The sequence below is a fragment of the Devosia sp. genome, assembly GCF_024707125.1.
Classification (GTDB): Bacteria; Pseudomonadota; Alphaproteobacteria; order Rhizobiales; family Devosiaceae; genus Devosia.
Genome location: NZ_JANQAH010000011.1, coordinates 915,300 through 1,136,942, shown reverse-complemented (window position 1 = coordinate 1,136,942; position 221,643 = coordinate 915,300). Strand labels below are relative to the sequence as shown.

Sequence of the window (221,643 nt, the reverse complement as noted above, 5' to 3'; positions counted from 1 at the left end):
AGCGCCCTCGGGATCGATGGGAGCGAGGCATGACGGTGACCTGCATCAAGAACTGCTTGGCGGAGCGGCGTAAATGGACATCCTGACCAGCATTTTCCTCGGCCAGCCGCTCTGGATGTGGCTCGGCTTCCTGGGCTTGGTCGCCCTGCTTCTGGCGTTCGATCTCGGCGTGCTGCACCGCGACGGCCATGAAATCGAGGTGCGCGAAAGCCTGATGCTCTCGGGCTTTTATATTGCGCTTGGGCTGGCCTTTGGTAGCTTCGTCTGGTGGCAACTGGGCGCCCAGTCGGGTCTTGAATACCTGACAGGCTTCGTCGTCGAGAAGAGCCTCGCCATGGACAATGTCTTCGTCATTGCCATGATCTTTGGCTACCTCGCCATTCCACGGCACCTGCAGCACCGCGTGCTGTTCTGGGGCATTCTGGGCGTTATCGTCCTGCGGGCGATCATGATCGGCTTCGGCGCCACCCTCGTGTCCGAGTTTGGCTGGCTGCTCTACGTGTTCGCGGCCTTCCTGATCTTTACCGGCATTCGCATGATGATGCCCGGTCATGGCGAGACCGATCTCGGCACCAATCCCGTCCTCGTCTTCATGAAGAAGCGCTTCCGCGTCACCGAGCAATTGCATGGCGACAAGTTCTTCGTGCGCCTGGCCGATCCCAGAACGGGGCGGGTGGTGCGGTTCATGACGCCGCTGTTCCTCGCGCTCGTCATGATCGAGATCGCCGACGTCATCTTTGCAGTGGACTCGGTGCCGGCGATCTTTGCCATCACCACCGATCCCTACATCGTCTACACGTCCAACATCTTCGCGATCCTGGGCCTGCGGGCGCTCTATTTCGCCCTCGCCGCCATCCTTCACCGCTTCGCCTACCTCAAGCAGGCGCTGGCGGTGTTGCTGGTGTTCATCGGGTCGAAGATTTTCGTCGCCGACTTTTTGGGATGGGAAAAATTCCCTGCCGAATGGTCGCTGGGGATCACCTTCGTCATCCTCGCCAGCGGCATTGGCTATTCGTTGTGGCGGACCGCAAGGGTCCATTAACCAAATCGGGGGAGGCATTAAGCCTCCCCCTTTCCCTAGGACGGCTCGACAGTACTCCTGGACAAAACAGGTGAAAGTCCGCTTGGTTCGATGTCTGCCCACAAGCCGCCGGTCCGCAAACCACCCCTTAATTCGCCGTAGCTCCGTTCAATCGGTAATGTCGGCTTTCCGGCAATCGCGAAACCCCGTTCAACGGCAGGAATGGGGCGCTTTGCTGATCGGCCGCTGCCGACCCCATTCCGGCCATTGGCGCGTTAGACAGAATATCCTGAAACCGGACCTTCCTCAGGCGTGCCAGGTTATGACGATCAGAAGCAACCGCCTGCGCCGCTGGACGGTGTGCAGCATGAGGTCGTGACCGCCTTGTCAGCGCGATGAAGCGGCTTGCAGATCGCAGCGCGAACCCCAAGCGTCAACACAGCCCGATTGGAGGTGATCGACAGGTTCGCCACATCGAAAACACGCATCGCTTCGCCCGGCTGGCCGATCTCGATCGTCAGGCGAGCGTCGTGATCAAGACGCACCTTCTTGCCGACCTGGGCAAGGATCGCCGCGAACTTTCCGGCGGTCATCTGCGGCTTTCCTTCAGACGGAATGTCTTCCACCTGCAGCACCGTTTCCTGCCAGGCGTCGGGATTGCCGCCGCAATCAAGGGTAACGAAAGAACCGGCCTTCACCTCGGTGACATGGTAGCCCGACTGCACCTCCCGGTCGCCGTAAATGATCGCCAGGGTCTTCTCGCTGTGGTCTGCGAGCCCCGCGAGGATGGCGCCAAGCGTGGATTCCACTTCGATATAAGGGGCAGTTGCGTGCGTGTTCATGTTGGGCTATCCACTGTTTCAACATTCATTGAGATATTGAGATGAAACTCGAAGAACCGCAAGCCCTGAACGCATTCGGCGCCCTCAGCCAGGAAACCCGGTTGAGAATGGTGCGCGTCCTGGTGCAGGCAGGACCCGAGGGCATGGCGGCAGGCGCCGTCGGCGAGGCCGTTGATGCTTCCTCGTCCAGCGCCTCGTTCCATCTTTCCCACCTGGAACGCGCTGGCCTGATCCAGTCCCGGCGCGAGAGCCGGTCAATCATCTATAGCGCCAATTTCGAGGGCCTCGCGGGTCTGGTCGAGTTCCTCATGCGCGACTGCTGCTCGGGCCATCCGGAAGTTTGCCTGCCCGCCGCAAGCGTCGCCGCTGAATGCTGCACGCCCGCCAACGCCAAGGAGACCGCCTGTGCCTGCTGATCACGTCTACAACGTCCTGTTCCTATGCACCGGGAACTCTGCCCGCTCGGTCCTGGGTGAGGCCCTGATCAATCATGTCGGCAATGGTCGTTTCCGCGGCTTTTCTGCCGGATCGACGCCCAGAGGCCAAGTGCATCCGATGACCTTGCAGACCCTTCGGAATGCAGGCATTTCCATAGACGGACTGCGGTCCAAGCCTTGGGACGAATTCGCTACCCCCGACGCCCCAAAGATGGATTTCGTCTTCACGGTCTGTGACAACGCGGCCGGCGAAGCCTGCCCTGTCTGGCCCGGCCAGCCCGTGACTGCACACTGGGGTATCGAAGATCCCGCCGCGGTCGCAGGCCCCGAATTCAAGCAGCAGGCAGCTTTCGAAGACGCGCTGACTTATCTCCGCAATCGCGTGGCCGCCTTCATGAGCCTGCCGCTCGAAAGCATCGACCGCATGGCACTGACCTCGAAGCTCCGCGGTATCGGCGCCATGGAAGGCAGCACCTCGAAGTCCGCCGGGGCCGCATGATCGACTTATCCCGCCGCCTGGTGGCCGAAACTCTCGGCACCGGGCTGCTGGTCGCGACAGTTGTGGGTTCCGGCATCATGGCCGAGACCCTCACCACCGATGTCGCGCTGGCATTACTCGCCAACACCATCGCTACCGGCGCCATTCTCGTCGTGTTGATCAGCACGCTGGGGCCAATCTCTGGTGCGCATTTCAACCCGGCTGTCACCGCGGTGTTCGCCTTGCGGCGCGAGCTGTCCTGGCGCGACGCCAGCGCTTATGTCATCGCCCAGGTCGTTGGTGGAGCCCTCGGGTCATTCGTAGCCCACGCCATGTTCGCGCAGCCCATCCTCCAGCTCTCGAGCAAGGTTCGCACCGGCGAAGCGCAATGGCTCTCCGAAGGGGTAGCAACCTTCGGTCTCGTGGCAGTGATCCTCGCGGGCATTCGGTTCGAGCGCAAATCGGTGCCGGTGCTCGTTGGCCTCTACATCACCGCGGCCTATTGGTTCACGGCGTCGACGTCCTTCGCAAACCCTGCGGTCGCGATGGCTCGTGCCTTCAGCGACACCTTCGCCGGCATTCGTCCAATCGATCTGATCGGTTTTATCCCAGCCCAACTCGTCGGTGCGTTGTTGGCAGCGGCCTTGATGTCCTGGCTGCTCGCCGGCCCCGGCGGCAGCAATCTCCCCATAAATCCAGAGGATCGCTCGTGAGCGTCACAATCTACCACAACCCCAGCTGCGGCACGTCTCGCAACACCCTGGAAATGATCCGGCAGTCCGGCGTCGAGCCGACTGTCATCGAATATCTCGTGACGCCACCAGATCGCGCCACAGTCATCAAGCTCATTGTCGATGCGGGGCTGACGGTGCGTCAGGCGCTGCGCCAGAAGGACACTCCATTTGACGCTCTGGCGCTAGGAGATCCGGACAAGTCCGACGACGAGCTGCTCGACGCGATCGGTCAGCACCCGATCTTGCTCAATCGTCCCTTCGTCGTGACGCCCCTGGGCACCAAACTCTGCCGACCATCTGAAGTGGTCCTCGATATCCTCGAAAACCCCAATATCGGCCCCTTCACCAAGGAGGATGGCGAGGTCGTTATCGACGCCGAAGGAAAGCGTATTGTCTGATCTAGCCAATATCGTGCCGGCCGCATTCGAGGTTCCGGACTTTACCCGCCTTGTTCCCTCAGCACCCACGCACAAGCCGCGCATCCTGATGTTGTACGGTTCTCTGCGGGAGCGGTCCTATTCGAGACTTCTGACCTTTGAGGCTCAGCGTCTCCTTGAGAGCTTCGGCGCTGAGGTGCGCGTTTTTCACGCCAACGGCCTACCGCTACCGAATGACGCTCCCGATGATCACCCTAAGGTCCAGGAGCTCCGTGAGGCCATGCTGTGGTCAGAGGGTCAGGTTTGGACCAGTCCCGAGCGCCATGGCGCCATGTCGGCGGTTCTGAAATCTCAGATCGACTGGATTCCGCTGCCTGGCGGCGCCATCCGGCCGACGCAGGGGCGCACACTGGCGCTGATGCAGGTCTCTGGCGGGTCGCAGAGCTTCAATGCTCTCAACCAGATGCGCATCCTCGGCCGCTGGATGCGGATGGTCACCATCCCCAATCAGTCCAGCGTCGCCAAGGCGTGGCAAGAATTTGACGAAGCAGGCAGGATGAAGCCGTCGAGCTACTATGATCGCGTCGTCGACGTGATCGAGGAGCTGGTCAAGTTCACGCTGATCAATCGCAGCGTCGCGGGCTACCTCACGTCCCGGTACAGTGAGCGCAAGGAAGACGTCGCCAAGCTCGATGAGCGGGTCAGCCTCAAGGCGATCTGATGAAGGAAACCTCAGTGATGCCAGGTCGAGCAATCAAGTCTCTGTAATCAGACCGTCATTTCACGCTGGCAAATAGCCCGAAAACGCAGGAGAGAGTCGGCCTCCGCCGCTCTTAGCATCATGACAGACTTAGCTGCTCCGGCGCCCGTCTCGGGAAAATCCTGGTTCATAACCGGGCTCGGCGTAGCTCAGATCGCCTCCTGGGGCTCGCTCTACTATTCGTTTCCCCTCATTGCGACAGCGATGGAAACCGATCTCGGTTGGGACAAGACCTTGATCTACGGCTCCGCCACTCTGGGTGCGCTTCTGTCCGCCATGCTCGCGATCCCGATCGGCCAGGCAATCGACCGGGGTCAGGGGAGGCTGGTCATGGCCGGCGCGTCGGTGCTCGCCGGCCTGCTGCTGGTGCTTTGGGCGCTCACCGACAACATCGTCCTTTTCTACTTCGGATCGGCCGGCGTGGGCGCACTCCAGGCAGCGACCCTATATGAGCCAGCCTTCGCCGTCGTCGCGCGCAGGGCAGGGCCTCTCCATGCTCGCAATGGCATCACCGCGCTGACATTGTGGGGTGGGTTCGCCAGCACTGTCTTTGTGCCGGTGGTTCAGATCCTGCTCGACCAATTCGGCTGGCGTGGCGCGCTCGAGGTTCTGGCCGCCGTCAACATTCTCCTCTGTGCGACGGTCTACTTCTCTGTCATCGATCCATCCCAAGACGCGCCGCGACTGGCGCCGACTGCCGAAAAGGCGTCGAGATCGCATCTCAGCGACGCGATGAAGAACCCCGTGTTCTGGTGGCTCGCCATATCGTTCACAGCCTACACGGCCAGCTTCTCGGCTTTGCTGCTGCACTTTTACCCGATGATGCTTGAGCGCGGCTTCAGCGAATACGCTGTTGTCGCGGCCATGACGATTATCGGCCCGGCACAGGTGGCAGGGCGCATCTTCATTATGGCGTTTGGCAAGCAGGCGTCCGGACGACGGATTGGCTCCATCGTCGTGATCGGGTTTCCGGTGGCAATGGCGATGTTCGCTTGGGCGCCGGCGGAAATCCTCATCGTTGGTGCCGCAGCCATGGTGTACGGCGCTTCCAATGGCATCATGACGATCGTTCGTGGCATCGCCATTCCCGAAATGGTCAGCCGAGAGAGCTACGGCGCGATCAATGGTGCGCTGGTCGTGCCGATGACGGTTTCCAGAGCGCTGTCTCCGCTGGGCGCAGCGGCTCTCTGGAGCGCTACCGGCAACTATGCCGGCACCATGACATGTGTGGTGGCGCTGTCCGTGTTGATGGTCATCGCATTCTGGCTCGCTGCAGCCACCTCATCCAAGCTCAGGCCAAGTTGACAGAACTCAGGGGCGCTGGAACGTAGTCCGCCGAGGGACGTCGCTCGCTGTGATGTAGTTAGCTTGGTGGGCTCGGCCGCGATTGTATCGTGAAGTCTACGTCAATCTTGAGATTTCGGCCCCATTCCGGCCATTCAAAACTATTGGGAATAATCCCAATAGGTGACGCCCCTTTGTCGTGGGTCGGATGACATCCGCGCCTGCATGCGGCCGAATGGTATGGCGTAGATCAGCACTGCTCGAACATTGATGCCATTTTCTTTGGCGGCAGATTCGCGCACGCAGCTTATGTTCGGTGATCGTGAGGGTGCTCGGTTGCCGATCGAGATCTAGGCAATCCGGTTGTCGCCATGGTTGGCAATCGTCCCCGACCGGGGAGTAATTTACATTGGTACGAATGGTGTAGTGGTGCCGGGGGATTGGTCACGCGGCGTTGAAGACGCGCCAGGTGCCGCGGCCCGCGGACTTGGCCGAGTAGAGCGCTATGTCTGCGTCGCGATAGAGCGTATCAGCGTCTTGTGCGACGCGAATGGCGATCCCAAGTGATGCGCCGACGTGATGCTGGTGCGTGCCAAGTTGGATCGGGCGCTCGAAAGCGCTGACGATGTCCGTAGATAGGCGCTCGATATCCACGTGCTGGCAGCCATCTGTGACGATTGCGAACTCGTCGCCGCCGATACGCGCCACCAACGCTCCTACAGGAGCGCATTGTCGTAACCGTTCACCCGCTTTGATTAGGCAGGTGTCGCCATGCGAATGGCCGAAGGTATCATTGATCGACTTGAAATTGTCGAGATCGATCAAGATCAGAGCGCCGACTGGGGCGCCGCTTTGTTGACCATGGAGATCCTCTAGACGCGCATTGAAAAGGCCGCGATTTGCAAGACCAGTGAGGGCGTCCGTTTCGGAAAGAATGCGCGTGCGTTCGACCATACGCTTTTCTTCGGTGATGTTCTGCTTCATCCCAAAAATGCGCCGGGCCTTCCCCTCAACGCCATCGACAGTTGCGGTAATGCGCATCCAGCGATGATTGTCCTTGGCGGTGATGATCTCCGCATCGAAATTGAAGTCGCCACAGGTCGCAATGGCTTCGGCCCGAAGCGCCTGCATTTGTCTCGCGGATTCAGGGGCGTACATTCTAAGAGAGGTGCCCCGATCCACCTGCGAGCCGCGAGGCAATTCGAAAATGTCGTAGACGCCATTGGTCCAGGTCAAACGTTCGTCAGGCAGCGTGCAAGACCAAATCCCAATGCGAGCTGTTGCTGATGCGCGCTCAAGAAGATTTTGACGGCGACCCTCCGCCACCCTTCTGCCGGCCATAGCTGACTGGCCCACAAGCTCGATAACCCGAGCGAGCAGAATGTGACTGGAAATTTGATCACGCGGCCGCGTGTCCCAGAGCACCAGCCACAGCGGGCGGTTTTCATCTATTGTGGGAATTGGCGATATCAAAAGGAACGCGGGGCCTGACTGCAGGCCTTGGGGGAAAACCTCAGCTAAATCCCCAAAGAGCGCCGAGGAGATGATGGGGCGACGCAGGTCGCCATCGTAGGCGACCCATCGATCGCTTGCCAACAGGCCAGCTCCCGCGCATTTTGCCAGATTGCGCAGGCGAGCGCAAAATAGTCCCGGCAACGCAAAGTCGGGAGTATCGACGGTGGGCGACGACTGAACCAAGGGAGATCTCTCAAGCCTGGAAAAATCTACAGGCTTGGCCCTTAAGACATTGTCAACTCGACGCTTTGGTGCGCAGCGGTTGCCTCTAACTGCACCAGTTCCGGGCAGGCCAGCAGGGTCCTAGTTTCAGAACTCCATCTCACGTCCTTTTGGAACGAAGGCTGCGCAGGATAATTGCGGGGGCGGGGCGAAGACGAATTAGTGCGTACCGCCAAGGATGACGTCTGGCTCCGTCAAGACAAGCGCCATCTCCTGCATTATGGCGTTGAGAGCGTCCGCGATCTCGATAGCTTCCTCCGATGGAATGGCCGGATCCGAAACGAGGCGGTCCAATTCCCCGTTCAGCTCGACAAGGGCGAGTTTCAACACCTGAAGGGCTTCGGAATAGGCCGCAAGCTCCGGTCGCATCAGAACTCGCTCCAGTCGTCTCCTATAGCCTTTCCGCCACGAGCAGCGACACGCTTCGGGCGCTCGCGATTTGCCGGTAAGCGCGGTGTCGCCGTTGAATTGGTGAGCCTGAATTTATCGACGATCTGATCGAGCTGCCGGGCCTGAGACTCGGTTTGTTCAATCGCGGCATTCGTTTGTTCGACGAGCGCGGCATTGTGCTGAGTCATTTCGTCCATCTGCATGACGGCCGCAGAAATCTCCGCGATCGAGGCGGACTGTTCGCGGCTGGCACTGGCGATTGCTGACATCGATCCAGTCGTTTCTCGTACCACTGACAGCAGCTCAAAGAGGCGATCCGCGGCGGTGCGCACAAGGTTCTCGCCCGCCTTCACCTCAACCACGCTTCTTTCGACCAACTCCTTGACCTCGGCTGAGGCCGATGCGGCCGACTGGGCCAGGCGGCGAACCTCAACGGCGACCACGGCGAAGCCCTTGCCGGCGTCACCTGCTCTGGCCGCTTCCACAGAAGCGTTGAGGGCGAGAAGATTGGTCTGGAACGCAATGTCATCGATAATGCCGATGATGTTCGAGATGCGGCTCGATGAGTTGGAAATCTTCTCCATCGCCTCGGTGACCTTGCCCATCACCTGGCCACCGGCCTCAGCAGACTCTGCTGCTTTCTGAGCTTGGTCCGATGCGGCCTCTGCGAGTACCGCGTTCTGGCTGACTGTGCGCGACAAATCTTCCATGCTGGCCGCGGTCTGTTCGATTGCTGCTGCTTGTCGAGTAGTACGCTCGCTCAGGTCATTGGCACCGGCGAGGATTTCCCCAGTGGCGGTGCGGAGAAGACCAGACGTGTCCCTGAGCTGCAGCATTATCTCCCGTAGCCGGTCGACAAGTTGATTGGTGTCCGATTTGATTTTCGCAAACCCGCCTTCGAAGTCGGCAGTGATGTTTTCGGTGAGGTCGCCTTCCGCCAGCTTCTGCAGGACTTCGCCGGTAAGTTCTGCGGCCCAGGCAACCCGGTCCGCATTCTCACGGTCGCGCTTTTGCGCTTCGGCCATCACCTGATCGAAGTAGACACTAACCGCCATATCGATGTCGATCATGACGGATTTGACCATGGCTGACATCGCGATGCCGAGATCGGACACCGCAGCCGAGAGAACTTCCTCATCATGCTTGCGGTTGAAGAGCCCCCTTTGAGCGACTTGATGTGCTCATCCATAAAGTCGCGTGCGAGCTCGGTGACAAGTGTTTCAACGATGACGCCGTAACCACCGATATACCAGCGTGGTTCAAGCCCGATCTGCGCATGGCGCAGGCCAATGCGTCTGCTGGACTCGACGTACTTTGCGTCGAACCTGCCGGTGGCGATCGCGAGCCAGTGACCGAGCTGACTAGACTGTGCGCGGTTCATCTGATCCGAACCAGAGAAGAACCGAGAAACCGCAGGGACCGTTGCCAGCTTCTTGTAGAAGCGAGCAAGCGCTTCAGGCAGGTGCTTGGCGATCAGGGGTTCCACCGAACGAAGGGCGTCTCGGCCTTTGTTGTCGAGCCCAATAAAGTCGAGGCGGGCTGTGATATCGCCATCGTCTCTGGAATGCTCCACCTTCTCGCTCCTGCTCGATACTGCCGGCATGCGCCGGACATTTGATGTGAAGCGAAATTTAGACGACCGCTCCGACAACCCAGACTGCGTAAGCAAACAGTTGTTAAGTTCCGCCGAGTATTTTAATCTCGCGAGAGGAGGATCTGCATGAGCGACAACAGTAGCGGCTTCAATCCGACATCTGCGTTCAGCGCCCTCGCGCCAAACCTACGAGAGATCTCAAAGTCCGCCTGCTGGATTCAGCTTCAACAGGCGGTCTCTGATGCCGTTCAATCCATCGGTTTCGCGTATTTCGTCTTTGCCGCCTCTGTCTCGGTGGAAGAGGACACGGAATTCTATCCAACCATGCATACTCTGCCCGCAAAGGTGGTGGATGCCATGGTGAGCAGAGGGCTTTACCGATCCAATCCGGTGCTAGCCCGCCTGCGTCAGAGCGCTGATGCCGTAGTCGTGTCGATGAATGTCGCTGACCACAACCCGGTGATCGCGGAGGTGAGTGCGCTGGTGGCTCCCTTAGGGATTGTCGGCGCTGCTCTCGTGCCCGTACTGTCGGCCACCGAGAGTCTGTCGATTATTGGCGGGTACTCCTGTAGTGGAGCACCGTCTCCTGATGCGGTTTCATCCTTGAGGGTAATTGGTACCGCTACATCGCTGCGACTACTGGAATTGTGCGATCTGCCCGAGCCGCCAACACTGACTGCTACACAGGCGAGCATTTTGCGCTGGGCCGCAGCGGGAAAGTCCAACGGTGACATCGCCGAAATCGTAGGGCTTACGCGACGAAATTGCGAATACCATATGGGCGAGATTTTCCGGAAACTGGGTGTAGCTACCCGCGGACAAGCGATTGCTGCCCTGATGGAGGGTAGGGTTCAGAGCCCCATGTCTGCCGCGTCGCGAGAAAAATAGCGCCGGTACATGGGCATCAACGCGGCGCCCATCGCCGGAGCGCGACCACCTAAATTTCCCTGCAGGACAGGCGGGTGCTCTGACGTTAGGGTTGGCTTGTTCGCCAGGCGCTCGCGAACTTTGATGACGAGCCGCTCACGAATAGGGTCAGGCAGAGCGCTGTCGACGATAGCGAGATCTGACTCGAGCATGGCGTGGGTGTTAATGATTGCAATAGCGATCGCCCTTGCTGCTGCATCCAGCCACTCCTCTGCTTGTGGGGCGAACGCGTCCCAGTCCCAACTTTCCGGCATACCAGGGGGAACCGCCGCGCCAGCTTTCATCAGGCGCTCTTCGAGGGCGTGGATGGAGGCTACCAGATGTACAAACGTGGGCTTTCCATCGTCACCGGCAATAAGCATGCCCCCCATATTTGCTGCGTTTCCTCGAGCGCCTTCCCAGAGCTTTCCGTCGGCAATCACCCCGGCGCCGACAAAGGTGCCGATGAGGAAGTAGGCAATATTCTTCGGCCTCGGCGCCCCCATGGCCACGAGCTCGCCCCAGCAGGCGGCATTGCCGTCATTAAAGGGGAAAACCTCAAGCCCGGTGGCCTGGCTAAGAGCAGCTGCGACGTCCAGGTCTTTCCATTTTGCAACCTCTACCCCGGGCGCTCCGAGGAGATCGAGGTTCCGGAAGATATTGGTTGGCATAGCCAGGCCAATGCCCATCAGGCGGTCACGAAACTCTTCCGGCACAAGGGTGGTCAGTATCCTGACCAGTGACCCGATCTCGGTGAAGATGGCGTCTGCGGACGGGAACTCGTAATGGCGGCTGTGCTCGCCCAAGACTTCGCCTGCCAGGTTTCGCAAAACGACGCGATAGTGCTGCCACCCAAGCTCGCAACCAATCGCGAAGACACCGTTGGGATTGAGGTAAATGGGAACCGCCGGCTGGCCACGCAGTCCCTTCCGGGCCTCACCTCTGGCAATGAGGCCAACGCGTTCCAGATCGCCCAGCATCCGGGCGACTGATTGCGGAGCCAGATGGGTTCGCCGGGCAATCTCTGCCGCTGATGATCCGGCTTGGGTTGCAATAGCTGTGAGCACAGCACGCTCGTTGTTCTGACGCAGTTCCGCCGCCGACATGCGCCTTGCACTGGGATCAAAGACATCCTGATCGGTCATACGCCTATCACTTAATCTCGCGCCGAGCCTTGATCGACCCAGTTCGCATGCATCGGTTTAACGCGCCGCTAATCAACGAACCAGAGACCTCTTTTGTTCCGTAGTAAGATTTAATATCAAAGGGGCAATAGGAGGCGCAAATGCGTGTCGTGATCGTAGAGGACAACCGCACCAATCTAGAGGTGCTTACCCAGCTGGTTCGTCGGATGCCGGCGATCGCAGTGGAAGGGTTTACGGAGGGTGCCTCTGCGCTTGCCGATGCCCAACGTCATGCGTGCGATCTCATGATCATCGACAATGTCATGCCAGGAATGTCCGGCCTGGAACTCGTCGAGGCGGTTCGCACACTCCCAAGTCACCGTCATGTGCCCATAGTTATGATCACCGCTGACGCTGACAGATTGACACGCCTCGCTGCCATCAACGCAGGGGCCACCGACTTTCTTGCAAAGCCGGTAGACCCGATCGAATTGCGGTCTCGGCTCACCAATCTTCTCTCGCTGCGCAGTGCTCAAAACCAGCTTGAAGATCGGGCCGTTCACCTTGAGGCCGAGGTCGACCGGGCGACAGCCCATCTGCAGCAACGGGAAGAGGACATGATCTATCGCCTCGCCCGTGCGATTGAGGTTCGTGATCATGAGACCGGGGACCATGTCGAACGGGTCGCTCGTGTGGCCGGGATATTGGCCACGACCATGGGTTTTGACGCCGATTTCGTTCGCACGCTATGGCTGGCCGCTCCACTGCATGATGTCGGCAAAATCGGCGTCTCTGATGCAATCCTCAACAAGCCTGGCCGGTTAGAGGGGGCCGAATTCGAGCGCATGAGAATGCATCCCATGATCGGCGCGGAAATTCTCGCCGATGGCGACTCCGATATGCTCAGAATGGCCGAGCAGATCGCCCGCTGCCATCACGAGAAATGGGATGGCAGCGGCTACCCCCACGGCCTTGCTGGCGCGCAGATTCCCATTGCCGCTCGCATCACGGCAGTTGCCGACGTGCTCGATGCCCTGTGCAGCCCCCGCAGCTACAAACCCGCCTGGCCAGCGTCTGAGGCTCGTGACGAAATCCTCCGGGGCTCAGGAACACATTTCGACCCCGCCTGCGTCTCTGCGCTCAATCAAGCTTGGGCGGAGATCGCTCCCATCTACACTTCGCGTTTCGACGCCGTCGACGCCGCTTGAGAGGCCTTCAAATGAACAGAATGATGTCAGCGACTGCACTATTCTTGATGATGATCGCGCCCGCCGCTGCAGTGGAGCTCGCATTGCCCACGGGACCAGAGATCCTTGAGGTAAACGGCTCGATCACCAGCTCGAACGCTGATGGAAAGGCTATCTTTGACCTCGAAATGCTGGATGCCCTTCCTCAGCGCGTCACCAAGGCGACGACGCCTTGGTACACCGGAGAGCACGAATTTAGTGGCGTCATTATCAGCGATCTTCTCGATTACCTAGGCGCCAGCGGCGAGAACGTAACCTTCACCGCTCTCAACGATTACGCCTCTGAGATTCCCATGGCGGAGTTGAAGGGCATGCCGGTCATTCTGGCGACCCGCGTCGACGGCGAGGAACTCTCGGTACGCGACAAGGGGCCGCTTTTCGTGATCTACCCGTTCGACCTGGATTCAACCCTTTATAACGAGGTCATCTTCGGTCGATCCGTCTGGCAGGTTGCCTCGGTCTCGGTCCACTGACATGCCTCGGGCGATCATCCGGGCAAGGCGAGCCGTTTCTCGGCGGATTGGACTGGGGATCGTCATTCTCACTGTCCTGAGCGTCGCCTTGCTGACGTCTGTCATTTGGCTCTTCGTCGGGCTTAACGAAAGGCAGAGCGCTGTCCGGGCAAGCGTCAGGGAAGACATGGTCTGGGCAGCCTATCAGGCTGATCGCGAAGCGGCTCGCCTGATCGAAGCGACGCGAGACGCATTGACCAGCGGCGATGTCGCTCTGGTCTCCAAACGGTTCGATCTGCTCTACAGCCGCACACAACTGCTTGCTCAAGGTTCCTATGCAGAGATGTTCGGTGCATCGTCGGCGGTTCAGGACCTTGCATTTGCAGCCAGCAAGCGTATTCGCGACCTGGTTCCGGCAATGGATGGCCTCGTCGCCGACCCGTCTGCCTTTGGGTCTCGGTACGATGATATTCTTCAACGCGCAAACACAGCGAGGAAGGCCACGGGCGACCTCCTGGTTGCGACGAATGCCGCGATCAACCTGGTGCGTCTGACCGAGCGCGAAGGGCAGTTGGCAACGTATTGGCGCATTGGCACCAGCGTGGCTGGCCTGACATTTGCTCTGGTCTTGATCGTCACCCTGCTGGGGGGGCAGCTTTTCCATATTTCCCGAAGCGGGAGGGAGATGGAACTTCTCAGTCGGCGAAATGCGCGCATCGCCAAGCAAGCCAAGAGTGCCAGCGCTGCGAAGTCGGCATTTCTCGCGACCATGAGTCATGAAATCCGCACGCCGCTCAATGGTATCATTGGGATGACGGAGCTACTGAGAACGTCGCGGCTCGACGCCGACCAGATCCATCAAGTCGAGACTATTCGGCACTCAGGCGACATGCTGCTCGATGTCATCAACGACATCCTCGACTACTCGAAGTTGGAAGCTGGTGCAGTTCGCTTCGAACCCAAGCCAGTTGACTTGCACGAGGTTTTCGAGCCCATCGAGCGCATGTTGCTGCCGCGGGCCGAGAGCGCTGGGCTCCAGCTTACCTTTCAGTATCCCGGCGTTAGGGTATTCGCAGACGCTAACCGCCTGCGCCAGGTACTCGTCAATCTGATCGGCAATGCGATAAAGTTCACTCCTGCCGGCACAGTTGAAGTTCATGCGAATGTGTTCGGCGAGCGGCTCAGGCTGGAGGTCAGAGACACCGGCCCGGGTATCTCTAGCGAAGACAGCCGCCGCTTGTTCCGTGAGTTCAGCCAGCTCGACAGTTCCAGTACCCGGTCCTTTGGGGGCACTGGGCTTGGATTGGCGATCTGCCGCAGATTGGTTGAGGTGATGGCGGGCGACATCGGAGTCGAAAGCGTTGTGGGGAAAGGGAGCACTTTTTGGCTCGACATTCCGGCCGGTCCGATTGCGGAAGTCGCTGTTGCCAGCTCGCGTGGTCAGCTCGCACTTCCGAATGGGTTTCATGCGCGCGTCCTTGTTGTTGACGACAATGCCATAAATCGTGATGTCGCCCTCGGTCTGCTTCAAAAACTGGGAGTGGTGGCAGAAGGTGCAGCCAATGGGCGCGAGGCAATTGCTTCAACGGAGGTGTCCAACTTCGATCTCATCCTGATGGATATGCAAATGCCCCAGATGGATGGACTTGAAGCGACGCGGATCCTGAGGGCGTCCGGTTTGACAATCCCGATTGTGGGGCTAACGGCGAACGCGTTCGAGTCAGATCGGGTGGCCTGCATCGAAGCAGGGATGGATGACCACGTCGCAAAGCCGGTGACCAAGGACAAACTCGTTTCACAACTGTCGAAGCATGTTCGTGCTTCGGACGTCGCCACCACTACCGAACCAACAATGGCCGCAGTGGATGAGGACTATCAGCAAGGCCTGAAAGAGGCGTTGGGCGAGGAAGAATTCGTGCGGCTGGTCGAGGAATTTGTGTCTTCGTCAGAGTCCATGCTTTTACAGGCCGAAATGGCCATTTCCGAAGGACTTGCAGACGAGCTCGATCGTACTCTGCACACACTAAAGGGTGCAGCTCTGACATTGGGCTTTCGCTCCATTGCTGAAGCGGCGCAGGCCGAACGCTCCAAGGAGCTCGGGCTCGTAGCGGTTTCAAATATTCGGGCGTTTTGCGTCGCAATCTCAACACCGCCAATATCCAAAGCGCCGGTTGCAGGTGCGCCCGCGTACTGATTCCCCGCGACAGTCCGAAGTCGGAAAACTCTCTCCATGGCGCGGGGTCTGGCGGTGTCGCCATGTCCAGCATAAGGATCGGTGTAATCTAACGCCCGAGCTCTGATATGCCCGACCTTGTTGGCTTTGCCCTTGCCTCGTTGCTCATCGAGCTGACGCCGGGGCCTAACATGACCTATCTGGCAGTTCTATCGGCTCGGCAGGGGCGGGCGTCGGGCTATGTCGCCGTTCTAGGGGTGGCGCTGGGGCTGGCAACGATGGGCGCGGCGGCGGCCCTGGGCCTTGCCACCATTATCGGGGCCACACCGGCACTGTTTGCCATCCTTCGTTGGGGCGGGGTGGCCTATATCCTCTATCTCGCCTGGGAGGCTTGGCGAGAGGCGGACGCGCCGCCCGAGCCGATCCCCCAGAGCCGCTATTTTGTCCAGGGTCTTGTGACCAATCTGCTCAATCCCAAGGCGGCTCTGTTCTATGTGACCGTCATGCCCAACTTTCTGGCCGCGGGCGAAGAGAACCCGGGCTCTTGGGCGCTGCTGGCGGGTGTCTATGTGGGTGTCGCCACCCTTATTCACCTGGCGATTGTCACTGCCTCTGGCCTTCTGGAGCCGGTGCTGACCAGAGGCGTCGGCAGGGTCCTGCTGTCGCGCGCCTTTGCACTTGTTCTCGTCGGCGTCGCGGCGTGGATGCTCTGGGCCACCCGAGCCTCATCCTGATGGCCGCCCAATCAGGCGGCCGATTGGGTGTCGTTGGAAACTCGGCCCGCCAACACGCTGATAGTTGCCTGATGCTGGCTGAGGTGAACACCGCCCGATAGGCGCTTTAGGAAGTCGGTGTGGGCAAGCTTGTCCATGACAGGACCCTTTACCTCCGAGAGGTGGAGGCGCACTCTGGCATCCCTCAAGCGATGTTCGATGGCTTCGAGACTTTCGAGGGCCGACATGTCGATAGCATTCACCGCAGAGCACATCAGCACGACATCGGTGATCCCGGGATTGGCATTAACCTGCTCTATCACCAAGTCTTCAAGATAGCGCGCATTGGCGAAGTAGAGACTTTCATCAATACGAATTGAGAGCATGTCGGGTACGGTCTCGACCTTGTGCCGCTTCACGTTGCGATAGTGCTCGGTGCCCGGCACCTGGCCCACAACAGCAGCGTGCGGTTTGGACGAACGATAGAGGAAAATCAGGATCGAGGTGCCGACGCCGAGCGCGATGCCTGTCTCGACGCCGAATAACAGCGTGCCAAGCATCGTGATAGCTACGGCTGCAAAGTCAGCCTTTGAGTAAGACCAGGCGCGCTTGAGAATGGAGAAGTCAACGAGGGTCATGACGGCGATGACGATTGTCGCCGCCAGCGTCGCCTTGGGCAGGATGGCGAGGAACGGGGTCAGCAACAGTGTTGCCCCGGCAATGCCAATGGCGGTGAAGGCGCCAGCGGCGGGGGTGGCGGCGCCGGCATCGAAGTTGACCACCGAACGGGCAAAGCCACCGGTCACCGGATAGCCCCCGCCAATCGCTGCCGCGATATTGGAGGCGCCAAGGCCGATCAGCTCCTGATTGGGGGTGATGCGTTCGCGACGCTTGGCGGCAAGGGTCTGTGCAACAGAGATGGACTCGACAAAGCCAACGATCGAAATGATTAGCGCCGGCAGGGCCAATTGCTGGATCAGGTCCATGCCCACATTGGGCAACGAGAGCATGGGCAGGCCCTGCGGAACATCGCCCACCAGCGGCACGCCTTTGGACGCGAGATCCATGCCTGCCGACCAGGCCATGGTCAAAAACACAACCGCCACCGGACCGGCACGGACGATAACGGTAGTCACACCCTTGGATAGCCCGAAGCGGGTTAGCCAGTTTTTTAGGTCCAGCCTGATCCAGAGCAGCAATGCAAGCGCGACTGTGCCAACGGCCACCGTATAGAGATTGATGTCCTCAAAATTCTCAATGATCGAGACCAGCAGCTCGGGTAGCGCATGGCCTTCGGCCTTGATGCCGAGTAACCCGCCGAGCTGGCTGGTCGCAATGATCATGCCCGAGGCGGTGATAAAACCGGAAATGACCGGATGCGACAGGAAATTGGCGACAAAGCCGAGACGGAATAGCCCCATGAGGGTCAGCATGACGCCCGACAGCATGGCCAGGACAATGGCGGCGCTCGCATAGTCCGCAGTGCCTTCGGCGGCAAGGCGCCCAACAGCCGTCGCGGTCATCAGCGAGACAACAGCGACGGGGCCGACGGCCAGCGCCGAAGACGTGCCAAAGATGGCATAGGCGAGAAGCGGCAGGACCGACGCGTAAAGGCCCACCTCCGGTGGCAGGCCGGCCAAGAGCGCATAAGCAAGCGATTGCGGGATCAGCATGATCGTCACGATCACGGCCGCGATCAGATCGCTGGTCAAAGTCTGGCGATTATACCGCCGGCCCCAGTCGAGGATGGGAAAGTAGGATTTCAGGCGCATCGGAAACTCTTTTCGGCGGGGTTCGGCCCCGAGGAGCCGAACGCGATACTCACTTGCTCAGCGTGGCATAGAGGCTGCCGGCACGGGCGCCGGAGCGACAATAGCCAAGGACAGGCTTGGGCATCCGCTCCCAGGCCTCATGGAACCGGATGATCTGGCCTTCGCCGAGACCGCCTGAAACGGGGATATGGACGATTTGCAGACCTTCGCGCTCCGCGGCGCGTGCAACCGCGTCGAAGCTTGGCTGGCCAAATTCCTCATCGTCGGGACGGGCGCAGACGATCGACTTGTAGCCGGCGTCGGAAACGGCCTTGACCTGTTCCGGGGTGATCTGGGCGGTGACGGAGAAGTCGTCGTCGAGCTTGCGGATATTCATTGGATTGCTCCGGGATTTGAAAAAGGAAAACATGCTGACTGCGCTCTCTCAGAGGCCGTTAACCGGCACCTTGAGATAGGTCTTGCCGTCCTTGTCCTTGGGTGGCAGCTGGCCGGCGCGCATGTTGATCTGCAGCGAGGGGATGATCAGCTTGGGCATGGCCAGTGTCGCATCGCGCGCTTCGCGCATGGCGACAAAGGTGTCTTCGTCCGTGCCGTGGCCGACATGGATATTGTGGTCGATCTCGTCGCCCACCGTGGTCTCCCACTGAATGTCGCGCCCATTCGGACCATAATCGTGGCACATGAAGAGGCGCGTTTCGCGCGGTAGCGTCAGCACACGCTGGATCGAGCGATAGAGCGTGCGGGCATCGCCGCCGGGGAAGTCGGCGCGGGCCGAGCCACCATCGGGCATGAACAGCGTGTCGCCGACAAAGGCCGCGTCACCAACAACATGGGTCATGCAGGCCGGAGTATGGCCCGGAGTACGCATGACATGCACGGTGAGTCCGCCGATCTGATAGCTGTCGCCATCAGTGAAGAGACGATCGAACTGGCTGCCGTCGCGCTGGAATTCGGTGCCTTCATTAAAGATCTTGCCGAACGTGTCCTGGACAATGGTGATGTTCTCGCCAATGCCGAGCTTGCCGCCAAGCTTGGACTGGATATAGGGCGCGGCAGACAGATGATCGGCATGGACATGGGTCTCGATCAGCCATTCGACCTCAAGGCCATTGTCCCTGATGAAGTCGATGATCTGATCGGCGCCGTCATAGGTGATGCGTCCGGCCGCATAGTCGATGTCCATCACCGAATCGACGACGGCGCAGGCCTTGGAGGCGGGATCCTTGACGACATAGGAAATCGTATTGGTCGGCGCGTCGAAGAAGGCGGTCACTTCCGGCTTCAGTGACAAGTCGGTGGCGAAGGGAATGGTGCTCATATCAAGCTCCTTTCAAAAGTGGAGGTCAGGCGGCCGGCGCGAGGCGCTGGCTGTGGGCAAGACGAACGGAACGGGCGGCAAAAATGCCGACCAACATGGCGCCGACAAAGGCCCAGGCCGAAGTTTCTCCGAGGCCCAAAGCCGGGATGGCGCCGCCGGGGCAGAAGCCGGAAATGCCCCAGCCGATGCCGAATACGGCAGAGCCGGCCATCAGTGGCAGGTCGAGCTTGCGACTGGTCGGGAGGTGGAACTTTGCTTCGCAAACCGGCCTGGTCCGGTGGAGCACCAGGCGATAGCCGATGGCGGTGACCAGCAGAGCGCCCCCCATGACGAAGGCGAGGGATGGATCCCAGGTGCCGGCGATATCGAAGAAGTTGAGAACCTTCGCTGGGTTGGCCATGCCCGAGAGGGCAATGCCGGTGCCGAAAATGACGCCGATCACGCCGGCAAGAACAGTACGCTGCATCAGAAGTCGCCCAGGAGATGACGAATAACAAAAACGGTGACGATAGCGGTCGCCATGAAGGTCGCCGTGGCCGCAATCGAGCGCGGCGACAGGCGGGCCATGCCGCAAACGCCGTGGCCGGAGGTGCAGCCTGAGCCGAAATAGACGCCGGCACCAACGATCAGACCACCGATGATGACCCAAGGCAGAGGCACCGGGCTGGCAAAGGCGATGGATTGGTTGGAAAAGCTCAGGACGAGGCTGGGTGCAACGATCGCGCCGGCAATGAAGGCGGCCCGCCAGGCCCAGTCCGAAGCAACGGGTGGCAAGAGGCCGGTCAGAATGCCCGTCATACCGGCAATACGCCCATGAAAAGCCATGAGCAGAACAGCCGACAGGCCGATCAGTGCGCCGCCCAAGAGCGAAAGCACCGGGGTAAACTCAGTCATCAATTTATACCTTACACGTAGAGAGGCCCAGCAGACGGTAGAGCGGGCAAAACCGCACCAGCGCGGTGATCAGGAGGACGAGGCCGGCTACGGTCGCGATGGCCTGCAGGGCCAGACTGCCAAAGAGGGGCAGGCCAGGGACGAAGACGATAGCAATGAGAGCCAGTCCGAGGATTGCTCTGAGGATACGGTCCGCAGGTCCAATATTGGGGTGCATCACGAATTCCTTGAAAACCGCCTGAAAAGGGGGCATAAGTTTCACTAGCGAACATTCGTATATACGCAAATACTAATATGATCAACATGAATCTTGAAACCATGGAGCAGAATGCCGATCGGGCCTCTCAGCTGCTCTCCGCCATGGCGAATCCCAAGCGCCTGCTCATTCTGTGCAATCTGCTCGAACGCGAACTCAATGTCGGCCAATTGGCCGAACAGGTTCAACTCGGCCAGTCGCCGCTCTCCCAGCATCTGTCCAAGTTGCGGGCTTGGGGGCTTGTGACAACTCGACGTGATGGTCAGCAGATCAACTATGCGCTCGCTTCGGAGGAAGTGCGGCGCATTTTGGCGACGCTGTACGACATCTACTGCGCCGATTAGGATCAACGCATGCGACCCGTCGGGAGCCAGCGATGTGACCAGTGACCATTTCGGTCACGTCAGTCCGTTCCCTCGGTTGCTGCCGGCCGTTGAGCTCATCGTCGTGGATGCAAGGGGCGCAATGCTGGGTCTTCGTCGGCTTTGGCGGGTACCGACGAAGCCACGCGATCAGATCCATCTGGCTCAGAGAGCGAAAGTGCACCGAAGGCGAACGTTCGAATGGTCATCCATCGGCGTGGGTCGACAGCATACCGACAGCTTGGAGCTTTTATTCCATCGTCATCGCCGCACTGAAGCGGCGCAGATGGAGACTGCAAATGATGCTCAAGACTGCTCTGGTTCTCGGCCTTGTCGCCCTCACTCCCGCCGTGGCCATGGCCAGCCCGTCCTGCACCACTGAACCGCAGGAAAAGTGGATGAGCCAGGACGCGATGAAGGCCAAGGTTGGCGAGCTGGGCTATACTATCAAGACCTTCCAGGTGACCGGCAACTGCTACGAGATCTACGGTTTCACCAAAGACAGCAAGCGCGCCGAAGTCTACTTCAACCCGGTGACCGGCGATGTGGTCGAGGCCGAGATCGATGGCTAAGGGCACGCTCCCTGCGGCGGCGGATCAGTCCGCCGCCACCGTCAAGGTTTGGGATCCGGTAGTCCGGCTGTTCCATTGGACCATCGTGACCGGAGTGGTCCTCAATCTCTGGGTGTTCGAGCACGGCAAATATGCTCACCGTGTCACTGGGTATGCCGTGGTCGCGGCTCTCGCCGTTCGTCTTGTTTGGGGAATTTTCGGTACGGGACACGCCCGGTTTTCCGATTTTTTCCCCACGCCACGGCGCGTCATCGCACACGCCTCCGCCCTGTTGCGTGGCGAAGATACCCGCCGTCTCGGTCATTCCCCGCTTGGCGCGCTGATGATGCTTGCATTGATGGCCGTTCTGGCCGGGCTCGGCCTCTCGGGCTGGATGATGGGGCTCGATGCCTTCTGGGGCGCAAAATGGGTCGAGGACCTGCATGGCCTTCTGGCCAATTCCATCATGGCGCTGGCTATACTGCATATCGCCGCCGCCGTGGTAGAAAGCCTCCGGCACAGGGAAAACCTGCCATGGGCCATGGTCACAGGCAGGAAACGGGCTTTGGGCGCACACGATGCGGATATTGCTGATTGAGGACAATGCGCGGTTACGCGACCTGACGGGCCAAACGTTGCGCGACGCCGGCTGGCTCGTTGATGCCTTCGAAATGGGCGAAGACGGATACGAAGCTTTGCGCCAAGTGCCTTACGACATCGTCATCCTCGACCTGGGTCTGCCGGACATAGACGGGCTCGACGTTCTGCGTCGCATCCGCAAGCAGCGTATGCAGGTACCGGTCCTTGTGCTGACGGCGCGCGGCGCGGTCGACGAGCGCATCGACGGGCTCGATGCCGGCGCCGACGACTACCTAGCAAAGCCTTTCAACAATGGCGAACTCATCGCGCGTACCCGCGCCTTGTTGCGCCGGTCGCCTCAGGCGGTCATGCCCGAGCTGGTGGTCGGCAATTTGGTGCTGCCGCTCTCGGGCGAGCCAGTGCGCTGTGGAGACGAGATATTGGATCTGGCGCCGCGGGAGCGGGGCCTACTGGAAATGCTGATGCGCCAGGCTGACCAGGTCGTCCCCAAACGCAAGATCGAGCACAGCTTTTCCGAATTTGGCGACGAGCGTAGCGCCAATGCCGTCGAACTCTCGGTGTCCCGCCTGCGTAAGCGGCTTGAGGCCGTGCCCACCGGCTTTGACATCGAGACCATTCGCGGCGTCGGCTATCTGCTGAGGACCATTGCGTGACAAGGCCTCTCTGGCAGATCGCTGCCATCCGCATCATCTTCTTCGGCCTCATCGCAGCTTTGGCCCAGATGGCGTTGGTCGTGGCCGACTACTATTTCAATGACGAAGAGCTTGGGCGTCTGCTCATCGAGCAGCAGGTCGACCAGCTCGGCGAGGGTCAGGTAACGAATGGCTCGACGACGCACTACGCATTGCCCGACGAGATGGACGACCTCTTCGCGCCTGGACGGGGCTACTTTGCGCGGGTGCGCACCGTGAATGGCATCATCCTGTTTTCGGCTTGCGATGCGGCCTGCGAAGAGCATTTTCTGCCTCGCACCATCCGGCCGCCGGATTTCTGGGTGCGCTTCATCCAGCCCGGCAAGCCGCTGCATGTTGCCGGGGGCGGCACGGTGGAGCGCGACGGGCAGATGCTGCTGGTCGATTTTGCCACCGTCGGTGACAGCGAGGGCTTGATCTGGGGGGTATTCTGGCACGAGGTGCTCGACCATCTCGTGGTCCCCATGAGCCTGCTGCTGATATTTGCCGTGGGCGGCGCAATTGTATCGATCATCGCCGCCCTGCGCCCGGTCGAGGCAGCAGCTCAGGCTGCCGACACTCTCGATCCCCTCGAACTCGGCGAAGGTCTGCCGACCGGCACCATGCCGCGGGAAATCAGCCGGCTGACCGGTGCGGTCAACCGCGCATTCAAGCGATCGGGCGACCTGATCCGCGGCCAGCGCATGCTCACATCGGCCATCGCGCACGAGGTACGCACGCCGTTGGCCATCATCAAGCTCGAACTGTCGGGCATCGACAGCCCTAAAGCGCGCAAGGCGGAGGCCGATGTCGACGAGCTCTCCGAGTTCGTGGCGCAGCTGACAGCGCTGGCTCGGCTTGAGGCCATCAAGGAGCGGCAATATGAGGATACCGATCTTGCGCAGTTGTGCGAGGACGTTGTCGGCGCCATTGCGCCCTGGGTGTTGGCCCGCGGCGATACCATCGCCTTCGAAAAGGACGCCGAGCCCACTGCGATGATCGTTCCGAGCCTGATCCGGGATGCCTGCCGGAACCTCATCGAAAACGCTGTTCGCCACTCCCCTGCGGGGACCGCTATCGCAGTGCGCGTCACCAGCGGGCCAGTCATTTCCATCATCGACAACAAGCCGGAAACAGTTGCAGCCAAACGGCCATCAGACAGCCTGGGAATAGGTCTGGCCATCGTCGAGCGCGTCCTTACTCTGCATGGTGCCCGGCTGGTGCTGCACGGCAATGGGACTGGCATGGTCGCTTCGATCCACTTCAACACGGAGATTCCGACGTGAGCCGATTTACCCATTCGGAAGTGCATATGGTCCATCGCATTGGTTGGCTGCGGGCCGCGGTGCTCGGCGCCAATGACGGGCTGGTCTCGACCGCCAGCTTGGTGGTTGGCGTCGCTACGGCAGGATCCGACCACAAGGCGATCCTGATTGCCGGTCTCGCGGGCCTTGTCGCCGGTGCAATGTCCATGGCGGCTGGCGAATATGTCTCGGTAAGCTCCCAGTACGACGCCGAACAGGCCGATCTTGCACGCGAACGCGCCGAGCTAGCTGCCGATCCTGCCGGCGAACTTGACGAGTTGACAAAGATCTACGTTGCGCGGGGTCTCGAACAATCCTTGGCGCGCGAGGTTGCCACGCAACTCACCGCCCGGGACGCGCTGGCTGCACATGCCCGTGACGAACTGGGTATCTCGGAAACCGTAGAAACGAAGCCTGTCCAGGCTGCGTTCGTCTCGGCACTGACATTTTCTGCGGGCGCCGTGGTGCCGATTGCGGTTGCGTTCTTCACCCCGGCAGAACAGGCGAACCTGGTCGTGGCTGGTACGACATTGGCTGGGTTGGCGATCTTGGGCGCACTCGGCGCCTCGGCAGGCGGTGCAGGCATCGTGCGTGGCGCTGCCCGCGTTGTGCTCTGGGGCGCGATCGCCATGGCCGCAACCGCTTTGATTGGCGCCGCGTTCGGCGTCAGTACCTAGGCTGGTATAGTGTAGAACATGTCCGTTGAACATGAAGGCGTAAAGCCGATTGGACTGGCGGTACACCAACCCGGAGAGAGCTGGGCTGACACCCACCCCTTTTCAGCAGTTGTGGGGCATTCGGCCCCCAAAAAAAGGCTGCCTTACTTCGACCTGCCAGTAGTATCGGTGAACCAAACGAGTTGGCTGGCTTACCACCAAACCGAAAGGCCCGGCCACAAGACGATAACCAATGTCGCGCCCATCAAGCCCAGACAAATCGTCAATGCTAACCATCGCTGCATTCCGAACGCGACTCTCTGACCGCTAATGCGGCATTGCCCGAGACAAAACAACAACCAGAGAGGTTGCAGCTACCGCCAGGACGCAGACGAGTGCAATCCAGTTGTGAACGTTCATACTGTCGGCTCCTCTCCTCGTCCCAGTTAGATCTGGAGCGTTCTCTGCAGGTTTGAAAAGCTCCAGACAATTGGTCGTGAAATCATCTCTCAACTCCCAAACCCGAACTCTTACGTCGTCCGCCTGGCGGCGGTTCGTCACCACCTCGCCAAGGGCTCGCCGGGCGGCCTCCAATGGTCCGCTGGCAGGAACGGTCGTCACCGAGACTGCCGCGCTACTGTCCTTGGGCAGAACCTCGACAGCGTAGTATTTCTCGTCGGACATTGCATCAGGCCTCGGTCGCCAGACCTACCGGTGCGCGAGCGGCAGAGTTTCGCAGAAGAATCCATCCTGCGGCTGCAGACAGTGCCGATCCAAGTAGAACGCCAAGCTTGACCTCATCCTGCAACATCGGAGACTCTGGAAACGCCAGGAGACCTATGAATAGGCTCATAGTGAAGCCGATACCGCACAGCACCGCGACACCGTAGAGCTGTCGCCAGGATGCGTACATCGGCAACTCTGCCCAGCCAGCCCGGATCGCCAGTGCTGCAAAGCCGAAAACGCCGAGCTGCTTGCCAATGAAAAGCCCCATGGCAACGCCGAGCGGGACCGGATCGATCACGGATTGCAGGGTCATGCCGGCGAATGAAACACCGGCATTGGCTAAGCCAAAGACGGGTACGATCAAGAATGTCACCCAGGGCGCGATTGCGTGCTCAAGAATGTGCAGCGGCGAATCGTGGGCATCTGGTGCTGCTGGTGTGACGCGCAGGGGAATGCAAAGTGCGAGGGCGACCCCCGCCAGGGTGGCATGTACGCCCGATTGCAGCACAAGGAACCAGAGCACAACGCCGAGAACCAGATAGGGCCAGAGGGCGAAGACTCGCAGCCGGTTCATTGCCACGAGGATCAGGAGAACGACGACTGCCCCGATAAGGGCGAGAACGTTGAGCGAGCTGGTGTAGAACAGGGCAATGATGACGACTGCACCGAGGTCATCGATGATGGCAAGGGCTGTCAGGAATACGCGCAGCGTCAACGGTACGCGTGGCCCCAGCAGGGAGAGGACGCCAAGGGCAAAAGCGATGTCAGTCGCAGCCGGAATTGCCCATCCTCGCGGATGGCCGCCTTCTCCAACGTTGAATGCCACGAAGATGATAGCCGGGACGATCATACCGCCCAAAGCCGCAAATCCGGGGAGAACCCGGCGGGACCAGGTCGAAAGCTGACCGTCGAGGACCTCCCGCTTTATCTCGAGGCCAACGAGCAGGAAGAATGCCGCCATCAGGCCGTCATTGATCCAATGATGAACCGAGAGGTCGCCGACATAGGTATGAAGGCCATCGAAATAGGCCGTTGCGAGTGGCGAATTCGCGACCACCAGCGCAAGTGCGGCGGCGGCCATGAGGACGATACCGCCAGAAGAGGCATTATCGAGAAAGGCCCGGAGAACGGAGACGGGACGAGTGGGCGTAGCAGACATTGTCGCCAGCTCCTTAAGACACGGATGTTTGGAAAGTAGTTCAGGCAAGCGACAGGGCGCGCGGCCGCTCGGGAGCTGCCTCGGAAAAAGCCTGATATGAAATGCTGTTGGAGCGGCTTTGATCAGCCAAGCTCAGATGGGCCATGGGTCTCATTCGAGATTGTGTTCCGCTGGCGGCCCGACCAGCGTAATCCTGCCCGTTAAAGGCACCCAAGAAAGGTCTAACGACCCACGTTCGAAATTTCAAGAAGAGTTGGCGACGCAATCAACGACAGAAGAACCCTGCGGAGGCGCGTCCGGCGCCAATGTCGGCTTATGATACATGGCGACCTAAAGCTGACTGTCTGCAAACCACCCCTCAGACGCCTGTCGGCCGACCTCCCCCTTGAACATTTCGTGGTGGAATCGCGTTTTCTTGAAAGCCGTCCTTATGCTGGAGCGGTTCGACACATTGCTGCAGCGGCAACCCTGGAGCATGATGAACCCCTACTCGGCTAGAACGGCGAAGAGGCTGTGGATGTTGCCCTCCGGATCGGCAAAGAAGCCGGCAAAATGTCCCCAGGGCTGCTTCGTGGGGTCGGCGATGGAACGCCCGCCATTCGCCACGATGTGGGTAAACCGTTTGTTGACATCGTCTGTCGATGCACATTCGAAATTCAGCTCGAAGGCTTGGCCAGTGAACTGCGTGCGGTAATCAGGGTGATCGTGCGTATTGGGGCTCATGCCGATCCTAGAGAAGATGGCAAAGCGTATGCCTTCGCCTCCAAAGGCGACGTAGTTCTGCTCCGAGACGTCAACGCAAAGGCCGAGCGCGTCACGATAGAAGGTCGCGAGCTTCGCTACGTCATCTGCGAGCACAGTGATCCCCTCCAACCTAGCAATGGCGGCTTTGGTAGCGGTCAAGGCGTAATCTCCAAGTTCGTTTCTGTTCTGCTCGTCACCAGCGCCAATTCGCGCTGTCGAGCCGCGGATATGTGCGGCTCCGCCTTAATCGTGAAGCTAGATGTGCGGCTCTCGCCAGCATTCAAGACCGGCAGGGTGCCGCGAGACCGATCGAAACTACGGCCCTTAGTCCCGCAATTGGCAGGTTCGAGCGCCATGACGCGATCGGTCCCGTTCGTATTGATCCATTGAAGCAAGCGCGGCTGGGAACGGCGGTCCCAGGTGACGGCCACCACTATCCCTGTCGTGGCTGAGGAAATGGTCGCGATGCCGGTTGGAGTGCCTTCGTTGAGCAGGTGCTCGACGGTCACGGGCTCGCAGTCTCGAGATTTGCCAGGATATTGCCAGCCCCCGGGCAGCTGCCGCCAGTCCCCGAATTCGTTGACTGTCTCGACCCGATCGTCCACCGCGACACGGCAGTCGCCGGCCAGCAGCGACCCACCGAAGTTCAGATGATAAAGCAGCGGCGCCGGCGTCGGCGAAGATCCATGATTTGTGACGACGTCACGGACGCTAAGCGATGCCACGCCTGAGGCAAGCGTAATGGTGCGCTCGAGGGTGAGCAGGCCGCCGTCCAGTGTCGCTTCCGCAATGCTGCCGGTTATGACGATCGAGGTGGAGCCATCCTGTTCTACGTGTTCGACGCTGACCCGGCTGGCGGGCAGATGGTTGTAGCGGCCGTGCAGACCGTGCCCCTCGCTGGGCTCGCCGACATTGGCCAGCCCGCAGGTGGTGAGGATGCCACCGAAGAAATGCCGCTCCCATTCGGCGCCGTGCAATCCGGTTACCGGCGCTGCCGCCGGCGCCCAGCCATCCCAGTGCAGGGCGCGCCCCCGATACCAGCAATCGGCGATATCGAGGCCTCGGTCAGGCATGATCCTGACCGATAGTCCCGCTTCCATGGTAACGGTGATCACCCGGAACGGTCGTCCATCGGCATCGTGCTCGATCGCTTGATAGGCCGTTCCGCTCACATGCCGGCTCATGCCAGCCTCAGGACGTCGATATCGCGAACGTATCGTGCAAGCTTCCCGGGGTCCAATTGCACCCCGAGGCCCGGACCATGAGGGATCGTCAGCATGCCATTCGGATCGAGGCTGAACGGCGTCTTGAGAAGGCCGTCCACATAGGCGCTGCCGCCGATATATTCGACATAGCGCGTATTGGGGAAAGCCGCCGCCATCTGCAGGTCGGCCGCGAGCCCTAGAGCCGTATTCCATCCATGACCTACATAGGCCACGCCATGGGCGGCCGCCATCTCGTAGATGTAGCGCTGCTCGGAGATGCCGCCCACCTTAGTGACGTCGGGCTGGACTATGTCGAAGGCGCCGCGCTCGAGAAACGGCTGGAACGACTGTCTGCGGGTAAGCACTTCGCCGCCGGTGATCGGCAGCATGGCCTGGCGCCGCAGGGTAACGAAACCCTCGAGGTCATCGGGCACCAGCGCCTCTTCGAACCAGCCGACATCATAGTCGCGCAACATCTCAGCGGTCCGCAATGCCCATTTGAGGCCATTCGGCCAATAGGCGTCGCTGGCGCCTGCGTCCACGAACAGCTCATATCCCTCGGGCAGTGCGGACCGGGCCGCTTCGATGATCGCCTCGTCGGACCGGTAGTTGTCACGCCGTCCGAACGGCCCCCACCCGATCTTGAAGGCGCGATAGCCCTCCTCGCGATATTTGACGATGGTGTCCCGCATCACAGCCGGCTCATCCATCAGCAATGAGCAGTATGGCTTGACCTTTTCCAGATAGCGGCCACCCAGCAGGGTCGAAACCGGCAGGCCGGTCACCTTGCCCAATATGTCCCAGAGCGCGATGTTGAGGCCGCTGATCACATTGGTCAACGTTCCGCCGCGGCCCATCCAGAACGAGTTCTGGTGGAGGTTTTCCGTCGATCGGCCGGGCTCCAGCGCGTTGGCGCCGATCAGCAGCGGCGCCAATAGCTTCACCGCCTCGTATGCCAGATGACCATTGGTGAAGACCGACCCATATCCCGTAGGACCATCCTTGGTATGGATGGCGATGATGGCGTGGATCGGATCTTCGGGCCTGATCTCGGTGGCCCACCCGCCTTTTGGGCTCTCCCCGACCAGGGGAACGCAGTGAACCTCGGTGATTGCCAGGAATGGGGACGTATTCTGCTCGGCGGCAGGGCTGTTGATCATATTGTGTTCCTCAGTAAGTGGCGGTCACGCCGCCATCGACCACCAGGGTTTGGCCGGTGATGTAGCGAGCGGCATCGGAGAGAAGGAAGGCGACCGGATCGGCGATCTCCTCGGGCGAACCGGGGCGCCCCATGGGGAGTTTCCGGTGCTTGGAGTAGACGTCTTTGAACTCGTCGGTGTCGTATTCGCTGCTGCCATCCGCCAGCAGGGACATCCGGGTCTGGATGAAGCCGGGCGCGACGGCATTGACGCGCACAGGATACGCCGCCAGTTCTATCGCCAGGCTCCGCGTCATGTTGATCAGACCCGCCTTTGCCGTCGCATAGGGGATGGAGTCCCTTAGGCCGGCCATCCCCATGATGGAGGCGATATTCACGATGGCCGACGGCGCCGAGGCCACCAGATGCGGCAGTGCTTCCAACGTGCAGACAAGCGCCGAATCCAAATTGGTGCGCATGAGATGGCGATACCGGTCCATGTCCAGTCCATCGAGGCGGCTCGCATCGAGGATCGCGGCATTGTTCACGAGGCCGTCCAGCCGCCCGAACCGGTTCGTCACCGACGCCATCACCGTCGTGATGGCGCCGCGGTCGGTCACGTCCATATGCATGGGAACCCAGTCGCCGCTGCCGGCCGGGCGAGCCATTTCGGGGGCGTCAAGCTGATCGATGTCGGTCACGATGATGTTGGCGCCCAGTTCGAACAGGCGCCGGGCAATGGCTAGGCCGATCCCCGGGCTGCGCCCGTGACCAGAATTGTCTTACCCTCGAATTCAGGCATTGTTTCCCTCATGTGGATTGTGTTGAAGCAGCGCGCGCCCCGCGAAAATGGCCACGACTGTCGTGAACCCGATCACCAGTGTCGCCAGTGCATTGACCTCGGCGGAGATGCCCACCCGCATCAGCGAATAGAGCCGGATGGGCAGGGTGGAGGAGTCGCCGACGAGGAACAGCGTCACGACCGTCTCGTCGAGCGACAAGGCGAAAGCCAGAACCCCTGCGGCGACGAGTGCGCTCGACATCTGTGGCAGGACGACGAAGCGGAACGTCTGCCAGCCATTCGCCCCCAGGTCCGCCGACGCGGCCACCAGGGTGGGGCTGAGGGCACGCAGCCTATTGATGATCGTGCTGTAGACGACCGCGAGGACGACGACGACATGCCCTACCGTCACCGCGGCTAGGCCGCGGGCCAGGCCCACCTCCCGGAAGGCGATCAGCAGGGAAAGTCCCGTCACGATCGGCGGCAGGACGAAGGGCAGGAACACCATGAATTCGACCAGCGCCACGACCGCACGCGGCATTCGCGATGCGACGAGCAGCGCGAGGATCGCGGCCACAGCGACCGACAGCAGGGATGCCGCAGCTGCAATAAGGATGGAGTTCGTGAGCACCCCCGTCAGGTCGGCATTAGCCGCCAAAGCAGCGAAGGCGTCGAACGAGAAGCTCTCCCACTGCACTACGCCGCGCCGCACCCAGAAAAACGACAGCAACGCAACGACCAGCACCGGCAGATACATGGCGATGAACGCGACCAGAGTGACCCCGGCCAGAACCCAGGAAATAGGGCGCATGAGAACAGACCTATGCATTTTGCCGCTGCCAGCGTGGTTGTGCCAGCCGCTGCCCCAGAACGACGGCGGTGAGGGTCACGACGACCAGCAGCACGGCCAGCGCCGCACCGAACGGCCAGTTATAGGCGAGGCCGAACTGCGTGAAGATCAGCCGGCCCAGCGTGAACCCGTTCGGCCCACCCACGAGCTCGGGTATCAGGAAGTCGCCCGCTGCGAATACGAAGGTTAGCGTGGTGGCCATCGCAGTACCCGGCAGGGCGAGAGGGAACAGCACGGTCCAGAACACCTGCGTCGCACTCGCCCCCAGGTCTTCCGCGGCCTGAACGAGTCTGCTCGGAACCCGCTCCAGGGTTAGGAAGATGGGGAGTATCGAATAGGGCAGGAGCACGACGCATAGGGTGATCCGTACCGCTGCCATGTTGAACAGCAGGAACCCTAGCGGTTCGTCGATGATGCCCAGTGACGTCAGCGTCGAGTTTAGCAACCCGTTGACGCCCAGGAACATCCGCACCGCGTAGATCTTGATGACGTAGCTCAGCAGCAACGGCACCGCCACGGCCAGGATGAGCGCGAAATGCAGTCGCTGCCGTCGGCGCCACATCGCCCTTGCCACGATCCAGCCGACCACGGTGTTGATAAACGTCACCTGCAGCGCCAGCCATAGGGTCTGCACGAATACGCTGCGATAGGCGGGATTGCTCGCCAATTCGGCATAGTTGGCGAAACTGAAGGCCCGCACGATTTCGCGGTCCTCCATACGGTAGAAAGAGTGCGCGAGAAAAACCGCCAGCGGCAGTACGATGAGCACGCCGAGGATCGCGACGGCCAGTGCGCTCTTGGCCAACGTCGCTCCGGAAAAACGTCCGCTCATGATCCGCTCGCCGGCACGAGTGCACAATCTTCGGGGCGGAACCAGGCTGTGACCTCGCCCGCTTTCCCGGCTGCAGCGGGCAATTCGTGATTGCCGAGGGTGCGCACATCCCAGTGCAAGTTCTGAGCCTGCGGGAAGGCCAGTGTCAGCTTGCTGTTGGGACCGAGGAAAGCGCGGTCGACGACTTTCGCCACGAGCCTGTTGGTGTTCGGTGCCCCTCCGGACACATCCAGCTGCACGCTTTCGGGCCGAACATTCAGGAGCACCTCTGCGCCGGGCACAAAGGCATAGTAGGGCCTCTTGTACGCTATCAGGTCGCCCAGCGCCGAACGTAGAACGACCCGGTCATTGTCGATGGACCAGACGATCGCTGACAACGCATTGGTCTCGCCCATGAAGCTGCTGACGAAACGGTTTGATGGCTCGTGGTAGATCTGCGCAGGGGTGCCCAGTTGCTCGACCCTGCCGCCATTCATGACGCAGATGCGGTCCGACATCGCCACCGCCTCTTCCTGATCGTGGGTGACAAAAACGAACGTGACGCCGCTCGACCGCTGGGCGGCCTTGAGGAATACCTGCATCTGGCGTCGCAGCACCGCATCGAGCGCGGAGAGCGGTTCGTCCAGCAGAACGATGGAGGGCTTGTTGATCAACGCCCGTGCCAGCGCGACGCGCTGCCGCTGGCCACCCGACAGCTGTGCCGGATAGCGCTTGCCCATGCCTCCCAGCTCGACATGCTCCAGAGCCTGTTCCACCAGAGACAGCAGGTCGCGCCTGTTCATGCCCTTGATCCGCGGACCGTAGCCGACGTTGTCGGCCACAGTCATGTGCGGGAAAAGGGCATAGTCCTGAAACACCGTGTTGAACGGACGCTGGCTGGCGGGCAGCCTTCCTATGTCCTTGCCGTTGAACAGCAGTCGCCCCGACGTGTGCTGGGCGATCCCGGCAATGAGCTGCAGGACGGTGGTCTTTCCCGAACCGCTCGGGCCCAGGATGGTCAGGAACTCGCCCCGTCGAACATCGAGGGAAAGCTCCTGAAGTACGGTGAATTGGTTATAGACTTTGGTGACTCGGTCCAGTCGCAGGACCACGTCTTCGCCGAGGGGGGCATGGGTTGTTCTCTCATGGGTCTTGGTCGGACGGGGCCGTTCACTGGCTCGCCTTGACCTCGCTCCAGACCTGAGCCCGCATTTCGAGGCTCTCCACGGGGCGCAACCAGTTCAACCGGTCCGCGTAGTCGAGCCCATCGTTGCTCTGCGTTGTGTTCCCATAGCCATGCGCCGTCGTCATCATCGGCCCGACATCGCCGGCCAGCACATAGTCGACCCACTGATGGGCGCATTCGACGTCCTGCGCGCCGGTAGAGAGCGCCCAGGTATCGAGCCAGCCGATGGCCCCTTCCTGCGGAATGGCATAGCCGACATCATAGCCGCGCTCAGCAAGGCTGATCACCTGCGACTCGCCCATCGAGAACATCAGCGAGGCGCCGCTGCTTTCCCAGACATTCACGCCGTCCTCGAAGCCGGCGTAATAGCTCAGGATGGAGCGCTTCTGCTCGATGAGCTTCTGCTTGACCTGCTCGAACTGCTCAAGGCTGAGGTTATAGGGATCCTCGAAGCCCAACAGGGTTGCCGTGTTGACGATGTTGTTGTTGGCGTCATCCAACACGATAGCCTTGCTGGCCGTCGCCGGGTCCCAGAGGGCGTTCCAGGACGTCGGCGGCTCCGGAAAGACTGCCTTGTCATAGATCAGGCCGATCGAGCCCCAGGCAATTGGGATGCCGAAACGGCTTTCGCCCGCCATGACCTCGGCGACATCGGCGAACTCGGGCAAGAGGTTCTTGAGGTTCGGGATATTCTGTGCGTCGAACGGAACGATGAGGCCCTTGTCGATATATTGCGGGAAGAGGCTGGTATCGATCGAGATGAGATCGTAGTCCGCGCCCTTGGACGCGATCATCTTGGCGAACAGCTCGTCGACCGACCCGGTATAGGTGACGTTGACCTGACATCCGGTGCTGGCCTCGAACGGCCCGACCCATTCCTCGTCCGCATAGCCCTCGAACGTAAAGATGCGCACGGTTCCTGCCGAATGGGCAGCAGCAGGCAGGGTCGCGACGATTAGACCGGCAAGCGCGATAGATTTAAGTTTTCTCATTCCATCCTCCGTATGCAAGTGGTATATAGCATACGGTATACCGTAGTCAATATTGCGCAATGGCAGTGGGTCGGGCTATTTCCTCGACAGCGGAGCCTTACTGTTCGGAGATGACCTTGAAGCTGCTAAGCCCTCTCCCCAGAGCCCGGACCGTGGCCGAGGAAATCGAGGAACGCCTGGTTCTCGCCATCGCGAGCGGCGAACAGCCGGCCGGTTCGCGACTGACGGAGGGGAGTCTGGCGGAGGCCATGGAAGTGAGCCGCGTCCCTGCCCGGGAGGCTCTGCTCAGCCTTGCGGCAAAGGGGCTGCTCGTCCGCGCCGGCGCACGTGGCCTCAAGGTGATAGGCTTTGCGGCGCCTCAGGTCGCGCAAATCCGCGATGTCCGCATCGCCCTTGAGTCACTCGCGATCAGGCGAGCGGCAGATGCAGTGCGGCAAATCCCGTCCGCTATCGCCGGCCTCGATGCTGTTCTGGAGCAGATGGCCGCGCTTGCCACCACGGACAATGCCCTGGCGTTGGCGCAATGCGATCTCGAATTCCACCGCTGCATCCTGCGGCTGACCGAAAACGACGTGCTGTGTCGTCACTGGGAAGACCTCGCCCCGCATCTGCTCGTGCTGTTCTGCAAGGATTGGCACAGCCAATCCCAAGGGCTTGGAGAGGTCGCCCTCCATCAGCACCTGCGGGACTTCATCGTCAGTGGCCCATTAGAGGAAACCGAGGCCATGCTCGAAGCCCACTTCACCACTGGCACCTGACCATCGCGTCGCCTGCCGCCGCGGGCCGATCTCCTCGAGTTCCCCGAGGCGCTCACGCAACCACACCAATCGTTCGGCCAGATGGTCAATGCGCGGCGGCTACTGTGGATCAGCTTTATCCAGACCCAAGTGCATCCTGTGACTTCAGTCTATGGAGCCTCAGACCACTAACTGAAATCGCCGTTGTGTGATTTCAGTTTCGCGGGATTGCGAGAACACCCGAACGTCCGCAACGCGCTGGAAACCCAGCCGGGTCAGAATTGCCGCAGAGGCAATGTTATCGTCAGCACACCCTGCGCGGATTTTGTTCAGGCCAACGTCTTCCAGAGCGAAGCGCACCAGTCGTTCAGCAGCCTCCAGCCCGAAGCCGCGTCCCCATATCGCCTGTTCGGTCCAATAACCAATCTCGCCTTCGCCTTCCGCAATGTCGAAAACATCACAGACGCCAATCATGCGGCTATCCAAGTCAATCGCAAGCCGGTAGGCGCTGCCCTCTCGCCACTCATCGGAGTGACTTCGAAACCAACCCGTCATTTTCTGTATGTCTGGCGGTATCGTGGCCGAAACGAGATTGCGGGCGACGGCGGGGTTGGACCTGATATCGAGGGCGCGTTCGACATCGTCGGGCACAGTAGGACGCAGGGTTAGGCGCTCGGTCAGCAAGCGGATGGCAGGATCGTACTGCAATATCTCTCTCCAACGCAGTTGGACGAGACATTATGGTGGGTTGTCCGCGTCAACAAGATATCCGAGTGCTCCAAAGGCCGCCTGTCTCCTTTCCACCCCCGAGGCGCCGGACTCCACTCGACCCCATACCAGCCAGGCAAAGCCAATCGAAGCCAAGGGGGCGCAGGGACAATACCTGCGCCCACGCATGACCTCAGGTCAGGACTGAGGAAGGCCTCTGCGTTCGCCTTCCCATTTCGCCTGACCTTCGATGGACACTCCGTAAGAGAAAAGTTCGTAGGTAAAGGCCTCCGGCTGTCTGCCGGTTGCGAGCCGGTTGGGCAGGTCGGGATTGTTCATCGCGGCCTTCCCGATCGCCAAGAAATCTGCCTCACCCCGGGTTAGTACATCGTGGGCCAGATCTGGATCTTGTAGCCCACCATTGGCGATGACCGGCAACCCGGTAGTCGCGCGGGCGAAATGGCACAGGCTCTCTCCGTCAGACGTGCTGCTATGGTAGGCGTAGCCTTTTTTCTCGCTAGCGAAGTGAATGAAACCTGCGCCGGCCTCGGCGACCGCGGAGAAAATCCGCGCCGCATCGGCGAGCCCTCCCTGCCAGAAATAGTCGGGCTGGGTCGCCTTGGCCTGCGATAGGCGGACCCCCGTTAGGAAATCCCCGGCGGTCGCCGCGCGAATATCGGTGATGATCTCGGCCGTCAGGCGGATCCGATTTTCGATCGATCCACCATAGGGGGCGTCCCGCAGATTGGTTTCTGGTGTCAGGAACTGGTCAAGTAGGTAGCCATTCGCGCAATGCACTTCGACCCCGTCGAACCCAGCGGACTGCGCGCGCACGGCAGCCTGAACGAACCCAGCCTTGACGTCGCGGATGTCTTGCGCGCTCATCTCCGTGGGCGTGCCGTAGGGGCCGCGGTTTGGCCCATAACCGTCCAACATCTTGCCCATGGGGCGCACCGCGGAGGGAGCGTGCGGCGTGTTAACGACCTGGGAAACTGCCCCGGCATGTATCAGCTGGAGTATAATCCTACCCCCAGCGCGATGTACGGCTTCGGTGACCACTTTCCAGCCGGCTTGTTGCGCGTCTGTACAGAGGCCAGGCTGGTTGCCGTAGGCCTGCGCATAGCAAGGGTCGGTATAGGCCCCCTCGGCGATAATGAGACCAAAGCCGCCCGTCGCGAAACGGGCGTAGTAGTGCGCCATCGCTTCGGTCGGTACGCCATTGTCAGTGGCGCTCGCGCGGGACATTGGTGCGACGACATACCGGTTCGGGAGAGTGAGATTCTGGAGCACACCGGGGCGTAGCGCGGGATGCGTGGGACTGTGAACTGACACTGGTGGTAAGCCTTCTGTTGTTGTCCACGACACGGTGGACTTCATATGCAAAAGGCGCAAGAATGCACAAAAAAGGCCTATACAGACAAAATTGTAAGTAAGGAATATTGATGCCCGATCCCTTCCACGAAACCCAACTGTTTTGCCCTACGGAAACCGCTCTCGGTATTGTCGGTGGAAAGTGGAAAGGTATGATTTTGTGGTGTCTTTGTCGGCGCACTATGCGATTTGGGGAGTTGCATCGTGCCATGCCCGACATCACGCAGCGAATGTTGACCAAGCAGTTGCGAGACCTTGAAACCTTCAAGATCATAGACCGTAGGGTCTATAGCGAGGTGCCGCCTAAGGTGGAATATTCGCTCAGCGCACATGGCCAGGCCCTAAAGCCGATCCTGGAAGATCTTGAACTCTGGTCGAGGAACTACCTGGAAATTAACATCAGGTCCGAATCCGGTCAGTAAGATGTTCGCTTTGCTGTGACCGCTGGAGTCGAAGAGCAAGCGGGAGTTCTGGATCTCGACTGCTGACCCCGAAAAATTGCGCGCCATCCCATTTGTCGAGCGCATCGTGGCTGTGGACCCATTGGAATCGATAGCCGCAACTCTAGAATGGCGGCGCTCCAAATCTTTAGTTCGGAACAATTCGACCTCGTCGTTGCCGCTTTTGGGTCGGCGTCGTGCCGGCATTGGGCGCCCGGATCTACGTGGGGACTTCGACACGCCATCGATCTTCTCTATCGCGACGAACATAAGGCCTGTCTCAGAGAGGCTGGCTCGCCCCCACATATCGAACTCCGTTCGGAGCCAGTGATCCCCAGGCAGCGAGCGCCGATCGTGCGATCTCTTCCAGCATCATTCGATCGGCACCGTCGCGAGCCTGGATCGACATGCCTTGTTGCACCGTCACGTAGAAGCGCGCCATCCGGTCGACATCGGTACCGGGTGGTAGCTCGCCATTCTTTACGGCCTTGGCCAACCGGGCCGCGAGATTCGTTGTATTTTTCGAGCGCCTGGCGACAAGCTCGGCACGAAGCGCCTTATTGCCATCGGTTGCGTGGAGCGCCGACAGGACTACCAGGCAGCCGCTTGGCTTATCCGGACGGTTAAACTTCTGCGCCGATTCCATCAGGAAAGCCTCTATGGCGCCATAGGCGGTTTCCGCTTTGGCGAGCGCCCCCCAGATGTCGGCTCCATCGGTCGAGACATAGAGCGCCACAGCCGCCCTGAAAAGCTCCTCCTTCGATCCGAACGCCGCATAGAGGCTGGGCGCACCAATTCCCATACCAGTCGTCAGATCAACCATTGAGGTTCCCTCGAAACCCTTCTCCCAGAAGATTTCCATCGCACGAAGCAGCGCTTGTTCCCTGTCGAACGTCCTCGGTCGGCCACGGTCCGCCATCACGGATCCTTTTCTGTAATGATCGATATATAATAATCTTGACTGAAAGTTCAAGTTACAGATTTATAGATCAATCATTACAAAAAAGGAATCGAACATGCCAATGCTCAACGGAAAGCGCGCCTTCGTCACCGGGGGCAGCCGTGGAATCGGCGCGGCGATCGTCCGACGCTTCGCCGCTGAAGGGGCTGCTGTGGCGATCGGATACGTGCGATCCGCCGACGCTGCCAGCGCTATCGCCAATCAGATCCGAGAGGCGGGTGGCAGCGCCGTGACCATCCAGATGGATGCGTCAGACCCGACGTCGATCAAGCAGGCAGTTGAGTACGCTGCATCAGCGTTGGGCGGGCTCGACATTCTCGTGAACAACGCCGGCATCATCCGCTACGGTTCAATTGCGGATATCACACTCGAGGACATCGACACTACGCTGTCGGTCAATGTTCGGGCGGTCATCCTCGCGACGCAGGCCGCCTTGCCCTACATGTCAGAGGGCGGTCGCATAATCACGACCGGCAGCAATCTTGCCGACCGCGTGCCCGATGACGGCAAAGCGCTGTATTCCGCCAGCAAGGCCGCACTGATCGCCTGGACCAAGGGCGTAGCCCGTGATTTGGGCCCTCGGGGGATTACCGTCAATCTCGTGCATCCCGGCTCGACCAATACCGACATGAACCCTGCCGACGGTCCCTTTGCAGAGATTCAGCGTCAGCGGATGGCGATCAAGGAATATGGCAGGGCCGAGGACCTTGCTGCGCTCTACGCCTACCTCGCTAGCCCCGTGGCGCGATCGGTGAACGGGACCGGCTTCACCGTCGATGGCGGAGCGAACGCATGAGTGCTGCCGCCGACCATCCCCACAAGCCATTGAGGCGCCCCCTGGACAAGGGCTTGTTGCTCTTCGCCCCGACGGTCACGATCGTTGCCGCCGCTGAGTTCATTATGTGGGTCATGGATGGAATCCGGCTCTAGGGCTCGCGGCCGATCTGCAGATGTCGGCGGCTTTCCTAATACACGCTACGTCGAATATATCGGTGGCAGCGCTTATGTGGACGGCGTTGTCACGACGCCGTTCAGCCTCGACGCGCATGGCATGCTTCAGCGAGGTGTCGCTCGATGAGCGGGTGCCGCTGGACGAGCGCGTCCGAGCCGCAACGAGCAGACATATAACAACAGAGTAGTGCCTGCATCTGACGGCATCTCGCAAATGCCTTCCCAGATATGCGTAGCTGGGCAACTCTACGAAATAGATGGGACACCCGAACCTAGCGCCTCAGTCCAAGCTAGGATCGGCAGCTTTCGACCTCAGCAGTGAAACAGCATACTGTCTCCTTTCCACCCCGGTGCCGCCGGCGTCCTGGGGCCCATAGCGGTCGGTCAGATGTCGACCCCATTCTCGCCGTTGGTGCCTCGCTCGCGGTTTCCTATGAGCGGACACAGGCGATCATCCTCAAGAGTGGGCTGCTAAGGAAATTGCGGACTTTCCTGCCGCGCGTCATGCGTCTAGCCTTGCGCCATGACAAAAAGCATTCTCAGGTTCTTTTTCGATTATGGCGCGGGTGGTTGCCTCTGGGCGGGTGACAACGAGACCCGTGAAGAATTGGGACTAGGCCCAGTGGACGAGAAATTGTTCGTTTCGAAGCCTGCTTGTGATCTGCGGGTCCAGCTTGACTTCGAGCATTCCGGCTATCTGAACCCCCTGTATCCGCCCGATCCGAGCCTGTGGACACAAACGCTTTGTGATCGCTTCAATGCTAGGGTGGACACGCTACTTGGGCTTTTGCGGCATGAATTGGGCGCAAGCTATGACATTGTGGATGAGCAACAGCGCTATTGCGAGGATCCCCGCTTGGGCGAGTATCTTGAGAACAATGCAGGCCTTGCTGCACTCAACGAAGTTGACGCGCCAACCGTAGGCTAAAGCATCGCACACGCGCCTCGACTTGCACCGACCTGGCATATTCTGGTGGGGTGCGTTTCTGGCAAATGCCTAACCCGTCATATCTAACTCATTCGGAGATGCAGGTCGGCTTTCGCAGAGCCTGCCTCAAAAGCAGACTGTCGGCTCCCCACCCCGAGGCAGCCATAGCCCTGTGCATCTAGAACAAGGGAAGAAGACGCGATAGCCGACCCCCTGCGGTGCGTGGTCGTGGCGACCAGCAGAGTGTCGGCTATCGAGATGGCTATCTAGACGTTTAGCGCCGAAGCCGCCTTCCGGAGGTATTCGGGGCTGAACCGAGCATATACTCGGTAGGTAATCCGCGGGTCTGTGTGCCCCAAGAACTGAGCGATCTCGGTTATAGCGATGCCACTTTCCGCCATCCACACTGCCGCTGTATGGCGAAGGTCATGCGGCGTAATATCGTCAAGCATTGCGCGTTTTGCTGCGGCGGCAAATCCTTTCTTGATGTTGAGGACAGGGCCGCCTGCATATTCTATCACGTAGTGCGTTAGGGCCGCCTTTTTCGCTACCAGTAACTCGGCGTGCAACCGGTCGGTCATCGGCACGAGAGCGCGACCTTTGCGATTTTGTTCTCCTGGCACTGCCAGACGAACTTGCCGGCGTTCGAAGTCAACACGATCCCATGTAAGCTGAAGTATCGCGCCCTTCCGCCCAGCGGTCGAAAGGGCCAGGATCATGAACAGCCTCATGTGCGGGCTTGCACAAGCATCCAACAGTCGCTGAAATTCCTCTCGCGTCAGGTATCTGTCTCGCGGAGGGGGCTGGCTGGGCGCCTCAAATACGGCACCTTGCACGCCATGCCAATTCAGGGCCTGGCGGACCACGTTGATTTCTTTCAGAATTGTGCCATCGCCTATGGGGATTCCGCGCCGCTGCTGGCCTTCGTCACGACGCCTTCGAGCGTAGTCGCGGCACAGTTCTCTGGTGATTTGGTCCGGCCGCAGGTGGCCAAAGGTTGACTTTGCGTTCTTCCAGCCGCCGACCATCCTTTCATGATCCACGACTCTACCTCGTTTCTCATCGAGGTAAGCTTGGACCATCGAAGCTACAGTAGCCCCAACTGGAGCAGCCATGGTTTGGCGGAGATCGATTAGTCTGCGCTGGGCTTCCTCATGATCGTCGGTACGAAGGGAGCGTCGCCGCGTCTTGCCTTCGTCAGACCAAACGGCGCAATAGGTGCCGCGATAGAGTTGGGCTCGCATTTCGGGCATTCGAAGTCTCTCACAATGGGGGCGGGGATGCGGATAAGTCTGCCGAGGCGGAATGCGCTCAAGCGGCCCGCGGCGACCAGATCTCTTACGTGCTGGGGAGAACAGTCCCAGCGCCGAGCGAGCGTTTCCGGGCTAAATGGGCGCTCATCAATGCGCAGTGGAATTGCCTCGCTACCCATAGGCATTGGTGGTTGCAATCAAAGGGCTCCTATGATCGCCAGTGAATCTGAGGATCTAAAGCGCGCTATAGCGGTCTCGATTTTGGGATGCAGAGAAATCTGAAAGGATTTTGACTATTTTTTTAGTCGCTGGCCGCGGTCCAAACTGAGGGCATACCGGAGGTTAGGATGCCTTATTCTACCGGGGAGGGAGGGTCATTCCCTTATGCGTTGGACCGGCCCTAGGACTTCGTCTATTGACAAGGCTAACCGGCGTCTGAACACCCTGCGGTGGGAAGCTAGCCGTACCTAGCCGTTGCCACCACATCTGTTGCGGATGGCATGTGTCCAGCGGCAGAGGAGACTTTGCGGGAAATGTGTCAAATGTGACGGTGCAACTCTGACCGGGTGCCTTCGCCCGTCTACAAGCGGTCGAGCAGCACGAGCGATTGAGGTGCGATCCTATGCTATCCGCCTGCAACCTTTTACCTGGCACGGTCCCGCCAAAGCTGACCGCGTCCCGTATCGGCATCTTGCCGCTTGGTCGATGCGACTTGTGTGTGAGCCCGGTTTGGCGCAACGGCCGCGCATCGGGGACGTCCAGACTGTCGTACACTTCCATATGTATACGCTTATGGGCCATCTATTCGTGGCTCGATGTAGATACGTCCTCCCCCTACGAGCATACACAGCGGGTAGCCAGAGTTCTCCGCGCACTGCTTCACTGATGCCTTCAAATGGACGTGGCTACGCAGTCGGAAGTGGAAACTATCGGAGACAGGCCTGGCTTGAGTGTCTCTGGAATCGCGTGCGGTGAGCTAGCACTAATCTTTCGATACTTTTTGAGCGAATTCCCGTTGGCCGCCCGAACGCGAGCTGGTGAGCTTCTTGTGCGCGCCAGCGACGGTGCTCACACTTGTCCGATACAGAAACCTGAAATGCTATATTTGCAGAAAACCAGATCTTTCGTTCTAACGTGAGCGGAAATGTAAACTTCTGGAAACTCCAACGCAAAATACTTTGCGGTAATGACACCGTGTTCAGTTCCAAGGGGGGCGTTTCCCTCATATCGTTTGCTGGACAATGTAACACTCACCGCAAGCGAATTTGCATTGAGTGTTACATGGCTGGCTTGAATCGGTGATTTTATGTCTGTGTCCTTTCCAAAAGCGCAACAGGCTGTCGGAGATACGACGACTCAGTTAGGTCGGCGCGATGTTAAAAAACACCATAGTGCCCGTGCCGTTTCTGAAAGACCGCAAACGACTGCTGCAGCTCGAGTTTATCGAAAGCCCGGTGAATTCGAGCCAACGTAGATTTACGGACCGGCATCTCTTGAAGCCGGTGCTAGACCTCGCAGACTATCGCTGCGAAGCGGTCATCGATTGGGTGGAGTTGGAATTCCACTTGGGTAGAAAAACCCAGTTCCGCCATCTGAAAAAGGAAATCGACCGTGTATGTGGACGCACATCCTATGTTGAGCCTGTTGAGGCAGGCTCAGGAGGGGTGTCTGATGTTTTCAGGGTGATTTTTCAAGATCCTCATATTGTAGACTTAGTGCGGGTAACTGACGCGATTGGCGTCGAATTCGGCCTGATTTCGGAGCCTCGCACCGTGGGCTTGGAGGTGAGCGTCGATTTCTATTCCAAGCGAGCTTCAGAAATTGAAGGCCTTGCAATGGTGGCAGTACTGGCTCGGCATCTCTTCCCAAACAAAGACATTATAGAGCGCTCCGCAGATCATCCTAGGTTCGCTTGGGGAAAAGGTAAGGCGCATTCTTCGAAGGTTTGGGGAAGATCGTTCGAAGGCAAGAGGCGCTGGGCAATTCTGGAGGTGGAGGCCGATCGCACAATTCCGGTAGACGCAACGTTCTACCTTGGGGAAGAAGGTTCGCCGGCGATGTGGCGGGTTATGAATAAATTACTGGATAGGCAGAACCCCACAACCGGCACAAGAACCGTTCTCCCGGTCGAGGGGCGACGCGCGAGGGTAGAGGTCACCCTAAGGGGTGAAGAGTTGCAGAGAACCGGAACAGACACCTTGGCGGGTCTGAAAGAGGTGAACCTGACCAAGTTTCAGCGGAGGTACTTTCAGTTCGTTCTTCCAACATTCATTTTGCCAAAAGACCCCGTGGGTGTGGACTTATTCCGAGAGAGACGACGAGTGTTGAGGTTCTTGAATATAGGCGCCGTTGGGTTGGCGGCCCTCGACGCCGAGCGGCAACGCAATTTAAGGTCCATTGATAAAAACCTAAAGGAGCGTGGGTACCAGGTGCCGCCTCGCGGGAGGAGAAAGGAAAATACTACGAAGGCGTACGAGGCTCTAAACGAAAAGGTTCGGGAAGCGCTTCGCAATCTGCAGCGTAGGGAATTGGGTCGTTAGGTAATGGCTAGTATATGCAGTTATAAGGACCTTGTTGCAGGATGTGCCTGAGACGGTTGGGTTTCTGGCACTTCTGAGATGGCGCGTCGGAATGAGATGCCCATAAAAAGTGTACAGCCGGGCATTCTACGGAACCTCAGTGTTGTCATCTCTTGGCCTATCGTCGTGTGGACCAGCGATTGCATCTTCTACGGACCATTGTGCGATTAAAGCTCTCAGCTGGCGTAGCCGTGCAGCGGTAGGCAGGATGGGACGGCCGGCACGGGATAGGGCGTTGGTCCAAAGCGCTTGTGCCAACAAGTCGGAAAGTTGGGTACCTTTTGCTGTGCTCAATTAGCAAGCCTCACTTGCCGAAAATTGCCCGGAGTGCGACGCGCGATCTGCTCGTTAGCCAAGGATCGCTCCCTCCCGACGCGCTTCGAATTTCCTCAAGCCACGCCAATTCGTTCGTCGTTACCGGCGTACCGAATATTTCCCTGAATGCGCGCATGGTAGTGTCGTCTGCGGTCTGTTGCATGGCCAAAAACATGAGCCGTCGCGAGTCTATTTCTAACGCGACGGCAAGGGCAGGAACCCGATCAAGTGGGAGACGCGTCGTTCCGTTTTTGATCAATGCGAGCATGCTCGCATTGCGAAAGCCTGCTTCGGAGGCGATGTCCGCTTGCGTCTTGACCGGTTGCAGTTCGACAATGCGAGCCTGCAGAAAGCTTGCTAGGTTTGATTTTTCGAAGGGACGGTTTGCCATTTGTTCCGTAGACTAGCGTTGATGTTGCATCGTCTATAGCGTCGCCCTTTTGGGACTGTCTGATCGGTCGGAGGTTGCGAAGAGGTCGCAATAGGGAGTGTTCGTGGCATTCGCAAAGCCTTGCCGAGCTGGCGCATCTACTCGCTGAAGCTGAAGCAGGTAGAAGACAGTGCTCTCCGGTTCATTTGAACCGAAAGGTTCGGCAAACCTGGTCTAAATGGGCTTTAAAGTGGTGGTCACCAGTTGTAACTGCAGATAAACCGGCGCTTTGGCGGAGGGGCCTGGTTTTCACACGGCAGGGGTCACAGGTTCAATCCCTGTCGCACCCACCATTTTCTTGACATTGCTGGGTATTTTGGGCTCACGCACCGACAAGGGCTGCAGTTTGCGCGCGCCTCCACCAGGCGAAGCGTTGCGACGGAGACGCGTGGCCAGATCCGTGTGCCCCAAATAGCGGCGTGAACGACCCGACCAATCTGACCCGCGCTGCAGGCCCTGGCTGAAGGGTGTGGTCCGGGCAAGATACCAGGATATGGCCGAAAAGATCGCTCTCTGCGATGATGACAGCGGTCCGGGAATTCGGGGCGGGTATGCATTGGCTCGGCGAGGTGGGGACAATCTTGAACCATATTGCGGTTGCCTGGCTTGCAAGGCTCCGGTTGCTATTCGCCGACCCCGGCGCGCACCGCGCCTGGGCCTTGGCCGCCAATGACGGCATAATAGCCACTGCCGGCATTTTGGAAGGGTTCGCCGGTGCCGGTGCCGACGATGCGACGCTGGCGCTCGCGGGAATGGCCGCAATGGTCTCGGGAATGTTCACCGCCGGTGGCGCAAAATGGGCGGAAACGGCATCGGAGCGCGAGGCGCAATTAAGCCTCATCGAAGAAGAGCGGCTGGAGATCAAGCGCCAGCCCGATGTCGAATTTGACGAGTTGCTGGACTACTACAAGCAAAAGGGATTGCCCGCCGACCTGGCTCGGGAGGTCGCAGCGCAGCTGATGAAACGCTCCCCGCTCAAGGCGCAATTGGAGAGCGAGCATGGCATCATCAGCGTTGTTTCGCGGCGTGATATTGTCCAGGCCAGCCTGGGTACAGCGATTTCCTACGCGATCGGTGCGTCCATTCCCCTCTTGGTCACCATTATGGTGCCGATCCATGTCGACACCGGGCTGGTGCTTGCAGCGGTTGCCGTTTCGCTCGTTTTGACATCGATATTGGCAGCCCGCGCCGGACGGCAGGATCTCAACCGGACTTTGCTGCGCACGCTCGTCATCGCCGCCGGGACGGTTGGTGCAAGCTACCTCGTCGGGAAATTTGCCTTCTAGCTGGCATCGGCCGCACCCAGCGGGGTCTTGGCGCGCCAGGGTGCGCAGCCGATCTGTGACCGGACGCTCGTGCCCGGACGTCGTCGCCCGCTAGTTCCGCCTTCATTTTTTTGCGCCTATCATCGGCTCATGGCTGAGGATCGTCTCAAAACCTATCGTGACAAGCGTGATTTTACGCGCACGACCGAACCGTCCGGGATGGATGGCGAGGATGGGTTTCGCTTCGTTGTTCACAAGCATCACGCCACTGCCGATCATTATGATCTCCGCCTCGAATTGGGGGGCGTGCTCAAGAGCTGGGCCGTGCCCAAGGGGCCCTCGCTCAATCCGGCGGATAAGCGGCTTGCGGTGGCCACCGAGGATCATCCGGTCGACTACCTGGATTTCGAGGGCCTCATCCCGGCCGGCGAATATGGCGGCGGGCCGATGATCGTCTGGGACAGGGGCACCTGGGCGCCCATGGGGGACCCGGAGGCCGATATTGCCAAGGGCGCCTTCAAATTTCGGCTGGCCGGCGAAAAGCTCAATGGCGGCTGGATGTTGACCCAACTCAAGAACCGTCCCGAGGACAAGGGGAAGGTCAACTGGCTGCTGTTCAAGGAACACGACCAGGCCATGGATATTGAGAACGACATCCTTCAGGCCCGGCCCGAAAGCGTCAAGACCGGCCGGCGCATCGAGGAATTGCTGGAGCCACCGGCTCCGCCGCCGCGGAAACGCCGCGCGACGTTGAAACCGGACAAGCTTAGGGGTGCGGTAGCATCGGCCATGCCGGACAAGACACCGCTCCAGCTTGCGACCGCGGCTGCCGCGCCGCCAGCGGACACGCAAACCAGCACCTGGCTGCATGAGATCAAGTTCGACGGCTATCGCACCCTTGCCCGCCTCGACAACAAGGTGGCTCGGTTCATCACCCGCGGCGGTCTTGATTGGACGCGGCGCTATGGCGACCTGCCGGAGGTGTTCGCGACCCTGCCGTGCCGTCAGGCGGTGATCGACGGCGAGATCGTCGTGCTCGATGCCCAGGGCGTCAGCAGTTTTGGCCGGTTGCAGGAGGAGCTTTCGGAAGGCCGGCCGCGCAACCTGCTGTTTTTCGCCTTCGACCTTTTGTACCTCGATGGCTGGGATCTGCGTGGCGTCGCCCTTCGGGACAGGAAGGCGCTGCTCAAGACCCTTCTTGAGGGCGCTTCTTCAGCCATTCAGTTCAGTGATCATGTCGAGGGGCAGGGCGGGGCCCTTTTCGAACAGGCTATCGATCGTGGACTTGAGGGCCTCGTCTCCAAGCGCGCCGACAGCATCTATAGCGGCAGCCGGTCCGGCACCTGGCTCAAGATCAAGGCGCCGAAAACCGGCCACTTTGTCATCGCCGGCTACACCGCCTCGCCCAATGCCGGCGGGATCGGGGCGATCGCCGTTGCCGAATGGGTGGGTGACGATCTCATCTATCGCGGCAAGGTCGGCACCGGGTTTGATGCCGCGGATATGGCAGGGCTGCTCGAGCGCCTTCGGGCCCTCGAAGGTGGCGACCGGCTGGAGGGCTTCCCCAAGGAGGTGATCCCGGTCAAACCCCTCATCACCGCGCGCATCCAATATGCTGTTGTCACCAGCGACGGCATGTTGCGCCATGCCGTCTTCAGGGGCCTGCGCGAGGCCAGCCTTTCCAGCGGCGCCAAGGGACAACGCAAGCGGCTCGTGACCGATGCCGACCTTGCCAGCATCTGGGTCACCAATCCAACGCGCCGGCTCTTTGGCAAGAACGGCCCGAGCAAGCTCGACATTGCCGTCTACTATGCCAGCGTCGGCGATTTCATGCTGCCCCATCTCCTTGACCGGCCCGTGTCGCTGTTCCGCTGCCCCACGGGCAAGTCGGCGGACTGCTTTTTTCAGCGCCACCCCTTTACCGGCATGCCCGAAAGCATTGCCAAGATCGAAACCGCCAATTCCGAGGGGGAGAAGAAGACCTTCATCGCCGTCACCGACACCAAGGCCTATCTGGCGCTTGCACAGTTCGGTGCGGTCGAATTCCACAGCTGGGGCACGCATCTGGATCATCTCGACAAGCCCGACCGCATCATCTTCGATCTCGACCCCGGCGAAGGCGTCGCCTGGCGCGATGTCGTCAATGCCGCCGTGCATCTGCGCGATGAACTGCTGGGTATGGGCCTCGTGCCCTTTGTCAAAACCTCTGGCGGCAAAGGCGTTCACATCGTCGTGCCGACGACGCGCAAGCTCAACTGGAAGGCTGCGCATGCCGCCAGCGCCCGCATTGCCGAAGCCCTGGCTGCCACCGGACCCGATACGTTCGTTACTGTCATGGGCGCCCAAAACCGCAAGCGCCGCATCTTCATCGACTATTTTCGCAATGCGCGCAGCGCGACGGCGGTGGCCGCCTACTCGTTGCGGGCGCGCACACATTTGCCCGCATCGACCCCAATAGAGTGGCGAGACCTCGAGTCTATCGACTCCGCTCAGGACCTCAATTACTCTACGCTTCCGAGATTATTAACGATGTCCGGCGACCCGTGGGCAGACATTAACGAGTCTTCGCGTGACCTCCCGGCATAGTTACTGGTGATTGTGTTTGAGTAGGAGGCGACCATGGCTCCACGGGCCAGTTGGAAGGGACATCTGCGGCTGAGCCTCGTGTCATGCGCGGTAAAAATGTATCCCGCGACCAGCACGTCGGAGCGCATCAGCTTCAACCAGCTCCACAAGGACACGCATAACCGGATCAATATGAAGCCGGTCGATCCCGAACTGGGTCTGGTCGAGCGAGCCGATCTGGTGAAGGGCTACGAATATGAGCCCAAGCAATATGTGATCATCGAGGACACCGACCTCGAAGCCGTCCGCATCGAATCCAGCCATACGCTCAATATCGAAGCCTTTGTCGATGAGGACGAGATCGATGTCCTCTATCAGGATGCGCCCTACTATCTGGCACCCGATGGCGCCATGGCGGAGGAAACCTTTGTCGTGCTGCGCGAGGCCATGCGGCGCAGCGGCAAGGTGGCCATTGCCCGGCTCGTCCTGTCGAGCCGCGAGCGTGTCGTGACCATCGGCGCCCGCGAAAACGGCATGTTCATCACCACCCTGCGCAATCCCAACGAGGTGCGCGGTACGACCGAATATTTCGACAATATTCCAAAGGGCAATCCGGACACGGAAATGCTCGACCTGGCCGAAAAGCTGATCGAGCAGAAGGTCACCTCCTTCGACCCCAAGGCCTATGAGGATCGCTACGAAATCGCCCTGATGGCGATGATCAAGGAAAAGCTCAAGGGGCACAGGCCGATCGTGGCTGCTGCGCCCGAACGCGGCAATGTTATCAACCTGATGGACGCGCTCAAGGCGAGCCTCGGCGAAGCCAAGCCTGCTGCCAAGAGCCGTGCCAAGGCGCCGGCCGCGGCCAAGGAATCGGCCACCACGGTCTCGCTCAAGGCGGCCCTTGAGGCCAGCAAGTCGGCCAAGCCCAAGGCGGCACCGCGAAAGAAGGCGTAGTCCGGCATGGAGTTCAGCGGGGCCAGCATAGGCGTCGTCGGGGCGCTCAGGGCTTTCCCGCTGAGGTCGGCGGCGCGGCGCATAGAAGAGGGCCGTGGACGCTTGCACCGTGGCCTGCCGCGCGGCACAACCATGGCCGTTTTCTGCCGCTCTCTGCTCTCCCGCCTCGACCCCGCCGCGATCGAAAGCCGTGTTGAGCAGGCTCGCGCCAGCGTTGGCAGCGTGCGCAGCGAAAATGGGCTGATGCGCCTGATGGGTCTGCTCCCCAAGCCGGCTCCCGGAGGGATGGCGCGTCAGGCGCTTCTGGACCAGTCGGGCCTTGGCTCCAAAACCCTCGATCTGCTCGTTCTGTTCGATGCATTTGAGCACGACGCCGAGCCCTTTTCCTTTCGCGATCTCATATTGGCGAGGAAATATGCCGGGTTGGAAAAATCCGGAGCCGCCTGGCACGACATCGCCAAATCCCTGCACGGCGTGGGGCCCGTCGGCTCCCTGACGGCGCTGACGCTGCAGGCGAGCGGCGACAGGATCGTTGCGGAAGATGCATTTTCTCTCGCCGAACTCGACGGCCAGCGCCTGCTGCCGCTCGATGATCAGGCAGACGCCGCCGAAGACTATTTTGTCCATGCCGAAACGGCCGAGCAGGCGGGCCTTTTTGCCGAGGCGGCGGTGCTCTATGGCCATTGTGCCGCGGTCGATCCGAGCGACGCCACTGCCCCCTTCAACCAGGGCAATTGCCTGCGCGAACTGGGTGATCTCAACGCCGCGCAGCTTGCCTACGCCACCAGCCTGAAACGCGATCCGGCCTTTGTCGAATCCTGGTTCAACTGCGCCGGTGTGCTGCGCGAGCTCGGGCGCCCGGAAGCGGCACGCAGGCATTTGCAGCGCGCCATCGCTATCGACCCGCTTTACGCCGATGCCATCTACAATCTGGCGGCCCTCGACTACGAGATGGGCAATCTCGACGAGGCTGTTGCAGGCTGGCGTCGCTATCTGGAGCTTGATGAAAGCTCGGATTGGGCCCGGCGGGCCCGTGCCGGCATTACCCTTGTGTCCCAGATGTCCCGGAGCCAGGCTGGATGAGTACGCAGTTTCTGTTCGATGGACCCGAGGACGCCCGCGTCACCCTGCTGCTGGCGCATGGCGCCGGTGCCCCGATGGACTCCGCTTCGATGAACGCGACCACCAAGGTTTTGGCCGCGCAGGGGTTTCGGGTGGCGCGCTTCGAGTTCGGTTATATGGCGAGCCGCAGGACTTCGGCCGGCAAGAAGCCCCCGCCCAAGGCGGAGACCGTCATGCCCGAATACCTTGCCGCGGTGGACGACCTTGGGCCGACCAATGGCCCGCTTGTTATCGGCGGCAAGTCCATGGGCGGACGCGTCGCCAGCATGGTGGCGGATGCCCTGTTCGAGGCCAACCGCATTGCGGGGCTATTGTGTCTTGGCTATCCGTTTCATCCGCCTGGGCGGCCGCAGCAATTGCGCACTGCCCACCTAATCGGCCTCAAGACGCCAACCCTGATCTGCCAGGGCACCCGCGACGAGTTCGGCGACCGCTATGAAGTCGGGGAGTTCGGCCTCTCCGATGAAATTGAGCTGTTCTGGCTCGAAGACGGCGACCACGACCTCAAGCCGCGCAAGGCGATCTCCGGTTTCACCACGGCCGGCCACCTGCAAAGCGTGGCCGAGCACGTTTCGGGCTGGGTGCAGCGCATCGCGCCGTGAAGATCGCGACCTTCAACATCAACGGCATCAACAGGCGCCTGCCCAACCTGATGGCGTGGCTCGCCGATGCCGCGCCCGACATTGTTTGCCTGCAAGAACTCAAGGCCGCGGATCGGCAATTTCCTGCAACCGCCCTTGCTGACGCCGGGTATCACGCGGTCTGGAAGGGCGAACCGGGCTGGAATGGCGTTGCCATCCTTACCCGCGGCAGTCCTCCGGTGCTGACCCGCGACAGCCTGCCGGGCGCACCTGATGACCGCCAGGCCCGCTATATCGAGGCCGCCTGCAATGGCGTGATCATCGGCTGCCTCTATGCGCCCAATGGCAATCCCAGGCCCGGGCCGAAATTCGACTACAAGCTGGCCTGGACGCAGCGCTTGCTTGAGCACGCGCAAGAGCTCTGGTCGAGCGATCTGCCGATCGTGCTGGCCGGTGATTTCAATATCGTTCCTGAACCCCGGGACATCTACGAGACGACATCCTACAAGGACAATGCTCTTGTTCAGCCGGAGAGCCGTGCCCTGTTCCAGCACTTGCTGGAGCAAGGCTGGACTGATGCGATCCGCCGGAAATTTCCCGATGCGACCGTCTATACCTTCTGGGACTATATGCGCAGCCGCTGGCAGCGCGACGCGGGCTTGCGCCTCGACCACCTGCTCTTGAGCCGTGCTTTGGCCAGAAAGCTCAAGAATGCAGGCGTCGACAAGCTCGTGCGCGGCGAGGAGGGCGCCAGCGATCATGCGCCCGTTTGGATAACTCTCTAGCCAGCACGGGCGCTTGATGGGCCAGACTTAGGCGAGCTTCGCCTCGAGCGTGATGCTGATGGCGCCCAGGGCTTTGGACACCGGGCAATTGGCCTTGGCCTTCTCCGCCAGTTCCTGGAAGGTGGCATTGTCGATGCCTGGCACGGTGCCGACCAGGGTCAGCGCGCTGCCGGTGATGCCGGTGCCGGGAACGAGGGTGACTGCCGCCTCGACCTTGAGATTGGTCGCCGGGGTGCCATTCTCGGCCAGGAAATGTCCCAGCTGCATCGCGAAGCACCCAGAATGCGCCGCCGCAATCAGCTCCTCGGGACTGGTGCCCGACCGGCCGCTGTCATCGACGAACCGCCCCTTGTAGGTATAGGGCAGTGTCGCGAACGCGCCGCTCGGGACATCGAGGGTGCCAGTACCTTCCGTCAGCGTTCCGGTCCAGTTGGCGGTAGCCGTGCGCTTCATTGTGCTCTCCTGAGGTTGCATCCATGCGCTTCATGGCAAGGCAAACCCTAGCAGTTGCGGTGATGAAACTGAAGTTTCAATCGGTGTGTGGCCAGTTGCTCAACCTCTGAGGCCGCCGCGAGGCGACCGGTTGGAGGCTTCCGCGGGAGCGGCTATAGTGTGCTTCTGCTGCGAGCGGAGGTTGGCATGGCCCGGTCTGTGGTTGCGCGTGTGATCCTGGTGGGCGGGGTTCTGTTCGGCTCTCTTTCGAGCATGCCGGCACTGGCGCAGGACGATTGCGCACCCATCATCCAGTCCCTGGCCGCAACGGTTCTTGCGGGACGCGAGGTTTTGCCGCCCTTGCAGGCGCGACGCTTCGGCACCCGGGCCATCTACCTGCTTTCCCGCTATGGCGACCTCGGCGATGCAGAAATGGACCGCCTGCTGTCCGAAGCTGTCGAGGCGCGCGTGCATGGCGCATCCGACCTCCAAATGGCCTGGCTTGTGCACCGCGGCACCGCCGACCTCTCACCCGAGGCGATGGCCGCCATGGTCGATACGGCCATGCCGTCCGCCATGCGCGCCTTGTTGCTGGCCGGCGAGGCCGAGGCCGCAATGGCCGCGATTGCCGCGCTGCCCGAGGGAAACCGCATCCCGCTCGGCCAGATGATGGTGACGGTCAGCTTCGACCAGCCCGACACTGTCAAAGCCGAATTGGGCGCGGTTGCGGCCGGCCAGGGTCTTGATTGGCTCGGTGCCGGCTTTGCCGCCGCGCAGGAAGATCCAAAGGCATGGTCAGACCATGTCAAAGGCATGAGCGCCGAGGAGGAGGACAATCTCGTTTCCATCTGGGGCTGGATACCCGGCCTCAACGGCAATCCCATTCTGGCGCGCAGCACGGCCCGGCAGGATGCCGAGGCACAATCCTGGCGCGAAGCCTCGGGCCTCGTCGCCTGGGCCTCTGCCAGGCAGCCAGAAATCTCGCTGATCACGACATTCCTCAACCAGACCGGCGCCTTTGGCGAAGCCGCGGCCGTGGCCAAGCGGCTGCTCAAGCGCTTCGACGGCGACCTGTCGCTCACGGGTCCACTGGACGCGGGTTGGCTGGCGACGCTCGAGGCGTTTGACACGCAGGGGTTCGATGCCGACGCCATTCGCAGCCAGTTCGGCAGCACCACTTTTGGCATCAACCGGGTGGGGCGTGAGAATGTCGGCGACATTTTGGACTGGATCGTCGCCGTCAACGCGCTTTGGCCCTATCTGCAGGGCGAAGGGGAATTGCCGGCAAATCCGCCAGACCTGCTTTCGTCCGAATTCTCCGACTGGGACAGCTGGCTGGCGCTCGCCGGCGCCGTGCATGAGGATACGGCCAGGGCCATAGCCGATCCGAGCCTGGACGATCTGCCCATACTCGCCGAGATGCTGCATGCAGCCGGGTTGCGCGAGATGTTGGCAGGGATGCTGCAGGCCGGACCGCCCACGCCCGAAAGCGTTGCCCTGGCCGACGATTTTGCCGCTCGGATCGATCGCCTCTGCGACGCGCATCTCTGGCACAAGGGCGAAGCGCCGCTGCTTGGCGGGCAGGCGCTTTACAAATTTGACGGGGCGGAAGACTAGGGCCGCGCGAAATTGTCAGGGGTTCAGTCCCCTTGACCTCTTACCACATGGTGGCCTTGGCGCGCTCGGGCCAGGCCTTGTCATAGGGATCGCCGCCGACCTGGTTTTCGCTCATGGCGGCGAGGATCTGGCCGGGTGAGGGGAGCGTTGCCGGGTCGATATGACGGGCCGGATTCCAGAGTTCGGAGCGGACGATGGCGCGGGCGCACTGGAAATAGAGTTCGTCGATTTCGAGGACGATGACCGAGCGCGGGGCCTTTTCGTCGACCGCAAAGCTCTCGAGCAGCGCGGGATCGACCGACAGATGGGCGCGGCCATTGACGCGCATGGTGGTGCCGGAGCCGGGGAGGAGGAACAAAAAGGCGCAGCGGGGATCGCGGACGATGTTGCGGAGGGAATCGATGCGGTTATTGCCGCGGCGGTCGGGCATCATCAGGGTTTTGTCGTCGTGAATGCGGACGAAGCCGGCTTTGTCGCCGCGGGGCGAGCAGTCGATGCCTTCGGGCCCGACGGTGGCGAGGGCGGCAAAGGGGCTCGCTTCAATGAGGCGGCGATATTCCGGCGTCATGGCGCGGGCGACCTTCACGGTCGAGGCGGCGACGGGGGCGGGCAGGTAAAGGGCTTCGAGCTCAGCAATGGACGAGACGATGTGCTGGGACATGAAGACCTCTTTCAGAACGGTGCTGGCGGGCTGGTCAGCGCGGCGTGATGAATCTGGCGCTGGTGGATGGGTGTAACTAAACCTATATCTCCAGCGAATGACAGTGCGACAAAGGAGTTAAGCCATGGATGCCCATGCCTATCCCGTGACCCGGACCGACGCTGAATGGCGGGAGCGTTTGACGCCTGAACAGTATTACATCATGCGCCAGCACGGCACCGAGCGGCCGGGCAGCTGCGCGCTGCTGCACGAGACCCGTCAGGGCACTTTTGCCTGCGCCGGCTGCGATACGCCGCTGTTTGGGTCGACGCTGAAATTTGAAAGCGGTACCGGCTGGCCGAGTTTCAATGACCCGCTGCCGAGTGCTGTTGAAAGCACGATCGACCGCAGCCATGGCATGGTGCGCGAGGAAGTGCACTGCGCCACCTGCGGCAGCCATCTGGGGCATGTGTTCCCCGATGGTCCGCCGCCGACGGGGCTGCGCTATTGCATCAATGGCGTGGCGCTGAATTTTACGGCGGCTTGAATGAGAAAACCCGCGGTGCGAGCCGCGGGTTTTTTGTTGGATAGTCGCTAACCACACACCCGGTGTCATTCCCGCGAAAGCGGGAATCTCCGTCTCTGGCGCTGCTCCAGCGAAGAGAGATTCCCGCTTTCGCGGGAATGACGCCGTGGGAGGGAGGGATCTTAAGTGCCTCTTGGTTTCGCGCGGCTGGTGGCCGGGGCGGCAAGGGGATCGTCGGGCCAGGGGTGACGGGGGTACCGGCCCTTCAAATCCTTGGCGACGTCTTTCCAGCTGCCGCGCCAGAAGCCGGGGAGATCGCGCGTCGTCTGGATGGGGCGGTGGGCGGGGGAGAGCAGTACCAAAAGGAGCGGAATGCGGCCATTGGCGATGCTGGGGTGGCGGTCGAGGCCGAAAAGCTCTTGTACGCGGATTTCGAGCGCCGGGCCGTTTTCCGCGGCGTAGTCGATGGGGAGGTGACTACCGGAAGGGGCGGAAAAGTGGCTGGGGAGCAGGCGGTCGATTTCCTGCTTTTTGGCCCAGGGCAGGAGCGTATCGAGGGCTTGACCGAGGTGATCGGCCGAAATGGCGGAGAGGCGGGTTTCGCCAGTTATGTGCGGCGTCAGCCAGCTAGGGTCGGCAGCGAGGCCGGTGTCGGAGAGGTCCGGCCATTCTTCGCCAAGGGTTTGGCGGAGGAAAGTGGCGCGGGCGCGGAGGGCCTTTTGGTCCTTGCTCCAGGGCAGAGTTTCGGGGCGCTTTAGCGCGGCCTCGGCGAGGATTTGTGCCGCTTTTTCGAGATCAGTGACGGGGGTCGGTTCGTCGGCGAGGCGCAGCGCGTCGAGGCGGCGCTGGCGGCGGGCGCGAACGGAGCCGGAGGCGGGGTCGAAGGTGAGCGTCGTTTCGCTCACGATGTGATGGCCGAAGAGAGTTTCGAGGTCAGTTGGGTCGAGGGCAGCGGCGGAGCGGATGCGACCTTGAGTGGCGCTGCCGGTGATATCGGCGACGACGAGGAAGCTGGCGCCGGCAAGCGAATGGGTTTCCTCAACCTGGGCCTGGCGGCCATTGGCGAGGCGGAAGCGGCCGCGCGGTCCGGCAGGCTGGGCGACGCGATCGGGGAAGGCGCGGGCTAGGTGGTGGCCGGGGTCGCGGGGGTCTTTGTTGGTGCCGCCGGCGAGTTTGCTCCAGCGCTTGGCCATGGCGCGCGCGTCCTGGGCGCGGGGGGAGCGGTCGGTGCGAAAACGGTCGAGGCGGCGGGCGAGGTCTGAGTCGTCGCCGCCAAGGCCGCGTTCGCCGATGAGGACGGCGAGTTCGGCCGCGGTTTCAGCGTCGCCATCTTCGGCGCCAGCAACGACCATGTGGGCTAGGCGTGGGTGGAGCGGGAGTTTGGCGAGGGCTTTGCCGGCCTGTGTGAGGCGGCCTTCATCATCGATGGCATCGAGGCGGGTGAGGAGCGCCTTGGCTTCGGCCCAGGCGGGGGTGGGTGGGGGATCGAGGAAGGCGAGATTTTTGGGATCGCTGACGCCCCAGGCGGCGAGGTCGAGGACGAGGCCAGAGAGATCGGCGGAGAGGATTTCGGGGGTTTCGAAGGCTTCCAAAGCTGCCGTCTGTCCTTCGTTCCAGAGGCGAATGGCGACGCCGGGCGAGGTGCGGCCGGCGCGGCCGCGGCGCTGGTCGGCACCTGCGCGGGAGACGCGGACGGTGGCGAGGGTGGTCAGGCCCGTGGCTGGCTCATAGACGGGGACGCGGCGGAAGCCGGAATCGACGACGATGCGGACGCCTTCGATGGTCAGCGAGGTTTCGGCGATGGAGGTGGCGAGCACGATCTTGCGGCGGCCGGCAGGGGAGGGGCTGGATGGCGGCGTCCTGCTCGGCGGGGGTGAGCTGGCCGTAGAGCGGGGCGAGATCGGTGTTCGGCGGCAGGCGGGTGGCGAGGCGTTCGGCTGTTCGGATAATTTCGCCCTGGCCGGGGAGGAAGACGAGGGCAGAACCTTCGTGCTCGCGCATGGCTTTGAGGACCGCCTTTGTGACCTGGTCTTCGAGACGCTCCAGAGGGTCGGGCTCGGCATAGATCGTATCAACCGGAAAAGTGCGGCCGGGGCTGTCGATGACGGGGGCGTTGTCGAGGAGTTTTGCCACGCGGGCGCCGTCGATGGTGGCCGACATGACAAGGAGTTTGAGGTCCGGGCGCAGGGCGCGGGCGTCGAGCGCGAGGGCCAGGCCGAGATCGGCGTCGAGGCTTCGTTCGTGGAATTCGTCGAAGAGGACGGCGGCGACGCCAGAAAGTTCGGGGTCGTCCTGCAGCATGCGGGTGAAGACGCCTTCGGTGACGACTTCGATGCGGGTTTTGCTCGAAACCTTCGATTCCATGCGGACGCGGAAGCCGACGGTCTGGCCGACGTCTTCGCCGAGGAGTTTTGCCATTTGCCGTGCGGCGGCGCGAGCGGCGAGGCGGCGGGGTTCGAGGACCACGATGCGGCCGTCATTGCGCCAGGGGGCGTCGAGGAGGGCGAGGGGTACGCGCGTGGTCTTGCCGGCGCCGGGCTGGGCAACGAGCACGGCGCTGCTGCCTTTGGCGAGGGCATCGGCCAAGGCCGGCAGGGCGGCGTCGATCGGCAGCGGCGGCATGGGCATGGGAGCAAAATCCTTTACCCGCTGCTTACTCGCGACCTGCTAATCACTCAAGCGATTGCCTGTGGCCAGGTTTTTGCCGCGCCTTCACATCGCAAAAGTGATCCCATCGTTTTTGGTGAAGGCATTTCAGGTGGTTTCCTTGATTATTCAACAAGGCTAGGGTCCGCTGCCCCGCCTAAAGAGAGATTGCCTGGAGGACGCACATGCAACTCACTCGAATCAGCAATAGCGACCTGACCGTAGACGTGGCGGCTCTGGGAGCCGAAATGCAGTCGCTATCGGCCCGGGATGGTCGAAACTGGCTGTGGAGCGGAGATGCCACGTTTTGGACCGGCCGGTCGCCGGTTCTGTTCCCCATGGTGGGTCGCGCCCCCATGGACGTGGTCAGTGTCGGAGACAAACGCTACCAGATGGGCCAGCATGGCTTTGCCCGCCGCAGTGCCTTTACGCTGGTGGAGGAATGGCGCGAGCACTGTGTTTACCGACTCGAAGCCTCGGAAGCGACGCGGGCCATGTTCCCGTTCGATTTCCAGCTCGATGTGGAGCATCGGCTGGAAGGACGGGCGGTGATCGTTACCGCGACTGTCACCAATCGGGATTCAGTGATCATGCCCTATGGGGTGGGTTTCCATCCCGCCTTTGCCTGGCCGCTGCCGGGTGGGGAGGGGCAGAAGCACAGCGTGACGCTCGAAAATGGCGGGGAGCCGGCGTTGTTCCGGCTTTCGGGAGGGTTGGTCAATCCCGAGCCGCTGGCTTCGCCCTTTGTGGCGGGTGCGCTGGCGCTGGACCATGCCGATTTCGAGAAGGATGCGATGATCTTTCCGGAAGGGGCGGGGGCGGGGCTGGTCTATGGGGCCGAGAATGGCCCGAGTATTCACTTCACCTGGGAAAATCTGCCGAACTTTGCGCTGTGGACCAAGCCGGGGGCGGGGTTTGTCTGCCTCGAGCCCTGGCACGGGACGGCGGCGGAAGTTGGCGGGTCGGATGCGCTGGATCAGCGGCCCTATACGGCGCTGCTGGGGCCGGGGGCGGTGGCGAAGTATTCGTTCAGGGCGGAGTTGGTGGGGTAGACCCTCACCCGTCTCGCCCTTCGGGCGATCCACCCTCTCCCCGAGGGGGAGAGGAATAAGAGGCACTGTGCCCGATCAAACGCCGAGCCATTCTTCTCCCCATCGGGGAGAAGGTGGCGCGAAGCGCCGGATGAGGGGGCGCCGAATTCGCAGTAGCGAATTCGGTTTGGGGCCGGCGGCTATTCCGCCGCGCCGCGCTCTTCCGCGATGACATCCGGGCCATTTGGATCGCCCGGGGCTGTTTCGACGCCGAGATCGGGGAAGGCGGCGATGCGCTGGTTGCGGAAGTCGGTGCGGATGACGATCAGGCCGCGCTCTTCGAACCAGGTGAGAAGGCGGCGGGCGCGGCTAGTCGAGTGCGTGCCGTAGAGGCGAGCGATGGTCGCGTCCGAGGGGCAGGGGCCGCCGGTGAGGGCTGCTTGCGCCAGGACCAGGAAGACGCCCTGGACGTCGTCGGTGAGCGTTTCCGAGAGCGTGAGGGCCTGTTGCCAGCCGTCGGATGAAGCGGTTTCTTCGTCGGGTGCGACGCGGGCGACGGCGAGGAGGCGCTTGAAGGCGGGCAGGGCCGGCGGTTCGCCCGGCACGCGGCGGATGCGGCAGCGCACCAGAAAATCCTGATAGAGCTGGGCCGTATTGCGGAACCCGGCGTCGGGATCGCTCATCAGTTCGATCATGACCGACTTGATGGTTTCTTCGCGTTCGGCCTCGTCGATCTCGGGGAAGAGAGGTCGGTTCCGGCTCGCGTTCGGCGCGGGCACGGGCGACCTGCGCAAGGAGTTCGTTGGTCGAGGGGGGCGGCGGTGGCGGCGGGCGGCGCACGACCGGGCGGGCGATTTCGTCCGGGTCCATGGTGAAGATGAGATCCGCGGCATCGACAGGGGCTTCGGGCAGCGGGGTCAGTTTGGGGCTCGTGGAACGGGCTGAGGTTTCGACCGGGCCGATGACGATGGGCAGTGGACGACGCGAGACGGCCGGGCCGAGGGCGACGAAATGGCCGCGGGCGAGATCGCGAAACTGTTCGGCCTGGCGGCGGTCCATGCCGAGGAGGTCGGCGGCGCGGGCCATGTCGATGTCGAGGAAGGTGCGGCCCATCAGGAAGTTGCTGGCTTCGGCCGCGACGTTTTTCGCCAGTTTGGCGAGGCGCTGGGTGGCGATGACGCCGGCAAGGCCGCGTTTGCGGCCGCGGCACATCAGGTTGGTCATGGCGCCGAGCGAGACTTTTCGGGCTTCGTCTGAAACTTCGCCGGCGGCGGCGGGGGCAAAGAGCTGGGCTTCGTCGACGACGACGAGGACCGGGTACCAGAAATCACGATCGGCATCGAACATGCCGCCCAAAAAGGCTGCGGCGGCGCGCATCTGCTGTTCGGCATCGAGCCCTTCGAGATTGACGACGACGGAGACGCGGTGCTGGCGCACGCGGGTAGCGATGCGGGTAAGCTCGGCTTCGGTGCGGGTGGCGTCGACGACGAGATGACCGAACTTATCGGCGAGCGTGACGAAGTCGCCTTCGGGGTCGATGACGCATTGCTGCACCCAGGGGGCGGATTGTTCGAGGAGGCGCCGTAGAAGGTGGGATTTTCCGGAACCGGAATTGCCCTGGACCAGGAGACGGGTGGCCAGCAATTCCTCAAGGTCCATGTGGGCAGTGCCGGTACCCCGGCTCTCGCCCATGTCGATTGCAACCTGCATCTCAACTCCAGCACACGCGTGGAGGGACCTTTAGCACGCCGCGGCGCCGATTCGGCAAAGCGGCAGTTCAATTCACAGAGTCTTGGGGTTTAGGCCGGCTTGCGGGCGATCATGAAGACGGCGGCCTTCCTCTGGGGCAGCCATTCGTGCTCGACGGCAAAGCAGGCAGTCTCCATGGCGGTGCGCAACTGGCTTTGCGTCATGACATCGAGATGGGGCAGGAAGCCGAGCCGGTTGCCGAGGGGCGCGACGAAGCGGATGAAGGGCATCATGTCGCCGAGACATGCCGTGCTGGTGAGGAAATAGCCGCCGGGTTTGAGGGCCCGAAAAATCTTGGCAATGGCGGCTTCCTTGTTCTTGAGCAGATGCAGGATGGACATGCCGAGCACCATGTCGAGGCTTTCGGGGGCGAGATCCACGTTTTCGATGGAGCCGACTTCGAAGCTGATATTTTTGGTGCCCGCTTTGTCGGCTTTGCCCTGCGCGATCTCGATCATGCGTTCGGAAAAATCGACGGCGCGGATGTGGCGGACATTGGCGGCGTGGATCAGGGCGGTGGAGCCTGTGCCGCAGCCGAATTCGAAGAGCTCCATATCGGGGCGCAAGAGGCGCCGGGTGGCGGCGAGCTTGGTCTGATAGGCGGTTTCGTCGGCGACCGGCTGGGCAGCGTAGCGGTCGGCCATGCGATTCCAGAACGCTTGTTGTCCGCTCATGCCGGTTCTCCTCCACTGTTCCATCGCTAGGAAAATAGAGCTTTGCGCGGGTCAACAAAATTGCAGAAACAGGCACAGATCATATACATGGATGCATGGATGATCGCCGCGACCTCGACTGGAATCAGATGCGTGCGCTTCTCGCCACGGTGGAGGCGGGGTCGCTTTCGGGCGCGGCGCGAAAGCTGGGGCTGACTCAGCCGACGCTGGGGCGACAGGTGGCGGCGCTGGAGAAAAGCCTGGGCGTGACGCTGTTCGAGCGTGTCGGCCGCGGGCTGGTGCTGACCCAGGCGGGGCGGGAACTGGTTGCGCCGCTGCGGGCCATGGGCGAGGCGTCGGATACGATCGCGCTGGTGGCGTCGCGGCAGTCGCAGTCGGTGGAAGGGCTGGTTCGCATCACCGCCAGCGATGTCTATGCGCAATATCTGCTGCCGCCTGTTCTCGTAAAATTGCGCCGGATGGCACCGGGCATTGTTGTGGACGTGGTGGCTTCCAATTCGGTGGAGGACCTGATCCGGCGCAAGGCCGATATAGCCATTCGGCATGTGCCGCCGCAGGAGGCGGAGCTTATTGCGCGGCGGCTGCCGGATACGGTGGCCAAGATTTATGGCACGCCGGAACTGCTCGACAGAATAGGACGGCCGGTCGATCAGGCCGGGTTGAGCCGGGCCGAATTTGTCGGCTTTTCCGATAGTGTCGAGATCATCCTCGCCGAATTGCAGCGCAACGGCCTGTCGCTGACCGCGGCGAATTTTCCGCTGCTGACCAATAGTGGGCTCGTCGCCTGGGATTGGGTGCGGCGCGGCATGCTGTTGGGCCTGATGATGGAGGCGGTGGCCGAGCGCACGCCGGAGGTGGAAGAGGCCTGGCCCGCCTTTGTCGGGGTGCCAGTGCCGACATGGCTTGCGACGCATCGTGAATTGCGCACGGCGCGGCGCATAAGGGTCGTGTTCGACCTCCTCGCCGAGGCGCTGGCTGCGGTGTCGCAACCGGCGAATTGACATGGGGCGCGAATGCCATTCTTGTATGGAAGGATGGGGAAGATGCCAAAAGCCCAGAAAACTGTGGAAGTCGGCGGGGGCATAGAGCCACGGCCGCCATTTCGGCCCATGGTCGGCAATCAAGGAATCGGTGAGCCATGGCCGCAGCGGCATTGAAAAATACCAAGGAAACCATCGCCATGCGCGTCGTCGATGCGCTGCGCGATGATATCATCACCATGGCGCTCAAGCCTGGCGATGTGATTTCCGAAAGCGATATTGCCGGCCGCTATGGCGTGTCGCGCCAGCCGGTGCGTGAAGCCTTTATTCGATTGGCCCAGCAGGGTCTGCTTTTGATCCGTCCCAAGCGGGCGACGGTGGTGAAGAAGATTTCGCCGGTCGGGGTGCGGCAATCACGCTTCATTCGCGAAAGCATCGAGGTGGAAATCATCCGCCGGGTTGCCGGGCAGCCGAGCGATGATGCGGCAAACGTGCTGACAAAACTGATCGCCGACCAGGAAGCGGCGTCCGATGCCGGTGACTCCCGGCGCTTTCATACGCTCGACGAGCTGTTCCACCGGACTCTCGCGCGTCTGGCGGGTGTCGAATATGCTTGGCAGCTCATCGACGATCACAAGATGCAGCTTGATCGCGTGCGCTATCTGACGCTCGGCGTCTCTTCGACGCAGCGGGCGATTGCTGAGCACAAGCAGATTGTAGAGGCGGTGGCCAAGGCCGATCCGATGGCTGCCGAGACGGCGATGCGGGCGCATCTGGCCCGGGCCGAACTGCTGCTCAACCAGACGATCTCGGATTTTCCTGACTATTTTGAATAGGCTGCGCGTCCCCTTTCTGCTCGCAGCGGGTTGACCCGAGGCGCTCGCCTCGTCAGGTTACGCGTCCTTCTGAACGCCCCGGCAGACGAGCGGAACGCCCATGACCCGAACGGACTGGACGACGGCCTTGCCCGCCCTGCGGGCTATTTTGCGCCATTTTTGGAAAGACTCGCGCCTGATGCTGGCCGGCATCACGGTGGTCACGCTCGCCTCCTCGGTTCTTTCCATCGCGACGCCCTATGTGTTTTCGCGGCTGGTCGACGAGCTGGCCGCCGGCAATGTCGCGGCCGGTATTGCTACGGCTTTTGTCGGCTATGCGGTGATGCGGGGCTTTGAGACGCTGTTTGGCTATGCCTCGGGTTTCATGTCGTTCATGACCTCGGAAAACCTGAAATTCAGCGCGGCGACGGAGTTTTTTTCAAAGCTTCTCAAAAAGCCCGGCACCTTCTTCATCGAGCACAATCCGGTGGCGATCCAGACGGCGCGGGCGCAGGGCGAAGGGGCCGTGCAATCGCTGGTGCAACTGGCGCTGATGGTGTTTGTGCCCGGCGTGGCACAGATCGCCCTTTCCATAGCTCTGCTTGGCACGGCGATCAGCGGCGAGATTGTCGTCATCGTGGTGATCTATGGGCTCTGCTTCATCACGCTGACCTATTTCGCCAATCAATGGACGCGGCCGCTGCTCGACAAGGCGATCGAAGCGAATCAGGACAATGCGCGTTTTGTCGGCAATTCCGTCAATGCGATGGAGACGATCCGCTACTTCAACGGGGATCGCTGGATCAGCGAGAAGTTTGCCGAAAAGGCGGAGTTGGCGCGCGCATCCTGGGTCGGCTGGTCTTGGCGGCGCATTGCGCTGTCGGGGTTGTTTGGTCTGGCGCTCGCCGTGCAGCTGGCGGTGACCTATGTGATCCTCTTGCCGCGCTTTGCCGAGGGGCTGATGACGCTGGGCGATATCGTGCTGATCAACCTCGTGCTGGTGCAGCTCAACCGGCCGTTCGAAATGATCGGCACGGCGATCGACGAGGTGATGCGGTCGATCTCGCGCTTCAAGCCTTTTGCTGAGATGTGGCAGGCGCCGGACGATCGGGCGAGCCATGGTGATCGCCATCTGACATCGGTCACGGGGCAGATTAGTTTTGACGGGGTCGGCTTCCGCTATGGTGACCGGCAGACGCTCGAAGCCGTGTCCTTTTCCGTGTCGCCCGGACGCATTGCCTTCATCACGGGGCCGACCGGGGTGGGCAAGACGACGCTGTTCCGGCTGGCGCTCAAATCGCTCGAGCCGACGGAGGGGCGCATTCTCGTCGATGGTGTCGATCTCGCGCAGATTGATCGGTCCGACTGGTACGATGCCGTGGGCGTCGTGCCGCAGGATGTGATGCTGCTCAACGATTCCATTGCGGCCAATATCGTGCTTGGGCGGCCATTCGATATGGAGCGCATGCGGCAGGCGGCGGCCAGTGCCTCGATCCTTGGATTTATCGAAAATCTGCCGGAAGGTTTTGAAACCACGGTGGGCGAGCGCGGCCTAAAACTTTCGGGTGGGGAAAGGCAGCGCGTGTCGATAGCGCGTGCACTTTACGCGAGGCCCAAAGTATTGTTCCTCGACGAAGCGAGTTCGGCGCTCGACGAGGCAACCGAGGGCCAGATCATGCGCGAATTGCGGGGGCTGGATGGCGTGACCATCCTCGCCATTACCCATAGGCGCAGCGTGATCGGGCCGGACGATCAGATTATTGCGCTGGGCACAGAACCGGCCGAGAAAGAGACGGAGACCGTAGAATGAAGACGCGGCGCTTGGGCAAGACGGGTTTTGAGGTCAGCGAGATCGGCCTTGGTTGCTGGCAGTTGGGTGGCGATTTCGGGCCGGTCGAGGACGAGGCGGCTTCTGCCATTCTCGATGCCGCCAATGGCGCCGGGATCAATTTCTGGGATACGGCGGACGTCTATGGCGGCGGGCTTTCCGAGCGGCGGATCGGTGCACATGCCAAGGCGTCCGGCGTAAAGGTCGCGACCAAGCTTGGCCGGTCGGCAGCGCTTTTTCCCAACAAGTATAGCAAGGACCGGGTGCGCGAAAGTCTTGTTGGTTCGGCCCAGCGGCTTGGCGTTGCCTCGCTTGATCTGGCACAGCTGCATTGCGTACCGACCGAGGTGCTGCGGAGTGGCGAAATCTTTGGCTGGATGGATGAGTTCAGGGCTGAGGGCCTAGTGCGCAACTGGGGCGCCAGCGTCGAGACCATCGAGGAAGGCCTGATCTGTTTGGAACAGCCTGGCTGTGCCACGCTGCAGATCATTTTCAACCTGTTCCGGCAGGACGCAGCGGAAAAGCTGCTGCCGCTGGCGGCGGAGAGGGATGTCGGGATCATCGTGCGTCTGCCGCTGGCGAGCGGGCTCTTGAGCGGCAAGTATGACAAGACGTCTACGTTCGACACGTCAGACCATCGCAACTACAATCGCGATGGGCAGGCTTTCTCGGTGGGCGAGACGTTTTCGGGCATCAAGTTCGAGCGTGGAGTCGAGCTGGTGCAGGAATTGAAGGGGCTGGCGCCCGAGGGCGTGCCGATGAGCCAGTTTGCGCTGCGCTGGATTCTCGATCATCCGCAGGTTTCCACCATCATTGCCGGCGTGTCGAAGCCCGAGCAGATCGCCGACAATGTTGCTGCCACCGAGCGCAAGAACCTGTTCCCGGCGCTGATGAACCAGCTCGGCGAGTGGTATCAGAAAGAAGTGAAGCCCGAGATCCGCGGCGGGGTGTAGGCCCGGCCCTAGCGGAACCGTACCGCCGCACCTAGGTTAGCTTCACAAAACAACAAGACGAGCCAGTATCATGTCTATCCATCCCGCTTTCGAGCTTGTGCGCGACGAGTCCATTGCCGAGATCAATTCGCAGGCGCAGCTCTTTCGGCACAAGAAGACCGGGGCGGAGGTGCTGAGCCTTGTCAATGACGACGAGAACAAGGTTTTTGGCGTGACGCTGAAGACGCCGCCCGATGACTCGACCGGCATTGCGCATATTCTCGAGCATTCGGTGCTGTGCGGCAGCAGAAAATATCCTGTGAAGAAGCCGTTCGTGGAGCTGCTCAAGGGCTCCATGCACACTTTCCTCAACGCCATGACCTTTCCGGACAAGACGGCCTATCCGGTGGCGAGCGCCAATCTCAAGGATTTTTACAACCTTGTGGATGTCTATCTCGACGCCGTGTTTTTCCCGCTTCTTACGGAAGACACGTTTGCGCAGGAGGGCTGGCACTATGAGCTGGATAGCCTCGATGCGCCGCTCGTTTACAAGGGCGTTGTCTTCAACGAGATGAAGGGCGTGTTTTCCTCGCCCGACTCGGTGATGCACGACCAGACGCAGCGGGCGCTTTATCCCGATACGATTTATGGACTCTCCTCGGGTGGCGACCCCAAGGATATCCCAGCGCTGACCTATGAGCAGTTCAAGCGCTTTCACACCAAGTTCTACCACCCCTCCAATGCCCGCGTGGTTTTTTTCGGGCGATGACGCGCCGGAGAAGCGGCTCGAAATTCTGGACGAGGTTTTCAGCCAATTCGATGCGGCGCCCGTGGACGCCGATATTGCGTTGCAGCCGCGCTGGAATGCACCGCGGCAGGTGAGCGGGGCCTATGCCGGGACGGTCGACGCGGAAAAGCGTCGTGACGGCATGGCGAGCGTCAACTGGATGATCGATCCGCCAAGCGGCCGTGAGGAAACGCTGAGCCACGGCCTGCTGAGCTATCTGCTGGCCGGCAATGCGGCGGCGCCGCTGCGCAAGAAGCTGACCGAGAGCGGGATTGGCGAGAGCATGCTGGGCGGTGGCATTTCCACCTGGCTGCGCCAGCCCATGGCTGGGTTCGGGTTGAAGGGGATCGATCCGGCGGACGCCGAAAAGGTCGAAAAGCTGGTGCTCGATACGCTGGCGGAACTCGCCGAAACCGGCTTTTCCGACGAGCAGCGCGAGGCGGCGCTCAACACGTTTGAATTCCATCTGCGCGAGCAGAACACCGGCGGCCAGCCGCGGGGTATGAGCTATATGTTCACCGCGCTTGGCTCGTGGCTGCATGGCGGCGATCCGCTGGAGCCGCTGACTTTTGAAGCGGCGCTGACGGCGCTGAAGGAAAAGGCCGGGCAGGGGCATTTCGAGAAGGAAATCCGTCGCCTGTTCCTCGACAACACGCATCGCATCACCTCGAAGATCGAAGCTGATCCGGAGCTGGGTGCGCGCGAAAAGAGGCAAGAAGACGACAAGCTCGCCGCGGTTCGTGCTGGCATGGACGACGCGGCGCTGAAGGCGACGATTGCGCAGACCGAGAAGCTGAAGGCGCTGCAGGAAGAGGTCGACAAGCCGGAAGACCTGGCAAAGATTCCGACGCTGACGCTGGGCGATCTCGACCGCTCGATCCGTACGCTGCCGACTGATGAGAGCAATCTCCATGGTGCGCGGCTGATGCATCACGATCTGCCGACGCTGGGGATCCTGTATCTCGATCTCGGCTTTGACCTGAAGGTCTTGGAGCCGGCGCTGCTGCCCTATCTGCCGTTGTTCGGTCGGGCGCTGTTGCAGACCGGCACGAGCAAGGAGGATTTTGTCAGCCTGACGCAGCGCATTGGGCGCACGACGGGCGGCATTTCCCAGCATCGCAGCCTTGCGACGCGGCTCGACAATGACGAGACGGCGGCCTGGTTCTTCCTGTCGGGGAAATCGGTGCCGGCCAAGTTTGGCGACATGCTCGACATCATGGGCGAGGTGTTGCTCGATGCGCGGCTCGACAACAAGGAGCGCATTCGTCAGATGGCGCTGGAGGAAAAGGCGGGTTTTGAGGCCCGTATGATCCCGGCCGGCAACTCCATTGTCGATACGCGCCTCAAGGCGGGCCTGACCGAGGCAAGCTGGGCGGCTGAGCAATTGGGTGGCGTCAGCTATCTCAACTTCCTGCGCGATCTGGTGAAGCGCATTGATAGCGATTGGGCTGGGGTGGAAGCCACGTTCCGGCGCATCCGCGATGTCCTCTTCAATCGCAAGGGCATGGTGGTCAACCTGACGGCCGACGCGAGCCTCTTTACCGAGACGCGCGGTGTGCTGGCGAGCTTCGTCGAGGGGCTGCCGCAGAGCGATGCGGTGACGCATGACTGGGGCTTTGCGGCGGAGCCGAAGTCCGAGGGCTTGGTCATTCCGGCGCAGGTCAATTATGTCGGCAAGGGCGCGAACCTGAAGGCGCTGGGTTATGAAGCCTCGGCGGCTTCGGCCGTGGTGCTGCGCTTCCTCAACACGACCTATCTCTGGGACAAGGTGCGCGTACAGGGCGGGGCCTATGGTGGGTCGAGCCGGTTTGACCTGTCATCGGGCAATTTCTCGTTCCTATCCTATCGCGACCCGAACCTGCTCAAGACGCTCGATGTCTATGACGGTGCGGCCAAGGCGCTGCGGGCGGGGATTGGCGAGACCGATCTGACGCGCTCGATCATCGGCGTTATTGGCGATGCTGACCGGCCGGAATTCGTCGATTCCAAGGGCTATTCTGCCATGTGGCGGATACTTACCGGCACGACTGATGCCATCCGCCAGCAGCGCCGGGATGAAATCCTTGGCGCCAGCCAGAAGGACTTTTCGGCGCTGGCCGATGCGCTCGATGTGCTGGCCGAGAAGGGCCATGTGGTGGTGCTGGGTGGCGAGACGGCTATCAAGGCGGCGAATGATCAGCGGCCGGGGCTGATGGAAGTCAGCAAGGTGATGTGAGGCAACGCGCCAAACAAAGATCCCCGCTTTCGCGGGGATCACACAGTGGATGAGATGGGGCGCCTTGGGCGCCCACAATGTTTTAGTGGCCGAGGCTCTTCACGATGTCTTCGGTGACCTTTTTGGCATCGCCAAAAAGCATCATCGTGTTGTCGCGGAAGAAGAGTTCGTTCTGGACGCCGGCATAGCCGGCGGCCATGCCGCGCTTGATGAAGAGCACTGTGCCGGCGTCTTCGACGTTGAGGACCGGCATGCCGTAGATCGGCGAGGTCTTGTCGGTCTTGGCGGCGGGGTTGGTCACGTCATTGGCGCCGATGACGAAGGCGACGTCGGACTGGGCGAATTCGGAATTGATGTCTTCCAGTTCGAACACTTCGTCATAGGGCACATTGGCTTCGGCGAGCAGCACGTTCATGTGGCCCGGCATGCGGCCGGCAACGGGGTGGATAGCGTATTTGACTTCGACGCCTGCCGCCTTGAGCTGATCGGCCATTTCACGCAGGGCGTGCTGGGCCTGAGCCACGGCCATGCCATAGCCGGGCACGATGATGACCTTGCCGGCATTCTTCATGAGGAAGGCAGCGTCTTCGGCTGCGCCCTGTTTTACGGGGCGGTCTTCTTCGGCGCCGCCGGTAGCGGATGAAGTGTCACCACCAAAGCCGCCGAGGATGACCGAGATGAAGCTGCGGTTCATCGCCTTGCACATGATGTACGAGAGAATCGCGCCCGAGGAGCCGACAAGGGCGCCGGTGATGATCAGAGCCGTATTGCCGAGGGTAAAGCCGATGCCGGCTGCGGCCCAACCCGAATAGGAATTGAGCATGGAGACGACGACGGGCATGTCGGCGCCGCCGATCGGGATGATCATCAGGCCGCCGAGGACGAGGGCGAGCACGGTGATCGCCCAGAAGAGCCAAGGCTCGGCCGTGACGGTGAAGGCCCAGACCAGCGCCAAGAGCACGATGCCGAGGACAATGTGGATCAGGTGGCGGGCCGGCAGGATGATCGGCTTGCCCGACATATTGCCGTTGAGCTTGGCAAAGGCGATGACCGAGCCGGTGAAGGTGAAGGCGCCGATGGCGACGCCGATGGACATTTCGATGAGCGCCTGGGCGTGGATATCGCCGGGCACGCCGATGCCGAAGGCTTCAGGGGCGTAGAGGGCGGCCGCGGCCACGAAGACGGCGGCGAGGCCCACCAGCGAGTGGAAGGCGGCGACAAGCTGGGGCATGTCGGTCATCTTCACTTCGCGGGCGACATAGGCGCCGATGCCGCCACCAAGGCCAAGGCCACCGATGATCAGCAGCCAGCTCACCCAATCGCTGGGGGCTGCGACGAGGAGCGTGGTGACGACGGCGATGGCCATGCCGACCATGCCGAAGAGATTGCCCTGGCGGGCCGAACGGGGGCTCGACAGCCCGCGGAGCGCCAGGATGAAGAGCACGCCCGCAACGAGATAGAAGAGGGCGGCGATATTGGCGTCGATCATTTCGCTCAGCCCTTCTTCTTGTACATGGCCAGCATGCGCTGGGTCACGAGGAAGCCACCGAAAATGTTTACGGAGGCGAAGACGAGGGCGATGAAACCAAAGACCTTGCTGATCCAGCTGGCGTCATTGGCGAGCTGTACGCCGACGGCGAGCAGGGCGCCGACGACGATCACCGATGAGATGGCATTGGTAACGCTCATCAGGGGCGTGTGGAGGGCCGGAGTGACGCTCCAGACGACGAAATAGCCGACAAAGATCGCCAATACGAAAATGGCGAGGCGGAAGATGAAGGGGTCGATGGCCCCGCCAATGGCCCCATGGGCCAGGGCAGTCGCGGCATCGGCGACCGTGTTTGCAGTTGCTTCCATTTTACTGGCCCCCCTCCGGTGCGGCAGTCTTCTTCACGGCCGGTTTTTTTGTCGCCGGCTTCTTGGCCGCAGGTTTTTGCGCTGCGGCGCTGTGGTCTTCAATGTGTTCGGCCGGTTTGGTGGCCGGCTTTTTGGTAGCGCGGGGCTTTGGCGCAGCCGGTGGGGCCGCGGCGCTGTGGTCGGGTTCGGCGGCGGCCGGTGCCGCGGCCTTCTTGGCCACGGGCTTTTTCGCCGTCACCGTTTTGGTGGCTGGTGCCTTGGCCGGGGCGTGGTCTTCGACATGTTCGGCCGGCTTGGTGGCCGGTTTCTTCGTGCCGGTTTTTGGCGCTGGTTTGGCGATGGAGGCGCTGTGGTCAACCTTATGCTCGGCGGGCTTGGCTGGAGCCTTGCGGGCGGCGCCGGTCTTGGCTGGCGCGGCCTTGGCTTCGACCTTGCTGCTTGGCGCCTTGGGCGCGGGCTTTGGCACGGCGACAGGAGCGGCAACAACCGGGGCTGCTGCGGGGGCAAAATTGGGGTGCACCACGGCGCCGTCTCGGGTGAGGACGGTGGCCTTGACCAGGTCGTCTTCCCAGTTGATCGCGAGCTTTTTGTCCTTCTTGTCGATCAGGGTTTCGAGGAAGGAGAGGAGGTTTTTCGCGTAGAGTTGGCTGGCGGTGGTGGGGATGCGGCTCGCGAGATTGGTGAAGCCGATAATGGTTACGCCATTATGGTCGACGACTTCGTCGGGTCGGGTCAGTTCGACATTGCCGCCGCGTTCGGCGGCGAGGTCGACGATGACCGAGCCGGGCGCCATGCTTTCGACCATTGCCTTGGTGACCAGCTTTGGTGCCGGGCGACCGGGAATGAGGGCGGTGGTGACGACGATGTCTTGCTTCGCGATATGGCCGGCGACGAGCTCGGCCTGGGCCTGCTGCTCGACAAGGGTCAGTTCGCGGGCATAGCCGCCGGTGCCCGAGGCGTCCTTGAGAGTGTCGGTCATGATGAATTTAGCGCCGAGCGATTCAACCTGTTCGCCGGCAGCGGCGCGCACGTCGGTGGCCGAGACCACGGCGCCGAGGCGGCGGGCGGTGGCGATGGCCTGGAGGCCGGCGACACCGGCACCCATGACGAAAGTTTTGGCCGGACGCACGGTGCCGGCGGCGGTCATCATCATGGGGAGGGCGCGGCCGAAATGGGCAGCGGCTTCGATGACGGCCTGGTAGCCGGCGAGATTGGCCTGGGAGGAGAGAATGTCCATGACCTGCGCACGGGTGATGCGCGGCATGAATTCCATAGCGATGGCGGTGACGCCTGCCTTGGCGAGGGCGGCGACTTCGCTCTCATTGCCATAGGGGTCGAGCGCGGCGATGAGGAGGGCGCCGGGATTGGTGCCGGCGAGCGCCTTGGCGGCGGGGCGGCGCACGGCGAGGACGATGTCTGCGCCCTTGACCGCTTCGGCCCCGGAAGCAGCGACACTGGCGCCGGCTTCGGCGAACTGGGCGTCGCTGATGCGCGACCCCTGGCCCGCGCCCTTCTCGACGCTGATAGCTGCGCCAAGCCCGATCAGCTTGGCGACGGTTTCGGGCGTGGCGGCGACGCGATGTTCGCCTGCCACGGTTTCCCGCAGAACCGCAATTTTCATGAGAACTCTCCTACCCGCCTGCCGGCGGGCAGGCAGCTCTTGCCTGCTAAAAGTATTTTAGGGCTGGACCACGAAGAACAGAATGATCAGCAGGGCGGCCGTGCCGATGACCGACCACTTCACCGCGGCAATGAAGCCGTTATAGGTCTTTTCGTGTTCGGTGTAATCCATTGCGGATTCCAGTACCGGCTCGGAGTGGTGTTGGGCGTGCTTTGCGGCCATCTCGTCCTCGAAAGTATAGTCGTCTTCTATTCTAGTGCACTCAGGGCGAAGTCGCCTCAAGTTCGTCGATCAGCCCTTCGATCATCGAAAGGCCGAGCGACCAGAAGTTGGGGTCCTTGGCATCGAGCCCGAAGGGCGCCAGAAGTTCGGAATGATGCTTGCTTCCCCCGGCCTTCAGGAGCTCGAAATAGCGCTCCGCAAAGCCTTCACTCGACTTCTCATACTGTGCGTAGAGCGAGTTCACAAGGCAATCGCCGAAAGCATAGGCATAGACGTAGAAGGGCGAATGGATGAAGTGCGGGATATAGGTCCAGAAGATGTCATAACCTTCGTTCTGGATGATCCCGTCGCCCAGTGACTCGGACTGCACATCGAGCCAGATCTGGTTGATTTCCTCGGTGCGCAATTCGCCCTGGCGGCGCGCGGTGTGGACGCGGCGCTCGAAGGTGTAGAAGGCGATCTGGCGAACCACGGTGTTGAGCATGTCCTCCACCTTGGAAGACAGCAAGGCGAAGCGCTGCCTGGGGTCGGTGGTCTTGTCGAGGAGCGCCCTAAAGGTCAGCATTTCGCCGAAGACCGAGGCGGTTTCGGCGAGCGTGAGAGGCGTATTGGCGAGGATCGGGCCCTGCGCGGCGGCGAGGCGCTGATGCACGCCGTGGCCCAGCTCATGGGCAAGGGTCATGATATCGCGTGTGCGGCCGAGATAGTTCAGCATCAGGTATGGGTGCGCGCTGGGCACGGTCGGGTGCGCGAAGGCGCCCGAGAGTTTGCCTTCGCCAGTCGGCGCGTCGATCCAGCCCGAATTGAAGAAGGGTTTGGCGACGTCAGCGAGGTCTGGCGAGAAGCGGCCATAGGCGTCGAGGACCGTGGTAACGGCCGTGTCCCAATCCCAGATGCGTTCGTCACTGGTCGGCAGGGGCGCATTGCGGTCCCAGGCGTTCAGCTTTTCCTTGCCGAACCATTTTGCCTTCATCTTGTAGTAGCGGTGCGAAAGGCGCGGATAGGCGGCTTCGACGGCCGACTGCAGGGCGTCGACGACTTCGCGCTCGACCGAGTTCGCCATGTGCCTGGAGTCAGCAATATCTTCGTAGCCGCGCCAGCGGTCGGAAATTTCCTTGTCCTTGGCGAGGACATTGGTGATGTGGGTGAAGAGCCGGCCATTGGCCTTGAAAGTTTTGGCGAGCGCGTTGAAGGCGCTTTCTCGCTTCTTCTCGTCCTTTTCGGAGAGGAGGTGCAGGGTCGATTCAAGGTTCAGCACCTCGCCATCGACCTCGAATTCGAGGCTCGACATGGTCTCGTCAAAGAGCCGGTTCCAGGCGGAGAAGGCGGTGACGGACTTGTCGTGGAACAGCTCTTCAAGCTTGTCGTCGAGCTGGTAGGGCTTTGCCTTGCGCAGTTCTGCGAACCAGGTCTTGTAGCGGGCGAGTTCGGGGTCGCGCGCAATGGCGGCGTCGAGTTCGGCGTCGTCGACGCGGTTGAGTTCGAGTTCGAAGAACAGCACGCGGGTCGAGAGCGTGGTCAGCGCTTCATTGGTGTCGCCCATGAATTTGGCGCGGTCCGGATCGGTCGAGCGCTGCGCATATTGGAGAAAGGCGAAGGAGCCGATACGGCCGGTGATATCACCCAGAACTTCGCTATCCCTAATCGCCTGGATGAGGCCGCCTGATTTGGTGAGGTCGGCGAGCTTGCCCTTGTAGTCGCTCTCGAATTTGGCGGCGAGGCGCTTTGACTCCTCGAGCGCAGCCTTGAATTCGGCGCTGTCCTTGCCGGGGTAGAGATCATTGAGGTCCCAGGTGGGCAGATTGCCGAACTGGTTGTGACCCTTTTGTGCGACAGCGCTCATGGATGAACTCCCGAATAGTCTTAAGTGCGGTGGACCTTAGCGAGGTGCATGTCTCGAAGCTAGGTCAGAAAAACGTCCGTGACGCCGCGCCACACGAGGTAGAGCGCCAGCACCAGAACCAGCCAATAGGCGATCTGGTAGAAGAGTCTTACCGAGATGCGGCGGACGAGCCAGACGCCGAGCAGCACCCCGACAATGCCCACCGGAGCGAGCATGACGGAGTGGCTGAGATTGCTCACCGAGAGCTGGCCGAGGAAGAAATAGGGGACGAGCTTGGCCGTGTTGACCACGGCAAAGAACACCGAGGTCGTGCCGGCATAGACGGCGGGCGGCAGCTTTTTGGGCAGGACGTAGATCTGGAACGGCGGGCCGCCGGTGTGGGAAATGAAGCTGGTGAAACCGGCAATGCTGCCCCAGAAGGCGCCCCATGGCTTTGAGGGCGGCAGGCCTTCGAGTTTCTTGCGCAGCGGTAGCATGGCGTCGATGACAAAGAGCAGCGTTACGATGCCGACCATCAGCAGCACCACGGCGTCGCTGACAAAGGCCCAGAGGGCCCAGCCGAGCAGCGTGCCGACGGCGGCGCCGGGCAGCATGATCTTGAGAATGCTGCGGTCGAATTCCTTGCGATACATCCAGACCGCCACCGCATCCATGCAGAGCAGCACCGGCAGCATCATGCCGGCAGCGTCGCGGGCAGGCATGACCAGAGCCAGAAGGGGCACGCCGACGACGCCTAGTCCCCCCAGGAAGCCGGCTTTGGACAGGCCGACGATCAGCACCGCAAAGACGGCGACGGCAACGAAGATGGGGTCGATCATGGGAGAGGCGAATCCGGCGGGCAGGGTGGGTATGAGCACTCTTGTATGGTTGGTTTGTCAACCGGGCTTCCCATCCCGGCGCTTTAGTATCGGCTTGTTCAGTTCATCCTTCGCCGGGGTGACATCGAGTTGGCGGGCGCGATCAGGCCCCACAAACAAAAATCCCCGCCACGAGGGCGGGGATTTCAATTTCGAGACTGCCAGAAGGCTTATTCGTCGGCGTCGGATTTCAGCGACTTGAGCTTGGCGAAGACCGAATCTGCGTCGATGTCTTCGTTGGCCTGAGTGCGGCGGCCGTCGCCTTCGCCCTCTTCGCTGCCATATTCTTCCTGGCGGGCGGTGGCGCGGGCCAGGGCTTCCTCGGCGGTGAGCAGCGTCGTGCCTTCAGACACTTCGTTGGGAATGCCGGCATCCTTACTGGCGCGCTTGACCTCGAGGTCGAGCTCGATCTGGCTGCAGAGGCCCAGGGTCACCGGGTCCATGGCTGCAAGGTTGGCCGCATTCCAGTGGCTGTTTTCACGCACGGACTCGATGGTGGACTTGGTTGTGCCCACGAGGCGCATAATCTGCGCGTCCTTCAGCTCCGGATGATTGCGCACCAGCCACTTGATGGCATTGGGGCGCTCGTTGCGGCGCGAGATCGGGGTATAGCGCGGGCCCTTGCGCTTGACGGCAGCGACGCGAACTTTTGGATCGGAAAGTTTCAGGCGATAATTGGGATCAGCCTCGGCCTTCTCGATTTCTTCGCGGGTCAGCTGACCGTTCTGGATCGGATTGACACCCATGATGCCGGAGGCGACGTCGCCATCGGCAATGCCCTGCACTTCGAGCGGATGCAGCGTGCAGAAGGCAGCGATCTGGTCGAAGGACAAAGCCGTGTTGTCCACGAGCCAGACAGCGGTTGCCTTGGGCATAAGTAGGGGCTGGGACATGGTAAAACTCTCCTGCTGGCGCGGCCGGTTTTCCTCCGGACCGCTCCGCCTCAAAAGCCAAATGCTGAGGGGGAACTGCTCACAATATAGAGTTTTGGCCCGGTTTCCGCAACGCTGAAGTCAGGCCATAACCATTTATTAGCGCAAATTTTCTTGGGCTCTGCCGAAGGAGGTCAAGAGAACCAGCTTGCCGATATGATTTCGCGTTTCCATTTGCTCATGCGCGCGGGCGGCATCTTCAAGCGCGAAGGTGGAAATCTTGGGCTTTACCCAATCGGGCAGGGAAAGATGCAGCAGGAGCGAAAAGGCGATGCGCTCTGCAATGGCGGCTTTGGTCTCGGACGATTGCGGGCGCAGGGTCGAGCCGGACATGGTGATGCCCTTGGCCATCATCTGGCGCAGCGGCACCTGGGCTGAACCGCCTTCGAGCGTCGAGATCAGGACGATATGGCCGGAGCGGGCGGAGGCAGCGACATTGACCGCAGCCATGTCTCCGCCGACGACGTCGACGACGCGGTCGACACCCCGCCCTTCGGTGAGGGCGAGGACGCGTTCGGCAATGTCTTCGCTGCGATCAATCGTGGCTACGGCGCCGAGCGAAAGGGCGTAGGCTGATTTTTCGGGGCTTGAGGTGACGCCGATGGCCTTGGCGCCGAGGAGCGTCGCGATCTGGATGGCAGCGCCGCCGATGCCGCCCGAGGCGCCGTGGACGAGGACGGTCATGCCGGGGATCAGGCCGGCGCGCATGACGAGCGTCTGTGTCACCGTGAACCAGGTTTCGGGCAGGCTCGCGGCCTCGGCAAAGCTCCAGCCATAGGGAACGGGCAGGACCTGGCCCTCGGGCACCGCGACATATTCAGCATAGCCGCCGCCATTGGTCAGCGCCATGACGCGGGCGCCGATGCGGTGGCGATTGCTGCCCGCGCCCGAAGCGACAACCACACCTGCGACTTCGAGACCGGGCAGGGGGAGGCGCCGGGCGGCGGATCGTAGTGGCCGCGCCGCTGCGCCAGGTCCGGTCCATTGACGCCGGCGGCGGCGACGCGGATCAGCACCTCGCCGGGTTTTACCTCGGGCAGGGGCAGCGACGTCACCTGGAGCGCATCGGGGGCGCCGGGCGTTGCAATATGGATGGCCGACATGGTCGGGGGGAGGGTGATTTGCTCGGTCATGCTCCCATGCTGGCGTAAAGCGGGCTTGCCCGGCAAGGGTGGCAAGGTAATCTTACAGGGCAAAGTTTTGGGAGGCCGCCATGATGGATGACGAAGAACAGCGCCGCAAAAAGCCGGTGGCGCATGATGTCGGCATGGTTCTCGATACGCTGTCCGTGTCGGAACTCGAGCAGAGAATCGCCCTGCTCGAAGGGGAAATCCTGCGTCTCAAGGCCGCGATCGATGCGCGCGGCAGCACGCGAAAAGCTGCCGATGCGGTGTTCAAGTTCTGATCGATAAAAGCCCCGGGATTAAGGTTAAGAAGGACTAAAGGTTCGGGGCGGTGAGGCGCCGGGTTAACACTCCTTGCAGGCAAGGAGTCGCCGTCATGTCTTGGAATCTTCTGGTATTGCTTGCCCTGGTTTTTGCCGCGGGCACTTCGGCGCTGGTCTATGCGCTGCGGCTGGCTGGCGTCGAAGATGGCAGCCCGCTCAATGTGCCGGCGCCCGAAAACCTCGCCGACCAAGCCTGGCGCGAGGAGCCGATCCAGACATTCATGTGGCAGGTGCAGGTGGCGCGCTATTGGCAGCCGCCGTTCCGCCGTCGCTAGGTCGGGTGGATAGTTGGCCATAGCGGTCTGCAAATGGCGGTTTTCTACGCTTCCGGTGCTCACGTACCAACGTACGCTCCGCGCCGGTTCTCGAAAACCACCATTTTCGTCGCGCTCTGACTCAACTCTCCGCCCGACCTAATTTTCGTCAGGGTTAAGAAATCGACTCCTGTTAACGCACAATTAAGACTTTGCGGTTAAGGTGAAGTTATTCAGATTTTTCTGAATTTTTCAGAGCGGTTTTCCCTCTGTTTGACGCCTCCCTGTTAACTTCGAGAGCCGTGATTCACGGCTCTTTTCTTTTTCTGGCGTCCTTTCCCAGCGAAGATAAACTCCCGCCGTGCAACGACTTGTTGAGGCTAGTTGCGCTCGTGGGATGACGCTGGCCTCATTTCCGCCTAGCATGGCGGGGAAATGAGAGGCGGGATTCTACATCCCTCCGAAAACCCCTCGAAGCTGGGATGGACCGTGGCGGATATGAGCGAGACGAGCAGTTCGGCAGTTGCCCTGGGCCCGCGCATTGCGGCATCGGGGGGCTTTGACCAGCTCTATCGCGAAGGCATGGGTCTCATCGAAGCCGTCGCCGCCTATCTCGACCAGGAAGGGCGCGAGGACAGCCGCCTGCTGCCGCGCGAAGCCTCTTTCCTCTATGCCACCGAATCCATGCGTCTCACGACGCGCCTGATGCAGATCGCCTCCTGGCTGCTGCTGCAACGTGCGGTCAACGAGGGCGAGATTTCGCGCGAGAATGCGCGGACCGAGAAGGAAAAGGTGCAGTTTTCTGCAACGCCTTCGGAGCGCGGCGGGCCGGGCTATGACCACCTGCCGGAAAAGCTGCGGAGCTTTATCGATCAGGGCGATCGGCTGTTTGATCGCGTTACGCAGCTCGACCTGCTTGAGCGGGGCAAATTGCCCGAAGTCTCTGCCGGCCAGGCCAATGGCATTGCCGATCAGTTTTCGCGGCTACACGCTGCGTTCAAACGGTCGGAATAGACTCCAGACAAACCAAAGGCGCCCAGTGGGCGCCTTTTTCATTTCAGCTTCGGCGACTACATCCGCCGCGCTTTGCCATCGACCGTCTTGCCATACTTGCCGGCATAGACGCGGGCCGGGACGGGCAGGCGGGAAACAATCCAGCTCACCATCAGGGGCACGAGGATGATGTCATCGACCCAGCCCAGGATCGGGATGAAATCGGGCAGGATGTCGAACGGATTGAAGAGATAGAAGGCAACGAACAGCGTCGCCGCCTTCAGGTAAAGCGGAGTCTCGGCGGCCCAGAAGGCCTTCCAGAGCTGCACGACTTCCTTGCGAAAGAGAATGAGGCGGGGGAGGAGCATGTTCATCATGACCAATAAATGGTCCTGGCTGCATCTGGTTCAAGAGTGGTCCGATCACATCTCTGCGCCGGTCTAGTTTGTCAGCCCGCCCTGCTCCTTGAGGAGCTTGTAGACAGCCATGGCGTGGCCGTGTCCGAGCTTGTAGTCGGCCTTGAGCCAATCGGTGATTGCGGTTGCCTTGGTGCCGGGCGCGGTAAGACCCTTTTCGGTGGCGAGGCGGATGAATTCGTCGGGGCAGACGCCCGTCTGCTTCTCGATATTGCTGAGATAGGCGGCGAAGGTCATGGCTTTTGCTCCTGTTCGACACCGCGACGAATGGCTCTCGTCGATTTCGACGGCTCGGCTGGGTCAACCCGTCACGCTATTGTCCAGTTGCGCGCGCAGATGGGAAGGCCTATCTCGAAGGCACGCGTGAATGAGGATGAAAATGGCCGGTCCAGCGCCGCGTAGGCAGTCAGTCGGGGTCAATGTCGGTGGTGTGATGGTCGGGGGCGGTGCGCCCGTCGTCGTTCAGTCCATGACCAATACCGATACGGCCGATATCGACGCGACCGTGAAGCAGGTCATGCAGCTGGCGCGCGCCGGTTCGGAGATCGTGCGCATCACCGTCGATCGCGACGAGAGCGCGGCCGCCGTGCCGATCATTCGGGATCGTCTGGCCTTCATGGGCTATGACGTGCCGCTGGTCGGCGACTTTCATTATATCGGCCACAAGCTCCTCACGGACCACCCGGCCTGTGCCGAGGCGCTGGCGAAATATCGCATCAATCCGGGCAATGTCGGGTTCAAGGCCAAGCGCGATACGCAGTTCGCGACGCTGATCGAGATTGCCAATCGCTACAACAAGCCGGTGCGTATCGGGGTCAATTGGGGCTCGCTCGACGAAGAGCTGCTCACCAAGCTGATGGACGAGAACGCTGTGTCAGACGCGCCGATTTCGGCTGCGGCGGTGCAGCGCGAGGCCATCATCCAGTCGGCACTGCTGTCCGCTGCCCGCGCCGAAGAGCTGGGCATGCGCCGCGACCAGATCCTCCTCTCGACCAAGGTGTCGGATGTGCAGCATCTCATCGCCGTTTATCAGGACCTTGCCGCGCGGTGCGATTATGCGCTGCATCTGGGCCTGACCGAAGCGGGCATGGGTTCGAAGGGCATTGTCGCTTCGTCGGCCGCCTTGGGTATCCTGCTGCAGCAGGGCATTGGCGACACGATTCGTATTTCGCTGACGCCCGAGCCGGGTGGCGATCGCACGACCGAAGTGAAGGTCGCGCAGGAACTCCTGCAGACCATGGGTTTTAGGCAGTTCCTGCCCGTCGTCGCGGCGTGTCCGGGTTGTGGGCGTACGACTTCAACGACGTTCCAGACCCTCGCAAAAGATATTCAGGACCATCTCAATATCTCGATGCCGGAATGGCGCGAGCGCTATCCGGGCGTCGAAACCCTGTCGGTGGCGGTGATGGGTTGCATCGTCAACGGGCCGGGCGAAAGCAAGCATGCCAATATCGGCATTTCGCTGCCGGGCACGGGTGAAACCCCGGCCGCTCCCGTCTTTGTCGATGGGCAGAAGGTGGCGACGCTGCGCGGGGCCGATGTGGCCGATCAGTTCAAGGTGATGGTGGCCGACTATATCGAGCGCAAGTTCGGCACCGGACGGCAGAACGCCGCGGAATGAACGAGCGCAATACACGTCGCCTGTTCTGGCTGGCCGTGCTGATCATCGTGCTCGGCGTGCTGAAGTTTACCGGACATCTGGGATGAAAAAGGGGCACCAAAGGTGCCCCTTGTCGTTTCAGGCGAGGCCTTCGGCCTTCATGGCAGCCTGGGTGGCCGGGCGGGCGCCAACGGCTTCCATCAGCTTGCTGAGGCGCGGGAAGGCGGCGAGATCGACCAGCTGGCGGCCCCAGCCGACAACGGTGAAGGCATAGGCGTCGGCCTGGGAAAAGGCGCCGAGCATGAAGGGGCTGCGGTCGGTCAGCATGGCTTCAAGCTGGGTCAGGCGGCGGGTGATTTCGGCAACGACGCCCTTGCGATCTTCATCGCTCAGGTTCGGCTTGAAGAGGCCGCCAAAGGCCTTGTGCACATCGCCCATGAAGCCGAGGGCTTCCTGGAGGCGTGCGCGCTCGATGGTGCCATGAGCCGGCTTGAAGGCGGCGATATCGGACTTTTCGCCGATATATTGCAGGATTGCCGGGCCCTGGGTGATGACTTCGCCCGGCGCGACTTCGAGGGCCGGGACGGCGCCGCGCGGATTGATGGCGAGATAGTCGGCCTCCGTAGCGGTCTTCTTGGTGCCGAGGTGGACCGCTTCGGTCTCGTAGGGCAGGCCGATTTCTTCAAGGATAATGTGGCTCGCGAGCGAACAGGCGCCGGGAGAATAGAAAAGCTTCATAATTTACCTGAATGTGTCGTCGTGCTCCGCCCCGGAGGGCGAGCGCGCGCAAGCTATGCCAGCGCGCGCGGCGTTTCTAGATGCACAAGGGGCAAATCGTCGTGTTCGGCTTAGCTCGCCTTGGCTTCCTGCCACTCGGGCAGCGGGAAGACGCGGTCATAGGCCCAGTTAAAGACGAAGGCGTAGCCCATGTAGAAGAGGGCGAGCGCGATATCCATGACCAGGGCCTGCCAGATGGAAATCTGCAGATACCAGGCAACGAGGGGCAGCATGATCATCAGGAGGCCAAGCTCGAACAGCACGGCATGGGCGACACGGATGCGCGCCGTCTTGGCGGTGCCGCCGGTGAGGCGCTGCATCGCGTGGTCGAAGCCGAGGTTGTAGACGTAGTTCCAGAGCATGGCGACGGTAGCGCTGGCCACGACGATCACCGCGGAATCGCCGCCCGGCAGATGGAATGCAAAGGCCGCGAGCGGCGTTGCGATGATGATGCCGATGACTTCGAAACTGACAGCGTGGCGAATACGGTCGGCGGTGGTCCGCATGGGAAATCCCCTGTGGTTCCGGGCCGTCCCGAGCGCTGAACCCTTAGTGGGGGAGGTCGTCCTCGCTTGGGTGTGGATATAGGATTTTCCCGTTTTTCGGGCAAGCGCTATGGGGCATTTCCGATATTCCCCGGACGCAGGGCGAAGACACCCGATCGAACCGGCGCGCCGCCGCCCATGTCGGGCACTGTGTATTCGGCGAGCAGGTCCAAGTGGTCGAGTGGCAGGTCGCGGCGGAAAGGATCGCCGACGAGGATTTTTGTGTGGGTCGCGGCGGCAGCGAGGATGGGCAGGGTCTGGCGGGTGACGGAGGTGTCGTAAAAGACGTCCCCAGCGAGGATGATGTCCACCTCGGGCAGGCCGTGTTCATTCCAGGAGGCGATGGCAGCGCCATTGGCTTCGGCATTGAGCATCATGGCGGCGTGCGCATTGGAATCTGGCTCGATGGCCCAGATTTTTGTGGCGCCGGCCCGCGCTGCGGCGATGCCGACGAGGCCGGAGCCGGCGCCGAAATCGAGCACTGTTTTGCCGGCGACGATTTCTGGATGGTCCTGCAGATAGAGCGCCAACACAGCGCCACCGGCCCAGGCATAGGCCCAGTAGGGCGGCTCATCGGCGCGGCCCTGCGCGGCGAGAAAGCCAATCAGCCCGCTTTGGGGGGTGGGGCGATAGAGCGAAATGTCAGGGCGGAAGGGGAGTGGCGCCAGGGTGAAACGCTGGCGGATGAACTCTTCCGGGGACAGGCTCACTCCGGAAGCTGGCAAGCATCCACCCATTTGTTGCCGCAGAGTTCGGCGAGGCGGTCGACGCTCAGTTTTACCGAGGCGTGCGTATCGCCACCGGCTGGGATGACGAGGTCGTAGATCCTGAGCGAGGCGTCGAGATAGATCGGCAGCGGGGCGGGGAGGCCGAAGGGGCAGACGCCGCCGACCTGATGGCTCGTGAGGCGCAGGACATCTTCGGCGCCCAGCATGCGCGGGCGGCCACCGAAAGCGGATTTGGATTTCTGGTTGTCGAGGCGTGCGTCGCCGCGCGTCACCAGCAGCACTTCCTCGTCGCGGATGCGGATGCAGAGGGTTTTCGCGATCTGGCCGGGCTCGACGCCATGCACTTCGGCGGCAAGTTGCACCGTGGCGGTGGAATTGTCGGTGACTTCAACGGCGAGATCGGGCGCACGGGCGGCGAGGTCGCCGCGGACGGATTCAAGGCTCATCGGCAAAACAACTCAAAAGAGATCGGCGAGGCGGGTTTCGTATTTGAAGCGGGTCTTTTCGCGGATCGGCGTCGTTACCGCGCGGCGCATGAAATCGAGCGGTAGGTCTTTCGAGGTATCGAAGGACATCAGCTCGGAGACCGTCACGCGCTCGCCCGGATAGGGCGTCGCTGTGATGTCCATGCCGGCCTCAATTGTGCCGGGATTGAGCACGCGGCAATAGGCGCCGGGGCGGTTGGCGCGGTGGAAGCGTTTCACCCAGAATTTGTCGCCCATCTTGGCGGCGAAGGTCATGCAGGGGGTACGGTGATAGGTGACTTCCAACAGGCAATCGCCGATCTGGTAGCGGTCGCCGATGGCGGTATCGGCGCTGATGGGGCCCTGGATGACGAGGTTCTCGCCGAAGAGGCCGGGTGTGGAGGCGACGCCTTCCTGAGCCCACCAATCATAATCGCCCTGGAAATAGACGTAAATGGCTTGATCGGAACCGCCGTGGTGCTGGCGATCCAAAATCGCGTCTTCGGCAATGCCTTGCGGGCCGATGGTGACAGGGCCGGAAACGGCGCGCTTGTTGATGCCGGTGAGCGGGCTATAGCCCTCGATGTGTTCGGCCTTGCCGGTGCACACGGCGAGGAGCTTTGCCATGCTATTTCTCCCGGCTCGCAAAGTATTTTGCCGTGGCACGGAGGCCATCGGCCTTGGGGCCAAAGGTGCGGAGCGCCAGAATGGCTTCGTTGACCGTGTCGTTGAGCACCTTCCGGGCGCCATCGACGCCGAGTTTTGAGACTAGGGTCTGCTTGCCGGCTTCGGCGTCCTTGCCGGTGGCCTTGCCCATGGCTTCGGGGGTGGCGGTCACGTCCAAAATATCGTCGGCGAGCTGGAAGGCGCGGCCGGCGGCTTCAGCATAGGCAGTCATTGCGGAAAGGGCGCGCGGGTCGGCGCCGCCGAGAATGGCGCCCATGCGGACGCTGGCGCGGATCAGGGCGCCGGTTTTCATCGCCTGCATGATGGAGATTTCGCCCTCAGAGAAGCCGCCCTTTTCGCCTTCGATATCGCGCATCTGGCCGCCGACCATGCCGCCGGCGCCGCTGCCCAGCGCCAATTCGGTGACAAGGCGGATGCGGACTGCGGGATCGGCATGGCAGGAAGCGTCGCCGAGAACGGCAAAGGCGTGGGTGAGAAGGGCGTCGCCGGCGAGAATGGCCGAGGCTTCGTCAAAGGCCTTGTGAACCGTGGGGCGCCCGCGGCGCAGGTCGTCGTCGTCCATTGCCGGCAGGTCGTCGTGGATCAGCGAATAGCAGTGCACCATTTCGATGGCGAGGCCGGTCAGCAGCGATGCGGATGGCGGCAGCGAGAAGATGGCTGCTGCCTGACGCACCAATAGTGGGCGCAGGCGCTTGCCGCCTTCGAGGGCGCCGTGGCGCATGGCGGCGACGACGCGATCAGCCGCCGGGCCGGGGCCGGAGAGCCGTGCGCCGGTAAGAAAATCGGAAAGACCGGCCTCAACGGCGCGGGCGCAATCGGCACTGTCGGCGGAAAAGTCGTACATGGCTCGTTGCTAACCCGTTGGCATGAAGGCTTCAAGGGGACTTCCGGCCTTGGCCGTCACACCAACTGCGGCTATCACCATGCCATGGCACGAAAAGCATCCAAGGGTATTTGGCGGGCACTACGCTTTCTTGGCGCCGTCATTGCGGTGCTGGTCGCCATTCCGCTGGTGCTGACGCCGGTCTATCTCGTGGTTGCGCCAGTTTCAGTGCCGATGCTGGAGCGCTATCTGACTGGTCGGCCGGTGGTGCGGACGTGGCGCGATATCGACGATATTTCGGACCGACTGAAGGCCTCCATCATCCTCTCTGAGGACGGACAATTCTGCCGGCATTGGGGTGTCGATGTCAGTGCCTTGCAGGCCGAGATCGACAATTTCATTGCCGGTGAACCGACGCGTGGCGCTTCAACGCTGACCATGCAGGTGGCGCGGAACCTGTTTCTCTGGAACGAGCCCGACCCTATCCGAAAAGCGCTGGAAGTGCCGCTGGCGGTCTATGTCGACCTGGTCCTGCCCAAGAAGCGGATCATGGAGATCTATCTCAACATTGCTGAATGGGGGCCGCAGGGCGAGTTCGGCGTGGCCGCCGGGAGCGAGCGGGCCTTTGGGCGGGAGCCGCAGAATCTTGATTGGCGCACGGCCAGTTTGTTGGCGGTGACGCTGCCCAATCCGATCGTGAGGAATCCGGCACGGCCCAATGCCGGGCTGCTCAGGGTTGCCGGGATCGTCGAGGAGCGGGCGCGCACCTATGGGGAGCGCGCCAACTGCGTGGGGAAGAGCGGCCGGCTCGACCTTTAGGCGTCGTCGCCGCCGCCGTGTTCGCGGACGATGGCCGTCTCTGGAACCGGCGGGGTTTCGTGCGGACGGCCGAAGTCGGGCGCTGCGGTTTCCTGGCCGGCATTGATGATCGAGCGGCGGATGGCGCGGGTGCGGGTGAACATGGCTTCGAGCGAGTCGCCGTCGCCGGTGCGCACGGCGCGCTGCAGCACCGAAAGATCCTCAAGGAAGCGGCCGAGCATTTCGAGAACGGCGTCGCGATTGGTCAGGAAAACGTCGCGCCACATGACCGGATCAGAGGCAGCGATGCGGGTAAAATCGCGGAAGCCGGAGGCCGAAAACTTGATGACTTCGGACTGGGTCGCGGTTTCAAGATCGGCGACTGTGCCCACGATATTGTAGGCGACGAGGTGGGGAATATGACTGGTGATGGCCAGCACCATGTCGTGGTGCGCCGCGTCCATGATCTCGACCTGGGAGCCCATGGCAGCCCAGAAGCTGGCGAGCTTTTCGGTCTGTGCCGCGGGCACTTCGGCGCCCGGCGTCAGAACGCACCAGCGACCGGCGAAAAGCTCCGGGAAACCGGCGGAGGGGCCGGAATGCTCGGTGCCGGCAATCGGGTGGCCGGGGATGAAATGCACATTGGCCGGCAGATGCGGGGCAACAACCTTGACGACGTGCTCTTTGACCGAGCCGACATCGGAGACGACGGCGCCCGGTTCGAGGGCGGGGGCAATGGCTTTTGCCAGCGCGTCATAGGCGCCGACTGGAGCGCAGAGAATGACGAGGTCGGCGCCGCGCACGGCTTCGGCGGCGTCGAGGGTGTAGATGTCACCAAGGCCAAGTTCGCGCGCTTCATCCAGCGTTTCCTGGCGGCGGGTCGAGATGGAGATGACATCCACGAGACCCTGTCGCCGGGCGGCTAGGGCGATGGACGAACCGATCAGGCCGATGCCGATCAGGGCGAGCTTGCGAAAGTGGGTGCTCATTGGGAGATCACCATGGATTTGAGGATTTTTGCGACGCCGCGCATGGCGTCTTCGGAGCCGATGGAGATGCGCAGGCCCGTGGGAATGCCGTAGGACTTGCCGACTTCGCGCACGATATAGCCGCCCTCCATCAGGGTGTCGAAGGCGCGGGCGGCGGTTTCGGCGTCAGGGAAAAGCACGAGGACGAAATTGGCCTGGCTCGGCAGCACGCGCATGGCGTTGCCGCTGAGTTCGGCCGTCAGCCACTCGCGCCACGTGGCATTGTGCTCGCGCAGCTTGGCGTTGAATTCGACGTCGCGCGTTGCGGCGGCGCCGGCCAATTGGGCGGGCAGGTTGACGTTGAAGGGGCCGCGAATGCGGTGGATCGCGTCGGTCACGTGATCGGGGCCGACCATCCAGCCGATGCGGGCGGCGGCAAGGCCCATCTTGGAGAAGGTGCGGACCATGACGACGTTTTCCGCTTCGCCAACGAGATCGAGGCCGACGGAATAGTCGGCGGCGGTGACATATTCGGCATAGGCGCTGTCGATAACGAGCAGGATGTCGGGGCGCAGGGCGGCATGGAGGCGCCGCACTTCGGCATCGCTGAGATAGGTGCCGGTCGGATTGTTGGGATTTGCGAGCCAGATCACCTTGGTCCGCTCGGTGACGGCGGCGAGGAGCGCGTCGACATCGGCGGTGTAGTCGGTCTCGTCGACCATGACGATCTTTGCGCCGGCCGCCATGGTGATGATCGGATAGACCGAGAAGCCGTAGCGGTTCATCACCGCCTCGTCGCCTTCGCCCAGATAGGTCTGGGCGAGGAGGTGCAGTAGGTCGTCCGAGCCATTGCCGCAGATGATGCGGGCGGGATCGACACCGTGCACTTCGCCGAGGGCTTCGCGCAGCAGGCGCGAGGAGCCCTCGGGGTAGATTTCGAGGTGCTGGGCAGCGCTCGCAAAGGCGGCCACCGCCTTGGGGCTGGCGCCGAGCGGGGATTCATTGGCCGAGAGTTTTATCGCCTTGCTGCCCGGCGCGCCGGATTTGCCCGGCAGATAGGGCGCGATATCCAAAATTCCGGGCTGCGGAGTGGGGCGAGTGGGAGCGGTCATGACGCACTTTTATGACAGGCAGGAAAGGCCGCGCGGACCATATGCAAAGCGCGGAATAAAGGCAAAGGCTCTCTCAGCTTGAGCGGGCGGTTGCCGCCGAAAGGCCCGGCAGGCGCACATAGCGTTCGGCACGCTTGCGGCGGGGCACGGCAGGGAAGGCTTCCTTGCGGGCGCGGACACAGATGACCCCGCTCATCGGCGGGCCGAAAAAGGCGGCCGACGCGCTCGAAGAAGCGGGCGGAACGCAGGACGAGCGAGGACTGGATCGGCGGCAAGAACAGGCCATCGCGCCAGGCTTCGGGCACGAAGCTGTGGTCGCGGAGGAGTTTTTCCAATTGTCCGCCGGAATAGGGATTTCCCTGGCCAAAGGGTGTCGCATCGCGCTGGGCCCAGATGCCGCGGCGGCGCGGCACGACCAGGACCAGGTGGCCATTGGGCGCGGTGATGCGCCAGAGTTCGCGCATCAACTCCTCGGCGTCGGCAACATGTTCCAGCGCGTGGACGGCGATCGTGATGTCGATGGATGCATCCGCCAGCGGCATTTCGAGGGGATCGCAGAGGACGGTATGCGACGGGCCCTCGCGCGGCCAGGCAGAGGCGCCCTGGCGCTCGGGCATGACGGCGAGGACGCGCTCTGCCGGTTCGAGGGCAAAGCGCAGGTAAGGCGTTGAAAAACCAAGGCCCAGCACGCGCCGGCCCTTGAGGTCGCCGGACAGCGCAATGATCTGCTCGCGCACCAAAGCGCGGGTGATCCGCCCGAGCGGAGACTTGTAATAGGAGATCAGGCGGGTGACATCGCTGGTCATGAATCAAGTCTAGCCAAAGCTGGCTGGGTTGTCATCGCAAGGTGTCGGTCCTAGCCTGTCGCGACCTATGAAGAGGAGTTTTAGATGGCCGTGATCGTTGACGTTTTTCCCGCTCGCCAGGACAATTTCGGCTATCTGATCCATGACGAGGCGACGGGCCGCACGGCGGCGCTCGATGCGCCGGAAGCGGCGGCGATCCGCAATGCCTTGCAGATGCGCGGCTGGCAGTTGAGCGATATTTTCATCACCCATCATCACCTCGATCATGTCGAAGGGATTGGGGAATTGAAGGCGGCCTTTGGCAGCCGGGTGGTGGGACCGCGGGCGGAGGCGGACAAAATCGAGGGGCTCGATGAACTGGTCGGCGATGGCGACCGGGTGATGCTGGGCGAGACGGCGTTCAATATCATCGCGACGCCGGGGCATACGCTCGGGCACATCGTTTATCATGATACTGAAAACAAACATCTTTTCTCTGCCGATGCGCTGTTCTCGCTCGGTGTTGGGAGAATGTTCGAAGGGACGCCGGGGCCGATGTGGGCGGGGCTGGAGCGGCTGCGGGCGCTGCCGGATGAGACGCTGGTTTATTGCGGGCACGAATATACCGAGAGCAATGCGCGGTTCGCGTTGAGCGTCGATGCCGACAACCTGGCACTGCAGACGCGGGCGGCGGAAGTGAAGGCGCTGCGGCAGGCCGGGAAGGCGACGATTCCGTTTGAACTGGGCGAGGACAAGCGGGCCAATCCGTTCCTGCGCGCTGATGCGCCGGAGCTGGCGCGGCATTATGGGCTCACTGGGAAAGAGCCCTCTGAGGTCTTTGCTGCCGTCCGCAAGGGCAAGGATAATTTCTGAGAACAGAGCGCTTTTCGGGATCCCAAATCGTTAACAGACTGTTAACGTCTGGCACGCGCCTTGCACCTTAACGTGCAGGGGCCGGTTGATCCGTTTCAAAGTGGAACAACTGGCCCTCGATGACACAGGCGAGGGACCAGAATGAGCGAGATTGAAACACAGCGGACGCAGCTTCCCGTACCGGTCACGGTAGCGGGCCCGCGCCCCTCGCTCGCCTGGAGCGCACCGACCGCCGCGTTCGTGAGCCAGTTGATTGCGGCACGGGAACATCTGCCGAGCCAGCGCGAGCGCCGGACGGCGAGTGTGGACCGCGCCGTGGGGGCCTATCGGCAGGGTGCCGGGGTTGCCGTGAAGCGGATGCCGGAAGGCTATCGCAAGACGGTCGTCGCTTAGTTCAAAAAGAAATCCCCGCCTCGAGAGCGGGGATTTTGCTTTTCTGGGCGAGCTGGCTTCAGCTCATCGAGACGTCGCGGCTGGCGCTGGTGATGGAGACAGTGAAGCCGGCGACGACGTCGATCAGGCTCATGACCATCAGCAGGAAGAAGACCGAACTGGACGCGGCGCCGACCAGCAGGAATTCGATGAGGAAGACCACGAAGAGCAGCATGGAAAGCATGTGCTCGACGATGGAATTGCGCGCCGTCTGGGTCGATTTCAGCACTTCGAAGAACAGCGCCAGAATGCCGACCACGAGCAGGAGATCGCCGGCCGTGATGGCCCAGGGCATGCCCGAGGGCATGGGGATGGAGAAAAGACCTGCGCCCCAATTGACCGGATTGCCGCCGAAGAAAACGAAGACGGCGATATTGTAGAGCACGAAGGGGACGACCAGCAGCGGCACAATGAAGGTCTTGCCGCGGCGCGGTGCGTGATGAGTGGGCAGGACGACGGTTTCCGTCATGAAGGCCTCCGGTTGATGCGGCGAAGATGCCAGAGGAATAAGGCGGGCGGAAGAGCGCTTAGCTTGGTGCTTTTTCGATCCACGGCGCGCCGGAGGCGGCGAGGAGGGTCACCAGTATCCGGTTCATCGGCGTGGGGATGCCGTGCTTCTGGCCGAGCCGGACGATGACCCCATTGCGGGCGTCGACTTCCATGGGGTGACCGACGAGGCGATCGGCATGGAGCGAGCCGCCCGAGCTGCCTTCGGGCATATTGCGCGAATTGCCGATGGCCTGTTCGACGAAGTCGTCGGGGATTGTTGCGCCTTCGGCGCGGCCCACGGCAGCGCATTCCTCGACGACGCCTCGGACTATGGTTTCGAGGTCGGGGTTCCAGACGGGGCCGGTGGCGCGGAGGGTCAGCGAAGGCACGATGGCGATGGAGTTGCCGGTGAGTTTCAGCCAGGCCTCAGAGATGAAATCGGCATGGGCTGCTGCTTCGATCTCGGATTTGGCAAAGAGGGCGGAAAAATCCTCGCCGTTCTGGCCGGCAGGCACGGAGATGATGCCATGGCGGTGCTGGACGATCCGGCCGGGGGCGCTGCGGGCGGCGGGCAGATTGATGATGACCGGGACGATGCGGGCGGCGGGCACGAGGTGCTCGAACAGGCGCTCGTGCTCGACCCCGTTCTGGATGATGGCGACGCGGGTGTGGTCGGCCAGAAGATGGTCGAGCCAGGGTTTTGTCGCGTCGGCGTCATAGGTTTTGGTGGCGATGAGGACCCAATCGACGGGCGTGCCATCGGCCGGATTGGTGATGATTTTCGGCTTTGCCGTGATCAGTCCCTGGGGCGTTTCGACCTGCAGGTCGTCAAAGGGGGTTCGTGCGCAGACGGTGACTTCGATGGATGGGTCCTGGGCGAGCCAGGCTGCCACCGTGCCGCCAATGGCGCCGGGTCCGATGAGGGCGATCGTGGTCATGGGAAGCTCCGGAGGCGGCGGTGGTGGCGAGATAGCTATCAGTATGCTTGCCACAGGTGACACTGCAATGCGCATTCCGCTGGAGATCGTCACCCTCGGGCTCGACCCCGAGGGCTCTGTACTTGCTGCGTCGTTTTCAAGTGAAGTGTCCTCGGGTCGGGCCCGAGGATGACGTTCGGTGGTTGGGCGAGGCTGGCGCGCCCGAATGCGCCTTAGAGCTTTACCGCCAACCCGGTCCGTACGCTTTCGTCGGCCGCGAGGCAGATGTGGAGCGAGGTGACGGCGTCGTTCATGTGGCGGGTGAGATCGTAGTTTTCGGTGATGGCGCGGTAGACAAAATCCTGCTCGCGATCGCAAAGGCCCTGGTGGTCGGGCTCGCCGTGCATGTCGAGCCAGTCGTCGGGGCGGGCGGGCTTGTTGTTGGCGTCGAGCGCGCCGTGGTGGACGAGGATGCGCGAGGTCTGGGTGTGGGCGTTGATATCGGCCGAGGCGGCGCCCTGGTCCATAACGATGGAGACCGAGCCATTGGGCGAGATGACGTCTTTCACGAAGAAGGCGGTTTCCGACATCATCGGGCCCCAGCCCGCTTCATACCAGCCGACGCTGCCATCGTCGAACAGTACCTGGAAGTGGCCGTAATTATACATGCCCTGCGGCAGCCCTTTGGCGAGGTTGACGCCCATGCCGCGCACTTCCACCGGCTTGGCATCGGTGATCTGGCACATGACGTCGACATAGTGCACGCCGCAATCGACGATGGGCGAGGTGGTCTGCATGATCGAGCGGTGAATGTCCCAGGCGGGGCCAGAGGACTGCTGATTGAGGTTCATGCGGAAGACATAGGGACCGCCGAGGTTTCGCGATTCCTCGATCAGTTTTGTCCAGGAGGGGTGGTGGCGGAGGATATAGCCGATGACCACCTTGCGGTCGTTCGCCATGGCCGTATCGACGACGCGCTGCGCATCGGCGACGGTGGCGGCAAGCGGCTTTTCGACGAAGACGTGGGCGCCGGCTTCAAGCGCGGCCACGGCATAGTCCGCATGGGTATTGGTGTGGGTGGCGATGGCGACGACGTCGGGTTTGAACTCGGCGAGAGCGGCCGCATAGTCGTTGCGGATGGGGTAGCCGGTCAACTCGGCCGGCAGGGTCGGGGTCGAGCGGTTGACGAGGCCGACGATGTCGAAGCCGGGATGGGTGTGATAGGCGATGGCGTGGCTGCGGCCCATCTGGCCAAGGCCGACGACCAGGACTTTTAGCTTTTTGTCGGTCATTCTTTTGGGCTCCTGGGTCAAACAGTGCGGCGCTCTTTGGCGATCTGCCGCGCGCCGAAGGTGGCCAGAGCAGTCGAATAGAGCGTGGGATTGGTGGCGGTCACGGTGGGGATGACGCCATTGCCGGCGACATAGAGATTGTCAAAACCCCAGACGCGGCTGTTGCGGTCGCAGACGCTGGTGCCGTCGTCCTTTTCGCCCATGCGGATCGTGCCCTGATAGTGCAGGGAACTGCCCACAGGCTGCATGATGGTGGCAAAGCCCGGTGCCGGGCGGCCGATGATATCAGCGACGCGGAGGGCCACGGCCTTGGCCTCTTCGACGCGCGCCTTGTCGGCTTCGGACGGCTTCCACTTGATCGAAATGGAAGGCAGGCCGCGCCAATCGAGCTTGGTCTCGTCGAAGAGGACGCGGTTTTCGGGATCGATGTCCGTTGGGCAGAAGACCCCCATGCCGACGGGCTGGCCGGTGAAGTCGGACGTCTTTTCGATCGAGGAGAGGGTGGTGGCGTGGATGGTCACCGAGAAGGGGAATTCATTGGTGGCCGGGATCCAGTTCATGGCGCGCATCGGCGGGTCGCTGCGCATCTCGGCCATCTGGGAGATGATGAAATGGTCGTTGAGGTGGCGCCCGAGAGCCTCGGGGCGGATGCCGGAGGCGAAGAGCAATTGCGGCGTATGCAGGGAATCGCAGGCGAGAACGACGGTACCGGCGGCGAGGAACGAGGTTTCGGTTTCGCCCGCGCGGACAAGCTCGACGCCAATGGCGCGGCCATTTTCATGGACCACGCGGCGGCAGATGGTTTCGGCCAAAATCTGGAAGGTTTCGGCGGGCTCGTTGACCAGCGGGCCGAGGACGACATCGGTGCCGTGGTAGCGGAGGCCTTCCGGACCGGGCGTGGCGGCCAGCGGCATGGCGCGGACGGTGCGGTCGGGGCTACGGCCGGCATTGAATGCCTCGCTGAGCTTTTCGCGCAGGGCAATGGCAGTGGTATCGCCGGCGCGCGGGTCCTTGTTGGTGCCTAGGAGGCCTTCGGCGATGCTGAGGGCCGCTTCGAATTCGTCGGCGGGAATGAAGGGGACGCGCTCGGCCTCGGACGGGGTCGGGGTGCCGGTCGACCACTTTGTGCCCATGCCGCCGACATTGGCGGCGGAAAAGCCGGCAAAGAGGTTTTCGGAGGGGTCGCTTTCATTGGCAATGTAGAGGCCCGAGCGGCGGAGGAAGGACGCGTCGAAGCCGCCGGCGCGGCGGGCTTCCCACTCTTCCTTGCTGATCGACAGCCGCGGGGAGCGATCGCCGCCCTGGGCGAGAGTTTCGAGCTCGGCGCGCTTTTCGAGATCGAGGACGTTATCGAGATGAGCGCCGACTTCAGGCAGGATCTGCGGGCCTGCTTCCACCATCACGATACGGGCTTCCGGCCAATCGCGGCGGATCACGCGTGCGTAGGCGCTGCCGGTCGGGCCGCTGCCAATGATCACGACATCAGTTGTGGGGGAAGCCATCGCGATTTTCCATTCAAAGTGCTGGTATGCAATTGGTATCAATGGTTCTAATTGGTATGTAAAGTCAGAATGCGACGTTGCAAAAAATTCTCTTGTCTGGAGCTCCGAAAATGAAGATCGGCCTGTCGTCCTATAGCTTCCGCCCCATGCTGACCGATGGCCGGATGACGCTGGAAACGCTGTTCGACTGGCTGCATGAGCATGGCGCGGAGCATCTCGAAATCGCGACCTTTTCCTTTGCCGGAGCGGGGACGGATGCCGGATATGACCTGAGTGCGGACGAAGAGGTGCTCAAGCGCCTGGAGGCTGCCATGGCACGGACGGGCGTGCCGATTTCGGGGTTTTGCCTTGGGGCCAGTTTTCTCGCCGGGGACGAAAGGCGGGCGCAGATTGATCTTGTAAAGCGCCATGTCGAACTTTGTGCGCGGTTTGGTGCCGGATTTTTGCGCCATGATGTCGTGCCGTGGGCCCTGCGGCCGAACGATGCGGGTGAAATCGAGGAGGCGTTTGCCGCCATCGTCGAGGGTTGCCGTGAAGTGGCGGAGTTTGGGGCGCAGCATGGCGTCGTCACCAGTGTCGAGGACCATGGCTTCTTCATGAATGGGGCCGAGCGGCTGTTGCGGCTGCATCACGCGGTGGGTCATCAGAACTTCAAGCTGACCGTGGATGTGGGCAATTTCCTCTGTGTCGACGACAATCCCTATGTTGCGACGCGGCGCACGCTGCCGCATGCGAGCTTTGTGCATGTGAAGGATTTTTACACGCGGCGCAGTGAGCCGGGGCCGGGCTGGCTGAAGACGGCGGGCGGGGAATATATTCGCGGGTCGGTGTTTGGCTATGGCGACCTCGACACCAAGGCGCTGCTCGAGAGCGTCGTGGCTTCGGGCTTTGATGGGTTCTTGTCGCTGGAGTACGAGGGGGCGGAGCCGAGTGCTTTCGGGTGCGAGGTGGGGCTCAATAATATCCGGCGGATGCTGGCTGAGATTGAGGGCTGAGTTCCCCACGCGCGTCACCCTCGGGCTTGACCCGAGGGTTTTGTACTTGCCGCAAAGTGCGGTGTCCTCGGGTCAGGCCCGAGGATGACGGCCGGTGGTCGGGGTGACGGCTGACTACAGCCCGACGATCCGATCCAACCGCGCCTTGATATCGGCGAGGCGCTGGCGGTTGCCGCCGGGGACTTCGGCGGAGACCCAGCCACTGTAGCCTGACTTCGAGAGCGCGCGGTTGACGCCGGCCCAGTCGATGTCGCCTTCGCCTAAGTCCACCTCAAAACCCTTCCAGGGCCTTCGGCGTTCATGCGGGTGAGGCTGTATTCCTTGATGTCGATGCGGAAGATGCGGGTGCCGAGGGCTTCGATCCAGTCCGTGGGGCTGCCATAGCGCATGACATTGCCCACGTCGAAATACCAGCCGAGACGGGCGTTATCGAAGCCGTCGATGAGGTGGGCGGCCTCGAGGGGGCTCAGGAGAAAATTGTTCCAGACGTTTTCGAGCGCGATGGAGATGCCGATTTCTTCGGCGTGCGGCAGGAGGCGATCGATGCCTTCGACGGCGCGATCATAGGCGGTGGCGTAGGAAGTTGTGGCGTTGACGACGCCGGGGACCAGCAGCATGGTTTCGGCGCCGTAGGTTTTGGCCTGCTTCATCGCCTCGATTGATGCGGCGACGCAGGCTTCGCGCACTGAGGGATCGGGGTCGGTGAGCGGGGTCTTCCAATGGGCGGAATTGACGACGCCGGGGATGGCGAGCCCCGTGGCGTCGCGGGCGGCGAGGATTTCGGCCTGGTTCAGGTCGTTGGGCGAGTCCAGTTCAATACCGTCAAAGCCGAGGTCGGCGATCAGCTTGAATTTTTCGAGGATGGAGAGGTCTTCCTCGATCATCGACCATTTGAGGCTCGTTTTGGCCATGGGCCGGGCGTTGGAATTGGTCATGACGGATATTCACCTCTCTTGTTGAAGCGATGCTAGACCAGCGCCTTTGTCGGGGCCAAGGCGCGAAATGCCTCATCCCCCAAACAAAAATGCCGCCCGGTGAGGGGCGGCATTTTCGGGTTTGGGTTGCGAAGAATTACTTCTTGATTGTCAGCGGGCCGACCATCTGTTCGGGCTTCACCTCGGCGTCGAATTCTTCGCCGGTGAGGAGGCCCAGTTCGATGGCGGTTTCGCGCAGGGTCGAGCCGTTCTTGTGCGCGGTCTTGGCGATCTTGGCAGCGTTGTCGTAGCCGATCTTGCGGTTGAGCGCGGTCACCAGCATGAGGGACTGATCGACGAGCTGCTTGATGCGCTTGCGGTCGGGCTGGATGCCGATGGCGCAATTGTCGTTGAAACTCTTTGCGGCGTCGGCGAGGAGGCGCACGGACTGCAGGAAGTTGTAGGCGATGACGGGCTTGAAGACGTTGAGCTCGAAATTGCCCTGGCTGGCAGCAAAGCCGATGGCGGCGTCATTGCCCATGACATGGGCGACGACCATGGTCATGGCTTCGGACTGGGTCGGATTGACCTTGCCCGGCATGATCGAGGAGCCGGGTTCATTTTCGGGAATCGTCAATTCGCCGAGGCCCGAGCGGGGGCCGGAAGCGAGCCAGCGCACGTCATTGGCGATCTTCATGAAGGCAACGGCGAGCTGCTTGAGGGCGCCCGAGGTGCCGACAAAGGCGTCGTGGCCGGCCATGACGGCGTACTTGTTCGGCGCGGTGATGAATTCGTGGCCCGAGAGCGTGGAAATTTCGGCAGCGACGGCGACGGCGTAGTCGGGATGGGCGTTGAGGCCCGTGCCGACGGCGGTGCCGCCAAGGGCGAGTTCGCGCAGCTGGGGCAGGGTGACTTCAATGGCCTTTACGGCGAGATCGATCTGGGCGACCCAGCCGCTCATTTCCTGGCCGAGCGTCAGGGGTGTCGCGTCCTGGAGATGGGTGCGGCCGATCTTGACCACATCCATGAATTCTTCGGCCTTGGCGTCGAGCGTATCGCGCAGGATTTTTACGCGCGGGAAGAGGTAGTTCACGACCGCTTCGATGGCGGCGATGTGCATGGCCGTGGGATAGGTGTCGTTGGACGACTGGCTCATGTTGACGTGGTCATTGGGGTGCACTGGCTTCTTGGAGCCCATGGTGCCGCCTGCCATTTCGATGGCGCGGTTGGAGATGACCTCGTTGACGTTCATGTTCGACTGGGTGCCCGAACCGGTCTGCCAGACGACGAGCGGGAAATGGTCGTCAAGCCGCCCCTCGATGACTTCATCGGCTGCCGCAACGATAAGGTCGCGCAGCGCGGGGTCGAGCAGGCCAAGCTTGGTATTGGTGATCGCGGCCGCCTTCTTCAAAATGGCGAAAGCGGTGATGATTTCCTTGGGCATCTTTTCCCCGCCAATGTCGAAATTGGCGAGGCTGCGAGCCGTCTGAGCACCGTAATATTTGTCGGTCGGCACGTTGATGGTGCCCATCGTGTCCGATTCAATACGCATGGTCATTTCTGGCTCTCCGAATAGTTGGCCGCTCTTATCGGCGGAATTCATGACGAAAAACAAAACGGCCGACCCTCAGAAAGGATCGGCCGCTGAAATATCAGGTCGCGCGCATCAGCGCAGCAAGCCTTTCGGCTTAGCTCTTGACGGCGAGAATCTGCCGGCCGCGATACATGCCGGTCTTGAGGTCGACGTGATGCGGACGACGCAGCTCACCCGAATCCTTGTCTTCGACATAGGTGGGGTTGGCAATCGCGTCGTGCGAGCGGCGGAAGCCGCGCTTCATCGGCGAGGTCTTTCGTTTTGGCACTGCCATGGTCGGTACTCCGAATTCAAAATCGTTGCGCCGCCGAAAGCGGCCCAGAGACACGTCTCTGTTGGGGTTGTCGGGCTCTATAGAATAGTTGCGCGCGCTTGGCAACAAGGGCTTTGGGGATTCCAGGTGCTGTTGCACCGATCTTCCGAGGCATCATTGACACAAGGCGACGCGCGGCGATAGAGCAGCGCCCATGTCTATCCGCGCGCGATCATCGGCCCAAATCTTCTCGCTCTCAGCGGGCAGCTTTTACGTGGTCGGGATCCTTTGCTGGATCGCCAGTTAACGCAGCTTCCCAAAATCATCTCTCAATCGCCGCAACCGCTGTTGCGGCACAGCAATGATGCGCCGGTTGGTGCCTTGAGGCAGGCCGGCAATGTGGAACTGTGACTTATGAATAGATTTGAAGATCGTATCATCCTCGTGACCGGCGCCGGTTCGGGGATCGGGCAGGCAACTGTCGAACGACTGCTGGCCGAAGGCGGGCAGGTGCTGGCGCTCGATGTGTCGGGAGCCGGGCTCCAGGTGACTGAAGAGCGGGCCCGTAAGGCCGGTGCTGCCGGCCGGCTGACGCTCATCACTGCCGATATCAGCGACGAAGCGGCGGTGCAGGACAAGATCGGCGGCGCTATCGCCAAGGCTGGGCGCCTCGATGTGCTGGTCAATGCGGCCGGCATCCTCCGCTCGGAGCATACGCACAAGACGAGCCTTGAACTGTGGAACAGGGTGCTGGCGATCAACCTGACCGGCACGTTCCTCGTGACGCGCGAATGCCTGCCGCTGCTGCTCGCCTCGGGTCGCGGCGTTGTAGTCAATTTCAGTTCGACCTCGGCGAGCTTCGCTCATCCCTATATGGCGGCCTATGCGGCCTCCAAGGGCGGGATCCAGTCGTTCACCCATACGATTGCGTCTGAGTATGCCAAGCAAGGCCTGCGTGCCGTGGCCGTGGCGCCGGGCAGCATTGCCTCGGGCATGACCAATACTCCGGGCATTCCGGCGGATGCGGACTTTTCGCTCTTTGCGAAGATGTCGCCGGCCATCGGCGAGGGCTTTGCCAATCCGGGCAGCGTTGCCGGCGTGATCGCCATGCTCGCGTCCGATGACGGCGCCTTTGTCACCGGCACCGAACTGCGGATCGACGGCGGCACCCACATGTAAGGGGTGCAAGGGGAGCGCGGCGCCAGCGTCGCGCTCCCTGCATTTTGGTTTTCAGAACAGCGGGGGCAGGGCGGTGATCGGGACGAGGCCCGAGGAGAGCGCGCCGCCGCGGAAATTTAGCTGGTTGGTGTGGCGGCCGTTTTCGCCGGGGACGCCGAGGACCAGGGTGCGCCAGGGTTCTTCGATCAGGGGGCCGATGCGCTCGGCGACGCCCATGGAATCGATCGAGATGGTGCCGTCGGGGAAACCCTGGGCGTCGAGGGTGAGCTTGCCCGAGGCATTGAGATCAGCATTGGCGTCACTCATGGTGATGCCGACGATATTGAGCTCGCCGCCGGCGCGCTGCCAGGCGGGAAGGATGGGTTCGAGGCCGATGGCAGAAAGCTCATCGGGGATGCCGCTTACCTCGGCTTCCACTTCGAGCGCGGTGTTGGTCAGGGTTGCTGCGGGCAGGTCGAGGGCGTCGGTCTTGAGGTAGAGTGCCAGCGAGGCGAGGTTGCGCTCGGCGTCATGGGCTTCGGGAATGTCGAGCAGGTGCGCCTCGGCATGCGGAGCCTTGGCCAGCATGGTGTCGCCGAGAAGGAGATCGTTCCAGGAGAGTTCGTCGCCAACGACGGAGAGGCGAGCGATGCGATTGTCCTTGAGACGGAGGCTGGCATTGAGGCCGGTCCAGGAAATGGCAGAGCGCTGGCCGGTAAAGGCGTCGGAGAGCTGAGCCGGACCCTTGGCCGAGGCGATGGCATGGTTGAGGTCGTAGACCATGACGCTGACGCGCACGGCCGGGATTTCGGCCAGGAGATCGCCCGAAACGACGACTGCGTCAGAACATTCGATATCGAAGGCGAAGGGGAAGCCGCCGATATTGAGATTGGCACAGGTCAGTTGGGGGCTGGTTTCACCATCGGCGAAGGCGAGGCGCTCGACCTCCTGCCGCACGATGCCGGAGGCATAAAACCAGGCGCCGCTGACGCCAAGGATGACGAGCAGCACGACGGCGCCCAGAATGATGATTCGTTTCTTCATGGGAACGGTTTTAACCTTGGACGGGCGAAAGGCAAAAGCGGGTCGCGCCGCTCAGCCTTTGTTCATACAAGTTTTGCCTAAGTTGAGGTTGTGGCCATGGCGAGGCCGGGCTTAGGGTTTGTGCAAGGGCGAGAAATTTGTGGCTCCCGCCCCCTCCCCAACCCTCCCCGCGAGGGGGAGGGGTGCCGGTCCGGTGGCAGAGAGCAGATCGAATCCCACGCTCGATGCAGCACCTCCCCCTTGACGGGGGAGGTTGGGAGGGGGTGGTGGTGAGGCAAGAAGTGAGCGGACGACCGTTGATGCAGGACGAGAATTCGGAAAATCACTGGGTCTTTGGGTACGGGTCGCTGATCTGGAATCCGGGATTTCCGTTCGTCTCGACGCATCTGGGGCGGCTCAAGGGCGCGCATCGCTCGCTCTCGATCATTTCGCATCACCATCGCGGCACGGTGGAACAGCCGGGGCTGGTTTTCGGGCTGACGCGCGGCGGCTCGGTGCGTGGCATGGTCTTTGAAGTCGCCGGGGCGGAATGGCCGTCGGTGCGCGCTTATCTTGAGGCGCGCGAGCAGGTGACCATGGTCTATCGCGACGTGATGCGGCCGGTGGCGCTCGATGATGGGCGAAAAGTGTCGGCGCTGACTTTTGTGGTCGACGAGCGGCATGAGCAATTTGCCGGGCATCTGACGCTGGACGAGCAATTGGCCATGGTGCGGGCGGGCGTCGGGATTTCGGGGCGCAATATCGACTATGTGGTCAATACGGCAAAACACCTCGAAAGCCTCGGTATTCGCGACCGGGTGCTGATGGACCTGGCGCGAAAGCTCGAGGCCGAGAGTCAGGCGGCCTGATGTGCATCAGGCGAGCCCGATGCAATCAAGCGGCCTGATGTAATCAGGCGGCCTGATCGAAGGGGGCGGGTACGGCGCCTTCGAGATCGGCAATGATGGAGAGGCGTTCGCCATCCACGTCCGGGCGCGGCAGGCGGAAGACGCCATCGGCGCGGCTGAGGGCCTTGCGGAATTTGAGGCGGATCGCGGGTTCGGCCACGAGGTCGAGGCCGCAGCCGACCCAGAGAACGGTATTGCCACGGGCGATGAGATAGAGATCGGCGCCTTCGAGAATGAAGTCACGCAGGTTTTCGGACGCCAGATGATAGGTGCGGCCGGACAGGCCGAGCCACTGGTTGATCCGCTTCTGTCGCGCTGCCGGCTCCAAGCCAGCTTCAATCCACGAAAGCATCCCTGTTCCCCCGTGTGAGTAGAACAAAACTAGAACAAATACCGCGAATCAGTCAAGTCGCGTCATGCGCCCACTAGATGTGGTGCTTTGTGGCTTTGTTGCGTCAAGATGAGGGGGCGCGTTGCCGCGCCGCCGCGATCCGTTCGGCCAAAGAGGGATCAATGGGGCGGGACAGGCCCGAATCGACGGCGGCCAGGCTCAGGGCGTCGGAGCCGGTTTCGATGGCGCGCTTGAGGCGTTCGGCGAAGACATCGGGGGCAAGCCCCGGCTCGATGGCGGGGAGCAATTCGCCGCGGGCGGTGCCGGGCCAGATGATGAGCGAATTGCGGCCCCAGAAGAGGCCGGAATTGAGCGCCACGGGCACGACGGGCACGTTGAGTTCGCTATAGAGGCGGACAATGCCCTGGCGATAATCGGCGGGCGCGAGCGCCGCCTTGCGGGTGCCTTCGGGGAAGATGACGATACGGCAGCCGCGATCAAGGGCGGCATGGGCCTGACGCATCATTTCGGGAATGGCTTCGGCGCCCTTCTTGCGGTCGATCTCGATGCAATCGAGCGAACGCGCGGCCCAGCCGAAGAAGGGGATGTTCATCAGCTCCTTCTTGACGATGTAGGCGGGGCGGCCGGTATGGGGGAAAATCGCAAAGACGTCCCAGTCGGACTGGTGCTTTGAGGCGATGATGCAGCCGCCGGGCGGGATGTTTTCGGTGCCTGATATCTCGGTGCGCACGCCCGTGATGAAGCGCAGGAACTGCACGTTCGACCAGCACCAGTATTTCGCCAGGGCCCAGGTGAAGGGCGTGCGGCCGGCAAAGAGCGCGATGACGCCGATGATGACAGCGATGACAGCCGTCTGGCCAATGAAGATGGCGTAGAAAAGCGCCGTGCGGATCGCCTGGATCACGGTTTTCAAGACTGTTTGTCCTCCTGCCCTTGGGGCTTGCTTCTTCAATAAAGCGGAGAACGCGGAATGGCGAGATGGGTTACCTCAAGATGCTTCGCTGAGGTAACGCCGGACGGTGAGCCGCGAGGTGATGGCCGTCAGGGCTGCGATGACCGGAACGACCAGCGCAATGAAGATGATGCCATCGAGCCCGAGCACGAAGCTGCCAAAGACATAGCCGACCTGGGCGGTGGCTTCGGTGGGGAGGACGGAGCCCGCTGCGGTGCCGATCAAAAGGAAGAAGAGGGCAGCGAGGAGCGAGCCGAGAAGCCCGCCCTGGAGGCCAATGGAGAGGAACCGCCCCTGGAATTCGCCGGCAATGAACTTGTTAGATGCCCCGATGAAGTGGAGCACGTCGACGATTTCGCGGTTTGACGCCATGGCGCCGCGCGTGGCGAAAATAATGGCGAGGACGGTGGCGACGCCGATCAGGCCGAGCACAAGCAGGCCGGAGACGACCACCGTGCCGGCCATGGTGTTGAGCTGTTGTCGCCAGGCGGCGTGGGTATCGAGGCTTGCGCCCTTGATCGCCCCGAGATTGCGCTGCAGCTGCTCGATATCGGCATCGACCGGATCGGCCAATTGCACGACGACCAGGCGCGGAATTTCGATGGCCGAGAGATCGAGCCCGGCACCAAGCCAGGGTTCGAGCAGGGCCTGGCTTTCCTCGATGGTGAGGGCGCGGGCGCCGGCAACGCCGGGGGTGGCTTCGGCGAGCGAGACGGCGGTGCGCAGATTGCTGTCCATCACCTCGCCCTCGACGGGGCGGATCTGGATGGTCATTTCGCGGCCGACATCGGCCGACCAGGCGATGGCCGATTTCTGCACCAGTACCACGCCGCCGAGGGTCACTGCGGAGAGGAAGCTCATGATGGTGATGAGAAGGAGCAGCGTGCGGCCGGCAACGGAGTGCTCGGGCACGATGGGGGCGCCGCCGCCACGACGCGGAATGGGCAGCCAATGGGGCAGGCGGGAAAGGAGGCTCCTAGTCATGGATGGTCAGAGCCCCTTTGTTAAGCACCATGCGCGGATAGGAGAAGCGATCGAGCAAAGGCAGTTCGTGCGTGGCGAGAATGATGGTCATGCCCAGGGTGCGATTGAGCTCGGCAAAGAGGTGGACGAGGCGGCTTGAGAGGTCCGGATCGACATTGCCGGTGGGTTCGTCGGCGAGGAGGATTTTTGGCCGGGCGATGACGGCGCGGGCGATGGCGGCGCGCTGCTTTTCGCCGCCGGAAAGAACCGTGGGCAGGGCGTGCATGCGTTCGCCGAGGCCGACCCATTCAAGCAGTTCGGTGACGTTGGGGCGATATTCGCTTTCCGGCTGGCCGAGAACGCGCAGCGGCAGGGCGACATTTTCAAAGGTCGTCAGATGGTCGAGGAGGCGAAATTCCTGGAAGACGATGCCGATGTGGCGGCGCAATTGCAGGAGGCTATCCTGATCGAGCTTGCCCACGTCCTCATTGAACATCGTCACCTTGCCGCGGCTCGGTTTGAGCGAGAGCAGCAGCAGGCGCAGGAGGCTGGTCTTGCCGGAACCGGAGGGGCCGGTGAGGAAATGGAAGGAGCCGGGCTCGATGGAAAAGGTGAGATCGCTGAGGATTTCAGGACCATTGCCATAGCGCAGGCCGACATCGGAAAAATCGATCAAGAACGGGTGCTCCCCAGCTCGTCCGGTAGTCTCAACGCAAAAAGCGAATCACGAGTGGGCCGCATCATAGCAGCGCCGACGTGTGTTCGCGGCATGGATGCCCGCTATGCCGGGGGGAAAGCGGCACAATTGTGATTTCTCATGGGTTTGAGGAGTATTAACCCAAGCAGGGATAGGGTCAGGCAATACCCGAAACGGCTGCCGGCTCGATGATCATTACCTGCCCCAATTGCCAGACCAAGTACCAGGTGACCTATGAGGCCATCGGATCGGTTGGCCGCAAGGTGCAGTGCGCCTCGTGCCACCAGTCCTGGCAGCAGTCGGCCCTGCCCGATCCCAAGCCGGACCTGAAGCTGGTGCCGAAACCCGATCCTGAATCGGACCGGCTGTTTGAATCCATGGCCGAGGAGGCGCTCGACGCTGCCATCGAGGCCGAAGAAAAAACCATTGTCGATGTCGAGGCCCGACCGGTCGAACCGGTGGAGCCGCGCCCTGCAAAAAAGCGTGAGACGGCCGCCGAGATGCGAGCCCGGCAGAAGGCGCTGTCGCGCCGGCAGACCGCCATGGTGTCGCGCCTGCCGCTGGCGCGGATGCGGCGCTATGCGCGGGTGGTCGGTGCGGTCGGTTTGGCCGGCATTCTGGGCATTGCCTATTTTGGCCGCGTGCAGATTGTCGAGCGTAATCCGGATCTGGCTGGGATTTATGAGGCCGTTGGGCTCGGCGTAAATGTGGTCGGGCTTGAGCTTTCGCATCTGCAATCGACGCGGGGTCTCTCGGAAGGCAAGGAAGTGCTTGTGGTTTCGGCCCAGCTCGTTGGGCTGATGCCCAATCCCGTGACCGTGCCGCCGGTGCTGGTGAGCCTTCTCGATACGACGGGCCACACGATCTATGAGTGGAGCGTCACGCCGCGCATTCGCGACCTGATGGCCGGCGAGCGGGCGACGCTCGATACGCGTCTGCCGTTGCCGCCGGCAGAGGCGGTCAAGGTGCGGCTGACCTTTGCAGGCGGCCGTGCCGCTACCAACACGAGCGAACCGGCTGCGGCTTCGACCGGCAATGCGCCGGTCGCCGAAGCGCCGACAGCCCATGGCGAAGCTGAGGGACATGGTGCTGCCGAAGACAATGCCGCTGCAGAAGGCCATGGTGACGAAGCTGCGCCGAGTGCGGAAGCCGGGCATCCGGCGGAACCTTCTGTTGAAGCTGCCGCGCCCGCTGTTCACCACTGATGGGATCGTTCCTATATTGAAGTGAGCGTGTGGCCTGTCACCTTTGCCCCTGACAGGTCCGGTTGCTGCCGCAAGGCCCCGACCCGCCGCCCGGAGACTGCCTATGGCCCGCATTCTTGTCGCTGAAGACGACCCATCCGTTCGCGCATTCGTGGTGACCGCGCTCACCATGAAGGGCCATGAGGTCGTGGCCGAGGAAGATGGCGGGCTAGCCGCCGAGACCATGGAGGCAGAGGGCGGAAAGTTCGACCTGCTGCTGTCCGATATCAAGATGCCGGTGATGGACGGGATTGCGCTGGCCCTGCAGGTGGGCTCGGCTTTTCCCGATGTGACGATTGTCTTGATGACCGGCTTTGCCGACCAGCGCGAGCGGGCGCATGGGCTCGAGGCGCTGGTTTACGATGTGATCGTGAAGCCGTTTACGCTGGCGGAACTGCTGGCCAAGGTGGAAGACGCGCTCGAGGGGCGGCCGGTTGAGGTGCTGTCGCTGGCGCGGCAGGCGCGGGAAGAGTAGGGGGCATCGGCGTTCGCCGTCACCCCTCCCATCCTCCCCCATCAAGGGGGAGGTGTTGCATCGAGTTGGTGGCACTATCGAGCCAAATCCACTGTGTCATCCCCGCGAAAGCGGGGATCTCTGTTTTTGGGGCCGAAGATGAGATTCCCGCTTTCGCGGGAATGACGTCGTGGTTGGAGGAGGCTAGGTGGGGTGCTCACACCCAGTCCGGCACCGAATCCAATGCCAGCAATTCTTCGATGGATTTGCGCGGGCGGATGACGTGCCAGCGGGCGCCGTCGACCAAAACTTCGGGGATCAGCGGGCGCGAATTGTAGGTTGAAGCCATGACGGCGCCATAGGCACCGGCGCTCATGATCGAGAGCAGGTCGCCTTCCTTCACACCCGGAATGGTGCGGCCCTTGGCGAGGTAGTCGCCGGTTTCGCAGACGGGGCCGACGATGTCGCCGGTGATCGGGGGAGGTTGGACTGGTTGACCAGTTCCACGTCGTGATGGGCTTCGTAAAGGGTCGGGCGGATCAGGTCGTTCATGGCCGCGTCGACGATGATGAAGTTGGACGAGCCTTCCTTCACATATTCGACCTTGGTGATGAGGACGCCGGCATTGCCGACGAGGAGGCGGCCGGGCTCGATCACGAGCGTACAGCCGAGTTGGCCGATCTTGTCACGGACGACTGATGCATAGGCTTCCGGATGCGGCGGGGCTTCCTGATCGTGATGATAGGGAATGCCAAGGCCGCCGCCGACGTCGACATGGTGGATGTCGTGGCCGTCTTCGCGCAGGGCCTTTACCAGTTCGGCCATGAGGCCGAAGGCGTTCCCAAAAGGTTCGAGATCGGTGATCTGGCTGCCGATATGCATGTCGACGCCGACGGCGACGATGTTGGGCAGTTCGGCAATGCGGCGATAGACGTCGCGGGCGCGCTTATAGGGAATGCCGAACTTGTTCTCGGACTTGCCGGTCGAAATTTTCGCATGGGTGCGCGCATCGACATCCGGATTGACGCGGACGGAGACGCGGGCTGTGAGGCCCATGTCGGACGCGATCATGGAGAGGCGTTCGAGCTCGGGTTCGCTCTCGACGTTGAAGCACTTGATGCCGGCGGTGAGGCCCTGGCGCATTTCGGCGACGGTTTTTGCAACGCCGGAGAAGACGATCTTTTCGGCGGGAATGCCTGCGGCCAAGGCACGCTGGAGTTCGCCGCCCGAGACCACGTCGGCGCCGCAGCCTTCATGGGCCATCAGGGTGAGAACGGCCTGATTGGAATTGGCCTTCATGGCATAGGCCATCAGCGTCGGGATGCCCTCAAAGGCTTCGCGCACGACGCGGACATGGCGGCGGAGGGTGGCCGAAGAATAGACGTAAAAGGGTGTGCCGACCTTTTCAGCCAGCTCGTTGACATTGACGTCCTCGGCATAAAGCGTGCCGTCGCGGTGCTGGAAATGGTGGACCATTTTTCGTGCCTTGTGTGCCGCGCTCGCCGGGAGCGTGTGAAGTCAGCGCTTCCGTAAGCCAACGGCCCAGAAAACAAAAGTGAGACTTATCGATCCGTCTCATAAACGGCTTCGATGCGCTCGGCGACGAGGTTTTGGAGGCGCCAGAGATGGGCGTCGTGGAGGCCCATCTGTTCCAAGTGTTCTACCGTCGAGAACAGATACTCGGCCATGGAGCCGCGGCTGCCGACGGCCTTGGCGAGAACGTCGGCGATCTGCTCCTCGGAGAGGCCTGAAATGTAGCGCCCGGAATTGCGGTCGATACAGAAGGTCAGGGCACGGATGGTGCGCTCGCCGGAGCGGACAGTCACCATGCGCGGGGAAAGGCGGTGGGCTTCCAGCCCATTTCGCGCTCGAACAGTTTTATGAGGCTCTCATCGCGCTTGCCGGGTGGGAGGCGATAGAGCGCACCCTTGCAGGCGCCGCCGCGATCGAGGGCCAGCATGAGGCCGGGATTTTGGTCGCTGCCGCGAAAGCGGTTGTTCCAGCCCAGGCAAAAGGCGCGGTGCCAGCCGTGGAGGAGGCCGGTGCGGATTTCGACGTAATCGCAGGCCGGCTTCCAGATCAGCGAGCCATAGGCGAAAATCCAGGTCTCGTCGTGGTCGTCGCGGCCGAAGAATTTTGCGATGGTTTCGCGGTGGTCGGCGAGGCTTGCTTCCGTCATGCCCTCGGGCGGAGGCGGCATGACATCGGACGGATTTTCGGGCGTCAGATAGGCGACATGGCGCGAGGTCAGGCGCATCTGTCGCTGGTCCTTAGGCATTCGGCCTCCGTCTTCTCCCAACACCCACAGCGTCATTCCCGCGAAAGCGGGAATCCCTGGCGGTGAAGAGAGATCCCCGCTTTCGCGGGGATGACGCGGTGAACGCTCAGGATTCGGCGTTCAGATTGCCCGAGTGCACTCGTCTATTCAACACCGCCATCGCCATGGCCGCCATGCTTCTTTGCGGTGAGCGGGCGTGGCTCGTGGTCTTCGCCGGTGAGGGTGGATTTCCAGCGGGCGGCTTGCGCGAGGACGTTGATCGGGGCGGTGCCGCCGTAGGATTTGCGGGCGGCGACGGAGGCTTCGACGGTGAGCACCTTGTGGATGCGGCTGTCGATGCGCTCATCAATGGTCTTGAAATCCTCGATGGTCAGACCTTCGAGGCCGCAATTCTTCTGTTCGGCGAGGGCGACGACCTGGCCGGTGATGTGGTGGGCATCGCGGAAGGGGATGTTCAGTTCACGCACCAGCCAGTCGGCAACGTCCGTGGCGGTTGAAAAGCCGGCCGAGGCAGAGGCGTGCATTTTCTGGCGGTTGGGCTGCATGTCCGAGACCATGCCGGTCATGGCGGCCAGCGACAGGGAGAGCGCGTCGAGGGCGTCGAAGGCGACTTCCTTGTCTTCCTGCATGTCCTTGGAATAGGCGAGCGGCAGGCCCTTCATGACGACGAGCAGGGAATTGAGCGAACCCATGATGCGGCCAATCTTGGCACGCACCAGTTCGGCGGCGTCCGGATTGCGCTTCTGCGGCATGATGGACGAGCCGGTGGTGAACTTGTCCGAGAGTTTAATGAAGCCGAACTGGGCCGAGGACCAGATGACCATTTCCTCGGCAAGGCGGGAAAGGTGCATGGCGCAGATCGCAGCGGCGGCAAGGGTTTCGAGAATAAAATCGCGGTCGGCGACGGCATCGAGCGAATTGGCGGTGGGGCGGTCAAAGCCCAGAGCATTCGCCGTCATGTCGCGGTCGATGGGGTAGGGCGTGCCGGCAAGGGCGGCGGAGCCCAATGGGTTTTCGTTGAGGCGACGGCGGGCATCGGTCAGGCGACCGGCATCGCGGCCGAGCATTTCGACATAGGCGAGGAGATGATGGCCGAAGGTGACCGGCTGGGCGTTTTGCAGGTGCGTGAAGCCGGGCAGGATTGTTTCGGCCTCTTCCTCGGCGCGCTTGACCAAAGCCAGCTGCAGCGTGTGGATCTGGGCGACCAGGTGATCGATGGTGTCGCGGACATAGAGCTTGAAATCGGTCGCGACCTGATCGTTGCGGCTGCGGGCGGTGTGGAGGCGCCCGGCGGCATCGCCGATCTTTTCGCGCAGGCGCGATTCGACATTCATATGGATGTCTTCGAGAGCCCGCGAGAATTTGAACGAGCCGTCCTCGATTTCCGCCAGCACCTCGTCTAGACCCAAAAGGATAGCGTCGCGATCGGACTGCGTCAGAATGCCTGTTGCGGCGAGCATTGTGGCATGGGCCTTTGATCCGGCAATATCCTGGCGGAACAGGCGCTGGTCGAAACCGATCGAAGCGTTGATTTCTTCCATGATGGCGTCGGGGCCGGATGCAAACCGTCCACCCCACATCTTGTTGCTCATCGTCTGCCTTTCAGGAGTAGCCCATGTCGGACACCAGCCAACCCAAGCCAACAGGCCGCAATTTCTGGGCACTCGGAGGACTGGGGGTAGCGGTTGCGGGCGTAGCTATAGCTTCGTGGGTTTATCTCGGCAATGCCGCCTCGGCCAACTCCTGCCCCGTGCAGGCGGCGCAGGCGCAGATCGTGGATGCCGCCGCGGTGGGTGAATTGGCGGCGGTCAATGGCACGGGCGAGGGGCGCGGCTATGCCGATATGGCATTCAAGGCGGCCGATGGCACGGAAATGACACTGGGCGATTTTTCGGGCAAGGCGCTCCTGGTCAATTTCTGGGCCAGCTGGTGCGTGCCGTGTCGCGAAGAGATGCCGGCGCTCGATGCGATTGCGACGGAATACAATTCGGACAAGTTCCAGGTCGTGCCGATCAACCTCGATATCGGCGAAGGCGGGCTCGCCAAGGCGCAGGAATTTCTGGATGAGGGGCAGTTCAAGAACTTGCCGCTTTATGCCGACAACACTTTCGCGGCCTTTGACCGGCTGAAGCGCGAGGCGGTGGCGGTGGGGCTGCCGGCAACGCTGCTGCTCGATCCGGAAGGGTGTGAATTGGCTGTGCTGCAAGGGCCAGCGGAATGGCACAGCAAGGATGGCAAGGCTGTTGTAGAGGCGCTGATCGGGCTTAGGGGGTAGAGGGTCATCGGCCAACTCACCACACATCATCCTCGGGCTTGACCCGAGGACACTTCACTTGGCGATGGCGCAATAAATGCAGAGCCCTCGGGTCAAGCCCGAGGGTGACGATCCGAGGGCCTTAGACCAAGAGGTCGACTTCCGCCCCGTTTACGGGATTGCGCACAATAGCAGGCAGGGCTTCGGGCTCTGCCTTGCTTTGCGTGAGCGCCATTTCGCCGCGCATCTTTGCGACCTGCGCCAAGAGCGTGTTGGCCGAGGCGCCTTCGCGGGTGGCGATGCGGTTGATCATGACCGATGTGCTTGACCCAAGGGCATTGCTCATCGGGAAAATCTCAGGCGGTCTTGTCGACCTGCGTGCCCTGGCCCGGTGGAAGAGCCGCCTGGGCAGGCTGCAGCAGCATATCGAGAAGCTGGGTCTGCATATCGTGCGATTTCTTGAAGATCGCGATCTGGACCGATTGCTGCGTCTGCGCGGTGCGGGCCGCCATCAGGCTGGAGGCGAGATCGGTGTCCATGCTGGTCTTCCCTACGCAATACTACGAGACGGCAGAAGCCTAGCAGGTCAGGGTAAAGAAACTCTGTCCGTCTGGTTCTAGCGGCCGCCCCACAGCATAACGTCGCGGCGGCGCATCAGCGCGGCGAGTATGACACCCGCGACGAAGCCGCCGATATGGGCCCACCAGGCGACGGATTCTTGCGAGCCGATGACGAGATAGAAGAGCTGGGTAAGGACCCAAAAGCCCAGCATCCAGAAGGCCGGAACCGGCAGGGGAATGGGGATGACGATGCGCGCGAGGACGAAGACGCGGGCGTGGGGGAAGAGGAGGATATAGGCGCCCATGACGCCGGCCACGGCCCCGGAGGCGCCGATTAGCGGCCCATTGCCATCGAGATTGAAGGCGAGATGGGCCAGGGCGGCGAGCACGGCGCAGGCGAGGTAGAAGACGAGGAAGCGCAGATGGCCCATGGCGTCTTCGATATTGTCGCCAAAAACCCAGAGGAACAGCATGTTCGAAAGAAGATGCAGCCAATCGGCATGGAGGAAGGCATAGGTGACCAGCGTTGCCCAGTCCGGCAGCCAGGGGAGCGGGGCGGGATAGATATCGCGCACCACGATGGGGATCATGCCGAAATAGATCGTTGCTTCATCGAAGGCGGCCGGCGGGAGCGTCGCCTGGACGAGGAAGACCAAAATATTGAGCGCGATCAGCCCATAGGTGACGTAGGGAAATCTGACATGGCGATGCGGATTGACGTCATGCAGGGGCAGGAACAGGGCTTTTCTCCTTGGGCCGGGCAGACGTCAGCACTTTTGCCGCCGAGCGGCAAGGTCGACAGCGATCAGCCGCGGCCGCCGCCGAAGAAGAACAGCGCGCCGATCAGCAGCAGAATGGCGACGGCCTGGCCCATGACGCGCAGGCGCATGAGGCGCTGGCTGGTATTGGCCGAGCCACCCTTGGTCATGTTCCACAGGCCCATGCCGAGGACGACGATGACGAACAGCAGGGCCAGCGCGATGCCGATATTGAGAAGAGTTTGCATGGGTTTGGCCTCCTTGCCGGTTCAGCTTTCAATATAGGCGAGAAGGCCACTCGCCAAGGCATCATAAACGGCGCGGATGCGGTGGGAGGTGTACAATTCCCTGTGCGTCGTCAGCCAGATCGGCAAAGGCGGGATGGCGATGTCGATGGGCAGGGCGACAAGGCCCGGCGTACGGCGCACGAGATTGGCCTGGGCAAAGCCGATGCCGAGGCCGGCGCGCAGCAATTCCCAAAGGTGCGGCTGGTCGTCGGAGCGGATAACGAAATTTTCGCGATTGAGCGAAAAGCCAAGTTTTCGCGCATGGGTGACGATGGCGCTGGAGCGGTCGAAGCCGAGAAGGTCGTGCTGCCAGAGCTCGGCGAGCGTCGTGGGGCGGCCGCGGCGGGCGAGGTAGCGTTCGTGGGCGGCGGGAACGAGGTCGATGTCGCCGAGGTGTTTTGTGACCAGTTCGAGCTGAGTGGGGCGGAACATGCGGATGGCGATATCGGCCTCGCGCATGAGGATGTTTTCGGCTGAATCCGAGGGGACGATTTCGAGCGCAATGCGCGGATGGAGGGCGCGGATGGGGACCAGGATTTCGGGCAGCACGTAGTTTGAGATCATGGCGCTGGCGGTGATGCGCACTGTGCCGCCGGTGTCGTCCTGGGCGCCCTCGGCCATCATATTGGCCTCGGCAACCGCCGTCTGCGCCTGCGCTATGGGGCCATAGAGTTTGAGGGCCGTGCTATTCGGCTTGAGGCCCGAAAGGCTGCGCTCGAAGAGCTGCAGGCCGAGTTGGGATTCAAGCAGCTCGATATGGCGGCCGATGGTGGGCTGGCTCGAATTGAGGGCGCGGGCGGCGGCGGAAAGCGAGCCATGCTCGATGACACCGGCGAAACTGCGCCACAGGGACCAATCAGGCTCTCTATTCATGATTGAATATCAAATCTCGAAATTTGGCCAATCGCTATAAAAATCTGTAGCGGGCATTTTGGTCTCCAGCAAGTCAAGGAGACGCAGAATGACCAAGGGTAAAGTGACGGTTCTGGGCAGCAACGGCCATATCGGCAATGCGGCGATGATCGCCTTCCGCGATGCGGGCTGGAGCGTGACGGGGCTGGGGCGGACGAACCGCAAGCCGGTCAGCGGCACGACATTTGTCGCCGGTGATGCCGATGATGTCGCGGTGGTGCGGGCGGCGATTGCGGATGCCGATTTGGTCGTGCATGCGCTGCACCTGCCCTATCATCAGTGGGGCAATGGCCGCTCGGAAAAGCAGTTGCAGGTGGTGATCGATGCGCTTGATAATAGCGGCAAGACGCTGCTGTTTCCGGGGACGATCTACAATTATCGGGCTGGGGACCGGACCATTTCGCCGGCGACGCGGCAGAGTGCCGAGGCGCCGCGTGGGGAGATCCGCATCCGGCTTGAGACGCTGCTGCGCGAGGCGTCTGCGGCGGGGAAATTCCAGACGATCATTTTGCGCGGTGGCGATTTCTTCGGGCCGGGCAATCGCGGGGAATGGTTCGAGGCGGCGATGATGATGGATATCGCCAAGGGAAAACTCTACCACATGGGCGACCTGAAACTGCGCCATAGCTGGGCCTATCTGCCCGATCTTGCGCATGCCTTTGCAGTGCTGGCCGAGAAGCGGGCTACGCTCGGAAGGTACGAAAACTTCCATTTTGCCGGGCACTGGGTGTCGCATGGACAGATGATGGGGGCGATCCAGTCTGCATTGCCGGGCAAGGTTGCGGTGTCGCCGCTGCAATGGTGGATGATCCGGGCGGTGGGGCTGTTCAACCCGATCATGCGGGATATCTACCGCATGCGGTATCTGTGGCTCAATGAGATGGAGCTGGTCGATCCGCGGCTCGATGGGATTTTGGGAGCGGATTTCGGGACGCCTTTTGAGGAGGCGGTGGCGGCGACGGTGGAGGAGTTGATGGGGGCGAAGAAGCTGGCGGCTTAGCCCAAAACAAGGCCCTCTCACCCGGCCTTCGGCCGACCTCTCCCTTGGGGGGGAGAGGTCGACGGCGAAGCCGGCGGGTGAGGGGCCTTTCTAGAAACCAACCGCCCTTCGCACATCATCGGCAGTCCAACCCTCGCTGCGCAAATCGGCGAGGGTTTTGCTGTTTTTGGATTTGGCCAGTTTCTGGCCGTCGTCGCCGAGGAGAAGGCGGTGGAAGTGGTAGATGGGCGTCGGAAAACCCAGCAGCATTTGGAGAAGGACGTGGATGTCGGTTGCCGCTTCCATATCGCGGCCGCGGGTGATGTGGGTCACCTCTTGTGCCGCATCGTCGACGACGACGCTGAGGTGATAGCTGGTGCCGATGTCCTTGCGCTGCAGCACCACATCGCCCCAGCGCTGGGGGCGGGCGTAGCGGATTTGCGGGCGATCGCGCAGGGTCGGGCCGATGACCGTAAAGGTCAGCATACCGGCCTCTTCAATGGCGCGGTCGGTGTGGAGACGGAACTGGACGGGGTCGCCGCGTTCGAGCCGCTCGATGCGCTCGGCATTGGAGAGGTGCTTGCAGGTGCCGGGATAGATGGGCGCGCCGTCGGGGTCGGTATCCTCGGCCTTGGATGCGATGTCGGAGCGGGAGCAGAAGCAGGGATAGATGAGATCGCGCTGGCGCAGGCGATTGGCGGTTTTGGCGTAGACTTCGAAACGCTCGGACTGAATCATCACCGGTTCGGGCCAGGATAGGCCGAGCCATTTGAGGTTCTCGAAAATGGCTTCGGCAAATTCGGGTTTACAGCGCGTGATGTCGATGTCTTCGATGCGCAAAAGCACCGTGCCGCCGAAAATTTCGGCGGCCTGCCAGGTCACGAGTGCAGAAAGCGCGTGGCCGAGATGCAGGCGCCCATTGGGGCTCGGGGCGAAACGAAGAATTGGTTTTTTGGACATGACTTTGACGACTAGCACTTTTGCGCCGGGGGCGTCACCGCGGATCGATACGGCCGAGGGCGTCGCGGTGCATCTCGACCATCTGATTGCCATGGTGCCGCAATTGCTGCCGATGCGGGAGCGGGTTGGGTCGGTATTGCCGCGGGTCAATCCCAAGGGATTTGCCGGCATGGCCAAGGTGATCTGCGGGCAGCAGCTTTCGGTACAGAGCGCGGCGGCGATCTGGGGGCGGTTTGAAAAACTGCCGGGATCGCTGGAGACTCAGTCTTACCTCTTGCTCGACGAAGAGACGGTGCGCAGCGCGGGGTTTTCGCGCGGGAAATTTCTGGCGGTGCGGACGATTGCCGAGGCAGTTGAGGCGGGGGATCTCAATTTTGCGGAGGTTGATGGCCTGCCGGCCGAAGAGGCGATCAAGGCGCTGGTGGCGCTGAAAGGGATCGGGCCCTGGACCGCCGAGGTCTATCTGCTCTTTTGTGCGGCGCACCCCGATATTTTCCCTGCCGGGGACCTGGCCTTGCTCAAAGCCGCGCATCATGGGCTTGGCCTTGACGAGCGTCCGACGATCAAGGAGATGATCGGCCTTGCACAAAGTTGGTCGCCGCATCGGTCGGCCGCTGCGCTGCTGTTCTGGCGCTATTTCGCCATTCTGCGCGACAAGGAAGGGATTTTGCTGTGACCAAGCTTTCGGGGCCGATGATGCCGCCAGCCAATGGGCAAGCGCCCGATGCTGCGGTGGTTCTGCTCCATGGCTATGGCAGCGACGGCAATGATCTCATCGGGCTGGCGCCGCATTGGCGGCACCTCCTTCCCGGCGCGCTGTTCGTCTCGCCCAATGCGCCGATCGGTACGGAAATGGGCGGGTTTCAGTGGTTTCCGATAGACTGGACCGGCGATCGGCTGGCGAGCCGGCAGACGGGCGTCATCGAGGCGCGGCCGGTGCTCGAAGGATTTTTGCGGGACCTTTGGGCGCAGACGGGAATCACGCCGGAGCGGACGATCCTCGCCGGCTTCAGCCAGGGCGCGATGATGGCGCTGCATGTTGGTACGGGGCTGCCCGAAAAGCTCATGGGCGTCATTGGATTTTCTGGCGCCTTTTTGCCGCCGGAGGGATTTGGTGGCGATGCGCTGGCAAAGCCGCCGCTCTGCCTTGTGCATGGCGATCTCGACGATGTCGTCGATCCCAATCTTTCGAGCGAAGCGAACGCTTTGCTTGATGAGGCGGGCTTTGAGGTCAGCTATCATGTGAGCCGCGGCGTGGGGCATGGCATTGCCCCGGATGGGCTGGGTTTTGCTGCCGATTTTATCGGACGCGTCGCGGCGAAATAAGTCCTTCATCCCCGCTTCACAGCCCTGACACAAAGGGCTTACTATAAAGGGGCTATGGACTTAACAGATTCCCGTTCCGGGAGACTCTCGTGACCATCCATGTGTCGCCTGAGGCCTGTCCCGCTCTCGTGCTGAACGCCGATTTCCGGCCTCTCAGCTATTATCCCTTGTCGTTATGGTCGTGGCAGGACGCGATCAAGGCGGTGTTCCTCGAGAGGGTGAACATCGTTTCGCACTACGACACAGTGATCCATTCGCCCAGCTTCGAAATGCGGCTGCCGAGCGTGGTTTCGCTGAAAGATTATGTGAAGCCGGCGCGGCATCCGGCCTTTACCCGCTTCAACGTTTTTCTCCGCGATCGCTTCCAATGCCAATATTGTGGCTCGCGCGATGATCTGACGTTTGATCACGTCATTCCGCGCTCGAAGGGCGGTTTGACGACCTGGGAAAATGTCGTCGCGGCCTGTGCGCCGTGCAATCTGCGCAAGGCGAACCGGATGCCGAGCGAGATAAAAATGTTCCCGCATCAGGCCCCGTTCGCGCCGACCGTGCATGACCTGCACAACAATGGCCGTGCTTTTCCGCCCAACCACCTGCACAAGAGCTGGCTCGACTATCTCTATTGGGACATCGAGCTGGAGCCGTGATCTGTACGTAGCAATCCTGACTTGCTGTGAGGCTATCCAATAACTATTATTGGATGAACTTTGCAGGAGGTGGCGATATGGCGATCAGTGCGGATTTGGGCGCGACGCTCGAAAAGGTCGTGAACGATCTCGTCGAGAACGGGCGGTATAATTCAAAGAGCGAAGTTTTGCGCGAAGGCGTGCGACTGGTGCAGGAGCGCGAGGCGCGGTTGCGGGAGCTGGACGCGATGATACAGTCTGGTCTCGATGATATCGATGCTGGGCGTACTATTCCGGCGGAAGAGGTGTTTGCTGAGCTACGGCAGTTGGTCGCGGAGATTGCTCAGAAGAAAGCTTCCTGATGCGGCTAAGCTTTTCGCCTGATGCTCGAAAAGACTTGTTGAGTATCACTCGTTTCATAAGTGCCGACAATCCTGCTAGAGCGATCAGCTTTTCTGAGGAGTTGACACGTGCCTGCATGGAGCTGGCCGACCAACCAGAGCGATACGCCACACTTCCGCGATACGGAAAACGTGGCGTAAGGCGTAGGCCATACGGCAGTTATTCGATCATTTACGATGTCGGCGCTGGGGTCGTGCACATCGTCAGAATAATCTCGTCCGCCCGAAATCTGGACGAACTTCTCGACTAGCGCTTCCGCTTCGCCTGAAACACGATCGCCCCGACCAGTAGCGCGACAATAGCCAGCGAAATCAGCGCGTTATAGCCCGCGAGCGAAAGTCCCAGGAAACGGAATTGGACGACGTCGCAGCCGATGACGGGCGTCATGCTGTTGAGCTGGTCGAAGCTGAAGCTGTCGCCGACGCCGGTGCAGGCGGTGGGGCCGGGCCAGAAACCCCATTCGACGCCGGCGTGGTAGGAGCCCATATAGGTGCCCCAGGCGAAAATGCCTGACACGATGACCATGCCCAGATACCAGACCGGCAGGGGCAGGCGGTTCCAGAGCGCCAGGATCAGCGCCAGCAGCGGCAGGCCCCAATAGTAGGCCATGCGCTGTTCGAGGCAAAGCTCGCACGGGTAGAGGCCGCCAATATACTGGCTGCCAAGCGCCGCAGCGATGGCGGCAAAGCCGAGGAGGAAAGCGGCGCCGGCGGCGAGCTTGTCGAGGGGGGCGCGGGACGCAATGGCCATGGAAATTCTCGAATGACGCTTGATGGGCAGGGGCTTAGCGCCGCTTTGTGGCAAAAGCCAGCAGGGCACGTTGTCGTGATCAGGCGGAAGGTTTGATGCCGAGTTTCTCCGCAAGGGCAATGGCATTGGCTGGTGCGTGCAATTTGTCCTCGTGGACAAAATAGGCATAGGTGTCGACGCCGGTGTCACGCCAGCCCGCGAGGGTTTTGGCGAGTTCGGACATGTCCGAATCTTCATAGCCGGCAGCGCCGGGACGGGCGGGACCCTGCAGGCGGCAATAAGCAAAATCGGCGGTAAGGTCGAAGCGCGGGTTCTCCGCGGTGTCGGCGATCACGCGGGCGACATTGTGCTCGCGGAGGAGGGCGTCGACTTCGGGCTTGTTGAAGCTGTCGTGGCGCATTTCCACGGCGTGGCGGAAGGTCTTGTTGCCATTGGCTTCGAGATAGGGTGGGGCCTTGGCACCGTCTGACTTGCTGGCGAGGGCGAGGTAGGCCTCGATGTCGCGCGGGAGCCGGGCGAGAAAGGCCGAAAAGCTCGGGGGATCAAAGGCCAGGTTGGGCGGCAATTGCCAGATGAATGGGCCGAGGCGATCGCCGAGGGCGAGGGGGCCCGAGGCAAAGAAGCCGGCCAGCGCGTCAGTGCAGTTCTTGAGCCGCTTGATATGGGTGACGAGCTGCGGCCCCTTGATCGAGAACTGAAAGCCCTCCGGCGTTTCGCCGGCCCATTTGGCGAAGCTTTCGGGCTTTTGATTGCCGCGAAAGGTGGCGTTGATCTCGATGCTGGTCAGGTGGCGGCTGGCATAGTTGAGTTCTTTCTTCTGGACGAGGCCAGTGGGAAAGAACGTGCCGCGCCAGGGTTCGAAAACCCAGCCTGCAGTGCCGGTGCGGATTGTTCCCGTCTTGCTCATTGCCGCTCTCCTTGAGGCCTTCAGCTTGGCCGTCCGCGATCAAATTGGCAATCTCTCTTGCCCGTGATCGCGCTCTGTCAGGTTCTGGTAATGCTTTTTTTGCCTTAATCGTCCCTATGGTGAACGAAGTGTTGCGGGACAGATTCTTGCGCGGGACCACGTTGATATCGACGGCTGCCTTTGCCTTGCTGGCCAGCACCACGCTGGCCTGCGAGAGCTTGTCTATGGCACCGGGCGGCGTGGTGGTCGAGGTGACCGATGGCGATACGGTCGTTCTCAATGACGGGCGCAAGGTGCGCCTGATCGGGACGCAGGCCCCAAAACTGCCGCTCGGACGGGACGATTTCGAGACCTGGCCGCTGGCGCCCGAGGCGCAGAAGGCGCTGGCCGATCTCGTGCTCAACAAAAGCGTGCGCCTTGGCTTTGGCGGCGAAGAGATCGACCGGCACGAGCGCGTGCTGGCGCATGTCTTTGTCGAAACGGACAATGGCGAGGTCTGGGCGCAGCTCTTCATGGTTGGTGCGGGGCTGGCGCGGGTCTATTCCTTCCCGGATAACCGGCAATGTCTCGAGCCACTTTTTGCGGCGGAAGCGCGCGCCCGTGCGGATCGGCTTGGCATTTGGGCCAATCCCTATTACAGCGTGCGTGCGGCGGACCGACCGGGCGAATTGCTGGATCGTGTGGGACATTATGAACTGGTGGAAGGCAGGGTGCTCCTGGCCGACCGCAGTGGCTCCCGCATTTTCCTCAATTTTGGCCGGTTCTGGAAAGAAGACTTCACCGCCGTGATAGAAGCGCCGGCCTTGCGGCTCTTCGAGACTGAGGGACTAGACCCGCTGGTGCTTGAGGGGGCACTGGTGCGCATTCGTGGATGGGTGGACGACCGGGATGGTCCGCGCATCGAAATTACCCATCCCGAACAGATTGAGGTTTTGGCGACGCGATGACGGCGCTTTCTCTGTCCAAAAAAACAATGCGCCTCGGCGCTCTGGCCGTTTCGCTCCTGGCTCTCGGGGCTTGCTCGTCGCTGACCGGGTCGTCGGTGGCGGTGAGCCGCACTGGCGATACGCCCGCACCCATGGTCGTGCCGGAAGGCACCGAGCCCGATGACGTGGTCATCGGCCGGCGCGAGCATCCGCGCATCATTGCAGCTTACGGTGGCGTCTATTCCGACCGCGAAGCCGAGATCATGGTGGCGCGGATCGTTGGGCGCCTTCTGGCGGCTGCCGATCAGCCCAATGCGCAATTCCAGGTGACGATCCTCGACACCTCCGAGGTCAATGCCTTCGCCCTGCCGGGCGGCTATATCTATGTGACGCGCGGTATTCTGGCGCTGGCTTCGGATACGAGCGAGCTGGCGGCCGTTCTGGCGCATGAAATTGCCCACGTGACGCTGCGCCATGCGCGTGCGCGTACCGACAAGACGCGGACGACGCAGATCGTCGATAGGGTGATTACCGGCATCTTTGGCGGCGACACCTCTACGGACGCCACGGCCAACCGTACCCGCGAATCGCTGGCCGCCTTTGGGCAGAGCCAGGAGCTGGAAGCGGATCGGGAAGGCATCAAGTTTGCCGGCAAGGCGGGCTTTGATCCGCAGGCCGCGGCACGCTTCCTGGGCGTGATGAGCCGGTTTGCCGCTTTCTCGGCTGGCGATCAGGCGGGTGACGACGGGTTCCTCTCCTCGCACCCATCGACGCCGGCCCGCATCCAGAAGGCGGCCGATACGGCCCGGCAGATGTTCGGTAGTTCGAGCGTCGGGGAAACCGATCGCGACGGCTATATGGCGGCGGTCTCGGGCATGGCCTTTGGCGATAGCCCATCGCAGGGTTCCATTGTCGGCAATCGCTTCATTCATTCGGGCTCGAAATTCACCTTCACCGTGCCGCAGGGCTATGCACTGCAGACGGCACAGAGCGCCGTGGTGGGTGTTGCCGGCGATGGCGAGGCCGTACGCTTCGACAGCGCCGATGTGCAGGCCAATATGGCGCTGACCGACTATCTCAAATCGGGCTGGATCGCCGGGCTCAAGGCCGAGACGGTCACCTCGCACAATTACAATGGCATCGAGATGGCTTCGGGCCTGGCGCAGACGGACCAGTGGTTCTTCCGCGTCGCGGTCATGCGGCTCGATGGCGCGGTCTATCGCTTCATTTTTGCGGCCAAGGCGGATAGCCAGCGCTTTGCTGCAGGAGCCGATGCGACCGTAAAGAGTTTCAAGCGCGCCGAGGCGGCCGAACTCAACCAGATCCGCAAGCTCTCCATGCGCGTCATCACGGCCAAGGCTGGCGATACTGCGGACAAGCTCGCCGCGCAGATGGCCAATATTCCGGGCGGCCGCGACCTGTTCTTCATCCTCAACAACCTTTATCCGGGCGATGCGGTTCAGGTCGGGGCGAAGTACAAGATCGTCGGGCGGTAGGCCTCATTTCACAGTGTCATTCCCGCGAAGGCGGGAATCTATTCTGGAAACAGAGATTCCCGCTTTCGCGGGAATGACGCCGTGGGTGGGATGGTAGGGCGCCTCAGCGCCTACAGCAGATCACACAGCGCCGCGATCAGCGGTTCATCCGCGGGCGGCATGGCGTAGTCGCGCAGCGCCTGCGGGCGGACCCATTTGAGCGCCTGATGCTCCTTGGCCCTCGGCGTGCCCTGCCAGCGGCGGCAGACATAGAGCGGCATAAGCAAGTGCATGTGCTCATAGGTGTGGCTGGCGAAGGAGAGCGGGGCGAGGCAGGCTTCCTTGGTCTCGACGTCAAGCTCTTCGCGCAGTTCGCGAATGATTGCGGCTTCCGGGGTTTCGCCGGGCTCGATCTTGCCGCCGGGAAATTCCCACATATTGGCCATGTGCTTCCCTTCGGGGCGCTGGGCGATGAGCACGCGGCGGTCGGTGTCGACGAGCGCACAGGCGACGACGAGCAGGATGGGTTTCTGTTCGCTCATTTGGGCGCCCCGGGAATGCGATAGTGGTAGTCGTATTGGTGGGTGAAGCCGAGGCCGGAATAAAGCGCCTTGGCGGCGTCATTGTCGGCCTGGACATTGAGGGCGGCAATGGTGGCGCCCTTTTCGTGGGCCCAGTTGAGACCGGTGCGCATCATGGCGGCGGCAAGGCCCTGGCGGCGGCGGCCGGGGTCGGTGATGACATTGCCGGTGATGACGATGCCATTTGAAATGGCCATGAGGCCGGAGGCGACCGGTTCGCCGTCGCGATAGACGACGATGCCGGTGGCCGGTACGGACATGACCGCCAGCAGGGCTTTCATGCGGCCCATTTCGGCTTCGTCGGAGCCTTTTAGCTTCTGCTGGGCGGCGAGGAAAGCGGGATCGAGGAGCGGCAGGAGCTTGCCCTGCGCATCCGGCTCCTGCGCTGCGAGCCGCATGGCGTAGAGGTGCGAATGGTCGATCTCGTCCCAGCCAGCATCATCGAGCGCTTCGTTGAGCGCGGGGGCCGAGAGGGGGGTGATGCGGAAGACGGGTTTTACGCCGCGCACGACCAGCCAGGAACTGGCGCCGATGATGCGGTCTTCCACGTCGGCATCGTCATTGGGGTCAAAGCACTGGGCCGAATTGGCGCGCTTGGTGTAGCCGCCGGAGGCGCGTCGGACCCAATTGCCATCCCATTTGACTTCGATGCCGGGCCAGGCTTCGAGGCCGGCGCGTTCAAAGGTTTCGACGTCTGGGAGGGAGATGGCTTGTTCTGGCATGGTGCTGTCGCTTTACCCGGGTGTCATCCCCGCGAAAGCGGGGACCTCCGTTCCCGACCAACAGAGGTTCCCGCTTTCGCGGGAATGACACTGTGGTCGGAACGAACTTTCCGGCAGGACTATGGGAGTTTTAGCTCCGATAGTCGCCGTTGATGGTGATGTAGCCGTGGGTGAGGTCGCAGGTATAGACCGTGGCCGAGCCCTCGCCGAGGCCTAGGGAGACGGTCACTTCCAGCTCTTCGCCCTTCATATAGGCCGAGGTGGCGGCTTCGTCATAGGCAGTGGCGCGTTCGCCGTTTTCGGCGACGAGCAGGTCGCCGAAGCGGATGGCGAGGCGGTCGCGATCTGCCGGTTCGCCGGCCTTGCCCACGGCCATGACGACGCGGCCCCAATTGGCGTCTTCGCCGGCAATGGCGGTTTTGACCAGCGGCGAGTCGGCGATGGCCTTGGCGATGCGGAAGGCCGAGGCGTCGGAAGTGGCGCCTTCGACATTGACGGCAACCTGCTTGGTGGCGCCTTCGCCGTCGCGAACCGTCAGGATGGCGAGTTCGAACAGCACGTCGAACAGGGCTTCGCCGAAGAATGCTGCGCGCGGATCGGAGAGGCTCGTGATCGGCTCGACCTTAGCCTTGCCGGTGGCAAAGGCGAGGAGGGTGTCGGACGTCGACGTGTCGCTGTCGACGGTGATGGAATTAAAGCTCTTCTGCACGTGCTGGCTGAGGAGGGCCTGCAGCACATCGGCGGCGATGGGCATGTCAGTGACGACAAAGGAGAGCATCGTGGCCATGTCAGGCGCGATCATGCCCGAACCCTTGGCGATGCCGTTGATCCTGACTTCGACATCGTCGAATTCGAGCACCGCGCCCGCGAGCTTGGGGAACGTGTCGGTGGTCATGATGGCCTTGGCCGGCTCGATCCAGGGCGTTTCGGCAAGGCGGGTCGCGGCTTCGTCGAGGACGCCGGCGAATTTTGAGGCCGGCAGCGGTTCGCCGATGACGCCGGTCGAGGCGAGGAAGATTTCGCTGGTCTTGCAGCCGAGGGCCTTGGCGGCATAGTCGGCGGTCAATTGCACGCTTTCCTTGCCCTTGGCGCCGGTAAAGGCATTGGCATTGCCCGAATTGACGACGAGGCCACGGGCTTTCCCGCCCGGCAGGTTGGCGCGGCACCAGTCAACGGCGGCCGACGAGCACTTTGAGCGGGTCAGAACGCCGGCAGCGGTGGTGCCTTCGTCAAAGGCCATGAGCAGGACGTCGGTGCGGTTCTTGTACTTGATGCCGGCTTCGGCCGTGGCATAGCGCACGCCATCGATGGCCGGCAGGTCCGGATAGGATTTCGGGGCAAGCGGGGAAACCGGATGGGCAGCCATGGCGCAAAACCTTGAACGGGCAAACGAGGAATTTGGTGTGCCTCAAAGGTGTGGCGGGCGCAAGACGTTGCGCTTTTTCTCCCGATTAAAAGGAAATCCCCGCTCGCGCGGGGATCACGGGGTCTTCTTCCGGGTCTCAGATATGGATCAGGCGACGGCCTTCTTCTTGCCGGCGATGAAAGCTCCGAAGCGGGTCTGTATGAAGGGGACGATGAAGAAGACGATGGTTGAAGCCATGAAGGGCACGAGGATCAGGCTGCGCTGCCAGAATTCCCAGCCGGGTGTGAGCGAGCCGATGATGGTGGCGTAGACAACGACGACTGGATAGACCGCGAAGGTCATGAGCAGGGCCATGCGGGCACGAGCGGAAAAGGGCATGTGAACCTCTAATGAAACGGTACGTTTCGTTATGTATCGAAACGAGCCGTTTCGTTCAAGTCTTTTCTTTGGGATTCTTTTGACCCATATTGCGGGCATGGAAACGAGCATTGAAGACACAGACGAGGGCGCTCGCCGCTCGATCGGCGCGCGGCGAAATCCGGCGAGCCAGGAAGCCATTCTCGATGCGGCCGAGGCCGTGCTGCGCGAAAGTGGCATTGGCGGCTTTTCCATCGAAGCGGTGGCGCGACGGGCGCGGGCCGGCAAGCCCACGATCTATCGCTGGTGGCCCAATCGCACCGCGCTGATGCTCGATGTCTACAAGCGCTTCAAGAATGCGCGCGGCTTTCCCGATACCGGCTCGCTGCGCGGCGACCTCGTGGCGCTCCTGGAAAGCCATCTGCTGGGCTTCTGGAAAGACAGCCTTTGCGGTGTGGTCTATCGGGCGATCATTGCCGAGGCGCAAAGCGATCCGGATGCGGCGGCGGTGCTCTTTGCCTATCAGGCCGAGCGCAAGAAGGCGACGGCGGTGATCGTGGAACGGGCCAAGGCGCGCGGCGAGGTGGCGGAGGACGTCAACGGCGAATTGATCGTCGACATGATCGTCTCGTTTGCCTGGCACCAATTGCTGATCGGGCGGGTCGATGAGGCGATGAAGGTTATCGACGGGGTGGTCGATGGCGTGCTGATGGGGTGTGCGGGGTATAAGGCCCGGCCGTAGCAATCTCAGATCGTCACCCTCGGGCTTGACCCGAGGGCCCTGTACTGACCGTGCCATTCCCAAGTGAAGTGTCCTCGGGTCAAGCCCGAGGATGACGGCCGGTGGGCCCAAAACAAAAAGGCCACCCGATCGAAACCGGGTGGCCCAAAAATTCAAAAACCCAAAACTACTGCTGTGCAGCTTCGCCTTCGGCCGGGGCAGCGGCGGCGTCCTGGGCGTCCATGGCGGCCTTCAGTTCGGGATCGGTGACGTCGATGGTCACGCCCGACATCAGTTCCTCGACCTTTTCGTTGAAGACGCGCATCAGCACCTGCTGCTGGATCTGCGGGGCAACCTGTTCGAAAGCCGGGGGAGCGGACTGGCGCTTTTCTTCGAGCTTGATGATGTGGAACCCGAACTGGGACTGGACCGGAGCCGAGACGTCGCCTGGATTGGCCAGCGCAAAGGCGGCGGTTTCAAATTCGGGGACCATCATGCCCTTGGCGAAGAAGCCGAGGTCACCGCCATTGGCGCCTGAACCCGGATCGATCGACTTTTCCTGGGCGATGGCAGCAAAATCGCCGCCGGCATCAAGCTCGGCCTTGATCGCGTCGGCCTCTTCCTTGGTCTCGACCAGGATGTGGCGGGCGTGCACTTCTTCGGCCGGCTGGAACTGGGCGACGAAGGCGTCATACTCGGCGCGGATGGCCTCTTCGGTCACCTGGCCGGCAATGGCGTCGGCAAAGTAGGCGCGGCGCAGGGCGCGCTCTTCGAGATATTTCAGGCGCTGGGCGAAGAGTTCAGTCTGGTCCATGCCTGCTTCCTTGGCGGCACCAGCCATCACCTTCATATCGATGAGGACGCGCAGCAGGAAAGCGCGGCGTTCTTCGGCCGGCATCTGGGCGAGGTCCTGGGCCAGGTCTTCGGCGGCAAAGCTGAGATCGGCTTCGGTGATCGGCTCACCACCCACGGTCGCGACGACGGTTTCGGGCGCGACTGCGGCCGGTGCTGCTGCCGGCGCCGGCGCTTCCTGGGCGAAGCTGCCGATAGTGGGCGCGGCACCGAGAAGCGCGGCGAGACAGATGGTGCGCAACAGGCGCGAGGAAAGCTTCATCATGAACGTCCTGGATCTCCTTGGCCGGTCCGGGAGGGCCGGGCATGATCAAACGGGGCGGCGGGCCCGGAAAGTGCCGTGCCTCACACAATAAGGGGGCCAAATTGTGCCGGTTTCAGGCATGTTTCGGTGGGCCCAGGGGAAGGCCTCATTCGCCGTGGGCTGATGGTGTCGCCCATTTCGCCAACATTGACAAGACACCCCCTCACTCTTACATCTCAGCCGCTTTTTCAAAGCGTGGAGCATGGTTGCCGCACGGGCCCTTGTCCTCCACGGATCAATCCACACGGGGAGCCAAAAGGGTTCCCTAGAAGTTGTGACGAGGCGAGATGGGCCGCTGGCGCCCCAGCGTTTTCGAAAGTGGTCAACACTTCTTCTTGAAAACGCTTTAGTGCAAGCCGCCCGCCCCTTTCGCCACGCCACTGAATTTGAAGGATGACACGAATGGCTCTAGCTGCGCTCGCCCGGCGGATTTTCGGATCGCCGTCGGATCGGCAGGTCAAGCGCTACCAGGGCAAGGTCGCCGCGATCAATGCGCTGGAGCCAGAACTGGCCAAGCTCACCGACGACGAGCTCAAGGCCCGCACCGTTGAATTCAGGGCTCAGCTCGAACAGGGCGCCAAGATCGATGACCTGATCGTGCCGGCTTTTGCGACGGTGCGTGAAGCGTCCAAGCGTGTCCTTGGCATGCGCCACTTCGACGTGCAGCTCATCGGCGGCATGGTGCTCAATGACCGCGCCATCGCCGAAATGCGCACCGGTGAAGGCAAGACGCTGGTTGCGACCCTCGCCGTCTATCTCAATGCGCTCGCCGGCAAAGGCGTGCACGTCGTGACCGTCAACGACTACCTCGCCCGCCGCGACGCCGGCTGGATGGGGCAGATCTACAATTTCCTCGGTCTTTCCACCGGCATCATCGTGCATGGCCTGACCGACCAGCAGCGTCGCGACTCCTATGCTGCTGATATCACCTACGGCACGAACAACGAATTCGGCTTCGACTATCTGCGCGACAATATGAAGTATTCGCGCGCCCAGATGGTGCAGCGCGGCCACTCCTTCGCCATCGTCGATGAAGTCGACTCCATTCTTGTCGACGAAGCGCGCACGCCGCTGATCATTTCGGGCCCCTCCGAAGATCGCTCCGAGCTTTACATCAAGATCAATTCGCTGATGCCGATCATCGGCGAGGGCGATTTCGAACTCGACGAAAAGCATCGCGCTGCCACCTTTACCGACCAGGGCGTGGAAAAGCTCGAGGCGGCGCTGGCCGAAGCGGGGCTGCTCAAGGGCGATTCCATGTATGACGTGGAAAACGTCGCGCTGGTGCACCACGCCAATTCTGCGCTGCGCGCCCACAAGCTGTTCCGCAAGGACAAGGACTACATCACCCGCGATACGCCGGAAGGCGGCGAGGTGGTTATCATCGACGAATTCTCCGGCCGCATGATGCCGGGCCGCCGTTATTCGGAAGGCCTGCACCAGGCGCTGGAGGCCAAGGAAGGCGTCAAGATTCAGTCTGAAAACCAGACGCTGGCTTCCATTACCTTCCAGAACTATTTCCGCCTCTACGAGAAGCTTGCCGGCATGACCGGTACGGCGGCGACGGAAGCGGAAGAATTCGCCGACATCTATAGCCTCGGCGTTGTCACCATCCCGACCAACCTGCCGGTGCAGCGTATCGACGAAGACGATGCGATCTACCGCACGGCAGCCGAAAAGTTCGACGCCATCGCCGAACTGATCAAGGAATGCCAGGAGCGCGGCCAGCCGGTGCTCGTGGGTACGACCTCGATCGAAAAATCGGAAATGCTGGCCGATATTCTTCGCAAGAAGAATGTGGGGCAGATGAACGTGCTCAACGCTCGTCACCACGAGCAGGAAGCCTTCATCGTTGCCGATGCGGGCCTGCCGGGCGCGATCACCATTGCGACCAATATGGCTGGTCGCGGTACCGACATTCAGCTCGGCGGCAACCTTGAAATGCGCATCGAGCGCGAGGCCAAGGAACTCGAGGGCGACGCCCGCGAAGCCAAGATCGCCGAGATCAAGGCCAAGATCGCCGACGAGAAGAAGAAGGCGCTGGCTGCCGGCGGCCTGATGGTGATCGGCACCGAACGCCACGAAAGCCGCCGCATCGACAACCAGCTGCGCGGCCGTTCCGGCCGTCAGGGCGACCCCGGCCACTCGAAGTTCTACCTGTCGCTGCAGGACGACCTGATGCGCATCTTCCCGGTGGATTCGATGGATTCCATGCTGGGCAAGCTCGGTCTCGAGCAGGGCGAAAGCATCACCCATCCTTGGGTGACCAAGGCTATCGAACGCGCCCAGGGCAAGGTCGAGTCGCGCAACTTCGACATCCGCAAGAACATCCTCAAATACGACGATGTGATGAACGATCAGCGCAAGGTGATCTTCGAACAGCGTCTCGAATTCATGGATGAAGAGGATGTCAGCGAGACCATCGCCGAGATGCGTCACGACGTGGTCGACAATATTGTCACCAAGGCCATTCCGCCGCGCTCTTACCCCGAACAGTGGAAGACCGAGCAGCTCGAAGCTGCTGCCAAGACCTATCTCAATGTCGAAGCGCCAGTGGGCGAATGGGCCAAGGAAGAGGGCATCGACGCCGAGACCGTCGAGAACCGTATCCGCGCGGCCGCCGATGGCGTTGTCGAGGCCAAGTCGGACAAGTATGGCGCGATCATGCGGCAGGTGGAAAAGTCCATCCTGCTCCAGTCGATTGACGGGCTCTGGCGCGAACACCTCGTCATGCTCGACCACCTCTCCAAGGTTGTCGGCTGGCGCGGCATCGCCCAGCGCGATCCGCTGACCGAGTACAAGCAGGAAGCCTATGAGCTGTTCCAGGCACTGCTCGGCAATCTGCGCGAGCTTGTCACCACGCAGATGAGCCATATCGAAATCCAGATGCGCCCGCCCGAGCCGACCCCGGCGATCGATCCGGCGCTGCTGGCCACCACTCACATCGACCCGACAACGGGCGAGAATGATGCGGTGGGCGACGATTCAGACGTCGGCGCGCTGGCTCCGCTCGATCCGAAGCTGCTGGTGGGCCTGTCGCGCAACGCGCCTTGCCCCTGCGGTTCGGGCAAGAAGGTCAAGCACTGCCACGGCGCGTTTGTCTGATCTTTTTGGGTTTTTTGGAATTTGGGGCTCCGGAGATTTCCGGGGCCCTTTTTTGTTTCCAGTGGCCTACCCGTCGTCGTCACCACCGGGCTTGTCCCGGTGGTCCCATGCGGAGGCGAGATGGATTGCCGGGGACAAGCCCGGCAATGACGATCGAGGGGCGCGCTGCTGGTTATTCCGCCAGAGCAAATTCCAGCAGCAGGTGCCGCTGCCAGTCGTTGAAATTGTTGTCCGAGCCCATGAAAATGCGGGTCTCGCCGCCCGGGGTCGTGTGCACCATGATCGACTCCATATTGTCGATCTCGGCGCCTTCGGCAGACAGCAAAAGTTCGCCCTGCATGAGATTGCCGGGGCGCACCTCCGCAGCGGGAACGCGGCGCAGGTTCATGACGAAGCTGAAGAGGGCGACGCCGCGCTCGAGCACCAGCAGGTCGCCATTGGGCAGGAAGGCGCAGTCGGTGGGGTTGACCACGGGCGAATTGACATAGGCCACCGGGCCCTTGTCGTTCTGCCCCAGAAAGTGGCCGCGGTGATTGCCGTTTTCGTCGAGGGACTCTTCGGTGAGCAGCAGGGTCGAGCCGGCGATGGGCGAGGCCGGTGGGGCGATGCAGATGGCTTCGAGCGACTTGTTGGAACGCAAATCCGTCAGCCAGTCGGGAATGGTGATCTCGCGCGCCGGGCCGCCCGGGCGGCCGTCGGTGATGGCGAAGTCGGCGACGCGGGTGAGGTTCTCAAAACTCACACGGACGGCGACCGGCACGCCGTCGCGAAGCACCGTGTCCATGCCCTCGGCATCCCGCGCATATTGGCGGGGCAGAGGGGCACCCTTGGAATTCTGGATGGGGTCCATGGTGACCCCGATCAGGCTCAGCAGGCGATCATCCTGGTCATAGGCGAGCTTGCCCGAGACAAACTGCCCGCGGTCGGTGACGAAGGCGATGTTCTGGTCGGGGCCGGTCACGGTGACGCTGGAAAGGCCGCCGAACATGTCGTCCTGCGATTGCAGGGTCAGGCCGCCGCGAAAGATCAGTTTCCCCACGGGCTCATCGAGGCCGACGCCCTTGAAGCGCGAGACCTGGGCCGACGTCACGGTGACGTCGACCGCCAGAGCTGGCTGGGCCAATAGCGCAAGGCAGGCTATCGGGGCCCAGCGCCGGGACATCAGCGACCGCGCCGCCTTGCGGGGCCGGGCATTTCTTCGTCGAAGAGCGCCGCGAGTTCGTCGGTGAGGGCGCCGGCCAGTTCTTCAGCGTCGAGGAGGGTCACCGCGCGGCGATAGTAGCGCGTCACATCGTGGCCGATGCCGACAGCGACGAGCTGGATCGGCGACCGGGTTTCGATGTCCTCGATGACCTGACGAAGATGGGCTTCGAGATAATTGCCGGCGTTCACCGACTGGGTGCTGTCATCGACCGGCGCGCCGTCCGAGATCACCATCAAGATGCGGCGCTGTTCGGGACGCGACATCAGGCGCTTGCGCGCCCATTCGAGGGCTTCGCCGTCGATGTTTTCCTTGAGGAGGCCCTCGCGCATCATCAGGCCCAGATTACGCCGTGCATGGCGCCACGGCTCGTCGGCGGCCTTGTAGATGATGTGGCGCACGTCGTTGACGCGGCCGGGATTGGCCGGGCGATTGGCTTCGAGCCAGGCTTCTCTGGACTTGCCGCCCTTCCAGGCGCGCGTCGTAAAACCAAGGATCTCGACCTTCACGCCGCAACGTTCCAGCGTGCGGGCGAGGATATCGCCGCAGATCGCCGCGATGGTGATCGGGCGGCCGCGCATGGAGCCGGAATTGTCGATCAGCAGCGTCACGATCGTGTCGCGGAAATCGGTGTCGTTCTCGACCTTGAAGCTCAGGGCCTGCATGGGGTCGGTCACGACGCGGGTGAGGCGTGCGGTATCGAGGAGGCCTTCTTCGAGGTCGAACTGCCAGGAGCGGTTTTGCTTGGCCATCAGGCGGCGCTGCAGCTTGTTGGCGAGGCGCGCCACGGCACCGGCGAGGTTCTCGAGCTGCTTGTCCAAGAGGCCGCGCAACTGGTCCAGTTCGTCGGGCGGGCAGAGTTCGGCCGCCTTCACCACTTCGTCGAACTTGGTGGTGAAGACCTTGTACTGGAACTGATTGGACAGACGCTCGCCGCCGTCCTTTGCCGGAGGCGGCATGGGCGCGTCTTCGCCGGCTTCGGATTCGGCATCGTCGTCGACATCGGCCATGTCGGCTTCCATGCCTTCGACGTCGCCGGTTTCTTCGCTTTCGCCGGACTGCTGGTCTTCTTCCGATTCAGCCTGCTCGTTCTCGCCTTCGCCCTGTTCGGGCGACTGGTCGGAGCCCTGGGCCTGTTCGGGCTGGCTGTCGTTGGCATCGTCCTCGTCCGACGCGTCCGGATCTTCCATGTCGCTTTCGGCGATGAGGTTCAGGTCGCGCAGCACGGCCCTGACGGCCTTGGAGAAATCTTCCTGGTTCTCATAGGTCGAAAGCAGCTTGTCGATGGACGTGGACGCTTTGGCTTCCACCTCCTTGCGCCAGAGATCGACCAGCGCATGGCCCGAGGGCGGCACGGGGACGCCGGCGAGCTTTTCGCGCAGCATCAGGCCCAGCGCTTCGGCGAGCGGGGCCTCGTTCTTGTCGTCGACTTCGGCGAAATTGGCGCGGAAGAGCCGGTCTTCCAGCATTTCGTGGATGTTTCCGGACATGCCCGGCATGCGAATGACGCCGAGGCTCTCGACACGGGCCTGTTCCAGCGCGTCGAAGGCGGCGCGGGCCTGCGGGTCCATGGGCGAGCGCTTGCGGTGCGTATCGGGGTCGTGGCTCGCAAGCCGCATGGCCATGGCATCGCCCTGGCCACGGGCAATGGCGATGTCGCGCTTGGTGGGCAGGCGCGGCAGGTTGGCGAGGCGGGCCTTGTCCGAAGTCAGCAGTGGCCGGTCAGCCGTGAAGGTGACTTCCAGTTCTGCCTTGGCACCAATGGCGCGCACCGTGGCGCCCATGGCCGATTTGAAGGCCTGGGTCTGGTCGGGCTTGTTGGGCTTGCTGCGCGGGGGCTGTGCCATGGTCAGGTCCGGTGGGTATCGGGCGCCAGATGCGCCGCCAATAGGAGTAATTGTGGACGGGTCTTCTCGTCCACCAGGGCGGGATTGGCGGCGATCCGCTCATCCGTTGCCGTCCATTCGTCGATCGCCTGCAGCATGAGCCCATGGCGATGCATGGTCATGATCAGGGTCGAGAGTTTTCGATGGTATTTTACGATGCCCTCGGTGATCCAGTTCGACCGGCGCGGGCCTTCCACGCCATAATCGTAGAAGGCGAAAACGCGGGTGCCGTCGGGCTCGGTGCGGAAATCGGGTTCGGCGCGGGCGGCCCAGATCGGGTGCTCGGTGGTGATGACGAGATCGCCGCCCTTGGGGCCAAGGGCGCGGGTGACCATGGCGCAGAAGCGGTCGAAATCGGCGAGGTAGTGAATGGCGAGTGCGGAATAGACGAGATCGAAGGCGCCAGCCTCCGGCTCGTAGGTTTCGAGATCGGCCTGCTCATAGGTGATCGGCATGTCGCCGGAGCGCTCGCGCGCCGTCGTGAGCATGTTTGCCGAGAGATCGACGCCATGAACGCGGGCCGCGCCCTGCTCGACGGCATAGCGCGGGAAGGCGCCAAAACCGCAGCCGAGGTCCAACACGTTGAGGCCCTTGAGCGGGGGAAGCATCGCCGCCACATCACGCCATTCGGGCGCGCCTGCAAGGCCCAGCCGCGAGCGGGAAATTTGGCTGTAGCCTTCGAAGAAGGCCGCATCATCATAGATGTTCTGGGCCATGGCTGTTCTCTCGTTGCGGCCGGGCCGCCCCTAACGGTGTCATTCCCGCGCAAGCGGGAATCCCTGTTTTGGTATCCGAATGGGGATTCCCGCTTGCGCGGGAATGACCCGGTGGATGTTGATCAGGCCGTGACCGCCAGGTTGGCCGAGGATTCGGGCAGATCTTCGCCGAACACGCGCTGATAGAACTCGGCAACCACGGGGCGTTCGAGTTCGTCGCACTTGTTGAGGAAGGTCAGGCGGAAGGAGAAGCCGACATCGCCACCAAAGATCTGGGCGTTTTCAGCCCAGGTGATGACCGAGCGCGGCGACATGACGGTCGACAGATCGCCATTGATGAAGGCCGAACGGGTCAGGTCCGCAAGGCGCACCATGTTGGAGACCAGCTTCTTGCCCTTGTCGGTGTCGGAATAGGCTTTGTTCTTGGCCAGAACAATACCGACTTCCTTGTCGTGCGGCAGGTAGTTGAGCGTCGTGACGAGGCTCCAGCGGTCCATCTGGCCCTGGTTGATCTGCTGCGTGCCGTGATAGAGGCCCGACGTGTCACCCAGACCAATGGTGTTGGTGGTCGAGAACAGGCGGAAGGCCGGGTGGGGCACGATAACGCGGTTCTGGTCGAGCAGGGTCAGGCGGCCCGACTGTTCCAAAACGCGCTGGATCACGAACATCACGTCCGGGCGGCCGGCGTCGTATTCGTCGAAGACGAGGGCGATATTGTTTTGCACGGCCCAGGGCAGGATGCCGTCGCGGAATTCGGTGATCTGCTTGCCGTCCTTGAGGACGATGGCGTCCTTGCCGACGAGGTCGATACGCGACACGTGGCTATCGAGATTGACGCGGACCAGCGGCCAGTTGAGGCGCGCCGCGACCTGCTCGATATGGGTCGACTTGCCGGTACCGTGATAGCCTTGGACCATGACGCGGCGGTTATAGGCAAAGCCGGCCAGAATCGCGAGCGTGGTGTTGCGGTCGAACAGATAATCCGGATCGATCGGCGGTACGTGGTCGGTACGCTCTTTGTAGCCCTTGACCACCATATCGGTATCGATGCCGAAAAGCTCGCGGGCCTTGTAATCGGTGTCGGGCAGATTGGTGAACTCGGTCATGGCAAGGGCTCGTGGATCAAGAGATTTTCTTTTGGCGGGAGGCGCATTGGCCCGTGGCTCTATAGCAGCATTGCTGACGTGCTGGTAGCCAAACTGTCACGGAACAACTAGCGGGCGACGAAGCCCATTTTCTTGAGGTGCGAATAGGCCGCAATGATGGTGCGGAGCTTTTCTTCCGAGGAGCGATCGCCGCCGTTGACGTCTGGATGGTGGATTTTTACCAGGTTCTTGTAAGCCGCTTTGATGTCGTCGGATTTGGCGTGGCCGGAAAAGCCCAGGGACTCGAAAGCACGCCGATCGTTCTCGTTGAGCGGCTTTACGCGCTCGGCGGCGGGGCGCTGGGCCTGGCGGTGCCGATAGCGGGCAAAGACGCCAAAGGGGTCGCCATATTTGTCGCCGGGGCGGGTGCTGGCCGTTCGGCCGGCAGCGCGTGCATTTTGCGGATTGCCGGTCGCAAAGCTCGAGCGCGACTCCGCCTTGGGCGGGGTCGTCAGGGCTTCGTCCAGTTCTTCCTGGCTCATGCCGGCGAAGAAATTGAAGGCCTTGTTATAGTGGCGAACGTGCTCGAGGCAGAAATGGTGATACTGCCCCTCGCTGCGCGGCCCTTTGGGCGCGCGGTATTCGCCGGCCTCTTCGCAGCCTTCCCATTCGCAGGAAAATTCGGCCGGCTCGGGCTTTTCTTCCCGGCGCGGTCGGATGCGGATTGAATCGAAAAGCTTGGATTGCTGTTTCATAGCACCTAGTTAAGTCTTCAAATCTTCAAGCGGAGCCCGCCCCATGTCCGTCAGGGACACAATGATAGCAAAGCTCACCGAGCGGTTCTCGCCTCTCCATCTCGAGGTGATCGACGAATCGAACAAGCATCGAGGCCATGCCGGATGGCGCGAAGGGGGCGAGACCCATTTCCGAGTCAGAATCGCGACCCGCGATTTTGACGGCTTGAGCCGCGTGGCGCAACACCGCGCGGTATTCGAAACGCTGGACGCGGAACTGAAAGACCGTGTCCATGCGCTCAATATCGAGGTTTTGCCGGTCGGCTGAGCCTATCCAAGCACTCCGTGTCATATCAGCGAAGCGGGAATCTCCGTTTCCAAACAGGGATTCCCGCGTTCGCGGGAATGACACCGTGGATGGGATATGTCTTAGCCACGCATCTCGTCCAAAAATGCCGAAACCTTGGCGGGGTCGACATTTTTTTCGATGAAGGCCTGGCCGATGCCGCGGGTGAGAATAAAAGTCAGCGCGCCGCGCGAGACTTTTTTGTCCTGCGCTATGGCGGCCATCAGGGTTTCGGTGGAGCCCAAAGTTCCGGGGATGTCAGCCAATGTGGTGGGCAGCCCCGATTTTCGCAAGTGGGCTGAGATGCGGCCAGAATCCTGGCCCGGCGCGAGACCGAGGCGGTTGGAAAAAGTGTGGGCGAGGACCATGCCGATAGCAACGCCTTCGCCATGCAGCAGCCGGTCGGAATAGTCGGTGTCCTTTTCGAGCGCATGCCCAAAAGTGTGGCCGAGATTGAGCAGGGCCCGAACGCCGATTTCCTTTTCGTCCTCGATGACGACGCGCGCCTTGTGAGCGCAGCACCTGGCGATGGCTTCGCCACGGGCCGGGCCGCCGGCAAAGATTTCGGCGTGATTGGCCTCTAACCATTCGAAGAAATCGGGATCGTCGATCAGGCCATATTTGACCACTTCGGCGTAACCGGCGGCGAACTGGCGGGCGGGCAGGGTGTCGAGGGCCGAAATGTCGGCCAGCACCAGTTTTGGCTGGTGGAAGGCGCCGACGAGGTTCTTGCCGTGCGGTGAATTGATGCCGGTTTTACCGCCGACCGAGGAATCCACCTGAGCAAGGAGCGAAGTCGGGATCTGCACGAAATCCATGCCGCGCCGGGTGATCGAGGCGGCAAAGCCGGCGAGGTCGCCGATGACGCCGCCGCCGAGCGCGATGACAAGGTCATTGCGTTCGAGCTTTGCGGCGAGGAGCCCCTCTACCACCGTCTGCAGGTGTTCCCAGCTCTTGGTACTTTCGCCCGAGGGCAGGGTGATGGTCGAAAAGGTCAGCCCGGAAAATTCGAGGCTGGCGACGAGGCGCGGCAATTGGGCCTTGGCGACGTCGGTATCGGTGACAATGCCGAAGCGGCGGCCGGGGAATTTTTCAGCCAGGATCGCGCCGGCATCGTCGATCAGATTGGGGCCGATGAGGATGTCATAGGCGCGCTCGCCCAAGGCGACGTGCACTGTGTGGGAAATGTCGGCCATGGTGAAAACTTTCAGCGCAGGTGGTGCAGAAGGGCGGAGATGACGTCGGCGGCCACGCTGTCCTGCGGCACGTCGCGGCTCAAAACCGTAATGTCGGCCTCGGCATAGATGGGATAGCGGTCCGCGATCAGCTTTTCGAGCGTGCCCTTGGGATCGGCGGTCTTGAGCAGCGGCCGATTGGAGCGGCGCGAGACGCGTTCGAAGAGCACATCGAGATCGGCCTTGAGCCAGACCGAGATGGCGCCCGATTTCACCAGAGCGCGGGTTTCGGGGTTGACGAAGGCGCCGCCGCCGGTAGCCAGCACGATATCGTCTTCCTTCAGGAGCCGGGAAATGACGCGCATCTCGCCGGCGCGGAATTCGGGTTCGCCGCGCTGCGCAAAGATTTCCGGAATGGTCATCTGCGCGGCTTTTTCGATTTCCTCGTCGCTATCGAGAAAGCGCCGGCCCAGGCGTGCGGCGAGGCGACGGCCGACCGTGGTCTTGCCCGCGCCCATCATGCCCACGAGGATGAGCGGCCTGCCGCCCAGCCGCTCGATGAGGGCCTTGGCGCGCGCCGATCGCGCGGGACTATCCGTTTTGCTCAAGAAAGCGCCCTCCGAACTTAAGGCCGGTTGAAGCGATACGGCCCAAAGCTGTCAAGCGCAACGCGATTTTGCCTACCGGATGGAAACCTTTCTGTGGCAAAGTTTGATGCGAAAACGCCGGAAAGCTCATGCCGACTCTCTTTCGCCTGCTGATCACCATCCTGTTCCTGGCTGGCCTCGTCTATGCGGGGATGTTTGCGCTCGTCTCCTTCGTCGAGCCCAATCCCAAGGACGTGGTGCGCAATATCCCGACGCGCGAGCTTTTGGGTGAAACGGCGCCGACCCGACCGGTGGGCATGCCGACGCCCAATGTGACCAGCACGCCGGCCGCGACACCGGGCCAATGAGCCACCTCGTCGGGGCCTTCCTCGAAATGATGAGCGCCGAGCGGGGCGCCGCGGCCAATACAATTGCCGCCTATCGGCGTGATCTTACAAGCTATGCCGGCTTTGTTGCGGGCAAGAAGCAGACCTTGCTCGACTGTCCGCGCGAGACGGTGAACGCCTATCTCGATGGGCTCAAGGCGGAGGGGCTTTCGGCCTCTTCAAGCGCGCGGCACCTCTCGGCCATTCGGCAATTTCATAAGTTCCTTTGTGCCGACGGGATGCGGGGCGATGATCCAACGCGGATTGTCGCCAGCCCCAAGACGCGGCGGCCACTGCCAAAAGTGCTGTCGGTGGCCGAGGTCGACAAGCTGCTGAAGCTGGCGGAAGAGGAGGCCAATGCGGAAGCAATTCCGGCAAGGCAGGAAGCAGCCTTGCGGCTCTATTGCCTTCTGGAAATGCTCTACGCGACCGGATTGCGCGTTTCCGAGCTTGTGGCGCTCAAGCGTTCCGCGGTTATGCGCGAATCCAGCTTCATCACCGTAGTCGGCAAGGGCAACAAGGACCGAGTCGTTCCCATGAATGATAGGGCGCGCGATGCAGTGCGGGCATGGGCCAAGATGCTCCCAAAGGATGCTACCTGGCTCTTTCCGGCCAAGGGCGAAAGTGGTCACCTGGCACGGCAGGTTTTTGCGCGGGACTTGAAAGCGCTGGCCGGGCGGGCGGGGATTTCTTCGGCCCGCGTCGCGCCGCACGTCTTGCGCCATGCCTTTGCGAGCCACCTCCTCGCGGGTGGCGCAGACCTGCGTGTCGTGCAGATGCTGCTCGGACATGCCGATATTTCGACTACGCAGATTTATACCCATGTGCTGGATGAAAAATTGCGCAATCTGGTGGAAACGCACCATCCGCTGGCCGGTGGATAGGGTCGAGCCTGTGGGAACGGGGGGAAATCCCATGCATTTCCTTTCCGAAACTTGACTCGGCATTGAACCATCGCCACTTTCCGGCCACTTTAGGGCGCAAGAGCCGTGGCCTAGAACAATCCGGGTCCATAACAACGACCCTTACTGGCGGGTGGGATGCTGTCTTATCTCGATTTTGAAAAGCCGGTCGCCGATCTCGAAGCAAAGATCGCCGAACTCAAATCCCTCGCCGCGACCGATCAGGCCGTGTCCATCGACGAGGAAGTGAACCGGCTGTCTGCCCGCGCCGACGAGGCGCTGGTGGAAATCTACAAAAAGCTCACACCCTGGCAGAAGACCCAGGTGGCGCGCCATCCGCAGCGTCCGCATTTTTCCGATTATGTGTCGACGCTGATCACCGAATGGACGCCGCTGGCCGGCGACCGCAAATTCGGCGAGGACGCAGCGCTGCAGGCCGGCTTCGGCCGTTTCAACGGGTTGCCCGTGGCCATTCTCGGCCAGGAAAAGGGCAATTCAACCGAGACGCGCCTGAAACACAATTTCGGCATGGCCAATCCCGAAGGCTATCGCAAGGCCGTCCGCATCATGGACATGGCTGACCGCTTCAACATTCCGGTGATTTCCTTTGTCGATACGGCCGGTGCCTATCCCGGCATTGGCGCGGAAGAGCGCGGCCAGGCGGAGGCCATTGCCCGTTCGACCGAAAAGGGCCTTGAGCTCGGCGTGCCCAACATCGCCATCATCATCGGTGAAGGTGGTTCGGGCGGCGCTATCGCCATTGCCACGGCCAATCGCGTGCTGATGCTCGAAAACGCCATCTATTCGGTGATTTCGCCCGAAGCCGGCGCTTCGATCCTCTTCCGCGACGCCGCCAAGGCGCAGGATATGGCAACAGCCCAGAAGATCACGGCGCAGGACCTGCTCTCGTTCAAGGTGATCGACGGCATCATTCCCGAACCGACCGGCGGCGCGCATCGCCACCATGGTCAGGTGATGGATTCGACCCGCGTCGCCATTTCCGACTTCTTGGCTGAGTTCGCCGGAAAATCGCGCCTGGAAACGCGCGAACATCGCCGCGAGAAGTTCTTGGCGATCGGTACCAACATCTAGGCCGAACCTTTTCGACCGACGAGATCAGAACGCGGCCTCTTCCTTGGGGCCGCGTTTTTTGTGCGTGGCGTGGCGCTAGTTCGCCAAGGCTTCCAATCCCGGCGCCGTGCGGCTGAACAGCGCTTCCGTCACCTCATATTTGGCGACGCCGCTCGTCACGAACGGGTCCTGGGCCAGATAGGCCTCGATCTCTTCGCGATTGCCCTTGGCGAGGATGATGCCGCCCGTGCGCGGGTTCTTGCGGCCCGAGGCAAGGAACCAGCCGCGCTCATAGCCCTCGGCCACCCACTTCATATGCGCCTCGATATGGGGCTCGACCGCTTCGATCGGGGCCAGATAGGTCACGTTGAGGACAAACATGTGCAAAACACTCAACCAACAAAAAACCCGGCGCGAGGCCGGGCTTTTCAGAATTCTGTCGCCAGAAACGCTTTGGGTTCCAGCTGGTCGCGCTTTCGAACCGGAAAAGTGGTGCCCACTTTTCCTGAAAGCACTCTTAGAGGCCGAGGCCCTTGAAGCGTTCCTTGAAGCGGCTGACGCGGCCACCGCGGTCCATCAGCTGGCCCGTGCCGCCGGTCCAGGCGGGATGGGTCTTGGGATCGATGTCGAGCTGCAGCGTGTCGCCTTCCTTGCCATAGGTGGAACGGGTGACATAGCTGGTGCCATCGGTCATGACGACGTTGATGGTGTGGTAGTCGGGATGAATATCGGCCTTCATGGTCTTCGCCTCAAATCAAACGGGCGCCGTGGCGCCCGGAGAGCTGGAAACTTGTTGTTGGCGGCTTCTTACATAATGGAACCCCAATAGGCAAGGGCGGGGGAGCGGCAATTTTACCCGTTTCCCGGCTGTTGCTCCCGCTAAGAGGGGAGCCTATATCCAACCGGCCGTCTAGAGGCGGCTTTGCGCAATCGGAATGCGGCCCCCAATATGACCGATCAAGCCGCCCCGGCGGAAAACACCACCGAAAAGGTGATCTCCGCCGCCAAGCTCCAGACGAAGCGGCTCTCGCCCCTGCGCCAGCTGCTGCCCTTTGTGCTCGCCTATCCGGTGCGATTGACCCTCACGGTCCTGTTTCTTCTCACCTCGGCCATCACCTCGCTCGCCATCCCCGCCATGCTGGGCGGTGTCGTCGATCAGGGTTTTGTCGCGCAGAACCTCGACAAGGTGAGCCAATATGGCCTCATCATCATCGTCATTGCGGCGGTCATGGCGGTGGCGAGCGGCGCCCGGTTTTATTTCATATCGGTCATTGGCGAACGCGTCGTCGCCGACCTGCGCAAGGCGGCCTTTTCCCATCTTCTGACACTCGACCAGCGCTACTTCGACTCCAATCGCGTTGGCGAGCTGACCAGCCGCCTCAATGCGGATACGGCCATCATTCGCGGCGCCGTGGGCTCGAGTTTTTCGCTCTTCCTGCGTTCGATGGTCACGATCATCGGCGCGCTGATCATGATGGTGTTGACCAGCCCGGTCCTGACCCTGGTGGTCGTCGTCGCGGCGCCCGCGATCCTCATCCCGGTGGTGGGCTATTCTCGCCGCCTGCGCGGCATGTCCCACAAGACCCAGGACGCACTGGCCGACCTGTCCGCCATGGCAACCGAAATGCTGGGCGCCACTCGCACCGTCAAGGCCTTTACCCAGGAACAGGTGCAGGCCGGCATTTATGAGGGGCGCAGCGAGGAAAGCTACCGCGCAGAAGTTCGCCGTCTCGGTGCCCGGTCCGTTCTTGTCTCGCTGGTCATTTTCCTCGGCACCTGTGCGTTGGTGGGCCTCGTCTGGTGGGGCGCCCGAGCCGTTTTTGAGGGCTCGGTGACCGCCGGGCAGCTGGCCCAGTTCATGGTCTACGCCCTCATGGCCTCCGGCGCCCTGACCAATGTCTCGGAAGTTCTTGGTGCCCTGCAGACGGTCGCCGGCTCGACCGAGCGGTTGACGGAAATTCTTTCGACCGAAGCGTCGATCGAAGATCCGGAAAATCCGGTGGACCTGCCCGTTCCTTCACTCGGAACAGTGGCCTTCGATCACGTTGCCTTCAGCTATGATCCCGGCCAGCCCGGCCGCGTGCTCGACGATGTGAGTTTTTCCGTTGCCAAGGGCGAGACCGTGGCGCTTGTCGGTCCCTCGGGCTCGGGCAAGTCGACGACGCTGTCGCTGCTGCAGCGCTTTTATGACGTCACTGGCGGCACCATCCGTGTCGATGGCGTCGATATTCGCCATGCGCGTCTGGCCGATCTGCGCCAGCGCTTTGCCTATGTCGAGCAGGAGCCGACGATCTTTGCCGGCTCGATCGCTGAAAACATCCGCTTCGGCAAGCCCGGCGCAACCGATGCAGAAGTGGAAGCAGCGGCGCGTGCGGCGCTGGTACATGACTTCGTGGTCGATCTGCCCGCAGGTTACGACACCATTGTGGGCGAACGCGGCGTCATGCTCTCGGGCGGCCAGAAACAGCGCCTCGCCATTGCCCGGGCCATTCTCAAGAACGCACCGATCCTGCTGCTCGACGAGGCGACTTCAGCGCTTGACGCGCAGAGCGAGCGGCTGGTGCAGCTGGCGCTCGAACACCTGATGCAGGGACGGACGACCCTTGTCATCGCCCATCGCCTCGCCACCATCCGCGATGCCAACAAGATCCTCGTACTCGAAGCGGGACGGATCATCGACCAGGGCACGCATCAGGAGCTGGTGGCCAAGGGCGGACGATACGCGGAACTGGCCAAGTTGCAGTTCCGCGGGGATGTTTCGCACTAGAGAGGCTCCCGACACACGATGTCATTCCTGCGAAAGCGGGAATCTCTCTGCGTCCGCCGAAGCTGATCCGGGGTCTCGCAAGGCTCGACCCGTGATTGGCTCAAATCGCTCCACTGGAGCGATTTGACGGCGCGGGCGCCGTCGCCAATCACCCTTCAGTCAGCTTAAACTCGATCCGTCGATTGCGCCGGAACGCTTCTTCCGTATCGCCTGGATCGAGCGGGGCAAATTCGCCGAACCCTGCCGCGACGAGACGGGCTGGGGCCACGCCCTTGCTGACGAGATATTGCGCCACCGAAATGGCGCGCGCCGCAGACAGCTCCCAGTTGGATGGGAAGCGGGCGTTGGAAATCGGGCGGCTATCCGTGTGGCCATCGATACGCAGCACCCAATTGATATCGGGCGGGATTTCCGTTTCGAGCTGCAGGATGGCGTCGGCCAGGGCGTCGAGTTGTGGTGTGCCTTCGGTGGCAATATCGGCCTGACCGGGGTCGAACAGCACTTCGGATTGGAAGACGAAGCGGTCCCCCACGATGCGGACATCGGCGCGGCCTTCGAGGATTTCGCGCAGGCGGCCGAAGAAGTCGGAGCGGTAGCGCGACAGGTCCTGTACGCGTTGGGCCAGAGCCAGGTTGAGGCGACGGCCGAGATCGGCGATCTGGGTGCGCGATTCCGTATCGCGGGTTTCCGAGGCTTCGAGCGCCGATTCCAATGCGGCGATCTGGGTGCGGAGGGCCGCGAGCTGCTGGTTGAGCAGCGCCACCTGCGCATTGGCCTCGTCGGAGAGCTTTTCGGAGTTCAGCAGGTCTTCCTGCAGGCCCGCAATGGTGTCGTCGCGATCGCCAAGCCCGGCACCGATGCCCGAGAGTTGGCTGGTCAGGCTCTGGTTCTGCGCGTCAGCGGTCGCCAGCGTTGCCGTCAGCGTCGCCAATTGTGCGGTGAGATCGTCGGAATTGGCGCGCTCGAGTTGCAGCAGCTCGGTCAGTTCGGCGATCTGGCTATTGAGCCGCGACAGTGCCGTGTCCCGCCCCTGGATTTCCTGCCCCAGAAAGAACTGGGTGAGCATGAAGAGGCTCAGGAGGAAGATGATGACGAGCAGCAGGCTTGAGAGGGCATCGACGAAGCCCGGCCAGTAATTGGCCTCTACCCTGCGGCGTGAGCGGCTCGATGCCATGGCCTAGTCCCGGCGCTCGGAATTGTCGGTCTCGTTGAGCATGGCCTCGATGAGGTCGCGCAGCTTTCTATTGGTCTCGCCCTGTTCGGTAATATAGGCGCGCAGGTCTTCCTGTTCGGTACGGATATGCTTGACCAGCCCATCGATGCCGCGCGCCAGTTCGGCCATGGCGCGGATGGCGTTCTGCGAGGAATTCTGGCTCTGCATGCTGGCGCCGATGCTGTCGATCATGGCCTGCATGTCCGGGCCGCCGGCATTGGCCTGCATGGCGCTGACCGGATGATCGAGCTCGGTCATGGAGGTCATCCAGTCTTCGAGATCGGTATAGAAGGCGTTCTGCGCCTGGCTCGTCTGCAGGTCGAGAAAACCCAGGATCAGCGAACCGGCGAGGCCGAAGAGCGAGGACGAAAAGGCGGTGCCCATGCCGGCGAGCGGGGCGGCGAGGCCTTCCTTGAGATTGGTAAAGAGCGAGGCGCTGTCAGCCGAGGTCACGTCGAGCGCGTTGATGACGCCGGCAACTGACCCCACGGTTTCCAAAAGGCCGTAAAAGGTCCCCATGAGGCCGAGGAAGACCAGAAGGCCCGTCAGGTAGCGCGAGGTGTCCTTGGCTTCATCGAGGCGATTGCCCACCGAATCGAGAATGGAACGCATGGAGGTGGGCGTAATGACCGCCTCGCCAATGCGTTCGCGCAGAAGACCGGCGACGGGGGCCAATAGTACCGGCGGGCGTACCTGGGCCGAATTGCCGTCCTGGAGCGAGTTGACCCATTTCACCTCGGGAAAGAGGCGGAACAGCTGCCGGAAACTGAGGAAGATGCCGATGAAGAGGGCGAAGAAGATCATCGAGTTGATGAACGGGTTGGCCCAGAAAAAGGTCACGATATTGGTGAACAGGATCGCCGCCACGAGGGCGATCAGCACCAGAAAAAATGACGATCTTGACGAGGTAAACGGTGGGACTGGCGAGGTGATAGGGATCGTAACCTTGCGTCATCGTGCCTGACCTTTGCCCCGCGCACAGCAAATCAACTGCGCGAAGAGTAGAGGCGGCAGAATGGCGTGACAATGGAAAAGGTTAACGTTTCTGACGCTGGGCTGTCATGCCGGGTTCGTCTTGGCCCGCTAAGCCGGGGGCAATTCAGCCCGCCGGAGCCCCGCCTTGTCCATCAGCCCCGAAAAGCTCGCCCTTCACTTCGGTCTTTCCAGCAATGCGGATGCGCCAAGCCATCTCGGCACCCGCTATGACGAGGCCGGCACATTCCTCTCCGATCCGGGCAATACGGTGGTTTGTCACCTCCAGCCCGAGACCGCGACCGAAGAGGCCCTTCTCGATGCGCGGCAGCGTTATCTGGGCATGGCCGATGCCCAAAACCTGGCATTCACCGCGCCGCAGAGCCTCCATATGACGCTCTTCCAGGGTGTGCTGGGCCGTCGTCGTGCCGCGCCCTATTGGCCGGAAAACCTGCCGCTCGATACTCCGGTGCCGGATGTCACCGCGCTATTGTTGCAGCGTCTCGAAGGCTTTGCCGAAGGACCCGATTTTGCCGTGGAACTGGTGCAGGCCGTGCCAACGGGGCTGATCGTCGAAGGGGCGAGGGAAACCGACCGCAAGGCGATGGCCGAATGGCGGAACCGGTTTGCCGATCTCTTCGGCTACCGCCATCCCGATCACGAGCGCTACCAGTTCCACATCACCTTTGCCTATCCGATCCGCTGGATCGCGGACGAGCGGCTGCCGGCCTGGGCGATGATGCTTGACGAGGTCACCGAAGACATCAGGGCGCGGGCCCCGGTGCTCGAATTGCGGGCGCCGGCCTTTTGTGTCTTCGAGGATATGAACTTCTTCGACGAGCTCTTGGTGCTCGACCAGAAGGTTACTGAACCGAACGAAGCTGCTTGAAGAGGGCCCCGTGCAGGGTCTCGTTGCCGGCGACGATCTGGCCGTTCCAGACCGAACCGGGCTGGCCGGCATAGTCGGTGACGAGGCCGCCGGCTTCCTTGACCATCAGCAGGCCCGGGGCCACGTCCCAGGGCTTCAAACCAGCTTCCCAGAGCGCATCGAAGCGGCCGGAGGCGAGCCAGGCCATGTCGACGGCGATCGAGCCCGAGCGGCGAATGCCGGCAACGGCAGGATTGATATGGCTCAGCTGGCGAAGCTGCAGGCCGTCATTGGAGGTGCCCTGGGTCTTGATGCCGGTGGCAACCACGGCGTCGGACAGATGGCGGCGTTCGGCGACGCGCAGGCGCTTGCGGTCGGCGAGCCAGGCGCCGCCGCCCTTTTCGGCGGTGTAGAGTTCGTCCATCACCGGATTGTAGATGACCGAGGCGACGATATCGTCGCCGCGCTGCAGCGCGATGGCCACGGCAAAGAGCGGAATGGAGTGGAGGAAATTGGTGGTGCCGTCGAGCGGGTCGACGATCCAGGTGTGCTGGCCGTCGGTGCCGGCGACTTCGCCGCCCTCTTCCATGAGGAAAGCGTAAGTCGGGCGGGCCTTGCGCAATTCGTCAAAGACGATCTGCTCGGCGCGAAGGTCGGCCTTCGACACGAAATCGGCCGGGCCCTTGCGGGACACCTGCAGGTTTTCGACTTCGTTGAAATCGCGCGACAGGGACTTGCCGGCCTTGATGGCGGCGTTGACCATGACGGTGAGAAGGGCGGAACGCGCCATTGTTTGCTCGCTTGGCTTAAGCGGTTCATGCAGCGCCGCCGGGATTTTGTCCCGACGCGGCGCAAGTGGGGCCGGTGCCCTGCCGCTTCAATTGAAAGTTTGGCGGGCTTCTTGCCTCAGAACTTGGCTGGGTTCAAGGGTCTTGCGCCGGTTCGGTGGTGGCCGGCTCAGTCGGTTCCGTCTCCGGGGCGGGGGTAACGGGCGCCGGAGCGGGTGGTTTGGCATTGGTCACGCCATTGGGCAGCACCACACGGCTCGGGGCATTTTCCATGTCGGTCGGCGCCGGCAGGGGCGGGCCATAGACCTTCGGCGTCGTCGGAATCTCGGCGATGGTCTCGATGCTGGGCGGGGTCGAGGGCCAGAAGCGGGCGCGTTCTTCGGCCCGCGCCAAGGCGTCAGCGGGGATGGAGACCAGTAACCGGTCGAGCGAGGGGTCGGAAAGGCCCTGGCGCCGCGCCAGCGCCCGCCACATCGCCGCCGTTTCGAGGTCGAGCGCCGTACCTTCGCCAACCGCCACGAGTTTTGCCAGGCGGTTCTGCGCTACGGGATTGCCGCCCTGGGCGGCCTCCTCATACCAGCGGGCGGCCGCTTCGATATCGCGTTCTATGCCCTGGCCCAGATAGAGCAGGGTCGCATAGTCGATCTGGGCGGCGATCAGGTCCTGCTCGGCGGCAAGGCCGATATAGCGGGCGCCTTCGACCGCGTCCGGGGCGACACCGGCGCCTTCGATGAGCATCGAGCCATAGTCATACTGGGCTTCGGGCAGATCGGCATCGGCCGCTTCCTTCATCAGCGCAGCGGCCGTGGTCAGGCTCGGATCGGCATAGATGCCTTCTACGTGGAGCAAAGCCAGGTTGTATTTGGCGGGTGCATAGCCCTTGTCGGCAGCCTCGCGGAACAGTTCGGCCGCGCGGCTGCGATCCTCCGTCACGCCCGAGCCGTCCTGATAGAGCATGCCCAGCTCAAAGATCGCCAGCCTGTCGCCGTTCTTGGCGGCAAGCTGATACCAGCCGGCAGCGCGCTCGGCATTCTGGGCGACCCCGAGGCCCTTTGAATAGATTTCGGCGATCAGGGTCTGGGCCGCGGCATCGCCCTGTTCGGCGCGGGGCAGAGCGAGCTCGAGCGCGGTCAGAAAATAGCCGCGCTGGAAGGCGCCAAAGGCGTAGTCGGCTGGATCAGCCGAGCCGAAAATGGCGTTGGAAATGGATTGGGCTTCGTCGGTCTGCGCCTGCGACTGGGTCTGCCCCTGGGGCGGTACCTCGGCCTGGGCCAGGGCCGCAGCGGGCAGGGCGGCGAGGGTGAGCGCCAGCAGCGGCGCGCGCCAGTTCATGCTTTGGCCTGCTGCGCTGTAGCAAAGGCCGCCAGCGAAGCCGCCGGGTCGCCCTTTGCCCAGACACAATCGGAGAGTGCGAGAAACTCGGCGCCGGTCTCGTCGGCGGCATCAGGCGCGGCGGCCGGATTGGAATGGACGGCCGGCACTTCAAACGTCTCGGCCCACCATTGCGCGAGTTCTGCCGCCTGCGGATCGACGGCGCCGCCGAGCGGGCCAAACATCACATAGTCGACATCGAGTTCGCCAAAGCTCATGGCATCGTGGCGGGACCGCACATTGCCGGCCCCGACAATGCCGTCGGGCTTCAGGGCTTCGGTGGCAGCGCGAATGGCCTTGGCGCCGCCTGACGTGACATGCACGCCATCGGCGCCGATCGACTGGGCCAGGGCAACATCGTCCTCGACCAGCACCGCGGCGCCGGCCGCCTGGCCGATCTGCACCAGTTGCTCGGCCAGCTCTGCATAGGCGGCATCAGCGAGCGCGCCGCGGCGCACGAGGAGGGCGGCGACTTCAGGCCCGGTCAGGACGCCCATCAGCTGGCGCGGAAACTGCGCAAGGTCCGGATCGGCGGGCGTGATGAGGTAAAGCTGAGGAGCCATGAATTTCCCGGAGAAGACGCTGCGTGTCCGTAAAATGCCATTTTGGCAAGAAAGGGACCGGCCTCCAATAGGGTATGGGGCAAGGGGTGGCAATGTGAGCCACCAAAAGCCCAAAAGAAAAGGCGCGCTCCGGGAGAAGAGCGCGCCAGTCGTGACGTTGGGACGTCAGAGAGGAAACTTAAGCGGCCCGGTCGAGCTCGTTGGTCCATTCGCCGAGGGCGGCGAGCGAGTTCATGTGAGCCCGGTGGGTGAAGGCGGCCTGTGCGGCCGGGAAGTTCTCGCGGCGACCGGCCCAGGTGCGCAGGGCCACGTTCTGCAGGGCCCGACCATAGGAGAAGGTCATCGGCCAGGGCTTGAACGGAATGCGGTTCATGGCCGAGAGATGCCCTGTCGCTTCTTCGTCGGTCTGACCGCCGGACAGGAAGGCAATACCCGGCACGGCCGCCGGCACGTGTTCCTTGAGGACTTCCACCGTGCGCTTGGCCACTTCTTCCACCGAAGGCCGATCGCGGGAATTGACGCCGGGGAGCACCATGTTTGGCTTGAGCAGCATGCCCGAGAGATCGACGCCGGCAAGGCGGAGTTCCTTGAAGACGTTTTCCAAGACTTCGCCGGTCACCTGGGCGCAGCGTTCGAGCGAGTGATTGCCCGGATCGCCGTCGCCGACAACCTCGGGCTCGACCACCGGCACGATGCCGGCTTCCTGGCAGAGGATGGCATAGCGTGCCAGCGCATGGGCATTGGCACGGATATTGTTGCGGGTCGGAGCCACGTCATTGATGGTGATCACGGCACGCCACTTGGCAAAGCCGGCACCGAGTTCGGCATAGCGCGTCAGGCGCTGGCGCAGGCCATCGAGGCCCTCGGTGATCTTTTCACCGCTATCGCCGGGCATGGGGAAGGCGCCGCGGTCGACCTTGATGCCGGGAATGGTGTCGACATCGGCGAGAATGGCGCGGAACGGGGTGCCGTCGGCGGCCGATTGTTCCAGCGTCTCTTCGGTCAGGATGACGCCGGAGATATAGTTGCGCATCGCGTCGGTGGAGCGGAACAGCATCTCGCGATAGTCGCGGCGCAGGTCGAGCGAATTGGGCAGGTTGATCTTGGCGAAGCGCTTGGCAATCGTGCCTTCGGATTCGTCAGCGGCAAGAATGCCCTGGCCTTGCGTCATCAGCTTCTGAGCGATGGCATTGAGCGACTTGGTCATCGTATTTCTGGCGCCTTGCTGTCGGAATGTGATGGCCAGAGATTAGACTTTCGTTTTTGCGAGTTCGATTAGACCTTGGGTTATCAGACGAAAGGATGATCTTGTATGGTAGATTTTTTGGAACTTGGCAGGGCGGCGCGTTCATCGTAAAACGACGATCAAGTTGAGTCCTTCAGCCTAAACTTCCCACAGCATTGGATGAAAAGATGAGCACGCAACCGCACGTGACCTTCCATGATGGCCGTTCCATTCCGCAGGTCGGGCTCGGCGTCTGGCAGACACCCAATGACGTCGCCGTCACCGCCGTCGATGCCGCGTTGAAAGCGGGCTATCGCCATATCGACACCGCTGCCGTTTATCAGAACGAAGAGGGCGTGGGGCAGGGGATCGTCAAGTCGGGCGTCGCCCGCGGCGACATCTTCCTCACCACCAAGGTGTGGAACGACGACCAGGGGTTTGATCAGACGCTGCACGCCATGGATGCGAGCCTGAAGCGCTTGGGCACCGACTATGTCGACCTCTACCTCATCCACTGGCCTTCGGCCTATCGCGGCAAATATGTGGAAACCTGGAAGGCGCTGATCCGCCTTCAGGAAGAGGGCAAGGCCCGCTCCATCGGTGTCTCGAATTTTGAGGGCACCTATATCGACGACCTCGTCGACGCCACCGGCGTGCTGCCCGTCATCAATCAGGTGCAGCTCCATCCGCGCTTCCAGCAGCGCAAGCTGCGCGCCGCCTATGAGCCGAAAAAGATCATCACCGAAAGCTGGAGCCCGCTCGGCCAAGGCAAGATGCTCGACAATCCGGTGATCGCGGGCATCGCCCAGCGCCACGGCAAGAGCCCGGCCCAGGTCATCATTCGCTGGCACATTGAGGAGGGCCTCGTGGTCATTCCAAAGTCGGTGACCCCGAGCCGCATCGTCGAAAATTTTGATGTTTTTGATTTCTCGCTGAGCGCCGAAGACAAGGCCGCGATCAACGGGCTCGATGCTGCCGATGGGCGCATTGGCTCGGACCCGGTGACGGCGCAGTTCTGAGTTCTTCTATCCACACTCTCGATGCGACACCCTCCCCTTGACGGGGAGGGTTGGGGAGGGGTTTCACGAACAAAGCTCTCGCACCCCCTCCCAAAGGGGGAGGTGCCAAGCCGGTGATTGGGAATGTCTCGGGGGCTCAGCCCTGCAGCGTCGCCGTCTCGTCCAGCACGCCGGCGATCGACTCGATCACCTTGCTCGCTTCGTCGAGTTTCCCGGCAAATGCTTTCTCGGTCGCTTCCAGCTCATCGGCAATCTGATGCCCGGCCTGAGTCAGGTTCTCGACTTCGGCTTCAAGCGCCGCGATTTTCCGATTGGCCTCGGTCAATTCATCAAGCACTGCAATCCCCGCCATCACCGTCAGCCGGTTGTCGCCGATTTCGCCCACGGCGCCCTTGAGCCCTTCGACCTGGGCGTTAAAGCGCTCGGCCAAGGCGATGAGGTGGCCCTGCTGGCCCTCCTCGCAGGCCATGCGATATTTGCGTCCGTTGATTTCGACATTGACCTCGGGCATCGGCTACTCCGTCTTGGCCAGAACAGAACGCACGGTTTCCATGGCCTCAACAAGGCGGCGGGAAACTTCGTGGGCGCTGTCGTCGAGACGTTTTGCGCGGGCCGAGGTCTTGTCGAGCTCCGTCGCGAGCCGGGCGCGCTCCTGCACCAGGCGCTGCGTATCGACCTCGATGCGCTTCAGCCGCTGCAGGCGGCCGGTCATATCCTGAAGACTCTGGTCGAGCCGAGCCATGGCGCCGTCGAACCGCTTTGCCGCTGCGGCGAGGCCATCTTCATGCTGTCCGTCACTCATTGGCCGCAACTACCCCTAACGCAACGTCGATTCAAGCCGATCGACCCTGCCCCAAGCCCGGCCCCATTGCAATCACAGACCGGCAAATCACAAGCAAAACTGGACGCCTCGGGCTTTTGGCGACATTGACAGGCAAGACGAACCTGTTATGCCTCAACCCGCCTTTGGGAGGAGTGCCATCAGGCCTCTCGTCCCCTTTTTCCTTGCCTTCCTCAGCATCAGAGAGCGGCCACGAGCAATGACGAATACAGCCCAGCAGAACGAATTGGCCAATGCGATCCGGTCCCTTTCCATGGACGCGGTCGAAAAAGCCAATTCCGGTCACCCCGGCCTGCCGATGGGCTGCGCCGATATCGCGACCGTCCTCTTCACCAAGGTGATGAAGTTCGATCCCGCCGATAGCCACTGGGCCGATCGCGACCGCTTCATCCTCTCGGCCGGCCACGGCTCGATGCTGCTCTATTCCTCGCTCTATCTGCTCGGGTACAAGGACATGAGCATCGAGGACATCAAGAATTTCCGCCAGCTCGGTTCCAAGACCGCCGGCCATCCCGAATTCGGCCATGCCGAAGGCATTGAAACCACCACCGGCCCGCTCGGCCAGGGCCTTGCCAATTCGGTCGGCTTTGCCGTTGCCGAAGCCAAGCTCGCCGCCGAATTCGGTTCCGACATTGTCGATCACTACACCTGGGTGCTGGCCGGCGACGGCTGCCTGATGGAAGGCATTTCCCAGGAAGCGATCTCGCTTGCCGGCCACCTGAAGCTCAACAAGCTCGTGGTGATCTGGGACAACAACAACATCACCATCGACGGCAAGGTTTCCAATGCCGACTCGACCGACCAGATCGCCCGCTTCAAGGCGGTGGGCTGGAACACGATCGAGATCGACGGCCATGACCAGGACGCCATCGAAAAGGCCCTGCTCGATGCCAAGAAGTCGACCGACAAGCCGACCCTGATCGCGGCGAAAACCACCATCGGTTTCGGCGCCCCCAAGAAGGCTGGCACGGAAAAGGTGCACGGCGCTCCGCTCGGCGCTGAAGAACTGGCCGGTGCCAAGGCTGCGCTCGGCATCGACTACCCGGCTTTCGAAGTGCCCTCGCACATTCTCGACGCTTGGCGCGCTGCCGCGACCCGCAGCCAGAACCTGCGCGGTGAATGGGAAGCTCGTCTGGCAGCCAATGCCAACAAGGCCGAATTTACCCGCCGCATGTCGGGCAAGCTGCCTTCTGACTTTGCTGCCGTGATGGCCGCCTACAAGGAAAAGCTCGTCGCCGACAAGCCCAAGGTCGCGACCCGCAAGTCGAGCCAGATGGCCCTCGAAGTCATCAACAAGAACGTGCCGGAAACCCTGGCCGGTTCTGCCGACTTGACGCACTCGAACCTCACCAACACGCCCGAGACGCTGCCCTTCCAGGCCGACAACCGTCTTGGCCGCTACATGATGTACGGCATTCGCGAGCACGAGATGGGCGCCGCCATGAACGGCGTGGCGCTCCATGGCGGTCTCATCCCCTATGGCGGCACCTTCATGGTCTTCACCGACTATGCCCGCCCGGCCATCCGCCTTTCGGCCCTGATGGAACAGCGCGTCATCTATGTCATGACCCACGATTCCATTGGCCTCGGCGAAGACGGCCCGACCCACCAGCCCGTCGAACACCTGTCGGCCCTGCGCGCCATCCCGAACCTGCTTGTGTTCCGTCCGGCCGACGCGGTGGAAACCGCCGAGTGCTGGGAACTGGCGATGACCTCGGAAAAGGCTCCGTCGATCCTCGCGCTCTCGCGCCAGAACCTGCCGGCCGTCCGCACCGAAAACTCGGCCGAGAACAAGTCGGCCAAGGGCGCCTACACGCTCGTCGGCCCGGCCGATGCCGATGCCGTCATTTTTGCGACCGGGTCGGAAGTGGCGATTGCCGTCGAGGCCCAGAAGGCACTCACCGAGCAGGGCATCAAGGCTCGCGTCGTCTCCGTGCCGTCCATGGAACTCTTTGCCAAGCAGTCCGACGCCTACAAGGCTGAAGTGCTCGGCAAGGCCAAGGCGCGCGTCGCCGTCGAAGCCGGTATCGAAATGAGCTGGAACAAGCTCCTTGGCGACAAGGGCCGTTTCGTCGGCATGCACTCGTTCGGCGCTTCCGGCCCGATCGATGCGCTCTATGCCCACTTTGGAATTACGTCCAAGGCGGTTGTTGAAGCCGTCACCGCACAGTTGTAAGAGAGCCGCGCCTCCCTTTCTCCTTTCTCCCCTCTAGGAGCGTTAAAACATGGCAGTTCGCGTCGCCATCAATGGTTTTGGCCGTATCGGCCGCAATGTCCTACGTGCCATCATCGAATCTGGCCGCATGGATATCGAAGTCGTCGCCATCAACGATCTCGGCCCGGTCGAGACCAATGCGCACCTGCTGCGCTTCGATAGCGTCCATGGCCGTTTCCCGCACAAGGTGACGGTTGTCGGCGACACCATCGATGTCGGCCGTGGCCCGATCAAGGTGACCGCCGTGCGCGATCCCGCCGAGCTGCCGCATGCCGCCATGAAGGTCGACATCGCGCTCGAATGCACCGGCATCTTCACTTCGAAGGAAAAGGCCTCGGCTCACCTCAAGGCCGGCGCCAAGAAGGTGATCATCTCGGCCCCCGGCGACGGCGCCGACAAGACCATCGTCTATGGCATCAACCACCAGACCCTGACCAAGGAAGACGTGGTCATCTCGAACGCCTCGTGCACGACCAACTGCTTGGCCCCGCTGGCCTATGTGCTGCACAAGGAATTCGGCATCGAGAAGGGGATGATGACCACCATCCACTCCTATACCGGTGACCAGCCGACCCTCGACACCATGCACAAGGATCTCTATCGCGGCCGCGCTGCAGCCCTGAGCCAGATCCCGACCTCAACCGGCGCTGCCAAGGCCATCGGCCTCGTCCTGCCCGAACTCAAGGGCAAGCTCGACGGCGTCTCGATCCGCGTGCCGACCCCGAACGTTTCCTGCGTCGACTTCAAGTTCATCTCCAAGCGCGATGTGACCGCCGACGAGATCAATGCCGCCGTCAAGAAGTACGCCAATGGCGAACTCAAGAACGTGCTCGGTTTCACCGACCAGCCCAACGTCTCGATCGACTTCAACCACGATCCGCATTCCTCGACCGTGGCCCTCGACCAGACCAAGGTCATGGACGGCAATTTCGTTTCCGTCCTCTCCTGGTACGACAACGAATGGGGCTTTTCGAACCGCATGGCCGACACGGCCGTGGCCCTCGGCAAGACGCTCTAACTTCGAGCCGTCCCGCAGGGCCATTCGCTCCAGTGGAGCGAATGGAGGTAAGAAGGCCATGAGAGCTGCGCTCGAATGGCATCAGCCGGAATTGAAAAGGGGCGCCGCAGGCGCCCCTTTTTCTTGTGACCATTTGGCCAATCGTCTTGTCGCCACGCTCTTGGCATAACCTTTCGGGAAAACCATCCACGTCCGGGCCTTGCCATGCGTTTTGCTTTCTCCCTGGTTCTTGTCGCTGCCATCCTTGCAGCTCCGGCCTTCGCCGCCGAAGACGCTGAAACCGGCCTCGCGGTGACCCTGCCGGACACGTTTGTTGTCGAAGCCGCCGACTCCCCGCCGCCCTACAATGTCACCTTCGGTGTCAAATCTGCTTCGGACGATCCGGCGCCGCTGACCGGCGAAAAGTATCTCTGCCAGGTCAGCTTCCAGTCCGTGCCGGGCAATGAGGGGCTGACGCTCGAAAAGATCAACGAACAGATCGGTTCGCCCGGCTGGATCGCCATGGCCAAGGAAGGCATGGCGTCGATCTTCGATTTCGTGTCGGATTCGTCGTTTGAGCTCCATGGCTACAAGGGCCACGAATTCATCGGCAAGCCCAAGCAGAAGAATGCCGAGCATGTCCGGCTGGTGCTCTCCATGGTCGAGACCGCCAGGGGGCGCACAGCCATTTCCTGCGTCACCGATGCAGATCGGCTGGACGCGGTGCTCCCCACCTTCCACACCATCCGTGACGGCGTCACTCCGCCGGTCTGACGCCGCGCTTGCTTTCCCCTCGCGCATTTGCTGCAAATGCGACGCGTGTCGGGAGAAGCGTTTTGAGCCTCAATCAGTCCTATCGGTGGCGTGGCCTTGACCTCAAGACGCTGGAACATTGCCATGTCATCGCCAATGGCCGCGATACGCGCATCCGCGGGGCCATCATCGGGGAAGATTTCGGGCTCTTTTATCGCATCAAACTCGACGAGAACGGCCATACCCGCACGCTGAAGATCGAGCGGGCCGACGGCAAGGCGCTGGAGCTGTTTTGCGACGGACAGGGCGGCTGGTCGGATGATCGCGCCGAGCCGATTTCGGGGCTCAAGGGCTGCGTCGACGTCGATATCTGGCCCACGCCGATGACCAATTCCCTGCCGATCTGGCGCAGCGACTGGCAGGACGGAAAGCCGCAAAAATTCGCCATGGTCTGGATCGATGCGACCACGATGGAAGTCCGCCGCGCCGAGCAGGTCTATACCAGGATCGATGCGGGGCATTTCCGGTTTCAGTCGGATGATTTTGAAGCCGTGCTCGCGGTGGATGGGGATGGGCTCGTGACGGATTATCCGGGGTTGTTTGCACGCGTTTGAGCTTGCCGACACCCCCTCCCATCCTCCCCCATCAAGGGGGAGGTGCCGCATCGAGCGCTTGGCACTATCTTGCCCAAACCACTGTCCCTTCACCTCCCCCTTGATGGGGGAGGTCGGGTGGGGGTGGGGCAGCGTACACGGACGTTAGCTCATCCGCGCCACCATCCCCGCCGTCCGTGCTCTCGTCTCCGGCGTCCCCAGGCAATTGCTCACGCTCTCATAGCCCGGCGAACCCGCCACGGCCAAAACCTCAAAGGGAACACTGTGATTGGCCGGGCAATAAAGGATCGCGTGGCCAGCGCTGACCGCATCGAGATCGAGCACCGCGCTCGATCGGGTCATGACCACCAGCGGCGCATCGCCCTCGCCCCGCCGCCGCAGCCAGCCGCCAAGTGCCAGTTGCGTTGCTTCATCGAGCCCATCCTCGAGGAGATCGATCACGCGGGGCCGATCTTCGGAGACCATCCCAGCCAGCACTGCTCGCAGGGCAGGGCTATCAAGGGCCCCATCTTCCAGCAGCCATTCGAGTTCATGCAAAGCGGCCGCCGGCAGTTCATCTGGTTCGCCGCGATCAAGCCCAACGAAGCCGCCACCAAGCGCCTCCGCCAGCGCCATGGCGAGCCGCGTCTTGCCGCTGCCCAGTGGCCCGACGAGATAGGTCACCGGCGCCAGGCGTCGTACTTCAAAGATCTCGCCATTCCACGGCCAAGGCAGGGGGAGCGACAGGGCGGGGGGAGCGGCCACGAGATCGGCAAGATCGGGCGCACGTCCCTCGCTCAAATCATTGCGCCAGACGCGTACTCTCTCAATGGCATCAAGCAGGCCCGTAAGGCTGCCCTCAAGGCGTGTCTGATGTTCGGCGAGCGCTTTGTCCAGGTCATGGCTTTTGCCCGAAAGCACAGCCGCAATCTGGGCGAGGCTCAAGCCAAGTGTGCGCAGGGCCACGATCTGCCTGATCCCGGCCATCTGCTCCGGCCCATAGTGGCGCCAGCCATTGACGCTGCGGACAGGCGTGATGAGACCGCGCTGCTCGTAGAGCCGCAAAGCCTTGGCTGAAATGCCGAGTGTGCGGGCGGCTTCGGCCGGAGAGAGGAAAAGGTCTGAACGGGTCAAGGAATCACCTCCGATATTGACCCCATCACCCATCAGGGCGGACCCAGGGGCCGGGTCAAGCCCCCGTCAACGCCCTGTCACCAAATCGGCCTACTTTCGAAATGTCAGCAAGGCCCGGAGCGGACCATGTTCCACCTCACCCGTCGCTTTCACTCGTCCCTGCCATTGGCCTGGCTCGTGGCCGGGTTTTTGGACAGTCTGATCCTCATGGCGCTACCTGCCATTGCGGTACTGGCTTATCTCTTCAGGCGCCATCGGCGCATCATCGGGCTGGTCGGTACGGCGCCCTGGGCGAGCCTTGGCTTTGCCCGCCATGTCATGGTCGATGATCTCGTGCGCCTTGCTGCCTGGACCGCGCTGAGCCCGCTTGTCTTCCTAATCGGCCACCAGATGCGCGTGGTTCTCATTGGGAGCTGACGAGAATCTTCGTCACGGCGCTTTTCCGATCCGTTCACACCTGATAGGCCAAGGCCAAGTTTCGTTGCCTTCGGAGCCTGGCCATGACCGCGCAATTCAAGACTCTCGATGAACTCGACCTCAGCAAGAAGGTCGTGCTCCTCAGAGCCGACCTCAATGTTCCCGTGGCCGATGGCAAGGTGAGTGACGCAACGCGCATCGAGCGCCTGCTGCCCACCATCCGCGAAATCGTCAAGCATGACGGCAAGGCCGTGCTGCTCTCCCATTTCGGTCGGCCCAAAGGGAAGGTCGATCCTGAATTCTCGCTCGAACAGGTCTGTTCGGCGGTTGCCGATGTCACCGGCCACCCGGTCGGCTTCGTTGCCACCGACTGGATCGATGTTTCAGCCGCCAAGGCCGCGATCGACGAGGCGCCGATCGGCTCGGTTCTCGTGCTCGAAAACACCCGCTTCCATGCCGGCGAAGAAGCCAATGACGTCGAGCTGGCCAAGCGCATGGCGAGCCTGGGCGATGTCTATGTCAACGACGCCTTCTCGGCCGCGCACCGCGCCCATGCCTCGACCGAAGCCCTGGCCCATCTCCTGCCCGCCGCTGCCGGCCTTGCCATGCAGGGCGAGCTCGAAGCGCTGGAAAAGGGTCTTGGGAAACCCAAGAAGCCGGTCGTCGCCATTGTCGGCGGCGCCAAGGTTTCCTCCAAGATCGATCTGCTCGAAAACCTCGTTACCAAGGTTGACGGCCTCGTCATCGGCGGTGGCATGGCCAATACTTTCCTCTTCGCCCAGGGCCATGGCGTCGGCAAATCGCTGTGCGAAAAAGACCTCGCCGACACAGCCCGCCGCATCATGGACAAGGCCGACAAGGCCAATTGCGCCATCATCCTGCCGGTGGACGCCGTCGTTTCCTGGCATTTCAAGGCCAATTCCCCGACGCGCCTCTATGGCGTCGATGCCGTCGATCCCGATGGCATGATCCTCGATATCGGCCCCTCTTCGATCGAGCGCATCAATGGCGCCATCGACGATGCCCATACCGTCATCTGGAACGGCCCGGTCGGCGCCTTCGAGATGGAGCCTTTTGACGCGGGCACCGTGGCGATTGCCAAGCACGTCGCCAAGCGCACCCATGATGGCCACCTGATCTCGGTTGCCGGTGGCGGCGACACGGTCAGCGCTCTTGCCCATGCCGGCGTCAAGGATGCCCTGACCTATGTGTCCACGGCCGGCGGCGCCTTCCTTGAATGGATGGAAGGTAAGCCCCTGCCGGGCGTGCAGGCGCTCAAGAAATAAAGTTTCCGCATTCGGAAACTTTCTCTTGCATCATATTGGGCCGCTAGATAGTTTCTTCATAAGGAAACTATATGGCGGTTCTTATGTCTCTGACCCTCTATCTCCACCCCCTCGCTACCTTCTGCCACAAGGTGATGATTGCGCTCGAGGAAGCGCAGATTCCCTATTCTGCCGTTGTCGTGGATTTTGCCGATCCTGCTTCGGCAAGGCTCGTGTCCGATCATTGGGCGGTCGGCAAAATCCCGCTGCTTCACGATGCGGCGAGCGGCCGGTATGTTGCCGAAACCACGATCATTCTCGAATATCTCGCCGGGCGCTATCCAGCCATGGCCCGGCTCTGGCCGGACCAGGCCGAAACCCTGCTCGAAGCGCGGCTCTGGGATCGGTTCTTTGACCTCTATGTCCAGCAACCCCTGCAGAAGATCGTCACCGATCGCATCCGCCCCATGGGCAGCAATGACCCGCATGGGGTCGCCGAGGCCCGCAAAAATCTGCACACGGCCTATGGCATGATCGAAGAGCACATGAGCGGAAGGGTCTGGGCCGTGGGCAACGAGTTTTCCATTGCCGATTGCGCCGCTTTTCCGGGCCTGTTCTTTGCCGGCATCGTCGAGCCGTTTCCCAGCTCTGCCACGGCGCTCAGCGCCTATTTCGAGCGGCTCCTCGCGCGTCCTTCGGTCACTTCGGTGCTTGCTCAGGCGCAGCCTTATTTTACAATGTTCCCTTATCGCGACGCCATGCCGGCGCGCTTCTTGCCGGGGTCCTGATGCCTGCTGAACTCGATACCGTCTTTCAGGCGCTCGCCGATCCCTATCGGCGGGCCATGGTTTCGCGCCTTGTAGAGGCGGGGCCTGCTTCGATGAAGGAGCTGGCTGCGCCCTTCGATCTGGGCCTGCCGTCCACCCTGAAGCATCTGAAAGTGCTTGAGAATGGCGGCATCATTACCTCGACAAAAGAGGGCCGGGTGCGCACCTTTTCCATCCGCCAGGATGGGCTGAACAGCCTGCGCAGCTGGCTCGATGCGCATCAGCTGCATCTCGAAACCGGCTTTGATCGCCTCGCTGCCGCCATGGCGGCCAATCCCGAGAATATGTCCGATGGCGATTGATCCCACCCATTCCCGTTTCACGCTTGACCGGGTGCTGCCCGGTTCGCCCGCCCATGCCTTCCGCTTCTGGTCCGATCCGAAGCTGAAGAACCTCTGGTCCGGCTGCCATCCCGATTGGACCGAGCGTGAATTGCGCCACGATTTTCGTGCCGGCGGTCATGATTTCAGCCGCCTCGCAGATCCCTCGGGCGTCGAGCACGAAGTCGACATCGCCTATCTCGACATCGCGGCGCCGACCCGCGTGGTTTACAGCTATGCCATGCGCGTGGACGGAAAACCGCTCTCGGCCTCGCTGGTCACAGTGCTTTTCCGCCCGCACAATCGCGGCAGCCTGATGCGCTATGACGAGCACCTGCTGCTGCTCGATGGCAGCGACGGCGCCTCGGCGCGGGAAATCGGCACCGGCCATGGTTTTGACCGCCTCGAAGCCGCCATTGCCGAGAGCCTCGTTGCTTCGTCATAAAAGCGCATTGGCGCACACACATTCTTGTGGGTTGCCGTTTGCGTGGGGCAGGGGAAGCGCCTATATCTCTTGGGCTGCCCGGCGCGTGAGGACACACATATCCCCGGGGCCTTAATCGATCCTAAGGGAGCTGTCCCTGACCAGGCCCGTGGGCTTGGACATACGGCGCCCACCTACGTAAGTAGGTTCCCGGGATCGCTCGTCCCACGGCCAGGGCGGCACCTTGTTCCTATCGTTTCCCAGAGATTGGCGCGCATGGTGTTAGACGGAATAGAGGCCGAAAAGGCCCTCCTGCGCAAAACTGCCCGGGTGCGCCGCGAGGCTCTTTCTCCGCAATTCCGCACCGAAGCCTCCAATGCCATCTCGTTCCACTTCTTCGACAAGGTGGCCTTTGGCCCCGAAGACGCCGTGGCCGGCTATTGGCGCATTCGTGACGAGGTGGATTGCCAGCCCATTCTGGTGCGCCTGATGGATGGCGGGCAGACAGTCATACTCCCGGTCGTTTCCGGCCCCCAGGAGCCGCTCGATTTTCGCATCTGGGGCAGCGATGCGCCGCTCTACGAGGCCGGTTTCGGCACGCTGGCGCCATCTGATCTGGCGCCCCGCTGCGAGCCCGACCTGATCCTCATGCCGCTCCTGGGCTTTGACAAAACCGGCACGCGGCTCGGCTATGGCGGCGGCTATTATGACCGGACCCTTGCCTCGCTGCGCAAAAGGCCGATGCTGGTCGGCCTCGCCTTTTCGGCGCAGGGTTTTGACCATATTCCACGCGAACCACATGATATTCCGCTCGATGCGGTCGTCACCGAAAACGGTGTCGAATTCTTCGAGGCTTCCTTATGAAATTTCTCTTTTTGGGTGACGTGGTCGGCAAGTCCGGCCGCGATGCCGTCAGCGAGCGCCTGCCGGGGATCATCGCCACCTATGGCTTCGATTTCGTCGTCATCAATGGCGAAAACGCCAGCCATGGCCGCGGCCTGACCGAGTCCCATTTTCGGGGCTTGCGCGATGCGGGCGCCGATATCGTTACCCTCGGGGATCACGCCTTCGACCAGCGCGAGGCGCTGAGCTATATCGAGCGTGAAAATACGCTGATCCGGCCGATCAATTTCGCTCCGGGCGCGCCGGGCCGCGGCGCCATGATGGTGGAAGGCCGCAATGGTCATCGGGTGCTGGTGGTGAATGCGCTGGGCCGCGTCTTCATGCAGCCCGTCGACGATCCTTTCCGCGCCGTGGAAGCAGCTCTCGCCGCCGCACCGCTGGGTGAGGTGGTCGATGCCGTCATTGTCGATTTCCACACCGAGGCGACCTCGGAAATCCAGGGCATGGGTTTTTTCCTCGATGGCAAGGCAAGCCTCGTCGTCGGCACCCATACCCACATCCCGACCTCGGACCATCGCATCCTCAGGGGCGGCACGGCCCTGATGGCCGATGCGGGCATGTGCGGGGATTTTGACTCCATCATCGGGGTGGATGCCGAAGAACCACTCAACCGCTTCCTCACCGGCATTCCCAATGGGCGCTTCACCCCGGCCGAGGGCGAAGCGACGCTCTGCGGCGTGGCCGTCGAGACCAATCCCCGGACGGGTCTTGCCAAGAAAGTTCTGCCGGTGCGGATCGGCGGCACGCTCAATCAGGCTTTTCCCGATTTTTGAGGTTTGGTGGGTGCCGATCACCCCCTCCCATCCTCCCCCATCTAGGGGGAGGTGCCGCATCGAGTATGGGGCAACATCTCTTCAAGACCACTGACCTTCACCTCCCCCTTTGATGGGGGAGGACGGGAGGGGGTGGGGCAGCGGGCGCAGAACTGACGGCAGTGCCGAACCGCGCACCCTTCCATTTTCTCCCGTCGCCCCCTATAAGCACCGCCAAAATTCAGAAAATCCGAGGTACCGAATGGCAGGCCATTCACACGCCAAGAACATCATGCACCGCAAGGGCAAGAGCGATGCCGTCCGCTCGAAGATCTTCTCCAAGCTGGCCCGCGAAATCACCGTGGCTGCCAAGATGGGCATGCCCGACCCGGCCTTCAACGCGCGTCTGCGCCTGGCCGTCGCCAATGCCCGCGCCCAGTCCATGCCCAAGGACAATATCGACCGCGCCATCAAGAAGGCCTCGGGCAGCGATGGCGAGAACTATGATGAAATCCGCTACGAAGGCTACGGCCCCGGTGGCGTTGCCGTCATCGTCGAAGCGCTGACCGACAATCGCAACCGCACCGCCTCGAACGTGCGCTCCTACTTCTCCAAGAATGGTGGGGCGCTGGGTGAAACCGGTTCGGTCGGCTTCATGTTCGATCGCGTCGGCGAAATCACCTATCCGCTTTCGGCCGGCTCGGACGACAAGGTCATGGAAGCCGCCATCGAGGCCGGCGCCGACGATGTCGAAACCGATGAAGAGGGTCACTACATTTACACCTCGTTCGAAGCCATGGTCGAAGTTTCGGCCGCGCTTGAAAAGGTGCTGGGTGAAGCCGAAGCGGTGAAGGCGATCTGGAAGCCGCAGAACGAGACCCCGATCGATGCCGAAAAGGGCGCGACGCTGATGAAGCTGATCGCGACGCTCGAAGAAGACGATGACGTGCAGAACGTCTATTCGAACTTCGACATCAGCGAAGAAGACGCAGCCAAGATCGCGGGCTGATCAGCGTGCCAAAGGCAAATTCGCTCCAGTGGAGCGAATTTAGCTGATCAGGCCATGAGAGCTATGCTCGAATGGCGGGGTTTCGCGGCCAAAGGCAAATTCGCTCCAGTGGAGCGAATTTAGCTGATCAGGCCATGAGACTTAGAACCGTGCCGAAGGCCCAATCACGCCAGTGGCGTGATTGGAGGTGAGAAGGCCACGAGACCTATGGTCAAGTGGCAGCTCGAATGGCGGGGTACTGAAACACAAAGGGCGGCCATGCCGCCCTTTTTCACGCCGATTTCCTGATATCGACGGGCGGTTGATCGACCGTGTGCACGATGGCGGCCTGATTGCGGCCCGAATGCTTGGCGCCATAGAGCCGCTGGTCTGCAATATGGAAGAGTTCGGTGAAATTGGTCATGCCGTCAAAGACCGCGCCGCCAATGCTGACCGTCAGCGTATAGGCCTGGCCGCGCGGCGAAAACTGGGCCAGCTGCACCGCCCGCCGCACGCGCTCGGCCATTTGCTCGGCGCTCTTCTGGTCGACACTGGGCAGAAAGACGCCGAATTCCTCCCCACCCATGCGCCCGATGAGATCGCCGGCGCGCAGGACAGAACGGATGGACCGCGCCAATATGGTCAGGGCTTCGTCCCCGGCGTCATGGCCATGGAGATCGTTGATGGCCTTGAAATTGTCGGCATCGATGATCAGCAGCGCACCCGTCTGCGGCCCGACATTGCTGGACAGATGGGTTTCTACCTTGGCGGTAAAGGCCCCGCGATTGAGGCAGGCGGTCAGGCTATCCGTGCGCGCCACCAGGCCCAGCCGCCGGTTCATGATGGCGAGCGAGCGAATGCGCATCGAGAGAAAGAAGAACAGCGGCACTGCGAGCAGGACCGGCAGCACCATGGCCGAGAGCATGGCCCGGTGCAGCGCTTCCGGACCCAGATCGGCAAAGGTCACGGCATTGTAGACCAGCGCGACGACGACGCAGGCCAGCGGGCCAAACAGCGTCCAGCGGGCAACGCTGGACCAGCTTTGCAGACCATTGACCGCGCGCGGTGACATCATGCTGGCAACCCCCTGGCTCGGCATTGGTAACAGGAAGAGGAAAAAGGCGGCGGTCAGGCCGCCTGGGGCAGTGCGACGCAGTCGCGGCCCCTCTGCTTGGCGCTATAGAGACGCTCGTCGGCCTCGCGATAGAGGGCTCTGAACGCAATGGGCTTTTCGTGGGACGCCCCCCCGATGCTGACCGAAAGCGGACAGGAAATGCCCTCGGGCCGGAAGTCGATATCGGCAATGGCCCGGCGCACGTCGTCCGCCACGCTTTCGGCGCGGGCAAGATCCATGTCCGGCAGGTAGATGCCGAATTCCTCTCCACCCAGGCGCCCGACAAGGCCGGGCAGCGGAATGGTGAGGCTCAGTGCATGGGCGATATCGCGCAGCGCCTCGTCGCCTTGGTCGTGGCCGAAGCGGTCATTGACGGATTTGAAGTGGTCGGCATCGATCACCAGCAGCACGCCGCGGCGATGCGGCCCGACGCAGTATTTCTCGACCGCGGATGCAAAGGCGCGGCGGTTGAAGAGGCCGGTCAGCCCATCAAGCGTCGCCAGGCGCGCCAATTGCTGATTGGCATAGCGCATGCGTTCCGTACCGATGGCGAATGTGAAAATCATCGGCCCGCCCAGACAAATCGGCATGACGATGGAGATGAGCAGGCCCGGCATGTTCACGCCGGCGGAAAACGTCGCCATGAACACGACGGTCGCTATCACCGAGATAACGACCGACAGCCCCATCATCAGAAAAGTCTTGCGGAAAATCCAAAGCCACGCCTGCTTCGGTAGCGCCGTTGCTAGCCCCGTCATCGTGAATCAGTGTCCCTGCGTCTCAAAAGACCCTAGGGCCCCGTTTCTGAATTCCCCGTTTCTCCAATGAGTAAATTTTGAGCTATCACAGGTTCTTGGTGCCTTGAAGTTTCTGTTTTGTTCACTTTGGTCTTGGTAGGTTCATGGAAACTGCTAGAAGGAACGCCATGAGCAAGACCGTTCGAATCATCGGCATCGACCCGGGGCTGCGCCGCTGCGGCTGGGGCATTGTCGATGCGCTCGACAATCGCCTGAGCTTTGTGGCGGCCGGAACGGTGACCCCGCCGATCGATGGCATGCTGGCCGATCGCCTCGCCATGCTCGCTGCCGGTCTTGCCGAAGTGCTGGCCCAGCATCGTCCCGAGGAGGCGGCGGTTGAAGAAACCTTCGTCAATGCCGGCGCCCGTTCGGCGCTGATCCTGGGACAGGCGCGCGGTGTGGCGCTCGTCACCCCGGCCCAGCATGGTCTCTATGTGGCCGAATACGCCACCAATCTCGTCAAAAAATCCGTGGTCGGTACGGGCCACGCGGAAAAGAAGCAGGTCGAGCTGATGGTGCGGACCCTCTTGCCGACGGCAAATTTCAAGGGCGCCGACGCCTCGGATGCCCTTGCCGTCGCCATCTGCCACGCCCACCATAGGGTTTCCGCACGTCGCATGGGAGCGCTTTTATGATCGGCAAGCTCAAGGGCCTGGTCGACAGTTTTGGTGACGACTGGGTTCTTATCGATTGCGGCGGTGTCTGCTACGAGGTCCATTGTTCCACCCGCACGCTGCAATCGCTGCCGCGCGTCGGCGAGGCCGCCGTCGTCTTCATCGAGACGATCCTGCGCGAAGATCTCATCCGCCTTTTCGGCTTTGCCAGCGAAGCGGAAAAATCCTGGTTCCTGCTGCTGACCACCGTGCAGGGCGTCGGCGCCCGCGTGGCACTCGCCATTCTCTCGGTGCTCTCGCCGGCTGAACTCTCGAGCGCCATTGCGCTGCAGGACAAGGCCATGGTCGGCCGCGCCAATGGCGTCGGCCCCAAACTCGCCGTGCGCATTGTCACCGAGCTTAAGGGCAAGGTCCCGGCCATCGGCGGCATCGACGCCGGCACGCTGGGTCTGCAGACGGCCTTGGGCGAGGGCGTTGCCCGCAGCAATGTCGCCGACGCCGTCTCGGCTCTCACCAATCTCGGCTATTCCAGCGCCCAGGCCTCGGCCGCTCTCGCGCGAGTGGTTGCCAAGGAGGGTGAAGATACGGCAACGGAGAAGCTCATTCGCCTTGGGCTTAGGGAATTGAGCCAGTGACTTGCAGGGAGCTTCTTTCCTTACTATTTTGAAAAGTAAGGAGACCGGGAGATTTTGTCATGGGTGAGCAGGTAAGGATTTTGTTGTCGACCGTGACGAACAAGGGGCAAACGACTATCCCCAAGGAATTGCGGGATGCGCTTGGGATCACCGAAGGCACACCGCTCCGCTGGAAGATAGAGAATGGGCAGTTGGTTGCACGCCCCAAGACCAGGCGAATTGAGGAATTCGCGGGCATGCTGGGCAAGCCACCAAAGGGGGGCGGTTTGCGTGTCGAAGACATGGACGATGCTATAGCGGATGCAGTCATCGACGACTTTGAGCGCGGACAGCGATGATCGGTGTCGATACCAATGTCGTTCTCCGGCTTTTCGTCGTGGACGACGAGAAACAGCATCGCCTGGCCGTTTCATTCTTCAGCGCGCGCTCGGCCGACGATCCGGCCTATGTGAATCTACTGGTCGTTGCTGAACTTGTTTGGCTCCTGCAACGTCGTTACGGCTTTGCCGCGGACAGAATATTCGAGGTGCTGCATGTGCTGCTCGAGAGCGTCAACATCGTGGTTGAGCGCAGCGAACTGGTCGAAGCAGCTATAGCCACCAAGTCCGTGAGCAACAAAGTCAGCGTCGCCGATCTGCTCATCTCGCAAATAAATCGGAACGTGGGATGCGTAGCGACCAAGACCTTTGACGTTCCGGCATCAAAGCATATCCCCGGAATGGAACTTCTCGCGTGACCGACTTCACCTCCCCCGCCGCTGGCCGCGACGATAATCTCGACGTCTCGCTGCGCCCCTCCGGTTTTTCCGATTTCGTCGGCCAGGCCGATGCGCGGGCCAATCTGGAAGTCTTCATCGAGGCCGCCAAGAAACGCGGCGCGGCGCTCGATCACGTCCTTTTCGTCGGCCCGCCGGGTCTCGGCAAAACCACGCTGGCCCAGATCATCGCCAAGGAACTTGGCGTCGGTTTCCGCGCCACGTCCGGTCCAGTCATCGCCAAGGCTGGCGACCTTGCCGCGCTCCTGACCAATCTCGAAGAACGCGATGTTCTCTTCATTGACGAAATCCATCGCCTCAATCCGGCGATCGAGGAAGTCCTCTATCCGGCGATGGAAGATTTCCAGCTCGATCTCATCATCGGCGAAGGCCCGGCGGCGCGCTCGGTCCGTATCGACCTGGCAAAATTCACCCTGGTTGGCGCCACTACCCGCGCGGGTCTACTCACCACCCCCCTTCGCGATCGCTTCGGCATTCCCGTCCGCCTCAATTTTTACACCCCGCAAGAACTGGTGCAGATCGTCACCCGTGGCGCTCGCCTGATGGGCATGCCCATGTCGGCCGATGGGGCTCTCGAGATTGCGCGGCGCTCGCGGGGCACCCCGCGCATTGCCGGGCGCCTGCTGAGACGCGTCATTGACTTTGCCCTCGTCGATGGGGTGTCAGAAGTTAACAGTGTGCTAGCCGATAAGGCGCTTCTGCGCCTCGATGTTGACGCCCGCGGGCTCGATCAGCTGGACCGGCGCTATCTCAATACCATCGCTGATTTCTACAATGGTGGTCCGGTCGGCATCGAGACCATCGCCGCCGCGCTCAGCGAACCGCGCGACGCCGTGGAAGAAATCGTCGAGCCCTATTTGCTTCAGCAAGGTTTCATACAGCGCACGCCGCGCGGCCGCATGCTTACCGCTATCGCCTTTCAGCACCTCAATAAAACCGTGCCGCAAGGTTTTGTGGGCATGCAGGCCAGCCTCTTCGAGGAAGCCGGAGACGAGGACTGAGCATGGCGCCAATCCTCCAGCGCCTTTTTGGTCTTTTCGGTGCCCATAGCTGGATCCATGACACCAATATCGTCGTGCGCCACTATTCACCGAACCTGCCGAACTGGCCAGAGGACCTGAAACTGCGCATCGCCATGCTCAGCGACTTTCATTTTTCCGAGCCGTGGATTGGCCTTCAAGCCCTTGAAGCAATTGTCGAAAAAACGAATGCGCTGAAACCCGATATCATTCTGCTGGTGGGCGATTTCGACGACGGGCCCCTCTTTAGCCGGCCGGTTCCGTATGATGATTGGGCTCGCGGCCTCGCCCGCCTGCAGGCGCCGCTCGGCGTTCATGCCGTCCTCGGCAATCACGATTATCCTCGGCTTATCAAAAAGCGGCACGGTTTCCTGGCCGCACCAGCCGCCAAGGTGGCGCTGGAGAAAGTCGGCATCCCGGTTCAGGTCAATGATGCTATCCAGCTAACCTGGAGCGGCAAAAGCTTCTGGCTGGCGGGGCTGGGCGACCAGTGCACGGAGTTCAACGACGGCACGCCGCTGGCCGATCTTGATGCGACGCTCGCCAAGGTCACGGACGACGCTCCCGTCCTCCTCATGGCCCACGAACCCGACATTTTCCCCGAGGTCCCCGCCCGCGTCGCCTTGACCCTTTCCGGCCATGTGCATCGCGGCCAGATCCGGTTCTTCGGTTTTGCCCCCGTGGTGCCGTCGAACTTTGGCCGGCGCTATCTTCATGGCCATATCGTGGAAGACAGCAGGCACCTCATCGTCGGCGCGGGCCTTGGCCATTCCGGCCTGCCGTTGCGTTTCGATGCGGCGCCCGAAATCGTCCTCATCGAGCTTGGAGGTCAAGCGTGACCGCTCGCCACGTCCTGAGCTTTCCAATGAAGGAAGGTCGTTTCAATTTTCGTGTTGCCGGGATCATCGTGGCCGATGGCCATGTTCTGATTTGCCGCGAGGACGATGACGACTACGCCATGCTGCCAGGCGGCCGCGTCGAACTGGGCGAGGACAGTCTGCTTAGTCTGACCCGCGAGATTGCCGAAGAAATCGCCCTGCCGGCCGAGATCGGCCCGATGATCGCGACGTCGGAGAGTTTTTATCGCCGTGAGGGCGAGGATTTTCACGAGCTCGGCTTTTTCTATGGCGTAACGCTGCCGGGGCAGGGGCCGAATGGCAATTCGCCCTGGCTCGAACGGCAGGACGAGGGCCACGACCTGCAATTCCATTGGGTGCCGCTTGCCGGCGACGCCCTCGAAAAATTCAACCTGCTGCCACGCTGGTTGCCAGAATTCCTGCGCGATCTGCCCAAGGCGCAGGCCCATGTGGTCCATGACGAGCGCAGCGCATGAGCACGCATAGCTTTCCCGTCCGCATCTATTACGAAGACACCGATTTTTCCGGTTATGTCTATCACGCGGCCTATTTGAAGTTTTTCGAACGGGGTCGGACCGAATTTCTGCGCGATCTCGGCGTCCATCATTTCGAACTGATCGAACAGGGCATCGCCTTTGCCGTGCGCAAGATGGAGATCGATTTTCTGGGCGCCGCCAAGATCGATGATCTGCTGACGGTTGAAACCAAGGTTGCCGAGGCGACGCCGGTGCGCCTCGTGCTCGACCAGACAATTATCCGTGAAGAGACCGTGCTGACAAAGGCCCGGGTTCTGGTCGTTGCCATCAAGACCTCCGGTGGCCCGGTGCGCCTGCCGGCTGAGCTGCGGGCCTTGCTGCAAGGCGAAACTTGATCGAGTTCGTCTCGGGAATCGCTTTCTTAACCACTTGGTCACCATAATCGAGTCAAAGGGACCACTGCGCTAAGGGCTAGGCCGAAAGGCCCGGTTTGCAGGGCATTTCTCTTAATTTTGACAGATTCCGCCCCCATCGCACAAAGCATGGGGCCGGGCGCTTGGGCCGGGCCGAAAGGATCACTTCATGGAAGTCATGGATGCAGTGGGAGCGGCCGCTCCACATGCCGACCTGTCCATTTGGGGACTGTTCTGGGCGGCCGACATCGTCGTTAAGTCGGTGATGCTGGGCCTGCTTGGTGCCTCGGTCTGGTGCTGGGCGATCATTGTCGACAAGACCATCGCCTATCGCCGCGTCGGTGCGGAGATGAACAATTTCGAAAAGACCTTCTGGTCCGGCCAGTCGCTTGAAGAGCTTTACAAGCAGCAGTCCGAAAAGGCCTCCGGTGGCATGGGCGCGGTTTTCGTCGCCGCCATGAAGGAGTGGAAGCGCAGCCACGAGCAGAATGCGGCAAGCTTTGTCGGCATGCAGCAGCGCCTCGACAAGGTGCTCGACGTTGCCATTTCGCGCGAAAGCGAATTTCTGGAAAAGCGCCTGGGCTTTCTCGCAACGGTCGGGTCCGCCGGCCCCTTCATCGGCCTTTTCGGTACGGTCTGGGGCATCATGAACGCTTTTACCAATATCGCGGCTTCGTCTTCGACCAATCTTGCTGTGGTGGCCGGCCCGATCGCCGAAGCGCTCTTTGCGACCGCCATCGGTCTTGTCGCCGCTATCCCCGCCGTTATCGCCTACAACAAGCTTTCCGCCGACTCGGCCAAGATGATCGGGCGCCTTGAAGGCTTTGCCGACGAGTTCTCGACCATTCTCAGCCGCCAGCTCGAAGCGCGGAGCCGCTGATATGGGCATGGGTGTAGCAGGCGGTGGAGGCGGCGGTGGACGCCGTCGTCGCGGCCGCAGGAAAGCGGTGATGAGCGAAATCAACATCACGCCCATGGTGGACGTGATGCTGGTGCTGCTGATCATCTTCATGGTCGCAGCGCCAATGATGACGGCCGGCGTGCCGGTCGATCTGCCGCAATCGGCCGCTGCCGACATGCCGAGCCAGACCCAGCCGATCACCGTGGCCGTGACGCCCGAAGGCGCCATCTTTGTCGATGAGACGCCGGTGGAAGAAGCCAATCTGGTGACGACCGTTGCCGCGCTCGCAACGCCGGAAGACCGGATTTTCCTCCGCGGCGATACCACGGCCAATTATGGCAGCGTCATGCGGGTCATGGGCCTCCTTTCGGCTGCCGGCTATTCCAAGATCGGGCTCGTTACCGAGCGCGAGCAATAGGCCGCGGGCATGCGTACAGGCGTCGCGGTTTCAGTTTCAGCGCATGTGTTGCTGATAGTGCTTGGTCTGATCAATCTGGGATCGACCGAGCCGCTGACGCCTGTCACCGCGTCGATCTCGGTCGACCTCGTCCCGATCGAAGAATATTCCAATATCCGTGCCGGCCAGCTCGACAGCACCGTCGTCGAGACCGACACGCCCTCCATCGTTGAAAGCGACAATCCGGCCGAACTGGCCCAGCCCACCGGCAATACCGAGGACGATCAGCCGACCCCGTCGCCGGCCGATGTGCCGACGCCGCAGCCGGTGACCCAGACGGCGCCTGCGCCCGAACCTGCGCCGCAGCCTGAGCCGGTGCCCGAACCGACCCCAGAACCCGAGCCAGCCCCGGAACCAGAGCCGGCGCCCGAGCCTGCTCCTGCGCCAGAACCCGCTCCGCAGCCGGAACCGACGCCAACGCCCACGCCGCCGACGCCCCAGACACGGCCGCAGCCCGCTCCCACACCGGAGCCGACCCCAGAGCCCGAACCGGCTCCGGAACCGACACCCACGCCCGCGCCGGCGCCGACACCAGAGCCAACGCCAGAGCCAACGCCAGAGCCAACGCCCGAGCCGACGCCGGAACCTGAACCCACGACGCCTGCCGTCGCGGCGCCGACCCCGGCTGCCCGGCCGAGCAATCTGGCGCAACTGCGCCAGCAGTTTGCTGCTGCCGAAGCCGAACGGAAGAAGCGCGAGGAAGAAGAACGTCAGCGCCAGGCTGCCGCCGCTGCCGCGCAGAACCAGTCGCAGACGCCAACCCCACGTCCCACTCAGCCCGGGCCGACCCAGCTCGATTCCGATCTTGCCGACGACATCGCCTCGATCATCAATAATGCGCCCACGACCGGCGGCACGACCGGGCAGGGCGGTTCGCCGACGCTGGGCGACACCACCGGCACATCGGCTCGGCTGAGCCAATCGCAAATCGATGGGCTCTCCGCTCGCGTCAAACGCTATTGGAACCTTTTGCCGAGCGATATCAACAGCGGCATGACAGTGGTTTTGCGCCTTAACCTCAATCGCGATGGTACTCTCAACGGCATACCCGAGATCGTTTCGGCCGATCCTTCGCCGGCCGGCGCCGGTATCGCCCGCGCTGCACAGCGAGCTGTGGTAGCTGCGACGCAGGAGGGACCATTCAATCTTTCCGCTGACGCTTATGATCAATGGCGGCAGCTTGAACTGGAACTCAGACCGTGACCTTGAATTTGCCCTGTTGCTGGCCAAAAACCGGCCAAACGGCGAAATTGGAGACAACCAACACATGACGCTTCTTACCCGTCGCTCTGCGCTCAAGCTTGGCCTGGCCGGTAGCGCCCTGCTGGCAACCGCTCCCATGGCCATGGCGCAATTGCGCATCGTGGTGGAAGGGGCCAATTTCCAGCCCCTGCCGATCGCCATTCCAGATTTTGCCTCGTCCGATCCGACCTTTGGGCGCGAGATCGCCGATATCGTGCGCAACAACCTGCGCCGTTCCGGTCTGTTCCTGCCGCTCGATCCGGCTTCGCTGCCGGTGCAGGTGGGCGATGTCAATGGCACGCCCGATTTCAACGTCTGGCGCACGGCCAATGTCGATGCGCTGGTCATGGGCTCGGTCGAGCGCGGCGGGCAGATTTCGTCTTCCGTCCGCGTCTGGGATACCCAGCAGGCCGCGCAGGTCGTGGGCAAGAGCTACAATACCGATCCCAATTCGGCGCGCCGTATCGGCCACATCGTCTCTGACGCCATCTATGAGCAGCTGGCCGGCGGCACGGGCTATTTTGATACCCGCGTCATCTACACTGCCGAAAGCGGCCCCAAGGCCAACCGCACCCGTCGCCTCGCCATCATGGATCAGGACGGCGCCAATGTGCAGTACCTGACCGACGGCTCCACCATGGCGCTGACGCCGCGCTTTGCGCCCAATGGCGACCTCGTCACCTATATGAACTTTGCCGATGGCAACCCGCAGGTCTATCTGCTGCAGCTGTCTTCCGGCCAGCAGCAGCGCCTCGCCAATGTCGGCGCCATGACCTTCGCCCCGCGCTTCTCGCCCGATGGCGGCACGGTCGCCTTCTCGGTGGAGCAGGGCGGCGCGACCAATATCTACGCCGTGGGTACGGGTGGCGGCCAGCCGGTGCAGCTGACCTCGGGCGCGGCGATCGACACGGGCCCGTCCTATTCGCCCGATGGCGGCCGTATCGTCTTTGAAAGCGATCGCGGCGGTTCGCCCCAGATCTACATGATGGGCGCCAGCGGCGGCAACGCGCAGCGCATCAGTTTTGGCCAGGGCAGCTATTCGACCCCGGTCTGGTCCCCCAAGGGCGATCTCATCGCCTTTACCCGCCAGTCCGGCGGCCAGTTCCATATCGGCATCATGAACCCTGATGGTTCAGGCGAGCGCCTGCTCTATTCGAGCTACCACGCCGAAGGCCCCACCTGGGCGCCCAATGGCCGTGTCATCATGTTCTTCCAGGATCCGGGTGGCAATGATGGCCCGCGCCTGATGAGCGTCGATATCTGGGGCCGCAACCCCCTGACCGTTGCGACCGAAAGCTATGCCTCCGACCCCTCGTGGTCGGGTCTTCGCGGCTGATTTTGGAAGGGGGCTGCGGCCCCCTTTTTCGTCTCCAAAATCCCCGGCGCTTAACCTTAACGTGATCAGCCATCGGTCCTGTTGCCCTTCTGCAACGTCACGAAAAAGCCCGGATTCCCGCCACATTCGCGCCTGAATAGGCAAACATTAACCATCTCAGCGAACCAGCTTTTAAGATTAAGCGCGGTAAATGCTGCACTTAAGATTGTTGCCTTTTTTGGAGCTACCCCGTGGCCATTCCCGCACCATTTTCGACCGCGTTGCGCGCTGCCGCGATGCTGTTTTTCGTCGTCGTCGTCGCTGCCTGTTCGCGCAGTTCCAATGATGCCGTCGGTCTCACCGGCGCCGGTAATCTCGGCCCTGGTGGCGGTGCTCCGGGCAGCCAGCAGGAATTCATCGTCACCGTTGGCGATCGCGTCTTCTTCACCACCGATTCGAGCTCGCTGACCCCGGAAGCCATGGCTACCCTCGACAAGCAGGCTGCCTGGCTCAACCAGTACCAGAACTATCGCGTGCTGATCGAAGGCCATGCCGACGAACGCGGCACCCGCGAATATAATATTGCCCTCGGCGCCCGCCGCTCCTCGGTGGTCGTGAACTATCTCGTCTCCAAGGGCGTCAACGGCCAGCGCATCACCAGCCAGTCCTTCGGCAAGGAACGCCCGGTTGCGATCTGCAACGACATTTCCTGCTGGAGCCAGAACCGCCGCGCGGTCACGGTGGTCCAGTAGAAACCTCATTCCAGTCGCAAGAACTGGAGGCAAGGAACGCCCGGTACCACGAAAGTGGGCCGGGTGTTTTGTTTTGACCAAAATTGGCCTTTATCCAGAGGCCAAAGATACCCATCTTGTCGCGCATCGACCCAATGGAGAAAACGGCGTGAAGCTCGGAACGTTCAACAGAAAGGCGCGCGCCGGTTTGTGCGCCCTCGCCATCGGCCTGGGGCTCCTGCCTGCCGCCAATGCGCAGACCCTTCCCCCCGCCGAATTGGGCGGTCTCTCCTTCACCAATACCCAGCCCGAACGCATTCTCGTGGCCCAGGCAGACCAGGCCCAGGTTCTGGTGCGCATGCAGCAGCTCGAAGAGCAGATTCGCCTGCTCAATGGCCAGATTGAAGGCCTGACGTTCCAGCTCACCCAGATGCAGGAAATCGTCAACCGCATGCAGGAAGACAATGAGTTCCGCTTCCAGCAGCTGGAAGGCGGTGCTGGGGGAAAAACTGAGGCGGCGACCCAACCTGGTGGCGTGACGCCGCCCGAGGCGTCGCCGCAGACTCAAACTGTGGCCCCGACCGGCGAAGATGCCGTGCCGCTGACCCAGATTCCCGAACAGGGCGTCAAGCCACTGCCGGGCGAGGCGGAATTCGATCCGACTTTTGACGATCAGTCGGCCCTGCCCATGGATGAGCTGGGCAATTCGTCCGATCCTCTCGTTGGCACCGGCCAAACGGGCGGCATTGACCTGACGACCGGCCAGCCAATCGATCTCAGCTACAATCCGGCTACGGTCTCGACCGGCAATGCGGATGCCGATGCGCAATTTGCCGCCGGCTATGAAGCCTATGCCTCGGGCGACTATGCCTTTGCCGCCGATCAGTTCGACCAGTTCGTGTCGCTCTATCCGGACAATCCGCAGGTTCCGGAAGCTGCCAATTTCCTCGGCGAGGCCCTCCTCACGCAGGGCTCCTACGACCAGGCGGCCGAGGTGCTGCTCGACACGTTCCAAAAACACCCCGATCACGCCCGCGCCCCCGACCTGCTCCTGAAGCTGGGCATGGCCCTTTCCGGGGCCGGGGAACGCGAAACCGCCTGCCGCACCTTTGGCGAGGTCGGCAAGCGCTATACGACCCTACCTCCGGCTTTCGTCGCGCGGCTTGCCGAGGAGAAAGCCAAGGCCCAATGCCCGCCAGCCTGACCCCGGATCTCGCCGACAGGGCCACGCTGGCAAATCTGTTTGCGCCCATTTCTGGCGAGGCCATCATTGGCCTCGCCGTTTCGGGCGGCCCCGACAGCCTCGCGCTGATGCTCCTCGCCCATCGCTGGGTTCCGGGCGCGGAAACTCCTCCCAAGATCGTTGTCTACAGTCTCGATCATGGCCTGAGGCCCGAGGCGGCCGGTGAGGTTGCTATGGTCGCGACCGAGGCGACAAAACTCGGCTTCGAATTTCGCGGACTCAGATGGAGCGAGGGGCATCCTGAAACCGGCCTTCAAGAGGCCGCGCGGCAGGCACGCTATCGGCTGATTGGCGAGGCCATGGCTCAGGATGGCGCGAAAGTGTTGCTGACCGCTCATCATCGCGCCGATCAGGCCGAAACCATTCTGATGCGTCTCGCCCATGGCAGTGGGCTCGATGGCCTCAAGGGCATGGTGCCGTTTTCCGAAGTCGAAGGCGTGCGGGTCTTTCGGCCGCTGCTCGATGTAGAACCGGCGGCGCTTGGCGCCATTGTGGAGGAGGCGGGGCTGACGCCCGCGCGTGATCCGTCCAATGCTGATGACACCTATGAACGTGTGCGCTGGCGCCGGCTCCTGCCATCCCTGGCGCAGGAAGGGCTCGATGGCGCGGCCCTGTCGCGCTTTGCCGCCCGCATGGCCGAGGCCGATCAGGCCCTGGCCCAGCTCGCCGACGCGGCCTTTGCCGAACTGGTTGCAGTCGATGGTTTCGGCGCCGCCTCGCTGCCGCTGAGCGCGCTCGAACAGCTAGGCCCGGCAACCGGCCGGAGGGTGCTAAGCCGCCTCCTGGCCGTTGTTGGTGGCCGCCAAAAGCCGCGCGCGCTGGGCCAAGTGGAACGGCTCTTTGAACAGATCACCACCAATACGCTGCCCCGCGGCACGACGCTGCTCGGCACTGTCATCCGCATCAAGGATGGTTTTGTCACCGTCGCCCGCGAGCCGGGCAGGGCGCTGCCCGAGGAGCAGGCCTTGCCGCCGGACGGCGTGCTGGTCTGGGACGAACGTTTCGAGATCACCAATGTTTCTGGCGAAACCGGGTTTGTAGCTTCGGCGACCGATTTCTTTCCGCGCCACCGGCTCGAAGAAGTCTTGGGCTTCAAGGTGACAACACCCGCCGAAGCCATCCGAACGGCACCCATCGTGCGTGATGCGAGCGGGGCGGTGCTGTCACTGGGTGGCTGGTCGTTCGATGATCGGGTGAAGGTGACGGTGCTGGTGGATTAGCGCCCCTGGCCCCCCTTCCATCGTCGGGGCTCGTTCCGGCAATCCATCTCGCCCTTGCTCCGTCACCGCGTCATTCCCGCGAAAGCGGGAATCTCTCTGTCACGAAACAGGGATCCCGGCTTTCGCGGGGATGACATCGAAGAGATATATATCTTATCCCCGCCCCCAATTATGCCCTCATAATAGCCCCATCCAACCTCGCATGGATGGTCTGCAGACGACAGTAGCGAGGGGGCCCGGCAGGGGATCGTCTCCCATGCACGTTCGGGGCTGGCCGCTTGCGACGAGCGATCAAAAGTCGCCGATAGTTCCCGCCCGAAAAGAGGGCACCCCGGAGCGGTATCCGCTTCATCTACTAAAAACTTCGAGGCGAATGCCGCTCCGGGTCCGTCCACCAGTAACACTCTCGCGGCATCAGCCGGCGGGAGCAAAATTACGTGCCCTGATAGTAATCCCCGGCGGAACCGCGTAAGGCCATATCCCGTTAACCCCGTCGCGACAAAATGACTGGACGTAAAGGCCGGGACGCCGCAGGTACTGCCCTTGTAACGCCCCAATGACGGTCTTACATTCGGCCTAATGCTGCCGCGTCGCGCGCTGGCTTCCTCCGGGACAGGATTGATGAACGGAAATTTCCGCAACTTTGCCATCTGGCTAGTCATTCTCTTTATGCTGATGGGCCTGTTCCAGGTCTTCCAGTCATCTACGCGCACCATGTCGGTGGGCGAAAAGAGCTATAGCCAGTTCGTGACCGACGTCGACGCGGGTCGCGTTTCCAGCGTTACCATTACCAATGACGTCGTTTCCGGCGTTCTCAATGACGGTACGCGCTTTGAAACCATCGTTCCGGCTGGCGCGGACATGATCTCGCGCCTTGAAGCGCAGGATGTGTCGATCACCGCCCGCGCGCCGGAATCGAGCCCCTTCTGGTCGATCCTGCTCTCGTCCTGGCTCCCCTTCATCGTCATCATTGGCGTCTGGTTCTTCTTCATACGCCAGATGCAGGGCGGTGGCCGTGGCGGCGCCATGGGCTTTGGCAAGTCGCGCGCCAAGCTCCTCACCGAAACTCAGGGCAAGGTGACGTTTGAAGACGTCGCTGGTGTCGACGAAGCCAAGCAGGATTTGGAAGAAATCGTCGAATTCCTGCGCGACCCCGGCAAGTTCCAGCGCCTCGGTGGTCGTATTCCGCGCGGCGTGCTCTTGGTCGGTCCTCCGGGTACCGGTAAGACGCTGCTCGCCCGCTCGGTGGCTGGCGAAGCCAATGTCCCGTTCTTCACCATTTCCGGTTCTGACTTCGTGGAAATGTTCGTCGGTGTGGGCGCCAGCCGCGTCCGTGACATGTTCGAACAGGCCAAGAAGAATGCCCCGTGCATCATCTTCATCGACGAAATCGACGCCGTCGGTCGCCAGCGTGGCGCCGGTCTCGGCGGCGGTAACGACGAACGCGAACAGACCCTCAACCAGCTCCTCGTCGAGATGGACGGTTTTGAAGCCAATGAAGGTATCATCCTCATTGCCGCAACCAACCGCCCAGACGTGCTCGACCCTGCTCTCCTGCGTCCCGGCCGTTTCGACCGTCAGGTCGTCGTGCCGAACCCGGACGTCTCGGGTCGTGAAAAGGTCCTGAAAGTTCACGTCCGCAAGGTGCCGCTGGCTCCCGACGTCGACCTCAAGGTTCTGGCTCGCGGTACCCCGGGCTTCTCGGGTGCCGATCTGATGAACCTCGTCAACGAAGCTGCCCTGATGGCGGCGCGCAAGAACAAGCGCTTCGTCACGCATCAGGAATTCGAAGACGCCAAGGACAAGATCATGATGGGCGCCGAGCGCCGCACCATGGCCATGACCGACGACGAAAAGAAGCTGACCGCCTATCACGAAGCTGGCCATGCCATCATCGCGCTGAAAGTTGCCGGCATCGACCCGATCCACAAGGCCACCATCATTCCGCGCGGTCGTGCGCTGGGCATGGTGATGACCCTGCCGGAAACCGATAGCTACTCGTTCAGCCGTGAGAAGGCCCTTGCCCGTCTCACCATGCTGTTCGGTGGTCGTGAAGCCGAAATCATCAAGTTCGGCCCGGCCAAGGTGACGTCGGGTGCCTCCGGCGACATCCAGATGGCGACGGCTCTGGCTCGCTCGATGGTGATGGAATGGGGCATGAGCGAAAAGCTCGGCCGCGTGCGCTACAAGTCCAATGACCAGGAAGTGTTCCTCGGCCATTCGGTCACCCAGTCCCAGCATATGTCGGATGACACCGCCAAGCTGATCGACCAGGAAGTGCGCAAGCTCATCGAAGATGGCGAAGCCTCGGCCCGCAACATCCTGACGACCTACAATGACCAGTGGGAAGCCATTGCCCAGGCCCTGCTCGAATTCGAAACCCTGACCGGCGACGAACTCCGCGCCCTGATGGATGGCAAGCAGCCGACCCGCCCTGAAGACGGTGGTCCGGCTGTGCCGAAGGCCACGGGTGTGCCGACCGCCGGCAAGTCGGGCAAGAAGCGGCCGGATGCGCCGCCGGAGCCGGGCATGGAGCCCCAGCCGGAAAGCTGAGGCCAGTTTATACAAGGGCCACCCAAGGGTGGCCCTTTTCTTGTCCAAATCTCTGCGCTACTTCCCACGAAAGTGGTATTGAATGCAGCAGACCAGTTATCGGGGGAACGCACTATGGCCCGCAAATATTTCGGCACGGACGGCATTCGGGGCATGGCGAATGGCGACAAGCTGACTCCCGATCTCGCGATGAAAGTCGGCATGGCCGCCGGCACGACATTCGTGCGTGGCGAGCACCGCAACCGTGTCGTTATCGGCAAGGATACGCGCCGCTCGGGCTATATGCTGGAAAATGCCCTGGGTGCCGGTTTCACGGCCGTGGGCATGGATGTCTACTTCCTCGGACCGATGCCGACCCCGGCCGTCGCCATGTTGACGCGTTCGCTGCGCGCCGATCTGGGGGTCATGATTTCGGCCTCGCACAACCCCTATGAAGACAATGGCATCAAGTTTTTCCGTCCCGATGGCTACAAGCTCAGCGACGAACTCGAAGCCGAAATCGAGCGCCTGATCGAGACCGACACGTCAAAGCTTCTGGCGCATGGCATGGAGATCGGCCGCGCCTATCGCGACGAAGAAGCCCGCACCCGCTATATCGAATATGCAAAGCGCACCCTGCCGCGCGGCGTTGACCTTTCGGGGCTGCGCGTCGTGCTCGATTGTGCCAATGGCGCCGCCTACAAGGTCGCCCCGGTGGCGCTCTGGGAACTGGGCGCCGAGGTCATCACCATCGGCGTCGAGCCCAATGGCTACAATATCAACCACAAGGTTGGCTCCACTGCTCCCGAGGCCGTTGCCGCCAAGGTCAAGGAGGTGCGTGCCGATATCGGCATCGCGCTCGATGGCGACGCCGATCGCGTCATCATCATCGATGAAAAGGGCAATGTGGTTGATGGCGACCAGTTCATGGCCGTCATCGCCCATAGCTGGATGGAGCGCCAAATGCTTGTCGGCGGTGGTATCGTCGCCACCATCATGAGCAATCTCGGCCTCGAACGCTATCTGACCGGCCTTGGCCTGACGCTCGAACGCACCCAGGTGGGTGATCGCTATGTGCTCGAAGCCATGCGCTCCAAGGGCTTCAATGTCGGCGGCGAACAGTCCGGCCACATCATTCTTTCCGATTTTACCACGACGGGCGACGGGCTCGTCGCGGCCCTGCAGCTGCTCTCGGTGCTCAAGCAGCAGGAAAAGCCGATCTCGGAAATCTGCCACCGCTTTGACAAGGTGCCGCAGCTCCTGCGCAACGTGCGCTTCAAGTCGGGCAAGCCGCTCGACCACAAGCACGTCAAGCAGGCAATTGCCGATGCGGAGTCGACCTTGGGCAGCGCCGGACGCCTCGTCGTGCGCGCTTCGGGCACCGAGCCGGTGATCCGCGTCATGGGTGAAGCGGACGACGCGGCGCTCGTCGAGAGCATCGTTGGCCAGGTCGAGGCGGCCATTCGCGAGATCGCTTAGGGTCTCGTTAGGGTTAAAATCTAGGGTTAAGCGGGCTTTAACGAGTTTGTCCGATATTTGCCATGAACCGACATAGCGTCGTGGCAACTAAAGGACTGAACCCATGCGCAAGCTCATTGCTGCGTTCCTGTTGACCGGAACAGCAGTGGCAGGCCCGGCAATTGCCGCGGACATGCCCTATTACCCGCCCGTGATCGAAATTCCGGACGTCGACTATGGCGTGTCGGGCAGCTTCTACCTGCGCGGCAGCGCCGCCGGTAACGCGATGTGGGCCAAGGAAGTTTTCCACCCCACTGCAAATCCGCGCACGTACGCCATTACTGACTTTGGCTACGGCTACTCGGTCGGTGCGGGCGTCGGCTACGAAACCGGTACCGGTCTGCGCGTTGACGCCACCGTCGACTATCTGTCGAACGACAACATGCGTGCCAACATTGCGGACACGACCGGCACACTGACCAACGGCGTGTACGGCCTGAAATTTCGTTCCACCGTCGCCCTCGTTAACGCCTATTATGACTTCGGCTTCGGCGACATGGGATATGGCGCTGCTGGCGGCGCCTTCGGCTATGTCGGCGCCGGTGCCGGTCTCGCCTTCAATGAAGTTGTCACCACTGGTCCCGTGGGTGCGCCCCCGGACACCCGCGGCACCAATACTAGCCTCGCGGCCGCCGGTATGCTTGGTGTCGGCTATGACTTTGGGCATATCGTGGCCGATGTCGGCTATCGCGGCCTCTACATTGACTCGCTGGCAAACAACACCACGACTGAGCCCTATTCGATCAACGGCGCCTGGGTCCACGAAGTGCGCGGCACGCTGCGCTACCGCTTCAACTGATCCCAGCGGTCTTTCATGCAGCGGCGCTCACCTTCGGGTGGGCGCCGTTTCTTTTGCGGTGACAACAGGCTGCCGCAATGATTTCGTCGGTTGAGGCTATTGGAGGACACGGTCTTGAAGATTCTGGTGATCGGCGCCGCCGGCATGGTTGGACGCAAGCTGACGGCGGCACTGCTGAAGGCGGGGCAGGTTGGGGGGCGGGATATCTCGACCCTGGCTCTCGCCGACGTCGTAAAGCCCGACACCCCGTCCGCCTCCATTCCGATCGAAACCCATTCACTCGACCTCTCTGCCCCAGAAGCCGCAGAGAAGCTCATCGCCTCGCGTCCCGATCTCATCTTCCATCTCGCCGCCATCGTGTCCGGCGAGGCCGAAGCCGATTTCGAGAAGGGTTATCGAATCAATCTCGATGGCACCCGGTACCTGCTGGAAGCGATCCGTCTCGCCAGTCAGCACGGGCTCTATGCGCCGCGTCTTGTCTTCACCTCTTCCATTGCGGTTTTCGGCGAGCCCCTCCCGGTCGAAATCCCGGATGAATTCCCGCTGACGCCGCTCACCAGCTACGGCACGCAAAAGGCGATCTGCGAGCTGCTCCTGGCCGACTATTCCCGCCGCGGCTTTGTCGATGGGGTCGGGATTCGCCTGCCGACCATCGTGGTGCGCCCAGGAAAACCCAACAAGGCCGCGTCGGGCTTCTTCTCCGGCATCATTCGCGAGCCCCTTGCCGGTGTCGAAGCGGTCTTGCCGGTCGATACGAATGTCCGTCACTGGTTTGCCAGCCCCCGCGCGGCGGTGAGCTTCCTGCTCCATGCGGCCGAGATGGATACGGCCAGTCTCGGACAACGCCGTTCTCTGACCATGCCGGGCCTTGCAGCGACCGTAGGGGACGAAATCGAGGCCTTGCGTCGTATTGCCGGGGACAAGGCGGTAAAGCTCATCCGCCACGAGCCTGACCCGGTCATTGCCCGTATCGTTGCCGGGTGGCCACAGGCCTTCTCGGCAAAGCGTGCCGAAGGCCTCGGCTTTTTCGCCGAGCGCCGCTTCGACGACATTATCCGTGCTCACATCGAGGATGAGTTGGGCGCACATTTCGGCTGATGCATTGCCAGGCCAGCCAGACCGCACCTATAACCCGGCCATGACCACGTCCTATCTCAACCTCATCCCCGATTTTGATCTGTCTGCGCGCAATACATTGGCGCTCAAGGCCCGATCACGCTGGGGCGCCATACTGGAAGCGACCGATCAGGTGCCCGCGCTTTTTGCTCTGGCGCGGGAACGTGGCCTGCCTCTGCGCGTCCTTGGCGGCGGCAGCAATGTGGTGCTTTCCGCAGATTTTGCCGGGATCACGGCCGTGGTGGCGACGACCGGCCGTGCTGTCATAGCGCAGACCGAGGATCATGTTCTGGTCGAAGCGGCAGCCGGGGAAACCTGGCACGACTTCGTCGTCTGGACGGTGGAACAGGGTTTTGGTGGCATCGAGAACCTGGCGGGCATTCCAGGGACGGTCGGTGCTGCACCGGTGCAGAATATCGGGGCCTATGGTGCCGAAGTGGCCGACGTCTTCGACAGTCTGGTGGCTTTCGACACGCTGGACAAAACCCTCAAGACGTTCACGGCCACTGATTGCGCTTTCGCCTATCGCGATAGCGTCTTCAAGAGGGAGGCGGGGCGTTATGTGGTGCTGTCGCTGCGTTTGCGGCTGCCGCGACCCTGGAAGCCTAATCTGCGTTTTGCAGGGCTCGCTGAACTGATGGATCAACCGGCGCTTGATCCTCGGACGGTGATGGACCGCGTCCTTTACCTGCGTGGGTCCAAATTGCCTGATTGGCGCGTGACGCCCAATGCCGGGTCATTCTTTCAAAATCCCATCGTGACTCTCGACGAAGCGGCGCCGGTACTCGCCGCTTTCCCGACGGCGCCTAATTTCCCGCAAACGGATGGGCGGACCAAGCTGTCGGCCGGCTGGCTCATCGAGCAGAGCGGCCTCAAGGGCTTTCGCATGGGACGCGCCGGTATTTCCGAGCGCCATGCCCTGGTGGTCGTCAATCTCGGTGATGCCGATGCCGGCGATATCGCCGCCCTCGCAGCGCATGTAAAAGCCACGGTGAAAGCACGTTTCGGCATAGCGCTCCACGAAGAGCCGGTCTTTCTCTAGGCTGGCAACGCTCGAACACCTCAAGCGCATCTGCCCTTCCGGTTGGTAGAGTTTGGGCGTAACAAGGCACAGAGTTACGAGTTTGTGACCAAACCGTTGGGGCCTTGCGGCTGATATCGCCGCCCCACATATTAGTTTCATGGCGAAAAAAGACCTCGACGCACGAGAAGCCTCTGGACTGCCCGACAAGGGCAGGGTGAGCGGCGATATTGCGGCTTTCGTCAAAAAGGTTGGCACGTTGGCGCGTCCCAATGCAGCGCAAGATGGGCGGCTATTGTTCGCCCTCGATGCGACGATGAGCCGCCAGCCGACCTGGGACCTTGCCTGTTCGCTGCAGGCGGAGATGTTTCGCGCCATTCCCAAGCCGAGTGCGTTGCAGGTGCAACTGCTGTATTTTCGCGGCTTTGGCGAATGCCGGGCCAGCAAATGGGTACTCGATGGCGATGCCCTGGCCAAGCTCATGACCGGCATCGACTGCCGCGGAGGCAATACCCAGATTTCCAAAGTCTTCGATCACGCGCGCGCCGAGCATGCGAAGCGGCGGATCAATGCGGTGATCTTTGTTGGCGATGCGATCGAAGAAAATGTCGATGTGCTGTCTGAAAAGGCGGGGCAACTCGGCCTGCTCGGGCTGCCCATATTCGTCTTTCAGGAAGGCCGCGATGCCCTGGTCGAGGCTGCTTTTCGCGGTTTTGCAAAGCTCAGCAAGGGTGCCTATGCCCGGTTCGATGCTACAGCGCCCCAGGAATTGGCGGCGCTGCTCAAGGCGGTGGCGGCTTATGCCAGTGGCGGCAGGAATATGCTGAAGCTGCAGGGTAGCGGCCAAGCGCAGGCATTGTTGGCCCAGTTGCCGCCGTGACGTATATTTTTCTTGGCGCGCTGGCTCTTTTGGCCAGCCTAGCTCTCATCAATTACCTGCTCAAGCTCGACCGGCGGACATTGATGCGTGGCCTGCGCTGGGTGGTCGGCGGGCTCGGCGCGCTCACTGCTCTCGGCTTGCTCCTTGCCCGCCGCTTCGATCTCGCTCTGTTTGTCGGTGCGGCGGCCTTTGCGGTATTGCGCACCGGCAGGCTCGGAGCAATTTCGTTCGATGGACCTGCTGCAGACGCAGGCAATATCTCGAAGGTGCAGAGCTATAGCTTCGCCATGGAACTGGACCACGACACCGGGGCGGTCTCCGGCCGCGTGCTGAATGGCCAATTTGCCGGTATGGATCTGATGGATCTGGGTGAGATGGATACGAGACTTCTGCTGGCCGAAGTGGGAGGCGATGCCGATAGTTTGAGCCTTTTGGAGAGCTGGCTCGATGCCAATCGCGGCGGTTGGCGCGAATATTTCGCGAGCCAGGATGCGAACGAAAAAACAGGCGCCAAAACGGGAGGCGACCCGGTGGCTGAAGCCTATGAAATTCTTGGCCTGAAACCGGGCGCGAGCGGTGACGAAATCAGGGCGGCTCACCGCGATCTGATGAAAGCAGTCCATCCCGACCATGGGGGCTCCAGCTATCTCGCCGCCAAAATCAACGAGGCGCGCGACCTTCTGCTCAAGCAGGTGCCGTGAGCTTTCTCCTCTTGGTCAGCAAGAAAAGCGCCCAAGGAACCCCACGGACGTCCTGCCCGTTCGATGAACAAGGGGACCATGATGGATGAGATTCACGAAACCGGGTATTTTGGATTTACCGGCCCGATCGAGCCGGCCGGCGTTGGCAGGCTCGCGGGTGCGCTGAATTCCGCGGTGAACAGCGGCGTTTCTCTGGTTCACCTGGCCTTCAGTTCAAACGGCGGTTATGTCGCTGACGGCGTCTATCTCTACAATCACATAAGGGCGTTGCCGCTGCACCTGGTGCTCTACAATACCGGGTCTGTGAGCTCGATCGCGGTATCGGTCTTCCTAGCCGCCCAGCAGCGCTATTGCTCGGCCCACGGCATGTTCATGATCCATCCAACGACCATGGGCCAGTCCGAAGGACTTACTGCGCGGCGCCTGCAATCAACGCTGGATGCGGCGCTGGCGGATGATGATCGCACGGACAATATCCTGCGTGAGCGCAGCCGGATTCCCGAGGAAGTTCTGGCGGCGCGGCGTCACAGCGAGATCTACATCTCGCCCGTGCAGGCTGTGAACTACGGACTTGTCGAGGCGGTGCGCGAATTTTCGCTGCCAAAAGGGCAGCAGATCATCCAGATCTAGATCGTCTCTATCCAATTTCCAATCCTTCCACTCGGGCGGAGGCGGTTGGACCGCCGCCGCCATTCGCCGTGCTATTGGCGGTCGGGATTGCCCTGGCCTGGACGGTTCTTCTGACCGGAGCCAGCATCGTCCTGTTCCTTGCGGAACTGGTCATTTCCCTGGCGGCCCTGCTGGTTTTCACCAGACTGCTGTCCACCGGCACCGCCTTGGCGGTTGCGATCCCGGTCCATGTCCCCGTCATCGCGCTGGGTATTCTGGCGGTTCTGCTGGCCACCTTGCTGGCCCTGCTGGTTCTGGCCAGATTGCTGGCCACCCTGGGACCCCTGGCGATTGCGGTTGGGATCCTGTTCGTCGCGGTTTGGCATGGGAGTTCCTCCTCCTGTTCTCCGGACTTCAAGGCCCGGCTTTGGGGGAACGGGTGGGGGAGTCACGTGTTCCGATGAAGTGATCGACGCGAGCAAACGTGATCGGGATGGCGTCGAAGGCCGACGGTGCCACGGCCAATGACAGGGCCGGTTGCCTAGGCCAGCATCTGGTTCATCGTTTCGATGATTTCGGCAGTTCGATAGGGCTTGGAATAGAACGCGCTCCCGGTAGGAATGTCGCTGATCTCGACATCGCGGTGCCCGGAAACGACGATGATCTGAATGGGCGGCCACCGATCTGCTACCGCCGCGGCAAGCATCAGGCCATCCATCGAGCCGGGCATGTCCACATCGGTGATGATGAGCCGAATATCATTACGGCTCTCCAGAAGTTTGACAGCCGCCGCTGCATTGGCCGCTTCGAGCACAACAAAACCCGTGGCCTCGAGATCGTCCACCAGCGCCATGCTGACGAGCGGCTCGTCCTCAACCACGAGAATGATTGTTGGGGCTGTCATGGACCTTCCATCAGTATGGGCGCCAGCGGACGCAGAACTGACATCTACATCAACGGAGCACGGGCGCTTACGATCCATCGCGTGGCGATCTCGATGAAGTTCATGACATGCCCGGTTGGACTGATTACGATGGGTTGATATCTCGATCAAAGCGCGACCATGCCGCACGATTTTCAGAATGACATCAATGCCGTGCAGAGAATTGCGGCGGTGCCTACGATTCTCGACGTCGCCTGCCGGGCCACTGGCATGGGTTTTGCGGCCGTCGCGCGCGTTACCGAGGACCGCTGGATAGCGTGCCAGGTTCTCGACAACATCCATTTTGGCCTGCCGCCGGGTGGTGAGTTGAAGGTCGAAACAACGCTCTGCCATGAGATCAGGCAGCACCGGCAGGTGGTGGCGATAGACAATGTCGCTGAAGATGCGACCTATCAGAACCACCACACACCGCAACTCTATGGCCTGCAAAGCTACATTTCGGTGCCGATCACGCTGCCCGATGGGCGGTTCTTCGGAACGCTTTGCGCCATCGATCCCAATCCACACAAGGTCAACAACCCGCAGATCATCGGCACGTTTACGCTCTTTGCCGAACTGATCGCCCACCATCTCGACGCCGAGGACCGGATCCTTGTCGCCGAAACCAAGGTGGTCGACGGATTGGCCATGTCCGACCTTCGCGAGCAGTTCATCGCCGTTTTGGGCCACGACCTGCGCAATCCCCTGGCGGGGCTTGAAGGTGGGCGGCGGATGCTGTCGACCATGCATGACGATCCCAAGTCGGTTCGCATTCTTCGGCTTATGGGTGAAAGCGTTGCTCGCATGAGCGGCCTGATCGACAATCTCATGGACTTTGCCCGCGGGCGCCTGGGTGGCGGCATTGGCTTGCAGCGCACGGCCGATCAACGGCTTGAGCCGCTGCTTGCCCAGATCGTCAACGAGATCAAGGCCGGCCACCCCGAGCGCGAGATAGAAATGCGGTTCGACCTCTCGCAAGGGGTTAATGTCGATCAAGCCCGTATCGGCCAAATGTTCTCGAACCTGATGGGCAATGCGATCACGCATGGCGCCGAGGACCAGCCCATCATCGTCGAGGCGGTAATCGCCGATGGTCATCTCCTGCTGGCGGTCGCCAATGGTGGACAGCCAATCCCGGCTTCCGCCATGGAGCGCTTGTTCCAGCCGTTCCATCGCGGCGGCGCCGAAACGAGCCTGCAGGGCCTGGGATTGGGGCTCTACATTGCCTCGCAAATCGCCGAGGCTCACGGGGGCACGATCGAGATGACCTCGGACGCCGCCGAAACCCGCTTTACGTTCCGGATGCCGCTGGTCCCCTAGGTCGACATGGGTCGGGGCGAGGCGAAAACTGCCTCGCCACATGACCTTGTCAGGTGATCGCCTTGCTCAGACGAACTATGGTGGAAGTCCCGGCGTCCGGGTTCTCCGTTACGGCATAGACGGCGCCATCAGGGCCGATTTTGACATCGCGCACCCGCGCCTGGAGCGGCACGCGCTCTTCATAGACGACCTTGTCGCCGTCGAGATGAACAACGACAACGCCTTCGGCGACCAGACCACCGATGAGGAAGGCTCCCTGCCATTCGGGGAATTCGCTGCCCTCGTAGAAGGCCATGCCTGAGGGAGCGATGACGGGGTCCCAATAGTAGACCGGCTGAGTGGTGCCTTCCTTGGCGGTGATGCCCTCGCCGATCGGTTCGCCGCTATAGTCCAGCCCATAGGTTACTTCGGGCCAGCCATAGTTGGTGCCGGCTTCTGGCCTGTTGAGTTCGTCGCCGCCCATGGGACCATGTTCGACGGTCCAGAGCCGGCCTTCGCCGTCAAGTGTTGCTGCCTGCATGTTGCGATGACCGAGGCTCCAGATTTCGGGTAGGGCGTTCTCGGTCGCGGTGAAGGGATTGTCCGGCAAGGCCTCGCCGCTGCTGTCGATGCGGAACACCTTGCCGAGGCCACTGGAAATATCCTGCGCCTGATTGCGGGTTTCGACATCGGATCGCTCGCCAACAGTGACGAACAAGGCGCCGTCGGGGGCAAAGACCAGGCGAGAGCCAAAATGCTTGTCGCCATTATAGGTCGGGGTCTGCTGGAAGATCACCTTGAGGTCTTCGAGCGTGCCGCCATTGGCGTCGTCGGCGGAGAGTATGGCGGAGGCGACGCTGGTGCCGTTGCCGCCATCGCGTGGTTCCGAGAAGGAGAAGAAGACAAGGCCCGAACTTTCGAAATCGGGTGCCAGGGCCACGTCGAGTAGTCCGCCCTGGCCGCGATCATCCACCTCGGGCAGTCCTTCGATCGGCGAGCCGGCTTCGCCTTCGGGGGTGACGATATGCATATCGCCAGCCTTGGTGGTCACCAGCATGCGGCCATCGGGCAGAAATTCGAGCGACCAGAGCTGCGGCAGGTCCTCGGCGATCACCGTTGTTTCGACCTGGGGCATTTCCGCTGGTTGTGGCGCTCGCGTCTGACCTTCAAAGGCCGGTTGCTGGCCGGTCGCATTTGGGGCCTGGGTTTCAACAGAGCCGCTCTCCTGGCCTACAGCCAGGGCGGGGAGCAGCACGGCACAGAGGGCCGTGCTTGCGAGCAATGAGGGTATGGGGCGCATCAGGGGTCTCCTTTTACGGCTGACGCGCGAACGCAGGACGCAAAACAAGGTGCGTTCGTCGGTTGTCGGGCAGGATTGCCTGTCATTAGAAGGCCTGTTCGGAGCGAGCGTTGCATGTGGGAGGATCACATGCCGGTGTCAGCGGCCCGCCGGACGCGCCAAAGGCTTCTCACGAGATCACGGCGTGCATGCTATTTCCGGCCGGTGTATGAGAAAACCGCATCCATTCGCGCGATGTCAGCTCACCTCTTCGGAACACATGGCCAAAGACGACACTCTCGCCAACCAGATCGCCAAGACGCTCGCCGAACGCATAATCTCCGGGCGCGTCGAGCCGGGCACGCCACTAAGGCAGGACCACGTTGCCGAGGAGTTCGGAGCAAGCCATGTGCCTGTGCGCGAGGCCTTCCGACGCCTCGAGGCGCAGGGGCTGGCCGTGAGCGAGCCAAGGCGTGGCGTGCGGGTGGCAGGTTTTTCTCGTGCGGAGGTGCGGGAAGTCGCTGAAATGCGGGCGGCTCTTGAGGTCCTGGCACTACAAAATGCCGCGCCCCATCTGACACGGGCAATTCTCGACCAGGCTGAAGAAATCAACAACGAGGGCGACAATGCCCCCGATGTGCAGGCCTGGGAGCAGGCAAACCGCAAGTTCCATCGGACCCTGCTGGCGCCCTGCGGGATGCCGCGACTTCTCAAAGCCATTGATGACCTGCAGGCGGCAAGCGCTCGCTTCCTTTTCTCGGGCTGGAGCGCCGAATGGGAGGCGCCGACCGACCGCGATCACAGCGCGATCCTTGTCGCTCTGCGAGCCGGGCAGGTGGAGCATGCGGGTGCGATTCTGAGGCGACACGTATTGTTGGGCGGGCGCTCTCCCCGCTAATTCGCGGCTTATTTGTGATCGCATAAAGATCGCCCTTGCAGGGACGATCTATCTATGGATTATTTTAGCGATAGATAAGCGAAATTATCTATAATTTTGAAGGAGCCACACATGGTCACTGATAAGTCCGTCGCGTCTGCCCTAGGCAGCATCCAGGACAAACCCCTCCTATGGCAGGTTGGCGCCGTGCTTGCGGGCACCGTTTTCCTCGCCGCGGCCTCCTATGTCGAGGTGCCGCTGGTCCCGGTGCCGGTCAATATGCAGACGCTCGCCGTGACCTTGATCGGCGCTGTCTATGGCTGGCGCCTTGGTGCCTTGACCGTAATCGCCTGGCTGGTGGAAGCGGCCTTGGGCATGCCTGTTCTTTCGGGCGGCGCAGCTGGAGCGCATCATTTTGTCGGGCCGACCGCGGGATACCTTTTCGCCTTCCCGCTCGTTGCCGCATTGACCGGATGGCTTGCTGAACGCGGCTGGAGCGGCCAGCGCCCCGTCCTGGCCTTTCTGAGCATGGCGCTTGGTAATGCCGTCTGCCTTGTTCTTGGCGGCATGTGGCTTGCCGTTGTCATCGGCCCTGAAGACGCCTGGACCTTCGGCGTTGTGCCGTTCCTTGCCGGGGGGCTTCTCAAGTCGGCCTTGGGCGCGTCGCTGCTTTACGCTCTCTCCCGTCGGAAAAGCACCAAGTCCCAATGACCGTTCGGCTTCGCCCGCACCATCTCCTTTGCCTGCTGACCTATGCAGGCAAAGGTTACTCCGTGGACTTCACGCAGAATTATGACGCAATCGCCCGGCGCTTGTCGCAGGGCGAAAGCATCCTGATTGTCGACGGGCCCGATGATATCTGCGTGCCTCTGCTGGCCGATGCGGATGCTCATTGCCGGCGCGAGAGCGTCATCGAACGCGACAGGGCGGCGGCCGACGATGTCGGCCGGCTGGTGAAGGCGACCATCAGGGCGGGGCTCACCTTGGAGATTACCGGTGAACGCCTTGGGGTCTTGCGATCCGCCTTTGTCCGGGGGCATACGCGCGCTGCTTGCTCCGGATGCGAATGGAACGAGTTATGCAGCGCGATCGCTTCGTCCGGTTTTGTCGGAACCCGCGTCACTTGATCGCCTGGCCTTTTTAGCCGGCAGGACTCGGATTTTGATGGAACTTGCAAGGGTTGGACTTTCGTCGCCCATTGACGCGTCTCCACCTAAGGAGTATCTCCGGCCTCAGGACACCTCGCCCTAACGCGAGGCGCATAGGCCTGGGAGGGCCGCTTGAGATGGCTGATACGCCCCTGACCGCACCGGCGGTAAAACCGGCTAACCCCAATTTTTCGTCGGGTCCTTGTGCCAAACGTCCAGGCTGGACGGTTGAAGCGCTCGCTGGCGCGCTCACCGGTCGTTCGCACCGTGCCAAGCCTGCCAAGGCGCGCATTCAGCAGGCCATCGATCTGACCCGCGAACTGCTCGAAGTTCCCGCCGACTATCGCATCGGTATCGTCCCCGCTTCCGACACGGGTGCTGTCGAAATGTTCCTCTGGAGCGCGCTGGGCGCTCGGGGCGTCGACATGCTCGCCTGGGAATCGTTCGGTGCCGGCTGGGTCACCGACGTGCAGAAGCAACTCAAGCTTGCCGATTGCCGCGTGCTCGAAGCGCCCTATGGCGAACTGCCGGATCTGGCTCAGGTCGATTTCAACCGCGACGTGGTGTTCACGTGGAACGGCACGACTTCGGGTGTGCGCGTGCCGAATGCGGACTGGATCCCGGCCAATCGCGAAGGCCTGACCATTTGCGACGCCACCTCGGCTGCGTTCGCGCAGAAGCTCGATTTCGCCAAGCTCGACGTTGTGACCTTCTCCTGGCAGAAGGCGCTGGGCGGTGAAGCTGCACACGGCATTCTGATCCTTTCGCCGCGCGCTGTTGAACGTCTCGAAACGTTCAAGCCCGACCGTCCGCTGCCGAAGATTTTCCGCATGACCAAGGGCGGCAAGCTTATCGAGGGCATCTTCAAGGCCGAGACGATCAATACCGTCTCGATGATCTGCATCGAAGACGCGATCGACGCCATGCAGTGGGGCCTGCAAGTTGGCGGCCTCAAGGCGATGCAGGCGCGTGCCGACGCCAATTTCAAGGTGCTGGCTGACTGGGTGGAAAAGACCGCTTGGGTCGATTTCCTCGCCAAGAATGCCGACCAGCGTTCCAATACCTCGGTCTGTCTCTCGATCACCGATCCTGACATCGTGGCGCTTGATGATGAAGGCCAGGCGGCTTTTGCAAAGGCCATCGTTGCCCGCCTCGACAAGCTCGGTGTCGGCTACGATTTCGGCTCCTACAAGGACGCTCCGGCGGGCCTGCGCATCTGGGCCGGCTCAACGGTGGAAGCATCCGACCTTGCAGCGTTGACCCCGTGGCTCGACTGGGCTTTCGCCCAGGAAAAGGCCGCGCTCAAGGCTGCTGCCTGAATCTTCGGCCCCGCCACTAGGCGGGGCACTCCCACTCATTCTCGCGGTGTCGCAGGTTCAAATCCTGCTCCCGCAACCAATATGCAGGAGGGCGCAATGCCCAAGGTTCTCGTTTCGGATAAGCTCAGCCCGACCGCCGTCCAGATTTTCAAGGACAATGGCGTCGAGGTGGATTACCTGCCCGATCTCGGCAAGGACAAGGAAAAGTTCCTTGAAGCCATCGGCCAGTATGATGGTCTCGCCATCCGCTCGGCTTCGAAGGTCACCGAGAAGATCATCGCCGCCGCGACCAATCTGAAGGTCATCGGCCGCGCCGGTATCGGTGTCGACAATGTCGATATTCCGGCTGCGACCAAGAAGGGCATCATCGTGATGAACACGCCCTTCGGCAATTCGATCACCACGGCCGAGCATGCCATCGCCATGATGTTTGCGCTCGCCCGCCAGCTGCCGGAGGCCGACGCTTCCACGCGCGCCTCGAAGTGGGAAAAGAACCGCTTCATGGGTGTCGAAGTGACCAACAAGACCCTCGGCCTGATCGGTGCCGGCAATATCGGTTCGATCGTTGCCGATCGCGCCATTGGCCTGCGCATGAAGGTCATCGCCTTCGACCCGTTCCTCACCCCGGAACGCGCCCAGACGCTGGGCGTCGAAAAGGTCGAGCTTGATGACCTGCTCGCCCGCGCCGATTTCATCACGCTGCACACGCCGCTGATCGACGCGACCCGCAACATTCTCAATGCCGAAAACCTTGCCAAGACCAAGAAGGGCGTGCGCATCGTCAATTGCGCCCGCGGCGGTCTTATCGATGAAGAAGCGCTCTACAATGCGCTGAAGTCGGGCCATGTCGCCGGCGCGGCGCTCGACGTGTTCCTCGTTGAACCGGCAGAGAACAATCCGCTGTTCGATCTGCCCAATGTCATCTGCACCCCGCATCTCGGCGCTTCGACCACCGAAGCGCAGGAAAACGTTGCCCTGCAGGTCGCCGAGCAGATTTCGGCCTATCTGATGACCGGCGAAATCACCAATGCGCTCAACTTCCCGTCGATTTCGGCGGAAGAAGCTCCGATCATCACCCCCTGGGTGAAGCTGTCGGAAGCGCTTGGCTCCTTCGCTGGCCAACTCACCGAAACGGGCATCAAGGGCATCCATATCGAGTTCGAGGGCACGCCAGCTGGGCTCAATGTCAAGCCGATGATCGCGGCCGCCATCAATGGCGTGCTGAAACCCTCGCTGGGTGACGTCAACATGGTCTCGGCCCCGCAGATCGCCAAGGATCGCGGCATCACCGTCGAAACCACGACCCGCGACCAGCAGGGCGCCTATGAAGGCTATATCCGCCTGACCATCACCACCGAGCGTCAGACGCGCGGCGTTGCGGGCACGATCTTTGCCAATGGCAAGTCGCGGATCATCCAGGTCAAGGATATCAACATGGAAGCCGAGCTGTCGCCGTCCATGCTTTATGTCACCAATGAGGACAAGCCGGGCCATATCGGCCGCCTCGGCACGCTGCTGGGCACGCTGGGCATCAATATCGCCAATTTCAACCTTGGCCGTGCCGAAGTGGGGGGCGATGCGATCGCTCTCGTTTCCATCGATGGCACTCTCACGGAAGAGCAGTTGGCTGAGATCGCTGCGCTCGAAGGCGTCAAGCAGGCCAAGGCCGTCCGCTTCTAGGATTGCGAAATTATTGACAATTGCCCCGCCGGTTCGCGCCGGCGGGGCTTTCTTTTGGGGGCGGCACGGGCTAGTCTTACTGCGTTCCCCCTGCGCCGCCGTGTCGGCGCCATCCCCAAATTTCCGAGGTTTCGATGAAGACCTTCAAGGTGCCCCACACCGATCTCACTGTGTCGAGCGTTGTGCTTGGGCTCATGCGCATCGCCAAGATGAGCAATGCCGAAATCCAGTCCCTGTTCGGGGCGGCCGTCGATGCCGGCGTTACGGTCTTCGACCATGCCGATATTTATGGCGGCGAGCGCCATCGTTGCGAAGAGCGGTTCGGCGAGGCCATCACGCTTTCCGCTGTCGAGCGCGAAAAGATCCTGATCCAGAGCAAGGTCGGCATCCGCAAGGGCTTTTTCGATTTCTCGTCCGAGCACATTTTGCAAACGGTCGATGAATCGCTCGCCGCGCTTCGTACCGACTATCTCGACGTGCTGCTGCTGCATCGACCCGATACTCTGGTCGAGCCTGAGGACGTCGCTGCGGCCTTCGACAAGCTCGCCGCCTCCGGCAAGGTCCGCCATTTCGGTGTTTCCAACCACACGCCTGGGCAGATCGAGGTGCTGAAGACCGCGGTCAAACAGCCACTGCTGTTCAATCAGGTTCAGCTCAGCATCACCCATGCCAACCTTTTCGCGCAGGGTGTGGCGGCGAATATGAACGGGCTCGATCAGTCCATCAGCCGCGACAATGGGCTGCTCGACTATTCGCGTGTGCAGGGCATGATGCTGCAGGCCTGGTCACCGTTCCAGAAGGGCTTTTTCGATGGCGTCTTCGTGGGCGATCGCGAGGAATTCCTGGAACTCAACGATGCACTGGACGAGCTGGCGGAAAAGTATGGCGTAACGCCGACCGGCATCGCCGTTGCCTGGATCACCCGCCACCCGGCCAATGTTCAGGTGGTCCTCGGCACGACAAAACCGTCGCGCGTCGAAGAATGTGCTGCCGGTTCCTCCGTGCCGCTGACGCGCGAAGAGTGGTATCGCCTCTTCCGCACCGCCGGCCACACGCTGCCGTAAATTGACCTCAGGCGGCGCGCCTGCGCGCCGCCCATTCCGCCAGAATGATCCCCGCGATGATGATGCCGGCGGCGAGAAAATGATAACCTTCCAGGCTCTCGCCAAGGATCAGCACCGAGCCTAACGTGCCAAAAACCGGGATGAGATTATGGCTTGGCGCCGCCCGATTGGCGCCGACCAGTTCCACGCCGCGCGCATAGGCGATCTGGCTGAACATGGAGGGGAAGGTCGCGACATAGGCAATCACCAGCCAAACGGTGGGCGACACATGGGCCAGTGTGCTGACCGAACCCAGCCCTCCGCCGAACAGCGCCAGCATGATCACTGCTGCCGTCGCCGCCCCGAAAAACGAAACGGCCATGAAGCTGAACATATGCACCTTGGGCCGGAAGCGTAGAGCCAGCGTGTAGCCGGTATAGGCGAGGCAGGCGAGAATGACAAAACCGTCGCCGAGATTGACGTCCATGCGCAGGAGACGCAACGGATCGCCATGGGTTGCGGTCAGGACTACGCCAAAGATTGCCAGCAGCACGCCTGATATTTGCAGAAGATTGGCGCGCACCCGGAAAAACAGAAAATTTGCACCGAGAATCAGCATTGGCAGCGAGGCCTGCTCGATGGCTGAATTGACCGCGGTGGTCATGGTCAGGCCGATATACAAAAAGGCATTGAACAGCGCATAGCCCACGATGCCGAAAGCCATGAGCACCGGCCAGGTGCGCTTCACCTCTGCCCAGTCGTTGCGCAAGTGCCTGTATGAAAAGGGCAAAATGAATAGTGTTGCCAGCACGCAGCGGCAGGCCAGCAGCAGGAATGGGCTGATTTCGCCCACGACCAGTTTTGCCGCGACGACATTGCCGCCCCAGAAAAGCGGTGCCAGCACGAGCAAAAGATAGGGCTGATCGAGAATACCGGCGGAAATGCCGCGCTTTTCGGTGGTCTGCGGCTTTGTCATCGGCGCTTGGGTGATGTAAGGACAATCGGACTTATCAGTTATTCGGCTGCAATCAAACCCGACACGGGCGCGGTCGAAAGGGCGGATGTCCGCAACTTGGGTAAGGGTGCAGCCTTTTGGGCCGGCCCGATTTTGTCGTGCCGGGCTTCGGCGCGCCTCAGCTAAGGAAGACTGGACTATGGCGAATGTGGTTGTCGTCGGCTCTCAATGGGGCGACGAGGGCAAGGGCAAGATCGTGGATTGGCTCTCGGAGCGCGCCGACGTCGTCGTGCGTTTCCATGGTGGTCACAACGCCGGCCATACGCTGGTCATCGATGGGGTGAGCTACAAGCTCGCGCTGCTGCCCTCGGGCCTGGTACAGGGCAAGCTGTCGGTCATCGGCAATGGCGTGGTCGTCGACCCCCATCACTTCGTTCAGGAAATGGCCAAGCTGCGCGGCCAGGGCGTGAAGATCACCCCCGAAATCCTGCGCATCGCCGACAATGCTCCCCTGATCTTGTCGCTGCATCGCGAACTCGACGGTATCCGCGAAGACGCCAATTCCGGTCTCAAGATCGGTACGACGCGCCGCGGCATTGGCCCGGCCTATGAAGACAAGGTTGGCCGTCGCGCTATCCGTCTCATCGACCTCAGTGAACCCGATACGCTGATGCCCAAGATCGAGCGTCTCCTCAGCCATCACAATGCGCTGCGCCGCGGCATCGGCCTTGCCGAGATCGAAGCGCAGACGATCTATGACGAGCTGACCTCCATTGCCGGCGAAATCCTGCCCTTCATGGACCAGGTCTGGCGCGTGCTCGACGATAAGCGCCGTGAAGGCGCCCGCATTCTTTTCGAAGGCGCACAGGGTGCGCTCCTCGACAATGACCACGGCACCTATCCCTTCGTGACCTCGTCCAATACCGTTGCCGGCCAGGCCGCGGCGGGTTCGGGCCTTGGCCCCACGGCCATCGGCTATGTGCTGGGCATCACCAAGGCCTATACGACCCGCGTCGGCGAAGGCCCGTTCCCCTGCGAACTCGATGATGAGATTGGCAGGCATCTGGCGACCGTCGGCAAGGAAGTCGGCGTCAATACCGGTCGCCCCCGCCGCTGCGGTTGGTTCGACGCCGTGTTGGTGCGTCAGACGGTGAAAACCTCTGGCATTACCGGCATCGCGCTGACCAAGCTTGACGTGCTCGATGGTCTGAAAGAGATCAAGGTCTGCGTCGGCTATGAGCTTGATGGATCACGGATTGATTATTTGCCTGCCTCAATGGGGGCGCAAGCTCGCGTTAAGCCGATCTATGAGACACTCGAAGGCTGGTCGGAAACGACGGCCGGAGCGCGCTCCTGGGCCGAGCTGCCGGCCCAGGCCGTGAAGTATGTTCGCTATATCGAAGAGCTGATCGGGGCCCCGGTCGCGCTTCTGTCTACCAGTCCGGAGCGGGCGGATACCATCTTGGTGGTTGACCCGTTCCAAGATTGATAAACTTTGCTAAAAGACGTCGCTGCAATTGTGAGTACCCAGTAGCCTATGGCGGACTATAAGGAGCTGTTGCGCCGAGCGATCTCGGCGCTGCCGGAGAACAATGGGGCTGCGCGGCGCGCAGTTTACGAAAAAGGCGCGCGCGGCTCTCGTCGGTCAATTGCGGGCTATCCAGCCTCCTTTGCCTGCTCGCGAGATCACGCAGCACCGGCTGCAGCTCGAAGATTGTATCCGCCAGGTCGAACAGGAAGCCAGCGAAGCTGTGATCAGCTTGGGGCGCGATGCATTGTTTGCGTCGCGTCCGCCGGCAGCTGCTGCCCCCGCCCCATCGGCTCCGCCTCCGCGCGCGCCCGAACCGGCGCCCGCGGTGGAAATCCAGTCCGCGCCGGCGGTGGAAACTCAGCCCATTGTTCCCGAACCTGTTCCGGTCGTGGCGCCCAGGCCGATCGAACAGCCTGCGCCGCAGGTGGTTGAAGCCGAAGCAGAGCCTGAATCGGACGAATTGCCTGCTGATGTCGTCCCGACCGAAGCGGTCGAAGACGACGAAGGCCCGCTCTCGATCGAAGAGATCATCGGTCAGGCTGCAGGCGTCAGCGGTGCGCAGGTGGAGCCGGTCGTGGCTCCGCTCGTCGTCAAGGACGAAGCCATTGCCAAACCGGTGGCGCCGGTTGCTGTGGAAGAGGTTCCCTCTCCCAGCGCCAATGCGCCGGTTCCGCTCAAGCGCCCGAGTATTCTGCCCCGTCGCGAAGCCGCTGCCGTAGTCAGCACCGCCGCCAATGGCGGTTTTAGCGCGCAGCCGGTCATGGCGCGTGTCGAACCCTCCATGGGGTCGGCTTCTGCTCTGGCCCGTCAGACTGTCGTCGAACCCGAAATCAGCGTCGTCGAACCGCAGGTCGAAACCGCCCTGTCGAGCGTCAGGGAAGTCGAGGTCGAGCCCGACGACACGCGTGAAGCCGAAGGCGCCATCGAACGGGCCATCGAAACGCTCGATCGCGAAGCCCGCGGCGAGCCGACTGAAATGTTGCCCGAGCGCGAAACTCGGGCGCCTATTCAAGAAAATCTTGCTGACGAGAACGCTGACCCCAGCGCCTTCGATACAGCTGAAAGTGATCGCCGCTCCGGCGCCGGCATGACGATCTTCCTTATCGTCTTTGCTCTTCTCCTCGTCGGTGCCGGTGGCGCAGGCTTCTGGGCCTGGCGCGAGGGCTATGTCGATCTCGACCAGATGTTCGGTCGTACCGAAGCGGCCGTGACCGAAACCGCAGACGCGCCCACCCCCACGACACCGACGCTCGATGCGCCGGCTGCGCCTGACACCACGACCGGCCCGGGCAATACGGCGACCACTACGACCAGCGAGCCGACCACGGCCATTGAAGGCATCGATCTTGACGAACGGCTGGAGCCGACGCCGGAGGCGGTGACGCCGAGCGGTACCGAGACCGTGCTGCCCTCGATCAATGGCGGCGAGAACAAGACCGAGGAGCGCCTTTCGGGCGCCGATACCAGCATCGCGGCGACCAATGATCCGGCCAATAGCGTTGATCCGGCAGTGCTCGCCGGCAGCCAGTCGCTGCTGCTCGAGGCTTCGGCTGATGGCCGTACCGGCGCCGTGCCCTTCTCGGGCACGGTCGAATGGACCAAGGGCGAGGACGAACTTGGCCTGCCGACGCTGATCGGCGAGGCCAGCATTCCGGCGCGCAATCTCAATGTTTCGGTGACGATCCGCAAGAATGGCGATCCCAGCCTGCCGGCCAGCCACCTGATGGAAGTCAATTTTGACGTCAACGACACCTTCGTCGGTGGCGCGATTTCGAGCCTGCCGGGCGTGCTGCTCAAAAATGAGGAACTGGTGCCGGGTACGCCGCTGGTCGGCGCCTCGGCCCGCGTCATGGGCAATAGCTTCCTCTTCGCGCTGTCGGCTTCGCCTGATGATCAGACGACCAATTCGCAGCTTCTGGAATCGCGCCGCTGGCTCGACCTTGCCATTGTCTATGGCACGGGCCGCAACGCTATCCTGACGCTCGAAAAGGATTCCGATGCGCAGGCGCTGTTCAACGAAGTTTTTGCCGCCTGGGCGCAGTGATCAGGCCGGCGCGAGCCGGCCTTCCGCCAGGCGATAACGGTGCGCCGCAAGTGCCGCTATGTCGTCCTCGTGGTGGCTCACGAGAATGGTGTGCCAACCTTCGCTCCGCGTCAGCTCGCCCACCAGCGCGCGAATAACTTTTCGCGTGTCGTCATCGAGCGCCGAGAAAGGTTCGTCCAGCAGCAAGATGGCGCGGTGGCGCAGCAGCGTGCGCGCCAATGCTACGCGCTGCTTCTGTCCGCCTGAAAGCGTCGCCGCTGTCTGATCGGCAAGACCTTCCAGCCCGACGCGTGCCAAAACCTCCTCGACACGTTGCCGGCCTTCGGCCTTGGCCGTGCCCTTTGGCAGGCCAAGGGCGACGTTCTCGCGCGCGCTCAGATGGTCGAAAAGATTGTCCGATTGCAGCAGCAGCGACAGTGGCCGCGTTTCCGGTGGCAGCGGCAGCAGGTCGACGCCGTCGAGCGTCAGCGTGCCGCTCCTCGGCGTCAAAAAACCGGCGACGAGATCGAGCAGTGTCGACTTGCCCGAACCGCTCGCTCCGGAAATGGCCGTGATGGAGCCAGCCTCGGCCTCGAAGGTGAAGTCATAGGTCTGCGCCGCTTTTCCATAGGCGAAGGCGAGGTGCTCAGCGCGAAGCATGGGCGATCCTTTCAAAGAGGCGGGGCAGGCCGACAAAGGCGAGAATGGTGCCGATCAGCAAAATGGCGGCGATGGCAGCGGCGTCATTGCTGCGATAGGCGCCGAGGGCGCGGAACATCATCAGCGGCAGGGTCTGGAAATCCTGCGTTCCGAATAGGGCAATGACGCCGAGATCGCCGAGTGAAAAACAGAAGGCGAGCGCGAGCATGAGCCCGATGTCTTTGCCGAGCAGCGGATATTCGACCCGCCAGAACTGCTGCCAGCCGGAAAGTCCCAGCGAGCGAATGAGTTTTCCGCGCGCGCGTACCATGGCATCGAGCGGCGGGCCGAGCGTCGCCACGGCAAAGGGTAAAGCGAGGAGGCTATTGGCGATGATCACCACAACTGGCGCGGCTTGTGCCGGCGCCACGCCCAGATTGCGCACGATGAGGAAGAAGCCGAGCGAGAGCACCACGGCGGGTACGGCGAGATAGGCAAAGCTCGGCGTGCCGAGCAGAATGCGCACCGGCCTTGCCCCGCTCGCCGCGCGGCCTAGGGTCAAGGCAAGTGCGAGGAGCAGGGTCAGGACCGCAGAGGCGCTGCCGATCAGAAGGCTGGTTACCAGCGACCACCAGAATGTCGGCTGCGCCAGCACCCGGCCAAAGCCGGAGGCAATGCCGTCAATCAGCACCGAGAGCAGGGGCAGGGCAAAGCCCACCGTCGCCAGCAACAGGATGATCCATTGCAGCGCCTGTGCGGGGACGGCATCTCGCCAGCTTGGCGCGACCGAGCGACCATGTACGCTGACGACGGGCGTGCTGGCCGACGCCAGCAGGATGACCACGGCACACACCGCGATCTGGGTCAGCGCCAGTCGCACCGCGCCGACGAGATCGAAATCGAGCCGAACAGCCGAATAGATGGCGACTTCCAGCGTCTGGTTTGCCGGACCACCACCGAGCAGCAGGACGATTGGGAAACTCGTGAAAGCGAGGAGAAAAATGATGGCGCCAAGTCCCGGCAAGTTCGATCGCATGGCTGGCCAGTCGATCAGGGCGAAGCGCTGCGTTGCCGACAGCGCCAGGGACTGCCCGACTTTCAGCCGCGTCGCCGGAATGGCATCGAGCCGCGCGAGGAGAATGCGCGCGGCAAAGGCGCCATCGAGAATGACATGGGCGAGCAGAATGCCCGAAAGCCCAAAAGCGGGATTGCCGAGCGAGAAGCCGAACAGGGCTTCGCTTGTCTGATTGATCCACCCATTGCGGCCCCAGATGGAGAGGAGTCCAAAGGCCACCACCATGCCGGGCGTGACGATGGCGGCGGCGAACAGACCGACCACAAGATCGCGGCCGGGAAAACGCAACCGGTTCAGTGCCCAGGCCAGCGCCGTGCCGACCGCGAGCGACAGAACGGTTGTCAGGCCCGCCTGAATGGCGGTCATGCGCAGGAGATGAGGAATGTCCACGCGGGACGCCGAACTGGGTTCGGTGGCGGCATCGAGAATCGCCCAGAGCACCGCCGCGATCAGGCCGGCAATGGCGATGGCAAGCACGCTTGAAACAGCAATGCGGGCAGGGCGGTGGGGAAGAAGGTTAGTCGGCACGAAAGCCCCCACCCTCATTCCCTCCCCACAAGGGGGAGGGAGGTGCGCTGGTGTTTGCAGACGTCATTGCGCCTGCACATTGGTTCCATCGTCTCCCTCCCCCTTGTGGGGAGGGATTAAGGGTGGGGGTATTCACGTTACTGAACCGCCGCCAGCATCTCGTCGATCCAGGCCGAGGAATTGGCCAAAATATCCTCGTCGCTGAGCTGCAGTGTTTTCCCCGGCTGCGGCAGGCCGGCAAAGGCGGGATTGAGATCCGCGCCAAGATCAACCACGGGGAACATCCAGTTGGTCGTCGGAATGATCTTCTGGCCCTCGGGCGAAGCGAACCAGGCGAGGAACTGCTTGGCCAGTTCCTGCTGGTCCGAAGACTTCAGAATGCCGGCCACCTCGATCTGCGGATAGTGGCCCTCTTCGAAGAGCGCCGCCTTGATGGTCTCATCCTTGTCTTCGATGATGTGATAGGCGGGCGAGGTCGTGTAGGAGAGGGCCATGTCGGCCTCGCCATCAAGGAAGAGCGAATAGCTTTCGCTCCATTCGCGCGTCACGGTGAGGATGCGCGGCTTGAGACCCGCCCAGATTTCACTGGCGCGATTGCCATAGGCGGCCTTGATCCAGAGCACGAGACCGAGGCCGGGCGTCGCCGAACGCGGATCCTGCACCACGATCTTGAAATCTTCCGGCATGGCGATCAGCTCTTCGAACGACTTTGGCGGCGTTGCCGTCCGGTCCGTGTCGTACATGAAGGCGAAGTGCGAATAGTCGAAAGGCACGAATTGCGCGTCGGTCCAGGCTTCGGGCAGCGCGAGCTTATCGAGCGTCAGGCCGTGATCAGCGAAAAGACCCGTGGCGCGGGCTTCCCCGGCAATGGCGGTATCGAGGCCGACGATGAGGTCGGCCTCCGTCGTCGCGCCTTCGAGCTGCACGCGGCGCAGCGTGCCGATGGACGAGTCTGCGGCGACCCAGGTGAGCTTGCAGCCGCAGACCGGCTCGAACGCAGCCGAGAGCTGCGGACCGGGGCCCCATTCGGCGGCAAAGCCGTCATAGGTGTAGATGGTGAGCGTGGGCACGTCCTGCGCATGCGCAGAAACAGCAGACAATCCAATAAGGACCGCAAGCGCCATGGAGGTGGACTTGACCATTTGGTCATCCCTTCAACGGTTGCGGCCATGGGAGAAGGGTATGTGTCAATGGGAAGGGCGCGAGGGCACTCTTGCCATCTCGAACTTCCTCCGCCAGCATGACCTGGTTCAGGTTCAATGGGTAACTCTCAGCTCCGGAAGATTTCCAGAACACCCCAGCGAGACGGCTCGGACCATATTGAGAGAAATGTGACAGTGCAAGTGACTTCAGAACGCGGCCCAGACGCGCTGCCGCTGGTCTTCGATTGCCCCCTCGCCATTGTCGGCGGCGGCACGGTGGACGGGGCGCTTTTGCGCGAATTGGCCGAAAAGGGTGTCGCCCTGGTAGGGGCCGATGGCGGCGCCGACACGATCGATAGCGCCGACCTTTTGCCCGACGCGATCGTCGGCGATCTCGATTCGCTGGAAAATCGCGCGGGCTGGGAAAGCCGCACCCGCGTCATCCATATCCCCGAGCAGATCACCACCGATTTCCAGAAGGCGCTCTATTCAACCGAGGCGCCTGTCACCCTTGCGCTCGGCATGACCGGCAAGCGTCTCGACCACACGCTCGCCGCGCTCAGCGCCGTGCTGCAATATGCGCCGAGCCGCCGTCTCATGCTGGTCGACGAGGTCGACGTGGCGCTCGCCGTCACCGGTTCTATCGCGTTCGAAGCGGGAAAACGCGAGCGTGTGTCGATCCATCCGCTGGTGCCCATCCGCTTCCGCAACTCGACGGGACTTTTCTATCCCATGGATGGCCTGCTGCTCGAACCGGGCGGCCTCATCGGCACGTCGAACGAAGGAACGGGTGGACCCGTTGAAGTCGTCCCCGAGGATGAGACGCCGTGGCTTCTCATTCTCGCAAAGGAACGCCTCTGGGATCTGGTCGGTGCGGTTTGAGTGTCAATATTGCCCGGCCAGCGTCGCCTTGAACACGTGGCTCTGGCCGGCATTCGACAGGATGCCGTCATAGCTTAGGTCGAACTCCATCTCCTTGACCGTCTTCCAGCCCAACCCGGCTTCGAGGACCAATGCGTCAGTCGCCAGGGGTGCACCGGCGACGGTAAAATTGTCGCCGCTGGCAAAGGCATGGATGGATTCTGGCGTATCGGCAAAGGCACGCCGCCAACCGAGGCCGCCACCAAAGCTCAGTGTCGAGCCGTCTTCGAGTACTAGTTCGCGCTCGATATCGAGGCCGAGCGTGGTGAACAGCGCCGCGCTCACCCCATTGGCCGCATTCAACGCTGCCGGCCCGCCCGCCTCGGTAAAACCGCCGCTGGTCGCCACCACATAGGCGCCCTCGCCATAGGGACGCAGCACGAAGGCGGGCAGAACGAAATCGTGGGAAAGACGTCCGAAGGCCTGCGCGGTCGTCGCGCCAGAATTGCCGGTCAGGGTGGCGGAGAAGCGCCGCCCCATGTCGAACTTTCGCTGGGTACTGATGCCGTGCAGGGCCAGATCCAGCCCCAGATCGAGAGCCGTGGCGCCCCATTCGGTGCCGGCATAGGCGCCAAGCCCAATGGTATTGATCGTTCCAGTGGTCGAGCGGTCGGGAATGGAAAGCCCCGCCGTACCGCCGTGTACCAGGAGGCCCGCCAGCCATTGGCCAAGATAGACATCGGCGCCTGCGGCGAGATCGAAGCCGCCGACCCCGACCGCTGCAGCATTGCCGTCGGACGCCAACAAAACATGGCTCGCCTCGATCAGTGCCCACATTCCTTCCTCATCATGGGCGAGGCGGTTGAAGGCCGCCTCTCGTGGCAAGTGGGATTTTTCGAGCAGCACCGAGCGAACCGAGGCATGGGCTTCGCCCGAGAGGTTGTCGAGTGCCTGCCGCGCCCCGGGTAGCGTCAGGGTGAGCATGGACTGGACGACGGGATTGTTGGCCGCCAGCGTATCGAGGGCCTTGGCCACGGCCTGCTGGTTCGGCGTCTCCGCGGCCACGACGAAGTTGGAGCTTTGGAACAGCGTCACGAAGGCATTTTGCCCGTCATAGCTCAGCACTGGTGTTATGAAGGCCAGGTTGGTGGTGGCATTGGCAAAGGTGCCCGTCAGTCCCATGGGCGCATGGATGATATTGTAGCTATTGCCCACCAGATAGTCGGGCGATGCAGCGACCCGAACCGTGCCGCCGTTGAGCGTCGCGGTATTGGCGATAATGAGGTCCGATTGGCCCGCCGAATCGACCTCGACATCGTAGAAGGAACCCGCATTGAAGATGACATCGGTCGCTAGTACCGTTCCGATGGAGTTGCCGGGCGCTGCAATGCCGCCCGCGCCAAAGGCGATAGTTCCCACGTGCCCCGCGCCGCCAAGAGTCCCGCTACCGGAAACATTGATCGTCCCGCCAAGCCGGCCCGACACGACCAGTTTGCCCCCCGTGACGTTTGTCGTCCCGGCAAAAGTCTGGGAATTGGCCGTAAGCGTCGTCGTGCCGGCAATCTGGTTGACCGTGCCGCTGCCGAGTAGTTGCGAGGCGAAACCATAGGCGCTGTCCGTGTGGTTGAAAGTCAGCGTGCCCGTGCCGGCGCCGAACTGCACGGTGCTGGCATTGACGATGCCGGAGGCGCGAGCGGCCTGACCTGCGGCCGCGCCGACATTGAGCACGCCCTGGCTGCCTGCTAGGCGGGCCAGATGCAGCGTGCCCCCTGCTGCCACTTCCCCGCCGTTCCAGACCGTCATTGCGCCGCTGCCCCACTGGCCGATGGTCATATCCCCGGTCGTCGAAAGACGCGAGCCTGCGTCGTGAACAAGACCGATGCCCTCGCCACCCCCCGAATTCTCACCCAGGATCATGCTGGCCGCCGTCGTCAGCGCGGCATTGTCGACCTCGATCGTGCCGCGCGTGCTCTGACCCAGAACGAGGCTGTTACTGAGAGATAGATGAGTGCCGGAGCCGGAAATGTGTGCCAGGCCTGACCCGGTCGAGTAGGTGCCGACAGTAGCGTTATCGGTCTGCAGTACTGCCTGGTCGTCCATCTCCAGAACGCCTCTACCGTTCTGACCCACGGTAATGCCAGAAACCAGAGTCATGCTTGTGCCCGCGCCAGCAATCGCGAGCGTGCCGTCGGAACCGGCCATCAGACCGACCGAGACGCCCGCGGCGGAAACCGAAGCGCCGGTGTTCAGCTCGAGCCGCGCTTGCCCATCGGTGCCGAGTTCGATGCCGCTGCCGGTCGTCCATGTCGTTGTCGATCCGGTGACCAGCATATTGCCGACACTGCCGACATCCTTGGCCAGCATCACGCCCCCCGTGGTCAGGCTGGCCCCGTTGATGACTTCGAGATAGCCGGCGCCCGCACTGGTGCCGATGTGGATCATGCCGGTTGTGCCCGCCGCGCCGTCGAGCTTGGGAGCGTTGGATGAAATGAGGTCAATCGTCACGGTGTCGCCGGCCGGCAGGCCGCTTGTCCAGTTGCCGATATCGGTCCAGTCGGCGCTATTGGCACCCGTCCAGGTCGTTTGCCCCAATGCGGGGGTGGCAATGACTACCAGTGTGGTCGCCGCCAGGAGGCCAAAAGCAATGGCGCGCAGTATGCCGGAGCGGTGGCGTCGAAAAGTCGTCTGCTGCCAAAGTCGAGCGGCCGGCGGAACTGTAGTCATGTGTGCCTCGAACAGGTGCGCTTTGGGCGCCTGGGGCAGAAACACCATAGCCAATGGCGTTTCGTCTTGACGCTGCGCGACAGAGGTCTTGGCGTTGGGCGACATTAACTCCAGTCAGTAGCGCGTTGTGTCAAAAATGCCGCCCTATCAAGGTATTGGCGGCTTGACGATATGCATGCTCGGCCCAATAGTCGGCCGATGGACCAGGCGCCGGACTATGCTCCAGTGGAATTTCTGTTTTCGAGCGGGACGCTTCCCGGCTCGGATCCGGTTGCCGCCATGAAAGAATATGTCGGGCGAGAAATCGGTCGCTGCGAGATTGATCTCGCCGACGACGAAAAGCCCTTCGAATACCGAATCGCAGTCAACAGCATGGCCGAAGTCACCTGGGGCCGCGTCAGCGGAACGCCCATGGCCATGACCCGCACGCCGCAATTGCTGGCCGATGGTGCCGATGACTTGATGCTGGTGCTGGCAGACAATGCCATGCAGATCGAGGATGGCAAGACCGAGATCGCTGTGCGCCCGGGCGATGCATTCATGCTGTCATTGGGGCGGGTGACTACAGTGCGCCTGCTGGAAAATTGCAGCGGCTGGTCGATGCGCCTGCCGCGCCGACCGCTGGCCGCCGCCTTGGCGCATCTGGGCGAAGCGCCATTTATGCACCTGCCCCAGACGACGGGCCTGACCCTGCTGCGCAACTATTTGCGGCTGCTCGACGCGGCTCAAATCATCGATCCGGCGCTGCGATCAACTGCCGGTCGGCATGTGCAAGATCTCAGTGCGCTCGTTGTCGGCGCTTCGCGCGACTATGCCGAGCAGGCGCGCCTGACATCGGCCGCGACGGTGCGGCTGCAGGTGATACAGGCCGACATGGAAAAGCATCTCGGCCATCCCGGACTGGACCTTGGCTGGTTGTCGCGGCGCCACGGCCTATCGCCCCGACAAATCCAGAGGCTATTTGCCGCCAGGGATACGAGCTTTTCGGAACAGTTGCGCTGGATGCGCGTCAGCGCGGCGCGTCGCATGCTCGAAGATCCCCGCGAGGTGGGGCGGCCCGTCATTGCCATTGCGCTTGATTGCGGATTTCCCGAGGCCTCGGCGCTCAATCGCGCCTTCCGTCAGGCTTTTGGCATCCGGCCGACCGATGTCAGGCCGGCCGGACGCTGATTTTTAGTGCTGCGCAGCCTGCTGCACGGCTTCCTGTACCTTTTCAAAGGCGCGGACTTCGATCTGGCGGATGCGCTCGCGGCTGACGTCATATTGCTGGGCCAGTTCTTCAAGCGTCGCGGGATTATCCTGCAGGCGGCGCGCCTGGAAGATGGCGCGTTCGCGTTCGTTGAGCACGTCCATGGCCTGGTTGAGCAGGGTCATGCGCTCGTCGAATTCCTGGGTTTCACCCAGGCTCGTTTCCTGGTCCGGCGTGTCATCGACCAGCCAATCCTGCCATTCGGACGAACCCTCATCCGCCCGCATGGGCGAATTGAGCGAAGCGTCGCCGGAGAGGCGCGCATTCATCGAGACGACATCGTCTTCTGTCACCTTGAGCGTCGTGGCGATCTGCTTGATCTGGTCGGGATGGAGGCTGCCATCGTCCAGGGCTGCGATCTGCCCCTTCACCTTCCTGAGGTTGAAGAACAGACGTTTTTGCGCGGCGGTGGTGCCGATCTTCACGAGGCTCCACGAACGCAGCACATATTCCTGAATGGCGGCACGGATCCACCACATGGCATAGGTCGCAAGCCTGAAACCCTTTTCGGGTTCGAAGCGCTTGACCGCATGCATGAGGCCGACATTGCCTTCGGAAATGACTTCAGAGATCGGCAGGCCATAGCCACGATAACCCATGGCGATCTTGGCGACGAGGCGCAGGTGGCTGGTGATCAGCTTCTGGGCCGCGCCTGGATCGGCATGTTCCTTGTAGCGCTTGGCGAGCATGTATTCTTCATCCGGTTCCAACATGGGGAACTTGCGGATTTCCTGCAGATAGCGGCTGAGACCGCCTTCAGAGGAGAGGACGGGCAGATTGGTTTGGGCCATGGACGCACCCCCTTTCGTATCCCCCGCATTGCGCGGGCGGAAGAATCTTCCCCTGTCCGTACGGCACAGGCGAAGACGCACCGCCTAATATAGGCGGCAGTTTGTCGATTTTAAGAGGCAGAAACCCGATCCAACGTTACAATTTGGATAAGGTTCCCGCTGGCATTTTCGATGTGCCTCAAACACTACGTGCCAGCGGGCCTTTCGGTTCGATCACCCTTGAGTGATGCCGTCAGCGCGCAAAGGCCTTGTCGAAGGGCTCAAGCGCATCCTGCAGCGCCTGCAGATCGTCAGGCAGATCTGCCTCGAACATCATTTCTTCGCCGGTTACTGGATGCTCGAAGCCAAGTTCGGCGGCGTGCAGCGCCTGGCGCCCGAGCGCGCGAACCGCATTGGCCAGTTCTTCTGGCAGGCGGTTGACCTTGGTGACATAGCCCGAGGCATAGACCTGGTCGGCAACGAGGGGATGGCCGATATGGGCCATGTGCACGCGGATCTGGTGGGTACGGCCGGTTTCGAGCTGGCACTGGATGCGGGTAATATCCCAGCCCTCTGCGCCATAACGCGCTTCGACCGAATAGTGGGTAATGGCCTCGCGCCCATCCTTGCGCACGGCCTGCTTCAGGCGATTGCCGGGGTCGCGACCGAGCGGCGCATCGACCGAGCCAAGCGCACTCTGGGTCGTCCCCCAGGCAAAGGCGGTATAGGCGCGATGCAGCGGTCCGGTGCGCCCATGATCAGCGAACTGCTTTGAGAGGTGCTTGTGCGCTTTTTCTGTCTTGGCCGCCACCATGACGCCCGACGTGTCGCGGTCGAGCCGATGTACGATGCCAGGGCGCTTCACCCCGCCAATGCCTTTCAGACTCTCCCCACAATGGAAGATCAGCGCATTGACCAGCGTGCCATTGGGCGAGCCGGGGGCAGGGTGCACCACCATGCCGACAGGCTTGTTGATGACGATCAACTCGTCATCCTCATAGAGGATATCGAGCGGAATATCTTCGCCCTGCGGCTCCGGATCTTCCGGGGGTGGGGCAAGAAGGACGATTGTCTCCCCGGCCTTCAAGCGATACTTGGGTTCGCTGACGGGCTTACCGTCGATGGTGACGGCGCCAGCAAGGATCAGATCCTTGATCCGGCTGCGGCTCAGGACGTCGTGTTCTCTAGCGAGCACGGCATCGAGCCTGCCTCCGGCGTTGGTTTCATCGACGACAAGCTCGATCGGCTCGCCCTCGAATTCTAGATCGGTATCGTCCGCCATGAGTGATCCTGACAAGTCCGGCAATAAGCCCGCCCCTGCCGAAACCGAAGTCTCGCCCGAGGCTGCCGCCGCTATTGGAAAAGCACGCCGCTCGGCGGGTTTCGCCATGGGCATCATGTTGCTGGGCTTTATGGCGATTGGCGTGGCGGTTGTCTATCGCCTCATGCGCGATGCACCACCCCCGACCATTGCCGCAAGCGTGGCCGTTCCGGCCGGGGCCGAGGTCGTTTCGGCCGTGACATTGGATGGGACCATTCAGGTCACCTACCGCGCTGGTGGCGCGGTCATGCTGTCCGTGTTCGACTCCAAGACCGGCGAATTGCGTCAAAGCACGGAAATCGCGGCGCAGTAAAATGCGGCGAGGGGCGGGTTACCGCCCCTGAATTTCCCGCAATGCCGCGAGGCGATCCGATACCGAGCCGCGACGCGGGCCATCGCTGGTCGGTGGCTCCAGCGTCCCCATCGACTCCCCATCATCGGCAAAGCGCTGCACGCGATCGAAGAGGCTTTCCTCGGGATTGTCGTTGAGCGGGGTGTCGTGGTCGACGGCATAGACCAGCCGGCTGACGCTGGCGGCAATGTCGTTGAGCTTTTCGCGTAAGTGCGCCTCTTCGAAGCGCTCGGTTTCCCAATCCGCCAGGATCGAGGATTCCACATTGGCGACCTTGGAGCGCAGCCGCTCGACTTCGTCTTCGAGACCGAGCTTGTCGGCGAGCAATTGCTCGACCCGGCCGTGGCTTTCGGCAACGGCTTCGCTGGATTCGGCAAGGAGCGCGTTGAGCCGGTTTTCGGCGCTGGCGATACGGGCTTCCGCGGTGACGAGCGCCTCGGCGTTTTCTTCTTCGCGGGCATCGCGCCGGGCAAGGGCATCGCGCATCTGGGCGATGGCGGCGGTGGCCTCGGACGAGCGGCGATCGGAATTTTCCAGCCGGTTGATGAGGCTGCGGGCCTGGTCTTCAAGGAAGCTTGCGCGCTTGCGCTCGATAGCAAGCAGGGCGGTCAGCCGGTCGATATCCTGATCATAGTCGCCGCTGAGGTTTTCCGAGCCGGTCGGCTGAGGAAAACCCTCGCGCAGGCTCCCACGCAGGGTTTCGATCTCGTCCTGGCGCACTTCCACGTCGCGGTCGCGCATGCGCAGCCGTTGCGCGAGGTCCGTGCCTTCCTTTTCGAGCTCAAGCACGCGGGCCCGCAGATCGACCTGCCGGCTTTCGAGCTCGGAAACCACGGCCATGTGCTGTTCGCGCTCGGCCTTGAGCGCGCCGAGATCGGTGCGCTTCTGGTTCACATCGCTCAATTGCTCGGCGAGGCGCTTGCGCAGCGTCTCTACATTCATTTCGAGCCGGCGCGTCGAAAGCGCGAATTCGGCGCGCAACTGATCCTTGTCAGCGCGGAATTCGGAAAGGGTAATGGGCGTTGCAGCCTCGATGCGGCGCTTGGTCAGGCGTACCGCCCGCTTCCACACGGCCGGCATGATGATCAGCGCAACCAGTCCTGCCACCAGCAGGCCCAGTGCAAAATACATCATGTTCTCGATCAGCATCGCGCATACTCCGGCCGCAAGGCAGCCCCGGCACAGCCGGCTCGTCCATATTCCGATTTAGCGCCCCGGTTTTACCCTGGCCATCTCCACAGAAGATTAACCCTAACGGCCCCGGGACACGAGTCACGAAAAAGCCGGGGACAAAGCCCCGGCTTGCATACATTGTTTCGGCGAAACCATGAGCCTCAGAAGGGGTTCCAGGTGGGCTCATTGGTGAAGTTGAGATAGCCGACATTGATGCCGAGACGGGCGCCGACGCCCGAACGGATCGGCACAACGACGACATTGCCGCGCTTGGTCACGGTCATGCCGAGCCCACCGATCACATAGGCCGAGCCATCAACGCCCGGATAGCGGCCGAGAATCTCCTGGATGGTTTGCAGGTTATAGACCAGCATCATCACCTTCGAGCCGTCGCCGCCAACGTCGAAGCCGATGCTCGGACCCTGCCAGAAGATCGAATATTCCCCGGCATTGCGGGTATAGAGTTTGCCCTCGCCATATTTGGCGCCGACAAACAGGGCGCCGCCGGCTTCCTCGCCGAGGATATAGCCATTGGGCAGGCCGAACTGGCTCACGGCCTTTTCGACCACAGAGGCAAGGCCCTGGCTGGCAGAGCCGAAGAACTGGTGTCCGCTTTCAACCAGCTCCTCACCCGAATAGGTGTCGCTCAGCGAACCCTGTGCCAGGGCGGGTGCAGATGCCGGCAGTGCGAGCGCCAGCAACAGGGCACCAATTTTGGCCAGGCGTTTGAACATGGATCATCTCCCTTGGGCGGCTCAGCGTGGTTACGAAGACATTAAGGTCTTTGCGGCAAATTTACCGCCGACGACGTGCCGATCCTGGATTTCGATCATGCAGCAAACCTCTAAACAAATCTTAACCATGTTCGCCGTGGTGCTGCCGCTTTTTGGGCCGTTTTCCGCCCTTTTTACCCCCGCGCTCGCCCAGTCCGTCGTCAGCTACATCACCGCCGATCCGCTAACAGGCATCGCCATAGGTGGCATGGATCCGGTTTCCTATTTCACCGAAAAGGCTCCGCAGCAGGGCAAGGCGGAGTTCGAATTCTACTGGATGGGCGCGCCCTGGCACTTTGCCAATGAAGCCAATTTCGAGATCTTCAAGCGCCACCCGGAAATCTATGCACCCCAATATGGTGGCCATGGCGCCATGAGCATGGCGCGCGGCTTTGTCTCGGATTCAGATCCGCGCCTCTACACCGTGTTCAAGGACCGCCTTTTCCTCTTTTATTCGGCAGCCAATCGCGAGGCATTCCTGCTCGCGCCCGATGCAGCCGCTCGCCAGGGCGCCGCAAACTGGCCAGCATTGTCCAAAACGCTATCGACGCAGTAGTGCTGGACCGCGCGTCCCTTTATCCTTCCCAAGACTGATTCACCGCTTCGGCGGGCATGGAGACCTAAGATGACCGATATCATTGAGCTCAAGGCAACGGACCTCGCCGCAATGCTGTGCTCGCGGGTTTGCCATGACCTGATTAACCCCATCGGCGCCATCGGCAACGGGCTCGAAGTTCTGGCCGATCCCTCGCAGGCTGAAATGTCGGAAGGCGCGCGTGACCTCATCGCCAGCGCCGCCAAGCAGAGCCGGGCAAAACTCGAATTCGCCCGCCTCGCCTATGGCGCCTCCTCGACTGCCGGCACAGATATCGACACGCGCGAATGCGAGCGCGTTGCGCGCATTCTCTTCGATATCGAAAAGGCCGATCTCGACTGGCAGGTGCCGCTGATCCTCCTGCCCAAGCACAAGGCCAAGCTCCTCATGAACATGCTGCTGATCGCAGCCGGTTCTGTGCCGCGCGGCGGACTCGTCACGGTCAAGGTCACTGGTCCTGCCGGCGAAGAGAAGTTCGAATTCAACTCCAAGAGCGATCCTGAAAAGCGCCAGAAGACGCTGATCCCGTCGGGTTCGGCTGGCCTTCTCTCGGGCATGCCGGAAGAAGGTTCGGTCGACGCCCGGGGTATCCAGCCCTTCTATACCGGCCTTCTCGCCCGCATGACCGATATGGAGATCGATATCGGCATCGAGGCCGACATCTTCTTTTTCACGGCCATCCCCAAGGCCAAGGAAGAGGTTGTCGCCGAGGAAGCCAAGGTCGAGACGTCAGGCGAATAGCGAAGAGTTTCTTTTTCGCTAACCATTCCCAAACCACTTGCCGCGCATAGTCCGGGCAGCGCCTGCCTGCCCGGAGCTCCGCCATGCCCACTTGCCTGATCGTTGACGACTCCACCGTCGTGCGCAAGGTTGCTCGCCGTATTCTCGAGGACCTCGATTTCACGGTCGAAGAAGCCGAGGACGGCCAGGAAGCCTTCGAGAAGTGCAAGGCCGACATGCCGGACGCAATCCTGCTCGACTGGAATATGCCGATCATGAGCGGGCTCGAATTCCTGAAATTGCTGCGCGCCTTCATCGGCGGGGAAAAGCCGCATATCGTCTATTGCACGGTCGAGCACGACATCGGCGCCATCGCCATGGCCCGCAAGGAAGGCGCCGACGACTATATGATGAAGCCGTTCGACCGGCAGAGCCTCGAAGCAAAATTCGACCTCAGCCGGTTCGAAACGGTCTAGCCGGCGACTTCCGCTGCCCTGCCCAGCAGATACGCCTTCTCGCGCTCGTTCCGCGTCAGTTCCGCTGCGTGCCGGAAATCGAGATTGGCCTCGGTATGCCGCTCGAGTTTTCGCAGGAGGTCGCCGCGAACGCCATAGAGCAGGTGATAGTTCTCGAGCATCCCACCTTCGCGAATGGCTTCCACCAAGGGGAGGGCCGCAGCCGGCCCTTCGGCCATAGACACAGCTACGGCCCGGTTGAGTTCAACCACCGGCGAGGGCATGATTTCCACCAGTACGGCGTACAGCGACGCGATCCGGCGCCAGTCCGTATCGGCGGATTTCCGCGCCCTTGCGTGACAGGCCGCGATGGCCGCCTGCAGCGCATAGGGGCCGGCCACACCATTGAGCGCATTGACGCGATCGAGCCCGGCAAGGCCGCGCCGGATCATCAACTGGTCCCAAAGCGCCCGGTTCTGGTCCGGCAGCAGGATAGGCTCGCCCTTGGCATTGGTGCGGGCATGGACGCGGCTATGCTGGATTTCCATCAGCGCCAGGAGGCCATGCACTTCGGATTCCTCGGGCATCAGCCGGGCGAGAATGCGCCCCATGCGCATAGCTTCTTCGCAGAGCTGCGGCCGCATCCAGTCTTCGCCTGCCGTTGCCGAATAGCCCTCGTTGAAGATGAGGTAGAGCACGCCCAGCACGGATTGGAGCCGTTCAACCCGCTCCTCGCCGCGTGGAACTTCAAAGGGCACGCCAGCATCGGCAATAGTGCGCTTGGCGCGCACGATGCGCTGGCCGATGGTCGTGTCATTGGCCAGAAAGGCGCGAGCGATCTCTTCCGTCGTCAACCCGCCAATCAGGCGCAGCGTCAGCGCAACGCGGCTTTCGGCAGGAAGGATGGGGTGGCAAGATGTGAAAATGAGGCGCAGGAGATCGTCGCCGACGTCGTCGTCCATACTGTCATGGATGGCGGTTTCGGCGTCCGGCACCTCGTCCTCCATGATGCGGCTGACTTCTTCGAGCTTTCCCTGCGCCATCTTGCGGTGGCGGAAATAGTCGATGGCCTTGCGCTTGCCCGCCTGCATCAGCCAGGCGCCAGGATTGCGCGGCACCCCGGTTTCCGGCCAATGTTTTAGCGCCGCCATCAGGGCGTCCTGCGCCAGTTCCTCGGCCAGCGAGATGTCGCGCACCAGCCGTGTAAGGCCCGCGATCAGCCGCGCCTGTTCGACGCGCCAGACCGTGGCAATTGCCCGGTCGGTTTCTTGGCGATTGCTCATTGACCCCTCCAAATCGCTGACAAGGTTGCCAGCGAAGTGGCGCGAGGAAAAGACCGGAGTGGCTGATACCGGCAGGAGTGATCATTGATCGAACATGCCTTTGGGGGTTTCGCCGTTGAGGAAGGGGCCGACAAAGCCCATCAGCAGGTCGACCTGATTGATCACCGCTGTGTGCGAGGTCGCCGGCAGGATGGCAAGGCGCGAGGCGCCGAGAGGCTGGCCCATGTCGCCCGGCTCGCCGCCGCCGAGCAGGCGGAACATGCTCACGATATGCTCGAGCGTCATCATGTCGGCATCGCCGGCAATGATCAGCACGGGCGCCTTCAATTCCTTGACCTCATCGCCCCATGCCAGCGGTTCATGCTCCAGCGCGATCATGCGCTCGACAAAGGGCCGAAAGCCCTCGGGATTGGGCGCGTACTGTTTCCAGGCGTCTTCCATCGGCGAGCCGATGAACATTTCCGGGGTCATGGTCGGGATCATCTGGAGAAAAGCCGGCTGCGAGCCCGCCATGTCATAGCTAACCGAGGCGGCTACGAGCTGGTCGACCTTTTCGGGATGGTCGATGGCAAGCCGCAGGCCTGCCGCGGCGCCCATGGAATAGCCAAAGATATCGGCCTTTTCCAAGCCGACCGCATCCATGAAGGCGGCAACGTCACTGGAGAGGTTGGGATAGGTGATGGGCCGGTCGATATCCTCCGTCCGCCCGTGGCCCTGGAACTCGATGGCATAGACTGTGTGGCTTTCCGCCAGCGCCGGAATGATGCCGCCCATGGTGGGAATGTTCATATAGGCGCCGTGCAGCACGACGATCGGATCGCCGGAGCCGGAAACTTCATAGTAGAGGTCCATGCCATTGACCTCGACGGTCTTGCCGACGGGTTCGGTCTGGGCGAGGGCAGGGCTCACAGCCAGCAGCAGGACGGCGATGGGGGCAAGGCGCAGCATTTTCGTCTCCTCGATAGTGGCCCTTCAGGGCATTTCGATAAGACGACGAACCAGTTGCATTGGTTTCTACATGGCCCAGCGATTTTTCTGCATGGCCCGCTCAGCTTCGGTTCAGCTTGGCAGCGCTAGAGGCACGCCCACACTTTCCGAGGGGAAACTTTTCATGCGCACTGCGTCCGTGCTTGTCTTCATTGCCTGCCTCGCCATTTCGCTCAAGGCAGAGGCTTCGCCCATCACCAATACCTGGATCGATTCCGTGTCCCGCTCCGGCCCGGCTTCACCCGAGCCATGGGGCGAGGTCAAGCAGGTCTATAGCGTCACCATCGGCGACCAGCCTGTCGTTCTCGAAGAAACCCCGCTTGCAGACCTCGCGGCCAGCCTCGGCGCTGCAGCGCAGAACTGGGGCGAGGCGGGGGAGGCCGTCACCTGGGCGTGCCTCTCTCGCAGTGCCGAAACGCTCTGGCTCTATTCGGATGGTGAAATGGGCGGTGGTGCGGTGACCGGCGTGGCTGTCGATGTGCGTGATCCGGCTCCCGCCTCGGCCAATTGCGGCACCTGGCCCGCCGACCTCAAGGTCGATCTCGGCATGATGGGCATAGGCCTGCCCGCCGATGTCATTGCCGCCAACTACTTGACCGGCCAGCCCGATGACTATGGCTGGTTCCGCAGCACCAATCTGACCGACGCCGCCACCCCGCCGGGCAAGATCTGGCAGAACTGACCTTCCGCGCCAATGCCGATGGCACGGTGGATGCCATGGCCGTCATGCAGGAAACCGGTGACTAAACCCAAAACAAAAAGCCCCGCAGCGGTTGCGGGGCTTTTGCATTTCTATCACCGGAAGATCAGGCGACGTTTTCGCTATAGACATCGGCCTCATCGGGCTCGCGCAGCACATAGCCGCGGCCCCAGACGGTTTCGATGTAATTCTTGCCGCCGGTGGCAACGCTGAGCTTCTTGCGCAGCTTGCAGATGAAGACGTCGATGATCTTCAGTTCCGGCTCGTCCATGCCACCATAGAGGTGGTTGAGGAACATTTCCTTGGTGAGCGTCGTACCCTTGCGGAGCGAGAGCAGCTCCAGCATCTGGTATTCCTTGCCCGTCAGGTGGACGCGGGCGCCCTGCACTTCGACGGTCTTGGTGTCGAGATTGACCATCAGGTCGCCCGTCGAGATGACCGACTGGGCATGGCCCTTGGAGCGACGAACGATGGCGTGGATGCGAGCCACGAGTTCGTCCTTGTGGAAGGGCTTGGTCATGTAGTCGTCGGCACCGAAGCCGAGACCACGCACCTTGTCTTCGATGCCGGCAAGGCCCGAGAGAATAAGGATCGGCGTCTGCACCTTGGCGACGCGCAATGTCCGCAGAACCTCATAGCCGCTCATATCGGGCAGATTGAGATCCAGCAGGATAATATCGTAGTCATAAAGTTTGCCGAGATCGACGCCTTCCTCACCGAGATCGGTGGTGTAGACGTTGAAGCTTTCGGACTTGAGCATCAGTTCGATGCTCTGCGCCGTGGCGCTATCGTCCTCGATGAGGAGTACCCGCATTATATTCCCCTTGTCATTCGTTCCTGCTGGAACCCGCGTGATGGGATGACAAGTCCAACCACCACGCTCCAACCCTACTGGATATGACTGAAGCCTAAGCCCAAATAGTTAACAAAGTTTAATTCGCTTCGGCAATACGCAAACACTGGTAAGATGATTTTAATTTAAGTGTTTGAAATTGTTAAGAAAAATAGATGAAAATTTCTTAAGGTAGTACGTTAAGAAGTGCCTACAAGCGATTCAGGCGACTCGTGCATTCCGTGATGTGGGAGTGATTTGGGCACAAAGCTCCGCCATCTACGCCAGCGGCCCGAACGCTCAGCCAATAGCGAATTTAAGTTAATGTTCGGTTATCTTGCGATTCGCGCCGGCCCCGATTCGGAGGCGGGACGTAAACCATATTTGTGTCAGCAAAAGGCCCGAACCAAGCATGAAGGCGCTCATATCGGCCATCGACGCCATCGACGATGTCGAGGTGTTCGGGCGCGTCAAATCGGTTCAGGGGCTGCTGATCGAGGTCGTGGGCCCGGTGCGCGAACTGCGCGTGGGCGGCCGCGTCATGATCGAGGGCAGCGATGGCGGACACCTAGCCGCCGAGATCATCGGTTTTCGCGATGGCCACGCCCTCTGCCTGCCCTTTGGCGAGTTGAGTGGCGTGCGCATGGGCTGCAAGGCGGTGTTCAAGCGCCACGACGGCTCGGTCAATCCCTCCATGGCCTGGCTCGGCCGTGTCATCAATGCCAATGGCGAACCCATTGACGGCATGGGGCCTCTGGCGCGCGGCGCAAAATCCTATCCGCTGCGCCAGTCGCCGCTTGCAGCGCACGATCGCGTACGCGTCGGCGATCCCCTTGATCTCGGCGTGCGCACCCTCAACACGTTCACCACGCTGTGCGAAGGCCAGCGCATGGGTATCTTTGCCGGCTCGGGCGTCGGCAAGTCCGTGCTCATGTCGATGCTGGCGCGCAATACCAATGTCGACGTCTCGGTCATCGGCCTCATCGGCGAGCGCGGCCGCGAAGTGCACGAGTTCATCCAGGAATATCTCGGCGAAGAGGGCCTCAAGCGCGCTATCGTCGTGGTCGCGACCTCGGACGAAGCCGCGCTCATGCGCCGGCAGGCCGCCTATATCTCCCTGGCGCTTTCCGAATATCTGCGTGACGAAGGGCTGCGGGTCCTGTGCATGATGGACTCGCTCACCCGCTTTGCCATGGCGCAGCGCGAGATCGGTCTTTCCATCGGCGAACCACCCACGGCAAAGGGTTATCCACCGACCGTGTTCACCGAATTGCCACGTTTGCTTGAGCGTGCGGGCCCTGGAACGCCTTCTACCGGTTCTATTACCGGACTATTTACCGTTTTGGTGGAAGGTGATGATCACAATGAGCCCATTGCTGATGCCGTTCGCGGTATTCTCGATGGGCACATCGTGATGGAGCGCGGCATTGCCGAGCGGGGGCGTTATCCCGCCGTCAACGTGCTCCGGTCCATTTCGCGCACGATGCCAGGGTGCGTACCGACCGAAGTTCGGCCGGTTCTGGCAAGGGCGCGAGAGCTCATGTCCATATTTTCGGACATGGAGGAACTGATCCGGCTGGGGGCTTACCGCAAAGGGTCAGATCCGAATGTGGACCGCGCTATCGCCGTGAATCCCAAGCTGGAAGGGTTTTTGAACCAGCAGCGGGAGGAAACGTCGACGATCGCCGAGGGCTATGAACGCCTTGCGGAGATCATCGCCGAGGCGGATGCGCAGGTCTGACGGGAGTGTGCTTGGGGCCTCTTTCGGAGACTGACTTGATGTGTAAGGAGTACAGGTCTTGAAATCGCGCAGTGAGAGCCTCATTCGGCTCAAGAAGTTCAATGTCGACGAAAAGCGCCGGCAGGTCATGCAGATCGAAATGATGGTCGCGGACTTCGAGCGCATGGCTTCCGAACTCGATCAGCAGATCGAGATCGAGCAGACCAAGACCGGGATTTCCGACGTCGCCCATTTTGCCTATTCCACCTTTGCCAAGGCCGCTCTGCAGCGCCGCGACAATCTGCTGGCCTCCGCCACCGATATGCGCGGCAAGCTCGAGACGGCGCAGGACCAGCTCGCCGAAGCCCTTGAAGACCTGAAAAAGGTCGAGCTGCTCGATCAGCGCGAACATCAGCGCGAGCGCGACGAGCAGAACAAGATCGAGCAGGCCGAATTCGACGAAGTGGCCCGCCAGCGTTTTCGTAACCGCTGAACCGAGAATTCAGAATGCAAAAAGGCCCGCCGAAGCGGGCCTTTTCCTTTCCTTGAGCCTCCAGTGAGCAAAGGCCCAGAGGAAAGATTACTGCGTGGTAACCGGAGCGGGATCGGCAGCCGGCGCCATCGCGTCGGGAGCAGCCGGGGCCATGGCATCGGCAGGGGCTGCGCCATCGGCCGGCACGTCTTCCTCCCAGACAAAGTCAGGGGCAGTGGTCAGTGCCTCGGCAGTGGTCGGGAGCACCCAGCGCTCGGTGTTGTCAGCCGCGAGGGTAAATTCGAGCGAGCCGAAATCGACGGCGACATTCTTTTCCCCGATGCCCAGGAAACCACCGACGCCGATCACCACCGCTTCGATCTGGCCGCCTTCAGAGAAGACGATATCATTGATCGAACCGATTTCTTCGGCGTCGTCACCGGCGCTCGAATAGACCGGCTGACCGATGAGGCGCGTGCCGAGATTGTCGGTATCAGCGGCCACATAGCCGGCCGACATGTCCCAGGGTTCGTTGACATCGGTTTCCTCGGCAGCGCCCGTGTCAACGGGGGCGGCCGTGACTTCGGCCGGCGTATTGGCATCGGCCGGAGCAGTTGCGGGCGCTTCAGTTGTAGTAGCGGGTGCATCTGTGGGGGCCGGAGCGGGCGCCGTCTGAGCAATAGCAGCAGTACCCATGAGCACGGCAACGGCCGTAGTAGTCAAAAGCGTGCGGATCATTGTAGGCTCCAATGGTTCATTTGTTTGAACAGGGCCATGCGGCGCAAAACTTGCCGGTAGAGTGCCGCGTGGCCCGTTGATTGGTGAACGCCTCGATCCCGATGCCGTTCCCCATCAATTTCCCAACTAATTGCGGAACCATTGAACGATTTGCTGCGAAATCATTGAACGATTTGCTGCGCAAACGTTGAAAAGGCCGGCTCCCGCGCGAGGCGGTGCCGGCCCTTTTCCGCCTCCCTGGCGGTTGGTCGCGTCCTGCGAAAAGACAAGAATTCGCGTTCTTGCCTTAAGTAGCACCACACCTGGTTGCCGCCCGGCAGGACGCGCTCTATGAGCGACAAGCCCACAATAACGCAGGTTTGAGGGCAGGAGTCCCTCGGCCGGGTTAATGCGTTAAATTTGAATTAATCGATTAAGGTTGCGCTAGCCTTGTCATAGTCGCGCATGGCCCGATGCGGCATGCCGCCATCCATGAATTCCGGGCCGAAAGCGACAAAGCCGAGCTTCTCGTAAAGCCCCAGCTTGTCCGATTGTGCGGTGAGGTAAAAGCGCTCGCTGCCCTTGGCCCGCGCATCGGCCATGGCCTTTTCGATGAGCTTTCGCGCCACGCCCTTGCCGCGCCAGGCCTGGTGCACGGCCACCCGGCCGATCTTCATGTGCTCGGGCTGTTCGATGAGCCGCAGGGTCGCAACGACATTGCCCTCGGCCACGGCGACATAGTGGATCGCGGTGAGGTCGTAGCTATCGAGCTCTTCCTCCTCGGGCACTTTCTGCTCCCAGACGAACACCTCCTTGCGCAGGGCGAAGGCGGCATTGGAAAGGGTCGAAAAAACGGGGACGCGAAGAATGATGATGTCGGACATAAACGAGGGTTTACCAGCAAGCGCCTGATGCTGGAAGTCCGTCAGCCTTCGACCTCAAGCGCCGCCAGATGCCCCAATGCTGGCGCTTGGTG

General features: G+C 61.9%; 234 protein-coding genes, 1 other RNA gene, 6 pseudogenes and 1 riboswitch (2 of these 242 running past the window's edge). Of the genes and pseudogenes, 123 read left to right on the top strand and 118 right to left on the bottom strand.

Translation table 11 applies throughout. From position 1 onward, the window contains the following. Nucleotides 1–33, top strand: the 3' portion of a protein-coding gene (locus tag NVV77_RS20380) for a TerB family tellurite resistance protein (RefSeq protein WP_295416126.1). Its footprint begins 450 nt before the window's first position; 33 of the gene's 483 nt are visible here — the last part of the coding sequence; its start codon lies beyond the left edge, outside the window; its stop codon occupies nt 31–33. A 40-nt stretch (nt 34–73) separates the two neighbouring features. Continuing rightward, nucleotides 74–1,042, top strand: coding sequence for a TerC family protein (locus tag NVV77_RS20375; protein ID WP_295416124.1), 969 nt, complete (start codon nt 74–76; stop codon nt 1,040–1,042). A 308-nt stretch (nt 1,043–1,350) separates the two neighbouring features. Here NVV77_RS20375 and NVV77_RS20370 read toward each other — a convergent pair whose 3' ends face one another. After that, on the bottom strand, nt 1,351–1,863 hold the full coding sequence (locus tag NVV77_RS20370) for a DUF6428 family protein (protein ID WP_295416121.1): 513 nt from the start codon (nt 1,861–1,863) through the stop codon (nt 1,351–1,353). 41 nt (nt 1,864–1,904) lie between these two features. On the opposite strand from NVV77_RS20370, the gene NVV77_RS20365 reads away from it, so the two are divergent. The 6 genes from NVV77_RS20365 to NVV77_RS20340 all read left to right on the top strand — a co-directional run bounded on the left by NVV77_RS20365 (nt 1,905) and on the right by NVV77_RS20340 (nt 5,954). Then, nucleotides 1,905–2,279 carry a metalloregulator ArsR/SmtB family transcription factor gene (locus NVV77_RS20365; RefSeq protein ID WP_092426861.1) on the top strand — a complete coding sequence of 125 codons (375 nt, stop codon included), beginning with the start codon at nt 1,905–1,907 and terminating at the stop codon, nt 2,277–2,279. Next, nucleotides 2,269–2,799: an arsenate reductase ArsC gene (locus NVV77_RS20360; RefSeq protein WP_295416115.1), complete on the top strand. Its 531-nt coding sequence runs from the start codon at nt 2,269–2,271 to the stop codon at nt 2,797–2,799. Before NVV77_RS20365 ends, NVV77_RS20360 begins: the two co-directional genes overlap by 11 nt. After that, on the top strand, nt 2,796–3,491 hold the full coding sequence (locus tag NVV77_RS20355) for an MIP/aquaporin family protein (protein WP_295416112.1): 696 nt from the start codon (nt 2,796–2,798) through the stop codon (nt 3,489–3,491). Before NVV77_RS20360 ends, NVV77_RS20355 begins: the two co-directional genes overlap by 4 nt. Then, on the top strand, nt 3,488–3,910 hold the full coding sequence (gene arsC / locus NVV77_RS20350) for an arsenate reductase (glutaredoxin) (RefSeq protein WP_295416110.1): 423 nt from the start codon (nt 3,488–3,490) through the stop codon (nt 3,908–3,910). The genes NVV77_RS20355 and arsC overlap by 4 nt, the downstream gene beginning before the upstream one ends. After that, on the top strand, nt 3,867–4,610 hold the full coding sequence (gene arsH / locus NVV77_RS20345) for an arsenical resistance protein ArsH (RefSeq protein ID WP_295416108.1): 744 nt from the start codon (nt 3,867–3,869) through the stop codon (nt 4,608–4,610). The genes arsC and arsH overlap by 44 nt, the downstream gene beginning before the upstream one ends. A 120-nt stretch (nt 4,611–4,730) precedes the next feature. Next, nucleotides 4,731–5,954: an MFS transporter gene (locus tag NVV77_RS20340; RefSeq protein ID WP_295416105.1), complete on the top strand. Its 1,224-nt coding sequence runs from the start codon at nt 4,731–4,733 to the stop codon at nt 5,952–5,954. Nucleotides 5,955–6,377: 423 nt separating this feature from the next. Here the strand turns inward: NVV77_RS20340 and NVV77_RS20335 are convergent, their stop codons facing one another. The 4 genes from NVV77_RS20335 to NVV77_RS20320 form a co-directional block, all read right to left on the bottom strand. Further along, on the bottom strand, nt 6,378–7,631 hold the full coding sequence (locus tag NVV77_RS20335) for a GGDEF domain-containing protein (RefSeq protein WP_295416103.1): 1,254 nt from the start codon (nt 7,629–7,631) through the stop codon (nt 6,378–6,380). Between the two features lie 198 nt (nt 7,632–7,829). Beyond that, complete coding sequence (locus NVV77_RS20330) at nt 7,830–8,039, bottom strand: hypothetical protein (RefSeq protein WP_295416100.1); 210 nt, start codon at nt 8,037–8,039, stop codon at nt 7,830–7,832. Continuing rightward, nucleotides 8,039–9,175, bottom strand: coding sequence for a methyl-accepting chemotaxis protein (locus NVV77_RS20325; protein ID WP_295416097.1), 1,137 nt, complete (start codon nt 9,173–9,175; stop codon nt 8,039–8,041). The genes NVV77_RS20330 and NVV77_RS20325 overlap by 1 nt, the downstream gene beginning before the upstream one ends. Beyond that, the gene (locus NVV77_RS20320; protein ID WP_295416095.1) at nt 9,127–9,633 is read right to left on the bottom strand and encodes a protoglobin domain-containing protein; all 507 of its coding nucleotides are present in this window, start codon (nt 9,631–9,633) and stop codon (nt 9,127–9,129) included. The genes NVV77_RS20325 and NVV77_RS20320 overlap by 49 nt, the downstream gene beginning before the upstream one ends. Nucleotides 9,634–9,780: 147 nt before the next feature. Between NVV77_RS20320 and NVV77_RS20315 the strand changes: the two genes are divergently transcribed. Beyond that, on the top strand, nt 9,781–10,542 hold the full coding sequence (locus NVV77_RS20315; protein WP_295416092.1) for a LuxR family transcriptional regulator: 762 nt from the start codon (nt 9,781–9,783) through the stop codon (nt 10,540–10,542). Here NVV77_RS20315 and NVV77_RS20310 read toward each other — a convergent pair. Continuing rightward, nucleotides 10,506–11,705: an ROK family transcriptional regulator gene (locus NVV77_RS20310; protein WP_295416090.1), complete on the bottom strand. Its 1,200-nt coding sequence runs from the start codon at nt 11,703–11,705 to the stop codon at nt 10,506–10,508. The two genes, NVV77_RS20315 and NVV77_RS20310, sit on opposite strands and share 37 nt — an antisense overlap. 140 nt (nt 11,706–11,845) lie before the next feature. Here NVV77_RS20310 and NVV77_RS20305 point away from each other — a divergent pair, with 140 nt between their 5' ends. The 4 genes from NVV77_RS20305 to NVV77_RS20290 all read left to right on the top strand — a co-directional run bounded on the left by NVV77_RS20305 (nt 11,846) and on the right by NVV77_RS20290 (nt 16,290). Further along, nucleotides 11,846–12,892 (top strand): HD domain-containing phosphohydrolase, encoded by a 1,047-nt coding sequence (locus tag NVV77_RS20305; protein WP_295416087.1) that lies wholly within the window; start codon nt 11,846–11,848, stop codon nt 12,890–12,892. A gap of 11 nt (nt 12,893–12,903) precedes the next feature. Further along, nucleotides 12,904–13,404: a molybdopterin-dependent oxidoreductase gene (locus tag NVV77_RS20300; protein ID WP_295416084.1), complete on the top strand. Its 501-nt coding sequence runs from the start codon at nt 12,904–12,906 to the stop codon at nt 13,402–13,404. An 88-nt stretch (nt 13,405–13,492) separates the two neighbouring features. Beyond that, the gene (locus NVV77_RS20295; protein ID WP_295416082.1) at nt 13,493–15,577 is read left to right on the top strand and encodes an ATP-binding protein; all 2,085 of its coding nucleotides are present in this window, start codon (nt 13,493–13,495) and stop codon (nt 15,575–15,577) included. Between the two features lie 107 nt (nt 15,578–15,684). Beyond that, nucleotides 15,685–16,290 (top strand): LysE family translocator, encoded by a 606-nt coding sequence (locus tag NVV77_RS20290; RefSeq protein WP_295416079.1) that lies wholly within the window; start codon nt 15,685–15,687, stop codon nt 16,288–16,290. 11 nt (nt 16,291–16,301) lie between these two features. Here NVV77_RS20290 and NVV77_RS20285 read toward each other — a convergent pair whose 3' ends face one another. The 6 genes from NVV77_RS20285 to NVV77_RS20260 are packed head-to-tail and all read right to left on the bottom strand — an operon-like array spanning nt 16,302 to nt 20,470. Continuing rightward, entirely contained in the window at nt 16,302–18,041 is a 1,740-nt protein-coding gene (locus tag NVV77_RS20285) for a SulP family inorganic anion transporter (RefSeq protein WP_295416076.1), read from the bottom strand. A gap of 49 nt (nt 18,042–18,090) precedes the next feature. Beyond that, complete coding sequence (locus tag NVV77_RS20280; protein WP_295416073.1) at nt 18,091–18,417, bottom strand: sulfur transferase domain-containing protein; 327 nt, start codon at nt 18,415–18,417, stop codon at nt 18,091–18,093. A gap of 48 nt (nt 18,418–18,465) precedes the next feature. After that, nucleotides 18,466–19,359 carry an MBL fold metallo-hydrolase gene (locus NVV77_RS20275; RefSeq protein WP_295416070.1) on the bottom strand — a complete coding sequence of 298 codons (894 nt, stop codon included), beginning with the start codon at nt 19,357–19,359 and terminating at the stop codon, nt 18,466–18,468. A 25-nt stretch (nt 19,360–19,384) separates the two neighbouring features. Then, the gene (locus NVV77_RS20270) at nt 19,385–19,825 is read right to left on the bottom strand and encodes a YeeE/YedE family protein (protein ID WP_295416067.1); all 441 of its coding nucleotides are present in this window, start codon (nt 19,823–19,825) and stop codon (nt 19,385–19,387) included. Beyond that, entirely contained in the window at nt 19,825–20,253 is a 429-nt protein-coding gene (locus NVV77_RS20265) for a YeeE/YedE family protein (protein ID WP_295416061.1), read from the bottom strand. The genes NVV77_RS20270 and NVV77_RS20265 overlap by 1 nt, the downstream gene beginning before the upstream one ends. Nucleotides 20,254–20,257: 4 nt before the next feature. Then, complete coding sequence (locus tag NVV77_RS20260) at nt 20,258–20,470, bottom strand: DUF2892 domain-containing protein (RefSeq protein WP_295416059.1); 213 nt, start codon at nt 20,468–20,470, stop codon at nt 20,258–20,260. Between the two features lie 77 nt (nt 20,471–20,547). On the opposite strand from NVV77_RS20260, the gene NVV77_RS20255 reads away from it, so the two are divergent. The 6 genes from NVV77_RS20255 (at nt 20,548) to NVV77_RS20230 (ending at nt 24,674) form a co-directional block, all read left to right on the top strand. After that, nucleotides 20,548–20,853: a helix-turn-helix transcriptional regulator gene (locus NVV77_RS20255; RefSeq protein WP_295416056.1), complete on the top strand. Its 306-nt coding sequence runs from the start codon at nt 20,548–20,550 to the stop codon at nt 20,851–20,853. A gap of 317 nt (nt 20,854–21,170) precedes the next feature. Further along, on the top strand, nt 21,171–21,443 hold the full coding sequence (locus tag NVV77_RS20250; protein ID WP_295416054.1) for a PepSY domain-containing protein: 273 nt from the start codon (nt 21,171–21,173) through the stop codon (nt 21,441–21,443). Beyond that, the gene (locus tag NVV77_RS20245) at nt 21,436–22,020 is read left to right on the top strand and encodes a cytochrome b/b6 domain-containing protein (protein WP_295416051.1); all 585 of its coding nucleotides are present in this window, start codon (nt 21,436–21,438) and stop codon (nt 22,018–22,020) included. The genes NVV77_RS20250 and NVV77_RS20245 overlap by 8 nt, the downstream gene beginning before the upstream one ends. Continuing rightward, nucleotides 22,001–22,675: a response regulator transcription factor gene (locus tag NVV77_RS20240; protein ID WP_295416046.1), complete on the top strand. Its 675-nt coding sequence runs from the start codon at nt 22,001–22,003 to the stop codon at nt 22,673–22,675. The genes NVV77_RS20245 and NVV77_RS20240 overlap by 20 nt, the downstream gene beginning before the upstream one ends. Beyond that, nucleotides 22,672–23,979, top strand: a complete 1,308-nt coding sequence (locus NVV77_RS20235) for a HAMP domain-containing sensor histidine kinase (protein ID WP_295416044.1) — start codon at nt 22,672–22,674, stop codon at nt 23,977–23,979. Before NVV77_RS20240 ends, NVV77_RS20235 begins: the two co-directional genes overlap by 4 nt. Before the next feature lie 26 nt (nt 23,980–24,005). Next, complete coding sequence (locus tag NVV77_RS20230; protein ID WP_295416255.1) at nt 24,006–24,674, top strand: VIT family protein; 669 nt, start codon at nt 24,006–24,008, stop codon at nt 24,672–24,674. A 667-nt stretch (nt 24,675–25,341) separates the two neighbouring features. Here NVV77_RS20230 and nhaA read toward each other — a convergent pair. The 9 genes from nhaA to NVV77_RS20185 all read right to left on the bottom strand — a co-directional run bounded on the left by nhaA (nt 25,342) and on the right by NVV77_RS20185 (nt 34,245). Further along, complete coding sequence (gene nhaA, locus NVV77_RS20225) at nt 25,342–26,538, bottom strand: Na+/H+ antiporter NhaA (RefSeq protein WP_295416042.1); 1,197 nt, start codon at nt 26,536–26,538, stop codon at nt 25,342–25,344. A gap of 486 nt (nt 26,539–27,024) precedes the next feature. Next, the gene (locus tag NVV77_RS20220) at nt 27,025–27,441 is read right to left on the bottom strand and encodes a VOC family protein (RefSeq protein WP_295416039.1); all 417 of its coding nucleotides are present in this window, start codon (nt 27,439–27,441) and stop codon (nt 27,025–27,027) included. Further along, the gene (locus tag NVV77_RS20215; protein ID WP_295416036.1) at nt 27,438–28,466 is read right to left on the bottom strand and encodes a DUF4432 family protein; all 1,029 of its coding nucleotides are present in this window, start codon (nt 28,464–28,466) and stop codon (nt 27,438–27,440) included. The genes NVV77_RS20220 and NVV77_RS20215 overlap by 4 nt, the downstream gene beginning before the upstream one ends. Next, entirely contained in the window at nt 28,463–29,647 is a 1,185-nt protein-coding gene (locus NVV77_RS20210; RefSeq protein ID WP_295416033.1) for a mandelate racemase/muconate lactonizing enzyme family protein, read from the bottom strand. The genes NVV77_RS20215 and NVV77_RS20210 overlap by 4 nt, the downstream gene beginning before the upstream one ends. Nucleotides 29,648–29,657: 10 nt before the next feature. Continuing rightward, nucleotides 29,658–30,332: an SDR family NAD(P)-dependent oxidoreductase gene (locus tag NVV77_RS20205; RefSeq protein WP_295416252.1), complete on the bottom strand. Its 675-nt coding sequence runs from the start codon at nt 30,330–30,332 to the stop codon at nt 29,658–29,660. Between the two features lie 87 nt (nt 30,333–30,419). Beyond that, a complete protein-coding gene (locus NVV77_RS20200) occupies nt 30,420–31,217 on the bottom strand; it encodes an ABC transporter permease (protein ID WP_295416030.1) in 798 nt (265 codons plus the stop codon). A gap of 10 nt (nt 31,218–31,227) precedes the next feature. Beyond that, nucleotides 31,228–32,088: an ABC transporter permease gene (locus tag NVV77_RS20195; protein WP_295416028.1), complete on the bottom strand. Its 861-nt coding sequence runs from the start codon at nt 32,086–32,088 to the stop codon at nt 31,228–31,230. Further along, entirely contained in the window at nt 32,085–33,179 is a 1,095-nt protein-coding gene (locus NVV77_RS20190) for an ABC transporter ATP-binding protein (protein ID WP_295416025.1), read from the bottom strand. The genes NVV77_RS20195 and NVV77_RS20190 overlap by 4 nt, the downstream gene beginning before the upstream one ends. Nucleotides 33,180–33,237: 58 nt before the next feature. Then, complete coding sequence (locus NVV77_RS20185) at nt 33,238–34,245, bottom strand: extracellular solute-binding protein (RefSeq protein WP_295416022.1); 1,008 nt, start codon at nt 34,243–34,245, stop codon at nt 33,238–33,240. A 152-nt stretch (nt 34,246–34,397) separates the two neighbouring features. On the opposite strand from NVV77_RS20185, the gene NVV77_RS20180 reads away from it, so the two are divergent. Further along, a complete protein-coding gene (locus NVV77_RS20180) occupies nt 34,398–35,003 on the top strand; it encodes a GntR family transcriptional regulator (RefSeq protein WP_295416010.1) in 606 nt (201 codons plus the stop codon). 159 nt (nt 35,004–35,162) lie between these two features. Here the strand turns inward: NVV77_RS20180 and NVV77_RS20175 are convergent, their stop codons facing one another. After that, entirely contained in the window at nt 35,163–35,690 is a 528-nt protein-coding gene (locus NVV77_RS20175; protein WP_295416008.1) for a GNAT family N-acetyltransferase, read from the bottom strand. 198 nt (nt 35,691–35,888) lie between these two features. Next, a complete protein-coding gene (locus NVV77_RS20170; RefSeq protein ID WP_295416007.1) occupies nt 35,889–37,067 on the bottom strand; it encodes an NADH:flavin oxidoreductase in 1,179 nt (392 codons plus the stop codon). A gap of 65 nt (nt 37,068–37,132) precedes the next feature. On the opposite strand from NVV77_RS20170, the gene NVV77_RS20165 reads away from it, so the two are divergent. After that, the gene (locus tag NVV77_RS20165; RefSeq protein ID WP_295416005.1) at nt 37,133–37,483 is read left to right on the top strand and encodes a helix-turn-helix domain-containing protein; all 351 of its coding nucleotides are present in this window, start codon (nt 37,133–37,135) and stop codon (nt 37,481–37,483) included. Between the two features lie 298 nt (nt 37,484–37,781). Here the strand turns inward: NVV77_RS20165 and NVV77_RS20160 are convergent, their stop codons facing one another. Beyond that, nucleotides 37,782–38,420 carry a TetR/AcrR family transcriptional regulator gene (locus tag NVV77_RS20160; protein ID WP_295416001.1) on the bottom strand — a complete coding sequence of 213 codons (639 nt, stop codon included), beginning with the start codon at nt 38,418–38,420 and terminating at the stop codon, nt 37,782–37,784. Nucleotides 38,421–38,517: 97 nt separating this feature from the next. On the opposite strand from NVV77_RS20160, the gene NVV77_RS20155 reads away from it, so the two are divergent. Together NVV77_RS20155 and NVV77_RS20150 are read left to right on the top strand one after the other, a co-directional pair. After that, nucleotides 38,518–39,258 carry an SDR family oxidoreductase gene (locus NVV77_RS20155; protein WP_295415999.1) on the top strand — a complete coding sequence of 247 codons (741 nt, stop codon included), beginning with the start codon at nt 38,518–38,520 and terminating at the stop codon, nt 39,256–39,258. 678 nt (nt 39,259–39,936) lie between these two features. Further along, nucleotides 39,937–40,341 carry a hypothetical protein gene (locus NVV77_RS20150; protein WP_295415998.1) on the top strand — a complete coding sequence of 135 codons (405 nt, stop codon included), beginning with the start codon at nt 39,937–39,939 and terminating at the stop codon, nt 40,339–40,341. 266 nt (nt 40,342–40,607) lie between these two features. On the opposite strand, the gene NVV77_RS20145 is transcribed toward NVV77_RS20150, so the two are convergent. Then, nucleotides 40,608–41,594, bottom strand: a complete 987-nt coding sequence (locus NVV77_RS20145) for a site-specific integrase (protein WP_295415995.1) — start codon at nt 41,592–41,594, stop codon at nt 40,608–40,610. A gap of 1,373 nt (nt 41,595–42,967) precedes the next feature. Between NVV77_RS20145 and NVV77_RS20140 the strand changes: the two genes are divergently transcribed. Next, nucleotides 42,968–44,134, top strand: coding sequence for a hypothetical protein (locus tag NVV77_RS20140; protein WP_295415993.1), 1,167 nt, complete (start codon nt 42,968–42,970; stop codon nt 44,132–44,134). Nucleotides 44,135–44,477: 343 nt separating this feature from the next. Here NVV77_RS20140 and NVV77_RS20135 read toward each other — a convergent pair whose 3' ends face one another. Next, the gene (locus tag NVV77_RS20135) at nt 44,478–44,879 is read right to left on the bottom strand and encodes an XRE family transcriptional regulator (RefSeq protein WP_295415990.1); all 402 of its coding nucleotides are present in this window, start codon (nt 44,877–44,879) and stop codon (nt 44,478–44,480) included. 620 nt (nt 44,880–45,499) lie between these two features. On the opposite strand from NVV77_RS20135, the gene NVV77_RS20130 reads away from it, so the two are divergent. From NVV77_RS20130 to xth, 6 genes are all read left to right on the top strand, one after another. Beyond that, a complete protein-coding gene (locus tag NVV77_RS20130; protein WP_295415987.1) occupies nt 45,500–46,204 on the top strand; it encodes a VIT1/CCC1 transporter family protein in 705 nt (234 codons plus the stop codon). 129 nt (nt 46,205–46,333) lie between these two features. After that, nucleotides 46,334–48,769: a DNA ligase D gene (gene ligD / locus NVV77_RS20125; RefSeq protein WP_295415983.1), complete on the top strand. Its 2,436-nt coding sequence runs from the start codon at nt 46,334–46,336 to the stop codon at nt 48,767–48,769. 33 nt (nt 48,770–48,802) lie between these two features. Continuing rightward, nucleotides 48,803–49,705, top strand: a complete 903-nt coding sequence (locus NVV77_RS20120) for a Ku protein (protein ID WP_295415980.1) — start codon at nt 48,803–48,805, stop codon at nt 49,703–49,705. 6 nt (nt 49,706–49,711) lie between these two features. Next, complete coding sequence (locus NVV77_RS20115; RefSeq protein WP_295415978.1) at nt 49,712–50,788, top strand: tetratricopeptide repeat protein; 1,077 nt, start codon at nt 49,712–49,714, stop codon at nt 50,786–50,788. Continuing rightward, nucleotides 50,785–51,429, top strand: coding sequence for an alpha/beta family hydrolase (locus tag NVV77_RS20110; RefSeq protein WP_295415976.1), 645 nt, complete (start codon nt 50,785–50,787; stop codon nt 51,427–51,429). Before NVV77_RS20115 ends, NVV77_RS20110 begins: the two co-directional genes overlap by 4 nt. After that, nucleotides 51,426–52,193, top strand: coding sequence for an exodeoxyribonuclease III (gene xth, locus NVV77_RS20105; RefSeq protein ID WP_295415974.1), 768 nt, complete (start codon nt 51,426–51,428; stop codon nt 52,191–52,193). The genes NVV77_RS20110 and xth overlap by 4 nt, the downstream gene beginning before the upstream one ends. Before the next feature lie 27 nt (nt 52,194–52,220). On the opposite strand, the gene NVV77_RS20100 is transcribed toward xth, so the two are convergent. Continuing rightward, nucleotides 52,221–52,646, bottom strand: a complete 426-nt coding sequence (locus tag NVV77_RS20100; RefSeq protein WP_295415972.1) for an OsmC family peroxiredoxin — start codon at nt 52,644–52,646, stop codon at nt 52,221–52,223. Nucleotides 52,647–52,832: 186 nt separating this feature from the next. Here NVV77_RS20100 and NVV77_RS20095 point away from each other — a divergent pair, with 186 nt between their 5' ends. After that, nucleotides 52,833–54,242 carry a hypothetical protein gene (locus NVV77_RS20095; RefSeq protein ID WP_295415969.1) on the top strand — a complete coding sequence of 470 codons (1,410 nt, stop codon included), beginning with the start codon at nt 52,833–52,835 and terminating at the stop codon, nt 54,240–54,242. A gap of 40 nt (nt 54,243–54,282) precedes the next feature. Here the strand turns inward: NVV77_RS20095 and NVV77_RS20090 are convergent, their stop codons facing one another. Continuing rightward, on the bottom strand, nt 54,283–54,903 hold the full coding sequence (locus NVV77_RS20090) for a pyridoxamine 5'-phosphate oxidase family protein (protein ID WP_295415966.1): 621 nt from the start codon (nt 54,901–54,903) through the stop codon (nt 54,283–54,285). A gap of 124 nt (nt 54,904–55,027) precedes the next feature. Between NVV77_RS20090 and msrB the strand changes: the two genes are divergently transcribed. Next, nucleotides 55,028–55,429 carry a peptide-methionine (R)-S-oxide reductase MsrB gene (gene msrB, locus NVV77_RS20085; RefSeq protein WP_295415963.1) on the top strand — a complete coding sequence of 134 codons (402 nt, stop codon included), beginning with the start codon at nt 55,028–55,030 and terminating at the stop codon, nt 55,427–55,429. 161 nt (nt 55,430–55,590) lie between these two features. On the opposite strand, the pseudogene hrpB reads toward msrB, so the two are convergent. Beyond that, nucleotides 55,591–58,036, bottom strand: a pseudogene (hrpB, locus tag NVV77_RS20080) (ATP-dependent helicase HrpB). A gap of 203 nt (nt 58,037–58,239) precedes the next feature. Here hrpB and NVV77_RS20075 point away from each other — a divergent pair. Beyond that, nucleotides 58,240–59,106, top strand: a complete 867-nt coding sequence (locus tag NVV77_RS20075; protein ID WP_295415961.1) for an aldose 1-epimerase family protein — start codon at nt 58,240–58,242, stop codon at nt 59,104–59,106. A 179-nt stretch (nt 59,107–59,285) separates the two neighbouring features. Here the strand turns inward: NVV77_RS20075 and NVV77_RS20070 are convergent. Both NVV77_RS20070 and NVV77_RS20065 read right to left on the bottom strand, forming a co-directional pair. Beyond that, nucleotides 59,286–60,795 (bottom strand): annotated as a pseudogene (locus NVV77_RS20070) (DUF87 domain-containing protein). Nucleotides 60,796–60,884: 89 nt separating this feature from the next. After that, nucleotides 60,885–61,508: a class I SAM-dependent methyltransferase gene (locus tag NVV77_RS20065; protein ID WP_295415958.1), complete on the bottom strand. Its 624-nt coding sequence runs from the start codon at nt 61,506–61,508 to the stop codon at nt 60,885–60,887. A 95-nt stretch (nt 61,509–61,603) separates the two neighbouring features. Between NVV77_RS20065 and NVV77_RS20060 the strand changes: the two genes are divergently transcribed. The 6 genes from NVV77_RS20060 (at nt 61,604) to NVV77_RS20035 (ending at nt 69,065) form a co-directional block, all read left to right on the top strand. Then, nucleotides 61,604–62,509, top strand: a complete 906-nt coding sequence (locus NVV77_RS20060) for a LysR family transcriptional regulator (protein ID WP_295415955.1) — start codon at nt 61,604–61,606, stop codon at nt 62,507–62,509. A 137-nt stretch (nt 62,510–62,646) separates the two neighbouring features. Further along, nucleotides 62,647–63,324 (top strand): GntR family transcriptional regulator, encoded by a 678-nt coding sequence (locus NVV77_RS20055; protein ID WP_295415953.1) that lies wholly within the window; start codon nt 62,647–62,649, stop codon nt 63,322–63,324. 100 nt (nt 63,325–63,424) lie between these two features. Next, nucleotides 63,425–65,113, top strand: a complete 1,689-nt coding sequence (locus tag NVV77_RS20050) for an ABC transporter ATP-binding protein (protein WP_295415950.1) — start codon at nt 63,425–63,427, stop codon at nt 65,111–65,113. Next, nucleotides 65,110–66,084: an aldo/keto reductase gene (locus NVV77_RS20045; RefSeq protein ID WP_295415947.1), complete on the top strand. Its 975-nt coding sequence runs from the start codon at nt 65,110–65,112 to the stop codon at nt 66,082–66,084. The genes NVV77_RS20050 and NVV77_RS20045 overlap by 4 nt, the downstream gene beginning before the upstream one ends. A 70-nt stretch (nt 66,085–66,154) precedes the next feature. After that, complete coding sequence (locus tag NVV77_RS20040; protein ID WP_295415944.1) at nt 66,155–66,832, top strand: insulinase family protein; 678 nt, start codon at nt 66,155–66,157, stop codon at nt 66,830–66,832. Next, nucleotides 66,804–69,065, top strand: coding sequence for an insulinase family protein (locus tag NVV77_RS20035; RefSeq protein WP_295415942.1), 2,262 nt, complete (start codon nt 66,804–66,806; stop codon nt 69,063–69,065). Before NVV77_RS20040 ends, NVV77_RS20035 begins: the two co-directional genes overlap by 29 nt. Nucleotides 69,066–69,147: 82 nt before the next feature. On the opposite strand, the gene NVV77_RS20030 is transcribed toward NVV77_RS20035, so the two are convergent. From NVV77_RS20030 to NVV77_RS19990, 9 genes and pseudogenes are all read right to left on the bottom strand, one after another. Continuing rightward, entirely contained in the window at nt 69,148–70,551 is a 1,404-nt protein-coding gene (locus NVV77_RS20030) for an NAD(P)(+) transhydrogenase (Re/Si-specific) subunit beta (RefSeq protein WP_295416249.1), read from the bottom strand. Between the two features lie 8 nt (nt 70,552–70,559). Next, a complete protein-coding gene (locus NVV77_RS20025) occupies nt 70,560–70,922 on the bottom strand; it encodes a proton-translocating transhydrogenase family protein (protein ID WP_295415939.1) in 363 nt (120 codons plus the stop codon). A 412-nt stretch (nt 70,923–71,334) separates the two neighbouring features. Continuing rightward, nucleotides 71,335–72,543: pseudogene (locus NVV77_RS20020) on the bottom strand (Re/Si-specific NAD(P)(+) transhydrogenase subunit alpha); the annotation flags it as partial. A gap of 57 nt (nt 72,544–72,600) precedes the next feature. Beyond that, nucleotides 72,601–72,714 (bottom strand): aa3-type cytochrome c oxidase subunit IV, encoded by a 114-nt coding sequence (locus NVV77_RS20015; RefSeq protein WP_295415937.1) that lies wholly within the window; start codon nt 72,712–72,714, stop codon nt 72,601–72,603. A 91-nt stretch (nt 72,715–72,805) separates the two neighbouring features. Continuing rightward, nucleotides 72,806–74,608 (bottom strand): M3 family oligoendopeptidase, encoded by a 1,803-nt coding sequence (locus tag NVV77_RS20010; RefSeq protein WP_295415936.1) that lies wholly within the window; start codon nt 74,606–74,608, stop codon nt 72,806–72,808. A gap of 59 nt (nt 74,609–74,667) precedes the next feature. Next, nucleotides 74,668–75,426, bottom strand: coding sequence for a sulfite exporter TauE/SafE family protein (locus NVV77_RS20005; protein ID WP_295415931.1), 759 nt, complete (start codon nt 75,424–75,426; stop codon nt 74,668–74,670). Between the two features lie 209 nt (nt 75,427–75,635). Next, nucleotides 75,636–76,358 carry a DUF1013 domain-containing protein gene (locus NVV77_RS20000; RefSeq protein WP_295415928.1) on the bottom strand — a complete coding sequence of 241 codons (723 nt, stop codon included), beginning with the start codon at nt 76,356–76,358 and terminating at the stop codon, nt 75,636–75,638. Between the two features lie 138 nt (nt 76,359–76,496). Further along, nucleotides 76,497–77,300 carry a zinc-binding dehydrogenase gene (locus NVV77_RS19995; protein ID WP_295415925.1) on the bottom strand — a complete coding sequence of 268 codons (804 nt, stop codon included), beginning with the start codon at nt 77,298–77,300 and terminating at the stop codon, nt 76,497–76,499. Further along, nucleotides 77,237–77,530 carry a hypothetical protein gene (locus tag NVV77_RS19990; RefSeq protein WP_295415922.1) on the bottom strand — a complete coding sequence of 98 codons (294 nt, stop codon included), beginning with the start codon at nt 77,528–77,530 and terminating at the stop codon, nt 77,237–77,239. The genes NVV77_RS19995 and NVV77_RS19990 overlap by 64 nt, the downstream gene beginning before the upstream one ends. An 80-nt stretch (nt 77,531–77,610) precedes the next feature. Here NVV77_RS19990 and NVV77_RS19985 point away from each other — a divergent pair, with 80 nt between their 5' ends. From NVV77_RS19985 to NVV77_RS19975, 3 genes are all read left to right on the top strand, one after another. Continuing rightward, on the top strand, nt 77,611–77,802 hold the full coding sequence (locus NVV77_RS19985) for a DUF1192 domain-containing protein (RefSeq protein ID WP_367178656.1): 192 nt from the start codon (nt 77,611–77,613) through the stop codon (nt 77,800–77,802). 95 nt (nt 77,803–77,897) lie between these two features. Next, nucleotides 77,898–78,119 carry a hypothetical protein gene (locus NVV77_RS19980; RefSeq protein ID WP_295415919.1) on the top strand — a complete coding sequence of 74 codons (222 nt, stop codon included), beginning with the start codon at nt 77,898–77,900 and terminating at the stop codon, nt 78,117–78,119. A gap of 477 nt (nt 78,120–78,596) precedes the next feature. Continuing rightward, on the top strand, nt 78,597–79,112 hold the full coding sequence (locus NVV77_RS19975) for a DUF1465 family protein (protein WP_295415916.1): 516 nt from the start codon (nt 78,597–78,599) through the stop codon (nt 79,110–79,112). 56 nt (nt 79,113–79,168) lie between these two features. Here the strand turns inward: NVV77_RS19975 and NVV77_RS19970 are convergent, their stop codons facing one another. Continuing rightward, nucleotides 79,169–79,468 carry a DUF1232 domain-containing protein gene (locus NVV77_RS19970; protein WP_295415913.1) on the bottom strand — a complete coding sequence of 100 codons (300 nt, stop codon included), beginning with the start codon at nt 79,466–79,468 and terminating at the stop codon, nt 79,169–79,171. A 63-nt stretch (nt 79,469–79,531) separates the two neighbouring features. Next, nucleotides 79,532–79,744, bottom strand: coding sequence for a DUF4287 domain-containing protein (locus tag NVV77_RS19965; protein WP_295415911.1), 213 nt, complete (start codon nt 79,742–79,744; stop codon nt 79,532–79,534). A gap of 142 nt (nt 79,745–79,886) precedes the next feature. On the opposite strand from NVV77_RS19965, the gene ispG reads away from it, so the two are divergent. After that, nucleotides 79,887–81,128 carry a flavodoxin-dependent (E)-4-hydroxy-3-methylbut-2-enyl-diphosphate synthase gene (gene ispG / locus NVV77_RS19960; protein ID WP_295415910.1) on the top strand — a complete coding sequence of 414 codons (1,242 nt, stop codon included), beginning with the start codon at nt 79,887–79,889 and terminating at the stop codon, nt 81,126–81,128. Nucleotides 81,129–81,245: 117 nt separating this feature from the next. Here ispG and NVV77_RS19955 read toward each other — a convergent pair whose 3' ends face one another. From NVV77_RS19955 to NVV77_RS19930, 6 genes are all read right to left on the bottom strand, one after another. Next, nucleotides 81,246–81,845, bottom strand: a complete 600-nt coding sequence (locus NVV77_RS19955; protein WP_295415907.1) for a glutathione S-transferase N-terminal domain-containing protein — start codon at nt 81,843–81,845, stop codon at nt 81,246–81,248. A 110-nt stretch (nt 81,846–81,955) separates the two neighbouring features. Further along, complete coding sequence (locus tag NVV77_RS19950) at nt 81,956–82,390, bottom strand: PACE efflux transporter (protein ID WP_295415905.1); 435 nt, start codon at nt 82,388–82,390, stop codon at nt 81,956–81,958. A gap of 107 nt (nt 82,391–82,497) precedes the next feature. After that, nucleotides 82,498–83,154, bottom strand: a complete 657-nt coding sequence (locus NVV77_RS19945; RefSeq protein ID WP_295415903.1) for a methyltransferase — start codon at nt 83,152–83,154, stop codon at nt 82,498–82,500. Continuing rightward, nucleotides 83,136–83,603 carry a YbaK/EbsC family protein gene (locus NVV77_RS19940; protein WP_295415901.1) on the bottom strand — a complete coding sequence of 156 codons (468 nt, stop codon included), beginning with the start codon at nt 83,601–83,603 and terminating at the stop codon, nt 83,136–83,138. Before NVV77_RS19940 ends, NVV77_RS19945 begins: the two co-directional genes overlap by 19 nt. A gap of 12 nt (nt 83,604–83,615) precedes the next feature. Beyond that, a complete protein-coding gene (locus NVV77_RS19935; protein ID WP_295415899.1) occupies nt 83,616–84,248 on the bottom strand; it encodes an MOSC domain-containing protein in 633 nt (210 codons plus the stop codon). 1 nt (nt 84,249) lies between these two features. Beyond that, nucleotides 84,250–85,152 carry a polyprenyl synthetase family protein gene (locus NVV77_RS19930; protein WP_295415896.1) on the bottom strand — a complete coding sequence of 301 codons (903 nt, stop codon included), beginning with the start codon at nt 85,150–85,152 and terminating at the stop codon, nt 84,250–84,252. An 84-nt stretch (nt 85,153–85,236) separates the two neighbouring features. Between NVV77_RS19930 and NVV77_RS19925 the strand changes: the two genes are divergently transcribed. Beyond that, nucleotides 85,237–85,950: a transglycosylase domain-containing protein gene (locus NVV77_RS19925; RefSeq protein WP_295415894.1), complete on the top strand. Its 714-nt coding sequence runs from the start codon at nt 85,237–85,239 to the stop codon at nt 85,948–85,950. Here the strand turns inward: NVV77_RS19925 and NVV77_RS19920 are convergent. Genes NVV77_RS19920 through NVV77_RS19910 form a run of 3 tightly spaced genes read right to left on the bottom strand, consistent with a single transcriptional unit; the run spans nt 85,947 to nt 88,815 of the window. Then, a complete protein-coding gene (locus NVV77_RS19920) occupies nt 85,947–86,918 on the bottom strand; it encodes a prephenate/arogenate dehydrogenase family protein (RefSeq protein ID WP_295415891.1) in 972 nt (323 codons plus the stop codon). The genes NVV77_RS19925 and NVV77_RS19920 overlap by 4 nt on opposite strands. Continuing rightward, a complete protein-coding gene (hisC, locus tag NVV77_RS19915; RefSeq protein WP_295415888.1) occupies nt 86,915–88,009 on the bottom strand; it encodes a histidinol-phosphate transaminase in 1,095 nt (364 codons plus the stop codon). Before hisC ends, NVV77_RS19920 begins: the two co-directional genes overlap by 4 nt. Then, entirely contained in the window at nt 88,006–88,815 is an 810-nt protein-coding gene (locus tag NVV77_RS19910; RefSeq protein WP_295415885.1) for a class I SAM-dependent methyltransferase, read from the bottom strand. Before NVV77_RS19910 ends, hisC begins: the two co-directional genes overlap by 4 nt. A gap of 84 nt (nt 88,816–88,899) precedes the next feature. Here NVV77_RS19910 and gloB point away from each other — a divergent pair, with 84 nt between their 5' ends. After that, nucleotides 88,900–89,667, top strand: a complete 768-nt coding sequence (gene gloB, locus NVV77_RS19905) for a hydroxyacylglutathione hydrolase (RefSeq protein WP_295415883.1) — start codon at nt 88,900–88,902, stop codon at nt 89,665–89,667. Between the two features lie 141 nt (nt 89,668–89,808). Further along, nucleotides 89,809–90,060, top strand: a complete 252-nt coding sequence (locus NVV77_RS19900; RefSeq protein ID WP_295415880.1) for a hypothetical protein — start codon at nt 89,809–89,811, stop codon at nt 90,058–90,060. 58 nt (nt 90,061–90,118) lie between these two features. Here the strand turns inward: NVV77_RS19900 and NVV77_RS19895 are convergent, their stop codons facing one another. From NVV77_RS19895 to NVV77_RS19880, 4 genes are all read right to left on the bottom strand, one after another. Further along, nucleotides 90,119–90,568 carry a hypothetical protein gene (locus NVV77_RS19895; RefSeq protein ID WP_295415878.1) on the bottom strand — a complete coding sequence of 150 codons (450 nt, stop codon included), beginning with the start codon at nt 90,566–90,568 and terminating at the stop codon, nt 90,119–90,121. 58 nt (nt 90,569–90,626) lie between these two features. Continuing rightward, nucleotides 90,627–91,526: a 2-dehydropantoate 2-reductase gene (locus NVV77_RS19890; protein WP_295415876.1), complete on the bottom strand. Its 900-nt coding sequence runs from the start codon at nt 91,524–91,526 to the stop codon at nt 90,627–90,629. 212 nt (nt 91,527–91,738) lie between these two features. Further along, entirely contained in the window at nt 91,739–92,797 is a 1,059-nt protein-coding gene (locus NVV77_RS19885; RefSeq protein ID WP_295415873.1) for a Gfo/Idh/MocA family oxidoreductase, read from the bottom strand. Between the two features lie 17 nt (nt 92,798–92,814). Next, nucleotides 92,815–94,299 (bottom strand): GMC oxidoreductase, encoded by a 1,485-nt coding sequence (locus NVV77_RS19880; protein ID WP_295415870.1) that lies wholly within the window; start codon nt 94,297–94,299, stop codon nt 92,815–92,817. A 110-nt stretch (nt 94,300–94,409) separates the two neighbouring features. On the opposite strand from NVV77_RS19880, the gene NVV77_RS19875 reads away from it, so the two are divergent. Continuing rightward, nucleotides 94,410–95,294, top strand: coding sequence for a sugar phosphate isomerase/epimerase (locus tag NVV77_RS19875; RefSeq protein WP_295415867.1), 885 nt, complete (start codon nt 94,410–94,412; stop codon nt 95,292–95,294). A gap of 114 nt (nt 95,295–95,408) precedes the next feature. Here NVV77_RS19875 and NVV77_RS19870 read toward each other — a convergent pair whose 3' ends face one another. From NVV77_RS19870 to rpmF, 4 genes are all read right to left on the bottom strand, one after another. After that, nucleotides 95,409–95,564, bottom strand: coding sequence for a hypothetical protein (locus tag NVV77_RS19870; RefSeq protein WP_295415864.1), 156 nt, complete (start codon nt 95,562–95,564; stop codon nt 95,409–95,411). Further along, nucleotides 95,555–96,229, bottom strand: coding sequence for a sugar phosphate isomerase/epimerase (locus NVV77_RS19865; RefSeq protein ID WP_295415862.1), 675 nt, complete (start codon nt 96,227–96,229; stop codon nt 95,555–95,557). The genes NVV77_RS19870 and NVV77_RS19865 overlap by 10 nt, the downstream gene beginning before the upstream one ends. Nucleotides 96,230–96,365: 136 nt before the next feature. Beyond that, nucleotides 96,366–97,766, bottom strand: a complete 1,401-nt coding sequence (fumC, locus tag NVV77_RS19860; RefSeq protein WP_295415859.1) for a class II fumarate hydratase — start codon at nt 97,764–97,766, stop codon at nt 96,366–96,368. A gap of 130 nt (nt 97,767–97,896) precedes the next feature. Continuing rightward, nucleotides 97,897–98,076 carry a 50S ribosomal protein L32 gene (gene rpmF / locus NVV77_RS19855; RefSeq protein WP_035086813.1) on the bottom strand — a complete coding sequence of 60 codons (180 nt, stop codon included), beginning with the start codon at nt 98,074–98,076 and terminating at the stop codon, nt 97,897–97,899. Nucleotides 98,077–98,469: 393 nt separating this feature from the next. Here rpmF and NVV77_RS19850 point away from each other — a divergent pair, with 393 nt between their 5' ends. Next, nucleotides 98,470–99,234: an SDR family NAD(P)-dependent oxidoreductase gene (locus NVV77_RS19850; protein ID WP_295415856.1), complete on the top strand. Its 765-nt coding sequence runs from the start codon at nt 98,470–98,472 to the stop codon at nt 99,232–99,234. Nucleotides 99,235–99,285: 51 nt separating this feature from the next. Here NVV77_RS19850 and NVV77_RS19845 read toward each other — a convergent pair whose 3' ends face one another. After that, the gene (locus NVV77_RS19845) at nt 99,286–100,257 is read right to left on the bottom strand and encodes a DUF2125 domain-containing protein (RefSeq protein WP_295415854.1); all 972 of its coding nucleotides are present in this window, start codon (nt 100,255–100,257) and stop codon (nt 99,286–99,288) included. A 299-nt stretch (nt 100,258–100,556) separates the two neighbouring features. On the opposite strand from NVV77_RS19845, the gene NVV77_RS19840 reads away from it, so the two are divergent. Next, entirely contained in the window at nt 100,557–101,105 is a 549-nt protein-coding gene (locus NVV77_RS19840) for a gamma-glutamylcyclotransferase (RefSeq protein ID WP_295415851.1), read from the top strand. A gap of 43 nt (nt 101,106–101,148) precedes the next feature. Here the strand turns inward: NVV77_RS19840 and NVV77_RS19835 are convergent, their stop codons facing one another. From NVV77_RS19835 to NVV77_RS19820, 4 genes are all read right to left on the bottom strand, one after another. Continuing rightward, complete coding sequence (locus tag NVV77_RS19835) at nt 101,149–101,496, bottom strand: hypothetical protein (protein WP_295415848.1); 348 nt, start codon at nt 101,494–101,496, stop codon at nt 101,149–101,151. Between the two features lie 103 nt (nt 101,497–101,599). Further along, a complete protein-coding gene (locus NVV77_RS19830; RefSeq protein ID WP_295416245.1) occupies nt 101,600–102,400 on the bottom strand; it encodes a 1-acyl-sn-glycerol-3-phosphate acyltransferase in 801 nt (266 codons plus the stop codon). 84 nt (nt 102,401–102,484) lie between these two features. Next, nucleotides 102,485–103,432 carry an ABC transporter permease gene (locus tag NVV77_RS19825; protein ID WP_295415845.1) on the bottom strand — a complete coding sequence of 316 codons (948 nt, stop codon included), beginning with the start codon at nt 103,430–103,432 and terminating at the stop codon, nt 102,485–102,487. Then, nucleotides 103,425–104,087 carry a cell division ATP-binding protein FtsE gene (locus tag NVV77_RS19820; RefSeq protein ID WP_295415842.1) on the bottom strand — a complete coding sequence of 221 codons (663 nt, stop codon included), beginning with the start codon at nt 104,085–104,087 and terminating at the stop codon, nt 103,425–103,427. Before NVV77_RS19820 ends, NVV77_RS19825 begins: the two co-directional genes overlap by 8 nt. A gap of 209 nt (nt 104,088–104,296) precedes the next feature. On the opposite strand from NVV77_RS19820, the gene NVV77_RS19815 reads away from it, so the two are divergent. Together NVV77_RS19815 and NVV77_RS19810 are read left to right on the top strand one after the other, a co-directional pair. Further along, the gene (locus tag NVV77_RS19815) at nt 104,297–105,313 is read left to right on the top strand and encodes a zinc-ribbon domain-containing protein (protein ID WP_295415839.1); all 1,017 of its coding nucleotides are present in this window, start codon (nt 104,297–104,299) and stop codon (nt 105,311–105,313) included. Between the two features lie 103 nt (nt 105,314–105,416). Further along, nucleotides 105,417–105,827 carry a response regulator gene (locus tag NVV77_RS19810; protein WP_291420801.1) on the top strand — a complete coding sequence of 137 codons (411 nt, stop codon included), beginning with the start codon at nt 105,417–105,419 and terminating at the stop codon, nt 105,825–105,827. A gap of 196 nt (nt 105,828–106,023) precedes the next feature. On the opposite strand, the pseudogene lysA reads toward NVV77_RS19810, so the two are convergent. The 3 genes and pseudogenes from lysA to argH form a co-directional block, all read right to left on the bottom strand. Then, nucleotides 106,024–107,282 (bottom strand): annotated as a pseudogene (gene lysA, locus NVV77_RS19805) (diaminopimelate decarboxylase). A gap of 86 nt (nt 107,283–107,368) precedes the next feature. Beyond that, nucleotides 107,369–107,985, bottom strand: a pseudogene (locus NVV77_RS19800) (gamma-glutamylcyclotransferase). A gap of 242 nt (nt 107,986–108,227) precedes the next feature. Beyond that, the gene (gene argH, locus NVV77_RS19795) at nt 108,228–109,676 is read right to left on the bottom strand and encodes an argininosuccinate lyase (protein ID WP_295415834.1); all 1,449 of its coding nucleotides are present in this window, start codon (nt 109,674–109,676) and stop codon (nt 108,228–108,230) included. A gap of 23 nt (nt 109,677–109,699) precedes the next feature. Between argH and NVV77_RS19790 the strand changes: the two genes are divergently transcribed. Beyond that, nucleotides 109,700–110,359 (top strand): TlpA disulfide reductase family protein, encoded by a 660-nt coding sequence (locus NVV77_RS19790; protein ID WP_295415832.1) that lies wholly within the window; start codon nt 109,700–109,702, stop codon nt 110,357–110,359. Between the two features lie 121 nt (nt 110,360–110,480). On the opposite strand, the gene NVV77_RS19785 is transcribed toward NVV77_RS19790, so the two are convergent. The 5 genes from NVV77_RS19785 to NVV77_RS19765 form a co-directional block, all read right to left on the bottom strand. Then, nucleotides 110,481–110,684, bottom strand: coding sequence for a hypothetical protein (locus NVV77_RS19785; RefSeq protein ID WP_295415829.1), 204 nt, complete (start codon nt 110,682–110,684; stop codon nt 110,481–110,483). A gap of 10 nt (nt 110,685–110,694) precedes the next feature. Further along, nucleotides 110,695–110,877, bottom strand: coding sequence for a putative motility protein (locus NVV77_RS19780; protein WP_295415827.1), 183 nt, complete (start codon nt 110,875–110,877; stop codon nt 110,695–110,697). A gap of 77 nt (nt 110,878–110,954) precedes the next feature. Continuing rightward, nucleotides 110,955–111,554 (bottom strand): rhomboid family intramembrane serine protease, encoded by a 600-nt coding sequence (locus tag NVV77_RS19775; protein ID WP_295415825.1) that lies wholly within the window; start codon nt 111,552–111,554, stop codon nt 110,955–110,957. A 149-nt stretch (nt 111,555–111,703) separates the two neighbouring features. Continuing rightward, on the bottom strand, nt 111,704–111,904 hold the full coding sequence (locus tag NVV77_RS19770) for a twin transmembrane helix small protein (protein ID WP_035086799.1): 201 nt from the start codon (nt 111,902–111,904) through the stop codon (nt 111,704–111,706). Nucleotides 111,905–111,925: 21 nt separating this feature from the next. Then, nucleotides 111,926–112,816, bottom strand: a complete 891-nt coding sequence (locus tag NVV77_RS19765) for a LysR family transcriptional regulator (RefSeq protein WP_295415823.1) — start codon at nt 112,814–112,816, stop codon at nt 111,926–111,928. Nucleotides 112,817–112,904: 88 nt separating this feature from the next. On the opposite strand from NVV77_RS19765, the gene NVV77_RS19760 reads away from it, so the two are divergent. Beyond that, the gene (locus NVV77_RS19760; protein WP_295415821.1) at nt 112,905–113,855 is read left to right on the top strand and encodes an NAD-dependent epimerase/dehydratase family protein; all 951 of its coding nucleotides are present in this window, start codon (nt 112,905–112,907) and stop codon (nt 113,853–113,855) included. A gap of 90 nt (nt 113,856–113,945) precedes the next feature. Here the strand turns inward: NVV77_RS19760 and gluQRS are convergent, their stop codons facing one another. Beyond that, entirely contained in the window at nt 113,946–114,794 is an 849-nt protein-coding gene (gene gluQRS / locus NVV77_RS19755; protein WP_295415820.1) for a tRNA glutamyl-Q(34) synthetase GluQRS, read from the bottom strand. Between the two features lie 4 nt (nt 114,795–114,798). Here gluQRS and NVV77_RS19750 point away from each other — a divergent pair, with 4 nt between their 5' ends. From NVV77_RS19750 to NVV77_RS22055, 5 genes are all read left to right on the top strand, one after another. Further along, nucleotides 114,799–115,470, top strand: a complete 672-nt coding sequence (locus NVV77_RS19750) for a DNA-3-methyladenine glycosylase 2 family protein (RefSeq protein ID WP_295415819.1) — start codon at nt 114,799–114,801, stop codon at nt 115,468–115,470. Further along, the gene (locus tag NVV77_RS19745; protein WP_295415817.1) at nt 115,467–116,120 is read left to right on the top strand and encodes a phospholipase; all 654 of its coding nucleotides are present in this window, start codon (nt 115,467–115,469) and stop codon (nt 116,118–116,120) included. Before NVV77_RS19750 ends, NVV77_RS19745 begins: the two co-directional genes overlap by 4 nt. An 89-nt stretch (nt 116,121–116,209) precedes the next feature. Continuing rightward, entirely contained in the window at nt 116,210–116,767 is a 558-nt protein-coding gene (locus NVV77_RS19740) for an HNH endonuclease (RefSeq protein WP_295415815.1), read from the top strand. A 77-nt stretch (nt 116,768–116,844) separates the two neighbouring features. Then, nucleotides 116,845–117,108 carry a type II toxin-antitoxin system ParD family antitoxin gene (locus NVV77_RS19735; RefSeq protein WP_295415812.1) on the top strand — a complete coding sequence of 88 codons (264 nt, stop codon included), beginning with the start codon at nt 116,845–116,847 and terminating at the stop codon, nt 117,106–117,108. Beyond that, entirely contained in the window at nt 117,108–117,398 is a 291-nt protein-coding gene (locus NVV77_RS22055; RefSeq protein ID WP_367178653.1) for a type II toxin-antitoxin system RelE/ParE family toxin, read from the top strand. Before NVV77_RS19735 ends, NVV77_RS22055 begins: the two co-directional genes overlap by 1 nt. Here the strand turns inward: NVV77_RS22055 and NVV77_RS19730 are convergent. Beyond that, a complete protein-coding gene (locus NVV77_RS19730; protein ID WP_295415810.1) occupies nt 117,395–117,898 on the bottom strand; it encodes a disulfide bond formation protein B in 504 nt (167 codons plus the stop codon). The genes NVV77_RS22055 and NVV77_RS19730 overlap by 4 nt on opposite strands. Before the next feature lie 79 nt (nt 117,899–117,977). After that, nucleotides 117,978–118,805 (bottom strand): DUF72 domain-containing protein, encoded by an 828-nt coding sequence (locus NVV77_RS19725; protein WP_295415807.1) that lies wholly within the window; start codon nt 118,803–118,805, stop codon nt 117,978–117,980. A gap of 146 nt (nt 118,806–118,951) precedes the next feature. On the opposite strand from NVV77_RS19725, the gene NVV77_RS19720 reads away from it, so the two are divergent. Beyond that, the gene (locus NVV77_RS19720; RefSeq protein ID WP_295415805.1) at nt 118,952–119,752 is read left to right on the top strand and encodes a thermonuclease family protein; all 801 of its coding nucleotides are present in this window, start codon (nt 118,952–118,954) and stop codon (nt 119,750–119,752) included. Then, complete coding sequence (locus NVV77_RS19715) at nt 119,749–121,227, top strand: M48 family metalloprotease (protein ID WP_295415803.1); 1,479 nt, start codon at nt 119,749–119,751, stop codon at nt 121,225–121,227. The genes NVV77_RS19720 and NVV77_RS19715 overlap by 4 nt, the downstream gene beginning before the upstream one ends. Before the next feature lie 110 nt (nt 121,228–121,337). On the opposite strand, the gene mutT is transcribed toward NVV77_RS19715, so the two are convergent. From mutT to NVV77_RS19695, 4 genes are all read right to left on the bottom strand, one after another. Next, nucleotides 121,338–121,748: an 8-oxo-dGTP diphosphatase MutT gene (gene mutT / locus NVV77_RS19710; protein ID WP_295415801.1), complete on the bottom strand. Its 411-nt coding sequence runs from the start codon at nt 121,746–121,748 to the stop codon at nt 121,338–121,340. Further along, nucleotides 121,745–122,509, bottom strand: coding sequence for a GNAT family N-acetyltransferase (locus tag NVV77_RS19705; protein ID WP_295415799.1), 765 nt, complete (start codon nt 122,507–122,509; stop codon nt 121,745–121,747). The genes mutT and NVV77_RS19705 overlap by 4 nt, the downstream gene beginning before the upstream one ends. Before the next feature lie 130 nt (nt 122,510–122,639). Then, nucleotides 122,640–123,875, bottom strand: a complete 1,236-nt coding sequence (gene argJ / locus NVV77_RS19700) for a bifunctional glutamate N-acetyltransferase/amino-acid acetyltransferase ArgJ (protein WP_295415797.1) — start codon at nt 123,873–123,875, stop codon at nt 122,640–122,642. A gap of 147 nt (nt 123,876–124,022) precedes the next feature. Next, a complete protein-coding gene (locus NVV77_RS19695) occupies nt 124,023–124,253 on the bottom strand; it encodes a hypothetical protein (protein ID WP_295415794.1) in 231 nt (76 codons plus the stop codon). A 79-nt stretch (nt 124,254–124,332) separates the two neighbouring features. On the opposite strand from NVV77_RS19695, the gene NVV77_RS19690 reads away from it, so the two are divergent. Beyond that, on the top strand, nt 124,333–124,974 hold the full coding sequence (locus NVV77_RS19690; RefSeq protein ID WP_295415792.1) for a TetR/AcrR family transcriptional regulator: 642 nt from the start codon (nt 124,333–124,335) through the stop codon (nt 124,972–124,974). Between the two features lie 166 nt (nt 124,975–125,140). Here NVV77_RS19690 and NVV77_RS19685 read toward each other — a convergent pair whose 3' ends face one another. Beyond that, on the bottom strand, nt 125,141–126,070 hold the full coding sequence (locus tag NVV77_RS19685) for a peptidylprolyl isomerase (RefSeq protein WP_295415790.1): 930 nt from the start codon (nt 126,068–126,070) through the stop codon (nt 125,141–125,143). Nucleotides 126,071–126,511: 441 nt separating this feature from the next. Here NVV77_RS19685 and secA point away from each other — a divergent pair, with 441 nt between their 5' ends. Beyond that, the gene (gene secA / locus NVV77_RS19680) at nt 126,512–129,214 is read left to right on the top strand and encodes a preprotein translocase subunit SecA (protein WP_295415788.1); all 2,703 of its coding nucleotides are present in this window, start codon (nt 126,512–126,514) and stop codon (nt 129,212–129,214) included. 172 nt (nt 129,215–129,386) lie between these two features. Here secA and NVV77_RS19675 read toward each other — a convergent pair whose 3' ends face one another. The 5 genes from NVV77_RS19675 to NVV77_RS19655 all read right to left on the bottom strand — a co-directional run bounded on the left by NVV77_RS19675 (nt 129,387) and on the right by NVV77_RS19655 (nt 134,857). After that, nucleotides 129,387–130,376, bottom strand: a complete 990-nt coding sequence (locus NVV77_RS19675) for an esterase-like activity of phytase family protein (protein ID WP_295415786.1) — start codon at nt 130,374–130,376, stop codon at nt 129,387–129,389. Beyond that, on the bottom strand, nt 130,376–132,262 hold the full coding sequence (cobT, locus tag NVV77_RS19670) for a cobaltochelatase subunit CobT (protein ID WP_295415785.1): 1,887 nt from the start codon (nt 132,260–132,262) through the stop codon (nt 130,376–130,378). The genes NVV77_RS19675 and cobT overlap by 1 nt, the downstream gene beginning before the upstream one ends. A 2-nt stretch (nt 132,263–132,264) precedes the next feature. Then, nucleotides 132,265–133,017, bottom strand: coding sequence for a bifunctional 2-polyprenyl-6-hydroxyphenol methylase/3-demethylubiquinol 3-O-methyltransferase UbiG (locus NVV77_RS19665; protein WP_295415784.1), 753 nt, complete (start codon nt 133,015–133,017; stop codon nt 132,265–132,267). Nucleotides 133,018–133,139: 122 nt separating this feature from the next. After that, a complete protein-coding gene (gene cobS, locus NVV77_RS19660; protein WP_295415782.1) occupies nt 133,140–134,123 on the bottom strand; it encodes a cobaltochelatase subunit CobS in 984 nt (327 codons plus the stop codon). Nucleotides 134,124–134,230: 107 nt separating this feature from the next. Further along, nucleotides 134,231–134,857, bottom strand: coding sequence for a J domain-containing protein (locus tag NVV77_RS19655; RefSeq protein WP_295415780.1), 627 nt, complete (start codon nt 134,855–134,857; stop codon nt 134,231–134,233). Between the two features lie 43 nt (nt 134,858–134,900). Between NVV77_RS19655 and NVV77_RS19650 the strand changes: the two genes are divergently transcribed. Continuing rightward, on the top strand, nt 134,901–135,164 hold the full coding sequence (locus NVV77_RS19650) for a BolA family transcriptional regulator (protein ID WP_295415779.1): 264 nt from the start codon (nt 134,901–134,903) through the stop codon (nt 135,162–135,164). A gap of 101 nt (nt 135,165–135,265) precedes the next feature. On the opposite strand, the gene aroB is transcribed toward NVV77_RS19650, so the two are convergent. Together aroB and NVV77_RS19640 are read right to left on the bottom strand one after the other, a co-directional pair. Beyond that, nucleotides 135,266–136,378 carry a 3-dehydroquinate synthase gene (aroB, locus tag NVV77_RS19645; protein WP_295415777.1) on the bottom strand — a complete coding sequence of 371 codons (1,113 nt, stop codon included), beginning with the start codon at nt 136,376–136,378 and terminating at the stop codon, nt 135,266–135,268. A gap of 11 nt (nt 136,379–136,389) precedes the next feature. Next, nucleotides 136,390–136,965, bottom strand: coding sequence for a shikimate kinase (locus NVV77_RS19640; protein ID WP_295415776.1), 576 nt, complete (start codon nt 136,963–136,965; stop codon nt 136,390–136,392). Between the two features lie 128 nt (nt 136,966–137,093). Between NVV77_RS19640 and NVV77_RS19635 the strand changes: the two are divergent. The 3 genes and pseudogenes from NVV77_RS19635 to NVV77_RS19625 all read left to right on the top strand — a co-directional run. Continuing rightward, nucleotides 137,094–137,201, top strand: a pseudogene (locus NVV77_RS19635) (histidine kinase); the annotation flags it as partial. Between the two features lie 107 nt (nt 137,202–137,308). Next, nucleotides 137,309–138,214 (top strand): site-specific tyrosine recombinase XerD, encoded by a 906-nt coding sequence (locus NVV77_RS19630; RefSeq protein ID WP_295415774.1) that lies wholly within the window; start codon nt 137,309–137,311, stop codon nt 138,212–138,214. Between the two features lie 156 nt (nt 138,215–138,370). After that, nucleotides 138,371–139,324 carry an acetyl-CoA carboxylase carboxyltransferase subunit alpha gene (locus tag NVV77_RS19625; protein WP_295415772.1) on the top strand — a complete coding sequence of 318 codons (954 nt, stop codon included), beginning with the start codon at nt 138,371–138,373 and terminating at the stop codon, nt 139,322–139,324. 75 nt (nt 139,325–139,399) lie between these two features. Here the strand turns inward: NVV77_RS19625 and NVV77_RS19620 are convergent, their stop codons facing one another. Together NVV77_RS19620 and rpmE are read right to left on the bottom strand one after the other, a co-directional pair. Further along, nucleotides 139,400–139,684, bottom strand: coding sequence for a YciI family protein (locus NVV77_RS19620; protein ID WP_295415770.1), 285 nt, complete (start codon nt 139,682–139,684; stop codon nt 139,400–139,402). A gap of 136 nt (nt 139,685–139,820) precedes the next feature. After that, complete coding sequence (rpmE, locus tag NVV77_RS19615; protein ID WP_035086754.1) at nt 139,821–140,042, bottom strand: 50S ribosomal protein L31; 222 nt, start codon at nt 140,040–140,042, stop codon at nt 139,821–139,823. Nucleotides 140,043–140,252: 210 nt separating this feature from the next. Between rpmE and NVV77_RS19610 the strand changes: the two genes are divergently transcribed. Next, nucleotides 140,253–142,070, top strand: coding sequence for an ABC transporter transmembrane domain-containing protein (locus NVV77_RS19610; RefSeq protein WP_295415768.1), 1,818 nt, complete (start codon nt 140,253–140,255; stop codon nt 142,068–142,070). Between the two features lie 148 nt (nt 142,071–142,218). Here NVV77_RS19610 and NVV77_RS19605 read toward each other — a convergent pair whose 3' ends face one another. Then, a complete protein-coding gene (locus NVV77_RS19605) occupies nt 142,219–143,244 on the bottom strand; it encodes a peptidoglycan -binding protein (protein WP_295415765.1) in 1,026 nt (341 codons plus the stop codon). A gap of 3 nt (nt 143,245–143,247) precedes the next feature. Beyond that, on the bottom strand, nt 143,248–144,165 hold the full coding sequence (locus tag NVV77_RS19600) for a flagellar motor protein MotA (protein WP_295415763.1): 918 nt from the start codon (nt 144,163–144,165) through the stop codon (nt 143,248–143,250). 238 nt (nt 144,166–144,403) lie between these two features. Between NVV77_RS19600 and NVV77_RS19595 the strand changes: the two genes are divergently transcribed. After that, complete coding sequence (locus NVV77_RS19595) at nt 144,404–145,144, top strand: DUF1868 domain-containing protein (protein ID WP_295415761.1); 741 nt, start codon at nt 144,404–144,406, stop codon at nt 145,142–145,144. Here NVV77_RS19595 and NVV77_RS19590 read toward each other — a convergent pair. From NVV77_RS19590 to NVV77_RS19575, 4 genes are all read right to left on the bottom strand, one after another. Next, nucleotides 145,119–145,913 carry an inositol monophosphatase family protein gene (locus tag NVV77_RS19590; protein WP_295415760.1) on the bottom strand — a complete coding sequence of 265 codons (795 nt, stop codon included), beginning with the start codon at nt 145,911–145,913 and terminating at the stop codon, nt 145,119–145,121. The two genes, NVV77_RS19595 and NVV77_RS19590, sit on opposite strands and share 26 nt — an antisense overlap. A gap of 133 nt (nt 145,914–146,046) precedes the next feature. Beyond that, a complete protein-coding gene (locus NVV77_RS19585; RefSeq protein ID WP_295415758.1) occupies nt 146,047–147,243 on the bottom strand; it encodes a tetratricopeptide repeat protein in 1,197 nt (398 codons plus the stop codon). Further along, a complete protein-coding gene (locus tag NVV77_RS19580) occupies nt 147,240–147,845 on the bottom strand; it encodes a thiamine phosphate synthase (RefSeq protein ID WP_295415755.1) in 606 nt (201 codons plus the stop codon). The genes NVV77_RS19585 and NVV77_RS19580 overlap by 4 nt, the downstream gene beginning before the upstream one ends. Before the next feature lie 178 nt (nt 147,846–148,023). Next, complete coding sequence (locus tag NVV77_RS19575; protein ID WP_295415752.1) at nt 148,024–149,052, bottom strand: class I fructose-bisphosphate aldolase; 1,029 nt, start codon at nt 149,050–149,052, stop codon at nt 148,024–148,026. Between the two features lie 206 nt (nt 149,053–149,258). Here NVV77_RS19575 and NVV77_RS19570 point away from each other — a divergent pair, with 206 nt between their 5' ends. Beyond that, on the top strand, nt 149,259–150,089 hold the full coding sequence (locus tag NVV77_RS19570; RefSeq protein WP_295415751.1) for an aldo/keto reductase: 831 nt from the start codon (nt 149,259–149,261) through the stop codon (nt 150,087–150,089). A 136-nt stretch (nt 150,090–150,225) separates the two neighbouring features. Here NVV77_RS19570 and NVV77_RS19565 read toward each other — a convergent pair whose 3' ends face one another. Continuing rightward, the gene (locus NVV77_RS19565) at nt 150,226–150,600 is read right to left on the bottom strand and encodes a cell division protein ZapA (protein ID WP_295415749.1); all 375 of its coding nucleotides are present in this window, start codon (nt 150,598–150,600) and stop codon (nt 150,226–150,228) included. Nucleotides 150,601–150,603: 3 nt separating this feature from the next. Beyond that, nucleotides 150,604–150,891, bottom strand: a complete 288-nt coding sequence (locus tag NVV77_RS19560) for a DUF4164 family protein (RefSeq protein WP_295415748.1) — start codon at nt 150,889–150,891, stop codon at nt 150,604–150,606. Nucleotides 150,892–151,129: 238 nt separating this feature from the next. On the opposite strand from NVV77_RS19560, the gene tkt reads away from it, so the two are divergent. The 4 genes from tkt (at nt 151,130) to NVV77_RS19540 (ending at nt 155,509) form a co-directional block, all read left to right on the top strand. Next, nucleotides 151,130–153,106, top strand: a complete 1,977-nt coding sequence (tkt, locus tag NVV77_RS19555; RefSeq protein ID WP_295415746.1) for a transketolase — start codon at nt 151,130–151,132, stop codon at nt 153,104–153,106. A gap of 49 nt (nt 153,107–153,155) precedes the next feature. Further along, a complete protein-coding gene (gene gap, locus NVV77_RS19550) occupies nt 153,156–154,163 on the top strand; it encodes a type I glyceraldehyde-3-phosphate dehydrogenase (RefSeq protein WP_295415745.1) in 1,008 nt (335 codons plus the stop codon). A 204-nt stretch (nt 154,164–154,367) separates the two neighbouring features. After that, complete coding sequence (locus NVV77_RS19545) at nt 154,368–154,916, top strand: hypothetical protein (RefSeq protein WP_295415744.1); 549 nt, start codon at nt 154,368–154,370, stop codon at nt 154,914–154,916. A gap of 62 nt (nt 154,917–154,978) precedes the next feature. Next, nucleotides 154,979–155,509 (top strand): putative glycolipid-binding domain-containing protein, encoded by a 531-nt coding sequence (locus NVV77_RS19540; RefSeq protein ID WP_295415741.1) that lies wholly within the window; start codon nt 154,979–154,981, stop codon nt 155,507–155,509. A 144-nt stretch (nt 155,510–155,653) separates the two neighbouring features. On the opposite strand, the gene NVV77_RS19535 is transcribed toward NVV77_RS19540, so the two are convergent. Then, a complete protein-coding gene (locus tag NVV77_RS19535) occupies nt 155,654–156,622 on the bottom strand; it encodes a MerR family transcriptional regulator (protein ID WP_295415738.1) in 969 nt (322 codons plus the stop codon). Between the two features lie 126 nt (nt 156,623–156,748). On the opposite strand from NVV77_RS19535, the gene NVV77_RS19530 reads away from it, so the two are divergent. The 9 genes from NVV77_RS19530 to NVV77_RS19490 all read left to right on the top strand — a co-directional run bounded on the left by NVV77_RS19530 (nt 156,749) and on the right by NVV77_RS19490 (nt 162,539). Continuing rightward, nucleotides 156,749–157,039: a hypothetical protein gene (locus tag NVV77_RS19530; protein WP_295415737.1), complete on the top strand. Its 291-nt coding sequence runs from the start codon at nt 156,749–156,751 to the stop codon at nt 157,037–157,039. Between the two features lie 83 nt (nt 157,040–157,122). Continuing rightward, nucleotides 157,123–158,325, top strand: coding sequence for a phosphoglycerate kinase (gene pgk, locus NVV77_RS19525; protein ID WP_295415735.1), 1,203 nt, complete (start codon nt 157,123–157,125; stop codon nt 158,323–158,325). Nucleotides 158,326–158,408: 83 nt separating this feature from the next. After that, complete coding sequence (locus tag NVV77_RS19520) at nt 158,409–159,092, top strand: glutathione S-transferase family protein (RefSeq protein ID WP_295415733.1); 684 nt, start codon at nt 158,409–158,411, stop codon at nt 159,090–159,092. Continuing rightward, entirely contained in the window at nt 159,092–159,433 is a 342-nt protein-coding gene (locus tag NVV77_RS19515; RefSeq protein ID WP_295415730.1) for a helix-turn-helix transcriptional regulator, read from the top strand. The genes NVV77_RS19520 and NVV77_RS19515 overlap by 1 nt, the downstream gene beginning before the upstream one ends. Continuing rightward, nucleotides 159,423–159,896, top strand: a complete 474-nt coding sequence (locus tag NVV77_RS19510; protein WP_295415728.1) for an SRPBCC domain-containing protein — start codon at nt 159,423–159,425, stop codon at nt 159,894–159,896. The genes NVV77_RS19515 and NVV77_RS19510 overlap by 11 nt, the downstream gene beginning before the upstream one ends. Before the next feature lie 68 nt (nt 159,897–159,964). Then, nucleotides 159,965–160,122: non-coding RNA, 6S RNA (gene ssrS, locus NVV77_RS19505), on the top strand. 29 nt (nt 160,123–160,151) lie between these two features. Further along, nucleotides 160,152–160,739: a 5-formyltetrahydrofolate cyclo-ligase gene (locus NVV77_RS19500; RefSeq protein WP_295415726.1), complete on the top strand. Its 588-nt coding sequence runs from the start codon at nt 160,152–160,154 to the stop codon at nt 160,737–160,739. After that, entirely contained in the window at nt 160,736–161,551 is an 816-nt protein-coding gene (locus tag NVV77_RS19495; RefSeq protein ID WP_295415725.1) for a TIGR00282 family metallophosphoesterase, read from the top strand. The genes NVV77_RS19500 and NVV77_RS19495 overlap by 4 nt, the downstream gene beginning before the upstream one ends. Nucleotides 161,552–161,792: 241 nt before the next feature. Next, nucleotides 161,793–162,539, top strand: coding sequence for a YebC/PmpR family DNA-binding transcriptional regulator (locus NVV77_RS19490; protein ID WP_295415723.1), 747 nt, complete (start codon nt 161,793–161,795; stop codon nt 162,537–162,539). A gap of 271 nt (nt 162,540–162,810) precedes the next feature. Here the strand turns inward: NVV77_RS19490 and NVV77_RS19485 are convergent, their stop codons facing one another. Together NVV77_RS19485 and NVV77_RS19480 are read right to left on the bottom strand one after the other, a co-directional pair. Continuing rightward, the gene (locus NVV77_RS19485; protein ID WP_295415721.1) at nt 162,811–163,593 is read right to left on the bottom strand and encodes a GGDEF domain-containing protein; all 783 of its coding nucleotides are present in this window, start codon (nt 163,591–163,593) and stop codon (nt 162,811–162,813) included. 53 nt (nt 163,594–163,646) lie between these two features. Beyond that, nucleotides 163,647–164,390, bottom strand: a complete 744-nt coding sequence (locus NVV77_RS19480) for a GGDEF domain-containing protein (protein ID WP_295415718.1) — start codon at nt 164,388–164,390, stop codon at nt 163,647–163,649. Nucleotides 164,391–164,557: 167 nt separating this feature from the next. Between NVV77_RS19480 and ruvC the strand changes: the two genes are divergently transcribed. The 23 genes from ruvC (at nt 164,558) to NVV77_RS19365 (ending at nt 185,524) form a co-directional block, all read left to right on the top strand. Further along, entirely contained in the window at nt 164,558–165,064 is a 507-nt protein-coding gene (gene ruvC, locus NVV77_RS19475; RefSeq protein ID WP_295415715.1) for a crossover junction endodeoxyribonuclease RuvC, read from the top strand. Next, the gene (gene ruvA, locus NVV77_RS19470; RefSeq protein WP_295415712.1) at nt 165,061–165,678 is read left to right on the top strand and encodes a Holliday junction branch migration protein RuvA; all 618 of its coding nucleotides are present in this window, start codon (nt 165,061–165,063) and stop codon (nt 165,676–165,678) included. Before ruvC ends, ruvA begins: the two co-directional genes overlap by 4 nt. A 59-nt stretch (nt 165,679–165,737) precedes the next feature. Then, on the top strand, nt 165,738–166,016 hold the full coding sequence (locus NVV77_RS19465) for an AbrB/MazE/SpoVT family DNA-binding domain-containing protein (RefSeq protein WP_295415709.1): 279 nt from the start codon (nt 165,738–165,740) through the stop codon (nt 166,014–166,016). After that, nucleotides 166,013–166,414: a PIN domain-containing protein gene (locus tag NVV77_RS19460; protein ID WP_295415707.1), complete on the top strand. Its 402-nt coding sequence runs from the start codon at nt 166,013–166,015 to the stop codon at nt 166,412–166,414. The genes NVV77_RS19465 and NVV77_RS19460 overlap by 4 nt, the downstream gene beginning before the upstream one ends. After that, nucleotides 166,411–167,454: a Holliday junction branch migration DNA helicase RuvB gene (ruvB, locus tag NVV77_RS19455; RefSeq protein WP_295415705.1), complete on the top strand. Its 1,044-nt coding sequence runs from the start codon at nt 166,411–166,413 to the stop codon at nt 167,452–167,454. The genes NVV77_RS19460 and ruvB overlap by 4 nt, the downstream gene beginning before the upstream one ends. Before the next feature lie 2 nt (nt 167,455–167,456). After that, nucleotides 167,457–168,311 (top strand): metallophosphoesterase, encoded by an 855-nt coding sequence (locus NVV77_RS19450; RefSeq protein WP_295415703.1) that lies wholly within the window; start codon nt 167,457–167,459, stop codon nt 168,309–168,311. Next, entirely contained in the window at nt 168,308–168,805 is a 498-nt protein-coding gene (locus NVV77_RS19445) for an NUDIX domain-containing protein (protein ID WP_295415701.1), read from the top strand. The genes NVV77_RS19450 and NVV77_RS19445 overlap by 4 nt, the downstream gene beginning before the upstream one ends. After that, nucleotides 168,802–169,200 (top strand): tol-pal system-associated acyl-CoA thioesterase, encoded by a 399-nt coding sequence (gene ybgC, locus NVV77_RS19440; protein ID WP_295415698.1) that lies wholly within the window; start codon nt 168,802–168,804, stop codon nt 169,198–169,200. The genes NVV77_RS19445 and ybgC overlap by 4 nt, the downstream gene beginning before the upstream one ends. 196 nt (nt 169,201–169,396) lie before the next feature. Further along, nucleotides 169,397–170,098: a protein TolQ gene (tolQ, locus tag NVV77_RS19435; RefSeq protein WP_056312439.1), complete on the top strand. Its 702-nt coding sequence runs from the start codon at nt 169,397–169,399 to the stop codon at nt 170,096–170,098. Nucleotide 170,099: 1 nt separating this feature from the next. Further along, nucleotides 170,100–170,537, top strand: coding sequence for a protein TolR (gene tolR, locus NVV77_RS19430; RefSeq protein ID WP_295415696.1), 438 nt, complete (start codon nt 170,100–170,102; stop codon nt 170,535–170,537). A gap of 9 nt (nt 170,538–170,546) precedes the next feature. Continuing rightward, nucleotides 170,547–171,779: a hypothetical protein gene (locus tag NVV77_RS19425; RefSeq protein WP_295415694.1), complete on the top strand. Its 1,233-nt coding sequence runs from the start codon at nt 170,547–170,549 to the stop codon at nt 171,777–171,779. A 64-nt stretch (nt 171,780–171,843) separates the two neighbouring features. Continuing rightward, complete coding sequence (gene tolB, locus NVV77_RS19420; protein ID WP_295415693.1) at nt 171,844–173,154, top strand: Tol-Pal system beta propeller repeat protein TolB; 1,311 nt, start codon at nt 171,844–171,846, stop codon at nt 173,152–173,154. A gap of 275 nt (nt 173,155–173,429) precedes the next feature. Then, entirely contained in the window at nt 173,430–173,885 is a 456-nt protein-coding gene (pal, locus tag NVV77_RS19415) for a peptidoglycan-associated lipoprotein Pal (RefSeq protein WP_295416242.1), read from the top strand. Between the two features lie 148 nt (nt 173,886–174,033). Next, entirely contained in the window at nt 174,034–175,068 is a 1,035-nt protein-coding gene (gene ybgF / locus NVV77_RS19410; protein WP_295415691.1) for a tol-pal system protein YbgF, read from the top strand. After that, nucleotides 175,053–176,327 (top strand): tRNA lysidine(34) synthetase TilS, encoded by a 1,275-nt coding sequence (gene tilS / locus NVV77_RS19405; RefSeq protein ID WP_295415689.1) that lies wholly within the window; start codon nt 175,053–175,055, stop codon nt 176,325–176,327. Before ybgF ends, tilS begins: the two co-directional genes overlap by 16 nt. Before the next feature lie 621 nt (nt 176,328–176,948). Beyond that, nucleotides 176,949–178,880, top strand: coding sequence for an ATP-dependent zinc metalloprotease FtsH (ftsH, locus tag NVV77_RS19400; RefSeq protein ID WP_295415686.1), 1,932 nt, complete (start codon nt 176,949–176,951; stop codon nt 178,878–178,880). Between the two features lie 114 nt (nt 178,881–178,994). Continuing rightward, the gene (gene glmM, locus NVV77_RS19395; RefSeq protein WP_295415683.1) at nt 178,995–180,338 is read left to right on the top strand and encodes a phosphoglucosamine mutase; all 1,344 of its coding nucleotides are present in this window, start codon (nt 178,995–178,997) and stop codon (nt 180,336–180,338) included. A gap of 103 nt (nt 180,339–180,441) precedes the next feature. Next, a complete protein-coding gene (locus NVV77_RS19390; protein ID WP_295415681.1) occupies nt 180,442–181,176 on the top strand; it encodes a hypothetical protein in 735 nt (244 codons plus the stop codon). 114 nt (nt 181,177–181,290) lie between these two features. Next, nucleotides 181,291–182,274, top strand: a complete 984-nt coding sequence (gene denD, locus NVV77_RS19385; protein WP_295415678.1) for a D-erythronate dehydrogenase — start codon at nt 181,291–181,293, stop codon at nt 182,272–182,274. Nucleotides 182,275–182,314: 40 nt separating this feature from the next. Continuing rightward, on the top strand, nt 182,315–183,334 hold the full coding sequence (murB, locus tag NVV77_RS19380) for a UDP-N-acetylmuramate dehydrogenase (protein ID WP_295415676.1): 1,020 nt from the start codon (nt 182,315–182,317) through the stop codon (nt 183,332–183,334). Between the two features lie 139 nt (nt 183,335–183,473). Further along, on the top strand, nt 183,474–184,193 hold the full coding sequence (locus NVV77_RS19375) for a VWA domain-containing protein (protein ID WP_295415674.1): 720 nt from the start codon (nt 183,474–183,476) through the stop codon (nt 184,191–184,193). Between the two features lie 83 nt (nt 184,194–184,276). Next, nucleotides 184,277–184,894 (top strand): DnaJ domain-containing protein, encoded by a 618-nt coding sequence (locus NVV77_RS19370; RefSeq protein ID WP_295415672.1) that lies wholly within the window; start codon nt 184,277–184,279, stop codon nt 184,892–184,894. Between the two features lie 81 nt (nt 184,895–184,975). Beyond that, the gene (locus NVV77_RS19365; RefSeq protein ID WP_295415670.1) at nt 184,976–185,524 is read left to right on the top strand and encodes an ATP-dependent Clp protease proteolytic subunit; all 549 of its coding nucleotides are present in this window, start codon (nt 184,976–184,978) and stop codon (nt 185,522–185,524) included. A gap of 71 nt (nt 185,525–185,595) precedes the next feature. On the opposite strand, the gene NVV77_RS19360 is transcribed toward NVV77_RS19365, so the two are convergent. Both NVV77_RS19360 and NVV77_RS19355 read right to left on the bottom strand, forming a co-directional pair. Further along, nucleotides 185,596–185,889 (bottom strand): hypothetical protein, encoded by a 294-nt coding sequence (locus NVV77_RS19360; RefSeq protein ID WP_295415668.1) that lies wholly within the window; start codon nt 185,887–185,889, stop codon nt 185,596–185,598. A 155-nt stretch (nt 185,890–186,044) separates the two neighbouring features. Continuing rightward, nucleotides 186,045–186,407 carry a response regulator gene (locus NVV77_RS19355; protein ID WP_295415667.1) on the bottom strand — a complete coding sequence of 121 codons (363 nt, stop codon included), beginning with the start codon at nt 186,405–186,407 and terminating at the stop codon, nt 186,045–186,047. A gap of 159 nt (nt 186,408–186,566) precedes the next feature. On the opposite strand from NVV77_RS19355, the gene NVV77_RS19350 reads away from it, so the two are divergent. Continuing rightward, nucleotides 186,567–187,745: a GAF domain-containing sensor histidine kinase gene (locus NVV77_RS19350; protein ID WP_295415665.1), complete on the top strand. Its 1,179-nt coding sequence runs from the start codon at nt 186,567–186,569 to the stop codon at nt 187,743–187,745. Between the two features lie 49 nt (nt 187,746–187,794). Here NVV77_RS19350 and NVV77_RS19345 read toward each other — a convergent pair whose 3' ends face one another. Then, nucleotides 187,795–189,024, bottom strand: coding sequence for a PQQ-dependent sugar dehydrogenase (locus NVV77_RS19345; RefSeq protein WP_295415662.1), 1,230 nt, complete (start codon nt 189,022–189,024; stop codon nt 187,795–187,797). A 259-nt stretch (nt 189,025–189,283) separates the two neighbouring features. Here NVV77_RS19345 and NVV77_RS19340 point away from each other — a divergent pair, with 259 nt between their 5' ends. The 6 genes from NVV77_RS19340 to NVV77_RS19315 all read left to right on the top strand — a co-directional run bounded on the left by NVV77_RS19340 (nt 189,284) and on the right by NVV77_RS19315 (nt 195,091). Further along, a complete protein-coding gene (locus tag NVV77_RS19340; protein WP_295415660.1) occupies nt 189,284–189,901 on the top strand; it encodes a GntR family transcriptional regulator in 618 nt (205 codons plus the stop codon). 111 nt (nt 189,902–190,012) lie between these two features. After that, nucleotides 190,013–190,591: a biotin transporter BioY gene (locus NVV77_RS19335; RefSeq protein WP_295415657.1), complete on the top strand. Its 579-nt coding sequence runs from the start codon at nt 190,013–190,015 to the stop codon at nt 190,589–190,591. After that, entirely contained in the window at nt 190,588–191,007 is a 420-nt protein-coding gene (locus NVV77_RS19330) for a DUF1284 domain-containing protein (RefSeq protein ID WP_295415656.1), read from the top strand. The genes NVV77_RS19335 and NVV77_RS19330 overlap by 4 nt, the downstream gene beginning before the upstream one ends. A 158-nt stretch (nt 191,008–191,165) precedes the next feature. Further along, the gene (locus tag NVV77_RS19325) at nt 191,166–192,347 is read left to right on the top strand and encodes a phosphoserine transaminase (RefSeq protein WP_295415653.1); all 1,182 of its coding nucleotides are present in this window, start codon (nt 191,166–191,168) and stop codon (nt 192,345–192,347) included. A gap of 96 nt (nt 192,348–192,443) precedes the next feature. Then, on the top strand, nt 192,444–194,027 hold the full coding sequence (gene serA / locus NVV77_RS19320) for a phosphoglycerate dehydrogenase (protein ID WP_295415652.1): 1,584 nt from the start codon (nt 192,444–192,446) through the stop codon (nt 194,025–194,027). 134 nt (nt 194,028–194,161) lie between these two features. Continuing rightward, on the top strand, nt 194,162–195,091 hold the full coding sequence (locus NVV77_RS19315; protein WP_295415650.1) for an aldo/keto reductase family oxidoreductase: 930 nt from the start codon (nt 194,162–194,164) through the stop codon (nt 195,089–195,091). A 7-nt stretch (nt 195,092–195,098) separates the two neighbouring features. Here NVV77_RS19315 and NVV77_RS19310 read toward each other — a convergent pair whose 3' ends face one another. Next, the gene (locus tag NVV77_RS19310) at nt 195,099–196,046 is read right to left on the bottom strand and encodes a DMT family transporter (protein WP_295415648.1); all 948 of its coding nucleotides are present in this window, start codon (nt 196,044–196,046) and stop codon (nt 195,099–195,101) included. A 178-nt stretch (nt 196,047–196,224) separates the two neighbouring features. Between NVV77_RS19310 and NVV77_RS19305 the strand changes: the two genes are divergently transcribed. Together NVV77_RS19305 and NVV77_RS19300 are read left to right on the top strand one after the other, a co-directional pair. Beyond that, nucleotides 196,225–197,514: an adenylosuccinate synthase gene (locus tag NVV77_RS19305; RefSeq protein WP_295415647.1), complete on the top strand. Its 1,290-nt coding sequence runs from the start codon at nt 196,225–196,227 to the stop codon at nt 197,512–197,514. A gap of 103 nt (nt 197,515–197,617) precedes the next feature. Further along, the gene (locus NVV77_RS19300; RefSeq protein WP_295415646.1) at nt 197,618–199,600 is read left to right on the top strand and encodes a hypothetical protein; all 1,983 of its coding nucleotides are present in this window, start codon (nt 197,618–197,620) and stop codon (nt 199,598–199,600) included. On the opposite strand, the gene NVV77_RS19295 is transcribed toward NVV77_RS19300, so the two are convergent. The 3 genes from NVV77_RS19295 to NVV77_RS19285 all read right to left on the bottom strand — a co-directional run bounded on the left by NVV77_RS19295 (nt 199,601) and on the right by NVV77_RS19285 (nt 202,963). Beyond that, on the bottom strand, nt 199,601–200,239 hold the full coding sequence (locus NVV77_RS19295; RefSeq protein WP_295415645.1) for an ATP-binding cassette domain-containing protein: 639 nt from the start codon (nt 200,237–200,239) through the stop codon (nt 199,601–199,603). After that, nucleotides 200,226–201,821: a hypothetical protein gene (locus NVV77_RS19290; protein WP_295415643.1), complete on the bottom strand. Its 1,596-nt coding sequence runs from the start codon at nt 201,819–201,821 to the stop codon at nt 200,226–200,228. The genes NVV77_RS19295 and NVV77_RS19290 overlap by 14 nt, the downstream gene beginning before the upstream one ends. A gap of 137 nt (nt 201,822–201,958) precedes the next feature. Beyond that, nucleotides 201,959–202,963 (bottom strand): thiamine ABC transporter substrate binding subunit, encoded by a 1,005-nt coding sequence (locus tag NVV77_RS19285; RefSeq protein ID WP_295415642.1) that lies wholly within the window; start codon nt 202,961–202,963, stop codon nt 201,959–201,961. Nucleotides 202,964–203,031: 68 nt separating this feature from the next. Continuing rightward, a riboswitch (TPP riboswitch) is annotated at nt 203,032–203,131 on the bottom strand. A gap of 33 nt (nt 203,132–203,164) precedes the next feature. Here NVV77_RS19285 and NVV77_RS19280 point away from each other — a divergent pair. Next, complete coding sequence (locus NVV77_RS19280) at nt 203,165–203,845, top strand: thiamine diphosphokinase (protein ID WP_295415639.1); 681 nt, start codon at nt 203,165–203,167, stop codon at nt 203,843–203,845. Between the two features lie 3 nt (nt 203,846–203,848). Here the strand turns inward: NVV77_RS19280 and NVV77_RS19275 are convergent, their stop codons facing one another. Then, complete coding sequence (locus NVV77_RS19275; protein WP_295415638.1) at nt 203,849–206,548, bottom strand: autotransporter domain-containing protein; 2,700 nt, start codon at nt 206,546–206,548, stop codon at nt 203,849–203,851. A gap of 225 nt (nt 206,549–206,773) precedes the next feature. Here NVV77_RS19275 and NVV77_RS19270 point away from each other — a divergent pair, with 225 nt between their 5' ends. Then, on the top strand, nt 206,774–207,718 hold the full coding sequence (locus NVV77_RS19270) for an AraC family transcriptional regulator (protein ID WP_295415637.1): 945 nt from the start codon (nt 206,774–206,776) through the stop codon (nt 207,716–207,718). 3 nt (nt 207,719–207,721) lie between these two features. On the opposite strand, the gene rpoH is transcribed toward NVV77_RS19270, so the two are convergent. Together rpoH and NVV77_RS19260 are read right to left on the bottom strand one after the other, a co-directional pair. After that, nucleotides 207,722–208,588 (bottom strand): RNA polymerase sigma factor RpoH, encoded by an 867-nt coding sequence (gene rpoH / locus NVV77_RS19265; RefSeq protein ID WP_295415635.1) that lies wholly within the window; start codon nt 208,586–208,588, stop codon nt 207,722–207,724. Between the two features lie 232 nt (nt 208,589–208,820). Beyond that, entirely contained in the window at nt 208,821–209,849 is a 1,029-nt protein-coding gene (locus tag NVV77_RS19260; RefSeq protein ID WP_295415633.1) for an RluA family pseudouridine synthase, read from the bottom strand. Here NVV77_RS19260 and NVV77_RS19255 point away from each other — a divergent pair. Continuing rightward, a complete protein-coding gene (locus NVV77_RS19255) occupies nt 209,848–210,201 on the top strand; it encodes a DUF6476 family protein (RefSeq protein WP_295415631.1) in 354 nt (117 codons plus the stop codon). The two genes, NVV77_RS19260 and NVV77_RS19255, sit on opposite strands and share 2 nt — an antisense overlap. Nucleotides 210,202–210,219: 18 nt before the next feature. Here NVV77_RS19255 and NVV77_RS19250 read toward each other — a convergent pair whose 3' ends face one another. Next, nucleotides 210,220–211,389: a hypothetical protein gene (locus NVV77_RS19250; RefSeq protein ID WP_295415629.1), complete on the bottom strand. Its 1,170-nt coding sequence runs from the start codon at nt 211,387–211,389 to the stop codon at nt 210,220–210,222. Between the two features lie 185 nt (nt 211,390–211,574). Continuing rightward, a complete protein-coding gene (locus tag NVV77_RS19245) occupies nt 211,575–212,147 on the bottom strand; it encodes a DUF1134 domain-containing protein (RefSeq protein ID WP_295415627.1) in 573 nt (190 codons plus the stop codon). 97 nt (nt 212,148–212,244) lie between these two features. Here NVV77_RS19245 and NVV77_RS19240 point away from each other — a divergent pair, with 97 nt between their 5' ends. From NVV77_RS19240 to NVV77_RS19230, 3 genes are all read left to right on the top strand, one after another. Continuing rightward, entirely contained in the window at nt 212,245–212,742 is a 498-nt protein-coding gene (locus NVV77_RS19240; protein WP_295415624.1) for a YHS domain-containing (seleno)protein, read from the top strand. A 69-nt stretch (nt 212,743–212,811) separates the two neighbouring features. Beyond that, nucleotides 212,812–213,522 carry a histidine phosphotransferase ChpT gene (gene chpT, locus NVV77_RS19235; protein WP_295415623.1) on the top strand — a complete coding sequence of 237 codons (711 nt, stop codon included), beginning with the start codon at nt 212,812–212,814 and terminating at the stop codon, nt 213,520–213,522. A gap of 83 nt (nt 213,523–213,605) precedes the next feature. Continuing rightward, a complete protein-coding gene (locus NVV77_RS19230; RefSeq protein WP_295415621.1) occupies nt 213,606–213,977 on the top strand; it encodes a PleD family two-component system response regulator in 372 nt (123 codons plus the stop codon). Here NVV77_RS19230 and NVV77_RS19225 read toward each other — a convergent pair. Together NVV77_RS19225 and NVV77_RS19220 are read right to left on the bottom strand one after the other, a co-directional pair. Further along, the gene (locus NVV77_RS19225; RefSeq protein WP_295415620.1) at nt 213,974–215,239 is read right to left on the bottom strand and encodes an RNA polymerase sigma factor; all 1,266 of its coding nucleotides are present in this window, start codon (nt 215,237–215,239) and stop codon (nt 213,974–213,976) included. The genes NVV77_RS19230 and NVV77_RS19225 overlap by 4 nt on opposite strands. 81 nt (nt 215,240–215,320) lie before the next feature. Continuing rightward, entirely contained in the window at nt 215,321–216,187 is an 867-nt protein-coding gene (locus NVV77_RS19220) for an alpha/beta hydrolase (RefSeq protein ID WP_295415619.1), read from the bottom strand. A gap of 163 nt (nt 216,188–216,350) precedes the next feature. On the opposite strand from NVV77_RS19220, the gene NVV77_RS19215 reads away from it, so the two are divergent. Beyond that, entirely contained in the window at nt 216,351–216,908 is a 558-nt protein-coding gene (locus NVV77_RS19215) for a hypothetical protein (protein WP_295415618.1), read from the top strand. Between the two features lie 124 nt (nt 216,909–217,032). On the opposite strand, the gene ctrA is transcribed toward NVV77_RS19215, so the two are convergent. Further along, on the bottom strand, nt 217,033–217,740 hold the full coding sequence (ctrA, locus tag NVV77_RS19210; protein WP_035085763.1) for a response regulator transcription factor CtrA: 708 nt from the start codon (nt 217,738–217,740) through the stop codon (nt 217,033–217,035). A gap of 430 nt (nt 217,741–218,170) precedes the next feature. Between ctrA and fliI the strand changes: the two genes are divergently transcribed. Both fliI and fliJ read left to right on the top strand, forming a co-directional pair. Beyond that, nucleotides 218,171–219,499, top strand: a complete 1,329-nt coding sequence (fliI, locus tag NVV77_RS19205; protein WP_295415615.1) for a flagellar protein export ATPase FliI — start codon at nt 218,171–218,173, stop codon at nt 219,497–219,499. A gap of 58 nt (nt 219,500–219,557) precedes the next feature. Next, a complete protein-coding gene (fliJ, locus tag NVV77_RS19200) occupies nt 219,558–219,971 on the top strand; it encodes a flagellar export protein FliJ (protein WP_295415613.1) in 414 nt (137 codons plus the stop codon). Nucleotides 219,972–220,058: 87 nt separating this feature from the next. Here fliJ and NVV77_RS19195 read toward each other — a convergent pair whose 3' ends face one another. The 3 genes from NVV77_RS19195 to NVV77_RS19185 all read right to left on the bottom strand — a co-directional run. Further along, nucleotides 220,059–220,688: a PRC-barrel domain-containing protein gene (locus tag NVV77_RS19195; protein ID WP_295415611.1), complete on the bottom strand. Its 630-nt coding sequence runs from the start codon at nt 220,686–220,688 to the stop codon at nt 220,059–220,061. Nucleotides 220,689–221,092: 404 nt separating this feature from the next. Beyond that, complete coding sequence (locus NVV77_RS19190) at nt 221,093–221,551, bottom strand: GNAT family N-acetyltransferase (protein ID WP_295415610.1); 459 nt, start codon at nt 221,549–221,551, stop codon at nt 221,093–221,095. Between the two features lie 41 nt (nt 221,552–221,592). Beyond that, nucleotides 221,593–221,643: the 3' portion of a putative zinc-binding peptidase gene (locus NVV77_RS19185; RefSeq protein WP_295415608.1), read on the bottom strand. It continues 1,041 nt past the right edge of the window; only the last 51 of its 1,092 coding nucleotides appear in the window; its start codon lies beyond the right edge, outside the window — the gene reads right to left on this strand; it ends in the stop codon at nt 221,593–221,595.

Bases quoted from the DNA above. Each gene is read 5' to 3' on its own strand.
- ispG (WP_295415910.1), top strand. From the start codon at position 79,887: ATGGCCGGTCCAGCGCCGCGTAGGCAGTCAGTCGGGGTCAATGTCGGT.
- NVV77_RS19350 (WP_295415665.1), top strand. From the start codon at position 186,567: ATGCCGCACGATTTTCAGAATGACATCAATGCCGTGCAGAGAATTGCG.
- NVV77_RS19530 (WP_295415737.1), top strand. From the start codon at position 156,749: ATGTTCCACCTCACCCGTCGCTTTCACTCGTCCCTGCCATTGGCCTGG.
- NVV77_RS20230 (WP_295416255.1), top strand. From the start codon at position 24,006: ATGGTCCATCGCATTGGTTGGCTGCGGGCCGCGGTGCTCGGCGCCAAT.
- tolB (WP_295415693.1), top strand. From the start codon at position 171,844: ATGACGCTTCTTACCCGTCGCTCTGCGCTCAAGCTTGGCCTGGCCGGT.
- NVV77_RS20045 (WP_295415947.1), top strand. From the start codon at position 65,110: ATGAAGACGCGGCGCTTGGGCAAGACGGGTTTTGAGGTCAGCGAGATC.
- NVV77_RS20315 (WP_295416092.1), top strand. From the start codon at position 9,781: ATGAGCGACAACAGTAGCGGCTTCAATCCGACATCTGCGTTCAGCGCC.
- NVV77_RS19910 (WP_295415885.1), bottom strand. From the start codon at position 88,815: ATGACCAGCGATGTCACCCGCCTGATCTCCTATTACAAGTCTCCGCTC.
- NVV77_RS19765 (WP_295415823.1), bottom strand. From the start codon at position 112,816: ATGAATAGAGAGCCTGATTGGTCCCTGTGGCGCAGTTTCGCCGGTGTC.
- argH (WP_295415834.1), bottom strand. From the start codon at position 109,676: ATGAGCAACAAGATGTGGGGTGGACGGTTTGCATCCGGCCCCGACGCC.
- NVV77_RS19570 (WP_295415751.1), top strand. From the start codon at position 149,259: ATGAGCACGCAACCGCACGTGACCTTCCATGATGGCCGTTCCATTCCG.
- NVV77_RS19295 (WP_295415645.1), bottom strand. From the start codon at position 200,239: ATGCTTCGCGCTGAGCACCTCGCCTTCGCCTATGGAAAAGCGGCGCAG.
- NVV77_RS20200 (WP_295416030.1), bottom strand. From the start codon at position 31,217: ATGCGCCCTATTTCCTGGGTTCTGGCCGGGGTCACTCTGGTCGCGTTC.
- NVV77_RS19285 (WP_295415642.1), bottom strand. From the start codon at position 202,963: ATGGTCAAGTCCACCTCCATGGCGCTTGCGGTCCTTATTGGATTGTCT.
- NVV77_RS20150 (WP_295415998.1), top strand. From the start codon at position 39,937: ATGACAAAAAGCATTCTCAGGTTCTTTTTCGATTATGGCGCGGGTGGT.
- tilS (WP_295415689.1), top strand. From the start codon at position 175,053: ATGCCCGCCAGCCTGACCCCGGATCTCGCCGACAGGGCCACGCTGGCA.
- gloB (WP_295415883.1), top strand. From the start codon at position 88,900: ATGGCCGTGATCGTTGACGTTTTTCCCGCTCGCCAGGACAATTTCGGC.
- NVV77_RS19330 (WP_295415656.1), top strand. From the start codon at position 190,588: ATGACCGTTCGGCTTCGCCCGCACCATCTCCTTTGCCTGCTGACCTAT.
- rpoH (WP_295415635.1), bottom strand. From the start codon at position 208,588: ATGGCCCAAACCAATCTGCCCGTCCTCTCCTCTGAAGGCGGTCTCAGC.
- NVV77_RS19685 (WP_295415790.1), bottom strand. From the start codon at position 126,070: ATGATGAAGCTTTCCTCGCGCCTGTTGCGCACCATCTGTCTCGCCGCG.
- NVV77_RS20185 (WP_295416022.1), bottom strand. From the start codon at position 34,245: ATGAGAAAACTTAAATCTATCGCGCTTGCCGGTCTAATCGTCGCGACC.
- nhaA (WP_295416042.1), bottom strand. From the start codon at position 26,538: ATGTCTGCTACGCCCACTCGTCCCGTCTCCGTTCTCCGGGCCTTTCTC.
- NVV77_RS19815 (WP_295415839.1), top strand. From the start codon at position 104,297: ATGATCATTACCTGCCCCAATTGCCAGACCAAGTACCAGGTGACCTAT.
- NVV77_RS19195 (WP_295415611.1), bottom strand. From the start codon at position 220,688: ATGATCCGCACGCTTTTGACTACTACGGCCGTTGCCGTGCTCATGGGT.
- NVV77_RS20310 (WP_295416090.1), bottom strand. From the start codon at position 11,705: ATGACCGATCAGGATGTCTTTGATCCCAGTGCAAGGCGCATGTCGGCG.
- aroB (WP_295415777.1), bottom strand. From the start codon at position 136,378: ATGGCCGACATTTCCCACACAGTGCACGTCGCCTTGGGCGAGCGCGCC.
- NVV77_RS20280 (WP_295416073.1), bottom strand. From the start codon at position 18,417: ATGAATATCCGCAAGCTCGACGACGACTTCTCCGTCACCGCCCAGATC.
- NVV77_RS20115 (WP_295415978.1), top strand. From the start codon at position 49,712: ATGGAGTTCAGCGGGGCCAGCATAGGCGTCGTCGGGGCGCTCAGGGCT.
- NVV77_RS20010 (WP_295415936.1), bottom strand. From the start codon at position 74,608: ATGAGCGCTGTCGCACAAAAGGGTCACAACCAGTTCGGCAATCTGCCC.
- NVV77_RS19715 (WP_295415803.1), top strand. From the start codon at position 119,749: ATGACGGCGCTTTCTCTGTCCAAAAAAACAATGCGCCTCGGCGCTCTG.
- NVV77_RS19990 (WP_295415922.1), bottom strand. From the start codon at position 77,530: ATGACCGAGCAAATCACCCTCCCCCCGACCATGTCGGCCATCCATATT.
- ligD (WP_295415983.1), top strand. From the start codon at position 46,334: ATGGCTGAGGATCGTCTCAAAACCTATCGTGACAAGCGTGATTTTACG.
- NVV77_RS20170 (WP_295416007.1), bottom strand. From the start codon at position 37,067: ATGAAGTCCACCGTGTCGTGGACAACAACAGAAGGCTTACCACCAGTG.
- NVV77_RS20035 (WP_295415942.1), top strand. From the start codon at position 66,804: ATGCCCGCGTGGTTTTTTTCGGGCGATGACGCGCCGGAGAAGCGGCTC.
- NVV77_RS20305 (WP_295416087.1), top strand. From the start codon at position 11,846: ATGCGTGTCGTGATCGTAGAGGACAACCGCACCAATCTAGAGGTGCTT.
- NVV77_RS19895 (WP_295415878.1), bottom strand. From the start codon at position 90,568: ATGACGGAAACCGTCGTCCTGCCCACTCATCACGCACCGCGCCGCGGC.
- NVV77_RS19955 (WP_295415907.1), bottom strand. From the start codon at position 81,845: ATGAAGCTTTTCTATTCTCCCGGCGCCTGTTCGCTCGCGAGCCACATT.
- NVV77_RS19365 (WP_295415670.1), top strand. From the start codon at position 184,976: ATGGATGAGATTCACGAAACCGGGTATTTTGGATTTACCGGCCCGATC.
- pgk (WP_295415735.1), top strand. From the start codon at position 157,123: ATGACCGCGCAATTCAAGACTCTCGATGAACTCGACCTCAGCAAGAAG.
- NVV77_RS20265 (WP_295416061.1), bottom strand. From the start codon at position 20,253: ATGACTGAGTTTACCCCGGTGCTTTCGCTCTTGGGCGGCGCACTGATC.
- NVV77_RS20370 (WP_295416121.1), bottom strand. From the start codon at position 1,863: ATGAACACGCACGCAACTGCCCCTTATATCGAAGTGGAATCCACGCTT.
- NVV77_RS19940 (WP_295415901.1), bottom strand. From the start codon at position 83,603: ATGAGCCTTGAATCCGTCCGCGGCGACCTCGCCGCCCGTGCGCCCGAT.
- NVV77_RS19985 (WP_367178656.1), top strand. From the start codon at position 77,611: ATGATGGATGACGAAGAACAGCGCCGCAAAAAGCCGGTGGCGCATGAT.
- NVV77_RS19605 (WP_295415765.1), bottom strand. From the start codon at position 143,244: ATGGCATCGAGCCGCTCACGCCGCAGGGTAGAGGCCAATTACTGGCCG.
- NVV77_RS19510 (WP_295415728.1), top strand. From the start codon at position 159,423: ATGGCGATTGATCCCACCCATTCCCGTTTCACGCTTGACCGGGTGCTG.
- NVV77_RS20255 (WP_295416056.1), top strand. From the start codon at position 20,548: ATGATCAACATGAATCTTGAAACCATGGAGCAGAATGCCGATCGGGCC.
- NVV77_RS19705 (WP_295415799.1), bottom strand. From the start codon at position 122,509: ATGCCAGAACAAGCCATCTCCCTCCCAGACGTCGAAACCTTTGAACGC.
- NVV77_RS20055 (WP_295415953.1), top strand. From the start codon at position 62,647: ATGGCCGCAGCGGCATTGAAAAATACCAAGGAAACCATCGCCATGCGC.
- NVV77_RS20365 (WP_092426861.1), top strand. From the start codon at position 1,905: ATGAAACTCGAAGAACCGCAAGCCCTGAACGCATTCGGCGCCCTCAGC.
- NVV77_RS19490 (WP_295415723.1), top strand. From the start codon at position 161,793: ATGGCAGGCCATTCACACGCCAAGAACATCATGCACCGCAAGGGCAAG.
- rpmF (WP_035086813.1), bottom strand. From the start codon at position 98,076: ATGGCAGTGCCAAAACGAAAGACCTCGCCGATGAAGCGCGGCTTCCGC.
- NVV77_RS19305 (WP_295415647.1), top strand. From the start codon at position 196,225: ATGGCGAATGTGGTTGTCGTCGGCTCTCAATGGGGCGACGAGGGCAAG.
- NVV77_RS19300 (WP_295415646.1), top strand. From the start codon at position 197,618: ATGGGGCTGCGCGGCGCGCAGTTTACGAAAAAGGCGCGCGCGGCTCTC.
- NVV77_RS19840 (WP_295415851.1), top strand. From the start codon at position 100,557: ATGCAGGACGAGAATTCGGAAAATCACTGGGTCTTTGGGTACGGGTCG.
- NVV77_RS19515 (WP_295415730.1), top strand. From the start codon at position 159,092: ATGCCTGCTGAACTCGATACCGTCTTTCAGGCGCTCGCCGATCCCTAT.
- NVV77_RS20155 (WP_295415999.1), top strand. From the start codon at position 38,518: ATGCCAATGCTCAACGGAAAGCGCGCCTTCGTCACCGGGGGCAGCCGT.
- NVV77_RS19760 (WP_295415821.1), top strand. From the start codon at position 112,905: ATGACCAAGGGTAAAGTGACGGTTCTGGGCAGCAACGGCCATATCGGC.
- NVV77_RS19845 (WP_295415854.1), bottom strand. From the start codon at position 100,257: ATGAAGAAACGAATCATCATTCTGGGCGCCGTCGTGCTGCTCGTCATC.
- chpT (WP_295415623.1), top strand. From the start codon at position 212,812: ATGACCGATATCATTGAGCTCAAGGCAACGGACCTCGCCGCAATGCTG.
- NVV77_RS20195 (WP_295416028.1), bottom strand. From the start codon at position 32,088: ATGAGCGGACGTTTTTCCGGAGCGACGTTGGCCAAGAGCGCACTGGCC.
- NVV77_RS20000 (WP_295415928.1), bottom strand. From the start codon at position 76,358: ATGTCCCAGCCCCTACTTATGCCCAAGGCAACCGCTGTCTGGCTCGTG.
- NVV77_RS20290 (WP_295416079.1), top strand. From the start codon at position 15,685: ATGCCCGACCTTGTTGGCTTTGCCCTTGCCTCGTTGCTCATCGAGCTG.
- NVV77_RS19495 (WP_295415725.1), top strand. From the start codon at position 160,736: ATGAAATTTCTCTTTTTGGGTGACGTGGTCGGCAAGTCCGGCCGCGAT.
- NVV77_RS19225 (WP_295415620.1), bottom strand. From the start codon at position 215,239: ATGAGCAATCGCCAAGAAACCGACCGGGCAATTGCCACGGTCTGGCGC.
- NVV77_RS20075 (WP_295415961.1), top strand. From the start codon at position 58,240: ATGCAACTCACTCGAATCAGCAATAGCGACCTGACCGTAGACGTGGCG.
- NVV77_RS20215 (WP_295416036.1), bottom strand. From the start codon at position 28,466: ATGAGCCGGCATGTGAGCGGAACGGCCTATCAAGCGATCGAGCACGAT.
- NVV77_RS20100 (WP_295415972.1), bottom strand. From the start codon at position 52,646: ATGAAGCGCACGGCTACCGCCAACTGGACCGGAACGCTGACGGAAGGT.
- NVV77_RS19780 (WP_295415827.1), bottom strand. From the start codon at position 110,877: ATGGACACCGATCTCGCCTCCAGCCTGATGGCGGCCCGCACCGCGCAG.
- gap (WP_295415745.1), top strand. From the start codon at position 153,156: ATGGCAGTTCGCGTCGCCATCAATGGTTTTGGCCGTATCGGCCGCAAT.
- NVV77_RS19565 (WP_295415749.1), bottom strand. From the start codon at position 150,600: ATGCCCGAGGTCAATGTCGAAATCAACGGACGCAAATATCGCATGGCC.
- NVV77_RS19190 (WP_295415610.1), bottom strand. From the start codon at position 221,551: ATGTCCGACATCATCATTCTTCGCGTCCCCGTTTTTTCGACCCTTTCC.
- pal (WP_295416242.1), top strand. From the start codon at position 173,430: ATGCTGTTTTTCGTCGTCGTCGTCGCTGCCTGTTCGCGCAGTTCCAAT.
- NVV77_RS19850 (WP_295415856.1), top strand. From the start codon at position 98,470: ATGAATAGATTTGAAGATCGTATCATCCTCGTGACCGGCGCCGGTTCG.
- NVV77_RS19890 (WP_295415876.1), bottom strand. From the start codon at position 91,526: ATGACCACGATCGCCCTCATCGGACCCGGCGCCATTGGCGGCACGGTG.
- NVV77_RS19770 (WP_035086799.1), bottom strand. From the start codon at position 111,904: ATGCAAACTCTTCTCAATATCGGCATCGCGCTGGCCCTGCTGTTCGTC.
- NVV77_RS19965 (WP_295415911.1), bottom strand. From the start codon at position 79,744: ATGACCTTCGCCGCCTATCTCAGCAATATCGAGAAGCAGACGGGCGTC.
- NVV77_RS20110 (WP_295415976.1), top strand. From the start codon at position 50,785: ATGAGTACGCAGTTTCTGTTCGATGGACCCGAGGACGCCCGCGTCACC.
- NVV77_RS22055 (WP_367178653.1), top strand. From the start codon at position 117,108: ATGCGGCTAAGCTTTTCGCCTGATGCTCGAAAAGACTTGTTGAGTATC.
- NVV77_RS19345 (WP_295415662.1), bottom strand. From the start codon at position 189,024: ATGCGCCCCATACCCTCATTGCTCGCAAGCACGGCCCTCTGTGCCGTG.
- arsH (WP_295416108.1), top strand. From the start codon at position 3,867: ATGGCGAGGTCGTTATCGACGCCGAAGGAAAGCGTATTGTCTGATCTA.
- cobT (WP_295415785.1), bottom strand. From the start codon at position 132,262: ATGGCACAGCCCCCGCGCAGCAAGCCCAACAAGCCCGACCAGACCCAG.
- tolR (WP_295415696.1), top strand. From the start codon at position 170,100: ATGGGCATGGGTGTAGCAGGCGGTGGAGGCGGCGGTGGACGCCGTCGT.
- NVV77_RS19485 (WP_295415721.1), bottom strand. From the start codon at position 163,593: ATGATGTCACCGCGCGCGGTCAATGGTCTGCAAAGCTGGTCCAGCGTT.
- tolQ (WP_056312439.1), top strand. From the start codon at position 169,397: ATGGATGCAGTGGGAGCGGCCGCTCCACATGCCGACCTGTCCATTTGG.
- NVV77_RS19575 (WP_295415752.1), bottom strand. From the start codon at position 149,052: ATGACCAAGTCGCTCAATGCCATCGCTCAGAAGCTGATGACGCAAGGC.
- NVV77_RS20330 (WP_295416100.1), bottom strand. From the start codon at position 8,039: ATGCGACCGGAGCTTGCGGCCTATTCCGAAGCCCTTCAGGTGTTGAAA.
- NVV77_RS19390 (WP_295415681.1), top strand. From the start codon at position 180,442: ATGCGCAAGCTCATTGCTGCGTTCCTGTTGACCGGAACAGCAGTGGCA.
- argJ (WP_295415797.1), bottom strand. From the start codon at position 123,875: ATGGCTGCCCATCCGGTTTCCCCGCTTGCCCCGAAATCCTATCCGGAC.
- NVV77_RS19260 (WP_295415633.1), bottom strand. From the start codon at position 209,849: ATGGCGGACGATACCGATCTAGAATTCGAGGGCGAGCCGATCGAGCTT.
- ruvC (WP_295415715.1), top strand. From the start codon at position 164,558: ATGAGCAAGACCGTTCGAATCATCGGCATCGACCCGGGGCTGCGCCGC.
- NVV77_RS19465 (WP_295415709.1), top strand. From the start codon at position 165,738: ATGGGTGAGCAGGTAAGGATTTTGTTGTCGACCGTGACGAACAAGGGG.
- NVV77_RS19230 (WP_295415621.1), top strand. From the start codon at position 213,606: ATGCCCACTTGCCTGATCGTTGACGACTCCACCGTCGTGCGCAAGGTT.
- NVV77_RS19880 (WP_295415870.1), bottom strand. From the start codon at position 94,299: ATGGCTTCCCCCACAACTGATGTCGTGATCATTGGCAGCGGCCCGACC.
- murB (WP_295415676.1), top strand. From the start codon at position 182,315: ATGACCACGTCCTATCTCAACCTCATCCCCGATTTTGATCTGTCTGCG.
- NVV77_RS19785 (WP_295415829.1), bottom strand. From the start codon at position 110,684: ATGAGCAATGCCCTTGGGTCAAGCACATCGGTCATGATCAACCGCATC.
- NVV77_RS19220 (WP_295415619.1), bottom strand. From the start codon at position 216,187: ATGCTGCGCCTTGCCCCCATCGCCGTCCTGCTGCTGGCTGTGAGCCCT.
- NVV77_RS19625 (WP_295415772.1), top strand. From the start codon at position 138,371: ATGCTGTCTTATCTCGATTTTGAAAAGCCGGTCGCCGATCTCGAAGCA.
- NVV77_RS19730 (WP_295415810.1), bottom strand. From the start codon at position 117,898: ATGGCCATTGCGTCCCGCGCCCCCCTCGACAAGCTCGCCGCCGGCGCC.
- NVV77_RS19315 (WP_295415650.1), top strand. From the start codon at position 194,162: ATGAAGACCTTCAAGGTGCCCCACACCGATCTCACTGTGTCGAGCGTT.
- NVV77_RS19580 (WP_295415755.1), bottom strand. From the start codon at position 147,845: ATGGCTCCTCAGCTTTACCTCATCACGCCCGCCGATCCGGACCTTGCG.
- NVV77_RS19930 (WP_295415896.1), bottom strand. From the start codon at position 85,152: ATGTACGACTTTTCCGCCGACAGTGCCGATTGCGCCCGCGCCGTTGAG.
- NVV77_RS19480 (WP_295415718.1), bottom strand. From the start codon at position 164,390: ATGACGGGGCTAGCAACGGCGCTACCGAAGCAGGCGTGGCTTTGGATT.
- NVV77_RS19460 (WP_295415707.1), top strand. From the start codon at position 166,013: ATGATCGGTGTCGATACCAATGTCGTTCTCCGGCTTTTCGTCGTGGAC.
- NVV77_RS19790 (WP_295415832.1), top strand. From the start codon at position 109,700: ATGTCGGACACCAGCCAACCCAAGCCAACAGGCCGCAATTTCTGGGCA.
- NVV77_RS19590 (WP_295415760.1), bottom strand. From the start codon at position 145,913: ATGGCGCGTTCCGCCCTTCTCACCGTCATGGTCAACGCCGCCATCAAG.
- NVV77_RS20005 (WP_295415931.1), bottom strand. From the start codon at position 75,426: ATGATCGACCCCATCTTCGTTGCCGTCGCCGTCTTTGCGGTGCTGATC.
- NVV77_RS19500 (WP_295415726.1), top strand. From the start codon at position 160,152: ATGGTGTTAGACGGAATAGAGGCCGAAAAGGCCCTCCTGCGCAAAACT.
- NVV77_RS20025 (WP_295415939.1), bottom strand. From the start codon at position 70,922: ATGGAAGCAACTGCAAACACGGTCGCCGATGCCGCGACTGCCCTGGCC.
- NVV77_RS20065 (WP_295415958.1), bottom strand. From the start codon at position 61,508: ATGAGCGGACAACAAGCGTTCTGGAATCGCATGGCCGACCGCTACGCT.
- NVV77_RS19655 (WP_295415780.1), bottom strand. From the start codon at position 134,857: ATGAAACAGCAATCCAAGCTTTTCGATTCAATCCGCATCCGACCGCGC.
- NVV77_RS19675 (WP_295415786.1), bottom strand. From the start codon at position 130,376: ATGTCCCGGCGCTGGGCCCCGATAGCCTGCCTTGCGCTATTGGCCCAG.
- NVV77_RS19585 (WP_295415758.1), bottom strand. From the start codon at position 147,243: ATGAACTGGCGCGCGCCGCTGCTGGCGCTCACCCTCGCCGCCCTGCCC.
- NVV77_RS20260 (WP_295416059.1), bottom strand. From the start codon at position 20,470: ATGCACCCCAATATTGGACCTGCGGACCGTATCCTCAGAGCAATCCTC.
- NVV77_RS20165 (WP_295416005.1), top strand. From the start codon at position 37,133: ATGCCCGATCCCTTCCACGAAACCCAACTGTTTTGCCCTACGGAAACC.
- ruvA (WP_295415712.1), top strand. From the start codon at position 165,061: ATGATCGGCAAGCTCAAGGGCCTGGTCGACAGTTTTGGTGACGACTGG.
- NVV77_RS20140 (WP_295415993.1), top strand. From the start codon at position 42,968: ATGTTAAAAAACACCATAGTGCCCGTGCCGTTTCTGAAAGACCGCAAA.
- NVV77_RS19520 (WP_295415733.1), top strand. From the start codon at position 158,409: ATGTCTCTGACCCTCTATCTCCACCCCCTCGCTACCTTCTGCCACAAG.
- NVV77_RS19240 (WP_295415624.1), top strand. From the start codon at position 212,245: ATGCAGCAAACCTCTAAACAAATCTTAACCATGTTCGCCGTGGTGCTG.
- NVV77_RS20245 (WP_295416051.1), top strand. From the start codon at position 21,436: ATGGCTAAGGGCACGCTCCCTGCGGCGGCGGATCAGTCCGCCGCCACC.
- NVV77_RS19650 (WP_295415779.1), top strand. From the start codon at position 134,901: ATGTCCGTCAGGGACACAATGATAGCAAAGCTCACCGAGCGGTTCTCG.
- NVV77_RS20270 (WP_295416067.1), bottom strand. From the start codon at position 19,825: ATGCAGCGTACTGTTCTTGCCGGCGTGATCGGCGTCATTTTCGGCACC.
- NVV77_RS19450 (WP_295415703.1), top strand. From the start codon at position 167,457: ATGGCGCCAATCCTCCAGCGCCTTTTTGGTCTTTTCGGTGCCCATAGC.
- NVV77_RS19920 (WP_295415891.1), bottom strand. From the start codon at position 86,918: ATGAGCACCCACTTTCGCAAGCTCGCCCTGATCGGCATCGGCCTGATC.
- NVV77_RS19610 (WP_295415768.1), top strand. From the start codon at position 140,253: ATGACCGATCAAGCCGCCCCGGCGGAAAACACCACCGAAAAGGTGATC.
- NVV77_RS19340 (WP_295415660.1), top strand. From the start codon at position 189,284: ATGGCCAAAGACGACACTCTCGCCAACCAGATCGCCAAGACGCTCGCC.
- NVV77_RS19360 (WP_295415668.1), bottom strand. From the start codon at position 185,889: ATGCCAAACCGCGACGAACAGGATCCCAACCGCAATCGCCAGGGGTCC.
- NVV77_RS20015 (WP_295415937.1), bottom strand. From the start codon at position 72,714: ATGGATTACACCGAACACGAAAAGACCTATAACGGCTTCATTGCCGCG.
- NVV77_RS19255 (WP_295415631.1), top strand. From the start codon at position 209,848: ATGAGTGATCCTGACAAGTCCGGCAATAAGCCCGCCCCTGCCGAAACC.
- NVV77_RS20160 (WP_295416001.1), bottom strand. From the start codon at position 38,420: ATGGCGGACCGTGGCCGACCGAGGACGTTCGACAGGGAACAAGCGCTG.
- NVV77_RS19560 (WP_295415748.1), bottom strand. From the start codon at position 150,891: ATGAGTGACGGACAGCATGAAGATGGCCTCGCCGCAGCGGCAAAGCGG.
- NVV77_RS19975 (WP_295415916.1), top strand. From the start codon at position 78,597: ATGAGCGAGACGAGCAGTTCGGCAGTTGCCCTGGGCCCGCGCATTGCG.
- NVV77_RS20095 (WP_295415969.1), top strand. From the start codon at position 52,833: ATGGCCCGGTCTGTGGTTGCGCGTGTGATCCTGGTGGGCGGGGTTCTG.
- NVV77_RS19355 (WP_295415667.1), bottom strand. From the start codon at position 186,407: ATGACAGCCCCAACAATCATTCTCGTGGTTGAGGACGAGCCGCTCGTC.
- fumC (WP_295415859.1), bottom strand. From the start codon at position 97,766: ATGACCATGCGTATTGAATCGGACACGATGGGCACCATCAACGTGCCG.
- NVV77_RS19900 (WP_295415880.1), top strand. From the start codon at position 89,809: ATGAGCGAGATTGAAACACAGCGGACGCAGCTTCCCGTACCGGTCACG.
- NVV77_RS20300 (WP_295416084.1), top strand. From the start codon at position 12,904: ATGAACAGAATGATGTCAGCGACTGCACTATTCTTGATGATGATCGCG.
- NVV77_RS20090 (WP_295415966.1), bottom strand. From the start codon at position 54,903: ATGTCCCAGCACATCGTCTCGTCCATTGCTGAGCTCGAAGCCCTTTAC.
- NVV77_RS19325 (WP_295415653.1), top strand. From the start codon at position 191,166: ATGGCTGATACGCCCCTGACCGCACCGGCGGTAAAACCGGCTAACCCC.
- NVV77_RS20135 (WP_295415990.1), bottom strand. From the start codon at position 44,879: ATGGCAAACCGTCCCTTCGAAAAATCAAACCTAGCAAGCTTTCTGCAG.
- NVV77_RS19250 (WP_295415629.1), bottom strand. From the start codon at position 211,389: ATGCTGATCGAGAACATGATGTATTTTGCACTGGGCCTGCTGGTGGCA.
- NVV77_RS20285 (WP_295416076.1), bottom strand. From the start codon at position 18,041: ATGCGCCTGAAATCCTACTTTCCCATCCTCGACTGGGGCCGGCGGTAT.
- ctrA (WP_035085763.1), bottom strand. From the start codon at position 217,740: ATGCGGGTACTCCTCATCGAGGACGATAGCGCCACGGCGCAGAGCATC.
- NVV77_RS20060 (WP_295415955.1), top strand. From the start codon at position 61,604: ATGGATGATCGCCGCGACCTCGACTGGAATCAGATGCGTGCGCTTCTC.
- NVV77_RS19810 (WP_291420801.1), top strand. From the start codon at position 105,417: ATGGCCCGCATTCTTGTCGCTGAAGACGACCCATCCGTTCGCGCATTC.
- NVV77_RS19725 (WP_295415807.1), bottom strand. From the start codon at position 118,805: ATGAGCAAGACGGGAACAATCCGCACCGGCACTGCAGGCTGGGTTTTC.
- NVV77_RS19835 (WP_295415848.1), bottom strand. From the start codon at position 101,496: ATGCTTTCGTGGATTGAAGCTGGCTTGGAGCCGGCAGCGCGACAGAAG.
- NVV77_RS20145 (WP_295415995.1), bottom strand. From the start codon at position 41,594: ATGCCCGAAATGCGAGCCCAACTCTATCGCGGCACCTATTGCGCCGTT.
- glmM (WP_295415683.1), top strand. From the start codon at position 178,995: ATGGCCCGCAAATATTTCGGCACGGACGGCATTCGGGGCATGGCGAAT.
- NVV77_RS20120 (WP_295415980.1), top strand. From the start codon at position 48,803: ATGGCTCCACGGGCCAGTTGGAAGGGACATCTGCGGCTGAGCCTCGTG.
- fliI (WP_295415615.1), top strand. From the start codon at position 218,171: ATGAAGGCGCTCATATCGGCCATCGACGCCATCGACGATGTCGAGGTG.
- NVV77_RS19310 (WP_295415648.1), bottom strand. From the start codon at position 196,046: ATGACAAAGCCGCAGACCACCGAAAAGCGCGGCATTTCCGCCGGTATT.
- rpmE (WP_035086754.1), bottom strand. From the start codon at position 140,042: ATGAAGGCCGATATTCATCCCGACTACCACACCATCAACGTCGTCATG.
- NVV77_RS19695 (WP_295415794.1), bottom strand. From the start codon at position 124,253: ATGCCCTTTTCCGCTCGTGCCCGCATGGCCCTGCTCATGACCTTCGCG.
- gluQRS (WP_295415820.1), bottom strand. From the start codon at position 114,794: ATGTCCAAAAAACCAATTCTTCGTTTCGCCCCGAGCCCCAATGGGCGC.
- NVV77_RS19865 (WP_295415862.1), bottom strand. From the start codon at position 96,229: ATGACCAATTCCAACGCCCGGCCCATGGCCAAAACGAGCCTCAAATGG.
- NVV77_RS19735 (WP_295415812.1), top strand. From the start codon at position 116,845: ATGGCGATCAGTGCGGATTTGGGCGCGACGCTCGAAAAGGTCGTGAAC.
- NVV77_RS19665 (WP_295415784.1), bottom strand. From the start codon at position 133,017: ATGGCCCAGAACATCTATGATGATGCGGCCTTCTTCGAAGGCTACAGC.
- NVV77_RS19620 (WP_295415770.1), bottom strand. From the start codon at position 139,684: ATGTTTGTCCTCAACGTGACCTATCTGGCCCCGATCGAAGCGGTCGAG.
- ftsH (WP_295415686.1), top strand. From the start codon at position 176,949: ATGAACGGAAATTTCCGCAACTTTGCCATCTGGCTAGTCATTCTCTTT.
- secA (WP_295415788.1), top strand. From the start codon at position 126,512: ATGGCTCTAGCTGCGCTCGCCCGGCGGATTTTCGGATCGCCGTCGGAT.
- ybgC (WP_295415698.1), top strand. From the start codon at position 168,802: ATGAGCACGCATAGCTTTCCCGTCCGCATCTATTACGAAGACACCGAT.
- NVV77_RS19335 (WP_295415657.1), top strand. From the start codon at position 190,013: ATGGTCACTGATAAGTCCGTCGCGTCTGCCCTAGGCAGCATCCAGGAC.
- NVV77_RS19980 (WP_295415919.1), top strand. From the start codon at position 77,898: ATGTCTTGGAATCTTCTGGTATTGCTTGCCCTGGTTTTTGCCGCGGGC.
- NVV77_RS19545 (WP_295415744.1), top strand. From the start codon at position 154,368: ATGCGTTTTGCTTTCTCCCTGGTTCTTGTCGCTGCCATCCTTGCAGCT.
- NVV77_RS19950 (WP_295415905.1), bottom strand. From the start codon at position 82,390: ATGCGGACCACCGCCGACCGTATTCGCCACGCTGTCAGTTTCGAAGTC.
- msrB (WP_295415963.1), top strand. From the start codon at position 55,028: ATGGATGCCCATGCCTATCCCGTGACCCGGACCGACGCTGAATGGCGG.
- tkt (WP_295415746.1), top strand. From the start codon at position 151,130: ATGACGAATACAGCCCAGCAGAACGAATTGGCCAATGCGATCCGGTCC.
- NVV77_RS19935 (WP_295415899.1), bottom strand. From the start codon at position 84,248: ATGGCAAAGCTCCTCGCCGTGTGCACCGGCAAGGCCGAACACATCGAG.
- NVV77_RS19275 (WP_295415638.1), bottom strand. From the start codon at position 206,548: ATGACTACAGTTCCGCCGGCCGCTCGACTTTGGCAGCAGACGACTTTT.
- NVV77_RS20240 (WP_295416046.1), top strand. From the start codon at position 22,001: ATGCGGATATTGCTGATTGAGGACAATGCGCGGTTACGCGACCTGACG.
- NVV77_RS20050 (WP_295415950.1), top strand. From the start codon at position 63,425: ATGACCCGAACGGACTGGACGACGGCCTTGCCCGCCCTGCGGGCTATT.
- NVV77_RS19425 (WP_295415694.1), top strand. From the start codon at position 170,547: ATGCGTACAGGCGTCGCGGTTTCAGTTTCAGCGCATGTGTTGCTGATA.
- NVV77_RS20210 (WP_295416033.1), bottom strand. From the start codon at position 29,647: ATGATCAACAGCCCTGCCGCCGAGCAGAATACGTCCCCATTCCTGGCA.
- NVV77_RS19375 (WP_295415674.1), top strand. From the start codon at position 183,474: ATGGCGAAAAAAGACCTCGACGCACGAGAAGCCTCTGGACTGCCCGAC.
- NVV77_RS19370 (WP_295415672.1), top strand. From the start codon at position 184,277: ATGCGTGGCCTGCGCTGGGTGGTCGGCGGGCTCGGCGCGCTCACTGCT.
- NVV77_RS20355 (WP_295416112.1), top strand. From the start codon at position 2,796: ATGATCGACTTATCCCGCCGCCTGGTGGCCGAAACTCTCGGCACCGGG.
- cobS (WP_295415782.1), bottom strand. From the start codon at position 134,123: ATGACCGAGTTCACCAATCTGCCCGACACCGATTACAAGGCCCGCGAG.
- NVV77_RS19630 (WP_295415774.1), top strand. From the start codon at position 137,309: ATGAGCCACCTCGTCGGGGCCTTCCTCGAAATGATGAGCGCCGAGCGG.
- NVV77_RS19825 (WP_295415845.1), bottom strand. From the start codon at position 103,432: ATGACTAGGAGCCTCCTTTCCCGCCTGCCCCATTGGCTGCCCATTCCG.
- NVV77_RS19875 (WP_295415867.1), top strand. From the start codon at position 94,410: ATGAAGATCGGCCTGTCGTCCTATAGCTTCCGCCCCATGCTGACCGAT.
- NVV77_RS20340 (WP_295416105.1), top strand. From the start codon at position 4,731: ATGACAGACTTAGCTGCTCCGGCGCCCGTCTCGGGAAAATCCTGGTTC.
- NVV77_RS19885 (WP_295415873.1), bottom strand. From the start codon at position 92,797: ATGACCGACAAAAAGCTAAAAGTCCTGGTCGTCGGCCTTGGCCAGATG.
- NVV77_RS20275 (WP_295416070.1), bottom strand. From the start codon at position 19,359: ATGAGCACCATTCCCTTCGCCACCGACTTGTCACTGAAGCCGGAAGTG.
- NVV77_RS19215 (WP_295415618.1), top strand. From the start codon at position 216,351: ATGCGCACTGCGTCCGTGCTTGTCTTCATTGCCTGCCTCGCCATTTCG.
- NVV77_RS19925 (WP_295415894.1), top strand. From the start codon at position 85,237: ATGGCACGAAAAGCATCCAAGGGTATTTGGCGGGCACTACGCTTTCTT.
- mutT (WP_295415801.1), bottom strand. From the start codon at position 121,748: ATGAGCGAACAGAAACCCATCCTGCTCGTCGTCGCCTGTGCGCTCGTC.
- NVV77_RS20375 (WP_295416124.1), top strand. From the start codon at position 74: ATGGACATCCTGACCAGCATTTTCCTCGGCCAGCCGCTCTGGATGTGG.
- serA (WP_295415652.1), top strand. From the start codon at position 192,444: ATGCCCAAGGTTCTCGTTTCGGATAAGCTCAGCCCGACCGCCGTCCAG.
- hisC (WP_295415888.1), bottom strand. From the start codon at position 88,009: ATGACCGCTCCCACTCGCCCCACTCCGCAGCCCGGAATTTTGGATATC.
- NVV77_RS19245 (WP_295415627.1), bottom strand. From the start codon at position 212,147: ATGTTCAAACGCCTGGCCAAAATTGGTGCCCTGTTGCTGGCGCTCGCA.
- NVV77_RS20040 (WP_295415944.1), top strand. From the start codon at position 66,155: ATGTCTATCCATCCCGCTTTCGAGCTTGTGCGCGACGAGTCCATTGCC.
- NVV77_RS19970 (WP_295415913.1), bottom strand. From the start codon at position 79,468: ATGATGAACATGCTCCTCCCCCGCCTCATTCTCTTTCGCAAGGAAGTC.
- NVV77_RS20250 (WP_295416054.1), top strand. From the start codon at position 21,171: ATGATGCTCAAGACTGCTCTGGTTCTCGGCCTTGTCGCCCTCACTCCC.